This window comes from Bradyrhizobium prioriisuperbiae (assembly GCF_032397745.1).
Lineage (GTDB): Bacteria > Pseudomonadota > Alphaproteobacteria > Rhizobiales > Xanthobacteraceae > Bradyrhizobium_A > Bradyrhizobium_A prioriisuperbiae.
Window position 1 is genome coordinate 6,697,329 of sequence record NZ_CP135921.1, and the last position, 230,686, is coordinate 6,928,014.

Sequence of the window (230,686 nt, forward strand, 5' to 3'; positions counted from 1 at the left end):
TTTCGAAGGCGGGCGGCTTTGGGGCTGGCATCGACGTCTCGCAGCTGGCGCATGAACAGGCATGCTTTGGCGCAGCCTATTGCGGTAACAGCCGAATGCAATGCATCAGCGCCACCAAAGCAAGGTCATTCCCGAATGCCGTGTGGAGGGATTAGAATCGGATGCTGGCTTCGACCGAGCCAAACAGGTCGCTCTTCGGCTGGGTGACGTATTCACGCGAACGCTGCGTCACCGAGAAGCCCAGCTTGTAGCCACTCTGGGTGAAGATCTCGGCGCCGGCGATCAGGTCGTACACCAACGTCTTCTTGCTCACGCTCGGGCTGTCGGAGAACGTGCTGCCGTCGAGGAAAATGTTGCGGGCGACCGCGCGTCCGGCGACGCCGCCGAAGATCGCCCAGCCCCAGCTCGGATCGGTCGGGCTGGTCGACATGAAGGATGCACCGGACGGCGAGGGACGAATGCGCGTCGGGCCCCAGGTGGTGCCGAGCGATTGTCCAAAGCGGACCAAGCCGCTGATTTCGCCATAGGTGTAGACGTTGCCGGCGCTCACGCCGACGGCTGGAATGAAGTCGACGCCATAGCCCTGGCCGAAATCATAACCAAACTTCCAGCGCCGCTCCCACGACAGGACGATGCCGGGCTCGTTGGCGAGCTGGTAGTTGCCGGGTTGCGGTCCCTTGTCGCCGATCAGGCTGTGAAAACCGCCCTGGACGGGCTTCCACAACGAGGCCGAACCGCCGACGGCGCCGACCTGGATTTCGAAGGTGTCGAGCTGGCGGCGGCCGGTTTCCTGGGCCAGCGACACGCCGGTGTACAGCCAGCCGCCGAACGCCCGGTCACCCGGCTGACGCACCGGATTTTCGATGTGCTGCGGCGTGAAAATGCTCTGGCCGAAGATCCACTGCAGCTGCTGCTGGCGAGGTCCTTCGGGAGCACCGAAGGTGATCATCCCGCCCTGCAGGACGTCGTAGACGTTGCCCGCCATCGGCGTTTTCTTGAAGTCGTCGAACACCACCCCGGCGAAGAAGCCCTGGGTGTAATCGTAATCGTGGACGGCGCTAAAACCCTTCTGCGGGTCGTAACTCTTGGCGATGACGTCGTTTTCCTCGATCAGGATAAGACGCTGCGCATTGGCGCCTGTGCACGACAGGACGACAACAACGATCCCCAGCAGAAGCAGCCGAACGTTCGACATCAGTGACAAATCCAATCTTGCGGCTATATGGCTCGATTTCAGGAAGATGAACAAGTCTATTCGCTTGCGTTTCGATCGGAAAAACCCTGCGAAAACAATGTTTTTGTGGAAATTTTGCTGGCTGTTGCCGCGAAGCCCCACACCTTCGTCGGCCTTGGAGCGGGGTTGCGACGGCCGTTGCTGGCTAGATGATTCCCGCTGTCGTGAGGGACGATCGCACCTTCACCCCGAAGCTCGGGCTCAAAACTGTGGCAAAATTGCCTCATCCCTGAGCAAATGCACGCGCCGATAGTGTCTGGATGTTGCTCAGTGCAACTCAGCATGGTGAAAGGCCCCCATACAAGTACTGGGGAAATTTTCAAAATGAAGAAACTGCTTCTCGCCAGCGTTGCGCTCATCGCACTGGCTTCCTCCGCGTCGGCCGCCGATCTCGCGGCTCGCCCCTACACCAAGGCTCCGGTGGCTCCGATCAGCCCGGCCTACAACTGGTCCGGCTTCTACATCGGCGCGATGGGCGGCTATGGCTGGTCGAGCGATGTCACGACCAACGGCGTCACGGTGTCGTCGAGCGATCTCAAGGGCGGGTTTGCCGGCGGCACGATTGGCTACAACTGGCAGTTCTCGCCGTCGTGGGTGTTCGGCCTTGAAGCCGACGCCGCATGGGCCGATCTCAGCGCCTCGGACACCGTTCTCGGCATTACCCTCGAGGACAAGATTCGTTCAATGGGCAGCGTGACCGGCCGTCTCGGCTACGCGGCTGGTCCGGCACTGCTGTACGTCAAGGGCGGTTGGGCCTGGGCTAACAACCGCGTCTCAGTGTCGGGGTTCGGTCAGAGCGTGTCGGATAGCCAGTTCCACTCCGGTTGGACCGTCGGCGCCGGCCTCGAATACATGTTCGCCCCGAGCTGGTCGGCCAAGGCCGAATACATGTATGCCGATTACGGCAAAGAAACCTATTTCAATGCGCTTGACCTCGGCACCTCCGTTCACACCATCAAGGGTGGCATCAACTACCACTTCAACTGGGGTGGTCCGGTCGTCGCCAAGTACTGAGATCAAGTACTGAGACAACGACTGATCGGTCGAGCACCGATCATCGACTCCACTGCTAACCAGCAACTTAGCCCGGCCTTGTGCCGGGCTTTTTGCTGTGGGGGGCCCGGTCAGGAAAGCTGGGAATCGGCAGTACCGGGCGCGCTGCCATCCGGCCTTGGGCGCCGGTCATTGCTCGGGCGCGGAGATTGTTTATCGTGTTGATAAGGCTGGCGATCCCGAGAGGATTCGAATGGCGACCTGATTGCCCATCGTGTGCGTGGCCACGCCGAAAACATCAGGCGACGACATGACGAGGCGAGCGAGATGGCGCGCCGCCTCGCGAATCCATACCGACGAACCTTCCACTTGCGCTCACGGTGAACCTCCTGTCTGCTCGCCTTCTTGAGAAAATCTAGGGAGCGACGAACGTGGCGACAGGCACAGTGAAATGGTTCAACTCACAAAAGGGATACGGATTCATCCAGCCCGATAACGGCAACAAGGATGTGTTCGTGCACATCTCGGCGGTCGAAAAGGCCGGGCTCAGCACCCTCAATGAGGGTGCAAAGGTGAGCTATGAGGAAGTGCCCAACAAGGGGAAGACTTCCGCGGAGAATTTGCGGGTAGGGTGACTTCGGAAGGCTATAAGGCAACGCCCGTCGGTTCACGCCGGCGGGTTTTCGATCGTCCCGGGATTCGTTGATACGCAGGGGTTTCTGATGATACGCGCCGCAACACGATCGTGGGGGCCAAAAATAACGCTAAGTATTTGATAAGGCTGGCGATCCCGAGAGGATTCGAACCTCTGACCCACAGCTTAGAAGGCTGTTGCTCTATCCAACTGAGCTACGGGACCGTGGCCGTCGTCATATCAGCAAATTGCTGAAAGAATCCGACATTTTCAACCACCATTGCCGAACCTGATCAGCCGATCGGACGACAACTGCTGGGGTGCCGCGAGGCGCGCCCGCGATCGCGCCCGACGTCATGTTGTGTGAACGGCCGACGGCTATACCGAGGACGCAGCAGTTGTCTTCGCGATGGGATAGCCATGAGGGCGTCACGATTCGCGCATTTCGTAGGCTTAAGGCGGCGTCCGTCCGCACCTCAGGGAGTTCACCATGATTGGTCTGGTTCGCGCCGCCTCGTTGGTCGCAACGCTGGCGTTTGGCCTGGTCTCGGCCCACGCCGCAGACAAGGCCTTCAAGCGCGATGATCTCGGCGACTCCGCCATTCGCCTCGAGGCCCAGCTCAAGAAAGACGCCGGGCCAATCGCCAAGACCACGGCAACCCTGAAAACCGATGCGGACGCCGCGCTTCGACGCAACGATGCCCGGACCGGACTGCAGACCCTGGGACAGATCGCCGTGGTGGCGCCGGAGGATGTCGGCAACTGGCTGCGCATCGCCCGCACCATTTTCTTGGTCCGTCCGACCGACAGTCGCGAGCAGACCTTCCTGCTGGAGCGGGCCTCGACCGCGGCCTACATCGCCTATCAGCGTGCCGGTAATGCCGGCGAGGAGGCCGACGCGCTCGCCGTGCTCGGCAAGTCGCTGGCCGACCGCAAACTGTGGCGGCCGGCGCTGGATTCGCTGCGGCTGTCGCTGGATCTGCGCGAAGTCGCCGATGTGCGCGGCCAGTATGAGAAGCTGCGCGACGACCACGGCTTCCGGCTGCTGGACTACTCGGTGGATTCGGATTCCGCGTCGCCCCGGGTGTGTTTTCAGTTCTCGGAAAATCTCGCCAAGCGCGTGGATTTCTCGCCGTTCCTGGCGCTTGGCGGCAACGACAAGCCGGCACTGACATCAGAGGATCAGCAGCTCTGCGTCGAAGGCCTCAAGCACGGCGAGCGCTACAATCTCAATCTGCGCGCCGGCCTGCCGTCGGCGGTCAAGGAGAGCCTGCCGAAATCGGCTGAGTTCAATGTCTATGTCCGCGACCGCAAGCCGTTCGTGCGTTTCACCGGCCGCGCCTATGTGCTGCCGCGCACCGGGCAGAAGGGCATTCCGCTGGTCAGCGTCAACACGCCGTCGGTGTCGGTGCAAGTCTTCCGGATCGGCGACCGCAACCTGATCAACACCGTGCTCGGCAGCGATTTTCAGCGCGCCCTGAGCAGCTATGAGCTGTCGACGCTCGGCGACGAGAAGGGCGTCAAGGTCTGGTCCGGCGAACTCGCGACCGCGACCAAGCTGAACGAAGACGTCACAACCGCGTTCCCGGTCGATCAGGCCGTTGGCGACCTGCAGCCCGGCGTCTACGTCATGACTGCCGCGGCCAAGGGACCCGGTTCAGCCAGTGGTGACGACGAGTCCTCGCTGGCGACCCAATGGTTCATCGTCTCGGATCTCGGCCTGACCGCGTTTTCCGGCAATGACGGCGTGCATGTGTTCGTCAATTCGCTGGCCTCCACCGAGGCCGTCGCCCGTGCCGAGGTGCGGCTTTTGTCGCGGAGCAACGAAATCCTCGCCACCAAGAAAACCGATGACGCTGGACACGTGCTGTTCGAGCCGGGCCTGGCGCGCGGCGAGGGCGGCCTGTCGCCGGCCATGATCACGGTGTCGGGCGAGAAAACCGACTATGCCTTCCTCAGCCTGAAATCCAACGCCTTCGACCTGACCGATCGCGGTGTCGCCGGCCGTGCCGTGCCGGCTGGCCTCGATGCGTTCGTCTATGCGGAACGCGGCGTCTATCGCTCCGGAGAGACCGTCTATCTCACCGCACTGGTTCGCGACGGCCAGGGCAATGCTGCGACCGGCAGTCCGCTGACACTGGTGGTGGAACGGCCCGATGGCGTCGAGTTCCGCCGCGCGTTGCTGGCCGACCAGGGCGCCGGTGGCCGCAGCCTGACCCTGCCGCTGAACTCCGCGGTGCCGACCGGCACCTGGCGGGTCCGGGCGTTCACCGATCCGAGGGCGCCGTCGATCGGCGAGACCACCTTCATGGTCGAAGATTACGTGCCGGATCGGATCGAATTCGACATATCTACCAAGGCCAAGCAGATTTCTGCTGATCTTCCTGTAGAACTTCAAGTGGATGGCCGTTTCCTCTATGGTGCGCCGGCCTCCGGCCTGTCCATCGAGGGCGACATGCTGGTGGCGCCGGCCGACAGCCGGCCGGGATTTGCCGGCTATCAGTTCGGCGTTGCCGACACCGAGACCGCCAGCAACGAGCGCACCCCGCTGGAAGACCTGCCCGAGGCCGACGCCAACGGCAAGGCGACCCTCAAGGTCAGCCTGCCGAAACCGCCGTCCTCGACCCGGCCCCAGGAAGCGCAATTCTTCGTCCGCATGGTGGAAGCCGGCGGCCGTGCCGTGGAGCGCAAGCTGACCCTGCCGGTCGCCCCCCAGGGCAACATGATCGGCGTCAAGCCGCTGTTCGCCGACCGCAACGTGGCCGAGGGCGACAATGCCAATTTCGACGTCGTGGTGGCCGCACCCGACGGCAAGACCCTGGTGCGCAGCGGGTTGCGTTATGAGCTGATGCGGGTCGAGTCCCGTTATCAATGGTACCGCCAGGGCTCGTCATGGGACTATGAGCCGGTCAAGACCACCAAGCGGGTGGCCGACGGCGATCTCACCGTCGCCGCCGACAAGCCGGCGCGCATCCAGGTGTCGCCGCAGCCGGGTCGCTATCGCCTGGACGTCAAGACCACCGATGCGGATGGTCCGCTGACCTCAGTGCAGTTCGACGTCGGCTGGTATTCCGACGGCAGCGCCGATACGCCTGATTTGCTCGAGACCTCCATCGATAAGCCGGAGTATGCGTCCGGCGACACCATGACGGTGTCGGTCAATGCGCGAACCGCCGGCAAGCTGACCATCAATGTGCTCGGCGACCGGCTGCTCACCACACAGTCCGTCGACGTCAAGGAGGGCACGGCGCAGGTCAAGATTCCGGTCGGCAAGGACTGGGGCACCGGCGCCTATGTGGTCGCGACACTGCGGCGGCCGCTCGACGCCAATGCCCAGCGCATGCCGGGCCGCGGCATCGGCCTGAAATGGCTCAGTATCGACAAGAAGGCGCGCACGCTCACCGTCAGCCTGACGCCGCCGGCCCTGACCCGTCCCAGCACCACGCTCAAGCTGCCGGTGAAGATCGAAGGCCTGGCACGGGGCGAAGACGCCAAGATCGTCATTGCGGCGGTCGATGTCGGCATCCTCAATCTGACCAACTACAAGCCACCGGCGCCGGACGACTATTATCTGGGCCAGCGCCGCATGACCTCGGAGATCCGCGACCTTTATGGGCAACTGATCGACGGCATGCAGGGCACCCGCGGCCAGATCCGCTCCGGCGGCGACGGCAGCGCGGCCGAACTGGCGGGCAGCCCGCCGACCCAGAAGCCACTGGCGCTCTATTCCGGCATTGTCACTGTCGGCGCAGACGGCACTGCGGACGTCTCGTTCGAGATTCCGGAGTTCGCCGGCACCGCGCGGGTGATGGCGGTGGCCTGGAGCGCGACCAAGCTCGGTCGCGCTACCACGGACGTCACCATCCGCGATCCGGTGGTGCTCACAGCGACACTGCCGCGCTTCCTGCTCAATGGCGATCGCGGCACCATGACCTTGGACCTCGACAACGTCGAGGGCGCGGCCGGCGACTACACCATCGGCATCAAGACCTCGGGTCCGGTCAGGCTGACCGGCAATCCCGCGACCGTGATGCGGCTCGCCGCCAAGCAGCGCAGCACCGTGCAAGTCGCGCTCGATGCCGGCGGCGCCGGCTCGGCCAAGCTCGATGTCGACATCAAGGGACCCAACGGCCTGGCACTGGCGCGCCACTACGCACTCGACGTCAAGCCGGCGACCCAGATCCTGGCCCGGCGGACGGTGCGCACCCTGGCGAAGGGCGAAAGCCTGACACTGACGCCGGACATGTTCTCGGACCTGGTGCCGGGCACCGGCGGCGTATCGCTGTCGGTCAGCCTGTCGACCGCGCTCGATGCTGCCTCCATCCTGAAGGCGCTGGATCGTTATCCGTTCGGCTGTTCCGAACAGATCACCAGCCGCGCCATGCCGCTGCTCTATGTCAACGACCTTGCCATCCAGGCCCATCTGGCGATGGACGGCGACGTCGACCAGCGCATCAAGGATGCGATCGACCGGCTGTTGGCGCGTCAGGGGTCGAACGGTTCGTTCGGCCTGTGGTCGGCGGGCGGCGAAGATGCCTGGCTCGACTCCTACGTCACCGACTTCCTGACCCGCGCCCGGGAAAAGGGCTTTGCGGTGCCGGACGTGCTGTTCAAGACCGCGCTCGACCGGATCAGGAATTCGGTCGTGAACGCGGCGGAGCCGGAGAAGGACGGCGGTCGTGATCTGGCCTATGGCCTCTATGTACTCGCCAAGAACGGCGCGGCGCCGATCGGCGACCTGCGTTATCTCGCCGACACCAAGCTGAACAATCTCGCAACTCCGATCGCGAAGGCTCAGCTGGCCGCGGCGCTGGCACTGGTCGGTGACCGCGGCCGGGCCGAGCGGGTCTATGCCGCTGCGCTGGAGGATCTCAAGCCGAAGCCGGTGCTGGTGTTCGGCCGCACCGATTACGGCTCGTCGCTGCGCGACGCGGCGGCGCTGGTGTCACTCGCCAGCGAAGGCAACGCGCCGCGGGCGACGCTGACGTCGGCGGTCGAACGGGTCGAGGCCGCTCGTGGTCTCACGCCCTATACCTCCACCCAGGAAAATGCCTGGCTGGTGCTGGCGTCCCGCGCCATTGCCAAGGAGGCCAACACCGTCTCGCTCGATGTCGACGGCAGCCCGGTCAAGACCGCGCTCTATCGCAGCTACTCCGCCGACAATGTGGGGCAGAAGCCGATCAAGATCACCAACACCGGCGATACGCCGCTGCAGGCGGTGGTTGCGGTCACCGGCGCCCCGGTGACACCGGAGCCCGCGGCCTCCAACGGCTTCAAGATCGAGCGCAACTACTTCACCCTGGACGGCAAGCCGGCCGACGTTACCAAGGCCAAGCAGAACGACCGCTTTGCCGTGGTGCTGAAGATCACCGAAGCCAAGCCGGAGTTCGGCCGCATCATGGTGGTGGATTATCTGCCGGCGGGTCTGGAGATCGACAATCCGAAGCTGGTGTCGTCGGGCGATACCGGCACGCTGGACTGGATCGAGGACGGCGAGGATCCCGAGAATACCGAGTTCCGCGATGATCGCTTCAATGCGGCGATCGAACGGGCCAGCAATGACAGCCCGGTGTTCACCGTGGCTTATGTGGTGCGCGCGGTGTCACCCGGCAAATACGTGCTGCCGCAGGCCTATGTCGAGGACATGTACAATCCCTCGCGTTACGGCCGCACCGGCACCGGCAGTGTCGAGGTGCGACCGGCGAAATGACCGGCGAGGGGACCATAACGCCTGCGGCGCCTCCGCGCCGCCGGCGCACACTCAAGGCCGCGGTGACAGCCGGCCTGGCTGTGGCCGGGGCGGTGCTCGTCGCGGCGACGATCTGGATCGTTTCGCTTGGTCCGGTGCCGCTCGCGCAGACCAAACAAATCTCGACCACCGTGGTCGATCGCAACGGCAAGCTGCTGCGCGCCTATGCGATGGCGGACGGTCGCTGGCGTTTGCCGGTGACGGCCGCGACCGGCGTCGATCCCGGCTATCTCAACCTGCTGCTCGGTTATGAAGACCAGCGTTTCCGCTCCCACCACGGCGTCGATCCGCTGGCGCTGGGGCGTGCCGCGGTTCAATTGCTGACCCAGGGGCATATCGTGTCCGGCGGCTCGACCATCACCATGCAACTGGCGCGGCTGCTGGAGCCGCGGCGCGAACGCTCGATCTCGGTCAAGCTGCAACAGATCGTGCGCGCGGTCGAACTCGAACGGCAGTTGAGCAAGGACCAGATCCTCGATCTCTATCTGACGCTGGCGCCGTTCGGCGGCAATCTCGAAGGCATCCGTGCGGCGTCGCTGGCCTATTTCGGCACGGAGCCGAAACGGCTGTCGCTGGCGGAAGCGGCGCTGCTGGTGGCGCTGCCGCAGTCTCCGGAGCGTCGCAGGCTCGACCGTTATCCGGACGCGGCGCGTGCGGCACGCGACCGGGTGCTGGATCGGATGGTGGGCGATGGCCGCGTCTCGAAAGAAGATGCGGCCGTGGCCCGCGCCGAGCCGGTTCCGCGGTTGCGCAAGCCGATGCTGCTATTGGCGCCGCACGCCACCGATCAGGCCGTGAGTTCTTCGCCCGACACCTCGCTGATCCGGACCACTCTCGATAGTACCATTCAGCGCAATCTCGAGCTGCTGGCGCGTGACCGCGCGGCGGCGCTCGGCCCGGACATTTCCATCGGTATCATAGCGGTGGATCACGAGAGCGGCGCCGTGCTGGCCCATGTCGGTTCACCGGATTATTTCGATGTGCGACGGGCCGGGCAGGTCGACATGACCCGCGCGGTGCGCTCGCCGGGTTCGACCCTGAAGCCGTTCATCTACGGCCTCGCGTTCGAAGACGGCTTCGTGCATCCGGAAAGCCTGATCGACGACCGTCCGATCCGGTTCGGCAACTATGCGCCGGAAAACTTCGACATGAATTTCCAGGGTACCGTGCCGGTGCGGCGCGCGCTGCAAATGTCGCTCAATGTTCCGGCGGTCGCTTTGCTCGACCGGGTCGGCGCCAGCCGGCTGTCGGCGCGGCTGAAGCAGGCCGGCGCGACACTGGTGCTGCCGAAGGACGAAGTGCCGGGTCTCGCTATGGGGCTCGGCGGCGTCGGCATTACCTTGAGCGATCTGGTCCGGCTCTATGCCGGCATTGCCCGGCTCGGCCAGACCGTGGCGCTTCGTGAAATCGTCCGCAGCGAAACCGAGGACCGCGACACCCGCCGCCTGATGGATCCTGCCGCGGCCTGGCAGATTGGCAATGTCCTGATCGGCACCCCGCCGCCGGAAAACGGTGTGCATGGCCGCATCGCGTTCAAGACCGGCACCAGTTACGGCTATCGCGACGCCTGGTCGGTCGGCTTCGACGGCCGCTATACCATCGGTGTCTGGGTCGGCCGTCCCGATGGTGCGCCGGTCACAGGGCTGCTCGGGCGCACGGCGGCAGCACCGATCCTGTTCGACGCCTTCGCCCGCACCGGCAAATTGTCCGTGCCGCTGCCGAAGCCGCCGCGCGGCGTGCTGGTGGCGAGCAATGCCAAGCTGCCTCTGCCGCTGCGCCGTTTCCGGCCGGTCGGTGAACTGGTCCGTAGTGGCAGCGAGCAGGCGCTCCGCATTCAGTTTCCACTGAATGGCTCGCGGATCGATGCCGGCGCGGATAGTGAACAATCGTTTGCACCGCTGCCGGTCAAAGTCGCGGGTGGGGTGTTTCCCCTGACCATGTTGGTTAACGGAATTGCCGTCGGCGAGATCGACAGCCGCCGCCAGAGGCTGGTCGCGCCGCCGGGACCGGGCTTCGTCCGGCTGACCGTGATGGACGCCACGGGCGCGGCGGACACAGTCGTGGTGAGAATTCAATAAGTCGGGCCTAAGCTGTTGTCGGGCTGTCGGTTTCATCGTATGCGAAACCGATGGCCGAGACCCTCTACCGCCCCCGATTTGGCGCCCCGCGTGAACCCGCTAATCGGGTCGATCCCGGGCGTGGGCTTGCGCGCGTCATCGAGGTCGTGGCCGGCAGCCATGCTCGTGCCGTCGCATTTCTGATTGTGGTCGGCGCGCTGTTTTTCCTGCCCGGCTTCTTCAACATTCCGCCGATCGATCGTGACGAGCCGCGCTTTGCGCAGGCCACCAAACAGATGGTGGAGACCGGCGATTTCGTCGACATCCGTTTCCAGGATGAAGTCCGCTACAAGAAGCCGGTCGGCATCTATTGGCTGCAGGCCGCCGCTGTCGAAACCGCGTCGGCGCTCGGACTGCCGCGTGCGCAGGTCCGCATCTGGCTCTACCGGATGCCATCACTGATCGGTGCCATCGGCGCCGTGCTGCTGACGTACTGGGCTGCGCTGGTGTTCGTGACGCGGCGAGGCGCATTGCTCGCGGCTCTGTTGTTGTGTGGCTGCGTGCTGCTCGGTGTCGAAGCGCGGCTGGCCAAGACCGACGCCATGCTGCTGTGCCTGTCGGTCGCCGTGATGGGCGCGATGGCGCGGATCTATGTGCCGTGGCAGCGCGGCGAGGATCCGGTCCGCCCGTCCTGGGCGCTGCCGGCGATTTTCTGGACCGCGATTGCGGCCGGGCTTCTGATCAAGGGGCCGCTGATCCTGATGTTCGTGGCGCTGGCCATCGGCGCGCTGGTGATCATGGATCGGTCCGGCGGATGGCTGTGGCAGCTGCGGCCGGCCTGGGGACTGATGTGGGTCCTGGTGCTGGTGCTGCCCTGGTTTGTAATGATCGTGATGCGCTCGGGCAGCAGTTTCTTCCAGGACTCGCTGGGCGGCGACATGCTGACCAAGCTCGCGAGCCCGCAGGAGTCCCACGGCGCGCCCCCGGGACTTTATTTTGTGCTGTTCTGGCTCACCTTCTGGCCCGGTTCGGCGCTTGCCGGACTCGCTGCGCCCGCCATCTGGCGCGTGCGGCGGGAGCCGGGTGCGCAATTCCTGCTGGCCTGGCTGGTGCCGTCCTGGATCGTGTTCGAGATCGTCATCACCAAGCTGCCGCATTATGTGCTGCCGCTGTATCCGGCGATCGCGATCCTGATCGTGGGCGCCCTGGAGCGCCGCGTGCTGTCGCGCGCCGCCTGGGTGGTGCGCGGCACGTCATGGTGGTTCGTGCTGCCGGCGCTGCTGTCGGTCGCCGCGGTTGTGCTGGCAATATCGCTGACCTTGCAACCGACCTTCCTGGCCTGGCCGTTCGCCGCCGGGGCGATGATCTTCGGCCTGTTCGCGTGGTGGCTGTACGACGAGAACGAGGCGGAGCGGTCGATCCTGAATGCCGTGGTCGCATCCTGGTTTCTCGGTGTCGTGGTCTACGGCGTGGTGATGCCGTCGCTGGCGCCGCTGTTCCCGAGCGTGGAGCTGGCGCGCGTGCTGCGCAATGTCGAATGCGTCGGTCCGCGCGCCGTCGCGGCCGGCTATCACGAGCCGAGCCTGGTGTTCATGACCGGCACCTCGACACTGCTCACTGACGGATCCGGCGCGGCCGATTTTCTTGGCCATGGCAGCTGCCGGTTCGCGCTGATTGAGTCGCGGCAGGAGCGGGCGTTTGCGCAGCGCGCCGAGGCCATCGGCCTGCGCTACAACGTGGCGACCCGCATCGAGGGCTATAATTTCTCGCAGGGCCGCCAGATTTCGGTCGCCGTGTTCCGTTCCGAAGGAACGCAGTGAGATGACCGCCCCCGTCGCAGGCACGGGCTATTTCGGTCGGCTTGCAACATCCGCAGGCACCTCGCTGGCCCAGCTGGTGCGCACCCCGTCGCATTCGCGCCGGGCGATCGCGCGGCGGCGCCTTGCGTGGCACTGGACCTGGCTTGTCGCGGGCTGCGCGGCCGCCATCATCGTTCTCATGCTTGCGGTCGATGTGCCCACCATCAGCGCCATGCCGGCGCGCGGCACGGCGAGCCTGTGGCCGGTCCGCATCCTGACCGACTTCGGCAAGGACGAATATGTGATCTGGGCCGTGGGGCTGCTGTTGCTGCTGGTCGTGGTGGTGACGCCGATGCTGCACGGCGCACGGCGCGTGTCGTTTGCAGCGCTGGAGATTCGTCTTGCCTTCATCTTCCTTGCCGTTGTCGTACCTAATGCGGCGGGAGAAGTCCTCAAGGGCATCATCGGCCGCGGCCGTCCCTTTGTCGGTGGCTCCGCGAACGCCTTCAACTATCAGCTCTTCGCATGGCAAGGGGCGTACGCCAGCTTGCCGTCGGCCCATGCCATCACCGCCTGCGCGCTGGCGTTCGCTATCGCGGTGGTCTGGCCGCGGACACGCTATGTCATGGCCGTCTACGCCATCGCGATTCTTGTGAGCCGCCTGGTGTTGCTGGCCCATCATCCGAGCGACGTGGTGGCTGGCGGGCTGGTGGGGGTGATCGGCGCGATGTTCGTCCGGCAATGGTTTGCTTCGCGGCGGCTCGGGTTCGCCATTCATGACGACGGCAGGATCGTGTCGCTTCCGGGGCCGTCCTGGGCCACCCTGAAGGGGGTTGCCGCCGGGCCCCGGGCCTCATAAGAAGCGGTCGCGAACGTCCTGCGACCGATCCCATCGGGAGCAAGGGCGATCGGCATGCTCCCAGCGGCATGTTTGAAAACACTGTACTTTTTCGACACGAGAACGCCGCTGGGCTTGCGAGACGCAGCAGACCCGCGATGGCGGATTGATGGAACGAACGAACACCATGTCTTCCGATTCCGGCGCGCCGGTTCCTGCCGTGTCCATCGTCGTGCCGGTGCGCAACGAGGCGGATAATGTCGCGCCGCTGGTGGCGGAGATCGTGGCCGCGCTGGACGGGCGCTGGGTCTATGAGATCGTCTACGTCAATGACGGCTCGACCGATGTGACAGCCGATCGGTTGGCGAACCTGATGGCCATCCACCCCGAGTTGCGTCAGGTCCGCCACGCGCGCTCGTCCGGTCAGTCGGCCGCGGTGCGGACCGGCGTCCGTTTTGCCCGCGGCGCCATCGTGGCGACCCTCGACGGCGACGGACAGAACAATCCGATCTTTCTGCGCGACCTGGTTGCGACCCTCGAGCGCGGCGGCGACCGCGTCGGTCTGGTCGCCGGCCAGCGCGTCGGCCGCAAGGACACCGGCTTCAAGAAATTCCAGTCGCGCGTCGCCAACGGCGTGCGCAGTGTCGTGCTGCGCGACGGCACCCGCGACACTGGCTGCGGCCTGAAGGCGTTTCGCCGGGAGGTGTTCCTGTCGCTGCCATATTTCGACGGGCTGCATCGATTCCTGCCGGCGCTGGTGCGGCGTGAAGGGTTCGAGATCGCCTATGTCGACGTGATCGATCGCCCGCGCCATGCCGGCGTCTCGAATTATGGTTTCTTCGATCGGCTCTGGATCGGGATCATGGATCTTGCCGGGGTGTGGTGGCTGATCCGCCGCAAGAAGTCGTCGCCGGTCGCAACTGAGGTAAAGTCCGAGGTGAACTCCAATGTCGGCTGATCTTTTCGCCAAACTCGGCGCCTACCTGCACGATGTCTTCGTGATGAATTTCGACGGCTGGGTGATCCTCGGCTTCGTGGCACAGGGCCTGTTCACCATGCGCTTTGTGGTGCAGTGGATTGCCTCCGAGCGTGCCCGCAAGAGCGTGGTGCCGGCCGCGTTCTGGTTTTTCTCGGTCGGCGGCGGCTTGCTGCTGCTGGTCTACGCGCTGTACCGTCGCGATCCTGTGTTCATTGCAGGACAGGCGCTTGGCCTGCTGGTCTATGTCCGCAACATCTATTTCATCGCGATCTACGGCCGCCAGACCTCGGCCAGCGAGTAGCGCTCCAGGCGCCTGCAAGGCGTCTTCGTCAGGTGGCCGGCCGTGCGCTGGAATGCAGCGGCAGGCTTTCGTGCTCCGTGGCCTCCAGCGGCGGCAGTTCACCCGCGGCTTCGAGAACGGGATAGGCGGCGGCGCTGATGTGCGAGTGAATGCGCTTGAGATCGCGCAGCACGTCCAGATGCAGCGACGTAGTCTCGATGGTCTCCGCGCGTCCCTCCCGCAACCGGTCGAGATGGCGTTCGGTGGCGGCGAGTTCAATGGCCTTGAGCTCGGCCTTGTCGGCGAGCAGCCGCCGTGCTTCGTTCACGTCGCCGGACATGAACACCCCGAACGACGCGCGCAGGCCGTCCAGAACCCGCTTGTGGAAGGCGGCGAGTTCAGCCGCGCCTTCCGGCGAGAACTGCAGCCGGCGCTTGGTTTTCTTGCCGGCGAGTTCGCTGAGATTCTTGTCGATGATGTCGCCGACGTGTTCCAGGTTGATGGCGAACGAAATGATCTCCATGGCGCGGCGGCCCTCGTGCTCGTCCAGGCTGCCGCGGGTGAGTTTGGTGAGATAGAGTTTGATCGCCTCGTCCAGCCGGTCGACGGTGTTGTCCATGCGCGAGACCTGCGCGGCCAGCGCGCGGTCGTTGCTCAGGAGGGCCGTCATCACCTGTTGCAGCATGACCTCGACCGTGTCGCCCATGCGCAGCGTTTCCCGTGCGGCGTCGGTCAGTGCCAGCGATGGGGTTTCCAGGGCGCTCTCGTCGAGATAACGCGGCTTTGATGGATCGGTCGCGAGCTGGCGTTCGGGAAACAGCTTGACCAGCAGTGCAGCGATCGGATCGAGCAGGCCGATGAACGCCAGCGCGGTCGCGACATTGAAGACGACATGGAACTGGGCCGTGAGCTTGGCCATGTCGGGCTGCCATTGCGCCGCGAGCTGGCTCAACGGATGCAGGAACGGCAGCACCAGCGCCACGCCCACCAGCCGGTTGAGCAGATTCCCCACCGGCAGCCGGTAGCTTTCCGGATTGTCGCGGCGCGCGCCTTCGACCAGCGGATTGATCGCGCTGCCGAGATTGGCGCCCAGCACCAGCGCGATGGCCGCGTAGGGCGTCACGAACTGGGAATAGGCCAGCGACATGATCAGCAGGATGGTGGCGACGCTGGAATGCGCGGCCCAGGTCACCGCGGCCGCGATCACGACACACAGCACCGGATCGCCGGTGATCGCATTCATCAGCACCCGCACGCTCGGGGCGTTTTCGGCGGGCGCCAGGGTATCTAGCAGAATGTGCAGCGACAGCAGCATCAGCCCAAGGCCGATCGCAACCCGCCCCATGTCCTTGATGCGGCTGCGCGGGCCGCTGCGGAAGGCGACCAGGCCGATGATGAACAGGATCGGCGCCACCTGGGAAATGTTGAACGACAGCACCTGCACGATCAGCGTGGTGCCGACATTGGCGCCGAGCATGATGGCCAGCGCAGGCGTCAGCGCAACCAGGCCTTCGGCCGTGAACGAGGTGGTGATCAGCGCCGTCGCGGTGCTGCTCTGGAGCAGTGCGGTGAAGCCGAGCCCGGCGGCGAACGCCGTGACGCGGTTGCCGAGCGTCTTCGACAGGCCGGCACGGAGGTCAGGACCGAACGCGCGCAAAATGCCGGTGCGGACCATATGCAGTCCCCACAGCAGCAGCGCGACCGCGCCCATGAGATCGAGCAGAACGATGGTTCCCATGATCCTCCATCCGAGAGTCGTGATGCGAGGCTAACGCGCATCCGGCGCGGGTGTTGGCTATTTTTCAGCCGATCGGAGCACAAATTGTTGCGAAAATGCCCGTTGTTGCGGAAAACGGATATCGACAGGAGCGACCGAGCCGTTCTGTCGATATGGGATTTTGTGTGCGAATTGCTACCGTTGAACCGCGTTTGAGCCGCGTTTTCCTGGGCCAGGCCTGTGCCGTCAGATCGCCGCCTTGAGTGCGGCGAACCCTCGATCGAGATCGGCCTTGAGATCGTCGACTGCTTCGAGGCCGATCTGAAGACGCAGCGTCGGTCCACCCGGTGCCCATGTGGTCGCGGTCCGATAGGTCGAGCAGTCGAACGGAATCACCAGGCTCTCGAAGCCGCCCCAGGAAAAGCCCATGCCGAACAGTTTCAGTTCGTCGAGGAAGGCATGAACAGCTTGTTGCGGCACGGGCTTCAGCACGATGCTGAACAGCCCGCTGGCGCCGGTGAAGTCCCGCTTCCAGATCGCGTGGCCGGGATCACTCTCCAGCGCCGGGTAAAGCACGCGCGCGACCTCCGCATGTCCGCCGAGCCAGTTGGCCATCTCCAGCGCGGAGCGCTGATGATGCGCCAGCCGCACCGCCAGCGTGCGCAACCCGCGCAGCGCCAGAAAGACGTCATCGGGCCCGGCACAGATCCCGAGCAGCCGGATGCCCTCGGCAATGAGCGGCCACGCCCGGGTGTTGGCCGAGATCGTTCCGAACATGATGTCGGAATGGCCGCCGATGTATTTGGTCGCCGCCTGGATGCTGATGTCGACACCCTGGTCGAGCGAACGGTGAAACAAGGGCGTGGCCCAGGTGTTGTCATCGATCACCAGTGCGCCGCGGGCGTGCGCGACCGCTGCGATGGCCGGGATGTCGGCCATCTCGAACGACTGCGATCCCGGCGCCTCGACCATCACGGCGCGGGTGTTCGGCCGGAACAGGTCCGCAATCCGCTCGCCGATCAGGGGATTGAAATAGCTGGTTTCGATGCCATAGCGTGTCAGCAGACCGTCGCAAAAACTGCGGGTCGGGCGGTAGATGCTGTCGCAGACCAGCAGGTGGTCGCCGCTCCTGAGGACCGCGAGCAGGGCGGTTGAAACTGCTGAAAGCCCCGACGGCGCAAGGCCGACGCCAGCGCACTGAGGTCCCTCCAGCACCCGCAGGGCATCCTGCAGCGCTCTGGTGGTCGGTGTGCCGTGGCGGCCGTATTGATAGTCGCTCCGATGGTGCAGCAGGTCGTCGGCGGTCGGGTAGAGCACCGTCGATCCGCGCTGGGTCGGCGGGTTGATGAAGCCCTTCTGCGCCACAGTGTCACGGCCGGAGGTGACCAGAGCGGTCTCGGGGGCGAACGGGTGTTTTTCGGAAGCGGCCATGAGTCCCAGACGATCAAGAGAATTCCAGACGATAACCGAGCTTTGCCCTGCGCCTGGCGTCCGGCCGGAGCGGCCGGGACGCGTTCATCCGATAAGAGGACGGGGGAAGGTGACCGTCAACCCCTTGACCTGTCACGGCCGCCGTTCTGTTATGCGCGGCAAAGGTTTATCCGTCTCGCAATGCACTTGGGGCCATCTTTGCCCTTTGGTGCGGGCGAGGCGCCGTTTTGCGTTGCTGCAATGTTTGTGAAAGGTCTTGCCATGAAACGCCTCGCCATTCTCTCCGCCATGGTCCTGATTGCCGGAGCATCGACCCAGGCTGCGAACGCTCAAACGCTCAAGACGGTCAAGGATCGTGGCATCCTGTCGTGCGGCGTCAGCCAGGGGCTGCCGGGCTTCTCCTCGCCCGACGACAAGGGCAACTGGACCGGTCTCGACGTCGACGTGTGCCGCGCCATCGCGGCCGCCGTGTTCAACGACCCGACCAAGGTGAAATTCGTGCCGCTGTCCGCCAAGGACCGCTTCACGGCGCTGCAGTCCGGTGAAATCGACGTGCTGTCGCGCAACTCGACATGGACGCTGTCGCGCGACACCTCGCTAGGCCTGAACTACACCGGCGTCACTTATTACGACGGCCAGGGCTTCCTGGTCCGCAAGTCGCTGAAGGTGAACTCGGCGCTGGAACTGAACAGCGCCTCGGTCTGCGTGCAGACCGGCACCACCAACGAGCAGAACGTGGCGGACTATTTCAAAGCCAACAACATGAAGTATGAGATCATCGCATTCGGCACCGCGGACGAAACCGTGAAGGCCTATGAGGCTGGCCGCTGCGATGTGTTCACCTCCGATGTCTCCCAGCTTTACGCTGAACGGCTCAAGGTCGCCAATCCGGCCGACCACGGTGTGCTGCCCGAGGTCATCTCCAAGGAGCCGCTCGGTCCGGTGGTGCGCCATGGTGACGATCAGTGGTTCGATATCGTCAAGTGGACGCTGTTCGCCATGGTGAATGCGGAAGAGCTCGGCATCACCCAGAAGAACGTCGATGAGATGGCTAAGTCGGACAAGCCCGAACTGAAGCGCGTGTTCGGCACCGACGGCAATCTCGGCGAAACCCTCGGCCTGACCAAGGATTGGGTCAGCCGGATCATCAAGGCCGTCGGCAATTATGGTGAAACGTTCGACCGCAACGTCGGCGCCGGTTCCAAGCTGCAGATCGCGCGCGGTCTCAACAAGCTCTGGAATCAGGGTGGCATCCAGTACGCGCCGCCGATCCGCTAAGACCCGCGCCGAGGTCGCGCCATGTCGATCGAGTCCCGGCCGCCGCCGTCGCTGTTCTGGCCCAAGCTCAGGCGCGCGGTCGGTGGCCGCGCCGGCTGGAGCGGGCTCGTACTGCAGATCGCTTTTGTCGCGCTGCTGGTCTGGATCGGTTATGAAATCGTGGCCAACGCGCGCGCCAACCTGCAGGCGCAGCGCGTTGCCTCCGGCTTTGGCTTCCTTGACAACACAGCCGGATTCGCCGTCAGCCAGGCGCTGATACCCTATTCGGAGTCCAACACCTACGCGCGGGTGTTCGTGGTCGGGTTGCTGAACACGCTGATCGTGTCGGTCATCGGAATTATCTTTGCGACGATCTTCGGCTTTCTCGTCGGGCTGGGGCGGCTGTCGCCGAACTGGCTGCTGTCACGGCTCTCCGGCGGCTATGTCGAACTGGTGCGCAATCTGCCGCTCTTGTTCCAGATTTTGTTCTGGTATCTGGCGGTGCTGGCGACACTGCCGAATCCGCGTCAAAGCATTTCGCTGTTCGACAAGTTCTTCCTGAGCAATCGCGGCTTCGTGATTCCGAAACCGATCGAACAGGCCAGCTTCGGGCCGTTCGTCATCGCGATCGTCATTGCCATCGTCGCCTCGCTGCTGCTGCGCTCCTATGCCCGCCGCCAGTTGTTCGACCACGGCCGGATGTTGAAAATCTGGCCTTATGGGCTGGGACTGCTGATCGGACTGCCGCTGATCGTGTGCCTGGTACTGGGCGCGCCCGTCACCTTTGAAATCCCAGCGTTGCGGGGCTTCAATTTCGCGGGCGGCTCGCGGATTATCCCCGAGTTCATTGCGTTGACGCTGGCGTTGTCGACCTACACGGCCGCCTTCATTGCCGAGATCGTCCGGGCCGGCGTGCAGTCCGTCAACAAAGGGCAGATGGAGGCGGGCTCGTCCCTGGGCTTGTCGCGCGGCACGGTGTTGCGGCTGATCGTGGTGCCGCAGGCGATGCGGGTGATCCTGCCGCCGCTCACCAATCAGTATCTCAACCTGACCAAGAACTCGTCGCTCGCGGTCGCCATCGGTTATCCCGACCTGTTTTCGGTGTTCGCCGGCACGACGCTGAGCCAGACCGGCCAGGCCATCGAGATCATCGCCATCACCATGGGCGTCTATCTCCTGATCTCGCTCGTGACCAGCGCCGTGATGAGCTACTACGGCTGGCGCATCAACCGGAACCTCGGCGCGACATGACCGATCAGCTCGCAACCTCCTTCGTTCGTCAGGATCTGGTGCCGCAGCGGCCCGCGCCGGTGGTGACGACGGGCTTTGTCGGCTTCCTGCGAACGCGGTTGTTCAATACGCCGTCCAATGCGCTCTTGACCATCGTCTGCGCGCTGCTGCTGTGGTTCACGGTGGTGCCCACGATCAAGTTCCTGGTGGTGGACGCGGTCTGGCAGGGCAACGATCGCTCGGCCTGCCTCGCCGAAAACGTCGGGCGCACGGTCGGGGCCTGCTGGCCTTTCGTCCAGGCCAAGTTCATCCAGTTCATCTACGGCTTCTATCCGGAGGCCGAGCGCTGGCGGGTCAATGTGATCTTTGCCCTGGCCATCATGCTGCTGATTCCGCTCCTGATCCCGCGCATTCCCGGCAAGACGGCGAACGCCGGACTGTTCTTCCTGGCGTTTCCGCTGGTGGCCTATTTCCTGCTGCACGGCGGTGGCATCCGCGGCTTCGGTTTGACCTGGACCGCGGACGCCGCGCTGGCATTGGCCAACAGCATCGTGGACGCCGGCCGCAAGCTTGCCGAGCTCGGCGAAGCCAGGGGCGTTATCGGATGGCTTCCGGTTTTACTCGGAAAAACGCTGGCCCTGCTCGGCAGCGCACTGGCCATCCCGATCGCGCCACTCGGCTGGCTGCGCGACTGGATTCAAGCCTCGGGCAAAGCGGTCTGGGCCGACGTGGCATTGACGGCGATTGTGGTGTCGCTGCTGCTGTTCTTTCTCAATGGTGGCCTGCGGACCGGTTGGCGTTCGCTGATTATCAGCCTTGTGACCTTTGCCGGCATTGCGCTGGTGATTGCGGTGATGGGGCTCGACCGCGGCGGCCTGCCGATCGTCGACAGCCGGCTGTACGGCGGCCTGCTGGTCACACTCATCGTTTCCGTGACCGGCATCGTTGCCTCGATGCCGATCGGCATCGCGCTGGCGCTCGGGCGCCGCGCGACCATTCCGCTGGTCCGGATCTTCTCCATCGCCTTTATCGAGTTCTGGCGCGGCGTGCCTCTGATCACGGTGCTATTCTTCGCGACCTATATGCTGCCGCTGTTCCTGCCGGGCAATTTCACCATCGATGGACTGCTGCGCGTGCTGATCGGCATCGCGCTGTTCTCCGGCGCCTATAACGCCGAAGTCGTGCGCGGCGGCCTTGCGGCGATCCCGCGCGGCCAGGCCGAGGCGGCCAGTGCGCTGGGATTGTCCTACTGGAAAACCACTTCGCTTGTGGTGATGCCGCAGGCGCTGCGGCACGTCATTCCGGGACTGGTCAACAGCTTCATTGCGCTGTTCAAGGACACCACGCTGGTGCTGATCGTCGCGATCTTCGATCTGCTGGGCTCGCTGCGGGCGGCGTTCGCCGATCCCGTGTGGGCGACGCCGTCGACGCTGTTCACCGGTTTCGCCTTCGCCGGCATCATCTATTTCATCTTCTGTTTCGGCATGTCGCGGTACTCGCTGTTTGTCGAGCACCGCCTGAATGCCCATCGCCGCCACTGAGAAGAGAGCGTCATGACCGCAGAAACCATCGTCACCGTCGGACAGCTCAACAAATGGTATGGCGAGTTCCACGTGCTGCGGGATATCAGCCTCGAGGTCGGCCGCGGCGAACGCATCGTGATCTGCGGCCCGTCGGGCTCGGGCAAATCGACCCTCATTCGCTGCATCAATGCGCTGGAGGAATTCCAGGAAGGCCGCATTGTCGTGGACAATATCGAGCTCGGCCCGAACCTGCGCCGGGTCGACGAGGTGCGGCGCGACGTTGGCATGGTGTTCCAGAGCTTCAATCTGTTCCCGCATCTGTCGGTGCTTGAGAACTGCACGCTGGCGCCGATCTGGGTCCGCAACATCCCGAAAAAGGATGCGGAAGCCACCGCGATGAAGTTTCTCGAGCGTGTCCGCATCCCCGACAAGGCCGACAAATATCCGGGACAGCTCTCCGGCGGTCAGCAGCAGCGCGTCGCCATCGCCCGCGCGCTGACCATGAATCCAAAGGTCATGCTGTTCGACGAGCCGACCTCGGCGCTCGATCCGGAGATGGTCAAGGAGGTGCTCGACACCATGGTCGATCTCGCCAAGGAAGGCATGACCATGCTGGTGGTGACCCACGAAATGGGATTCGCCAAGGAAGTCGCCAGCCGCATCGTGTTCATGGATGCGGGGCAGATCATCGAAAGCAATACGCCGCAGAATTTCTTCGCCAATCCGCAGCATGCACGGACCAAGCTGTTCCTCAGCCAGATCCTGCGCTGATCACTGCGAAGCAGAAAAGCCGGACGGGAAGAGCTACGGTTATTCGAAGGGCACGCTCAAATTGCTGCGCTTCTCCAGCCAGCCCGGCACCGGCAGATTCTTCGAACGCATGAAGGCCGGATTGAACAGCTTGGACTGATAGCGCGTGCCGGAATCGCAGAGGATGGTTACGATGGTGTGGCCCGGTCCCAGCTGCTTGGCGAGCCGGATCGCGCCGGCGACATTGATGCCGGTCGAGCCGCCGAGGCACAGACCTTCGTGCTCCAGCAGATCAAAGATCACCGGCACGGCTTCCTCGTCCGGAATGAGATAGGCCTCGTCGACCTGGGCGTCCTTGATCACCGGCGTCATTCGTCCGAGCCCGATGCCTTCGGTGATCGAATCGCCCGGCGTCGCCTTGGCCTGGCCGTTCTTGAACAGCTCGTACATGCCGGCCCCGCGGGGGTCGGCGACACCGATGATAATGTCCTTCTTCTTCTCGCGGAGATAAGCGCTGGTGCCCGCCAGCGTGCCGCCGGTGCCGATCGAGCAGATGAAGCCGTCGATCTTGCCGCCGGTCTGCTCCCAGATCTCGGGTCCGGTCGAGACGTAATGGGCCTTCGGATTGTCCAGGTTGTTCCACTGATCGGCGAACAGCACGCCGTTCGGCTCGGTCTTGCGCAGCTGATCGGCCAGACGCTTGGCGACATGCTGGTAATTGTTCGGGTTGCTGTAGGGCAGGGCCGGCACTTCGACGAGCTCCGCGCCGCAGAGCCGCAGCGTATCCTTCTTTTCCTGGCTCTGGGTTTCCGGGATCACGATCAGGGTCCGATAGCCGCGTGCGCTGGCGACCACCGCAAGCCCGATGCCGGTGTTGCCGGCGGTGCCTTCCAGCACCAAACCGCCTGGCTTCAGGTCACCGCGTTTCTCCGCCTCGAGGATCATCTGTTTGCCGGCGCGGTCCTTCACGGACTGGCCCGGATTCATGAACTCGGCCTTGCCGAGAATGGTGCATCCGGTCGCTTCCGACGCATGCTTCAGCTTGATGAGCGGCGTGTTGCCGATCGCTTCGACGACATCGTGATAGATGGTCATGATGAGACGCGGGCCTTGAATACTTGCGGGGTCGATTCAGATTTTGACCCTAAAGCATTTGCGACGAAGAGGAAACCGCCTCGCCGGACCACCGGGGCATGGCAGATCGTCAGGTGGTTTTCGCGAAAACGACCTGGCGGACGTCGATATTTCCAGACAGGAATCCGGCCTCGCAATAAGCGAGATAATACTCCCAGAGCCGCCGGAATCGCTCATCGAATCCGAGCGGCGTCAGGGTCGGCCATGCGGTGCGAAAATTATCCCGCCATGTCGCCAGTGTGCGGGCATAATCTTCTCCAAAAATCCGCTCACGGATAACGGGAATACCAAACCGCTCGCCGAGCGATGTCAGCACCCTTGGCGAGGGCAGCATGCCGCCGGGGAAAACATACCGCTGGATGAAATCGACTTCGCGCCGGTAGGTCTCGAAAAAGCGATCCTGGATGGTGATGGCCTGGATGCCGGCAAGGCCGCCGGGCAGCAGCCGGTCGCGCAGCTGTGAAAAATACCGCGGCCAGAATTGCTCGCCGACCGCCTCGATCATCTCGATCGATGCGATGCGCTCGTACTGGCTGCGCTCGTCGCGGTAATCCTGGAAGCGGATCTCGACCCGGTCGTTCAGGCCTGCATTCTGGATGCGTTGGCTGGCGAAATCGAATTGCTCCCGGCTGATGGTGAGACCGACCACGCGGGCGCCGAAATTCTTTGCGGCATATTCGGCAAAGCCGCCCCAGCCGCAACCGATTTCGAGCACGCGCTGGTCCGGCTTCAGGTCGATGGCTTCGGCGAGCCGGCGGTATTTGTTGTGCTGCGCCGCCGTCAGGTCGTTGGCGCCATCCTCGAACAGCGCCGAGGAGTAGGTCATGCTGGGGTCGAGCCACGCCGAATAGAACGAGTTGCCGATATCGTAGTGGGCGTGGATGTTGCGGCGCGACTGGGTCGGAGTGTTGCGGTTGAACCAGTGGCGGATCGCCTGCACAAAACGCATCAGCGGCTTGTTGCCGAGCATCGCCTGGATCAGGTCGTGGTTGACGCAGAAGATGTAGAGAAACTGCGTCAGGTCCGGCGTGTCCCACTCGCGCCGCAGATAAGCTTCGGCGATGCCGATATCGCCGCCATTGAGCAGCCGCCAGGCGAAAGCGTAATCGTAGATGGTCATCGCCGCCGCTGGTCCCGGCTCCATGCCGCCGAAGCGGACCTGACGGCCGTCAGGCAGGGTGACATCGAGCGTCCCGCGCCGCAGCCGCGACGCGAATCCGAAGGCCAGCCGGGTCAGCCGGGGAAGGTCCGGAAGTGTTTTGGCGATGTTGTCAGGCGTGAGAACGATCGGCTCGGGCATTCCGCAGATCCATCAATTCAGTATGGCTCTGGGTCCAGGGTTTTCCAATGGCTCTCCAATTTCTTGGAATCCATCTTCATCGCGTCATCACGCTCACGCGTTGCAGAGCGGGCTGTCCCAGACCCATCCGCCGCCGGCTCTCGGGGAACAAACCTCGCGCCTTTGATCCAAAGACGCAAGGCCTCCCAGTGAATGGCCGCAATGATTTTGAACGTGACAAACGGTAGCGACACCACGGACCGCAGCAAGGCGCGAGTCGTCAGGGGGCGCCGGTTGCCATGAAACGTGGCGGCGAGCAGGGGGCCCTCGTGGTCGGTTTCCAGAATCCGCAACTTCACGGTGTCGGACGGCGGCGCCACCCGGAAATAATATCGCATGGCCATGCCGACAAAGGGCGAGACGTAGAACTGCTTGTCCTGCTGCTGCCGCAGACCCGCTGCGCTTTGGTTTTCCGGATCGACCGGCAGGGCGTAGGCATGGATGTCGCCAAAGGTGTTGCGCACCTCATAGATCATCAGGGCCAGCCGGCTGTCTGCCTGCGAGCAGAAGTAAACCGAGAGCGGATTGAAGGTGTAGCCGAGCAACCGCGGATAACACAGCAACAGCACGCGGCCGCCGGTGAGATCGATACCTTGGTCGCGGGCGCAGCGTTGTACGTACTGGCGCAATGACGAGCCGTCGCGATCGCCGTGATCAGCCTCATGGAAACTGTAGAGCGCCGCGCGGTTGACCCCGAACAGGGGTGACTGCCGATCGGCGTCCCCAAGGCGATCCAGGTCGATCAAGAGGCTCATGACGCGATAGTTGAAGCGGTGCCCCATCGGCTTGAGCCGGGCGTGCATCACCTTGCCGACATACAGGTCGGCGGCCGGTGGCGGCGCCGTGTGGTGGTCGAAACCGCTGCCGCGTAATCGATCCATGCGCTACTCCGCCGCTTCGGCTAGTATGCTCGCGGCGACAGGCTCAATGCTCCGCCACGGGACGGTGGCGCCGAGTGCATCCGCAACCGCCAGCGCCGAGCGCAATCCATCCTCGTGAAAGCCGTATCCGGTCCAGGCGCCGCAAAACCATGTATGCCGCCGGCCCTGGATCGTGCTCAGGCGCTTCTGGGCGGCAAACGCCTTGGCGTCGAACTGCGGATGGTCGCAGAGATAGCGGCCGAACGTCAGGGCCGGGTCCGGCTCGAACGGCGGGTTCAGGCTGACGAACAGCGGCTTGTCGTCATCGATGCCCTGCAACCGGTTCATCCAGTAGGTGACAGCGACATCGTTCAAGGCCTGGCCGTCCCGCGCCCAGCGCAGGAAATTCCAGGAGGCCCACGCGCCTCTGCGTTTCGGCATCAGCCTCGGATCGCGATGCAAGAAGACAGCATTCGGCGCGTAACGAATATCCCCGAGGACGCCGCGCTCGCCGGTGTCGGCATCGGTCAGCATGGCGAGCGCCTGGTCACTGTGCGCGGCGATCACGACGTGATCGTAGCTCTCCTGACCGCCATGGCTGTCATGGATCAGGACGCCGGATGGCTTGCGTTCGATGGCGGTGACCGCGCATCCCAGCCGCAGACGGTCGCGGAAGGTGGCGGTCAGTTTGTCCACATAACGATGGCTGCCGCCTTTGACCGTTCGCCACACTGGGCGGTCGTACTGCAGCAGCCGGTGATTGTCGAAGAACGTGACGAAGTTCTCGGCCGGAAAGTCCAGCATCCGGTCGGCCGGCGCGGACCAGATCGCCGCGCCCATCGGGGCGAGGTAATCCGTCAGCAACCGCGGCGCAAAGCGGCGCTGCCTGAAATAATCGCCCAGCGTCAGCCCGGCGAGGCGGCCGGCGGCATGATCCGCCACGCTGACGTCATTGAATCTCAGGATATCGCGCAGCATGCCGAGATAGGACGGCGACAACAGATTGCGCGGCTGAACGAAAAGGCCCTTGGCGGTCTCAGCCCAGGTTTCGCCGCCGCCTTTCCATTCGAAGCGCCCGCCGTCCGCGGTGACCGCAAAACTCATGCAGCTTTCCACCGTCTCGACACCAAGCTCGGTGAACAGCGCTGCAAGGTCCGGGTAATTGAGTTCGTTGTAGACAATGAAGCCGACATCGACTGCGATCGGCGTGCCGTCGTAATCGATCGTGACCGTATGGCTGTGTCCGCCGGGACGGAGTTCGCGGTCATACACCGTCACCGCATAGCGCCGGGACAGCGCCCATGCCGCGGCACTGCCCGCAATCCCCGTTCCAACCACCGCGATTCGCATCAACTGCCCCCGAAGATGAACACTGATCGAGGTACGAGATTGGGATGATTAGAGTTTCAGCCACCGCGTCCGGCGCGGGAACATTCGGAAACCCGCCCGGGCGGCGCGCGGAGAACCTCTAGATTGGATGAAATCTTGTTAAGAAAGCAGGGCGTTTACGGACAGCCGACCCGCATGAAAGCCTTGTGTTGCAGTCAAAAGTCACTGAAGCGGGAGCAAGAGCCACAGCGTGCGGGAAAATCGCTTTGAGTGCTGGACAACCTCTCGGATGGCTGTCCCAGCGTGATTGGGCCGGATAGAATGCGCCGCTCTGACGTCACCCGGAAACGTAAATAGAAACATGCCTTTCGCGACGATTTTCAGCTTCCGGCTTGGCAGCGGCCACGGTCGAGACGACCGCCGCGCCGGGCCACCATGTCGCGTGCCGGGCGGGGTGGTCGCGTGAGCGAACCTGCAGATCAGCGAAAATCTCACGCGGGACGGCGCCGGCGGGGGGCAGGCCTGCGACTCGGCATCGCCTTGTCGCTGATGGCGATGTCCACGGGATGCATCCTGAAACCCGATCTGCCCGATCCCGCGCTGGATGTCCCCACGGACTACAAGTATGCCGGGCGCAACGATACTGCCGCCCCGCCGCCGCTGGATTGGTGGCGTGCATTCGGCTCGCGCGAACTGACCACGCTGATGGAGGAGGCGCAGACCGTCAATCTGGACATTGCGGCGGCGACCGCGCGAATCGTTCAGGCTGACGCCCAGGCCCGGACCGCGGGCGCCGCACTGTTGCCGACCCTGAGCGGAAGCGTGCAGGACACCCGCGCCAAATCTTCCGGATCCAGCGCCAGCGGTCTCACAAACCTCGGCCGCCACACCACCACGTATTCGGCGTCGCTCAGCGCGAGCTACGAGATCGATTTCTGGGGCAAGAATCGCGATGCGACGCTGGCGGCCGAGGAAACCGCCAACGCCAACCGCTTCGATCGCGACACCGTGGCGCTCACCACCTATGCGGCCGTCGCCAATGCCTATTTCCAGGTGCTGGTGTCACAGGACCGGATCCGAATCGCCAACAGCAACATCGCCAGCGCCCAGCGCATCTATGATGCGATCAAGCAGCGCCTCGACGCCGGAACCGGGACCGATCTCGATCTGGCCCAGCAGGAGAGCGTGCTGATCGGCCAGAAGGCTGCCGTTCCGCCGCTGCGGCAAACCCTGCAGCAGAACGTCAATGCGCTGGCGACGCTGGTGTCGCGACCGCCGGAAAGCCTCAAGGTGGCCGGCGGCTCGCTCAACCGGCTCGCTGTGCCGCGCGTCACGCCGGGTCTGCCGTCTGATCTGTTGACCCAGCGGCCGGATATCCGGCGGCAGGAAGCCGATCTGGCGTCGGCCACGGCCAATGTCGGCAATGCCCGGGCGCAGTTCTTCCCGAGCATTCAGCTCACCGGTTCGGGCGGCTATCAGAGCGCTGCTCTGGCCGCCTTGTTCACGCCGAATGCCGTGTTCTTCAACATCGCCGCCAGCGCGACTCAGCCGATTTTCGACGGCGGCCGCATCCAGGCCAACTTCGACCTGCAGCGGGCGCGGCAGGACGAATTGTTGCAGACCTATCGCAAAACCGTCGTCTCGGCCTTCGCCGATGTCGACAACGCGCTGGTCGCAATCAAGCAGAGCACCGAGCGGTTGCGCCTGCAGCGCGCCGTCGAGGTGGCGTCGCGGCGGGCTTTCGATCTGTCGGAGCAAAGGCTGCGTGCCGGGACCATCGATATTGTGACCCTGCTCAACACACAATTGACGCTATTTCAGGCCGAAGACACCCTGGCGCAGGCTCAGCTCGCGCGCTTTCAGGCTATAGTCAGCCTCTATCAGGCATTAGGGGGCGGCTGGACACCGAGGATGGAAGGGCCGGTCGATGCTCTTTAAGCCAGATCTGAAGGAAACCGCGAAGGCCGCCGGCGACGGCGTTGCCAATGTCGCCTCGCGGGCGCGCCGACGGACCGTTTCGATCGCCATCACGCTGCTCATCCTCGGCGGTCTCGGCTACATCGCCTGGACCTATATCGAGCAGAACCGGGCTGCGGCGACCCGGACCCGCCCCGATCCTGCCGTGCCGGTGCTGGCCGCCACGCCGCGCATCCAGGACGTGCCGGTGTATCTCGACGGCGTCGGCACCGTGAAGGCGATGAACACCGTGACGGTCCGCGCCCAGGTCGACGGCAAGCTGTTGTCGGTCAATTTCAAGGAAGGCCAGGACGTCAAATCCGGCGACGTGCTGGCGGAGATCGATCCCGCGCTTTATCAGGCGACCTACGATCAGGCGGTGGCGAAGAAGGCGCAGGATGAAGCGCTGCTCGCCAATGCCCGTCTCGACCTCGTTCGCTACCAGCAGCTTGCAGCCTCCAAGGCCGGCTCGACCCAGCAGGCGGATACGCAGCGCTCGCTGGTGGCGCAATACGAAGCGCAGGTGAGGTCGGACCAGGCCTCCATCGACAATGCGCAGGCGACGCTGAGCTACACCAAGATCATTGCACCGCTGAGCGGCCGTGCCGGCTTGCGTCAGGTGGACCAGGGCAACATCATCCATGCCTCGGACACCACCGGTCTTGTGGTGATCACACAGCTGCAGCCGATCACCGTCTGGTTCAGCCTGCCGCAGCAGCAGATCGTGCGGGTCAATGCCGCGGCGGCCGCGGGCAAACTCGCCGTCGATGTCTTCGGCAATGACGGGCGCACCGTGGTCGATACCGGAACGCTGCAGAGCATCGACAACCAGGTCGATCCGACCACCGGCACCGTCAAGCTCAAGGCCGAGTTTCCCAATGCCAGACTTCAGCTGTGGCCGGGCCAGTTCGTCAATGTCCGGCTCAAGGTGGAAACCCTGACCCAGGCTCTGGTGGTGCCGACCGCGGCGGTTCAGCGCGGGCCCGGGGGCACCTTCAGTTACGTGATCGGCAGCGACAATGTTGTCACGGCGCGTGCAGTGACTGTGACCCAGCAGACCGAGAACGACGCTGTGATCACCAAGGGCCTGACGGTCGACGATCAGGTGGTCACCACCGGATTCGCCAACCTCGCCGATGGCACCAAGGTCGTGATCGGCAAGAACGACGAGCAGGCTGTGACCCCGGATCTGGCGCCGCGGCGGCGCCAAGGCGGCGGCAAGGGCGAACGGGGCGGCGAGCGACGCGGGAAGAATCGCGAAGGGGCGGGCGCCCCCAACGCGAGCGGCGCCACGCCGGCGCAGGGTGCGAGCGAGCAGGGGGCGAAATCCGGCGGCAGTGCGAAGTGATACGAACTTCGAATTCGGGACACTGGTGAGCGTTTATCGATGAGCGTGTCCGAACCATTCATCCGGCGACCGATCGCCACCTCGCTGCTGGGGATCGCGCTGCTGATCGGCGGCGCGCTCGGCTACTGGTCGCTGCCGGTCTCCGCGTTGCCGCAGGTCGATTTCCCCACGGTGCAGGTGACCACGCAATTGCCGGGCGCAAGTCCGGATGTTGCGGCGTCGCTGATCACGGCGCCGCTGGAACGTCAGCTCGGGCAAATCCCCTCGCTGTCGACCATGACGTCGACCAGTTCGTTCGGCGTCAGCCAGATCTCCCTGCAGTTCGATCTCAACCGCGACATCGACGGCGCCACCCAGGACGTGCAGGCGGCGATCAACGCGGCGGCCGGCATCCTGCCGAAGAACCTGCCGTATCCGCCGACCTATGCGAAGGTCAATCCGGCCGACGCGCCGGTGGTCACGCTGGCGCTGACGTCGGACACCATTTCGATCCGGGTGATGAGCGATCTCGCCGACTCCATGATGGCGCAGCGACTGGCCCAAATCACCGGCGTCGGACGGGTGTCGATCCTGGGAGGATTGAAACCGGCGGTGCGGATCCAGGCCGATCTGGCGCGGCTGGCCGCCTACGGCATCGGCATGGAGGACCTGCGCGCCGCGATCGCCGGCGCCAACGTCTCCGGCCCCAAGGGCTCGCTCGACGGCGCGCAGCAGGCCTACACCATCGCCGCCAATGACCAGATTGCAGCGGCAGACGCCTACAGGCCGATCATTATCGCCTATCGCAACAACTCCCCGGTCACCATCGGCGACGTCGCCACCATCGTGGACGGCCTGGAGAACGATCGCACCGGCGGCTGGTACCAGGGCACGCCGGCGGTGGTCATCAACATCCAGCGCCAGCCTGGCGCCAACGTCATCGACGTGGTGCAGCAGATCCGGGAAGAAATTCCGCGCCTGCAACGGGCGATCCCGGCCGGCGTCAAGCTGACGGTGGTCAGTGACCGTACCGTCACGATCCGCGCCTCGGTGCGCGACGTGCAGTTCACGCTGGTGCTCAGCGTCATTCTGGTCACGCTCGTGGTGCTGCTGTTCCTTCGCTCGATCCGCGCGACCATTATTGCGGGCGTGGCGTTGCCGCTGTCGCTGATCACGAGTTTTGGCATCATGTGGTTTGCCGGCTTCAGCCTCGACAATCTGTCGCTGATGGCGCTGACCATCGGCACCGGGTTCGTGGTCGACGACGCCATCGTGATGATCGAGAATATCGTGCGCCACATGGAAGGTGGCGACAGTGCGATGGAAGCCTCGCTCAAGGGCGCACGCGAAATCGGCTTCACGGTGATTTCGCTGACGGTCTCGCTAATTGCGGTGTTCATCCCACTGCTGTTCATGTCGGGGCTGGTCGGCCGCATGTTCCGCGAGTTCGCGCTGACGTTGACCATCGCCGTGGTCACATCGGCCGTGGTGTCGCTGACGCTGACGCCGATGATGTGCTCGCGGCTGTTGAAGCGGCACGGCGAGGAAATGTCGGTTCCTGGCCTCGCGACGATTAGCGGCTGGATCGACCGCAGCGTCGAATTCTATCATCGAACACTGCTCTGGGCGCTGCGACACCAGCGCGCCACCTTGGTCGTGACGTTTGCCACCATTGCAGCGACACTCGCGCTCTATGTCGTCGCACCAAAGGGCTTTTTGCCGCTGCAGGACACGTCTTCCATTACCGCAGTGACCGAAGCCGGACCCGACGTCTCGTTCCTGGAGATGCAGCGGCGGCAGGCCGAGATCGCCAATACCATCCAGGCGGACAGCGATGTGATCGGTGTCGTCTCGGTGATCGGGGCTGGCTCGGTCAACCCGACCACCAATGTCGGCAGCATTGTCATCACGCTGAAGCAGCGCGACGAGCGCAAGACCGGTGTCGTCGGCGTCATCGAGCGGCTGAAGCAGAAGGTCGCCTCGGTGCCCGGCATGACGGTCTATTTCCAGCCGGTGCAGGACATCCAGATCAGCACGCGATCGAGCCGGTCGCAGTATCAGTACACGCTGACCGCGACCGATTCCAAAGACGTCGTCATGTGGTCGAGCCGGCTGGTCCAGGAATTGCGGCGCAATCCGCTGTTCCGCGACGTCTCCTCGGAAGCGCAGGAAGGCGGCCTGCGGGCGGCGCTCGACGTCGATCGCCAGCGCGCCGGCCAGCTCGGCGTGTCGCTGCAATCCGTCAACGACACGCTCAATGATGCTTTTGCCCAGCGACAGGTCTCGACGATTTATGGCCAGGCCAACCAGTATCGGGTGGTGCTGGAGGCGTTGCCCCAGGATCAGCGCGATCCGTCGGTGCTCTCCAAGCTCTACGTGCCGGGCGCCGCGGGCGCCCAGGTGCCGATCTCGGCGGTCGCAACCCTGAAGCGGACCACGGCGCCGCTGGCGATCTCGCACCAGGCGCAATTCCCCGCTGTGACGTTGAGCTTCAATCTGGCGCCCGGCGCCGCCCTTGGCGATGCGGTCGCGGCGGTCAAGGACACCGAAACCCGGATCGGAATGCCTGCTATCGTGACCGGGCTTTATTCCGGTGATGCCGCCGAATTCTCGCGCTCGCTCGCCGGACAGCCATGGCTGATCCTGGCGGCGCTGGTCACGATCTATATCGTGCTCGGCGTACTGTACGAGAGTTATGTCCATCCGATCACCATCCTCTCGACACTGCCATCGGCCGGTGTCGGTGCGATCCTGGCTCTGATGCTGTGCGGGGAAGACCTTTCGGTGATCGGGCTGATCGGAATCATCCTGCTGATGGGCATCGTCAAGAAGAACGCCATCATGATGATCGACTTCGCGCTGGAAGCGGAGCGGCACCAGGGCATGACGTCTTATGACGCCATCGTGCAGGCCTGCCTGCTGCGGTTCCGGCCGATCATGATGACGACCCTGGCCGCATTGTTCGGTGCGCTGCCCCTGGCGATCGAGAGCGGGACAGGGGCGGAGCTTCGTTTTCCGCTCGGCATCTCGATCATCGGCGGCTTGATCCTGAGCCAGATGCTGACACTCTACACGACGCCGGTGATCTATCTCGCGCTCGATCGCATCAACCGCCGTATCGAGAAGGCGGTTCCGCCTGCATCCGAACCGCCGGCGCCGCCGATCGCGGGAGCGACGGAAGGGGTGCAGTAATGTCGATCTCCGAACCGTTCATTCGCCGGCCGGTCGGAACCACGCTGCTGGCGATCGGACTGTTTCTGGTCGGCGTGGTGGCTTATCTGAACCTGCCGGTCGCCAGCCTTCCCAATGTCGATTTTCCGATGATCAGGGTCTCGGCCTCCCGGCCGGGCGCCGATCCCTCGGTGATGGCGGCAACCGTGGCGGCGCCGCTGGAGCGGCGACTTGGCGAGATCGCGGGCATCGACCAGATCACTTCGACCAGTTCGCTCGGGTCCACCAGCATTCAGCTTCAATTCGCGATCGGCCGCAACGTCGACAAGGCCGCGCGCGACGTACAGGCTGCAATCAACGCGTCGCTGGCGGATCTGCCGTCCGACCTGCCGTCGCTGCCGAATTTTCGCAAGGCAAATCCGTCTGCGTCGCCCGTCTATATTCTCGCATTGACCTCCAAAACCATGTCGTCCAGCGCCATCTACGATGTCGCCGATACGGTGCTGGCCCAGCGGCTGGCCCAGGTGCCGGGCGTCGGCGAGGTGACGGTCAGCGGCGCCGATCAGCCGGCGGTACGCGTGCAGCTCAATCCGGTGCTGCTGGCGAGCGCCGGCATCGCCACCGACGATGTCCGCACGGCGATCGTCAATGCCAATGCGCTGGGCCCGGTCGGAACCTTCAACGGCAACCGCCAGAGCGAGACCCTGGGTCTCAACCCGCAGATGCGGACGGCGGCCGAGTTCAAAAATATCGTGATCAAGTCGTCGAACGGCAACTTCGTCCGGCTGTCCGATGTTGCCAACATCATTGACGCCACGCGCAGCAGCCGTTCGGTCGCCTGGTTCAACAAGCAGCCGGCCGTGCTGCTGCAGATCACCAAGCAGGGAGACGCCAATGTGCTCGACACCGTCGATCGCATCAAGGCACTGCTGCCGGAACTGAAGCAGTGGATCCCGGCTGGCGTCGAGATCTCGGTTCTGACCGACCGAACCGGCACGATCCGCGCGAGCGTGGAAGATATGGAATGGACGCTGGTCGCGACCGCCGTGCTGGTGATGCTCGTGGTGTTCGTGTTCCTGCGCCGGATGACGCCGACCATCGCCGCCGGCATTTCGGTGCCGTTGGCGCTGGCCGGAACCTGTGTCGGCATGTGGATAGCCGGATTTTCGATCGATAACCTGTCCCTGATGGCCCTGGCGATTTCTGTCGGGTTCGTGGTCGACGACGCCATCGTCATGATCGAAAACATGTACCGCAATCTCGAACACGGCATGCGCCCGTTCCAGGCGGCCCTGGAGGGGGCAAAACAGATCGGTTTCACGGTGCTGTCGATCAGCCTGTCGCTGATCGCGGCATTTGCGCCGCTGATCTTCATGGGCGGCCTGGTTGGCCGGTTGCTCCGCGAATTTTCGCTCACACTGGCCTTCGCCATCATCGTCTCGACCCTGGTGTCTTTGACCATCACGCCGATGATCTGCGCGCACTACATCAAGAGCACGATCTCGACCGACGCGACCTGGTTCGATCGCCTGATCGAAGGGCTATTGTCACGAACCGTGCGGTTCTATGAGCGCACGCTGCATGTGGTGTTGCGCTTTCCGGTGCTCACCGTGCTGGTGTTCTTCGCCACCATCGCCCTGACGGTGGTGCTGTATGCCAAGATACCCAAGGGTTATTTTCCGATCGACGACAGCGGCTTCATCTTCGGATCGACGCGGGCGTCGCCGGATATTTCGTTTCAGTCGATGCTCAAATTGCAGGAGCGGGTGGCTGACATCGTCATGGCCGATCCTGCCGTGGAGGGCATCGGGTCGATTCTTGGTGGCTCCGGCGGCGGGGGCGGCGGCGGTTCCAATCGCGGCACCATCTTCATCAACCTGAAATCGGTGGAGCAGCGCGGCGATCTCTCGACACAATTGGTGATCGACCGCCTGCGGCGCGAGCTGGGAAAAATTCCCGGCATTCGCCTGTTCATGGTGGCAGCCCAGGATCTTCGGTCAGGGGGGCGGCAGAGCGATTCCGACTATCAATACACGCTGATCAGCACGGACCTCGGTCTGCTGCAGAAATGGGGGCCGATCGTCGCCAAGCGGATGGAAACGGTCGAAGGCATCACCGACATTTCCTCCGACAGTGATCCTGGCGGACTGCAGCTTAATCTCTCGATCGACCGCAAGACGGCGGCCAGTCTCGGCGTCACCGTGCAGAGCATCGACAACGCGCTGAACAACGCGTTCTCGCAGCGGCAGATTTCCATCGTCTACACCCAGCGCAATCAATACCAGGTGGTGCTGGAAACCGACCCCAAATTCCAGGACGATCCCTCCGACCTCAATCGCATCTATGTCGCCGGTGCCAACGGCACCCAGGTGCCGCTCTCGGCACTCGTCCACACCGATCGTGGGCTGGCGCCGCTTGCGGTTCGTCACTCGGCCTCGTTTCCGTCCACGACGGTGTCGTTCAATCTGCTGCCGGACGTGCCTTTGGAAACCGCAACCGCCAATATCCAGCGCGCCGTCGGCGAACTGCACATGCCCGAGGGCATTCGCGGCAGCTTCGACGGCAATGCCGGCGACAGCCGCAAGCTCGTTTCCGGATTGCCGCTGTTGATCGTCGGCGCATTGATCGCGGTCTATATCGTGCTTGGGGTCCTGTATGAGAGCCTGGCCCATCCGCTGACGATTATTTCGACCCTGCCGCCAGCAGGACTCGGCGCATTGCTGGCGTTGCTGGTGACCAACACCCAGCTCACGGTGATTGCCTTCATCGGCATTATTCTGTTGATCGGCATCGTCAAGAAGAACGGCATCATGATCGTCGACTTTGCCCTGGAGGGGGAGCGACATCGCGGGTTGTCGTCAGCGGATGCGGTCTTCGAGGCCTGCACTGCGCGATTCCGCCCGATCATCATGACCACGATGGCGGCGCTGCTGGCGGCGGTGCCGCTGGTGGTGGCGATCGGGCCGGGGACGGAACTGCGCCGGCCGCTCGGCATCACCATCATCGGCGGCCTGATCGTCTCGCAGATCCTGACGCTGTACACCACGCCGGTGATCTATCTCCTGATCGACCGGCTGCGCCGACGATCCGCCCCGGAGGCGGCTGCCGTCGCGCCGGCCGAATAGGGCGCCGGGATCGTCGGTTGCTGTGGGAGGCCGTGCGGCGTATAGGCAGCCGATGTCAGACCAGCCAGAAATCGTTGCCACCGCAGCCCCCGAAGAAATTCCGGAGTGTCCGCGCTGCGGCAAGCCGCTGCCATTGTGCGTCTGTGACGCGGTGACCCCGCTCAAGAGCCGGATTTCCCTGGTGATCCTGCAGCATCCGCAGGAGCAGGACCGCCTGCTCGGGACGGCACGGCTCACCGCGCTGCATTTCGAGAAGGCCGTGCTGAAGATCGGCCTGTCGTGGCCGAGCCTGTCCAAGATCCTGGGCCGCACCGTCGATCCGGCGCGATGGGCGGTGCTTTATCTCGGGTCCTCCAAGGTCGCCGATCTCGACACCGACCAGGACATCGTGGTGATCGATCGCAAGGGGCAGCCGGAAGATCATCAGCGCGGCATCCTCAAAGAGATCGAAGGGGTCGTGCTGCTGGACGGCACCTGGAGCCAGGCTAAGGCGCTGTGGTGGCGCAATGCCTGGATGCTGAAGTGCCGGCGGGTGATTCTCGGCCCCGCGCGTCCCTCGCTTTACGGCAAACTGCGGCGCGAGCCGCGCCGCGACGGGCTTTCGACAATCGAGGCGGCCGCCATGCTGATCAGCCGGCTGGAACAGCGACCCGAGACCGAATCGGCACTGCTGGCGAGCTTCCAGGCGCTGTTGACCAGGTATCGCGACGTGCAGACCACACTGCCGGAGCTCGCGCCGAAACCAAAACCGCGCCGCGATTGGCGCCGGCGTCGCGGTTAACCCCCATAAACCAACGCGAAAAGCACATCGGAAGGAGCGCCGTTCGCGGGGGTCAGAAATTGAAAACGAGCGTTTGTCGGCGGTTGCCTAAACCATTGCTCGCCTGTAACAAGTCGCCTCAAGGGGCCACGTGGCGGAGTGGTTACGCAACGGTCTGCAAAACCGTGTACACCAGTTCAATTCTGGTCGTGGCCTCCATTAATCTGCACACGGGTGTTTGTTTCGACAATTTCCCGCTATGCAATCTGCAGGGGCTTTGTTATACGCCCCCCATTGCCGGCCCAGCCCGGCAGTGTTCCTCGGTAGCTCAGTGGTAGAGCAACCGGCTGTTAACCGGTTGGTCGCTGGTTCGAATCCGGCCCGAGGAGCCACCACTTTCAAAAACCCATGAATTACAGGCCGTTGGCGAGCTTTTTTGATGCTCGCAGTGAAGTTGCGCGAGGCAAAACCGCGCATTTTGAGCCTGACATTCAACGGGTACTTAAGAACCGGATGGGACGCTCCGTGGCTGGATATGCAGCGGAGCCGCCGATGTTCCACCAACGCAGATTCGCGCGTCTGAAACCGACCGGGCCGATGAGCCGGTCCGGCAAGATCATCATCGACCCCGGAACGGCCGCCATCGACTGCCTGGTCGTCGACTATTCCGCGGGCGGGGCCTGTCTGGAAGCGGCGAAAGCCGCAGCCTTGCCGAAACGATTCGAGTTGCTTTACGCAGGCAGCCGCAAGAAGTGCAGGGTGGTCTGGGCCACCGCCTGGCGCATGGGCGTGTCGTTTTAGCTTACTGAGCCGCTAGACCCTTGCGCGTCCATCCATGGTCAGCAGGCGAACGCCCAACCCAATGAGGACCACGCCAGTTATGCGCTCTTGCCAGAGTGTGAAGCGCGGCCAGCGCGACAATGCACGCCCCACCATTCCTGTCGCCATCGCGACTGAGCCGGCGATAACCAGGGCGACACCCTTCATCACGACCCCAAGAACAACCAGCTGAATGGTCACGGAGCCCCGTGCCGGATCCACAAACTGCGGCAGGAACGCGAGAAGAAACAGCAGTATCTTTGGATTCGTCAGGCTCGAGACCATCCCGTCCCGCAACGCCAATACCGGCAAGGTCGGCCCTGTCACCAACATGGTCGGCGAGGATCGGCCGGCTGTTCGAATGAGTTGCACGCCACGCCAGGTCAAATACGCAGCGCCGGCATATCGCAGGATGTCAAAGGCAAGCGGGGACGACTGAACAAGCGACGCGACCCCAAGCGCCAGAAGCGGAATTTGAACGACACCCGCCAGGGTAAATCCCAACGCAGTGAACAACGAGGCTTTCCATCCTTCCCCGAGACCGCGGCTGATCAGAAGCATCATGTCCGGCCCCGGGGTCAGGTTCAGGATCGCGACAGCGCCCATAAACGCAATCAAGGTCGACAGTTCCGGCATCGGGAAGCCCGCCTTCGTGAGTTTGCTCGGACCAATTTATTTCAGTTTCGATGATCCGAGGAAAGCGAGAAGCGTCTTATTGCCATCGGGCTCGGCTTTCACCAGCGCCATTCCCCGTTGTCCGTCCAGCGCGAGCGGACGTCGAAGAGCCGGTTCCAGGCGGTGACGATCTGGTCGAAGCCGATCGCGTCGTTGCAGACCGCGTCGCGCCGCCAGCCGCTGAGGCCGGTCACTTCGCCGATCGTGCTTTCGCTCGCATAGGGGAGCAGCTGCAGGCTTTGCGCCGGATCCGCGACCGCATCACGATTGGCGATCAGTTCGCGTTCCAGCCGGCCATAGATGACGCAGGAGGTGCTGGCATAGGTGCGCTTCTCGCGGTCGGCGATCACACGGGCGCCATTCGGAGGTGGCTCCACCCGATAGACCGACATCAGCGCCAGAACGGCGATGACGGCGAACAGCGCGACGATTCCAGCGGCAACGCGCTCGTCGACCTGCTTGATGGCGGCTATGCCAGACATCGCTGCAATGCCTTCAAAAACGAACTTCAACAACGATTGGGGCGAAAAAGCTAAATCAGGAAATGCTGAATTATATCAACGTCGATCGCGGTCCGCGAGCCCGATTTGCAGGCGATTTTGCAGGCTGCGGCCACCGCAGCAGGGCATGTTGCGTTTTGCCCTCCGTTGTCTCAAAGATGGCGCGATCCCGCGCAGCGGGAACCTCATAAGCAATCTCGGAAGCAGATAGGGACGTCCTGCGATGACAAGCTTTTCCAACGCGCGGCAGAAGATGGTCGATGGACAGGTTCGCCCGAGCGACGTCACGGATTTGCGCATTATCGACGCCATGCTGGCGGTGCCGCGGGAAGCCTTCGTGCCCGATGGGCAGCAGGCGCTGGCCTATCTCGACCTGGATATCGAGGTCAGCACCGGTCCCGGCGTGAAGCGGTATCTCATCAAGCCGGTCGTCATTGCGAAAATGCTGCAGGCCGCGAGCATTGCGTCCACGGACCGTGTGCTGGTGGTGGGATGTGCGTCGGGGTATTCCGCTGCGGTCGTCGCCAAACTGGCCGCCCACGTCATCGCCACCGAGAGCGATCCGGCGCTGGCGGACAAGGCCAAGTCGGTTCTGGCCGGTCTCGGAGTGGCCAATGTCAGCGTCGTAAACGCCCCTGCGGCAGCCGGCGAGCCGTCCCAGGCGCCCTATGACGTCATCATTCTCGACGGTGCGACCCAGATCGCGCCGGAAGGCCTGTACGAGCAGCTCGCGATGGGCGGACGGCTGCTCGGGGTGTTTGCCGCCGCTCAGCCGCCGCGGGCGGAAATCGTCACCAGGTCGCCACGGGACTTTGGAAATCGTCCACTTTTCGATGCCTACGCCCCGATCCTGCCGGGCATGGAGCGTCCAGCGGCATTTACGTTCTAAGAAACTGCCATCAATTCTCATTTAAAATCAGAAGTGTGGCCCAGATGCCCCAGCGGCAAAGTTTCCGGTGAGTGTTTCCTCAAGGGGGATTTCACCCCCTCGCACTCCCGCCTATGTTGTGTCGCGAAAGACTCGGGGACACGAGTTCAGGGCCTGTTCTGGCGCGCCGATACTCTGGCGAGAGGAGCAGGGGCGTCAGAGATGGATGGATCAGCAGAGATGCAGCGTTTGAAAGTACTCACCGGAGCTGCCGTTGCGGCTCTCATGCTCAGCCATCTGGCGGCAACGCCAGCGCTCGCCGACACGATCGAGGCCGCACTGGTTCGCGCCTACCAAAACAATCCGCAGTTGAATGCACAGCGCGCCTCGGTGCGCGTGACCGACGAAAACGTGCCGCAAGCTCTCTCCGGTTATCGCCCGAGAGCGTCGATCACTGCGAGTGCAGGTTATCAGTATAACGACGCGCTGAGCTCTTCCGGAGGGCAGCAAGTCGGGCTGGTCGGCACCACCGTGCCGACCAGCATTGGCGCCACCGTGTCGCAAACCCTCTACAACGGCCAGCAGACCGCGAACCGCGTTCGCTCGGCCGAGAGCAATGTCTCAGCGGCGCGCGAAGGATTGCGCGTGCTGGAGCAGACGGTGCTGCTGTCGGCCGCCACCATCTACATGGACTACCTGCGCGATGCCGCCATCGTCGAAGTTCAGCGCAGCAACACCCGCGTGCTGGAACAGACGCTGAAGCAGACCCAGGATCGCTTCAACGTCGGCGAAGTGACGCGGACCGACGTGGCGCAGTCGGAAGCCCAGCTTGCGGCTGGCCGAACCCAACAGCTGGCTGCGGAATCGACCCTGGTCACCACCCGTGCCAATTTCCGCCAGATCATCGGCAACGATCCGGAAAACCTTGCGGCGGCAAGGCCGGTCGATCGTTTTCTGCCGACCACGCTGGTCCGTGCCATCGACCAGGGACTAATCGAAAATCCGAACGTCACCTCGGCGATGTACGGCATCGACGTCAGCTTTCTCAATGTGAAGGTCAACGAGGGCGCGCTGTTCCCGACCCTGACATTCCAGGGCTCGGTGCAGCAGGCCTACCAGAGCTCACTGATCTCACCGCGTGCGTTTACGGCGGGGGCGTCAGGAACGCTGACCGTTCCGGTCTATCAGGGCGGTAGCGAATATTCGCTGATCCGGCAGTCCAAAGAGACGCTGGCGCAGCAGCGGCTGAATCTCGATCAGGTGCGCAACCAGGCGCGGGCCACCGTCGCCCAGGCCTGGGGCCAGCTGCAGGCCACCAAGTCCCAGGTGATCTCGGCGCAGTCGCAGGTGACGGCGTCGGAAACCGCACTCAATGGTGTTCGCGAAGAAGCCCGCGTCGGCCAGCGTACCACGCTCGACGTTCTGAACGCGCAGCAGGCGCTGGTGAACGCGCGCAACTCGCTGGTCACGGCGCAGCACGATCGCGTCGTGGCATCCTACAGCGTGCTCAGCGCGGTTGGCCGCCTGTCGCCGACGACGCTCCGACTGGGCACCGCGATCTACGATCCGAGTGTGCATTACCAGCAGGTGCGTGACAGCTGGGTCGGCGTGCGGACGCCGGACGGACGCTGACGCAACATTCTCAGCACTAACGCTGTGATGAAAGGGCCGCGTCAGCGGCCCTTTGCTTGCAATCAATTGTTGGCCTGACATACCTTCCATAAGGAATACGAAGCGATTCGTGCCGCGTTCGGCGCGCGGCTCTCGTGGCAAAAGTTTGGTCCACCGAAGTGAACGCCCAAGGGCGCGGTGATGTGGGGTCGGCGATGACGCAACTGGCAAAGACGCAAGAGCCCTCGATGGAGGAAATTCTGGCGTCGATCAGGCGTATCATCGCGGACGACGAAACCAAACCAGCGGGCACCCAGGCCGCTGCTGCCGAGCCGAAAGTCGAACCGCCGCGTGCGCCGCCGAAGGCGCTGACGCCGACACGCGCGCTGCCGCCCGCCCCACCGGCACCTGTGGTGCAGACTGCGGCGGCGAAGACAGCGGTTCCGCCGCCCGCCGCACCCGTCGCGAAGAACAGCCAGGAAGACATCGACGCGATGCTGGCTGGCCTCGACGCCGACACCTCCGAGGCCGAGGTCCGCGCGCCGGAACCGGCGAGCGATGTCTTCGAACTGACGGAACAGATGGCTATACCCGAGGCGCCTCCCGCAGCGAGCCCGCCGCCGGCGCCATCGTTCCGGCAGGTCGACCCCCAGGATGATCTCGAGTTTTCGGAGCCGCGACCGGTGGCGAGAAATTACCAGACCCCCGCGATGGATCCGCCAGCGTTCGCTGCCGACGAGGCGCCGAGCCGCCCGCTGCTGTCGTCCTCCACCATGACCTCGGTGGAGTCTGCGTTCAATACGCTGGCCAACACCGTTCTCAGCAACAACGCCCGCACCCTGGAAGACCTCGTCAAGGAGATGCTGCGCCCGATGCTGAAATCATGGCTCGACGACAACCTGCCGAACATGGTGGAGCGGATCGTCCGGGCCGAAATCGAGCGCGTCTCCCGCGGCCGCTGAGCCGGCACTTTCCGCTGGACCCTTCATTTGGTGGCAGCGACCCGATTTGCGGCGTTGACTTACAACGTCCGGGCGGGTTTCTAATGTCCCCAGCCTGAAGTTCGCTGCGGTGCGTAGCGCCTTCTAACCTTTTGTTTGCCTTGTTCTTTCGATAGTCAGGCTGTTTTAGCGGCCGGTCTTTCGAAGGGATCTCGCCGCCATTGCGAGAGCCCGCCACCTCCCGGCAGGACCATGCATCCCGAACATCGATGATTGTGTTGCCATGATTGAGAAGACCTATCAGCCCGCCGAGATCGAAAGCCGCATCGCCCGAGCCTGGGAGGATGCCGGCGCGTTCAAGGCCGGACGCCCCGAGCGGACGGAGGCAGAACCGTTCACCATCGTGATCCCGCCGCCCAACGTCACGGGCTCGCTGCACATGGGGCACGCCCTCAACAACACGCTGCAGGACGTGCTGTGCCGCTTCGAGCGGATGCGCGGGCGCGACGTGCTGTGGCAGCCCGGCACCGACCATGCCGGCATCGCGACCCAGATGGTGGTCGAGCGGCAGTTGATGGAGCGCCAGGAACCCGGGCGCCGGGCCATGGGTCGGCAGAAGTTCCTCGAGCGGGTGTGGCAGTGGAAGGCCGAGTCCGGTGGCACCATCACCAACCAGTTGAAGCGGCTTGGTGCGTCCTGTGACTGGTCACGCGAACGTTTCACCATGGATGAGGGGCCGTCCCGCGCCGTGGTGAAGGTGTTCGTCGAGCTCTACAGCCAGGGCCTGATCTACAAGGACAAGCGGCTGGTCAACTGGGACCCGAAGCTGCTCACCGCGATCTCCGATCTTGAGGTGCAGCAGGTCGAGGTGAAGGGCCACCTTTGGTACCTGCGTTATCCGCTGCAAGGCAAAACCTTCAATCCGGAAGACCCGTCGACCTTCATCGTGGTCGCCACCACGCGGCCCGAGACGATGCTTGGCGATACCGCGGTCGCGGTGCATCCGGATGACGAGCGTTATCGCCATCTCATCGGCACGCATGTGATCCTGCCGCTGGTCGGCCGGCGCATTCCGATCGTCGCCGACGATTATTCCGATCCCGAAAAGGGCAGTGGCGCGGTGAAGATCACGCCGGCCCACGACTTCAACGATTTCGAGGTCGGCCGGCGCCACAACCTGCCGCAGATCAGCGTGCTCGACCAGGAAGGCGCCCTGTCGCTGACCGGCAATGAAGATTACCTGCGCGGGCTGCCGGAAGGCGCCGCGGAGTTCGCCGAGGAACTGCACGGCGTTGATCGTTTTGCTGCGCGTAAAACCATTGTCGCGCGGCTGGAGGACTTCGGCTTCCTGGAGAAGATCGAACCGAACACCCACATGGTGCCGCACGGCGACCGCTCCAATGTGGTGATCGAGCCATTCCTGACTGACCAGTGGTACGTCGACGCCAAGACGCTGGCGCAGCCCGCGATCGCGGCGGTGCGTTCGGGCGCGACCGCGTTCGTGCCCAAGAACTGGGAAAAGACCTATTTCGAATGGATGGAAAACATCCAGCCCTGGTGCATCTCGCGGCAGCTATGGTGGGGACATCAGATCCCGGCCTGGTACGGCCCCGATGGCAAGGTGTTCGTTGCCGAAACCGAGGAAGAGGCCGTCGGCAAGGCACTGGGATATTACACCGAGCAGGAGGTGATCACGCCGGAGCAGGGCCATGACATGGCGCTCGATCCGGCCAAGCGCGAGGGCTTCATCACCCGCGACGAGGACGTGCTCGACACCTGGTTTTCGTCGGCGTTGTGGCCGTTCTCCACCCTGGGCTGGCCGGACGACAGCAAGGATGTCGAACGTTACTATCCGACCAACGTGCTGGTGACCGGCTTCGACATCATCTTTTTCTGGGTCGCCCGGATGATGATGATGGGCCTGCACTTCATGAAGGACGTGCCGTTTCCGACGGTCTACATCCATGCGCTCGTCCGTGACGAGAAGGGCGCCAAGATGTCGAAGTCGAAAGGCAACGTCATCGATCCGCTGCACCTGATCGACGATTACGGCGCCGATGCGCTGCGCTTCACGCTGGCCGCGATGGCGGCGCAAGGCCGCGACATCAAGCTCGCAACCCAGCGGGTCGAGGGCTATCGCAATTTCGCGACCAAGCTCTGGAACGCCTCGCGCTTCGCAGAGATGAACGGCTGCGCGCTGCCGCCGGAGTTCGATCCCTCGAAAGCCAAGGATACGCTCAACCGCTGGATCGCGCACGAAACCGCCAATGCCGCGCGCGAGGTCACCGACGCGATCCGTGCCTATCGCTTCAACGACGCTGCGGGCGCGATCTATCGCTTTGTCTGGAACGTCTATTGCGACTGGTATCTCGAACTGGCGAAGCCGGTGCTGACCGGTCCCGACGGCGAAGCGAAGTCCGAGACCCAGGCCATGGTCGCCTGGGCGCGCGACGAAATTCTGAAGCTGCTGCATCCGTTCATGCCGTTCATTACCGAAGAACTGTGGGCGGTGACCGGCACGCGTTCGAGCCTGCTGGCATTGACCGAATGGCCGCTCAGGCGCGACGAGGTTGAAACAGTTCTGGTAGCCGCCAGCGCCAGCGGTTTTCCCGATATTGGCACCCCGCTATTGCCGGTCGAGACATCCGGCGATTCCATGGATCACCTGCGCGACGACGCGGCCGAAGCTGAAATCGGCTGGGTGGTGGATCTCATCACGGCGATCCGCTCAGTGCGGGCCGAGATGAACATCCCGCCGGCGACGCTGACCCCGCTGCAACTGGTGAATGCGTCCAGCGAAGCCCGGGGACGGGCGCAGCGCTGGGACGGCGTGATCAAACGGCTGGCGCGCCTGGCGGACGTGTCCTTCGCCGATCAGGTCCCGCAGGGCGCGGTGCAATTGCTGGTGCGCGGCGAGGTTGCCGCGCTGCCGCTGAAGGGCGTGATAGATCTCGCCGCCGAGAAGACGCGCCTCGACAAGGAAATGGCCAAGGTCGAAGCCGACATCAAGCGGGTCGATGCCAAGCTCGGCAATGCCGATTTCATGGCTCGCGCGCCGGAAGAGGTCGTGGACGAGCAGCGTGAGAAGCGCGAGGAAGCGCGGGCCCGCAAGACCAAGATCCTCGAGGCGCTGGAGCGGTTGAAGGGCGCGAGCTGAGCTCAATGCTTGATCACGTATCCTGGACTGTCTCGGACATTGCGGCCGCCGAACCGTTCTATGATGCGATCATGATCGCACTCGGCGTCGTGAAGGTTGGCCGCCGGGACGATTGGCTCGGCTATGGTGAGCGTGCACGGCCGGATCATCCGGAGCGTGTTTACATCTCGATCCGGCGGGGGGCTGCGGTCGAGGATAGCTTCGGGCGACACTGGTGCTTCAAGGCGGCAACGCGGGCGCAGGTCGATGCGTTCTGGCGCGATGGCATCGCCGCCGGCGGCCGGGATGATGGTCCGCCGGGGCTGCGCGCCTATCATCCGTCTTACTATGCGGCCTTTCTTCGTGATCCCGACGGCAACAGGCTCGAAGCTGTCTGCCACGTCGTATCCGGCTGAGGACGACTTAGTTCGACCTGAATGGCTTGCTGAGGAAGCGTGAGCCCTTCAGCCCGTAACGCCAGGGCAATTCCGCCGCCTTGGTGATGCCGATCCGCACACCGCTCACGATCTCCGGCCGGCCGCGGCGGGTATGCAAGGCGATCGGCGGCTGGTCCAGCGGCAGGGCATTGTGTTTATCCGTGATCGCCAGCGCTTCGCACAATTTGCCCGGGCCGGAACATAGCGCGATCTCGTCGTGCAGACTGCGACGCCGCCGCATCGCGGCAATGCCGTGGGTCGGCTCCAGCGCCCGGATCAGCACGGCGCTGGCCGAGCCGGCCTTCTCGCAGACAAGGTTCACGCACCAATGAATGCCATAGGACTTGTAGACATAGGCAAAGCCCGGCGGGCCGAACATCACCGCAGTGCGCGGGGTGGGACCATTATAGGAGTGTGCCGCCGGCTCGCTGTGGTGATAGGCCTCGACCTCGACAATCACGCCGCCGACGCCATCGACCAAGAGCGTCGCCCCGATCAGGTCGGGGGCGACCTCATGGACGCTGCGGGCGAAGAAACTGCGCTTGAGCGGGCGTCCAAGCGCCGGAACTGACGAGATTTGAGGCATTTCAGAGAATCAGGCGGAGATTCGGGCGGCCGATGGGGCGATAATGCTAACGTGGACATATAGTGTCCCGCTTCGCAAGTTCGCTGCCTTTTCAGCGAGTTCTGGACGAACTTGCGAAGCGATCAGGACACTATCAAATATACGATTCTAGTGTGCTTTATGAACGCGAAGTTCGTGCAGGTGCCCGCCGCGCGCTCAGACGAACTTCGCGTTCAGCACACTAGGAGATAGCATGGCACGGGCAGGTTGCGACAAGCTGCTGGAGGGCCTAGGTAAAGCTCTCGCAAGACAGGTTTTCAATGGTTGTTCTGATCGACACGGTTTCCGACAAGCAGATCCGCCCGCGGCATCCTGAGAAGGTCAACCGTCCGGACGCGCAGTCGCCGCCCAAGCCGGACTGGATCCGGGTGCGCGCGCCGAACACGCGCGGCTATGCCGACACCCGCAAGATCGTCAAGGAAAACGGGCTTGTCACGGTCTGCGAGGAGGCCGGCTGCCCGAATATCGGCGAGTGCTGGGACAAGAAGCACGCCACCTTCATGATCATGGGGGACACCTGCACCCGTGCCTGCGCCTTCTGCAACGTCAAGACCGGCATGCCGGGCGCGCTCGACGCGCTGGAGCCGGAGCACGTCGCCGAAGCCGTGCGCAAACTCGGCCTTGCGCACGTGGTGATCACCTCGGTCGACCGCGACGATCTCGCCGATGGCGGCGCCGAGCATTTCGCCCGCACCATCCGCGCCATCCGCGCGCAGTGCCCGACCACGACCATCGAGATCCTGACGCCGGATTTCCTGCGCAAGGACGGCGCGCTGGAGGTGGTGGTCGCAGCTAGGCCCGACGTCTTCAACCATAATCTCGAGACCGTGCCGTCGCGCTATCTGACCGTGCGGCCCGGCGCGCGTTATTTCCACTCCATCCGGCTGCTGCAGCGGGTCAAGGAACTCGACCCTACCATTTTCACCAAGTCCGGCATCATGGTCGGGCTCGGCGAGGAGCGCCACGAGGTGCTGCAGGTGATGGACGACCTGCGCTCCGGCGATGTCGATTTTCTCACCATCGGCCAATATCTGCAGCCGACGCGCAAGCATCATGCGGTGATGCGTTACGTGTCGCCGGATGAGTTCGGTGGTTACGAGAAGGTCGCCTACACCAAAGGCTTCCTGATGGTGTCGGCGAGCCCGCTGACCCGCTCGTCGCATCATGCCGGCGAAGATTTTGCCAGACTGAAGGCGGCGCGCGAGGCGCGCGTTGCGACCTAAGACGTCGGACCGAAAATCATGCGGCGTGTCATGGTGATGGGGTCTTCGGGATCCGGGAAATCGACGTTCGCGCGGCGGCTGTCCGCGGCGACCGGACTTCCCATGGTTTCGATCGACGCGCTGTATTGGCAACCGGGCTGGCGACCGTCAGATCCGTTTTCGTTTGAGCGCCGCATGACCGAGGCTGCGAATGAGCCCACGTGGATCATGGACGGCAACTATATCAGCCATTGCGGCGAACTGCGGCGCGGCCTTGCCGACACCATTGTCTGGTTCGATCTGCCCCGGTGGGTCTGCATGAGCGGGATTTTTCGCAGGGTCATCACGAGCTACGGACAGGTGCGCCCGGAAATGGCGGCGGGCTGTCCGGAACAGTTCGACGCCGAATTCATCCGTTATGTCTGGACCTACCGCCGGCAACAGCGCCCCAGGCTGCTCGCGTTCTTCAAGGGGCTGCGGCCGGACCAGACCTTCATCACGTTCACCCATCGCCGGCAGGCCGACGATTATCTTGCGCATCGGGCTACGGGCCTGGTGACAGCCGGAGCCTAGGCGTGCCGCAATTCACCAACAAACGCCGTGTCCAGCACACCGCCGACCAGATGTTCGACCTGGTGGCCGATGTCGAGCGTTATCCGGAATTCGTGCCGCTGTGCGAAACGCTGAAGGTTCGGACACGCACCGCGAACGAAGATGGCACCGAGGTCATCGTCGCCGACATGACAGTGTCGTTCAAGCTGGTGCGCGAGCGGTTCACCAGCCGGGTGACGCTGGACCGCGCCAATCTCAAGATCTTGGTCGAATATCTGCAGGGGCCATTCAGCCGCCTGGAGAACCGCTGGACGTTCGAGCCGACCAGCGACACGGCCTGCACCGTCAGCTTCTTTATCGCCTATGAATTCAAGAGCCGGATGCTGGCCTTGCTCATGGGCGCGATGTTCGACGCCGCGTTCCAGCGCTTTGCCGCGGCTTTCGAGCGGCGCGCGGACGTGATCTATGGGCGGCAGCGCGCGGGCGCTTGACCCGGCTGACCGGACCGCGCGCAAGTTCAGTCAGCAGCCGCAAGGCCTCGATCACCGACAATTTCCGGACCACGCTGCGCCCGACTGCGCCGAAACGCTTCTCCCGTGACACAATGCGGCCGTCGCGTGCAGCAACGGCAAAATGCACCAGACCGACGGGTTTTCCTGGCGTCGCGCCGCCGGGGCCGGCGATGCCGGTGATGGAGACTGCGAGGTCGACATCGGCGGTTTCCAGGGCACCGACCGCCATGGCAATCGCGGTTTCCTTGCTGACCGCGCCGAAGGTCTCGAGCGTCGACGCCTTCACACCCAGCATGATGCGCTTGGCGTCGTTGGAATAGGTGATGAAGCCGCGGTCCACCACGTCGGACGATCCCGGAATTTCGGTCAGGGCACCCGCGACCAGGCCGCCGGTGCAGGACTCGGCGGTTGCGATCGTCAGCTTTCGCATCCGGCACAAATCGAGCAGCGAACGGGAGAGGGCGCGGGGATCGCTGCTGGTCATCTCATGCGCTCCGGCTCACCGTGGCTTCCAGCTACTCAGTCCAGGGCAGGCGCACGGTGGCGCTCGCCGTCGCCGCGATGCCTTCCTGCCGCCCGGTAAAACCGAGCTTTTCGCTTGTGGTCGCTTTCACCGCGACCCGCGACAGCGACAGGCCGGTGATCTCGGCAATGCGCGCGCGCATGGTGTCGCGCAGCGGGCCAATTTTCGGGCTCTCGCAGATCATGGTGACCTCGAGATGCGCCACGCGGCCGCCGCGGTCGGCGACACGCTGCATCGCATAGGCCAGGAACTTGTCGGAGGCTGCGCCCTTCCACTGCGGATCGCTCGGCGGGAAATGCGATCCGATATCGCCGTCGGCCAGAGCGCCCAAGATGGCGTCGACCAGTGCGTGCAGGCCGACGTCGCCGTCCGAGTGCGCCAGGAAGCCGCGGGAGTAGGGCACGCGAACGCCGCACAGCATCACATGATCGCCATCGCCGAAGGCGTGGACGTCGTAGCCGGTGCCGGTGCGGATATCGCCGAGCGCGGCGCCGAGACGGGCCTCCTCGCGCGCAAAATCTTCCGGTGTGGTGAGTTTCATGTTCGCAGCATCACCTTCAAAGGTCGCAACCGTCAATCCCGCCCACTCGGCAAGTGCGGCATCATCTGTGAAATCATCCCGGCCTTCGCGCGCGGCGCGGCGATGGGCTTCGAGAATCACGTCGAACCGAAAGGCCTGCGGCGTTTGCGCGATGCGCAGCTGCGCACGATTCGGTGTCGCCACGACATCACCCGCATCGTCGACCTGCTTGATGGTATCGGTGACCGCGACCACCGGGATCGCCGCGCCGGTCTTGCCGGCCGCCGCGATCGCGCGCGCGATCACCGCATCAGTGACGAACGCGCGTGCCGCGTCATGGATCAGAACAATGTCGGGGGGATCGCCGGCAAGCGCCTCCAGCCCCGCGCGTACCGACGCCTGGCGGGTGGCCCCGCCGCTCACCGCGGGCCGGTATGTCAGGCCCTGCAGGGCCTGATCAAAGATCTCAACATCGTCCGGATTGCGCACGGGCTGTACCGCGGAAACATCGGGATGGCTGCAGAAGGGATCCATCGCCCGGGCGATCACCGTGCGGCCGGCAATGCAGCGGTACTGTTTCGGGCCGCCAGCGCCTGCGCGCAGGCCCCGGCCGGCAGCAACGATGATGGCAGCGGCTTTGGATCGATTCGCCATGAAAATTCTGTCTTTAACGCGTGTTATGGGGTCAGGATCGCCCGCGAGGGCCATTTCGGCCCTGCCCATAGCATGCCGCCGGGCAAAACTGCATGATTCCGTGGCGATATCAGCGAATTCGCTGGGAATTTCGGGACGGCCACATGACTGGGTAAAACCGCTGCAATTTGCTGCGCTGCACTTGCAAAACGATCCGAAAACTGGCTAAAGTGTAGGCACGCCGCGTCGATGCCCAAAAAATGCGCGGCTTTACCGGCCGCAATGTCGCGGCCAGTTGATGAAAAACGAGAAGAGCTTTTGTCAGGGCCATCAGTCACAGGTCTCGCGCCATTGCAGCCTGCACCTCTCGCCATTGGCGACATCGGCATTGCCAATCGGGTGCTGCTGGCTCCGATGTCCGGGATCACCGACGCGCCGTTCCGCCGGCTGGCCGCCGAGCTCGGCGTTGGCTTGGTTGTCTCCGAAATGACCGCAAGCGAAGACCTTGCGCAGGGGCTGTCCCGATCGCGATTGCGTTGCGAGGCCGCCGGCATTGGGCCCCACGTTGTCCAGCTGGCCGGCTGCGAGGCGCGCTGGATGTCGGAAGGCGCCAAAATCGCCGCCGACGGCGGTGCCGACATCATCGACATCAATATGGGCTGCCCCGCACGTCATGTGACCGGCGGACAGTCGGGCTCGGCGCTGATGCGCGATCTCGATCACGCCCTGACGCTGATCGAAGCCACCGTCGCTGCCGTCGATATTCCCGTGACATTGAAAATGCGGCTCGGCTGGGACGACCGTTCACTGAACGCGCCGGAGCTCGCGCGCCGTGCGGAAGCCGCAGGCGTGCGGATGATTACCGTTCATGGCCGTACCCGCTGCCAGTTCTATAAAGGCAGCGCCGACTGGCAGGCGGTCCGCGCCGTGCGCGAAGCCACTCGTCTGCCACTGGTCGTCAATGGCGACATCACCTCGTTCACACGCGCCGTGGACGCGCTGAAGCAGTCCAGCGCCGATGCCGTGATGATCGGCCGCGGCGCACAGGGCCAGCCATGGTTGCCGGGCCAGATCGGGCGCCGGCTGCAGTCGGGCATCACGGAGCTGGCGCCGAAGCTCAGCGTCCAGCTCGGCTACATCTGCCGGCTCTATGACGAACTGCTGACACACTACGGCGTGCGGATAGGGCTTCGTCATGCCCGCAAGCATCTGGGATGGGCGCTCGACGCCGCAGCCCAAACCAATGCGGTGCCGGTCGACGCGCTGAAGCATTGGCGTGGCGTGATCCTGACGGCCGAGGAGCCGGCGGCGATCCAGCAATCGCTGCACGCCGCATTCGACGATTTCGCCTGGAGGTCCGCCGCATGAGCCTCGCCGCTGAACACCGACCTCCGCAACCGCCGGACGGCGATGCCATCCTCAATGCTCTGCCGAATCCCGTGATGCTGATCGGGCCGGACGGAAAAATCGTCGACGCCAATATCGCGGCGGAGGCGTTCTTCGAAACATCGATCCAGCTGCTGCAGCGTCAGTTGTTGAAAGAGCTCGTTCCGTTTGGAAGCCCGTTGCTGGCGCTGATCGACCAGGTGCGCCACAGCAACTCGGCGGTGAATGAGTACAAGGTCGATCTGGGAACGCCGCGCATGGGCGGCGACCGGCAGGTCGATCTGCACGTCGCCCCGCTCAATGAACGTCCCGGCCATATCGTTGTCATGCTGCAGGAACGCAGCATCGCCGACAAGATGGACCGGCAATTGACCCATCGCAGCGCCGCGCGTTCGGTGATCGCGCTGGCGGCCATGCTGGCGCACGAGATCAAGAATCCGCTGTCGGGTATTCGCGGCGCGGCGCAGCTGCTGGAGCAGGCGGCGTCCCCCGAAGACCGCACGCTGACCCGCCTGATCTGCGACGAGGCCGATCGCATCGTCACCCTGGTCGACCGCATGGAAGTGTTCGGCGACGAGCGTCCGGTGACCCGTGGTCCGGTCAACATTCATTCAGTGCTCGATCACGTCAAGCGGCTGGCGCAGTCCGGCTTCGCGCGCGAGATCAAGTTCGTCGAGGACTATGATCCATCGCTGCCGCCGGTGCTGGCCAATCAGGACCAGCTGATCCAGGTGTTTCTCAATCTGGTGAAGAACGCCGCCGAAGCCGTGGTGGACATGGGGACGGATGCCGAAATCCAGCTGACCACGGCGTTTCGTCCCGGCGTCCGGCTGTCGATCCCGGGCAAGAAATCACGGGTGTCGCTGCCGCTCGAATTTTGCGTCAAGGACAATGGTCCAGGCGTGCCCGAAGACCTGATGCCGAACCTGTTCGATCCGTTTGTCACCACCAAGCCGACGGGAAGCGGACTCGGCCTCGCGCTGGTCGCCAAGATTGTCGGCGACCATGGCGGCATCATCGAATGTGAATCAATACCGCGGAAAACCACCTTCCGCGTGCTGCTGCCGATGTTCAACGAAACCAAGAACCACCACAACAGCAATCGCGACGATGAACCGGGAGCGTCGTCGCATGCCTCACAGCGTGCGAAATGAGCACCAAGTTATCACGATGAGGAATTGAGATGCCCGTAGGTAGCATACTGGTCGCCGACGACGATACCGCCATCCGCACGGTATTGAATCAGGCACTGTCCCGCGCCGGATACGAGGTGCGCCTGACCGGCAACGCCGCGACGCTGTGGCGCTGGGTCAGTCAGGGCGAGGGTGATCTCGTCATCACCGACGTGGTGATGCCCGACGAGAATGCCTTCGATCTGCTGCCGCGGATCAAGAAGATGCGGCCAAATCTGCCTGTCATTGTCATGAGTGCGCAGAACACCTTCATGACGGCGATCCGTGCGTCGGAACGCGGCGCTTACGAATACCTGCCGAAGCCGTTCGATTTGAAGGAATTGATCGCGATCGTCGGGCGGGCGCTCGCCGAGCCCAAGGAGCGCGCGGCGCATCATCCCGACGAGAATGAATTCGACTCTATACCGCTGGTCGGCCGCTCGCCGGCGATGCAGGAAATCTACCGCGTGCTGGCGCGGTTGATGCAAACCGATCTGACGGTGATGATCTCCGGCGAGTCCGGCACCGGCAAGGAATTGGTGGCGCGTGCGCTGCACGACTACGGCAAGCGCCGCAACGGCCCGTTCGTGGCCGTCAACATGGCGGCTATCCCGCGCGACCTGATCGAATCCGAATTGTTCGGACACGAGCGCGGCGCCTTCACCGGCGCCAACACCCGCGCCACCGGCCGCTTCGAACAGGCCGAAGGCGGCACGCTGTTTCTGGATGAAATCGGCGACATGCCGATGGAAGCCCAGACCCGTCTGCTGCGGGTGCTGCAGCAGGGCGAATACACCACGGTCGGCGGCCGGACCCCGATCAAGACCGACGTCCGCATCGTCGCCGCCAGCAACAAGGACCTCCGGATTTTGATCCAGCAGGGCCTGTTCCGCGAAGATCTGTTCTTCCGGCTCAATGTCGTGCCGTTGCGGCTGCCGCCGCTGCGCGAACGCATCGAGGATCTGCCCGATCTGATCCGGCACTTCTTTGCGCTGGCGGAAAAGGATGGATTGCCACCCAAGAAGCTCGACGCCCAGGCGCTGGAGCGGATGAAGCAGCATCGCTGGCCGGGCAACGTCCGCGAACTGGAAAACCTGGCCCGCCGGCTTGCCGCGCTCTATCCCCAGGATGTGATTACGGGCTCGGTCATCGAGGGCGAACTGGCGCCGCCGGCGGTCGCGTCCGGGGGCGGGGCCCCGCAGGGGGTCGAGAACCTGGGAGGCGCCGTCGAAATGTACCTGGCGTCGCATTTCGCCGGCTTCCCCAACGGCATGCCGCCGCCGGGCCTCTATCACCGGATCCTGCGGGAAATCGAAGTCCCGCTGCTGACCGCCGCCTTGGCCGTCACCCGGGGCAACCAGATCCGGGCGGCCGATCTGCTCGGCCTGAACCGCAACACGCTACGGAAGAAGATCAGGGACCTGGATATCCAAGTCTACCGGACCGGGAGCTAGCGGGACCCGCTTTCCCATTTGTGTGGGGACAATCCCCCAAACGGCCCCTCCGGCGCAGAGTTGGAGGGGTCTTTGGGGCTGCATGTGCCGTCGAAATGTCGTAATTGAGCAACATTGTTGTATCGTTGCATCAGTTGATTGCGGTCACTGCTCGGATTGACTTCAGCCAAACGTATTGATTGGCCCCACGCACCCTTGAAATGACCAGCGCAGAAACGTCGGCCCCAACCTTCGATTCCTCGTTTACCGAGCCGCGCGGCTGGTCGCTGCGCCGGCTGCTGGTGCCGTTGGCGGTCGGCCTGGCCCTGCTCTCAGCCTGCCTGACCTTCGTGGTGTTGACCGAGCTCACGCCGATCCGGGCGACCGACAAGGTCGTGGCGACGTTCCTGGCGATCAATATCGGCACCATCCTGATGCTGGTCGCCATCATTGTCCGCGAAATCTGGAAAGTCGTGCAGGCACGCCGGCGGGGGCGGGCCGCGGCGCGGCTGCACGTCCAGATTGTCGCCTTGTTCACGATCATCGCCGTGCTCCCGGCGGTGCTGGTTTCTATTGTCGCCAATGTCACGATCGACCGGGGCCTGGACAGGCTGTTTTCCGTCCGGACCCGGACCGTCATCGAGAATTCGGTGAAGGTCGCCAACGCCTATCTGGATGTGCACATTCAGCTGATCAACGGCGATATCATGGGGATGGCCAACGATCTGGCACGCGCCCGCAAGCTGTTTTATCTGGACCGTGTATCTTTCGTTGAACTGCTGACCTCCGATGCCGCCGCACGCAATCTTCCAGGCGCCAAGTTGATCGACAAGGATGGCAACGATGTCGCGATGGCTCAGACCGGAGTCTCGCAGGCATTTGCTTCTCCACCGGCGGCGTTTCTAAAAAATGTCGGCGAGGACAAGCCCGAAATCGTCGTCATTACCGAGGGGTACTATGTCGTAGCGGTCATCCGGCTGAAGGAATTCACCGACACGTTTTTGTACGTGGCTCGACTGCTCGATCCGCGCGTGGTGGCGCAGGTGCATGAAACGCTGGAAGGCGCCGCGGTGATTTCCGCGCTGGAAGCCCGCCGGCTCGGCATCCAGGTCGCGTTTGCACTGATGTTCACCGTGATCGCGCTGACCGTGCTGATGTCGGCGGTGCTGATCGGACTGAATTTCGCCAACTGGCTGGTCACGCCCATTCGCCGTCTGATGGGTGCGGCGAACCTGGTCTCCACCGGCGACCTGCACGTCCAGGTGCCGGTGGTGAAGTCGGAAGGCGATCTGGCCCATCTCGGCGAGACTTTCAACAAGATGACGCAGGAACTGCGCACCCAGCGCGACGAACTGGTCAATGCCAGCGATGTCATCGACGGCCGTCGCCGTTTTATCGAGGCCGTGTTGTCGTCGGCCAGCGCCGGCATCATGGGCGTGGATGCATCCGGCAACATCGGGATTCTCAACCGTTCGGCGGAAAAACTGATCGGTCATTCGGAATCCGAGACGCTGGGACATCCGCTGTCGGAGATCATTCCCGAACTGAACGAGTTGATGGTGAACGCTCGCGAGGGATCGCAGCGGCTGGTGCAGGGACAAATCACGATTACCCGCGACAACCGCGAACGTAACCTGTCGGTCCGCATCAGCGCCGAGCAGAACAGCCCGTCGCGGGATAGTTATATCATCACCCTCGACGACATCACCGAACTGGTGGCGGCCCAGCGTACTTCTGCCTGGGGTGACGTCGCCCGCCGCATCGCCCACGAAATCAAGAATCCGCTGACCCCGATCCAGCTCTCCGCCGAGCGCATCCGCCGGAAGTTCGGCAAGGTGATCATCGAGGACAAGTCGATCTTCGAACAGTGCACCGATACCATCGTGCGGCAGGTCGACGACATCCGACGCATGGTCGATGAGTTTTCACGGTTTGCACGGATGCCGAAGCCGGTGATCGAGGCCGAAGACGTCGCCGATACCGTGCGCCAGGTGGTGTTCCTGATGCGGGTCGGCCATCCCGACATCACCATCGAGGCAGAAATCAAGGAAGATCCGATGCCGGCGCAGTTCGATCGCCGGCTGATCTCGCAGGCGCTGCAGAACATCATCAAGAACGCCACGGAGGCGATCGGCGCCGTGCCTCCCGACGTCCTCGATCACGGCAGGATCGATGTCGCGGTCGAGCGGGAGGATGACGACATCGTCATCGACGTCATCGACAACGGCGTGGGTTTGCCGAAGGAAAGACGCTCGCGACTGCTTGAGCCGTACGTCACGACTCGCGAGAAGGGTACAGGTCTTGGTCTTGCCATCGTTGGGCGCGTGTTGGAGGACCATGGTGGACGCATCGAGCTCAACGATGCGTCGAATAAACGTCCCGGCGCGCGTGGCGCCTGGATGCGACTGCGGTTTGCGGCTTCGGGACATGCTGTTGGTACCGCGACAACTGAAGCAAAGGCCGAGCTGGCCACGAAACAAGCAGGCGTGACTCATGGCTAATGAAATTTTGATCGTGGACGATGAAGCCGATATTCGCGATCTCGTTGCGGGTATCCTGGAAGACGAAGGGTTCACCACGCGCACCGCGCGTGACAGCGATCAGGCCTTGTCGGAGATTTCCAATCGCCGGCCCAGCATGATCTTTCTCGACATCTGGATGCAGGGCAGCAAGCTCGATGGGCTGCAACTGCTGGAGCAGGTCAAGCGCGACCATGCCGAAATGCCGGTCGTGATGATTTCCGGTCACGGCAACATCGAGACGGCGGTCGCCGCAATCAAGCGCGGCGCCTATGACTTCATCGAAAAGCCGTTCAAGGCGGATCGCCTGATTCTGGTGGCGACCCGTGCGCTGGAAAACTCGCGGCTCAAACGCGAGGTGAGGGAGCTGAAACAGCTTGCTCCGGTGTCGAGCTCGCTGATCGGGCATTCGCCGTGCATGAACCAGCTGCGCCAGACCATCGAGCGTGCGGCAAAGGCCAACAGCCGCATCATGATCGTCGGCCCCGCGGGTGGCGGCAAAGAGCTGGCCGCGCGGACTTTGCATGGAATGTCGGGACGGGCGGATGGCCCGTTCGTGGTCATCAATGCGGCCGCGATCACGCCGGAACGCATGGAAGTCGAACTGTTCGGCATCGAGAACGCCGAGGACCACAGTCGCAAGTCCGGTGCTCTCGAAGAAGCGCATGGCGGAACGTTGTTTATCGACGAAGTCGCCGACATGCCGCGCGAAACCCAAAACAAGATTCTGCGCGTGCTGGTCGACCAGACCTTCCAGCGGGTCGGCGGCACGGCAAAGGTCAATGTCGACGTGCGAATCGTGTCATCGACCGCACGCAATCTCGAAGCGGAAATCGCCGAAGGGCGCTTCCGCGAGGATCTGTATCATCGGCTCTCGGTGGTGCCGATCCGCGTGCCGCCACTCTCGGAACGACGCGAGGACATTCCCGAACTGATCTCGTATTTCATGGATCAGATTTCGGCTGCGACCGGCTTACCGAAACGGCAGATCGGCGAAGACGCCATGGCCGTGCTGCAATCGCATGTCTGGCCGGGCAACGTCCGCCAGCTGCGCAACAACGTCGAGCGTGTGATGATCCTGGCCGGCGGAGAACCGGACGCGGTCATCACTGCGAACATGCTGCCTCAGGATGTGGGATCGATGGTACCGACGATGCCGACCAGCAACAACGGCGAACACATCATGGGACTGCCGCTGCGTGAGGCGCGCGAAGTGTTCGAACGCGATTACCTCATCGCCCAGATCAGCCGGTTCTCCGGCAACATCTCGCGCACCGCTGAGTTCGTCGGCATGGAGCGGTCGGCGTTGCACCGCAAGCTCAAGGCCCTTGGCGTCGGGTAGGAGGTTCGTGGCGTTGTTGATCTGTGATCACAGCCAGTCAGGGCTTTTACATAGGATGCCCTGAACGGCGCCAGATGCTCTTGGTTCGAATTTGATGGTTTTTCGCTGTTTTATCGAGCTCTGTGACAAGTTCGGCACAACTGTTGCTCGAACTGGACTTGCTTAAGCAGAGCGCGTGCTCTCTAATTGGTCGACCACTCCCGGAGGGGGATCTCGGGGAGCGGGTGGTTGGTTGCAGCTCTCGGGGGAGGGGTGCCGCCGAACAAACAAACGAGCAAACAAAAAACGAAACAAAGGCTGCGAGATAAGAAAATGGCGGCAGACCGCGCACAAAACCTTCAAGATACTTTTCTCAATCATGTCCGTAAGACAAAAACACCACTGACGATCTTTCTGGTGAACGGCGTCAAGTTGCAGGGAATTGTCACCTGGTTCGACAATTTCTGTCTGCTGCTGCGGCGCGACGGCCATTCGCAGCTTGTCTATAAGCATGCGATTTCGACCATCATGCCGGGTGCACCGATCCAGTTGTTCGAAGGTGGCGAGGACGCACCAGCTTGAGATCGAACTGATTGGAACCCCGGCGGATTGACGGGGCCGCCGACCGTCCAAGGTCGGCAGGCGAAGCAACGGGGCGGGTGATTGTCATCGGCCCCTATTTGCGAATGCGGCGGAGTGATCCCGATCCGCAATCGCCTCACCATGGCACGCGCGACATCGAGGCTCGTCTCGAAGAGGCGGTCGGGCTTGCACGCGCGATCGACCTCACCGTGGCCGAGGCCATCATTGCGCCGATTGGCCAGATCCGTCCCGCAACCTATCTCGGCAAGGGCAAAGTCGAGGAGATCGTCGCTCTCGTGCGTGCGCATCACGCCGATCTCGTGGTGATGGATTGCGCGCTATCGCCGATCCAGCAGCGCAATCTCGAGAAGGAATGGAATGCCAAGGTCCTGGACCGGACCGGACTGATCCTCGAGATCTTCGGACGCCGCGCCAAGACCAAGGAAGGCGCGCTGCAGGTCGAACTCGCGCATCTCAACTATCAGCGCAGCCGGCTGGTGCGATCCTGGACCCATCTTGAGCGGCAACGCGGCGGTTTCGGATTCCTTGGCGGGCCGGGTGAAACCCAGATCGAAGCCGATCGCCGCTTGATCGGCGATCGCATTGCGCGGCTGGAAGCTGAGATCAAGAAGGTCCAGGCCACCCGCAGACTGCATCGTGCGGGGCGGCAGCGCGTGCCCTATCGCGTGGTCGCGCTGGTCGGCTACACCAACGCCGGCAAATCCACCCTGTTCAACCGCCTGACACGCGCCGACGTGCAGGCTGCCGACATGCTGTTTGCCACGCTCGATCCGACCCTGCGCGCGCTCACACTGCCGCACGGCGGCAAGGCGATGCTGTCCGACACCGTGGGATTCATTTCCGACCTGCCGACGATGCTGGTGGCCGCCTTTCGCGCGACACTGGAGGAAGTTCTGGAAGCCGACGTCATCCTGCATGTGCGCGATATCTCGCATGAGGACGCGGACGCCCAGCAGCGCGACGTCGACGCGATCCTGCAACAGCTTGGCATCGATCCGGAAGCCGGCGATCGTATCCTGGAAGTCTGGAACAAGATCGATCGTTTCAGCGAAGAAGAGCGCGCCAATCTCGCCAACATCGCGGCGCGCCGCCCGTCGACGCGTCCCTGCCTGCTGGTCTCGGCCGAAACCGGCGAAGGCGTCGATGCGCTGCTGTCGGCGATTGAGGAGCGGCTGGCCGCGACGCGGATCACGCTCGATCTGTCGATTGACGCCTCCGATGGGGCCGGTGTCAGCTGGCTGCACCGCAATGCCGAAGTGCTGGACAAGCGCCTGGAGGATGGCACGTACGCCATGACGGTGCGGGTCGACGAAACCCGCCGCGATACCGTGATCCACCGCTTCGGCGCGGCGGTGCGCGATCCGGACGCTGGCTGATCATCGCAGCAGAGCGTTTTCGAGCGAAGTGGATACCGGTTCGCGTGAAGAAAACGCGTCAAACAAGAGTCTAAAGCTTCCGTTCCGATTCTATCGGAACGGAAGCTTTAGACGGCTACATCAACGCGCGGAACGCCATGTAGAGCGCCATCGCGCCGATGAACAGGAACGACAGCCGCCGCAGGTTTGCCTCGGGGATGCGATTTGCGAACTGCGCGCCGATCAAGGTGCCGGCCCACAACCCGGCGACGATCCCCGCGACAATGATCCAGGAGATGTTCCAGCCCTGCCGGATATAGATCCACGCCGCGGGCAGGGTCAGTGGCAGGGCTGTCACTGCCAGGCTGAAGGCCTGGGCGCGATGCTGCGGAAGGTGCAGCACAGCCGTCATCAGCGCGGCGATGGCAAGCCCGCCGCCGATGCCCAGAAATCCCGATGACAGGCCACCCACGGCCCCGATCGCGATCAGGGCGCTCCAGTGCGCCGGCGTACCGATAGCCGCGGCCGGCGAATTGTCGTTGTGCGCACGGCGCCGGCGGCTGACGACCATCAGTACCATCAGCAGCACGAGATACGCGACGAAGCTCCAGCGCAGTGCCCGATCGGGCACACCGCCCGCAGCCAGCGCCCCGAGGACGCCCCCCACGGCAAAGCCCGCACCGAGATAACCCACCCAGCGCCAGGAGACGTCATGGCCGTGACGGGCATAATTGCGGACGCCCGACAGGCTGGCGGGAAACACCTGCGCCAGCAGCGACAGGCCCTGTGCCGCGTGCTGTTCGCGGCCGAGAAGGAGAATCAGCAGCGGAACGAGGATGCCGCCGCTGGTCACGCCCAGCAGGCCCGAAACAAACCCGCCCAAAAGCCCGGTCAGCAGGCTGCCGAGCAGTTCATTCATCAGCATGGGGGGAGGTGCTTTCCCGTGAATGACGATCCGGTGACCGGAATACCCGCCATTCCGTAACGCATTGCGCGGGTTTCGGGAACAGGAAGACTTGACCCAATTTTTCAGCCCGCTATCTGATCCCGGCATGTCTAAATCCCGCTTGAGGAGAGCTCTGTGACGTATTCCAATGTTTTGCTGTTTATCGACGGAAAATGGCGCGGGGGCTCCTCGGGCAAGACCATTCCGGTGCTTGATCCCGCGACCGAAGAGACCATCGGCACCGTGGCGCATGCCGATATTGCCGATCTCGACGAAGCGCTCGCCGCCGCTGATCGCGGCTTCAAGCAGTGGCGCGCGGTCTCTCCGTTCGATCGCGCCAAGGTGATGCAGAAGGCGGCAGCGCTGATGCGCGAGCGTGCCGACCTCATCGCGCCCTTGATGGTGCAGGAGCAGGGCAAGACCCTGGTCGAAGCCAAGATGGAAACGATGGCGTCCGCCGACATCATCGAATGGTTCGCCGAGGAAGGCCGCCGTGCGTATGGCCGCATCATCCCGGCCCGGCTGCCCGGCGTCTATCAGATGGCGATCAAGGAGCCGGTCGGTCCGGTTGCCGCGTTTACGCCCTGGAATTTCCCGATCAACCAGGTGGTGCGCAAGCTGTCGGCGGCACTGGCGTCGGGCTGCTCGATCATCGTCAAGGCGCCGGAAGAGACCCCGGCCTCGCCGGCCGAACTGATCCGTGCCTTTGTCGATGCCGGCGTTCCCTCGGGCGTGATCAATCTCGTGTACGGCGTGCCGTCGGAGATTTCGCAGTATCTCATTCCGCACCCGATCGTCCGCAAGATTTCCTTCACCGGCTCGACCAATGTCGGCAAGCAGCTCGCTGGGCTGGCCGGCCAGCACATGAAGCGGGTGACCATGGAATTGGGCGGTCATGCGCCGGCCATCGTGTTCGACGATGCCGACGTCGAGTCGGCCGCGAAGATCCTCAGCGCTGCCAAGTATCGCAACGCCGGCCAGGTCTGCATCTCGCCGACGCGCTTCCTGGTGCAGAAGGGCGTCTACAAGCAGTTCATCGAAAAGTTCACCGACGGCGCCAAGGCGATCAAAGTCGGCAACGGCATGGACAAGGACAGCCGGATGGGCGCGCTGGCCAATCCGCGCCGCGTCAATGCCATCGAGGAGATGGTGCAGGACGCCAAGGCGAAGGGCGCGACCATCACCGCCGGCGGCCACCGCATCGGCAACAAGGGCTATTTCTTCGAGCCGACGGTCGTGACCGACGTGCCGAAGGATGCGCGCGCCATGAACGAGGAGCCGTTCGGGCCGCTGGCGCTGATCTCGCCTTTCTCGACCTTCGATGAAGTGGCGAGCGAAGCCAACCGGTTGCCGTTTGGTCTGGCGTCCTACGCCTTCACCAGCTCGACCAAGACCGCGACCGCGATCGGCTCGGCCATCGAAAGCGGCATGGTCTCGATCAACAGCTTCGGGCTGGCGCTGCCGGAGGTGCCGTTCGGCGGCATCAAGGATTCCGGTTACGGTTCGGAGGGTGGCACCGAGGCGATGGAAGGTTATCTCAATACCAAGTTCATCACCCAGACCGGCGTTTGATCACGCCGAGAACGGCCTGAACCGAAACATCAAGGAGGCGGCGGAAACTATTCCGCCGCTTCTTTTGTTTTCGCCTCGTTCCAGAGCGAATCCATCTCGTCGAGCGACGCGTTGCCCATCGCCACACCACGCGCCGCCAGCGTGCGCTCGATATAGGCGAAGCGGCGTTCGAACTTGGTGTTGGTGTTGCGCAGCGACGTTTCCGGATCGGCGCCGACATGGCGCGCCAGATTGACCAGCGCAAACAGCAGGTCGCCGGTCTCGGCTGCAACCTCGCTCATGTCGCCCTGGTCGAGCGCCGCCTCGATCTCGTCGGCCTCTTCACGGATCTTGCTCAGCACGGCGCGCGGATCATTCCAGTCGAACCCGACAGTCGAGGCCTTGCGCTGCAGTTCGAGCGCACGCGTCAGCGCCGGCATCCCGGCCTTGACGCCGGACAGCAGCGAGGAGGGCGCCGGCTCGCCCGGATGGCGGGCGGCGCGCTCCGCCTTCTCCTCGGCCTTGATGCGATCCCAGTTCCCTTTGACCTCGACGGGACTGAGCTTGCCCGCCTTGTCGCCGAACACATGCGGGTGGCGGCGGATCATCTTGCGGGAGATGGCCTCCACCACGTCGCCGAATGCGAAGGCATTCTGCTCCTGCGCCATGCGAGCGTGGAACACGACCTGCAGCAACAGGTCGCCGAGCTCGTCCTTGAGGTCTTCGAGATCATGGCGCGCGATCGCATCGGCCACCTCGTAGGCTTCCTCGATGGCATAGGGAGCGATGGTCGCGAAATCCTGCTCCAGGTCCCATGGGCAGCCGGTCACGGGGGTGCGCAATTTGGCCATGATGTCGATGAGACGGTCGATGTCGCGGGAAGGGGTCATGAGGCACCACGGGCAGGGGAGGGATCGGCCCTGTATGCCGGATTCAGCCCCGTCGGCCAATCGCCGCATTTTCGGCCGCACAACCGGATTCCACTGGCGCGAAAAATGCTCTATGGCCACGGCATGACCGATCAAACCGCCGACATATCCGCGCTGGTGCTGTTTTCAGGTGGGCAGGATTCCGCCACCTGTCTGGCCTGGGCGCTGGCGCGGTTTTCCCATGTCGAAACCCTCGGCTTTTCCTATGGCCAGCGCCATATCGTCGAGCTCGCCTGCCGGGAGGCGTTGATCGCAGGCATGGCGTCGCTGCGGCCGGACTGGGCCACAAAACTGGGCGAGGCTCACACCCTCGATATCCCGACCTTGTCGGCCATTTCCGACACCGCGCTGACCCGCGACATGGCGATCGAGATGGGGGCGGACGGCCTGCCCAACACCTTCGTGCCCGGGCGCAACCTGGTCTTCCTGACGTTCGCGGCAGCGCTGGCCTACCGGCGCGGCATCACTCATATCGTCGGCGGCATGTGCGAGACCGACTATTCCGGCTATCCGGATTGCCGCGACGACACCATCAAGGCGCTCAACACCGCGCTCAACCTGGGCATGGCCCGTCCGTTCGAACTGCACACGCCGCTGATGTGGCTCGACAAGGCCGCAACATGGTCGCTTGCCCATGACCTCGGCGGCGAGACTTTGATCGATCTGATCCGCGATCAGTCCCACACCTGCTATCTGGGCGAGCGCGGCGAACGGCATGACTGGGGTTATGGCTGCGGCGAATGCCCGGCCTGCCAACTTCGGGCCAGGGGCTGGTCTGGTTATGTCGCAACCCGGTCGAAGGCCACGCCATGACCATCGATCGCCAACGTCACATCGAAGGCGCGCTGTTCCTGGTCGCCTACATTGCCTGCATTCCGGCGGCCAACTGGCTGATCCAGCATGTCGGCACCATCTGCCCGCCGAATGCACCGTGCCTCATTCCCGTTGCGCCAGGCGGCATCATGGCGCCGAGTGGCGTGCTGATGGTTGGGCTTGCGCTGGTGCTGCGGGATCTGGTGCAGCGCCGTCTCGGCACGGCGTTCGGATTGGGCGCCATCGCGGTCGGGGCCGTGATCTCGGCGGCCGTGGCACCGCCATCGCTGGTATTCGCCTCCACGATTGCGTTCCTGATCTCCGAGATGACTGACTTCGCTGTTTACACACCGCTGCAGCAGCGTGGCCTCGTGCTTGCCGTGCTGGCCAGCAGCGTGGTCGGCCTGCTCGCCGACTCCCTGCTGTTTCTCTGGCTGGCATTCGGCAGCCTGGATTTTCTGGGCGGCCAGATCATCGGCAAGGCGCTGATGGTGCTCGTGACCCTGCCGGCGATCCACTGGCTGCGCCGGCGCGATGCAAGACTGAAGCTCGCGTAGAGCTCAGGCAAGCGTCTGCCCGGTCAGGCGCTCCAGCGCTTCCCGATACTTTTCGCCGGTCCTCGTTACAACGTCGTCGGGCAGCTTCGGCGCCGGCGGCTCTTTTTTCCACGGCTGGGTTTCCAGCCAGTCGCGCACGAACTGCTTGTCGAACGATGGCGGGTTGGTGCCGACCTGATATTGGTCCGCCGGCCAGAACCGCGAAGAATCCGCAGTCAGCACCTCGTCCATCAGATACAGCGTACCGGCCTCGTCCAGGCCGAATTCAAACTTGGTGTCGGCGATGATGATGTCGCGGGTGGCCGCATAGTCGGCGGCTTCCTTGTACAGCCGGATGGAAATGTCGCGGATACGAGCAGAGAGCTCCGCGCCGATGCGATGCTCCATCTCGGCATAGGTGATGTTCTCGTCGTGATGACCCATTTCGGCCTTGGCCGCCGGGGTGAAAATCGGCTCCGGCAGCTTTTGTGCGTTCTGCAGGCCCGCGGGCAGTTGCACGCCGCACACCGCCCCCGTGGCCTGATAGTCCTTCCAGCCGCTGCCGGCGAGATAGCCGCGCACCACGGCCTCGACCAGGATCGGCTGCAACCGCTTCACCACCACGGCGCGTCCCCTGACTTGCTCGGCTTCGTCGGCCGCTACGACCGTTTCCGGGGCGATGCCAGTCAGGTGATTGGGCACCACATGCTTGAGCTTCTCGAACCAAAAATTGGCCATCTGGTTCAGCACACGGCCCTTGGCCGGGATCGGCTCGCCCATGATGACGTCGAAGGCCGACAGGCGGTCGGTGGTGACGATCAGCAACTGGTCGCTGCCGACCGCGTAGTTGTCGCGGACCTTGCCACGGCCGAGCAGGGGCAGGGACTGGAGCGTGGATTCGTAGAGCGACGGCATCGGCATGTGGCTGAACTCGAAGGCAGAGGGGCGAAAGAGGCACCATAAATCATACGATTGGAGGGGCCTACAACACCTTGCAACGCTTTGGGGGATGAACGCGGGGATGGCCTCGCGCAATTGTGGTGAAGCGACTGCTCCGACCTGTGAGATATGTTGCATACTGAATGCCAAATTGCATACTGGATCCCATGAGCAACATAAATCCCAATCCGTTCACCACCCGTCCCGAAATCGAAGGCACGTTCGGGGTGGTCACCTCGACCCACTGGATCGCCACTGCCGTCGGCATGGCCATGCTGGAAAAGGGCGGCAATGCCTTCGATGCGGGTGTTGCCACGGCGTTCACGCTGCAGGTGGTGGAACCGCATCTGAACGGTCCGGGCGGCGACGTGCCCATTATTGTCCATGACACCAAGCGCGGGCGCACAGAGGTGATCTGCGGCCAGGGGCCGGCGCCGGCCGGCGCCACCATCGCGCATTATCGTGCCGAAGGCCTCGACATGGTCCCTGGAACCGGCCTGCTGGCCGCCTGCGTGCCCGGCACGTTCGAAGCCTGGATGCTGTTGCTGCGCGACTACGGCACGGTCCGGTTGCGCGATGTGCTGGAGCCGGCGATCGGTTATGCGCGCAATGGCTATCCACTGGTCGAGCGCGCATCCGCGACCATCGCGACCGTCGAGCAGCTGTTTCGCCAGCATTGGCCGACCTCGGCGGCTGTCTATCTGCCCAACGGCGCGGTGCCCGAACCCGGCACGCTGTTCACCAACACGGTGCTGGCCGACACCTATGCCCGGATCCTCGAGGAGGCCGAAAGCGTCGGCGGCGACCGCGTCGCGCAGATCGAGCGCGCGCGCAAGAGCTGGTCGCAGGGCTTTGTGGCCGAGGCGATCGACCGGTTCTGCCGGACACAGCCGGTGATGGATGTCAGTGGCGCGCCGCATCGCGGCGTGCTGCGCGGCGACGACATGGCGCGCTGGCAGGCCCATGTCGAAGCGCCACTCACCTACGACTATGGCCGCTACACGGTCTGCAAGGCCGGCGCCTGGAGCCAGGGCCCGGTGATGCTGCAGCAGTTGGCGCTGTTGAAGGGGTTCGATCTGGACGGACTCGATCCGGCCGGACCCGATTTTATCCATCTGCAGACCGAATGCGCCAAGCTTGCCTACGCCGATCGCGATACCTTCTACGGCGATCCGGATTTCAGCGATGTGCCGATGTCGGTGCTGCTGTCCGATGCCTACAACAACGAACGCCGCAAACTGATTTCCACACAAACCGCCTCGCTCGATTATCGCCCGGGCTCGGTCGAGGGCTTCGGAGCGGTCGTCAAGCTGCGGCGTGCGGAAGAAGGGCGCACCGCCGTCGGTGCGATGGGGGCGGGCGAGCCGACCGTCGGCCGCATGGGCGAAGTCAATGGCGACACCGTGCATTTCGACATCATCGATCGCGACGGCAACATGCTCTCGGCAACGCCGTCGGGTGGTTGGCTGCAATCCTCGCCGGTGATCCCGGAGATCGGGTTCTGCCTCGGCAGCCGTGCGCAGATGTTCTGGCTGGAGGAAAATCATCCGGCGGCCCTGGCGCCCGGGCGGCGGCCGCGCACCACACTGAGCCCAACCATGGCGCATCGTGACGGCGAACCGTATCTCGCCTGGGGATCGCCCGGCGGCGACCAGCAGGACCAATGGATCACGCAGTTCTTCCTGCGCCACGTTCATGCCGGCATGAATCTGCAGGAAGCGATCGACGCACCGGCCTGGCACTCGGAGCATTTCCCGATTTCATTCTGGCCGCGCACGGCGCGCCCGGGCGTGCTGGTGGTTGAAAGCCGCGTTCCGAAGGCGGCGACCGAAGAACTCATCCGACGCGGCCACATCATCGAGACCGGGCCGGGCTGGTCCGAAGGCCGGCTGACAGCGGCGTCGCGGGTCGGCCGCAGGCGCCGCGCGGCTGCCAATCCGCGCGGCATGCAAGGCTACGCGGCCGGGCGATAGGGAGAGCTTCCGATGACGTGGTCGATCATTGCCAGAGACCACGACACCGGGCGGTTGGCCGTTGCCGTCGCCACAAAGTTCTTCGCCGTGGGAGCGCGCGTACCGTTCATTGCCGCCGGCGTCGGCGCCATCGCGACCCAGGCACTGACCAATTCGTTTTACGGCGTCAACGGCCTGGCGCTGCTGGGCGATGGTCTTTCGCCCGATGAGGTCGTCACGCGGCTGATCGCGGAGGATGCGGGCCGCGATCATCGTCAGCTTCATATGATGGACGCATCCGGCCGAATCGCCGCCCACACCGGCGCCGTATGCGTGGACTGGTGCGGTCATCTCGCCGGTGACGGCTTCTCGGTGGCCGGCAATATGCTGACCGGCGCACGGGTGATCGAGGCGACCGCCACAACCTATGCGGACAACAGATCCTTGCCGTTTGCCCGGCGGCTGATTGCGGCGATGCGCGCCGGCGAGGCAGCCGGCGGCGACAAACGCGGCAAACAGTCCGCGGCGCTGCTGATCCATGGTGTGGAGCAATGGTCCGATCTCGATCTGCGCGTCGACGATCATGTTGATCCGCTGGCCGAGCTCGAACGCCTGGAACGGGTCAGCCGGGAGCGCTGGGAGCATTTTCGCCGATTTCTGCCGGGGCGTGCTGATCCTATCGGCGTCACCGATCGTGCGGTCATCGACGCCGGTATCGCGGCATCGCTTGCGAACGACTCATGATCCCGACATCGGCACGAGGCATGTCGGCACGACACATGCAAGACAGCGATTGCGGCGCCCTGCCGCGGAATAACCCGATCGGGCCGGGGTTCGTCCCCGCAAACGTGGCTGCGCTCGCCACCGATCCAGCGCAACACAACAAAGGAACCAACGCATGACCAGCCTGCGGCTCGCCAGTCTCGTTGTTTTCGCCTTGCTGTTCTCCAGCCTGCAGGTGGGCGCGCAAACCACGCTGCGGATCGGACTTGCCGAGGATCCCGACATCCTCGATCCCACGCTGGCGCGCACGTATGTCGGCCGCATCGTGTTCGCCTCATTCTGCGACAAGCTGTTCGACATCGACGCCAAGCTCAACATCGTGCCGCAGCTCGCGCTGTCGCACGAGACCTCGGCCGACGGCAAGGAGGTCACCATCAAGCTGCGGCCCGGCGTCAAATTCCATGACGGCGAGCCGTTCGATGCGGACGCGGCCAAATTCTCGCTGGACCGGCATCTCACCATGCCGACCTCCTTCCGCAAGCCTGAACTGGCCGCGCTCGATCATGTTGACGTGGTCGATCCCCTGACCATCAAACTGGTGCTGAAGACGCCGTACTCGCCGCTGATCGCGCAGCTGACCGATCGAGCCGGAATGATGGTGTCGCCCAAGGCTGCCAGGGAAGCCGGCGACAAATTCGGCCTGAAACCGGTGTGTGCCGGTCCCTACAAGTTCGTCGAGCGGGTGCCGCAGGACCGTATCGTGTTCGAGAAATTCGCCGACTACTGGAACAAGGACCAGATCTTCATCGACCGCATCGTCTATCTGCCGATGGTCGATGCCACCGTGCGGCTCGCCAACCTCAAGTCCGGCGGCCTCGATCTGCTGGAACGCCTGCTGGCGACTGACATCAAGGATGTGCGCGCCGATTCCCGGCTCAAGCTCTCGACCGCACTCGAACTCGGTTATCGCGGCATCACCCTCAACATCGGCAACGACAAGGCCAAGGGACCGCTCAGCCAATCCGAAAAGGTGCGCCAAGCGCTCGATCTCTCGATCGATCGCGAGGCCATCAATCAGGTCGTGTTCAACGGCGAGTTCGTGCCGGGCAACCAATGGGTCAGCCCCGAGCATCCCTATTATCAGAAGAGTTTTCCGGTTCGCGGTCGTGACGTCGCGAAAGCCAAGGCGCTGCTGAAGGAGGCGGGGATCACTGGACGGATTGCCGTCGACTTCATGGTGCCCAGGGGCTCGGAGAACGAGGCCGTCGCGCAGGTCATCCAGTCGATGACCGCCGAAACCGGCTTCGACTTGAAGATTCGCGTCACCGAATTCGCCACCTCGCTCAAACAGGCGGAAGCCGGTGAGTATCAGGCCTATTATCTGCAGTGGAGCGGGCGCATCGATCCCGACGGCAACAGCTACGTTTTCCTGAAAAGTAACGCCCCGCAGAACAACAGCGCCTATTCCAGTCCGGACGCCGACAAGGCGCTCGATGACGCCCGCACGGTGAGCGAACCGGCGCAGCGCAAAACGATCTACGAAAAGCTGACTGCCGCCGTGCTGCGCGACGAGCCGATCATCTATATCTACCACGCCCGCACTTTGATCGCGCACACCACCAGGCTCGAAGGCTACACCCAGATGCCGGATGGTTTGGTACGCGTGGTCGGGCTGAAGCTGAAGTGAACAGCACGCGCATGCGGACGTCGCGCCAAAGGCCGGGGAGGTCGCCTTGATCTTTCTTGGCCGACGGTTGCTGCAGATCATTCCGACACTGTTCTTCGTGTCGATCCTGATCTTCTCGCTGCAGCAATTGCTGCCGGGCGATCCGGCCCTGGTGATGGCCGGCGAGGAGCGCGATCCCGCCGTCATCGCCCAGATCCGCGAACAATACCGGCTCGATCGGCCGTTGCCGGTGCAGTACGTCTATTGGGTCAAGGGCGTGCTGTCTGGCGATTTTGGGGAATCCCTGCGCATCAAGGTGCCGGTGCGAAGCCTGATCGCCCAGAAGCTGCCGGTCACCATGCAGCTTGCCGGCATGGCGATCATCATCGCGCTGCTGATCGGCATCCCCGCCGGCATCCTTTCCGCGGTCAAGAAAGGCACGCCCTGGGACTATGCAGCGAACCTGTTCGCGCTGTGGGGCATCTCGACGCCGAACTTCTGGCTCGGCATCATGCTTATATTTTTGTTCTCGATCGAGCTGAACTGGCTGCCGGCATCGGGTTATGTGTCGCTGGCGGAGAACTGGAAGGCCAGCCTCGCATCAACCATCATGCCGGCCTTCGTGCTCGGCAACGCCATCGCCGCCGTCCTGATGCGGCACACCCGCAGCGCCATGCTGGAAGTGCTGGAGAGCGATTACATCCGCACCGCGCGCGCCAAAGGACTGAGCGAGCCGGCGGTGATCATCAAGCATGCGCTGCGCAACGCACTGACGCCAGTCATTACGCTCGGCGCGCTCGAACTCGGCACGCTGCTGTCAGGCGCCGTTCTCACCGAGCAGATTTTCTCCATTCCCGGGTTCGGCAAACTGATCGTCGACGCCGTGTTCAACCGTGACTATGCCGTGGTGCAGGGCGTCGTGCTGGTGACGGCGACCACCTACATCGCGCTCAATCTGATTGCCGATATCGCCTATGTGCTGGTCAATCCACGGCTGAGGTCTTGACCATGACCGATCTCGCCAAGACCTTCGCCGAAAATATCCCCGGCGACCGGCTGGAAAGTCCGGGGCGGGCGGTGCTCCGACGGCTCAGGAGAAGCCCGAGCGCGATCGTCGGCATGGTCGTCATCGTGTCGTTCATCGCGATGGCGATCCTGGCGCCGCTGATCGTGCCCTATGATCCGATTGCCACCAGTTGGTCGACGGTGCGCAAGGCGCCGTCAGCGTTGCACTGGTTCGGCACCGACGATCTCGGCCGCGATGTGCTCAGCCGGGTCATTACCGGCGCGCGGGCGTCGCTTCTGGCCGGCCTGATCTCGGTCGCCATCGCGCTCGGCATCGGCGTGCCGCTGGGGTTGCTAGCCGGCTATCGCGGCGGCTTCATCGATGCACTGATCAGCCGGATCACCGATGCGATGCTGGCGTGTCCGTTCCTGATCCTCGCCATTGCGCTGGCGGCCTTCCTGGGGCCGAGCCTGGGTAATGTCATGATCGCCATCGGCGTCACCACCACGCCGATTTTCATCCGGCTGACCCGCGGACAGGTGTTGAACGTCAAGGTCGAGGAGTATGTCGAAGCGGCGCGCGCGCTCGGCAATCCGCCGCTGCGCATCGCCTGTGTCCACATCCTGCCGAACATCCTGCCGGCGCTGCTGGTGCAGGCGACATTGTCCATTGCCGCCGCCATCATTGCCGAGGCGGCCTTGTCGTTTCTTGGCCTCGGCCAGCAGCCACCGTCGCCGTCCTGGGGCAGCATGCTGAATGCGTCGCAACGCTTCCTGAGCAGCGCGCCCTGGATGGCGCTGTGGCCGGGGCTGGCAATCTTCATTGTGGTGCTGTCGTTCAATCTGTTCGGCGACGGCTTGCGCGACGCGCTGGATCCCAACGAGAGATAGCTGCGGCAAATCGTTACGTTTGCAAATCTGACGCTGGTATGAATGGCCCGCGCAATATTCAGGGCCGGGGGAACACGGCGATTGTTACTCTATAACGTCGACAGGCCCGGTTGGCCGTGCTAGCCGTTGGACCAGACCAACGAAAGATTCATCGCACGTTATGCTCGCAACCCTGGCCCAGACGGGACGATTTCACCATCCGGCTTTGCGCCGGGTGATGGTCGTGCTGTGCACGCTGGTCTATCTGGTTGCCGGCGCACTTCATGGCGCTTGCGATATCGACGTCACCAAGCCGGCTCCCCAAGGGATCCGAGACGGCATTGCCGTGATATCTGCGGTCAGCGACGTCGGCCACAACACCGCCGACAAAGCTCTCATCGCCGATCATCATTGCCACGGCTGTTTTTCGGTCTCGATTGCTGATCCCGCGACGACGCTGGCGCCGGTCGCATTCGCCGGCCCGATCCCTGTAGTCGCGCAACCGGACCAGGTTGGTGCCGCGCCCATGCTGGAAACTCCGCCACCAAAACATCTGACCTGATCAACCGCCACCGGGTGTGCCTGCACGCCCCAAGCTGTCGTTTTTCGAGGTCCGATCGATGTTGTCCAAATGTGCTGCGGCACGCCTCATGGGCGCGTGGCTGTTGCTGGTCAGTCCCTGGCTGATCACGCCATCCGACGCGCAAACGCTCAATCTGCAGACAGCGCTGCAGCGTGCGCTGGCTGCCAATCCACGGCTGACGTCGGCCGAGCGCGATGTCGGCATCGCCACCGGCCAGCGCATCCAGGCGGGCGCTCTGATCAATCCTGAACTGTCCTATGAACAGGACAATTCCCTCGGCTCCGGTCCCTATCGCGGCACGCGATCTGCCGAGACCACGCTGCAGATCAGCCAGTTGTTCGAATTGTTCGGCAAACGCGAGGCCCGCGTCGCCGCCGGCGCGGCGGGTGTCGATGCCGCGGTGTGGCAGCGCCGGGCGACACGCCTGGAAGTGTTGTCCGAGACCGCGATTGCCTTCCTCACCGCGCTGGGAACGCAGCGCCGCATCCAGATCCTGGACGAGCAGACCGCCGCGATCGATCGACTGACACCGTTGCTGCAGCGGCGCGTCGATGCCGGCGCCTCGTCCCCGGCGGAAACGGGGCGGGCGCAGGTTGCTTCCGACCTGTTCAAGGCCGATCGCGAGCGGGTCAAGGCCCAGCTTTCGAGCATCCGCCGCGATCTCGCGGTGCTGATGGGCGAGACGACGTTCAGATATTCCGTGGTGAGCGGACGGCTGGACATCGTTGGCCGGCCGCCCGCGTTCTCATCCGTGCTTGCCGCGATTGACGCCAACCCGCAGTTGATCCGCTGGACCAGCGTGTTCGCCCAGCGCAATGCTGAACTGCTGCTGGCGCGGCTGAAACCCTATCCGGATGTGCGGCTGAGCGCGGGCTGGCGGCACTTCAATGACACTGGCGACGATGCGGTGCGTCTCGGCGTCTCGATCCCGATCCCGCTGTTCGACCAGAACCAGGGCAACATCCTGTCCGCCCAGGAAAACCTCGCCAAGGCCGGCGCCGAGCGTGCCACCAACAAGGCGATACTGATCGTTCTTGCCGGGCGAGCCTATGACTCGCTGCAGGGATCGCTGCGCGAATTGTCGATCCTGCGAGAGTCGGCGATTCCCAAAGCGCGACAAGCCGCCCGCGCCATCGAGGATGGCTACGGCCAGGGCCGCTTCACGCTGCTCGAGGTGCTGGACGCGCAGGCGACGCTGGCGCAGGCCCAGCTTCGTGAGCAGGAGGCATTGCAGAATTTCCACGTCGCGGTCGCCGCCATCGAAGGACTGGTCGGCAATCCGTTGCTGCTTGCGCGAGGGGGCGCCCAATGAAGAAAGCTGTTGGACCCATCGTCGCGTGTTTCGTTGTGATCGCAGCCGTAGCCATTGCGATTGCGGCGCTGTTTCCGGTGCAGCAGGCGACTGCACCGCAGAAGCAGGCCGCTCACGGAGAAGCCGAGAAGGATGATCACGGAGCCGATCGCGTTGAGATGAGCGATGACAAGGTCGTCGCGGCCAGCATCAGCCTGGAAAAGGCCGGCGCTGCAACCCTGAGCGACACGCTGCTGATCAATGGAACGTTGCGCGCCAACCAGGAAGCCCTGGTGCAGGTGACGCCGCGGTTTCCCGGCGTGGTCCGCGACATCCGCAAGCGGATCGGCGACCGCGTCCAGAAGGGCGACCTGCTGGCGACCGTGGAGAGCAACCAGAGCCTGACATCGTATGACCTCAAGGCGCCAATCAACGGCACCGTGATCGATCGGCAGATTTCGCTGGGCGAATACGCCAGCGAGCAGAAGCCCGCCTTCACCATTGCCGATCTCTCCACCATTTGGGTCGATCTCTCGGTCTATCGCGCCGACATCAGGCGGATTCATATCGGCGACAAGGTGCTGATCGATCCGGAGGACGGCGATCCGTCGGCGGAAGCCGAAGTGTTTTACGTCTCGCCGATCGGATCCAGCGAGACCCAGAGCGCGCTGGTGCGCGCCGTGGTCGCCAACCATGCGGACGGCCATTTCCGCCCCGGACTGTTCGTTCGCGCGCAATTGTCCCTGACCGGCCGTCCGGTGCCGGTCGCGGTCAAGCTTGGTGCGTTGCAGACCCTGGAGAACAAGACCGTGGTGTTTGTGCGCGAGGGCAACGTGTTCGAGGCGCGGCCGGTGCGGATCGGCGACAAGGATGCCCGGTTTGCCGAGATCCTGTCCGGCCTTTCCGCGGGCGATGTCTACGCCGTCGACAACAGCTTTGTCATCAAGGCCGAGATCGGCAAGGAGGACGCCGCTCATGATCACTGACACATCGCGGCGTCGCGGCGCATTCGTTGCCGGCAGCGGAGGCTTCCACTCATGATCGACGGCATTCTTGCATTCGCGATCCGGCAGCGCTGGCTGGTGATGATCGCGGCTCTCGGCGTGGCCGCGTTCGGCGCCTGGAATTTCACCCGGCTGCCGATCGATGCGGTACCCGACATCACCAACGTCCAGGTTCAGATCAATACCCAGGCGCCCGGATACTCGCCGCTGGAAACCGAGCAGCGGATCACGTTCCCGATCGAGACCGCAATGGGGGGCCTGCCCAAGCTGTTGTACACCCGCTCGTTGTCGCGTTACGGCCTGAGCCAGGTCACCGTGGTGTTCGACGACGGCACCGACATCTATTTCGCGCGCCAGCTGGTCAACGAACGGATCCAGCAGGTCAAGGACCAGCTGCCGCCGGGCGTCGCCACCGCCATGGGGCCGGTATCCACCGGTCTCGGTGAAATCTACATGTACACCGTCGAGGCCAAGGCGGACGCGCGCAAACCGGATGGGAACGCTTTCACGCCGTCCGATCTGCGCACCATCCAGGACTGGATCGTCAAGCCGCAGCTGCGGCTGGTGACCGGCGTGGTCGAGGTCAATGCCATCGGCGGCTTTACCCGGCAGTTCCACGTGCTGCCGGACCCGGCGCGGCTGATGGCCTACAAACTCGGCTTCCGCGACGTGATGACGGCGCTGGCCGCCAACAACACCAATGTCGGCGCCGGCTATATCGAGCGCAATGGCGAGCAGTATCTGGTCCGAACCCCGGGGCAGGTGGGCAATATCGACGAAATCAAGGATATCGTCATCGGCTCCCGCAGCGGCATTCCCGTCCGCATCCGCGACGTGGCCGCGGTCACCGAGGGACGCGAACTGCGCAGCGGCGGTGCCACCATCGACGGCGAGGAGACGGTGCTGGGCACCGCCATGCTGCTGATCGGCGAAAACAGCCGGGTGGTGGCGCAACGGGTTGCGGCCAAACTGACCGAGATCGCCAAGTCACTGCCTGATGGTGTCGTGACCCGGACGGTCTATGACCGCACCCGCCTGGTGGAAGCCACCGTGGCGACCGTGGAGAAGAACCTGATCGAAGGCGCGCTGCTGGTTATCGCCATTTTGTTTCTGCTGCTGGGCAACATCCGCGCCGCCATCGTCACCGCCTGTGTCATTCCGCTGGCGATGCTGTTCACCATCACCGGCATGGTCGAGAACAAGGTCAGCGCCAATCTGATGAGCCTGGGCGCGATCGATTTCGGCATCATCGTCGACGGCGCCGTCATCATCGTGGAGAACTGCCTGCGGCTGCTGGCCGAGGCGCAGCACCGGCGCGGACGTCTGCTGACAGCGACGGAGCGCTTCGAGACCATTCTCGAAGGTGCGCGCGAGGTGATCAAACCGAGCCTGTTCGGCACCATGATCATTGCCGTGGTCTATCTGCCGGTGCTGACTTTGACCGGGGTCGAAGGCAAGATGTTCACGCCGATGGCGCTGACGGTGCTGATGGCCTTGCTGGGCGCGGCGATTTTCTCGATGACATTCGTACCGGCCGCCGTGGCGCTGCTGGTGACGGGGAAGGTGTCCGAGAAAGAAAACATCGTCATGCGCGGCGCCCGCCGCGCCTATCTGCCGCTGCTCGATCTTGCGATTCATTTTCGCAAGACCATCGCCATAGCTGCGGCGCTGATCGTGATCGGCAGCGGCTTTGTCGCGACCCGAATGGGCGGTGAGTTCATCCCGAGCCTGGATGAGGGCGACATCGCATTGGCGGCGATCCGGATTCCCGGCACGAGCCTGACCCAGTCCCTGGAGATGCAGATGGCGCTGGAACGGCGCATCCGCCGGATCCCGGAGGTCAAGGACGTATTTGCGCGCACCGGCACCGCGGAGGTCGCGACCGATCCGATGCCCCCGTCGATTTCGGACGGTTATGTGATGCTCAAGCCGCGCAGCGAATGGCCCAATCCCAAGAAGCCGAAATCGGAGATCGTCGACGCGGTCCAGAAAGCCGCCGACGAGATTCCCGGCAGCAAGTACGAGATCTCTCAGCCGATCCAGCTTCGGTTCAACGAGCTGATTTCCGGCGTCCGCAGCGACATCGGCATCAAGATCTTCGGTGACGATCTCGATACCCTGCTGAAGGTGGCCCAGCAGGTGCAATCGGTGATCCAGCCGATCTCCGGCGCCGCCGACGTCAAGAGCGAGCAGGTGTCGGGGCTTCCGGTGTTGACCGTGAAGATCGACCGTCCCGCGCTGTCGCGTTACGGCATCAGCGTCAGCGATGTCCAGGGCCTGGTGGAAATCGCCGTCGGTGGCAAGGACGTCGGCAAGGTGTTTGAAGGCGACCGCCGTTTTGACATCGTAGTGCGTCTGCCGGAGCACTTGCGCGGAGATATCGACGCCATCCGCGCACTGCCGATTCCGCTGCCCCCGGTGGATGCCGAGCAGGCTCCTGTCCGCGCAGCCTGGACCGGATCGTCGCCGGCGCCGATGCGTTATGTGCCGCTGTCGTCGATCGCCCAGGTCGATGTCGCGCCGGGACCGAACCAGATCAGCCGCGAGAACGGCAAGCGCCGGATCGTGGTCACGGCCAACGTGCGCGACCGCGACCTCGGCTCGTTCGTGGACGAAGCGCAGCGACTGATCGCAGAAAAGGTCACGCTGCCGGCGGGCTACTGGATCGGGTGGGGCGGCCAGTTCGAACAGTTGGTGTCGGCGACGCGGCGGCTCACCGTCGTGGTGCCGGTCGCGCTGCTGCTGGTGCTCCTGCTGCTGTACATGAGCCTGGGGTCGGGCGCGGATGCGCTGCTGGTGTTCAGCGGCGTGCCGCTCGCGCTCACCGGCGGCATCGCCGCGCTCCTGCTGCGCGGCATTCCGCTGTCGATCAGCGCCGGTGTCGGGTTCATCGCTTTGTCCGGCGTGGCAGTGCTCAATGGCCTCGTCATCATCACCTTCATCGAACGGCTGCGTAGCGAGGGCCGACCGCTGCGCGAGGCGGTCCGTGAGGGAGCGTTGACCCGCCTGCGGCCTGTGCTGATGACGGCACTGGTCGCCTCCCTTGGCTTCGTGCCGATGGCGATCGCCACCGGCGCCGGCGCCGAGGTGCAGCGCCCCCTTGCCACCGTGGTGATCGGAGGCATCATCTCGTCGACGATCCTGACGTTGCTGGTGCTGCCGGCGCTGTACGTCCTGTTCCGGCGCGAGACACCGCAGCCACAGAAAGTGGGGTGACGATCTCGGCCGCCGAGCCTATGGTTTCGCAGCCCCGACGAGGACACATGGCTGACACCGAAAGAGGGCGCCCGACTGGTTCTGCCGACGGGCGGGACCTGCGTCTGGATCTGTTCCGGGGGATCGCGAACTGGGCGATCTTCCTCAACCATATCCCGGACACATCGCTGATCTGGCTGACCACCCGGAATTACGGCTTCAGCGACGCCGCCGATCTCTTCGTTTTCATCTCCGGATATTCCGCGGCTTACGTCTATGCCAGGAGCATGCGGACCAATGGCTTCATCGAGGGCGCCGTCCGGCTGCTCAAGCGCGTCTGGCAGATCTATGTCGCCCATGTCCTGCTGTTCGTCGTTTACGTCGCAGCGATTGGTTGGGTCGCTCAGACCTACGGTCATTCGCATCTGCTGAACGAATTCAACGTGGCGGTTGTGATCGAGCAACCGATTGCCGGCCTGACCCAGGGGCTGCTGCTGAAGTTCAAGCCGCTCAATCTCGACGTGTTGCCGCTCTATATCGTTTTGATGGCGCCGTTCCCGCTGGCTTTGTGGGCCATGATCCGCCGCCCGGATCTCGTGCTCGGCGCGTCGTTTGTGCTCTATGTCGCTGCGAGGCTGTTCAGCTGGAATCTGTCGGCGTATCCTTCGGGCAGCTGGTTCTTCAATCCGTTCACCTGGCAGTTTCCGTTCATTCTCGGCGCCTGGTGTGCGCTCGGTGGAGCGGCCCGGATCCAGAAAGCCATGCAGACACGTGCGGTGATCTGGATCTGCGCCGCCTATCTACTGTTCGCGCTGCTGATCATGTTGTCAGATAATTTCGCGCCGGTGGCGCGCATCGTGCCGTCCTGGTTGTCGGCGGCGTTTCTTCCCATCGACAAAACCAACCTCGGTCCATCCCGTGTGCTGCATTTCCTGGCGCTAGCAGTGCTCGTGACCGCGATGCTGCCGCGCCAGTGGCCCGGACTGAAGTCGCGGTGGTTGTGGCCCCTAATCATCTGCGGCCAGCATTCGCTCGAGGTATTTTGCGTCGGTATCTTCCTGTCGTTCGTGGCGCACTTCCTGCTCGAGCTGATCTCGACGTCGCTGGCCGCACAAGCCCTCGTGGGCCTGCTGGGATTCGCGATCCTGACCGCCGTCGCCGCGTATCGTGGTTGGTCGAAACGGTTGGAAAAGCGAAGGGCCTGATCATGCGCCATCACATCATCTTGTGACTGCTCACCGGCCGCATCAACCTGATGTTCAATATCGCGGCATCGTCCGCGCCCTATGTCGGCGCGGGCAAGCTGACCGCCCTGGCCGTTGGCCAGCCAAAGCGAACCGCCATCATGCCGGATGTCCCGACCATGGCGGAGGCCGGTCCGCCCGGCTTCGACGTCGGCGTCTGGATTGGGCTTTTGGCGCCGGCCGGAACAGCGCCTGAGATCATTGCCACTCTCGATGGGGCTCCACGATGCGCAGCGCCAATCATCGATTAGGGAGGCCCTGAAAGCCCAGGGAATCGACCCGCTGGGAAGCCGCCCGGCGGAATTCGCCGAGTTTATTGGAAACGACATCCAGAAATGGAAGGATCTGATGGCAGCCACCGGACTGAAGGAATGAGGCACACATTGCTCAAGGTTTCCATTGGTTTGCGGTGAAATTGTCGATTGCGGAGCGTCCGGTATAGGATGATCGCCAAAGCCAGCGATTACCCCCGGGGAGACTCCAGTGGACATCCGATTTCTTGACGCACGAACCGCCCGCGGATCGATCGACCAGCATCTGTGCCATCTCGTTGGGGCCATCGGCACGCCGGGTTTTGAGCGCGCCATGCTGGCGCTGGCCAAACAAACCATCCAGTGCGCCCACCTGACCGCCTTTTCCGTCTCCAAACTGCGGCCGCCGCGGGTTCTGCTGGCGGTCAATGACGGCGACCTGCCGATCGCCCGCCGGCTGGCGTCGAAATACATCCAGGATTACTGGTCGCTCGACCCGGCCAACAGCGTCGTTGCGAACGAACCGCGCACCGGGTTCGGGGCGATGATCAGACTGCAGTCGGAGGAGATCGAGGACGCGTCCTACCGCCGCGACTGCTATCGATCGGTGCATCTCATCGACCGGGTGTCGATCGTGCGGTCGCACGGCCGCGATACCGTCCGCCTCAATTTCTACCGTGACGGTCCCCGAGGCAGGTTCACCGACGGCGATCTCGACGTGGTCGCGAACCTGGCAAATCTGCTGGGGCAGGTTCTGCAAAAGCATAACGACATCCGGCCATCTCTGAGCAAGGAGGACCGGTTCGAACAATATTGCAATCGCCTCGGTGCCATCGCACCGCAATTGTCGAATCGCGAAATCCAGATCTGCGCCGAGATCATCCGTGGGCTGAGTTCGCAGGCCATCGCCAGCAAACTGGGGGTCAGTATCAACACCGTCCTGACCCATCGCAAGCGCGCCTATGCAAGGCTGGGGATTTCCAGCCAGAATGAATTGTCGCACATGCTGCTGCATTGAGCATCAGCCCGGCACCGAATGCGCGACACGCATAGATGATGCCGCACGGGCTTGACCCGATGCAGGTCGCGCGGTGTAGTCCATGTCAGCCGGATTCTGACCGGCTTGATTCAGGAAGAACCCTTAGACGAGGACCATGGAAGAGCTGCCGCTGACGGGAGCCGTTCAAGGCACGCTGCTGCGTCCCGGTAAACGCTCCAAATGGGGGATCATCGTCATATCCGGCACCAGCGGCCGGCTGGACATCGGCCGCGCGCGGCTGTTCGCGCAGCATGGCGTCACGGCGCTGGCACAGCGATGGTTCGGCGGCGAGGGACAGAGCCCGGGCATCTGCGAAATCCCGCTCGAGACCTTCACCGCGGCGATCGATCGCCTGGTTGCCGACGGCTGCGAAAAAATCGCATTTCTCGGCGTATCGCGCGGCGCCGAAGCGGCGCTGCTGATGGCCGTCCGCGACAGCCGCATCGATGTCACGATCGCCATCAGCCCGACGCCGGTGGTCTGGGCCAACAACGGTCCGGGATTGAAGGGGGAGGCATGGTATGCGCAGTCCTCATGGACGTGGCGCGGCAAATCATTGCCCTTCGTCGCCTATGACCCGCGCTGGCGGCCGACGGAGACCGTCCGCGTGCGTTATCGCAGCCTGTTCGAAAAGAGCCTGGTGACCTTCGCCGAGAACGTTCCCGCCGCCACCATCCCGATCGAGAAGGCGCGCGCCACCTGCTTTCTGATCTGCGGCGGCGACGATGCGATCTGGCCGTCGCTGCGGTTTTCCGAGATGATCGCTGAGCGCCTGCGGCGCGCGAACCGACGATGTCACGTCATGAGCCATCCGGATGCCGGACACCGCGTGATCTTTCCCGGCGAGCCGGAGATCACTGAGCCGAGCGAGCGCGCCTGGGGCGGCAGCCTCGGTGCTGATCGCGAACTCGGACGCATCGCATGGGCAAAGATCGCCGAACTGATGGAAATTCGAAACGCCCCGGCATCACCGTCAAGCGGTTGAAATCTGACGCCCGCGCGCGACTGAAGTGACCGGCGCGTGCAGGGCGCCCACCATCTTTCCGAGACTGATGAAATCGAGCTTGCGCGGCGAGGTTCGCCGCCATACCAGACCGACGCTGCGGCTTGGTTGCGGTTCGGCGAACCGCAACAGTTTGACGCGATGGTCGCGCAATTCGACATCGATCGCGACCTCGGGCACCAGCGTGACGCCATAGCCGCACGCGACCATTTCCATGATCGTCGCGAGACTGGTGGCGCCGAGACTGGCATTCACGCGGCTGCGCGCCTTCGTACAATAGTCGAGCGCTTGATCGCGCAGGCAATGACCTTCCTCAAGCAAAATGAGCTTGCGCACTTCAACGTCGCTTGGTGTGACGCGCGCATTGTCCGGTAACGGATCGTCCACCGGCACCGCCAGCAGAAAGCGGTCGGTCAGGACGTGCAGCGTTTCCAGCTCCGGCGTATCGACCGGCAGCGCCATCAACAAGACGTCGAGCGCACCGTGCGCCAGTTCGGCGAGCAAAATCTTGGTTTGTGTTTCCAGCAGGTCGAGAAGCAGGTCCGGATGCTCATGCTGCAGCCGCGGCAGCACATGCGGCAACAGATAAGGCGCCAGCGTCGGAATCACGCCAAGCCGCAGGGTTCCGCTTAGTACCTTGGTTCGATGATGCGCCAGGTCGACGAGGTCGCGCGTCGCGCTGAGGATGGCGCCGGCGCGTTGCGCAATCTCGATGCCGACCTCGGTCAGGACCGGCGCGCCAGGGCGCCGCTCGAACAATTCGATGCCAAGAAATTCCTCGAGTTCGCGGATCTGCATCGACAGCGCTGGCTGACTGACGGCGCATTCCTTCGCGGCGCGTCCGAAGTGCTGGCATCGGGCAAGCGCATCGAGGTATCGAAGTTGCCGCATCGTCAACATGGCGGGAGAATAATGTTGGTGCTGTTCCAGTGCAAACGAATTGCGCACATTCTACGTGCCGCGCGCATTTGGCGCGCCCGGCTGAGAACGTACTCCGATGGAGTGAGACGAGACTCGTCGCCTCAAGAGCCGATCATCATGAGGAGACTTGTATCGCGGTGCGATGCAATAAACGCCAAGCGAAGCGACTCGCTGGTTCACGGCGTCGAACCGAAACAGGTCTTGTTACTCCTGAGATCGGACGATCGGCAGCTAAACGGCAGCCCGAGATCGATCCAGACATCGGCAAGCGCTGCACCGAGTTGGTCGATCATGGGATCGTCATGACAGGGCGTCGGTGTGATACGAAGACGCTCTGTTCCCTCTGGCACCGTCGGATAATTGATGGGCTGGATGTAGATGCCGTGCCGGCTCAGCAGAAGGTCGCTCGCCATCTTGCTTTTTTCCGGATCCCCAATCAGCAGTGGTACGATATGGGTATCGCTCGGCATCACCGGCAGGCCGGCCGAACGAAGCACCGCCTTGACGCGAGCGGCCCGGTTCTGTTGCTGATCTCGCTCCCATGACGAGGCCTTGAGATGACGAATCGCCGCCGTGGCGGCAGCGCATACCGGAGGCGGCAGCGCGCTGGTGAAGATGAAGCCTGGCGCATAGGAGCGGACCGCGTCGACCAGCGCGGTGCTGCCGGCGATGTATCCGCCGAGGCAGCCGAAGGCTTTCGCCAGCGTCCCTTCGATCACGTCGATGCGGTTCATCACGCCCTCGCGAGCGGCGATTCCGGCGCCGCGCGGGCCATACATGCCGACCGCATGAACTTCATCGAGATAGGTCATCGCGCCATAGCGTTCGGCGAGATCGCAGATCTGCCGTATCGGCGCCACGTCGCCATCCATCGAATAAAGGCTTTCGCACGCGATCAGCTTCGGCCGACCAGCGGCGGTAGCTTGCAGCAACCCCTCCAGATGGGCGACATCGTTATGTCGCCAAATCTGCCTTTCAACCCCTGACTGCCTGACACCCTCGATCATCGAATTGTGGTTCATCGCGTCCGACAGGATCAGGCAGTCGGGAAGCAGTTTCGCGATCGTGGCGATCCCGGTCTGGTTCGAAACATAGCCGGAAGTAAACACCAGCGCCGCTGGCTTGCCGTGCAGGTCGGCGAGTTCGGCTTCGAGGTCCACCACGAGATGATGGGTTCCGGAGATGTTGCGAGTTCCGCCGGCGCCGGTACCCATTCTGGTCGCGGCCTCTACCATCGCGCCGATGACCTTCGCATGCTGTCCCATGCCGAGATAGTCGTTGGAGCACCAGACCACCACATCGCGTGGTCCTTGCGGCGCGTGCCAGATCGCGTGTGGGAAACGCCCAGCAATTCGTTCGATATCAGCGAAGACGCGGTAGCGACGCTCGGTCCGCAGCCGGGCGATCGCGCTCAGGAAAAATGCGTCATAGTTCGTGACCATTTCACCTGTGGACACGCCGCTCCATTGCGACAAGCACCATCGTTCACAAGGCGTGGGCGCAGATCGGGCTTGCAGCATCATGGATTGCTCCCTAGCGAAAGCGGGCCATCGTCTCGCGCAATTTGTCAGCGATCATCGATCCGGACGTGTCGGCATCGAAGCCGCGGACGAATTGTCCATTCCGATCCATCAGATAGAGATACGTGCTGTGGTCCATCACGTAGTCGTTCGGGCCGGGACCAGTCCGATGCGGGGTGTAGTAGGCACCGTATTCCTTGGCCGCGCCCGCAATTTGCGACTCGCTGCCAGTCAACCCGATGATTCGCGGATCGAATGATCTGACATAGGCCGCCATCACGTCGGGCGTGTCGCGATCCGGGTCGATGGAGATGAACAGCGGCTGCAGCTGGCTGGCATCGGAACCCAGCTGTTTAAGCGCGTCGGCTATTCCCAGCAGCGTGGTCGGACAGATATTGGGACACGATGTATAACCAAAGAACACCAGCAGCCATTTTCCGCGATAGGTCGCGTCAGATACCGTGGTGCCGTCGGAGGCAGTGAGAGTGAACGGACCGCCGATGGTTACCTTCGTGGCCGGTAGACGCTGCTGGGATAACGCCAGCAGCGCCACGACAACGATTGCCAGCATTTTCAAGGCGTCACGTTGCAAGGCGTCGCCCTCCTGTTCGCTGCCGCAAAGCAACTAACAACAAGATGACAGGTGGAAAACAATATCGCATCGCCTGGTCCGATGGGACCACGGCAAAGCGGTTGTCAAGCAAGCCACCTGTCAAGATTGGCTGATATCCGGGGTGTCCTCTCTCGGCGGTGGGTGCTTTATTATTCACCATTTCCGGAGGTGACACCCATCAGCTTTGCTTAACGCGACGAAAAGCAATCCTGATTTCTAACCGTTCTAAAATTGTGCTCCCGTGCCCACGCTCCAACGATGAGCGAGAACGTTCTCAATGTCTCCGGAGAGAGGCACTTCGCGCAGTTTCCGTTGCACGTGGGAACGTCAGAGAAGGGGAGGTGTCGCCGTGTCCATTCGCCGGGGCCGACTGCCGATTCACGCAACCGCCATCGCCAGCCTTTCGACAGTGATCATCGCCGCAGCGTTGGGGTCATCGGCGCAGGCCTATGACGAGGGGCCTGTCACCGGTGGTGGATCGATTACCGGCAAGGTGACGTTCAGCGGTCCCGCGCCAACACGCAAGGTCATTCCCACCAAGGATGTCGAGGTCTGCGGGGGCGTGCGCGAGGAGCCGCTGGTTCGCGTCGGTCCGGATCAGGGCGTCGAAAGCACGGTCGTCTATCTAGTGGACGTCGCCAAAGGCAAGGCTTGGCCGGCCGCCGGCAAGATGCCGGAACTCGACAACGTCAAATGCGCGTTTTCGCCAGAGGTTCAGGTAATTCGCGCCGGATCGCTGGATGTCGTCAACAACGATCCGGTGCTGCACAACACCCACGGCTACTACGACAAGCGCACCGCCTTCAACCTCGCGCTGCCGAATCAGGGTCAGCGCATTCCGGTCGAACTGAAGCGGCCCGGGACGGTGCGGATCGATTGCGACGCGCATGGTTGGATGGAGGGGTGGGTTTACGTGCTGGACAACCCCTATTACGCCATCACCGGCGCCGACGGCAAATTCACGATTTCCGACGTTCCGCCTGGCAACTACACCCTGGTTGCAGTGCAGTCCTTTACTGGTCCGCTGCAACAGCCGGTGGCTGTCGCCGCCGGCAAACCGACCAACCTGACAATCGAGCTGAAGAAGAAATAGACCCGAACGACCGAAAGGCCCACTCAAATCGACGGCTCGGCGCAACGCGCTGAGCCGCAGTAAATGGAAAGACAACGCCGTGTGAACCATTGGCTTCATTGGGAGGAGGGAGTTCCATGTCTGAACTCGAGAAATCTCGACGCGAGATTGCGACGGTGCTGCAACAGCCCGGATTGCGTCCCGATCCTTCAGTCAAGCTCACCCGGCGCACCTTCGTGCACCGGTCCTGCGTGCTCGGCGCGGCGACGGTCGCGGACACCTTTTCCTGGTGGCCGCTGATCAACACCATTGACGTCGCCCATGCCGCGGATGCGCCGTTCAAATTCGCCTGGATCTCTGACACCCATCTTTACCCTCGCTCGCTCAACACCCGCTTCGTCGACAAGACGGTGCGGGCGGCGAAGGAAGTGCAGGCGATGAACCCGCCGGCCGACTTCCTGATCTTCGGCGGCGATCTTGCCCAGCTCGGCAAGGTCGAGGAGCTTGATCTTGGCGTCGAGCTGCTGAAGGAAATCAAGATCCGCAAGGTGTATATCCCCGGCGAGCACGACTGGTATCTCGACATGGGGAAGAAATGGGGTGAGCTGTTCGGCCAGCCCTATTGGACCTTCGACCACAAGGGGGTGCGTTTCGTCGGCCTCGACACGGTGAGCCGCGCCCCGGACTACTGGTCGATGAAGAAGATGAGCCCCGAGGAGCGCATGGCGCACATGTCGGTGCTCGATGGCACCGTCGCCGGTCCGTGGGCGGGCGTCGGCCGCGATCAGCTCGACTGGCTGCAGAAGACGCTCTCGACCTGGGACAAGGCCAAGCCGGTCATCATCTTCAGCCACAACCCGCTCTACGAATACTATCCGCCGTGGAATTTCTGGGTGCGCGACTGGCGCGACGTCAACGAAGTGCTCAAGCCCTACACCAAGGTGACCAACATCCACGGCCACGTCCATCAGGTGCTGTACAACGAGATCGGCACCATGCGTTCGATCGGAATGCTGGCGACCTCCTGGCCGTGGCCCTACGCGCCGGAGGGCGTGCCGAAACTGACCAAGCCGATGATCCGCGTCGACCCCGGCGATCCGTTCGATGGCGTCGGCTGGAGCGCGCTCGGGATCAATGCCAGGGATACTGTCGAGAACGAATACTACATGTGGGGCCGCAAGGAGGTGTTCGTGCAAACGGACTCCGATTCCTCGCTGAGCCAGCCGCAGATCCTGCGGCCGCGAGTCGCCGATAACCAGTGGCCGTATTGAGGGAGGATGGCCATGAGCAAACAAACGACACGTATCGATCTGTCCCGCGTCGTCGTGATCGGCGCGCTAACGCTGATCGCCTTCGTGGTCGGCCCGGCTGAGGCGCACAAGACGCCGGTCACTGCGCAGCAACTGCAAGCCTATCAGGAAGCGTTCATGGACGAGGTCAAGAAGGGCGACCTGCTGTTCCACGGCGACGACGCCATCGCGAAGCAGATGGGCGTGGTGCTGTCGACGACCGGCATGGCCTGCGCGATGTGTCATCCGATGACTGCCGACACCCACCCGCATTCATATCCCAAGTACCAGGCGCAGATGGGTACCTTCGCAACGCTGCGCGACATGATCAATTGGTGCATCGAGAAACCGAACCAGGGCGAAAAGATCGATCCAGATTCGAAAGCCATGAAGGCGCTGGAAGCCTACATCTACTGGTCCAACACCGGCTCGGTGTTGGTGCCCGGAAAATATTGAGCTGCGTTCGTCGACCTTTTTAAGAAAACTGGCGCGGCCTCACGGTAAGCGGTGAGTTGGCGCGTAAATTGGGGGAGACAGGCCATGGCAGAACCGTCGCATGGCGGGATAGCGAGTGGCGGCGCGGCTGGGGCCGGCGCGTTGCGCGGCAGATTCGCCGGCATCGATCTGGATGATCTGGTCGATTGGCGCGTGGTGCGCACCTGGCTTTATCTCGGCATGGTGTGGCTGATGCTGACCCCGTCGATCGGGGTGATGATTTCGAGCATGTTCAACTATCCCGACTATCTCGGCACGGCGCATCTCGGGCTCACCTTCGGCCGATTGCGACCGGTCCATGTCAACGGTGTCATCTTTGGCGCGTTTTCCACACTGTTCATCGGCCTTTGCTATTATCTGCTGCCGCGGCTGTGCGGCGTGCGCGTGGTTTGGGGGCAGTGGGGCGTTCTGCTCGCCTGGGTCTGGAGCATCGCTCTGCTGGCCGGCCTCATTGGCCTCGTGATCGGCGACAACCATGGTCTGGAAGCCGGCGAACTGCCGCTGTTCGCCGAAATTCCGCTGTTCCTGGTCGTCGCCATCGCCACCGCACAGTTCCTCGTTACCATCGGCCAGCGACTCGAACCGGCGCTCTATGTCGCGCTCTGGTATCTGATCGCCGCCTTTGTTTGGACGACGATGAACCTGGTGCTCGGCAGCTTCATCCTTCCCTACACGATTTCCGGCATCAACAGCGCAGCGTTTCATGGTCTCTACATCCACTACATCGTCGGCCTGTGGCTGACGCCGGCAGGCTACGTGCTGATCTATTATTTCCTGCCGGTTAGCGCCAAGAATCCACTGTTCGCGCACAAGCTGTCGCTGGTCGGCTTCTGGTCGCTGGCGCTGTTCTATCCGTTCGTCGGCATCCACCATTATCTGTACAGCCCGATCGCCGACTGGGCCGAGACGCTGGCGATCATTACGTCGATGCTGCTGATCATCCCGGTCTGGACGGTGCTGGTGAACTTCTTCGGCACCATGACCGGCAAGTGGCATGAGTTCGGCAAGAATCTGCCGGCCAAGTTCCTGATCATGGGATCGCTGATGTATCTCATCGGTTGCTTCCAGGGCTCGACCGAAGCTCTGCGGGCGATCCAGCGGCCGACTCACTTCACCGATTTCGTCATCTCGCATTCGCATCTCACAGTGTTCGGCACCTTCGTGGTCTGGGCGATCGGTGGACTGGTCTATGTCTGGCCGCGCGCCTTCCAGCGCGAACTGTGGTCGTTCCGGCTCGGCAACTGGTCGTTCTGGCTGATCACCGTCGGAATCTCGGTGATGGGACTGGTGCTCACCGCCGGCGGCCTGCAACAAGGCTTCCAGTGGATGAGCGGCGTCGAGTGGCTGGATAGCCTGGTCTGGATGAAGCCATACTGGCTGCTACGCACCATTGCCGGCATCAGCATGGATATCGGCATGTCGCTACTGGTGGTCAATCTGATGCTGACGGCACTGACCAGTCCGGCGAGCGCGGCGCAGGCGCGCCCGCCGCGACCGGAGCCGAACATCGGCCCGATCCCGGTTGCTGCGGAAAGGTCGGTGTGATGAGCGCGCGGTTTGTCGCCCTTGTCGCCGGCGTTGGCTTCTTTTTCCTGGCGCTCATCACCCAAGGCATCTTGCCGTTCGTCGAGCCCTCGGCACGCACCGCCAAAGTCACCGCGGTCGTTCGCACCGATTATGGCCAGCTCAAATGGATGGTGACGGAAGCATCCGATTACACGCCGCTGCAGCAGCGGGGACGACGCATTTATCTGCGCGAAGGTTGCTGGTACTGCCATTCGCAATACGTCCGCCCCGTGACCGGCGAGACGCGACGCTGGGGGCCGGTGACCGAGGCCGGCGAATACGCCTACGACGTTCCGCACCTGTTTGGCACGCGTCGGATCGGGCCGGACCTGATGCGTGTCGGGCTGAAATACAGCGACGAGTGGCATTTCGCGCATTTCTGGGATCCGCGCCAATTGTCACCGGACTCGATCATGGCGCCGTATCGTGGCCTGTTCGATACGCCGAGCCAGGCAATCAAGCTGGTCGCCGATGCCGCCGGCAATCGAACTCTCGAGAACAATCCAATCACCCAGCGTTTCTTCAACTTCGCCGGCAAGGAGCAGATCAAGCTGACACCCAATTCCGACGGTCTGCTGTTCGTTCCGCTGCAAGCCCGCGACAAGGCGCCGGTGATCCTCATTCCGAACAAGGAGTTCGGCGGCGACGGTGTCAAGTTGGCTGGGGAGACAGAGGATCTGCGGGCCCTGGTCGCCTATGTCCAGAAGCTCGGCATGAACCGCGGCAAATGGCGGGACCTGTTCGAGCCGCAGCAACTGGAGGTCATGGACGCGACGCAGCCGCGGTCGAGCGAGTGGATCGGTTACGGCAAGGAAGTCTATGAGCGACGATGTCTCGGTTGCCACGGCGAGAAAGGCGATGGCAACGGTCCGGCGGCCACTTTCCTCAACACCCAGAGACCGCGCAATTTCGCCGCCGGCGTGTTCAAGTTTCATCTGAACAAGGAGCCGGTGCCGTCCGACGGCGATCTGTTGCGCACCATCACACGCGGCGTCCGCGGTACGGCGATGCCGGCCTGGTACGACCTGCCGTTGAATGACCGGCTTGCGGTCGTGCAATACATCAAATACGAACTTGCCGTCGATCGGTCCGATCCGAAGAAGCCGTATGCTTTCTTCACCGAGGAACCGCCGGGCGCGCCGCTCTATATCGGCCGTCCGCCGACGCCGACCCCGGACCTCATCACACAGGGCAAAACCGTGTGGCAGTCCGCCAAATGCTGGGAGTGCCACGGGAATACCGGCAAGGGTGATGGTGAAAAGGCGGCCGGCCTGAAAGACGATCTCGGCTTCCCGATCCGGCCCGCCGATCTCACCGCCGGACAGTTCAAGTCCGGAACCGCCGTCGAAGACACCTTCCGCACCATGACCACCGGGCTTTCCGGCACGCCGATGCCGTCGTATCGCGATGCGCTCCCGGAAACCGATCGCTGGGCGCTGTCCTACTATGTGCTGTCACTGTCGGCGTTCAAGGATCCGCTGACCGGCGAACTGTTGCCGGTCTCGGCCGCGGACCGCACCGCGCTCAATGATCCGAAGCTCGAAGCGGGAACACCGGACAAGGCCTATGTGCCGGGCGGTGGCACCGCGCAACGCGCCGACACAGGCAACAATGCCGCCTTGGCCGATGCCGCGGCAACGGCGCCGGTGAATCAGGAGGCACCGCGATGACCATCTATTTCGAAATCGTCGGACCGTATCTCGCCGCCCTGATGATGAGCTTGGGGGCGTTGAGCATCTTCATCTGGGGGATTTTCTCCGGCGCCTTTAAAGGAGCCGACGAAGCTGCGCTCGATTTTTTTCGAAGGGAGGTCGGCGATGTCGGATCTGCAAAACAGCCCCCCGAATAGCCCGGTCCACCCGGATCTGGACGTGCGCGAAAGTTCGCACCCGGAGATGGAAGACTATGCCGGCGGCTATATCCAGGCCCGGGTCGGCTACATTCCGCTCTGGCTGCTGGCGGTTTACGCCGTGCTGTTCGTCTGGGCGATGTACTACATGGTTCTGTACTGGGGCGGGGTCGGGCCCGGTCGGCCGTAGGGCGGACCGCGGTCTGCGACGGACGACACCAGGCAAGCCACAAGGCAGACGGTCGAGAAAGGAGATGCGGCATGTTGGGAGCCAAGATTGTTCTCGGGGTTGCGGCTTTGAATCTGCTGTTCCTGTTCACAGAACTCACCATCAACGTGCTGCGGATGCATTTCGGTTGATGAGGCGCCGCGGTTGCCTGACGCTATCCGGCGTCAAACGGCGCATGTTATCGAGGAGGTCGCATGCTCGAACACACGGCGTTCTCGCTGGCCGAGGCGGGGCCGATCCAGATCATCGCATTTATCGGCTTCGCGATTGCAACGATCGCTTTCTTCGTTTGGGTCGTCTGGCTGGTGCGCGAGTGAAAGACCCGCGCCGGCTGCGGCGGGTGATTGACCGATGGCATATCTGGTGATCTTTGCGGCGGGGTTTGCCGGCAGCTTCCACTGCATCGGCATGTGCGGCGGTTTTGCCTGCGCGCTCGGCCGCGATCCGCAGGCGCGGATGTCGACCACGCTGCGGCACCTGCTCTATAACACCGGGCGGCTGACCACCTATGGCTTTCTCGGCGCGCTCGCCGGTGCGGCGGGCCAGGTGATCTGTACGACGCAGGGCACGATCGTTTCAATTCTCGGTGAGCCGCTCGACCTTGGTCAGCGGCTGCTGGCGATCGTTGCCGGACTGCTGATGATCGCGATGGCGCTGCGTTTCTTCGGCTGGCTGCCCGGCCTGCATCGCGTCGGCACCGGCTTTGCCGGCGGGGCGCTTGCGGCATCGCTGCGCAGCCTGCAGGCCGCGCCCGGACCAGGGGCGCCCTTGGCGCTCGGCATTTTCAACGGTTTTCTGCCATGCCCGCTGGTCTATGCGTTCGCTGCGCAGGCGGCGAGCACCGCCGCACCGCTGCCCGGCTTTCTCACCATGGCCGCGTTCGGCCTCGGCACCTTTCCGGCGATGCTGATGATGGGCGGCGTCGGGCGCCTGTTGGCGCCGTCGCTGCGGCAGCGCGGCGTCGTGATCGCCGGCAGCGCCATTCTGCTGCTCGGCCTGATCACACTTGGCCGCGGCGTGCTGCCATTGGCCGCGCACATGGCCGAGAGCTGGCATGGCGGACATCCAGTATGACCGACGCAAACAGCACACTGTGCCTGCATTGTCTGCTCCCGGTCGGGCGGCGGGCGATGCGTCGCAGCGTGCAGGGCGAAGACTGCACGTTCTGCTGTTATGGCTGCTGCATCGCCTATCAGGTCAGGGGCGGCAGCCGCGAGGAACACGACGCTGCCTGGCTGCTGGTGCGGCTCGGCGCCGGTGGATTCCTGTCGATGAACATCATGCTGTTCAGCCTGCTGCTGTATACCGACGACTTCGCCGGTGCGGACGCCGCGGTGCTACCATGGATTCATCTGCTGTTGTGGCTGTTCGCGACACCGGCCGTGGTCATTCTCGGCGAGCCGTTCGCGCGCGAGGCCTGGGAGCACGCACGGCAGGGCCGGTGGAGCGCGTCGACGCTGATCGTGCTGGGCGTCGGCGCTGCCTATGCCTATTCGGCGTTCGCCACGGTCGAGGGGAGCCGGCAGGTCTATTTCGACACCGCCTGCATGGTGCTGATGCTGTTCACGGTCGGCTATTATCTCGATGCCGCGGGCCGGGCGCGGGCCGCGCGCGACCTGGCGCCGCTGCTGGCGGCGGAAAGCGAAATGGCCATCGTGGTCGAGGGCGATGCCGAGCAACGCCGGTCGGTGCGCGAGGTTACGTCCGGCATGCTGCTGCGGGTGCGGCCCGGCGAGCGGATTCCCGTCGATGGCACCGTTGTCGAAGGCCGTTCGCACGCCGACGAAGCGGTGATCACCGGCGAATGCCGCGCGATCGAAAAAGGCCCCGATTCCTCTGTGATCGCCGGCAGCATCAATCTCGATGGTCCGCTCCTGATCCGCAGCAGCGGCGCCGGCAACGCCACGCGTTGGGCTCAGATCTGCCGCTCGGTGCGCGAGGCGCTGCTGCGCCGCAGCCCGAGCCAGCGCCTGGCCGATCGCATTGTCGGCGTGTTCGTGCCGGTCGTACTGCTGCTGGGGCTTGTGACCGCGGCGGTCTGGTCGCGGCATGTGCCGTTCGACAAAGCGCTGCTGACCGGCCTCGCGGTGCTGGTGGTGGCCTGTCCCTGCGCGGTTGGCCTCGCGGCGCCGATGGCGACGTCGCTCGGCATCGGCCGACTGGCGCGACACGGGTGCCTGGTGCGCGATCCAGCCGCGCTCGAGGCTTTGGCGCGCACGCGCCTGATTGCCTTTGACAAAACCGGGACGCTGACCTCAGGTCGGGCGCGGATTATCGCGATCGACAGCCCCAACGTCGATCCCGACGACGTGCTGGCGCGCGCCGCGGGGCTGGAGCGGCATTCCGAGCATGGCCTCGGTCGCGCGGTGGCGTTGACGGCGACCGCGCGCGGACTTGTTCCGATCGCAACCCAGGATGTCCGCGTCGTGCCCGGCCGCGGCATCACCGGCAACGCGGGCGGCGAGGCGGTTGCGGCCGGCAATGGCGAACTGATGCGTGGACTCGGCTGGGCATTGGCGCCGGATCTCGCAGCGCTGGCACAAGTGCACGAGACGCGGGGGCATTCGCGGGTCTATGTCGGCTGGGGCGGGGTCGTGCATGCGGTGCTGGCGCTCGACGATACGCCGCTGCCGGACGCGCGCGCCACCGTCGACGCGCTGCATCGGCGCGGCCTGCACGCGATGTTGTTGACTGGAGATTCGCCGGCCGCGGCGCGGCGGATCGCTTCGATCGTCGGCATCGCCGAGATCGAGGCTGGCCTCTCTCCCGAGGCGAAACGCGCGGCGCTCGATCGGCGTCGCCGGGAGGGCCTCGTTGCGATGGTCGGCGACGGCCTCAATGACGGACCGGTGCTGGCGACCGCCGATGTCGGCATCGCCGTTGGCTCGGCGACCGATCTCGCCCGCGAGACCGCCGCGCTGGTGTTGCCGCCGGACGGGCTGTGGCTGCTGCCCTATGCGGTCGATGTGGCCCGCTCCGTCCGCACCACCATTCTCAGCAATCTGGCGTGGGCGTTCGGCTACAATTTCGTGGCCATTGGTCTTGCGACAGCCGGCCTGCTGCAGCCGGTGCTGGCCGCCGCGGTAATGGCCGGATCGAGCTTGCTGGTGGTGCTGAATTCGTTACGGCTCGAGCGCTTGCCCGATCCGTCGGCCGACGTCGAAACCGCAATAGCCCCGGGCCCTGCCGCAGTACCGTCCCTTGATGCGAATACCGCAGCCCGCTGGATCAGCCAAACACGTCTTTCGTAAACGTCTCGTACCAATCATCCGCCTCCCGCGCGAGGCTGCGACGCGTCTCGGCGGTATCCTCGAGGCGACTGATCTTGCTGCGGATAGTCTTGATCCGGCCCGCCACGGGTTCGAATTCGGAGGCGTTGCGCCATGCATCGTCGGCCGCCAAATGCGCATAACACGTATTGACGAGATGCGGCGTCGATAGCGTCTTGCCGGCCATCGCCGCGGCAATGGCGGCAGCGCAGGCCTTGGCCTGGCTGTTGGCAGCGAACGCCGTTTTGGGCATGTCGCCGCCGATGATGGCGTCGCCGATCAGATGAATGTCCGGCTGTATCAGCGACTCGAACGTCAGAGGGTCGACCGGACACCATGACGACGTATCGGCGAGGCCGGTCTGCCGCGCGAGATCGCCCGCGCTGTGCGCCGGGATGACATTGGCGACCGCGGCTTTGAAGCTATCGTTCTCGATGTGCAACGTGAGTGTACCGGCTTCGACCGCCTTGATGCCACCGGTGAACTGCGCCGGCAGCCACTCGATCATGTCCGGATAATAACGATTCCAGGCATCCTGGAATAAATTCTGTCCGACGAAGGTATCCTTCGCGTCGAGCACGATGATCTTCGACCGCGGCTTGTGCAGCTTGAAATACGCGGCGATCAGCGACACTCGCTCATACGGAGCAGGCGGGCAGGGGAACGGATCCGGCGGTGCGACCATGACGAACAGGCCACCATCCGCCATGCTCTCCAGTTGCCGGCGCAGCGTCAGCGTCTGTTCGCCGGCCTTCCAGGCATGCGGCATCACCTGCATCGCTGCCTTGTCATAGCCGTCAATCACACCATCGCGGATTGTCGACCCCGGCGCCAATACCAGACGATCATAGGACAGCGTCACACCGCCATCGAGCCTGACCGTTCGAGTGGCCGGATCGATCGTGGTCGCCGTGTCATGGATCATGGTGACGCCGGGTTGCCGCGCCAGCACATCGTAGGCGTGGGTGAGCTGCTCAAATGTCCGCAGGCCGGCAAGATAATGACTGCTGAGGAAGCAGGTCGTGTAGGCGCGCTTCGGCTCGATCACGGTGATGTCGAACAGAGCGCTGCCGGCGAGATATCCGGCCACGGATGCGCCGCCGGCGCCACCGCCGACCACCAGCACCTTGGCGCGGCTCTGGTTTCGCGCCAGATTCGGCGCGAACAGCGTCACAGCCGCGGCTCCGGCCAGCAGGCCGGTTTGCCGCCGCGTCCAATCGGTGAACAAACGCGCCATCGTCAGGCGACAAGCAGCGTATGGTTCAGCGCATAAACCGCGCCGCCGTCCTCGGTCCAGATGAAATCCAGCCGGCCGCTCGCTGTCGCGCGCAACGAGAATACGATGAACGGATTGGCAGCTACCGCCTCGTGGAGATCTGCCTGAAAAACCACTTCGTCGTTGTAGCGGCAGGTGAACCGGTTGATGATCTTGCGCGGAATCACCTCGCCATTGCTGTCGTGGCGCAGGCCGGTTTCCATGGGGTGATCGATCAGGGTCTTGATCTCGATCACCTCGCCGTGCGCCACGGTGCGCGGCACCTGGACCCGGGGGCTTGGTGTGGTCATAGCCGCCTCCTCATGCCGCTCTAATTGCAGCCATTGGTCGCCACCTCGACGAACACCCGCGTCATCAACAGCGCGCCGTCGTTCATTTCGGCAACCACCAGCACATCCTGCGGCTCGGCGAGGCGGATGCGGGTCGACACCACCGGCTCGCTGCGCCCCGGCACGAAGTGGAAGGTTGCGACCGGATTGATCGGGTTGCGCGGCGCCAGCACCTGCACCTGCCGGACATGATCGGCCTCACTCATGTCGCTGTCGATCCGCAGCATGAGCGGCACGATATAGCCGTTCGGGAAGTGCGCCGGCATCGCCAGATGCAGGCGCGGCGACAGCGCCGCGTCTTTTCCGGTCAGCCGCCGCACCTGCGCGATGGCATCGGCATCGCCGGCGGCGTCGGGCGCGGCAGCCATGGCAACGCTGGCGCCACCGGCAACCGCGGCGGCGAGGATGCTCCGGCGAGTAACGTTGTGCGCCGCGGCCTCATTGGCCATACGTATCTCCGTCGCTCAGAAATCCATGACTGCTCTAAAAATCCATCCTTTAAAAATCCATGTCGCCGCCATGGTGGTCATGGTCGTGACCGGGCAGGGGCGGCGGGGTCGGCTTCAGCGGTTCGGCAACCATGGCTTCGGTCGTCACCAGAAGCCCGGCGATCGAGGCTGCGCCCTGGAGTGCGGTGCGCACGACCTTGACCGGGTCGATGATGCCCTTGGCGATCAGGTCGCCATACTCGCCGGACTGCGCGTCGTAGCCGAAGGCATAGGTCTCGTTGTCGAGGATCCGGCCGACCACCACCGAGCCGTCGAGCCCGGCATTGATGGCGATTTGCCGCGCCGGCATCGACAGCGCCCGGCGGACGATATCTATCCCGCTGTTCTGGTCGTCATTGGCGACGCGTCGCCGCTTCAGGGCCTCGCCGGCACGCAGCAAGGCGACGCCGCCGCCGGGCAGGACGCCTTCCTCGATCGCGGCTCTTGTCGCGTGCATGGCGTCGTCGATGCGGTCCCTGCGCTCCTTGACTTCGAGTTCGGAGGCGCCACCGGCACGGATCACCGCGACGCCGCCGGCGAGCTTGGCGACGCGCTCCTGCAACTTCTCGCGATCGAAGTCCGACGTGGTATCGTCGATCTGGCTCTTGATCCGCTCAGCACGGGCGGCGATCTCGGCCGGCTTGCCGGCGCCCTTGACGATGGTGGTGTTGGACTTGTCGATGATCACCTTCTTGGCGCGGCCGAGCATGTCCAGGGTCACGTTTTCCAGCTTCACCCCGAGATCCCCGGAAATCGCCGTGCCGCCGGTCAATACGGCGATATCCTCGAGGATCGCCTTGCGGCGCTCGCCAAACGCCGGCGCCTTGACCGCCGCGATCTTCAGGCCGCCGCGCATCCGGTTGACCACCAGGGTGGCCAGCGCCTCGCCCTCGATCTCCTCGGCGATGATCAGCAGCGGCTCGCCGGTCTTCATCGCCGCTTCCAGCAGCGGCAGCAGGTCCTGCAGCGTCGACAGCTTGCTGTCATAGATCAAGATGTAGGGGTTCTTCATCTCGACCCGCATCTTCTGCGTGTCGGTAACGAAATAGGGCGACAGGTAGCCGCGATCGAACTGCATGCCTTCGACGACTTCGAGTTCGGTCTGCAGCGAGGTCGCTTCCTCGACGGTGATGATGCCGTTGCGGCCAACCTTCTGCATCGCGTCCGCAAGCATTCGGCCGATTTGATGCTCTCCGTTGGCGGATATGGTGCCAACCTGCGCGATCTCTTCATCGGCGATGATCGTCCTGGCGTGGCCCTTGAGATCATCGATCACGGTGTCGATCGCGATGTCGATGCCGCGCTTCAAGTCCATCGGGTTCAGGCCGGCGGCGACCGCCTTGGTGCCTTCGCGGGCGATCGCCGCCGCCAGCACGATCGCGGTCGTCGTGCCGTCGCCGGCAGCGTAGGACGTCTTCGATGCCACTTCGCGCACCATCTGCGCGCCCATGTTCTCGAAACTGTTCTCGAGTTCGATCTCTTTGGCGACCGTCACCCCATCCTTGGTGATGCGCGGCGCGCCGAAAGAGCGCTCAATCAGGACATTGCGGCCGCGGGGCCCGAGCGTGACGCGGACCGCGTCGGAGAGGACGCCCACCCCACGCAGCATCCGACTGCGCGCCTCGACCGAGAATTTAACTTCTCTGGCAGACATCGATTCCTCCCGTAAACAGGCCTTCGACGCCATTTTTGCCGTCACCCCGGCGGCCGCGATCGCGGCACCAGATGCGCGGATTTTTTGTTGACTAAGTGTACCGCGCAACGGCGGAGAGGGCCAGAACAATGCGGTCAAATGGGCGCTTTTCAGCTCGTCACGGCCAGTCGGTTCCCCATACCCTGCCAGTGGTGAGCATCATGCACGGTGAGCATCGATCGAGGTAACCGATGGCGGCCGTCTCGTTCTGGTCGCCCGGCGGCGGAAGTCCCATAGCCGGCGCGGTCAAGTTCTAGGCTCATTCACAGGAAAAACGACCTCAGTTCGGCAATCGTCTCCTCGGGACGCTCTGAGAGTCCATCTCCCGGGTTGTGGCATCCGTCCAGGGCTGTCACTACAATCGCGCGATGGATACGATCTGGCTCGAAGACTTCCTGGCGGTTCTGGATGAAGGCGGATTTTCCCGGGCCGCGGACCGCCGTGCGGTCAGCCAGCCCGCTTTCAGCCGGCGGATTCGCGCACTGGAAGACTGGGTCGGCACCTCGCTGTTCGATCGCAACACGCACTCCGTCCGCCTGACTGCCGCAGGCGAGCGTTTTCGGCCCGTGGCCGAGGAGATGTTGCGGCGCCTGCAGGCGGGACGACAGGACGCGCTGGGAGCCGCGCAAGCCGCCTCGGAAACGCTCCGGTTCGCAGCAACCCATGTCCTGTCGCTGACATTTTTCCCGGCGTGGTTGCGCCTGCTGGAGGCGGCCGCGCCGATGACGTCCACGGTGCAACTCACCGCCGACAACATGGTGGCGTGCGAAAAGATCATGCTGGAGGGGCGAGCCCAGTTTCTGCTCTGCCACCATCATCCCGCAGCAACCAATCGCCTGACGAGCGATGCATTCGTCTCGATCGCGCTCGGGAACGACGTTCTGATTTCGGTCACGGCACCCGCGCGGTGCGGCAAACCGGCGATGGACGGACCACTGCTCGCCTATACGTCGGAATCCGGCATGGGCCGCATCCTTGTTGCGGCCTGGGCGGCTGCGGGCAAGACCGTGCCGGCGGAGCCGGTGTTCTCGTCGCATCTCGCCAGCGTTCTTGCGGCGATGGCGCGGGAAGGGCGCGGCATCGCGTGGGCGCCGCACAGCCTGATCCGCGATGACCTCGAGACCGGACGGCTGGTGCGGGTCGGCAACCAATCCGACGACGTGCCGATGGAGATCCGGCTGTTTCGTCCCAAGCCGCGTCAAAGCCCGGCCGCGGAAGCGCTCTGGCAACGCGCGGTCAAGCTGCGAGCCGATCTACCGGAAAAATGACACCAGCTCCGCGATGGTCTCCTGGGGACGCTCTTCCTGCAGGGTGTGGCCGCAGTCGAACGCTCGTCCCGACACATCGGTTGCCTTCTCCCGCCAGGTCCCCAGCACGTCGTAAAGCGCACCGACCGTGCCGAGCTTGCCCCAGATCGCCAGCAGCGGCGCGGTGATGCGTTTGTTCGCGTCCAACGCATCATGATCGAGGTCAATCGTTGCCGCCGCGCGATAGTCCTCGCAGATGGCGTGGCGTGTCGCCGGGTCGTTGTAGCAGCGCAGATATTCCGCGAACGCGGCCGGCTCGGTCGCGCCTGGCGTCTTGACCTGGCCGTCGATGTGCTTGCGCAGGAACATCTCCGGATCGGCACCGATCATGCGCTCGGGCAGCGGCGCAGGCTGGATGAGGAAGAACCACCAGAAATAGCGGGTGGCGAACTCCTTGTTGGTCCGCGCATACATGGTTGCCGTCGGTGCGATGTCAATTACTGCGATGCGCGACACCGCGTCGGGATGGTCGAGCGCCATGCGGTGCGCCACGCGCCCGCCGCGATCATGGCCGGCGACACCGAAACGCGGATGGCCAAGCCCGCGCATCAGCGCGACCTGGTCCTGCGCCATGCTGCGCTTGGAATAGGCGATGTGCCGTTCGCCGCCCTCCGGCTTGCTGCTGTCGCCATAGCCACGCAGATCGGCTGCAACGATGGTGAAATGTTCGGCGAGGCGAGGGGCGACTTTGCGCCAGGTCACGTGGGTTTGCGGGTGGCCATGCAACAGCAGCAGCAGCGGCCCCTTGCCGCCGATCGCCGCACGGATGGTGATCCCGTTGCCCAGGGACGCGTCGATCAGCCTGAAGCCCTCCAGGAGTGGAGCTGCGCCCAGTTCCGTGATGGCGATCTCTGGTGAAGACGGCGCTTGCTCAGCCATTTATGCCAACCATGGATTTTGTCTCAGATGGGTTTGCTCGAACGACAGTATCTCCTCACGGTGTTTCAGTGTTGAGCCGATCGCATCGAGGCCGAGGACGAGAGCTTCCTTTTGCCCCGGATCAACAGCGAAAGGAAAGCTCTGCCCGTCGGATGTAACAATGCTTTGCCCGGGCAGGTCCACGGCCAGCACGGCTGTGGCGGGATCGGTCGCAAGCCTGCTCAGGTAGGTGACGACCTCCGCATCGAGCGTCACGGCCAGAAGGCCGTTGCGCACGCAATTGTCAAAGAAGATTCCGGCAAAACTGGTTCCGATCAGCCCACGAATTCCGAGTTGGCCAAGGCCCCAGACCGCATGCTCGCGGCTCGATCCGCAGCCGAAATTCGGACCAACCACGAGAAATTTTGCGTCACGCCAACCGGCCCGATTGAGCACGAAGTCCGGACGCTCACCACCGGTCGGATCAAACCGCAGGCCGTGGAATGTTCCATCACGGAGTCCGCCGCGGTCGACGCCCTTGAGAAACTGCTTGGGCATGATCACGTCGGTGTCGATATTGGCAGATGGCATCGGCGCCGCCACGCCGGTCACGGTCGAGAACGGCTGCATCATTGAACTCCCGGATCACGGCGGGGATCGGCGAGCCGGCCGTGGATCGCCGCCGCGGCCACCATGGCCGGGCTCATCAGATGGGTGCGGCCTCCCGCGCCCTGGCGTCCTTCAAAATTTCGGTTGGTGCTGGAGGCGCAGCGTTCGCCCGGGCGCAGTACATCGTCGTTCATCGCCAGGCACATGGAACATCCCGATTGCAGCCACTCGAACCCGGCCGTGAGAAAGATCCGGTCCAGCCCTTCGGCTTCAGCGACACGCCGCACGCTGCTCGACCCCGGCACCACCATGGCGCGCACGCCCGGCGCGACATGCCGGCCGCGGGCGACCGCCGCGGCCGCGCGCAGATCCTCGATGCGCGCATTGGTGCATGAGCCGATAAAGGCCCGCTCGATGGTGATGTCGGTCAAACGCGTTCCTGGTTTGAGATCCATGTAGGTCAGCGCGCGCTCCATGTCCCGTCGCCGCGCCAGGTCCGGCTCCTGAATCGGATCCGGAACGACACTTCCGATCGGCGCGGCCTGGTCGGGGCTGGTGCCCCAGGTCACCATCGGCTCGATCTCGCGGGCGGAGAGGATGATATCCCGATCGAACACCGCGTCGGGATCGCTGTGCAACGTGCGCCAGCTTGCGACAGCGCGATCCCAGAGCTCGCCCTTGGGAGCACGCGGCCGATCGCGCAGATAATCGAACACGGTCTGATCCGGTGCCATGATGGCGCCGCGCGCACCGCATTCGACCGCCATGTTGCAGATGGTCATCCGCCCTTCCACACTCAGTGCGGTAATGGTGGCTCCGGTGAATTCGATCGCATAACCGGTTGCCCCTGCGGCGCCGATGGTGCGGATCAGCGCCATCACGATGTCCTTGGCGCTGACGCCGGGGGCCAGATTGCCGTCGACCGAGACACGCATGGTCCGCAGCCGCCGATAGACCAGCGTCTGGGTCGCCAGATAGTGTTCGATGTCCGAGGTGCCGATGCCAAAGCCCAGCGCGCCGAACGCGCCATAGGTCGTCGTATGGCTGTCGCCGGCCGCGACCACCATGCCGGGCAGCACGAGGCCAATCTCCGGCATCACCACATGTTCGATGCCCTGCAGGCGATGCAGCACATCGAACAGCTCGACGCCGAAGTCCCGGCAATTGTCGGCAAAATACGCCACCTGGCGCGCGCCGCAGGGGTCGGGCATCTCGGCGGTGCGATGCACAGCGGTCGGGTTGACATGATCGACCGTGCCGAGCGCCGCACGCGGTCGCCATACCGCGCGGCCGGCGTCACGCAGTCCGGTAAACGCCTGGGGGCTGGTGTATTCGTTCAGGACCGTGCGATCGACATAAAGCAGCAACTGCCGGCCATCTGGATCAAAGCTGTGAACCGTATGGCTGTCGACCAGCTTGTCGTAGAGGGTTTGGCGCATCGCCTCGAAATCTCCGCACGGTGATGTCCCCGCGTTATCGATCCGTTGCGATGGCAGTGGTCATGCATTGTTTGCATCGATTCATCCGGGCGGCGGCTGATCCTCGCTCACGATGCGTTGCCACAACGCGCGGATCATGTCCTTCATCTGCAGCGCTTCCTGCCATCGGTCCGACAGCTCGGTTCCGTCAGGGCCGGTGATGGCATAGGGCGGCGGTCCGAGTTCGCACAGGAAGGTGAGCACGGCATCCGGGCCGGCGCGCTTGCGCCAGGAGCGGATGGCGTACTCCCACCACCCCATGAACAGCTCCACCCAGCCCTGGTGCTGCGGAAACGACAGTGAGACCTGGATCTGCTCGCGGCTGGCGACGCGGCCGTGCAGGCCCCAGGCATTGTCCAAAATGCGATGGATCAGGCCGTGGTTGGTGTCATCGACCGGCCAGGCGAACTCGCGCCCGACCAGATAGTGCGAGATGTCGGCGGTCAGCCGCAGATCGGGAAAACAATCGAGCAGTTGCAGGGTGAAGAACAGATCCGTCGTCATCCGGTCGCGATGAGTTTCGATGTGCACCGGAATGTCGGCCTGATCGGCCAACCGCCGCCAACCTTCGAGAAAGGGAATGCAATCATGCAGCCGGAGCGGGCGCACGTCCGGCTGCAGGTTGACATGATCCGCGCCAAGGCGCGCGACAAGGTCCAGCACCGGCTTCAGATCGTCCACGGTCTTTGGATAACATTGAGCCTGCCAGATCAGGCCGTGATCGCGCAGCACATGCGTGGCCTCGGTAGCGAAGGCCGGATCGATGAAACGGACACCGGCGCCATCGAAGCCGGCGTCGCGGATCATCGTCAGTTGAGTCCGGAGCGGCCACTCCGCCTCATTGGCGAGCCGCCGCTCCATCGCCCAGAGTGACTGCAGGACACGGAGCTGCTGCACCACTTGAGCTTGCCCTAGGTCTGTTCCGCCAGCACCACTGGTCGGCCGACCTTGGCAGTTGTGGTGTTGTCGACGGTAATGCTCTCCTCGTAGGTCTCGGGGCCCCACCACACCGCAAGCGCCGTGATCGCCGAGAGAACAATGATGTAGCAGGCGACCGGCCACCACGATCCGCTCGCCCATGCCACCAGGCTGGTGGCGAGGAACGGGGCGGGGCCGCCGGCCAGCAGCGAGCCCAGTTCGCGCGCAAACGCGAAGCCGGCAAAGCGCCGCTGTGGCGGAAACAGTTCAGCGAAATAGGCGGCTTGTGGTCCGAACATGCCGGCAGTGACCACCGCGCGTGCCAGGATGAAGGCCAGCGCGATCCAGATCCATTCCTTGGTGCCGACCATCCAGAAGAACGGAAACGCAAGCGCAATCCCGGACAGCGCACCGAACATGTACACCGGACGTCGTCCGATACGATCGGACAGCGCGGCGAAGCCGAGGATGGCGAACAGTTCGATGACGAACGCCAGCATCAATGCGCTGAGCGCTTCCGATTTCGGCACCCCCAATGTCACGGTGATATAACTGAGTCCGAACACCGGAAACAGATAACCCAGGCCATTTTCCGCCATGCGCGCACCCAGCACGACGAGGAAGTTGCGCGGATGCTTGCGCAGCGCCGCCATCGCGGGATTGCGCTCGATCTTGCCACGCTCCACCACCGCCTGGGTGAAGACCGGCGTCTCGCTCAGCTTGAGACGAACATAGATGCCGACCAGAATCAGCAGGAAACTCGCCAGGAACGGAATCCGCCAGCCCCAGGACATCAGGTCCTCCCGCGGCAGCATGGTGACCAGCGCGAACGCACCGGCGGCAAGCAGGTTGCCGATGGAGACGCCGAGCGGCGCAAAGCCGCCCCAGAAACCGCGATGATTGGGCGGCGCATTCTCGACCAGGTAAATGACGGCGCCGCCATATTCAGCGCCGGCGCCGAGACCCTGCACCACACGCAGCGCCACCAGCATCAGCGGCGCCCAGTAGCCGACGGTGGCATAAGTCGGCAGCAGACCGATTGCGGTGGTGCCAACCCCGATCAGCAGCAGCGTCGCCACCAGCACCGGCTTGCGACCATAACGATCGCCCATGATGCCGAACAGGATGCCGCCGAGCGGCCGCACCACGAAGCCGACCCCGAATGTGAGGAAAGCGAGCAGGGTGCCGACCAGCGGATCACTTTTTGGAAAAAACAACTCCCCGAACACCAGCGCCGCCGCGGTGCCGTAGAGAAAGAAGTCATACCATTCGAGTGCGGAGCCGACGCAGGCAGCTGCGATGACTTGCACGGGCGCACGGCCGACGCCGGCCTTGTTCGATGCAGGCATTTGTCTCCCCATTTTTTATATGTTGATTATTTGCCGGCACCCGCGTGACGCGGATGCCGGATCGTCAAGTCGTTTCGTCAGGCCGCTCGGCCGAAATAGGATTTCTTGGCCGCGGACTGCGTTTCGTAGATCGATCCCTGGCGCGCCGGTGGCGGCAGCGGCATGCGCACCGGCACCGCCGTCATGCGCGGCACCGTGACCGGATCTCCGGTCAAAAGCCGGCTGTTGAACTCGTCGAAATCCTTCACCCCGGCCAGCGGCCAGGCATCGCTCGCCGCGACCTCGTACAGCAGCAGGTTGCGCGGACGGTCCGACGTATTCAGCGCCGAGCCGTGCAGGGCGCGGACATGGTGGAACGACATGCTGCCGGCCTTGCCCATGCAGGGGATGGCGCGGCCGATTTCGTCCTTGACCACGTCAGGATCGATCAGGCCGGCAAAGCGGCCATCCTCGCCATGGTGGTTCCAGACCTCACCGGTGTGGGTGCAGGGGGTGACCAGCATCGGGCCGTTGATCAGGTCGGTATCGTCGAGCAGCACGCCGATGGCGAGAATGTCGTCGTTGGTGTGCGGGTAGAACGCCCAGTCCTGGTGCCATTCCACCGGCGAGCCGAAGTGCGCCGACTTCATGTTCAGCTTGGAGCCGTGCAGGCGCAGGCCGGGACCAATCAGCTTGGTCAGGATGTCGATCACGGGCGCACTGCGCACGATGTCGTCGAACAGCTTGTGGACCTTGTGCGGCGCCTTGATCCGGCGCACCCGCGGGCTCTCAGCGGTGTGGCCCGGCTCCAGGTCGTAGACGTCGGTATGCACGGTGGTGCTGGACGAGGCGGCGACGAGTTCAGCCACCACCTTGCGCACCTCGGCCAGGGTCTCGGGGCCGAGCACTTCCGGCACCACAATCAGGCCATCGCGCTGGTAGGCGCGTACGTCATCCTCAGACAGCATCCTGCAGTCCTCCTTTTTAGGGCCCGACCTTGGGTTGCGGCGGGCTTGGTCAGATATTCTTCAGTTTTGCCAATGATAGCGCTATCATTAACGATGATAACGCTGTCATTTGTGGATTTGCAAGACTTTCGTGGTCGGGTTGGGCAAATCAGCTAGATTGCCGGCATGACATCCGACTTGGAACCAGCTCCAGAATCCGGCCTCCACGACGCTTTTTCCGAGGGAGCACCGACGCTTGCCGAGGTGGCCGAGCGCGCCGGCGTGTCCATGATCACGGTCAGCCGGGTGGTGCGCCTGCCGCATCTGGTGGCGCCGCAGACCCAGGCCCGGGTGCAAGCCGCGATGCGGGAGCTCGGCTACATCCCGAATCTGGTGGCGGGGTCACTGGCCAGTGCCAAGACCAGTTCGGTCGGCGTGCTGGTGCCGACCATCGCCAACTCGATCTTTTCCGACACGGTGCAGGGGCTGTCCGACCGGCTGGAGCCGCTCGGCTATGCGGTGATCCTGGCGCAATCGCGCTACGACGCGGCACGTGAGGACCGCATGCTGACAGAGCTGCTTGCGCGGCGCACTGACGCCATCATGATGGTGGGATCGCCGGCGACAGCTGATGGCGCGTTGCTGCTACGGCGCGCGCGCATTCCCGTGGTCGAAATGTGGGATCTGCCGACCGATCCGATCGACGCGGTCGCAGGCTTCGACAATCATGCCGCCGGCGTAACGGTGGCGCGGCATATGGCGGAGCAGGGGCGTACCTCGCTCGCCTTCATCGGCGGCACCGATCCGCGCGCTGCACGACGCTGGGCCGGCTTCCTGGAAGGCGCCCTGGCAGCCAATCTCGCGCCGCCCAAAAAACTAACCCTGGACCGCACCGCCGCCAACGCAGCCGCAGATGTCCTCGATCAATTACCGGGAGTCGATGGCGTGTTCGCCGCCAACGATGCGCACGCCATCGGCTTTCTCGCCGCGCTGCGGCGCGCCGGACTGTTGCGCAACGGACCCGCGTCCGCGCAGCCTGTCGCTGTGGTCGGTCTCGGCGATCTCGACATGGGCCAACTGATCGAGCCGCGTCTCAGCACCATCCGCATTCATGGCGCGGCCATCGGCAAGGCTGCGGCGGGGCTGATGCTCGACCGCAGCGGGCCGCGGCGGATCGATCTCGGCTTCGAGCTGGTGTTGCGCGAAAGCGGCTGAGCGACCTCTGCCATCCGGGCGCACCCTCCACCCATTTTCACGGATGTGCAAATGCATCTGTGGATGTGTTTGCGGTGGCTTTTCCCGGCTTGCTCTCGCACAGTTGGCAACAACTCGCGCAATAGCGGTGAGCATCTCCGGGTTCAGAACTCTCGGTCGACCCCCGTCGGCTCAACAACAACAAACATGGGAGCGGCTTATGGCCCAGAGGCGAAACCTGCCCTTGGATGGCGTCACGGTCATCGATCTCGGGCAAATCTATCAGGGCCCCTATGCCACCTTTCTGACGGCCAGGGCCGGCGCCGACGTCATCAAGATCGAGCCTTTATCCGGCGAGCCGATCCGGCAGCGCGGCACGGTGAGCCAAGGTGCCGCAATTCCGTTTGCGATGCTGAACGCGAACAAGCGGGACGTGAGCTTGAATCTCAAAAGCGAACGCGGCCGGGACATTCTCAAGCAACTGGTGGCGAACGCCGACGTGCTGCTGGAGAACTATGCTCCCGGTGTGATGGACAAGCTCGGCGTCGGCTGGTCGGTGCTGAGTGCGATCAACCCCCGCCTGATTTATGCATCCGGATCCGGCTACGGCCTGTCGGGACCCGATCGGGACAACCTCGCCATGGACATCACCGTGCAGGCCGCGTCCGGCATGATGAGCGTCACCGGATTTCCCGACGGTCCGCCGGTCAAGGCGGGGCCGGCGGTGGTCGATTTTCTCGGCGGCATTCATCTCTATGCCGGCATCATGACGGCGCTCTATGAGCGCACCTTCACCGGCAGGGGACGGCTTGTCGAAGTTGCGATGCAGGAGACAGTGTATCCCGCACTCGCATCGAATCTCGCCTTCGTCTACGACCATGACATGGCGCCGCCGCGCACCGGCAATCGCCACGGCGGTCTCGCGGCTGCGCCGTACAATGTCTATCCGACCTCGGACGGGCATATCGCGATCATCGGCATCAACGAAACCCACTGGACCAACCTGCTTGCGGCGATGGATCGCCGCGATCTGGCTGGCGACGCACGCTTTTCGACCCGCACAGCGCGGGTCCAGTTCATGGAAGATACCGACCAGCTGATTGCGGACTGGACATGCCGGCACAGCAAGGCCGATGCATTCCGGATTCTGAGCCAGCACAAGGTGCCGTCCGCGCCGGTGCGCGATCTCATCGAGGTGACCAACGACGCGCATATGCATGAACGCGGCATGCTCGAATGGATCGATCATCCGGAGTTTGGCCGCATTGTCGTTCCGAACTCCCCGTTGCGGCTGCACGGCGCCGACCAGGTCGCGCGGACGGCGTCGCCGCGCCTGGGCCAGCACAATCATGAAATCCTGGGGCAGATGCTGAATTTGACCGCAGCGGAAATCGCACAGCTTGAAGCCGAAGGCGCCATCGGAGCGCCGGAATTGCCGGCACTGGCGGATAGACCGGGTTGAACGTCGGCGATCGAAAGCCCTAACGTCGGTCGTGCAGAGCGCGTGGAAACCGGAGACTCCGTTGTCGGCCCAGAACAGCGTCATCAAGACAGCCCGACGCATCTTCGAGGTGCTGGAATATTTTGACGAGGTGCAGCAGCCGATCAGCCTGAAGGACCTGTCGCTTCATCTCGCCTATCCCGTCTCCAGCGCGTCCGCACTGCTCAAGAGCATGGTCGTGATGGGGTACCTCGATTACGACAGTTACTCACGCACCTATATGCCGACGATGCGGATCGCCACGCTGGGAAACTGGGTGCAAGGCGCGTTGTTCGGGGAAGGCCGCATTCTCGCTTTGATGAAACGCATGAGCGAGACGACCGGCGAAACCATCGCCGTCGGCACGCAGAGCGATCTGTTTGCCCAGTACATCCATATCATTCCGTCGCAGCATGCCATCGGCTATCAAATCAAACCGGGCACGGTTCGGCCGCTGGCGCGATCGGGCCTCGGCCAGTTGCTGCTCAGTGCGCGCTCCGACGACACCATCGACAAGCTGTTGCGGCGGATCAATATCGAGGAGATGCCGGACCAGCGCACGCTACTGCCCGATCTGATGATCCGCATTCGTGACATCAGGCAACGAGGCTATGTATTTTCCAAGCACAACGTGTCGCCGGGGGCAGGGATGATCGCGATGCTGTTGCCGGTTCGCCGCCATGGCCGCGTTTTGGCGATCGGCGTCGGCGGTCCGGTCGATCGGCTGGAACAGAAGGAAGATCAGATCTTGCGCGGGCTGCGCGAGGGCATCGCAACATTTGCTGATACCGAAACGTGATTTTTTTCGATTTTCACGGATGTGGAAGTTTGTTTCAGCTGCATAAAATTCTGGAGTGGCGCGGCGGCGAGGTTGCATAATCGGACTGCACGAGACCAGGAACGGCCCGCAGAGAACGGCCTGAGACAAGGATGAGACGATGAGCGGAACGCGCCTCGGAAAAGACATCGCCGACATGACGGGGGACGAGGAGACCGCGATGGTCCGCAACACCGTCGCCGCCTTTGTCGATCGCGAGCTGATTCCGCTCGAACCGCATTTTCTCCGCGCGAGGGCATCCGGCGACGATCATGCAGGTTTGCCCCACGAGCAGATCGGCCGGCTGCGCAAGGTATCGAAGGACCTCGGACTTTGGGGCCTCGATGCGCCCGCGGACCTGGGAGGCCATGATCTGCCGGCGATCACGATGGCCGCTGTGAACGAAGAGCTGGGACGTAGCTGCATTCCGTTCATCCTGCCGCCGGATTCACCGAATTTGCGAATGCTGCAGGCGATCGGAACCGATGCGCAAAAGGAGCGATATCTGCGGCCTTACATCGAGGGCCGGATGACATCGGCGATCGCCATCTCCGAACCCGGCGCCGGCGGTGATCCCGCGTCGATGAAGACCCGCGCCGTGCTGGACGGCTCCCAGTGGGTCATCAACGGCCGCAAGATCTGGATCAGTGCGGCGAAGACAGCCGATTTCCTCATTGTCATGGCGCGTGTCGGTGACGGCGGGAGTCACAACGGCATCACGTCGTTCATCGTCGAAAAGGGAACACCGGGCTTTATCATCGAGCGCGAGATTCCCATGGTCGGCGGCTGGACCACCTATGAGATCGTGTTCGACGACTGCCGGATTCCGGCGGATGCGGTTCTCGGCCAAGTGGGGCAGGGCTATGCCCCCATGCAGCTGCGGCTGCGGACCCGCCGGCTGGAAATGGGGGCAACCGCGATCGGCATGACCCGGCGGGCGCGCGACATGCTGTGTCAACACGCAACCCAGCGCGAGACCTTCGGGGTGAAGCTGGCCGATCGCCAGGCCATTCAATGGTGGGTGGCGGATATCAGCATTCGCCTGCACGCCTGCACATTGATGGTTCAGGACGCCGCGCGGAAGGTCGATCGTGGCGAGGACGTGCGGCACGAAGCATCCATGATCAAGGTATTTGCGACCGAGATGGCCTACGAGGCGCTCGACCATGCGATGCAGACGCTGGGCGCGCTGGGTATGACCCAGGAATTGCCGTTGAACACCATGTGGCAGAAGGCCCGGCTGATGCGGATGTACGAGGGCCCAAGCGAGGTCCACCGCCAGTCGATTGCGCGGCGCGTTCTGGGTCTGCGGAACTGACGCGGCCGACAGGCAAGGACAGGCAGGAAACGGCCCGGCAGCCGATAGCCGCCGAGCCGCTCGCTCAGCCGAGACGCAGCGGAAGTTGCCGTGGTCCGCGTACTGTACCTTCTGACCAGGTGACCTCGCCCGCGGGATCGAGACTGAATTCGGGAATCCGCTTCAGCCACTCTTCCAGTGCGACCGTCATTTCCATGCGCGCGAGATTGGAGCCGACGCAGCGGTGAATGCCGAGGCCGAACGCGGCGTGACGGTTTTCTTTGCGGTCGATGATCACCTTGTCCGCATCGCTGAACATCGTGGGATCGCGGTTGGCGGCAGGGAACGACAGCAGCACCATGTTGCCGGGCTTGACCGGGCAACCACTGATCACGGTTTCCTTCATCACCTCGCGCGCCATGGTGACCGGCGAATAAGCGCGCAGGAACTCCTCGATCGCGAACGGCATCAGTTCGGGTTCGGCGACCAGCCGCTTGCGGTCGGCCGGCGTCTTGGCCAGATGCCAGATGGAGGAGCCGATGCCACTCCAGGTGGTGTCGATTCCGGCGATCAGCAGCAGCCGCAGCGATCCCAGCACATGCATGTCCGACAGCGGCTGGCCGTCGGGGCCTTTCGCCCGTATCAGGTCCATGATCAGGTCTTCGCGCGGGTGGCTGCGGCGCTCGGCAATATGCGCAGAGAAATAGTCGTTCATTTCGTGCGCAGCCTTCATCAGGATCGCATCGTCATGAACGCCAAGTTCGAGAATCTCATGAATCCATCTGACGAACAGATGGCCGTCCGCTTCCGGAATCCCCAGCATGTGGGCGATGGCGCGCACCGGAATATGCTTGGAATACTGTGCCGCTGCATCGCAGGCCCCGTCTGCGATGAAGTCGTCGATCAGCTCGTTGCAGATCTCGCGCACCCGCGGCTCGAGTTTCTTCATCGCGTCCGGCGTGAACGGCGGCAGCAGCAATTGCTTGGCCGGTTTGTGATGCGGCGGATCCGACGTGATCGGCGGCGACGGCATGGTAATCTCAGGCCGTGCATTGCGCACCACCACGCGGCGTGACGAGAAATGCTCGGTATCGTAGGCGATCTGCTTCACCGCCTCGTAGGTGGTCGGCAGGTACACGCCGAGGAAACGATCGGTGTGCACCACCGGACACGTGGTGCGCAGTTCATCCCAGATCGGGAAGGGGTTGTCCGTCCATTGCTGATCGGTGTGGTCGAAATCGTTCACCCAGTCGGTCACCGGCGGATTGTGGCTCATCGCGATATTCCTTTGGGCCAAGATTCTTGGGGTATGGTCCTGTCGATCAAACGTGCGGGCGCGGACTTGCGGACGCGCCTGCCGATCAGTCCTCGGTGATGTCGATGGCAAGTTCGGGACAGTTGGATTTGGCGAGGTACGCCTTGTCGACGAGATCGTCGGGCACCGTGCCGTCGCCGGCTTCACGGGCATTGCCGTATTCGTCGAGATCGAACAGCTCGGGCGCCAGCGATTTGCAGCGGCTGTGGCCCTGACATTTGCTGGGATCGACATGCAGTCGGACTTTTCCCTGCATCGGTTTTCTCCCTGAAAATCCGCCCGTGCACGGCAGAGGCCGGCTGCGGGTCGGCGAGGGCTTAACCGCGTGGCAACGCGGCAGCATCCTTCTGTTGCTGAATTATAGGCACGGCTATAATATACCGGTCAATATAAATTTCCGGTGAGGCATCCGTGACCGAAGGTCTTCATGTCGCAGGCTGGCCGCTGATTGCGGACCTGCCGGGCATCCGTCCCACCCGCCAGCGGCGCAGCCAGGAAACCACCGTGGCGCTGCTCGAGGCGGGGGCGGCGATGCTGCGCGATTGCGCCTTCGACGAGTTGTCGATCGACGACCTCTGCGCCCGGGTCGGTGTCACCATCGGCGCGTTCTACGGCCGGTTCGAGAGCAAAGACGCCTTCTTCAGCGCACTGGTGTCGCTCGCCACCACCGGCTGCCTCGCCGCAATCGATGTCGCGATCGCTAACGACGACCGGACCAACGCCAGCCTGAAGACCGTGTGTCACGACATGGTGGCCGTCATCACCGAGGCCATCCGCGCCAATGACGGCGTGCTGCGGGCAGCGATGCAGTACAAGGCCGTGCAGCCGGCACGCTGGATGACGGTAAGCGAAACCGGCGGACGCATCGTCGAGTGCGCCACGCCGCTGCTGCTGGCGCAGATGGGCTCCGGACGACGTGCCGCCAAGCAAAGAACCGTCGGGTTCGCGTTCCAGATGGTGTTCGGGACACTGATCAATGCGGTGCTCAACAAGCCGAAGCTGATCGCTCTGGATGAGCAGGAAATGATCGATCGTCTCGCACTGGCGATGTTCCTGCAACTCGATCATGAGGCGTCGCAGACCGTACGGCCACGCAAAGCGGCTGTCCATCCATCGTCGCGAGCCCGATAACGCGCACCTCCCAACAGCCATGTCGCTTTGCGGCAGGCCTTTGCCTTGTGTGAAGAGCCGGTCTGCTGGACAATCCGCGGAACGAACGTTACGCGAGAGGGAAGGGCACAGCTTTGGCTGACATGGTCACCATCGAGAAGGGGCTCGGCATCGACGGCCGCGTGGCCGTGGTGCGTTTCGATCGCGGCGACGGCCTCAATGCCTTGTCACCGGAAGCGCTGCGGCAACTGACCGATGCGGCGCGCAGTTTCGAGGATGATGCGCAAACATCCGTCGTCGTCCTTTCTGGCGGCCCCAAGGCTTTCAGCGCCGGCTTCGATCTGAAGGACGCCGAGGGACGTTCGCGGGCCACTATGGATCTTGGCGCATTGCGCCGGCACCTGAAGCTCGGCCCGCGGCTGACGCGCGCCTGGCAGGACATGGAACAGATCACCATCGGCACCATCGAGGGCTTTTGTGTCGGCGGCGGCGTGGCGCTGGCTGTCGCGCTCGATTTCCGCATCATGAGCCGCGACGCCCACATCCGGGTGCCGGAAATTGGTCTCGGCATGAACATGAGCTGGCAAAGCGTGCCGCGCATGTTGGCGCTGATGGGACCGGCCCGCACCAAACAAGCGGTCATCCTGGCGGACGACCGGATCAGTGCTGCGGAGGCCCGTGAATGGCGCCTGGTGGAGCAGGTGGTGGATGCTGGTGCGACGCTCGATGCGGCCATGGTGCTGGCCAACAAGATTGCCGCCCAACCGCCGATGTCCGTTGCCATGACCAAGCTCACCGTCAATCGGCTGGCGCATGCGCTGGATGATCTGGCTGGCCATATGGACCTCGATCAGTTCGCGCTGGCGAGCCTGAGCGAAGACCACAAGGAAGGCGTCGCGGCCTTCCTCGAGCGTCGCAAGCCGCGTTTCAAGGGGCGCTGATCCGACGGCCTCTCGCCGCGCGACGCGTCATCATCTCCTTGATAATATGAACCCTTTCGCCCCGTCCGGCCCTGGGTCACGCATTGGCTTGACATCAAGTCATCACTTGTATGATGACTATACCTCTACACTTGGGGAGGAACGTCAAATGACAAAAATAGCCTTGCTCGGCGCCGGCGGAAAAATGGGGGTCCGTCTGGCGACGAACATCGTGCGCTCGAACTACGAGCTGATCCCGGTGGAGGTCAGCGACGAGGGCCGTCAACGACTGCACGACGCCCTGGGCCTCACATGCTCATCGCTCGACACCGCACTGGCTGCAGCCGACGTCGTCATTCTCGCCATTCCGGATCGCTCGATCGGCAAGGTGGCACACGAGATCATCAACAAGGTGAAGTCCGGCACCGCGATCATCATGCTCGATGCCGCTGCGCCCCATGCCGGCGAATTGCCCGAGCGGGCCGATATCAGTTACTTCGTCACCCATCCCTGCCATCCGCCCGTGTTCAACGACGAGACGACGCCGGATGCGAAAGCCGATTTTTTCGGCGGCACCAGTGCAAAGCAGCACATCGTCTGCGCCCTGATGCAAGGACCGGACGAGCATTATACGTTGTGCGAGGCGATCGCGCGAGTGTTCTACGGACCGGTGATGCGCTCGCACCGTTGCACCGTCGAACACATCGCGATCATGGAGCCGGCGCTGTCGGAGACGGTTGCGATTACGCTGTGCCTCGCCATCAAGGAAGCGACCGACGAGGCGGTGCGGCGCGGCGTGCCGGAGCAGGCGGCCACCGATTTCGTGCTGGGACACATCGCGATCGGACTCTCCATTGCGTTCGGAGTCAATCCCGGTGGCAAATTCTCCGACGGAGCGCTGCACGCCATCGCGCTGGCAAAGCCGGAAATCTTCCGTGATGGTTGGCTGGAGCGGATCTTCAATCCGGCGGCGGTCAAGCAATCGGTGATCGACATCTGCAATCCGAAAGCCGCCTGAGCCCACACCCATGGCGCAGCACGAGCCGATCCATCGCCGCAAGCTCTACCAGGAGGTCCTGGAACGGCTGATCGCGCGCATCACCGCCGGCGAGTTTGGTCCGGACGATCAGCTTCCGTCGGAACGCGAACTGATGGACTCTTATGGAGTCGGCCGGCCGGCAGTGCGCGAGGCGCTACAGCAGCTCGAGCGATCGGGCATCGTTACCATCACCCACGGCGAGCGCGCGCGGGTGGTGGTGCCGACCCCCGCGACCCTGGTCGCGCAGATCGCAAGCGGAACGCGTCATCTCCTGAGCATTCAGCCGGACTCCCTGAACCACTTGAAGGAGGCCCGCCTGTTCCTGGAAATCGGGATGGCGCAGTTGGCTGCCGCCAATGCGGATGCAACTGCGCTTGCGCAACTGCAAGCGCTGGTCGAAGCGCAGCGTCGCGCCATCGACCAACCCGAGGAGTTCCTCCGCTGCGACATGGCTTTCCATCGCCAGATCGCGGCCATGAGCGGCAATCCGATCTATCCCGCCATCGTGGAAGGCATGTTCGGCTGGCTCGCCGAATATTATCGTTCGCTGGTCCGGGCGCCGGGGGCCGAGCAGTTGACGCTGGCCGAGCACGACAGGATCGTGGCAGCGGTCGCATCGCACGATCCGGCGAAAGCGGCGCAGGCGATGAGCGAGCATCTCACCCGCGCCAACGCGCTGTATCGGCATCTGACGCGTCATGACGAAAACAATGAACGCGCCGGGAAGGATCTTGAATGACGGAGCTCGCACGCATCGAAGCCGATTACCTGATCGAGACGCCGCTCGATCCGCAGGCCACGGCGGAGGCCATGGCGGGGGAGCAGTCCAGCGGCACCTTCGTGGCGGTGCCGGGCGAGACACCGGAGCTGAAGGCGAGGGCCGCTGCGCGGGTGGAAAGCATCCGGCCGCTGGCGACGCTGGCGCAGCCCTCGCTGCCGGTGGCCCGCGCCACCGCGGCCGGGCCGTGGCGGCAGGCGCATGTGACGCTGTCCTGGCCGCTGCACAATATCGGGCCGTCGCTGCCCAATCTGCTGTCGGCGGTCGCGGGCAATCTCTGGGAGTTGCGCCAGCTCACCGGATTGCGGCTGCTCGATATCCGCTTGCCGGCAGTGTTCGCTGAAACCTATGGAGGACCGAAATTCGGCGTATCGGGAACGCGACGGCTCGCCGGTGTCGAAGGCCGCCCGCTGGTCGGCACCATCGTCAAGCCGAGCATCGGCCTGAGCGCGACTGAGACCGCTGACCTCGTGGCGACGCTGTGCGCGGCCGACATCGATTTCATCAAGGATGACGAACTGCAATCGGACGGCGCTTACTGCCGGTTCGACGATCGCGTCGCCGCCGTGATGCGGGTGGTCAACGACCATGCCGATCGCTCCGGCAAGAAGGTGATGTTCGCGTTCAACCTGACCGGCGATCTCGATGAGATGCGGCAGCGTCACGATACGGTTTTGGCGCACGGCGGCACCTGCGTGATGGCGAGCCTCAATTCGGTCGGCCTGGTCGGTTTGATCGAACTCGCACGCCACACCCAATTGCCGATCCATGCCCACCGCAATGGCTGGGGAGTGCTCACGCGCCATCCGTCATTGGGATGGGACTATCAGGCCTGGCATAAGATCTGGCGCCTCGCAGGCGCCGACCACATGCATGTCAACGGCATCGACAACAAGTTCAGCGACAGCAACGAGACTGTGATCGCGGCCGCGAAAGCGTGCCTCACTCCGCTCGCGGCGGAGATGCCGTGCATCGCCATGCCTGTGTTCTCCTCCGGCCAGTCCGCGGCAACCGTCGCCAAGACGTACGCCGCACTCGGATCGGTCGACCTGATTTTCGCCGCCGGTGGTGGCATCCTGGCGCATCCCGACGGACCATCCGCCGGCGTCCGTGAGCTGCGCAGCGCCTGGGACCGCGCGATCGCGTCCGGGGCGAGGTGAGCCGCCCATGAGCCTTCCGGATGGCCCGCTGATCGCCTTCTATGGCGACGACTATACCGGCTCGTCGGCGGCCATGGAGGCCTTGGCGTTCGCCGGACTGCCGACCATTCTGTTTCTCGAGACGCCATCGCCCGAGCGTTTCGCCGCCGCAGCACAGTATCGCGCCGTCGGTATCGCGGGTGTCGCGCGCTCAAAAGGTCCGGAATGGATGGACGCAAACCTGCCGGCGGTGTTTCGCCGGCTTGCCGCTATCGGCGCACCAATCACTCACTACAAGGCTTGCTCGACGTTTGATTCTGCGCCGCATGTCGGATCGATCGGGCGCGCCATCGATCTCGCCGTTCCGCTGCTCGGCGGCGCATGGCATCCGATGGTGGTGGCGTCACCCGCAATGGGACGCTATCAGGCCTTCGGAAACCTGTTCGCCACCGTCCATGGCGTCGGGCATCGGCTGGACCGGCATCCGACCATGGCGCGCCATCCGGTGACGCCGATGGGCGAGGCGGATCTCGGCCGTCATCTCGCGCGGCAGACATCCAGGCCGATCGGCCTCGTCGATGTCGTCACCATGGAAACGGGGCGGGCCGACGCAGCGCTCGCCAGCGAGCGAAACCGAGGCGCCGAGATCATTTCGCTCGACGTTCTCAACCGGCAGACTCTGATTGAAGCCGGCCGCCTGATCTGGACTCATCGGGGCGAGCGTCTGTTCGCTGTCGGATCGCAGGGGATCGAGCAGGCGCTGGTCGCCTACTGGCAGTCCGCCGGACTGATCGCGCCCGCCAATCACGACACCACATTTGCTGCGGTCGATCGCATCGCCTGCGTGTCCGGCTCGTGCTCGCCGGTCACCGCCGAACAGATCGCCCATGCCGCGGGGCATGGCTTCGAGATCATCCGGCTCGACGCCGCGCACGCGGTCGATGCCGCGCAGTGGAACAGGGATGTCGAGCACGGCGCCGTGCGCGCACTGCAGGCGTTGTCGGCGGGGAGGGATCCGCTGCTGGTCACCGCCGAAGGTCCGGACGATCCGGCCATCGCCGGATTCCGCACGGCCATCGTTACCAGCGGCGTATCGCCGGACACGATCAACGATCGCATAGGCACAGGGCTCGGCCGCGCGCTCGACCGGATTTTGCAAACGGCGGGTTTGCAGCGCGTGGTGGTCGCCGGCGGCGACACCTCCGGTCACGCGGTCCGTGCCATGAACATCTTTGCCTTGACTGCGATCGCGCCACTCGCATCCGGCGCGCCGCTGTGCCGGGCGTCCGCGGACACGCCCCATGCCGCGGTCGAGATCGCTCTCAAAGGTGGTCAGGTCGGCGGTGCCGATCTGTTTTGCCTGGTGCGGGACGGCACCGCGGTCAAATTCTGACCAGCCATCGGCAGCGATTTGGGCTGGCCGAGCGGCATACACCTCGCTACACACCACGCGTGGCGTAAAACGGTGTGAGATCCAGATGCGCGTTCTTGTTTTCGGCGGCACCGGCTTTGTCGGCCTCAACATCGCCGACGCACTGCTGGCGCGCGGACATGCGGTTACGCTGTTCGATCGCGCCGGCCTCCCGCCCGCCGCAGCCGAGACGTTTGCAGAACGCCTGACGGTCGTGCAGGGGGACATCACCGATCAGCGTACGGTCGAGGATGTCATCGCGGCCGGCTGTGACGCGATCGTGCTCGGCGCCGCCATCACCGCAGGGCCGGAACGCGACGCGGCCGATCCCGAAACCATTCTTCAGGTCAATCTTTCGGCCCAGCTGCCGATCCTGACCGCGGCACGGCGCGCAGGCGTCAGGCGCATCATCAATCTTTCGTCAGCCGCCGCTTACGGCAACGCAGCCGTCAAGTACGCACAGCTCGACGAGGAGACTGCCTGCGATCCGGTCTCGCTGTATGCCATCACCAAATTTACATCCGAAAGGGTCGCAGCGCGTCTGGCCGAGCTCTGGCAGTTCGACATCATCAGCGTACGCCTGAGCGGCGTGTTCGGGCCCTGGGAGCGGGCGACCGGCGTGCGCGACACGCCAAGTGCGCAGGCGCAGATACTCGATGCGCTGCATCAGGGTCGCGCCGCCATCCTGCCGCGCCCCGGCGTCAAGGACTGGATCTATGCGCCTGATGTCGCCAACGCCGTGTCCCTGTTGACCGAAGCACAGCGACCGCAGCATCGGCTCTACAACATTTCGACCGGCCAGGAATGGTCGGCGCTTGAGTGGGGGCAGCATCTGGCCGCCTTGCATCCCGGCTTTGTCTGCCGGTTGGCTGAGCCTGGCGAAACAGCGACCATCGACCTGCACGGGCCCGTCGACCGCGCGCCGCTGTCGATCACACGCCTGGAACAGGAATTCGGCTGGCGCGCGCGTTTCGATTGCGCTGACTCCGCCACCGCGCTGAGCCAGTGGTGGACGCAATATCGGGAAGGGACATGACATGAGGCTGGACGGACGGACCGCGATCGTCACCGGCGCAGGCTCCGGCATCGGGCGCGCCAGTGCGCTGCTGTTCGCGCAGCACGGTGCTTTTGTCGCCCTGGTCGACCGTGACGCAACGGGTCTGGCAGAGACCACAGCGCTGATCGGCGGCATGAGTTCCGAACATCTCGGCGATGTCGGCGACGCCGGCTTCGCACAGGCCACCGTCGACGATGTCTTCACACAGCGCGGCGCCGTTGACGTGCTGATGACCACGGCCGGGTTTTCCTGCGGCGGCACGGTTCTGACCACCGATCCTGCCGACTGGGACGCGGTGTTCCGCGTCAACGTAGGCGGAACCTGGCTCTGGGCCCGCGCCGTGGTGCCGCACATGCAGCGGCAGGGGCGCGGCTCGATCATTACGCTGGCATCGCAGCTCGCCATCGCCGGCGGCAAGGGCAACAGCGCCTACATCGCCGCCAAGGGCGCCATCATCAGCCTGACCCGGACCATGGCGCTGGATTTCGCCACGGATGGTATCCGCGTCAACGCCATCGCGCCCGGCGCCATCGACACGCCGATGCTTCGGCGCAGTTTTGGACGCCATGCCGATCCCGAGCCGGTGCGGGAAGCCTCCCGCAATCGCCATGCCATGAAGCGGTTCGGCCAGGCAGAAGAAGTGGCCGAGGCCGCGTTGCATCTGGCCAGCGACGCCTCGTCGTTCACCACCGGCACCGTGATGGTGGTGGATGGCGGCTGGCTTGCCGGCTGAGCGCGGTTTTACGCCCCCGTGGCGCGCGTCGCCGTGGCGGCGTCCGGGAGCGGGGGCACCATGCCGCGCAGCGTATCCACGAACGCGCGCGCCGTGCGTGACAGCGGTTCGAAGCGCGGCGTCAGCAGATGAGCATGCACCCGTGTCTTTGACGACAGCGGCCGTGCGGTGATTTCGGGCCAGGGGTGCCCGCGCAGCACGAACTCGTCGACCACGGCAATGCCCGCGCCGGCCCTGACCATGGCGCAGGCCGCCGGCGCGAACCGCACGATGGTGCTGACCCGGACCGGCTCGGTCCCGGTCGCCAGAGCGCGCATCACGATATTGCCGTAGGGGGTTTGCGCGCCAAATCCGATCAGCGGGTAGGGCGTCAGGTCGGCCGGCCGGACCGTGCTCAACCGCGTCAGCGCATGATCCGGCGGCATGATCACCATCAGCCGTCCCTCCGCGAGGACCTCCGACACGATGGTCGGCTCGTCGACCGGCAGCACCGAGATGCCGAGATCGGCACGTGCGCCGGTGACCCTGGCGATGATCTCCAGCAGAGTCAGCGTCTCGAACTCCACCCGCAGGTCCGGGAAACGCTGGCGCAGCCTGGCGATGGCGTCGGGCACCATGGCATGTCCGACGCTCGGGCTGGCCACGATGCGCACGGAGCCGGTGCCGCGCTCGCGCAGCTCTTCGGCGAGGTCGTTGATGCGCAGGACGCCGCGGTGCACCTGGTCGACTTCGGCGAACAGCCGCCGCGCCTCCGGCGTCGGCTGCACCCGGCCGCGCACCCGCTCGAACAGCTGCAGCTTGAGCCTGTCTTCGGTATAGGCAAGCAGACGGCTGATCGCCGGCTGGGACACCGACAGCAGCCTTGCCGCGCCGCTGATCGAGCCTGTGATCATGATGGCGCGAAACACCTCAATCTGACGCAAATTCAGCTGCATAGATAGTTTTCTTCATGTGATTTAGCGGCTTGTGCAACGATTACCAGCCTCTGCAAAGGCATAACATGCCATTATAGGCAGTAGACATATAGATATATTTGGCTTTGAGCACCGGCTGCTAGTCTTGCCGGGATCGAGAGCCGTCAGGTGGGACAGAATGGGTGATCAAGATTTGAGTGATGTCGCTACAACTCTTCACGCCCGTTGCGTCGATCGGGACCAGCCGGCCGCATGAGCAGCGCCCTCATCGCCCTTGAAGCCCAGGTGCGCGCCGATCTTACCAAGACGGCGCATCCCGACGCCACCTGGCTCCAGGCCAGAACCGGGGTCGATGGCAAAGCGGCGCTGGACGTCCTCATCGTTGGCGCCGGCCAAGGGGGACTCGCCACGGCCTTCGGCCTGCTGCGGTCCCGTGTGACCAACATCCTTGTGCTCGACAAGGCCACGGAGGGACAGGAGGGGCCCTGGCTCAGCTACGCCCGCATGCCGACGCTGCGCAGTCCGAAATCCTACACCGGCCCCGATCTCGATACGCCGAGTCTCACCTATCAATCCTGGCACGAGGCTCGTTTCGGCCGGGATCACTGGCAGCAGCTCGACCTGATCCCGCGCGACCTCTGGGCCGAATACCTGCGCTGGTTCCGTCGTGTGCTGGAACTGCCGGTGCGCAACGGCTGCGAGGTCTCGGAGATCACACCCGCGGCGGACGGGCTGCTCGCCGTCACGCTGCAGAACGAAGGCCGCACTGAGACGCTTTACACACGCAAGGTGGTGCTGGCGACCGGGCAGGAAGGTTTGGGGGAGTGGACCATTCCCGAACCGCTGCGCCATCTGCCGTCATCGCTCTGCGTTCATCCGGCACAGCCGATCGATTTCGCGCGCCTGCGCGGCAAACAGGTCGCGGTGATCGGCGCCGGTGCCTCGGCGTTCGACAATGCGGCAACTGCACTGGAAGCCGGCGCAGCGGACGTGCATCTGTTCTGCCGCAGGGCCGACATCCAGGTGATCCAGCCCTATCGCTGGCTGACTTTTCGCGGCTTCCTGCGCCACTTCTGCGATCTCGACGATGCCTGGCGCTGGCGCTTCATGCGCGCCATTCTGGAAATGCGCGAAGGTTTTCCGCAGGCGACCTATGATCGTTGCGCGCGCCACGCCAATTTCCATCTGCACGAAGGCGCCCCGATCGAAGCCGCCCGCGAAACCAGCGATGGTGTCAAGTTGCAGACGCCGCATGGAACGTTCACGGCAGATTTCGTGATCTGCGGAACCGGCATCGACATGGACTTCGCCGGCCGGCCGGAGTTGCGCCATTGCGCCGGCAATATCGCGACCTGGGCCGATCGTTATCGGCCGCCGGAGGACGAGCGCAGTCCGCGCCTCGGCCGCTATCCTTATCTCGGCGACGACTATGCACTCATGGAGCGCAATACCGGCGCAACACCCTGGATCGGCGATATTCACATTTTCGCCATCGCCTCTACCATGAGCTTCGGTCCGTCCGGCTCGTCGATCAATGCAATGACCACGGCCGTGCCGAAACTCGTGCATGGCCTGACGCGTGGCCTGTTTCGCGCCGACATCGAAACGTATTGGACGTCGTTCAAGGACTATGACGTGCCGCAGGCGGTGGTTGCAAAGAGTGCGGCGAGGCGAGAGCCATGATCCGCGCGACGATGCGATCAGCACATCGTTTTGATCAAGCGCGTCGCTTGGCACATCCCTTGCTTTGAGTGCAGCAGTTCACGGGAACACAAAACAGGGCAAGATGGGAAAAAGAAAATGAGCTTCATACAGTCCAAACGTCTGTTGTGGATCGCTGCTGCTCTGGTGGTGTCGGTTGCGGCCACGCCGTCACACGCGCAAAGCCGCGCCGAGACATTGCGCTACATCACCGGCGCTTCCGTCAACACACTCGATCCGAACATTCCGGGATCAACCCGCGAGGCGTTCGCAGTCAGCCTCAGCACCTATGACCGTCTGGTGTCGTTTGGTCGGAAACAGCTCAACGGCAAATGGGTGTTCGATCTCGACACCATCACCGGCGAGCTCGCAGAGTCCTACGACATCAGCCCGGACGGATTGAAGATCACGCTGCGCCTGCGCAAGGACGCAAAATTCCAGGACGGCACGCCGGTAACTGCCGACGACGTCAAATGGTCACTCGATCGCGCCGTCACCGCACCGGTGCTCGGCAAGGCGCAGCTTCTCACCGGCTCGTTGACCAGCGCCGACCAGTTCAAGGTGATCGATCCCCTGACCATCGAAATCACGCTGCCGAAGCCCGATAAACTGGCGTTGCCCAATCTCGCCACGGTCTATCCGATCATCATCAATTCCAAGGTGGCCAAGGCGAATGCCACCGCGGAGGATCCCTGGGCGACGGCCTGGCTGAAGGAGCATACCGCCGGCAGCGGCGCTTATGTCATCGAAACGTTCAAGCCGGGCGAGCAGGTGATCATGAAGCGCAACGAGGCGTGGAACCGCGGGACCACGGACAAGGCCGCGTTCTTCAAGCGCGTCATTATCCAGTCGGTGCCGGAGCCGTCGACCCGTGCCAATCTGGTCGAGCGGGGCGACGCCGATATCGTCGTCGACCTGCAGGCGAGCGACGTCCAGGCACTGGAGGCCAAGGGCACGCTGCGGGTAATCTCGACACCGCAGTACAACTCCGTGACCTTCGTCTCGATGAACAATCGCATCCCACCGTTCGACAACGTCAATGTCCGCCGCGCCATTGCTTATGCGCTGCCTTACGATGCGATGTTCAAGGCGGCGCTGTTCGGCCGCGGCGCGCCGCTGTTCGGCGCCACCTGGGCGGACGGCAAGCCGCCGAGCGGCGCCTATCCGATCCCGCAGCCGGTGAAACTCGATCTCGACAAGGCAAGGGAATATCTGAAGGCCGCGGGCCTCCCGGAGGGCTTCTCCACCACCTTCAGCTTCAATGTCGGCCAGGCCTCGACGGCTGAACCGATGGCGGCGCTGGTGAAGGAATCCCTCGACAAGATCGGCATCAAGGTCGATATCCAGAAACTGCCGGATGCGCAGATGTCGACCCAGATCAACGAGAAGAAATTGCCGTTCTTTACCGAGGGCATCGTCGCGTGGCTGCCCTCGACCGACTACTTCTACCGCAACTTCTACACCGGCAACCAACGCTGGAACTACAGCTCGATCGACAATGCGGAGCTGACGGCTGTCGCCCAGGAGGCGCGCTTCGAATCCGACAAGGCGAAGTACGAAGAGGACGGCAAGAAACTCAACGCCATCCACTTCAGCGAGATGCCGCAGGTCATGCTGTGGCAGCCCGCCCAGGATGCGGTGATGGCGTCCTCGATCCAGGGCTACACCTATCAGTTCCACCGCCAGGTCGATTATCGCGACCTCAGCCGCAAGTAGTCGACACGCATGGCCTTCGGCGCAACCATCATCAGGGCAGGGAGGCGATTGCTGTCGTCCCTGCCGGCGCTGTTCGGCGTGCTGGTCTTCACCTTCCTCCTGATGCGGGTGCTGCCGGGCGATCCGGCGGTGTTCTTTGCCTCCGGGCCGAATGCCGGCAAGGAGGAGATCGAACTCATCCGCAAGCAGATGGGGCTCGACAAGCCGATCCCCAATCAGCTGCTGCTCTATCTCTCCGATGTCGGCCGCGGCAATCTCGGCCGCTCGATGATGACCGGGCAGCAGGTCACCAAGGACCTGCGTGAACGTCTGCCGGCATCGCTCGAGCTCACGCTCTCGGCGCTCCTGATTGCGCTGATATCGGCGGTGCCGCTCGGCGTGGTCGCAGCACTGAAACCGGGCTCCATCATCGACCACGGCGTACGTCTCTTCTGTTCACTCGGCGTCTGCGTGCCGACCTTCGTCTCGGGCCTGCTGCTGATCTACGTCTTCTATTATCTGCTCGGCCTGGCGCCCGATCCCACTGGCCGGGTCGATATCTTCGCTTCGCTGCCGCCGTCGAAGACCGGATTTCTGCTGATCGACTTTTTGCTCGTTGGCGATTTCGAAGGGTGGTGGGCCGCCTTCCGGCAGTTGATCCTGCCGGCGATCAGTATGGCGCTGTTCGTGATCGCGCCGCTGGCACGCATCACCCGCGCCTCGATGCTGGTGTCGCTCGGCAGCGATTTCGTGCGTACCGCGCGCTCGGTCGGTTTGTCGCGGTGGAGCACCGTCGTCACTTATGCATTACGGAACGCCATCCTGCCGGTCATCACCATCGCCGGCATCGTGTTCTCCACCATGCTGGGCGCCAATGTGCTGGTGGAGAAGGTGTTCTCCTGGCCGGGCGTTGCGTCCTACGCACTGGATGCGCTGCTCGCGTCCGATTACGCCCCCGTGCAGGGCTTTGTGCTGCTGATGGCCAGCGTGTTCGTGATTGTCAATCTTGTGGTCGATGTGCTTTACGGCATCGCCGACCCGCGGGTGACCATCACATGACCAGCGCGACACTCCGCCATGCCGCCTGGGTGCTGCGCGGCAATCCGCTGACCGGCGTTGCCGCAGCCGGCGTGCTGCTCCTGACCTTGATCGCGATCTTCGGGCCCTGGGTCGTGCCGTACGATCCGATCGCCTCGAACGTGCCGGAAGCGCTGCTGCCGCCGAGCTGGGCGCATCTCGCCGGCACCGACCAGCTGGGACGCGACGTGTTCAGCCGTTTGATTGTCGCGACACGGCTGGATCTTGCCATCGCCGTCTCGGCGGTCGGCGTCTCCTTTGTGCTCGGCGCCGTCATCGGCTCGATCTGCGGTTATGCCGGCGGGCGGCTGGATCGTAGCGTCGGCCGTTTTGTCGATGTGCTGATGGCGTTTCCGCTGTTCGTGTTGGCCATGGCAATGGTCGCTGCGCTCGGCAACCGGGTCGAGAACATCATCATCGCCACCGCCATCATCAACCTGCCGTTCTATATCCGCTTCGCCCGCGCCGAAGTGAACATCCGCCGCAACCTCGGCTGGGTGGAGGCGGCGCGCGCCTGCGGCGACAGCCACATCTCGGTGGTGTTGCGTTTCCTGCTGCCGAACATCCTGCCGGCGATGGCGGTGCAGATGTCGCTCAATCTCGGCTGGGCCATCCTCAATGCAGCCGGGCTTTCCTTCATCGGGCTCGGCGTCAAGCCGCCGACACCGGAGTGGGGCATCATGGTGGCGGAGGGCGCCCGCTTCATTTCCACCGGCCGCTGGTGGCTGGTCGCGTTTCCAGGTTTCGCATTGATGCTCGCGGTGCTGTTTTTCAACCTGCTCGGCGACGGCATCCGCGACATTCTCGATCCCCGTATGCGGACATGACCCAGCCGTTGCTCCATATCGACAATCTGCATGTGACGTTCTCGACCCGGCGCGGCCTGGTCGAGGCGGTCCGCGGTGTCACGCTGTCGGTCGGTGAGGGCGAAATGCTCGGCCTGGTCGGCGAAAGCGGCTCGGGCAAGTCGGTCACCGGTTTCGCCACCACGCGATTGCTCGATGCCGCCGGCCGGATCGCCGCGGGTCGCATCCTGTTTCGCGGCCAGGACATCACCACGATGTCCGGCGGCGATATCCGCCGTCTGCATGGTGCCGCCATGGCGATGATCTTCCAGAATCCGCGCGCGGCGCTCAATCCGATCCGCGCCGTCGGCGAGCAGATCGCCGACGCGATCCTGGCCCACCGGCGAATGCCGCGTGACAAGGCACTCACCGAGGCACTGGATCTATTACGCGCGGTGCAGATTCGCGATCCCGAACGACGGATGACCGCGTATCCGCACGAGCTCTCCGGCGGCATGTGCCAGCGGGTGATGATCGCGATTGCGATCTCCTGTAATCCGGCGCTGCTGATCGCCGACGAGCCGACCACGGGCCTCGACGTCACCACGCAGAAAGTGGTGATGGACCTGCTCGCGTCCATTGCCGCGGCGCGCGGCATGGCGACCATCCTGATCACCCACGATCTCGGTCTGGCGGCACGTTACTGCCGGCGCATCGTGGTGATGGAGCAGGGCCGACTGGTGGAGGAGGCCGAGCCGCTCACGCTGTTCCACGCCCCGAAACACGCCTACACCAAACGGCTGGTCGCGGCCTCGCCCACGGCAAGCTCGCGCATCGCCGATTTGGTGCCGGAGATCGACAGGGCCCAGTTTACAGCTCAGCCGGCCCAACCCAGGCCTCAGCCGCCGCCCGGCACGCCGCCCTTGCTGCACGTGCAGAAGCTTGCCAAGCGCTATGACCAGGGCGCGGCGGCAGTGGCCGATTTCTCCATGACCATGAGCGCCGGTGAGAGCGTTGGCCTGGTCGGGGAATCCGGCTCCGGCAAGACCACGACCTCGCGCATGATTTGCCGGCTGATCGATGCCAGCGAAGGCGAGATCGTGTTCGACGGACAGTCCATCGGGCATCTGCCGGCGCGGGATTTCCATCGCTCGCCGTTCCGCAAGGACATCCAGATCGTCTTTCAGGATCCCAACGAAAGCCTCAACCCGCGCTTCACGGCGTTCGATTGCATCGCCCATCCCTTGCTGCGGCTCGCCGGCATGCGCCCGGGCGACGCCCTGCGGCAGCGGGTCGAGGAATGCGCGTTAAGGGTAGGGCTCCAGGCGGAGCTTCTGCCCCGCTTCCCGCATCAGCTCTCCGGCGGCCAGAAGGCCCGCGTCGGTATCGCCCGCGCCATCGCCTGCCGGCCGCGCCTGCTGGTGCTGGACGAGCCGACGGCCGCGCTCGACGTCTCCGTCCAGGCCGTGGTGCTGCAGCTCCTGGACCGCCTGCGCCGCGAGGACAATCTGGCGTTCCTGTTCGTCAGCCACGACCTCAACGTGGTGCGCATGATGTGCGACCGGACCATCGTGCTGCGCAACGGCGCCATCGTGGAACAGGGTGAGAGCCGGGCGCTGTTCGCCAACCCGCAGACCGCATACACGCGCGAACTGGTCGACGCCGTGCCGCACATCGAAACCATGCCGGCGGCTGATGCAGATCGCGTCGCTGCGCCAGCTCTATAACGGTCGATTATGGGCGATGGACATCTTGATATAGCCGGCTTCGCGCAGGCGCTGTTACGGTCCCGGCGATCGTCCGTGGCACTCATCGGGCGGCATCAGCAGCAGCGGCGAGAGCCGAACAGGTCGAGGGCATCTGAACGAGACCGGCCAGACACTCGCCCAAGCCGAGCCCCGATTCGCATAAGGTATATTATGGAATATATCCATATAGAATGAAATGCGCGATCAGATGAGAATGCTGCCTCAAAGCCTTGGAAATCAACACTCATTCGTCTTTCAAAACCGGTGCGCCTGCAGCCTTGCCAGCCGGCGCCGCCACGCTGTCTCCCGCTAGAAAACTGGAAGGTTCGCCATGCGCATCGTCACCACTGCCGCCGCCCAGATGGGTCCGATCCAGAAAGCCGACAGCCGTGAATCCGTCGTCAAGCGCATGCTCGATCTGATGGATCAGGCCAAGGCCAAAGGCGCCGATCTGATCGTCTATCCGGAGCTCGCGCTGACCACCTTTTTCCCTCGCTGGTACATGGAAGATCAGGCCGAGGTCGACACCTGGTTTGAGCGCGAGATGCCGAATGCGGCTACCCGGCCGCTGTTCGAGCGCGCCGCCAAATACCAGATGGCCATGAGCTTCGGTTATGCCGAACTGACCCCCGACGGGCATCATTTCAACACCAGTATCCTGACCGACAAATCGGCTAAAATTGTCGGCGTCTATCGCAAGGTGCATCTGCCGGGGCATTCCGAATACGACACCGAGCGCTCCCACCAGCATCTGGAAAAACGCTATTTCGAGCCCGGCGACTTCGGTTTCAACGTTTGGCGGACGCTGGGCGGCATCTTCGGCATGGCGATCTGCAACGACCGGCGCTGGCCCGAGACCTATCGCGTGATGGGCCTGCAGGGCGTCGAAATGGTGCTGCTGGGCTACAACACGCCGTCGGTCAACGCGGAGAAGAGCACGGAAGGCCCGGAGAAGCGGCTGTTCCATAACAGGCTGTCGGTGCAGGCGGGCGCCTATCAGAATTCAACCTGGGTCGTCGCCGTGGCCAAGGCCGGCGACGAGGATGGCCATCCGCTGATCGGCGGCAGCCTGATTGTCGATCCCAATGGCGAGATCGTCGCCGAGGCCAAAACCGAGGACGACGAACTGCTGGTGCATCCCTGCGACCTCGATGCCACCGTGTTCGGCAAGACCACCATTTTCGACTTTGCCCGGCATCGCCGCATTGAACACTATGGCCTGATCGCCAGCCGCACCGGCGCAGTGCCGCCGCCCGAAGCTTGATCTGGATAAAGGCTTGATCTGGATATCCGAGTTGGAGATGTGAGCTGATGTCCGGCCTTTCGTTCCGTGATCTCGATCCGCGCGACCGCTACAAGCTGCTTTGTGGCGTCGTGGTGCCGCGGCCGATCGCATTGGTCACCACGCTGGATGACAACGGCGCCGTCAACGCCGCGCCGTTCAGCTTCTTCAACGTGTTCTCCGAGGATCCGCCGCTGGTCGTGCTGGGACTGCAGCACAAGGCCAACGAGAGCCCCAAGGACACCACGCGCAACATCCATCGCGACGGCGAATTCGTCATTCACATGGTGGACGAGGCGCTGGCTGCGGCGATGAACGATTGCGCGGTCGATTTTCCCTCAGGCGACAGCGAGGTCGCAGCGACCGGGCTTGCGACGCTGCCGTCGGTTGACATCAAGGTGCCCCGCCTCGCCGCGGCCCCGTTTGCGCTCGAATGCCGGCGCCACGTGTCGCTGGCCTTCGGTCCCGGGCGCGAACTGCTGGTCGGCGAAGTGCTGCGCCTGCATGCCCGCGAAAGCTTGCTCGACACGGCCAAGATGTATGTCGACATCGAAGCGTACCGGCCGATCGGCCGGCTGTTCGGCAATCTTTACGCCACCCAGCGCGATATCTTTGCGCTGACCCGCGAAAGCCACGCGCAGTGGCTGGCGCGCAGCAATGGAGCCGCCGGCGGCAAAGCGCCGGACGAGGCTCCATGAGCTGCGATCAATGAGCTGCGAACTGCACCGTGCCGAGTGCCATGGTGACGGCGGCCTGGGTCGGATCGATCACGGGAATGCCCAGCGCCTGTTCCAGCGGCTGGCGATGCCGCGCCATGCCGGCGCAGCCCATCACGATGGCGCCGGCGCCGTCCTCGTCCTTCAGCGCGCGGCCGATGTCGATCATCCTGGCGAGCGTGCCCTCGCCCGACGCGGTTTCCGCCACGCTCATGTTCAGGGGACGTTCGCCGACCATGCGCTCCATCAATCCCATCTGGCGCAGATAACGCATGTGCCGACGGATCGAGCGCTGGGCGATGGCGATGACGCCGAAACTTTCCGCACGCGCCAGCGCCGTCAGCACGCCGGATTCGGCGATGCCGAACACAGGACGGTCGGTTCCTTCGCGACAGACGTGCAAGCCGGGATCGCTGTAGCAGGCAATCACGAAGGCGGCGGAACTGTTGTCGCTTTCCACCAGCCAGCGCAGCGGCATCGTCACGCCGTCGACATCGGCCTGGCTTTCGATGCCGTAGGGGCCGTCCGCGAGGTTCGTGCACACGATCTCCGGCCCGCCGGCGAAATCGAGCGGTTTCAGCGCCTCCTCCAGCCCCTTGGTCACGATGCTGTTGGAATTGGGGTTGATGACAAGAATGCGCGGCCGGGACATGTGGTCTTTCCTCGGATTGACGACTGCGGAAGAAACGCAACGGCTGTGCCATATCTCTTCTCGCGTTGCGCTTACTCTAGCCCGTCTCCGATGCGGGATGGAAGACAACATCACGGAGCCCTGCCATGAGTCCTGCAATGACCGAACCAGTCTATGATCTCGTCATCCGCGGCGGCCGCGTCGCGACCACGACCGACGTGTTCGCCGCCGACGTCGCCATCACCGGCGAGACCATCGCCGCCATCGGCCGCGATTTGCCTGCCGGCAAGCGCGAGATCGACGCCCGCGGCAAGCTGGTGCTTCCCGGCGGTGTCGACAGCCACTGCCACATCGAGCAGCTCTCGGCCGCCGGCATCATGAACGCCGACACCTTCGAGAGCGCCACGGTTTCGGCCGCGTTCGGCGGCACCACCACGGTGATTTCGTTCGCGGCCCAGCACGTCGGCATGCAGCTGCCGCAGGTGCTCGCCGACTATCACAAGCTGGCGGAGAAGGGCGCGGTGATCGATTACGCCTTCCACATGATCATTGCCGATCCGACCAGGGAGACGCTGCAGAACGACCTGCCCGCGCTGATCAAGCAGGGCCATGGTTCGATCAAGATCTTCATGACCTACGACCGCCTCAAGATCGACGACGAGCCGCTGCTCGACATCCTGCTGGCGGCGCGCGAAAACGGCGCCCTGCTCTGCGCCCATGCCGAGAACCACGGCATCATCGCCTGGATGGTGAAGCGGCTTTTGGAACGCGGCTACACCCATCCGAAATATCACGCCGTCAGCCACGCGCGGGTTTCGGAGTCCGAGGCGTTCAACCGTCTGATCGGCATGGCCGCGCTGATCGACCAGCCGATCATGATCTACCATGTCTCGACCGCGGAGGGCGCCAAAGTGATCCGCGACGCGCGCGGACAGGGCCTCAAGGTGTTCGCGGAAACCTGCCCGCAATATCTCTTCCTCACCGCCGACGATCTCGACAAGCCCGGCGCCGAGGGCGCGAAATGGATGTGCAGTCCGCCGCCACGGCGCGCGTCCGACCAGGAGGCGCTGTGGCAGGCGCTCGCGCTCGGCGACCTGCAGACCATTTCGTCCGATCACGCGCCATATCGTTTTGACGAGACCGGCAAACTGCGCGCCGGTCCCAATCCCAACTTCAAGCAGGTCGCCAACGGCCTGCCCGGACTTGAAGTGCGCCTGCCGCTGCTGTTCGACGCCATGGTGTCCAAGGGACGTCTCGGGCTGGAGAAATTCGTCGAGCTGACCGCGACGGCGCCGGCGAAGATCTACAACCTGCATCCGCGCAAGGGCTCGATCGCCATCGGCGCCGATGCCGACCTCGCGATCTGGGATCCGGACCGCGAGGTCACCCTCACCGACGCCATGATGCACGACCTCACCGGCTACACGCCATTCGCCGGCCGCACCTTGCGCGGCTGGCCGGTCAGCGTGCTGTCCCGCGGACGTGTCATCGTCGCTGACGGCAAGCGCTCGGTCGACGCCGGCTCCGGCCGCTTCCTTCCACGCACTGGTGGCGAGGCGGCGAAGCCGACCGGACGTCTCGTTGCGGACATGGATCCGGAGCAGAATTTCGGCGCGCGGTTGCTGTAAAATGGTCTGAGGCAGCGGTCGAACAGGGATGGACCATGGTCTCTCATCGAATTGTGTCCGGTCGCGCCACGCTGGCTGCTGACGTCGGCGGCAGCGGCGCTCCTGTCGTCTTTCTGCACGCCAATGTCTGCGACAGCCGCATGTGGCGCACGCAAGTCGATCGTGTCGGCACCAGCAACACCGCGATCGCCTACGATCGGCGCGGCTTTGGCGAGACCCGCGCCGAGAAGGAAGATTTTTCCGCGGTCGCCGATCTGATGGCGGTGCTTGACGCCACGACAAACGGCGCGCCTGCGATCCTTGTCGGATGCTCGCAGGGCGGACGCATCGCACTCGACGCCGCCCTGCTCCATCCATCGCGTGTCCGCGCCATGGTTCTCATCGCGCCCACAGTGAGCGGCGCCCCCGGGCCGATCTATCCGCCCGACATCGCGGGTTTGATGGCCCGGCTGAAGCAGGCTGAGGCGGCCCGCGCCTGGGATCAGGTGAACGCGATCAAGGCCTGCCTTTTCCTGGACGGTCCACGGGCGCCTGAGGGACGCGTGATGGGCGAAGCGCGCCGGCTGTTTCTCGAGATGCATGGCGTTGCACTCAACTCGCCCCCGGTCGGAGCGAGCCGTGATGACGCAACCGCCTTCTCCCGTCTGGGCGACATAACGGTGCCGACGCTTGTGATCTGGGGTGACCTCGATTTTCCCCACGTCCAGGAACGAAGCCGCCATGTCGCGACGGCGATGCCGAACGGCGCTGGCCATGTGTTAACCGGCGCCGCCCATCTGCCGAGCCTGGAGCGGCCGGCTGACGTCACCGGCCTGCTCACTGATTTCATCAATCGCTGCTCCAGCCGCAAGGGATAGGAAGATCAGCCGGTCGGTGGCTTGCCGTTGAACACCGCCAGTTGAGCGGCAAAAGCCCGCTTGTACGCGGGGCGCGCTTCACCGCGGGCGACATAGGCGGCCACTGTCGGGAATTCATCCAGAATGCCCGAAGGTCTCAGCCTCAGCAGAACCGACACCATCATCAGGTCGCCCGCGCTGAACGCACCGTCGAGCCAGTCGGCAGCATTGCCCAGGCGGGCAGACAGTTGCACCAACCGATCACGAACGCGATCTTGGACCAGCGGCAGGCGCTCCTTGCTCCAGGGCTTGTCGCCCTCGAAGATCCTGACGGTGACGAGTTCGAGGATCGGCGGCTCCACGGTGTTGAGCGCGGCGAATATCCATGTGATCGCGCGCGCCCGGGCCTTGGCCTCGTCCGGCAGCAGGCCCGTATGCCGCTCGGCGAGATGCAGCACGATCGCTCCCGTCTCGAACAAGGCGAATTCGCCGTCCTCATAGGTCGGAATCTGGCCGAACGGATGAAGCGCCAGATGCGCCGGCTGCTTCATCGCAGGGAACGACACGAGGCGAACCTCGTAGGGTTGGCCCACTTCCTCGAGCGCCCAGCGAACACGCGTATCACGCGCCAGTCCCTTGCCGCCGTCGGGTGAGCGCTCAAAGGCGGTAATGGTGATGGTCATCGGACGATCCTTGATTCCTGCCTCACTCAACTCAATCCACCGGTGCGTTGTCGTCGCGCTCGCGCGGCGGATAATTGGCGCCCGATTCCACGATATGGCGCCGCACCGCCGCGACCAGCGCATCGATATCGCGCGCTTCGATCGCAGCAACGATTTCGGTGTGATGCGCGGCGCTTCGTTGCAGGTCGGCATGCGACGGCCAGAGCGCGATCGGTCCGGGCCTGGCGCGATTGCGGATTTCGACGATCAGCTGGGCCAGCGATCGGTTGGACGCATAACGATAGATCTCGTCATGAAACGCAGCATTGGTATTGGCCTGATCCGCTTTGCTGCCGCGCGCGACCGCGTCCTCGAACGCTTGCTGCGCAGCTTTGATCCGCCCGAGCTCCGTCGGTCCGATATGCGGGAGCGCCTGGGTGATGGCCTCGACCTCCAGCAGACTGCGGATCTGCAGCATCTCGCGCACGATGTTCAGGTCAGGCACGAACACCCGATAACCGCGGTTTGCGACATGGGTCACCATGCCTCGCGCCACCAGTTCGCTGAGTGCACCGCGGACATCGAAACGTTTGGCGGCGAAGGTTTCTTCCAGATCGATCTGCCGCAGCCATTCGCCCGGGCGATAGGCGCCTTCCAGGATCGCCGCTGCGATCTCGGCCGCCAGATGCCGCCTCGGTTCCCTCAATGCTTTTGTCATCGCCTTGCCCGTATAGCCTCTTGACACTCAAAATTATGGCGCACAAATTGGCGCCAATATAAGCGCATCTAACAAATAGCGCAGATCGGGAGAAATACCAAAGATGCCGACCATAAACCGCCGGGGCATGCTGATGATGTCCCTGCTGGGGGCCGCCGTGGGTTTTCCCACCGCCCGCGCCCAGACCGCCCCTGCCGATTATCCCGACGCCTATCGGCAGATCATCGCCGATGCCGAACGGGAAGGCAGCCTGCTGATCTATTCCATCATGTCGCCGGACAACTGGCGGCCGGTGATCGAGGGCTTCAACAAGCTCTACCCGAAGATCAAGGTCGAGACCCTCGATCTGCCGGCGTCGCGCGAGAGCTTCGAGCGTTATCTGGCCGAACGCAGCACCAACAGCCGCACCTGCGACCTGATCGCCACCGCTGATCCCGGCGGCTGGATCGATTTCCAGAAACGCGGCGAAATCATTGATTACGTCTCGCCGGAAGCGAAGGCCTGGCCGGACTGGTCGAAACCGTTTCCGGGGCTCTACACACTCTCGTCCGATCCGATGGCGCTGATCTGGAACAACACCCTGGTGCCGGAAGGCAAGCGGCCGAAGAGCTTTGCCGACTTCGTCGCACTGACCACCTCGAACGAAAAGGCTTGGCGCAACAGGATCACCAGCTACGGCGCGCACCAGACCACGTTCGGTTACGGCATCAACTATGCCTTCGTGAAGAAACACGGTGAGAAGGCCTGGGCCTGGTTTGCGGAGCTCGCCAAACTCTCGCCCCGCTTCGAGCGCTCCGGCGGACCGATGACCGAAAAGGTCACCGCCGGCGAGTACGTCACCGGTTGGTTCGTTTCGGCCATCACCTTCTGGCCGCGCCTGAACGATCCGGCGCGGGCGCGCATTCTCGGCTGGAGCTTTATCGCGGATGGTCAGCCCGTGGTGCTGCGGGGCGTGGCGATCCCGAAGGCCTCGCGCAACGTCAATGCCGCCAAGCTGATGCTCGACTACGTTATCTCCGAGGAGGGACAGCGCGCGTTCGGACGTGGAGGGCTCACCCCCGCCCGCCCCGGTATCAAGCCCGGCGACGGCATCCGCCATACCTATTCGTCAATTGCCGAGGCGGTCGGCGAGCAGAACATCGTCTATATCGGCTACGACCCCGACGCCCTGCGGGACTACGACACCTTCCTGGCGCGGTGGAAGCAGACTTTCAATGTCGCCTGAGACCACCGCAGGCACGTTCGCGCCCGCGCAGCCGGATGCACTGCCCACGCCGTTGCCTGGCCGCGACACCGCCATTCAGTACGGCATGGCGGTGCTCACTGTCGTGCTGGTCGCCGCACCTCTGGTGCCGGTGCTCTATCAGTCGCTGCTGGACCGCGCGCTTTACGATGCGGGCCAGCAGTTCACCCTGGCCAATTTCGGACGGCTGTTCCGCGCCGACGGCTTTGGCCTGGTGATCTGGAACACCGTGGTTTTCGCCACCCTCACCACGCTGATTTCCCAGATCCTCGGCACCCTCGCCGCGGTTTTGTTCGGCCGCACCGACATGCCCGCCGCACGGCTGTTCGGCGAATTGTTCCTGTGGCCGATTTATCTGTCGGCGCTGGTACTGTCGTTTGGCTGGTACACGATCTACGGACCCGCGGGTTATTTGACACTGCTGATGCAGGACCTGTTCGACGGCGCGCCGTGGAATCTCTACACCCTGCCCGGCATGGCGATGATCGCCGGCGTCTCGCAGGCGCCGGTCGCCTACATCTACTGCATGTCCTCGGCGACCATCACCGATCCCTCGCTGGAGGAAGCGGCGCGGGTCGCCGGCGCCGGCACGTTCCGGACGCTCTGGCGGATCACCCTGCCGCTACTGCTGCCCGCGATTGCCTACAGCGCCGTGTTGAATTTCACAGTCGGCCTGGAATTGCTGGCCATCCCGCTGGTGTTCGGCGATCCCGCCGGCATCACCGTGCTGACCACCTTCCTCTACAACAACGGCGTCGCGTCGGCGCGCCCCGATCATGGACTGGTCGCGACTGCTGCGGTGCTGATGCTGGTCGTGGTTTGCGCGCTGGTCTGGCTGCAGGGTCGGCTGCTCGGCAATACCAGACGCTTCGTCACCCTCGGCGGCAAGGCCACCCGCCCGCGGCCGTTCCAGCTCGACACCTTGCGCTGGCCGCTCTGTCTGGTCTCGGCGATCTACATCCTGGCGACGGTGGTCGCGCCGATCGGGGCGCTGTTGCTGCGCGCCTTCACCAGCCTGCTGTCCCCGATGGTGCCGCTTGCCGAGGTGCTGACGCTGGGCAACTTCGCCAGCATGCTCGAGTACCCGATTTATCTGCGCTCGATCTGGAACTCGTTCCTGGTCAGCGCCATCGGCGGCGTGCTGGCAACGGCGCTGATCGCGCTGATAGCCGTCATCGTGCTGCGCTCGGATTTCCGCTGGCGCAATCAGCTGCATTACGTCGCGCTGTTTCCCCGCGCCGTGCCCGGCGTCGTCGCCGGCATCGGCTTCTTCTACGCCTTTGCGCTGGTGCCCGGCCTCGGCGGCGTGCGCAACACCATCTGGATCCTGATCATCGCCTTCACCATGCATTACATCCCCGTCGGTCTCGGCGCGGTGGCGCCGATACTGATGCAGATGAGCGGCGATCTCGACCGCGCCGCCCGCGTCCAGGGCGCGGACTGGTGGACGACCAGCCGCCGCATCGTCTTGCCTTTGATGCGGCCGGCACTGGTGGCCTGCTTCACCATCCTCTTCATCACCTTCTTCAAGGAATACACCACGGCGATTTTCCTGTTCGCGCCCGGCAGCGAGGTGATCGGCACCACGCTGCTGCAGGCCTGGACCCAGGGCGAAGTCGGCCTGGTGTCGGCGCTGGCAACGCTGCAGGTGCTGGTGATCGGCACCTGCGTCACGGTGGCGCGTTTGATCTTCGGAGTGAGACTCCATGGCTGAGTTGCTGATCGAAAACCTGCACAAGCACTTCGGTGCCTTCCGCGCCGTTGACGACGTCAATATCCGTGTGGCGGATGGCGAGTTCGTCACCCTGCTGGGGCCGTCCGGCTGCGGCAAGTCGACCACGCTCGGCGCCATCGCGGGACTGGATCGGCCGACCGGCGGGCGCATCCGTGTCGGCGACAAGACCTATTTCGACGGCGACACCGGCGTTTTCCTGCCGCCCGAGGCGCGCAATTGCGGGCTGGTGTTCCAGAGTTACGCGTTGTGGCCGCACATGACGGTTTATAACAACGTCGTCTTTCCGCTGACGCTGCGTAAAGTCTCAGCCAGCGATCGCAAACGGCGGGTGGAAGAAGCGCTGGCGCTGGTCGAGATGGAGCGATTTCAGGATCGTTATCCGCACCAGTTGTCCGGCGGCCAGCAGCAGCGCGTCGCGCTGGCACGCACCCTGGTCTATCGGCCGGAAATCCTGCTGCTCGACGAGCCGCTGTCCAACCTCGACGCCAAACTGCGCGACCGCGCCCGCACATGGCTCGCCGAATTGCGCACCCGCCTCGGCCTCACCACCATCTATGTCACCCACGATCAGGTCGAGGCGCTGGCGCTGTCGGACCGGATCGTGGTGATGAACGGCGGCCGCATCACCCAGATCGGCACGCCGCAGGAGATCTACGAACATCCGGCCGACAGCTTCGTTGCCGACTTCATCGGCACCACCAATTTCCTGGCCGGCGAAGTCAGCGACACGCCGCAGGCGAATGGACAGACCAATGTCAATCTCGCGGACGGACAGCGCGTCACCATCCAGTCCGAACGCCGCCCGGCGCGCGGCGACAAGGTCACCGTCGGCTATCGGCCCGAACAGATTCGTCTCGCCACTGAGGGTGAGACCACAACGGACGGCTCGATCGTCGCCGCCAATGTGGTCAGCCATTCCTATGTCGGCGGCCGCTGGCAGATCGGCCTCGATCTCGGCGGCAACCAGATCCGCATTGAAACCCCGCATGCCATCACTGACCGCAGGTTGCGCCTGTGGCTGCCGATTGTCGGCGGCATTCTCTTTCCAGGAAATGCTCAAGGAAATATCCATGCCCAAGCCCACTGATGCCGCACCATCCGGGACCGGCCTGCCGCGCGCCGATTATGCGCCCGGCGCGCGCGGCCCCCTGAGCGGGCTGCGCATCATCGATCTCTCGCGCCTGGTCGCCGGCAATCTCCTGACACAACATCTTGCGGACTTCGGCGCCGACGTGATCAAGGTCGAGCCTCGCGAGGGCGACACACTGCGCGGCTGGCGCATCAACAATGTCGAGACCACCTGGAAAGTGCACTCGCGCAACAAGCGCAGCCTGTGCATCGAATTCCGCCACGACGACGCCGTGCCGCTGATCCGCAAAATGATCCCGGGCGCCGCAATGCTGGTGGAAAGTTTCCGGCCCGGCACCCTGGAGCAGATGGGCCTTGCGCCGGATGAACTGCTGCGCCTCGAACCGAAACTGGTGATCGTGCGCATCTCCGGCTGGGGGCAGACCGGGCCCTACCATCGCCGTCCCGGCTTCGGCACCCTGGTCGAGGGCTTCTCTGGTTTTGCCGAGATGAACGGCTTTGCCGACCGCGAACCGGTGCTGCCGCCAATGTATCTGGCGGACGCGCTGTCGGGCCTCACCGGCGCCTTCGCCGCCATGGCGGCGCTGCGCGAGGTCGAAGTCAATGGCGGACGCGGCCAGGTCGTCGACCTGCCGCTGCTCGATCCGATCTTCAATTCGCTGGGGCCGCAGGCCGCCAACTACCGCCTCACCGGCAAGATCAAGCCGCGCAGCGGCAGCCGCTCCAGCGGCTCGGTGCCGCGCAACGTCTATCGCACCCTCGACGGCGGCTGGGTTTGTCTCTCGGCCTCGACCCAGGGCATGGCCATGCGCGTGCTGCGCTCCATCGGACGCGGCGAGTTGTGCGAAGACCCGCGCTTCAAGACCAACGAGCAGCGCCTCGTCCATGTCGAAGAGCTCGACCGGATTATCGGCGAATTCATCGCCACCCGCACGGTGGACGACAACGTCGCGTTCTTCGAAGCCGCCGAAGTCACCATCGGTCCGGTCAACGACATCGCGCGGCTGATGAATGATCGCCATGTGCAGGCCCGTGCCCTGCTCGCCGACTATCCCGACGAGGACATGGGCACGTTCCCGATGCACGCGGTGCCGGCCCGCCTGTCCGAGACGCCTGGCACCATCCGCACGCCGGCGCCGCGCCTGGGACAGCACACCCGCGACATTCTGGCGGAAGCCGGGTTGACCGACGACGACATCAATGCCGCGCTCGCCTCGGGCCTGGCCAAGGAGAAGACCCCATGACAAAACCAACAAAATTCCCGGTCTGGCGCTCCGCGCTGTTCGTTCCCGCCAATGTCGAACGTTTTGTCGCAAAGGCGACCGACCGCGGCGCCGACGCGCTGATCATCGATCTCGAGGACAGCATCCCCCTGGCGCAGAAGGACGCCGCCCGCGCTTTGGTGCCCGGCATCGTCAAGCGTTTCCGCGACACCGGCCGTTCGGACGTGATGGTGCGGATCAACCAGCCGCTGGAGCTGGCCGTGCGCGACCTCGAAGCCGCCGTTATCGACGGTGTCGATGCCATCAAGATCACCAAGGTGGAAGGTCCGGAGCACCTGCGCCTGCTCGATGAGATGGTGACCCGGCTGGAAGTGAGCCGCGGACTGCCTGCCGGAAAGATCTGGTTCATCGGACTGATCGAAGCCCCTGGACCGCTGGCCAGGGCCCATGAGATCGCGCGCTCAACGCCAAGGCTCGCCGGCATCTCGCTGGGTGCGGAGGACTACGCCACCGCTATCGGCGCCAAGCCGTCGGAAGACACCATGCTGATGCCCAAACAGCAGATCGTGCAGGCCGCCTGCGCCGCCGGCATCCTGCCGCTCGGCACCATCGGTTCAGTGGCTGACTTCGCCGACCTCGACGGTTATGCTCGCATCGTGCGCCGCTCGGCGGACTTCGGTTTTGTCGGCTCCGCCTGCATCCATCCGTCGCTGGTCCCGATCCTCAACGCCGGCTTCAGTCCATCGTCCAAGGAGATTGAGGATGCCGAACGCATCGTGACCCTCGACAGGCAGGCCGCTGCCGAAGGCCGCGGCTCCTTCGCCATCGACGGCAAGATGATCGATATCCCGATCGTGCAGCGCGCCGAAGCCCTGCTCGCCCGCGCGGCTGCCATCGCCGCGCGCGGGTGATACGGACAGCGTTCACGGGTAAGGCGGCAGCAATCCGCCGGCGGTGAAACCGCCGTCGACCGCCAGGATCTGTCCGGTGACGAAACTCGACTTGCTGCTATCCAGCAGGAAGGATGCTGCACCCGCGATCTCTTCCGGCGCCGCGTAACGCCGCTGCGGCACCTGCTGCAGCCAGCCGGCACGCACGGCGTCATTGTGCATTTCCTTGACCATCGGCGTCTCGATTGGTCCCGGCGCGATCGCGTTGACGCGGATGTTGTCGGGCGCAAGCTCGCAGGCCATCACCTGGGTCAGCGTCACCACGCCGCCCTTGGAGGCGCCGTACGCCGAGCGGCCGATATTGCCGCGCAGGCCCGAGACCGAGGCGATGTTGACAATCGCGCCGCCACCATGGGCTTTCATCAGGCGCCCCACCTCGCGCGACACCGCAAAGGTTCCGACCAGGTTGATATCCAGGATCTTGCGGAACAGTTGCACGCTGGTGTCGAAAAACGGCACGTCGCGGCCGATGCCGGCGGAATTGACCAGCCCCCGCACCTCGCCGAATTTGTCCTCGCACCCCTTCAGTCCGGCGATCACGCTGGCTTCGTCCGCTACGTCCATCTGGACGAATTTCACAGCATCGCCGCCGCGCGGCTCCAGCCGGGTGCGTGCCGCCTGCAGGGCGTCGGCCGACAGATCCGCAACCAGCAGTTTCCAGCCTTCGCCGATTAGCGCCTCCGCGATTGCGAGCCCGATGCCGGATCCGCCGCCTGTGACAACTGCAACACCTCGATCTGCCATTTTGGTCCTCATTTGTTTTTGCTTGTGGCGCACCATTTTGAACTGGCCGGACGCTGGCACGGTTCGGCTGGTGACAAAAGCCGCTGACTCGGTCGCCGTCTTGGGTTATAGGCCTCGTACTTTAGTCGGCAGTGCTTCGGCCTGCAAAATGCATCAAGAAAAGCCTGATGACCTGCCCAAACCGGGTCATTATGATAGTGGACGTGATTGTCCAACAAGAAACGTCTGGTCCAAGGGAGAACGTCCAATGAACTTTTCGCGTCGCGCCTTGCTGAAGGCATCCGCAGCCGTGACCGTCGCGGGGGGTGTCGGAGCGCCGTTCGTCGCGCGTGCGCAGCAGGCCGAGTTCACCTACAAGTTCGCCAACAACCTCCCCGATGTGCACCCCCTGAACGTCCGCGCCAAAGAAATGTCGGCGGCGATCAAGACCGAGACCAACGGCCGTTTCGACCTGCAGATTTTCCCGAACAACCAGCTCGGGTCCGACACCGACATGCTGAGCCAGATCCGCTCCGGCGGCGTCGAGTTCTTCACCCTGTCCGGCCTGATTCTCGCGACCCTGGTGCCGGCGGCTTCGATCAACGGCATCGGTTTCGCGTTCCCGAACTATGAATCGGTCTGGAAGGCTATGGACGGCGATCTCGGCGCCTATGTGCGCGGTGAAATCGCCAAGGCCAATCTCGTGGTGCTGGACAAGATCTGGGACAACGGCTTCCGCCAGACGACGTCGTCGACCAAGCCGATCACCGGCCCCGACGATTTCAAGGGCTTCAAGATCCGCGTGCCGGTGTCGCCGCTGTGGACCTCGATGTTCAAGGCGTTCGATGCGGCGCCGGCGTCCATCAATTTCAGCGAAGTCTATTCGGCGCTGCAGACCAAGGTGGTCGAGGGCCAGGAAAATCCGCTGGCGCTGATCGCCACCGCCAAACTCTACGAAGTGCAGAAATACTGCTCACTGACCAACCACATGTGGGACGGCTTCTGGTATCTCGCCAATCGCCGCGCCTGGGAGAAGCTGCCCGAGGATGTGCGCACCATCGTGGCAAAGAATATCAATGCCGCCGCCGTCAAGGAGCGTGGCGACACCGAGAAGCTCAACGTCACCACCCGCGACGAGCTCGCCGCCAAGGGCCTGATCATCAATCAGCCCGACGTGGCGCCGTTCCGCGACAAGTTGCGCAAGGCCGGCTTCTACGCCGAATGGAAGGGCAAGTACGGCGACCAGGCCTGGGATCTGCTCGAGAAGTCCGTCGGCAAGCTGGCGTAAGCCGTGCAGATCGCGGACGCCGGCCCCAAGGGGCACGGACTGGGCAGCGCAACGGATGGTGGAGAGGCCGCCGGCCTCTCCCGCCCGTGGCTGACGACAGTGGAGAAAATCTTCACCGCGCTGGTGGAGATTCCCGCGGCCCTGCTGGTGACCGCCGAGATCATCATCCTGTTCATGGGTGTGGTGGCGCGTTACGGCTTTCGCAGCCCGCTGATCTGGTCGGACGAACTCGCCTCGATCCTGTTCCTGTGGCTGGCGATGCTGGGCGCCGCCATCGCCTTTCGCCGCGCCGAACACATGCGGATGACGGCGCTGGTGTCCCAGGCCACCCCCGAGCGGCGTGCCTTTCTCGACATGGTCGGCACCTGCGCGGCGCTGGCCTTTCTGCTGCTGATCGCCTGGCCGTCGTTCGAATACGCCTACGAAGAAAGCTATATCACCACCCCGGCGCTGCAGATTGCCAACAGCTTTCGCGCCGCCGCCTTGCCGGTCGGAATCGTCTTGATGGCGATCTTCGCACTGCTGCGGCTCGCCCGGGTGGGGCAGCTGCGCACCCTGCTGCTCGCAGCATCGACAGTCGTCGCCATCATGGCGGTGTTCTGGCTGGCGCAGCCGTGGCTGCGACAACTCGGCAATCTCAACCTGATCATCTTCTTTGTCGGCGTGGTCGGGCTCTGCGTCTTCGCCGCCATTCCGATTGCGTTCGCGTTCGGCTTGTCGATCTTCGGTTATCTGGTGCTGACCACGAATACACCGCTGCTGGTACTGGTCGGGCGCATGGACGAGGGCATGAGCCATCTGATCCTGCTGTCGGTGCCGCTGTTTGTGTTCCTCGGCCTCCTGATCGAAATGACCGGCATGGCGCGCGCCATGGTGGCGTTCCTGGCCAGCCTGCTCGGTCATGTGCGCGGCGGGCTGCATTATGTGCTGCTGGGCGCGATGTATCTGGTCTCCGGCATCTCCGGCTCCAAGGCCGCCGACATGGCGGCCGTGGCGCCGGTGCTGTTTCCGGAAATGAAAGCCCGCGGCGCCAAGCCTGGCGATCTGGTGGCGCTCTTGGCCGCAACCGGCGCGCAGACCGAAACCATTCCGCCGAGCCTGGTGCTGATCACGATCGGATCCGTCACCGGCGTTTCGATCTCCGCATTGTTCACTGGCGGCCTGCTGCCGGGCGTCGTGCTCGCTTTGACGCTCTCGGCCCTGGTGTGGTGGCGTTACCGCAACGAGGACCTGCGCCACGTCAGGAGGGCGACGCCCGGCGAGGTCGGCCGCACCTTCATCATTGCCCTGCCCGCGATCGCGCTGCCGTTCGTGATCCGCGCCGCGGTGGTCGAGGGCATCGCGACCGCGACCGAGGTCTCCACCATCGGCATCGTCTACGCCATCCTTGCGGGCCTTCTGATCTATCGCCGGTTCGACTGGCAGCGGCTGAAGCCGATGCTGCTGGACACCGCGTGCCTGTCGGGCGCGATCCTGCTGATCATCGGCACCGCCACCGGAATGGCCTGGGGGCTCACCCAGTCCGGTTTCTCGCGCTCGCTGGCCGCCACCATGGCCGGCCTGCCCGGCGGCTCGCTGACCTTCATCGCCGTGTCGATCGTCGCCTTCATCATCCTGGGCAGCGTGCTGGAAGGCATCCCGGCCATCGTGCTGTTCGGCCCGCTGCTGTTCCCGATCGCCCGGACCGTCGGGGTGCATGAGGTGCACTATGCGATGATCGTGATCCTGGCGATGGGCATCGGGCTGTTCGCGCCGCCGTTCGGGGTCGGCTATTATGCCGCCTGCGCCATCGGGCGCGTCGACCCGGCGGAGGGCATCCGGCCAATCTGGGGCTACATGCTGGCGCTGTTCCTGGGCCTGATTATCGTGGCGGCGATCCCGTGGATCTCGATCGGATTCCTGTAAGAAATACCCAATTGGAAGCAGGATATTGGAGGATTTTTCCAAATGCCGGCTTGGAAAACCAGCACAAGCCTCTGAGCGTTGAATATTCAGTCGGAAGTTGCTGAAAAAGAAGCGATTCGTCGAACCAACCGGGTGATGTCATGAGCGATTCGCAGGATCAGTACAGCGTCGGCCTGGACAAGACGCCGGCCAATTATGTGCCGCTGTCCCCGATCAGTTTCCTGGCGCGGTCGGCTGCGGTCTACCCGAACCTGACCAGCGTGGTCTATGAGGGCCGCAGCTTTACCTGGGCGCAGACGCTCGAACGCTGTCGCCGGGTCGCTTCCTTCCTGACCCGCCGGGGCGTCACCCGCGGCGACACCGTTGCCGCCATGCTGCCGAACATCCCGGCGATGAACGAACTGCATTTCGCCGTGCCGATGGCGGACGGCGTGCTGAACACCCTCAACACCCGCCTGGACGCAACGGCCCTCGCCTTCATGCTGGAACATGGCGGCGCCAGGATCCTGTTCGTCGATCCGGAATTCGCCGACATCATCACCGAAGCTTTGACGCTGATGAGCGGGCCGAAGCCCCTCATTGTCGACGTGGCCGATGCCGTATTCACCGGCGGCCGTGCGGTCGGCGAGATCGAATACGAGGCCGCTGTCGCCTCGGGCGATCCCGATTTCGCCTGGGTGCATCCCGAGGACGAATGGGACGCCATTGCGCTGAGCTACACCTCCGGCACCACCGGCAACCCCAAGGGCGTCGTCACCCACCATCGCGGCGCCTACCTCAATGCGGTCAGCAACGTGATGGCGGGCGGCATCAGTCAGCATCCGGTCTATCTCTGGACCCTGCCGATGTTCCACTGCAACGGCTGGTGCTTTCCGTGGACCCTGGCCGCCACCGCCGGCATCAATGTCTGCCTGCGCAAGGTCGATCCCGCCAAGATCTTCGAGCTGATCCCCAAACACGGCGTCACCCACATGAGCGGTGCGCCGATCGTCTACAACACCCTGATCAATGCGCCGGGTGCGCCGACAGGCACGTCGGCCAAACCGGTCACCGGCCTGATCGCGGGCGCGGCGCCGCCGGTCGCGGTGCTGGCCGGTGCCGAGCGCATCGGCATCAAGCTCACCCACGTCTATGGCCTGACTGAAGTCTACGGCCCCGCCTCGGTCTGCGCCGAGCAGCCCGGATGGGACGATCTTCCGTCCGAGCAGCGCGCGCAATTGAAGCGCCGGCAGGGCGTGCCCTATCCGCTGCAGGAAGCGGTCACGGTGCTCGATCCGGAGACCATGCAGGAGGTACCACGCGACGGCGAGACCATCGGCGAGGTCATGTTCCGCGGCAACATCGTGATGAAAGGTTATCTCAAGAACGAGAAGGCCACCCAGGAAGCGTTCGCCGGCGGCTGGTTCCACACCGGTGATCTCGGCGTGCTCGATGAGCACGGCTATGTCATCATCAAGGACCGCTCCAAGGACATCATCATTTCCGGCGGCGAGAACATCTCCTCGGTCGAGGTCGAGGACATCCTCTACAAACACCCGGCCGTGCTGTTTGCCGCCGTGGTCGCCAAGCCGGATGCGAAGTGGGGCGAAGTGCCCTGCGCTTTCGTGGAATTAAAAGATAACGCCTCCGCGACCGAAGCCGAGATCATCGCCTATTGCAGGGAGCATCTGCCCGGCTTCAAGACGCCAAAGGCGATCGTGTTCGGCGAATTGCCGAAGACGTCCACCGGCAAGATCCAGAAGTTCGTGCTGCGCAACCAGGTGGGATCGGCGAAGGCGATTACAGCCTGAGAAATTAGCGCGGTCGAAACGCTCTCGCTTGAATGCCGCTCAGATAGACCTCGCCGAAGGAGACGATCCAGTCGCGTTGCTCCTCGGTATCCGGCACATCCACACCTCGTGCCGCTTTGACCAGGCCGAGCGCGTGATCGGCGGCAATACCTGCGCAAATGAGAGCGCATGACGCAATAAGCGACGAGCGCCCGATACCCGCTCGGCAATGGATCGCAACCGAGCGACCGCCAGTAATCGCAACCGCAATCGACTGACTGATAACTGAAGCATCAGCATGTGAATCGGGTATCCCACGATCCGGAATGGGGAAGCTGACGAATGCGAGATCGTTGGCTTTGCAAAGTTCGGCTTCGCGCCGTAATCCCAATTCAGCGACTTCGGCGGCCTCGAGAAGGCTTACGACTGTACTGAGACCGGACGCCTTCCAGCCGGCGATCTCGTCCTCCAGCCAGTCATCGGCCCGTGGTCGCGCCATGGTCGCCAGGCGACCGGTAATGGGCGCATCAATCCAGTGCAATCGTGACATTAAGGCTCTCAATTAAAAGAGGATCCAGCTGAATGGTCAGTGCGGCGCCCCCGGCCGAAATCATCCAACCGCAAGCACGCGTTCATGCAGATGTGAAAACCTGCACAAAGCGCCACAACGAGCATTTGTGATAGTGTTTTGGGTGGTCGCCACAGTGAGGCATCAAGCATGCGATTCTCGACATTCGCCCTCGCCGTCTGTTTCAGCTTCATGGCAACGCTGTCTCACGCCGCGGGCTTGAAACTCTTCGAAGTTCCGGCCGATGCCGAAGGAGCGGCGCTGCAAGCGGCCATGTGGTCGCCGTGTGCTGTCCCATCAGGTGAGGTGCAACTCGGACGTGCGACTCTCCCCGGCGTGCGCGATTGTCCGATCGAGGGCGACAAGCTGCCGCTCATTGTCGTGTCGCACGGATATGGCGGCAGTTATCTGGGGCATCACGACACGGCTGAAACCCTCGCCGACGCCGGCTTTGTGGTGGTCGCGCTGAATCATCCGGACGATACCTCCACCTCCAGCGAGGCGACCCATGGTCGGCCGGCGCTGACCAACCGTCCGACCGACATCAAGCGGCTGATCGATTTCATGCTCGGCGCATCGCCTGATGCGGCACGGATCGATCCGCAACGCATCGGCTTTTTCGGCTTTTCGCGCGGTGGGTACACCGGCCTTGTCGTTGGCGGAGCCAACCCGGATTTCCTGCAGTTGCGTCCGCGCTGCCAGGACCAGGCCGACACGGCCTGCAGATCTCTCGACCCGAGCAGCTTGCCGACGCAGCCGCTCACGCACGATCCGCGCATCAAGGTCCTTGTCATTGCCGACCCGCTGTCCGTCGTTTTTCCCACGGCCGACAGCCTGAAAGACATCAGGGTGCCACTGCAGCTCTGGAGTTCGGAACGCGGCGGCGATGGCGTGTTTCCGCAGGATGTTGCTGCGGTCGCCAGCCATTTACCGGTGAAGGCCGATTTTCATCTCGTCCCCAATTCCGGGCATTTTGCTTTCCTGGCGCCGTGTTCAGCCGGGCTCGCCAAAGCGCGGCCGGAGCTTTGCATCGACGCACCGGATTTCGATCGCGTTGCCTTTCACAGGGACCTCGATGCGCAGGCGCTCGCGTTCTTTCGCGAGCATCTGGCTGGAACCGTTCAGCATTAAGAGAGCGAACGGCAGCCGCACCACGACGTGACGGCTTGGCGCTCTACGCCCGCTCCAGCGTCAACCGCATGCCGTCATAGCCGGTGACGACATGCGCCGGCAGCTTGGCACTGACCTCGTCATAATCGAGGTCAGAATGCAGGTTGGTGATCACGGCCCGCTTCGGCTTGAAGCGATCGATCCAGCCCAGTGCGTCGGAGAGACTGAAGTGACTGGGGTGCGGCGCATAACGCAGCGCGTCGATGATCCAGAGTTCGAGCCCTTCCAGCGCGGCAAAGCTCGCGCTGGGAATATCGCTGACGTCGGGCGAATAGGCGGCGTCGCCGATGCGATAGCCCAGCGCCGGGATGTTGCCATGCTGCAGGTTGAATGCCGTAAGCGTGAGATCGCCGCCCTTCCCGCTGATCGTGCGGCTCTCGCCGGCCTCGATGGAATGATGGGTCAGGATCGGCGGATAGTCGCTGCCCGGCGGCGCCACGAAACAGTAGGAGAACCGCAGCAGGATATGATCCGCGGTCGACTTGTTGAGGTAGACCGGTATCCGCGCGCGCTGGTGCAGCACCACCGAGCGCAGGTCGTCGATGCCATGAGTCTGGTCGGCATGCTCATGGGTCAGAAACACCGCGTCCATGTGCTCGACATTGGCGCTGATCAATTGCTCGCGCAGGTCGGGCGAGGTGTCGATCAGCACCCGCGTGATGCCGCGCTCGGATTGTCTTTCGGCCAGCAGCGAGCAGCGCAGCCGGCGGTTTTTCGGGTTGTTCGGGTTGCACGCGCCCCAACCCAGCGCCGGACGTGGCACGCCGGCGGACGATCCGCATCCCAGGATGGTAAGCGTGGTGGTCATGCAGTGGCGTCCGGCTTGGGAACCTTGCTGAACAGGCGGAAGAAATTCTCGGTGGTCTGTCGCGAGATCTCTTCAAGAGAAACCCCGCGCGTCTCCGCCAGCACCTTCGCGGTTTCCACCACAAAGGCCGGCTCGTTGCGTTTGCCGCGGAGTTTGCCGGGCGCGAGATATGGCGCGTCGGTCTCGACCATGATGCGGTCCGCCGGCAGTTCGGCGGCGAGATCGCGCAGCACCTGCGAGGCCTTGAAAGTGAGAATGCCGGTGAATGAAATCGACAGGCCGTGCGCGATCGCCTTCATCGCCAGGTCCCGGCCGCCGGTGTAGCAATGCAGCACCGCACGAAACGGCCCCTTCGCCATCTCCTCGTCGAGAATGTGGCCGCAGTCCACGTCCGCCTCGCGGGTATGGATCACCAGCGGCAGCCCAGTCGCGCGCGCGGCCGCAATGTGGGCGCGAAAGCCGCGCTCTTGCGCCGCCGGCGAGCCATTGTCGTAAAAATAATCCAGCCCCGCCTCGCCCAGCGCCACCACCTTCGGATGCCGCGTCAGCGCGATCAATTCCTCGGCCAGAATGCCGTCCTCCTCATCCGCATGATGCGGATGGGTGCCGACCGAACAATAGACATTCGGAAAGCGCGCCGTGATGTCGAGCAATCCCTGGATACGACGAACGCGCGTCGAGATGGTCACGATGTGTCCAACACCCGCGGCCTCGGCGCGGGCAACGATCCCGTCCAGGTCCTCGGCGAAATCCGGAAAATCCAGATGGCAATGACTGTCGACCAGCATCACGCCTTGCCCGGTCCCTTGCCGGCATCATCGATTGGCTCGACATAACGCGGAAACACTGGCGCAGGCGGCGGCAGCTGGCTGCCGGGCGCAATGCGCGCGGTGTCGCCCAGCGTCGCGAACGTGCGGGCATCGGCCGCGACGCCCAGGATGTCCAGCAGCTTGGCGGCGGAGTCCGGCATGAACGGCTGCGCGAGGATCGCGACCTGCCGGATCACTTCGGCCGTCACATACAGCACCGTGCCCTGCCTTGGAGGATCGGTCTTGGCCAGCGCCCACGGCGCCTCGCCGGCGAAATAGCGGTTGGCTTCGGCGACAACGACCCAGATCGCGCCGAGCGCCTGGTGGATCTGCTGGGTGTCCATCGCGGTGCGCGCAAGCGCCAGCATGCCGTCGGCCTGCGCCAGGATCGCCTTGTCGTTGTCGCTCAACGCGCCGGGCGTCGGCAGCACGCCGCCAAATTGCTTGGCGATCATCGAGAGCGAGCGCTGCGCCAGGTTGCCGAGATCGTTGGCGAGATCGGCATTGGTGCGGGCGACGATCGCTTCGTGATTGTAGCTGCCGTCCTGCCCGAACGAAACTTCACGCAGCAGAAAGTAACGCAGTTGGTCGACGCCATACTGGTCCGCCAGGTTGAACGGATCGACCACGTTGCCGACCGACTTCGACATCTTCTCGCCGCGGTTGAACAGAAAGCCGTGGGCAAAAACCCGCTTCTGCACCGGGACACCCGCCGACATCAGGAACGCCGGCCAGTACACCGCATGGAAACGGATGATGTCCTTGCCGATGATGTGCAGGTCCGCCGGCCAGTAGTGCCAGTTCGAGTCGCTCTCGTCGGGAAAGCCGACGCCGGTGATGTAGTTGGTCAGCGCATCGACCCACACATACATCACGTGCTCGGGATCGCCCGGCACCTTGACGCCCCAGTCGAAGGTGGTGCGCGAGACCGAGAGGTCCTTGAGCCCGCTTTTGACGAACGAGACCACTTCATTCTTGCGCGACTCCGGGCCGATGAAATCCGGCTGGTTTTCGTACAGCGCCAGCAGTTTGTCCTGGTAGGCCGACAGCCGGAAGAAATAACTCTTCTCCTCCACCCACTCGACCGGCGTGCCCTGCGGACCGCGGCGCACCTTGTCCTCGCCGACGACGGTCTCGTCCTCGGCGTAATAGGCTTCGTCGCGCACCGAATACCAGCCGGCATAGCTGTCGAGGTAGATATCGCCGGCCGCGGCCATCCGCTTCCAGATTTCCTGCACCGATGCATGGTGCGCGGGTTCGGACGTCCGGATGAAACGATCGAACGAGATGTTCAGCCGCTGGTCCATCTCCTTGAAGCGCGCCGCGTTGCGCGTCGCGAGCTCCATCGGGGTGAGTTTTTCGTTCTGCGCGGTCTGAATCATCTTCAGGCCGTGCTCGTCGGTCCCGGTCAGGAAGAACACGTCCTTGCCGTTCAGCCGCTGAAAACGCGCCAGCGCATCGGTCGCGATCGCCTCGTAGGCATGGCCGATATGCGGCACGCCGTTCGGGTAAGCGATCGCGGTCGTGATGTAGAACGAGGAACCGGAATTAGTCGCATTCGCCATCGTTGCGAAAGCCTTTCATGGCAGCTCAAAATCGTATGGATATACGGACCGCAGGACCCATTCGGAAGGTTTTGGGGCCGTCAGCGCGTCACGTCTGCGAGAAGCCCAAATACCGAGAAAACCAGGGGTTTTCGCTCCAGATTGTAGGATTCGGTGTCACGCGCAGCGCGATTGATCTTTTCCCATACCTCCGCCAGCCGTGCAAGCCGCGGCAGGTTGGCATTGGCGTCGGGCGCCCTCAGCCGTTCGCTCATCCAGCGGTCGATGGTATCGACGAACGCCGCGATCGCGGTCCGATCGTTGTTGCCAAGCGCATCGCCCAGCGCATGCAGGGCCTTGGGATCGACATGTGGCAGGGTGGCGAGCAGTGCCGCTGTGCGATGGTGCAATCCCAGGGCATCACCGGCGATCAGCATCAAAGCGCGCGCCACGCTGCCCTCGGAGGCCTCCGCCGCCTCGCGCAGCGATCCATCGCCGGCGTCCAGACCGGCACTCTCGGCAGCGGCGCGGCTCACATTGTCCACACTCAGCGGCCGCAGCAAAAGTTTCCGGCAGCGCGACTGGATGGTCGGCAGGATACGGGCCGGCGCGTGGCTGATCAGCAGGAAAAGCGAACGTTCCGGCGGCTCCTCCAGCACCTTGAGCAGCGCATTCGACGCATTGGCGTTGAGTTCGTCGACGGTGTCGACGATGCAGATCCGCCAACCTTCGGCGGCCGCGGTCGAGCCGAAAAAGCCGATGGTCTCACGTGTCTCATCCACCGTGATGACGGTGCGCAGCACGCCCTTGTCGTTCGCGGTGCGTTCGAGTGTCAGCAGTCCGCCGTGACTGCCGCCGGCGATCTGACGCACCGCCGGATGCGCCGCGTCGATCTGCAGGCTGCCGGCGGTTTGCACGCTTGCCGCTGAGGGATCCGGATTGGCGAGCACGAAGCGCGCCATCCGGTAGGCCAGCGTGGCCTTGCCGATACCGTTGGCGCCGCCGATCAGCCAGGCATGCGGAATCCGGCCGCTGCGATAGGCGGCGAGCAGTGTCGCTTCGGCGTCCTCGTGACCGAACAGCGCAACGGTCTCGCGCGGCGCGCGAACCTCGAGTTTCGGATCGGATGATTTGCTGCTCACGGATGCACGGCTTTCTTGGACTGTCGCGGCAGCTCGTTAAACCGCTCCTTGACCACTCGCCAGATCCGGGTCGCAACCGTCGGCGCCGACGCATTCGCATCGATGATCACACAGCGCTCAGGGTGCTCCCCGGCGATGCGATGATAGGCCTCGCGCAGCTTCTGGTGGAAATCGACATTCTCCGCCTCAAACCGGTCGGGCGCCGCACTGCCGCGCCGCTTGGCGGCACGCTTCAATCCCACCTCGACGGGAAGATCCAGCACCAGCGTCAGGTCCGGGCGCAGGCTGCCGATGGTCACCCGCTCCAGCGCTTCGATCAGCGCCGGATCGACTTTGCCGAGGCTTCCCTGATACGCCCGCGTCGAATCCGAAAAGCGGTCGCACAGCACCCACACGCCGCGCGCCAGCGACGGCTCGATCACCAGATGGACATGATCGTCGCGGGCGGCCGCGAACAGCAGGGTTTCCGCCTCGGGTCCCAGCACCTTGCCGATTCCCGACAGCACCAGATGCCGCATGATCTCGGCGCCGGGCGATCCGCCGGGCTCGCGTGTCACCACCGCACGCACATTGCCCGCCGTCAGCCGGTCGGCCAGCAGCTTGATCTGGGTCGACTTGCCGGCGCCCTCGCCGCCTTCAAAGGTTATGAAGCGCCCGCGCTTCATAACCGATCCACCATCCGCCACCATCGCCAAAAAATCCTGATCACAGTTTGCGGGTGCCGGAGCGGAACAGCCCGATGACAAGTTCGCTGACGCCGTCGAACGCACGCCGTATGGTCGATCCGACGCCGACGGTTTCAGCGGTATAGAGCGGCGTCTCCACGGCGACATTGGGGCCGCGCCAAACCCTGACCACACCCACCTGCCGGCCCGGCTCGACCGGCGCCCGCACGGGTCCTTGATAGACGATGCGTGCAATCAGCTTATCGCCGCCGCCTCGTTGGACCATGACACTGACCGGCTCGCGGCTGGCAAGGCCAACCGAACCACTGCTGCCGCCGAACACCTTGGCATAACCAACCACCCGATCCGGTTCGAACAGCGTCCGCACCTCGAAGTTGCGGAAACCCCAATCCAGCAGCTTCTTCGCCTCGGTGACGCGATCGTCCGGATCGTCGAGGCCGTTGACCACCACGATCAGCCGGGTCGTCTCCTGCACCGCCGAGGTGACCGCACCATAACCGCCGTCCTTGGTCGATCCCGCGATCAGGCCATCGGAGCCCGACATGGCATTGAGCAGCGGATTGCGATTTTGCTGGCGGATCTTGTTCCAGGTGAATTCGCGTTCGTTGTAGAGCTTGTAGTAGTCGGGGTAGGTCTGAATGACATGCCGCGCGAGTTTTGCGACATCGCGCACCGTCATCTTGTTGTTGGGATCGGACATCCCGGTGGCGTTGGCGAAGGTCGATTGCGTCAGCCCGATCTCTTGCGCGCGCTTGGTCAGCATCGTTGCGAACTCGCGTTCGCTGCCGGCAATCCCTTCCGCCAGCACCATCGCGGAATCGTTGCCATTGTCGATGATCATGCCACGCAGCAGGTCCTCGATGCCGACCCGGCTGTGGATCGCGGCGAACATGGTCGGGCCACCCGCCGGCGCGCCGCCCCGGCGCCAGGCGTTCTCGCTCACCACATACTGGTCGGTGGCCTTGATGTCGCCCTTGCGCAACGCGTTGAAGACGAACTCCGCCGTCATCAGCTTCAGCATGCTGGAGGGCGGCACCGGCTGATCGGCGTTCTTCTCGAACAACACGGCGCCGCTTTTCGCTTCAACCAGAATCGCGGTCGGCGCATCGATGTCGAGGCCGCCCTCTTCTTTCTTGGCCCCCTGGACGCTGTTGTTGGCGGCATGGGCGATGCCCGCAACGAGGCCGAGCAGCACCAAAGCCGCGATCAGGCCGCGGCGCCAGGCCGCCGGATGTCCAATGGAAAAATTGTGTCGCAAACCCGATACCGCGTTCAATTCGCTGCTCGTTCGCCTTCTATCAGGTGCGCCACCCCCGAACAACGCCGTCCGCCAGGGTTCGCACAACCGAGCCATGCCGGCACCATCGGGGGCCCGTCCGGGCTTGCCTCGTGATCCGCCTGATTGAACAATGCCAAGCAACAGAACACGGTCAAAGGGACGAAACGGCGATGTCATCCTCTCGCATGCTCTCGGTCAACGGAATCGACATGTTCATCCGCGAAAGCGGCAGCGGACCGCTGGTGCTGCTCTGTCATGGATGGCCGGAACTGTCCTATTCATGGCGGCATCAGCTGAGCGCGCTGGCCGATGCCGGCTTTCACGTGGTCGCCCCGGACATGCGCGGCTTTGGACGCACCGGCGCGCCTGTGGAGATCGACGCCTACACGATTTTCCACACCACCGGCGACATCGTCGCCCTGGTCGCCGCCCTCGGTGAAAAGCAGGCCATCATTATCGGCCACGACTGGGGCGCCCCGGTCGCCTGGCACGCTGCGCTATTCAGGCCGGATATTTTCACCGCCGTCGGGGGGTTGAGCGTGCCGCCGCCGTCGCGCGGCCGCGGCCGGCCGCTGCAGTCCCTGCATGACCAGGGCATCACCAACTTCTACTGGCAGTATTTCCAGGAGCTTGGCGCCGCCGAGCGCGAGTTCGAGCAGGACGTCGACTTCACCATGCATGCGGTGTTCTCGAAAGGTTTCTCCTCCGACAGCGCCATGTCGCAGTTCCTGCAGGACGGCTTCGGGTTTCTCGGCGATCGCGCGATCCCGCGTCCACTGCCGCCGTGGATCACCCAGGACGACATCGCCCATTTTATTGCGTCCTATCGCGCCTCGGGCTTCCGCGGCGGCCTGAACTGGTATCGCAATATCGACCGTAATTGGGACCTGACGGCGCCCTGGCAAGGCGCCAAGATCCATCAGCCGTCGATCTTCATTGCCGGATCGAACGACGAGGTCGTGACTGGGTTGATCGGGGCCAAGCGCATCAAGGACATGGAGACCGTGCTGCCCGGCCTGCGGCGCAAGCTCATCATCGACGGCGCCGGCCACTGGATCCAGCAGGAATGCGCGGACGAGGTGAACGCGGCCCTGATCGGCTTCCTGAAAGAGGCCAGCTAACGGCCCCCGGAACGGCCGGTCTCAGTACAGTCCCCGGCCGGACAACAGCGTGGTGATGCCGTCCTGGCTGCCGTTCGCGGGGGCATAGGCCGAGACCGGACGGGTCATGACCGGAGCCGGAGCCGCGGACGGATTCTCATCCTGGGCCTGATAGGTCGCATTGGCCTCATAAGACACGGCGTGCGGGTTCTCGATGGCACGTCCGCCCGATCGCCGGCTGCGCGAGGCCGACATTTCCGAGGTGGCGCTGACCGAGGCTATGTCCTGGGTCGTATGTCCCAGCGTATAGGGGCGCCCCTCGGGCATCGGCACGTCGCCACGAATGGCCCGGCCCGCCGGAACGACCTCGGGGACGAACGGTTTGGCGGAGGCAATCCGCACTGCGGACGGCGCCGGAGCCGGCGCGCCGGTTCGCAGCGTGGCTTCCAGCATCCGGTCGTCGGAGCCTTCCAAAGGCGCCCGGCCGACATATTCAACGCGCACCCGCGCGATGCCATTTCCCTTGAAATCCAACAACCTGGCGGCATTGTTTGAGACGTCGATCAAACGATTGCCGTGATAGGGACCGCGATCATTGACACGCACGACCAGGGATTTGCCATTGCCGAGATTGGTGACCCGGACGTAGCACGGCATCGGCAAGGTGGGATGCGCGGCGGTCAGCGAGGTCATGTCGAAGACTTCGCCATTGGCTGTCAGGCGGCCGTGGAAGGCGTCGCCGTACCAGGAGGCCAGGCCCTCGGCTCGATAGTTGGTGTTTTCTTCGGGCACGTATTGCCGCCCGCCGACCATATAGGGCTTGCCGACCCGGTAGCCGCCGCCACCCTTGGGAACGGGCTCGCCGAACTCGACCACCCGGGGGCTGGACGACACGCCATACTTGGGATCGACTCGGCTCGAGAGTTTGCTGTTGGAGCCTGCACAGTTGGCGAGAACAACACAGGCGCCAGCCACAGCCGCAACCCGCGCAGCCTGACCGACCCGCTTTGCTCTCAGAATCCCCATGTCACCCCGACTTACCACATTCTCGAACGGCGATCAGCCATCAGGCGGTCCGCCAAGCTCGAGCACTAAAACCCCGAATCCAAACCCAAATCTAAACCCGGGCACCCCGTCCCAGCCCGGCACGCCCACATCCGCACCCGGCTGTGATCATAACGCAGCCAGAACAAGGCAAAAATGGGGATAGCAGCCGAGTGGTAAACCGGAGGTTGCTTTTCCCCGCTTCCGTCCGCGATGGAGCGGTCGGCAATACGGATCACTCAACTGGCCTTGCTCGATGATGAGGGAGCCGCGAACGGCACGCCACGGACTTCGATCAAGTCCACCGGACCCCCGGGACGATCGTTTTCGAACACGCCGATCACCAGCCGGCCGGTCGCCCAGGCCATGGTGTCCAGATTGGTCCGCCCCCGCAGCAGTTTCGGCCCGTCCGGAAACCGATCGAGCCCGTGCACGACATGGCGCTCGCCATATCCATCGGCGTCATCGTCGGGGTAGCGTTTCCACAGCAGCGTCCGCTCGCTCTGCTGATCCAGTGGCTGTCCGCTGTCGACCCCGGCATGGACGAATACGCGGTGGCGGTCGACGTGCATCGGGGCCAGAGCTTCGAGCCAGCGCACATGAGCCTCGGGAATGCCGCCGTCCGGCATGTCCGCATAAGACGCCAGCGCGATGTCCCCGCCCCGCGCCATCCAGAACTCCTGCGTCTCCGGCTTGCGCACGGCCTCGCGCATCATCCAGTCATGATTGCCCATCAGGCAGATCATACGCCATCCAGTCGGCGGATCGCTCTGCAGAGCGCTTATCGTCGCGATCACCTGGCGGCTGTGGGGTCCTTTGTCGACGTAGTCGCCGAGCGTGATCAGGGTCAGTGGATCACCATGGGCGCGGGTCGCGATCACGTCGAGCGCTGCGACCAGGAGATCGTGCCGTCCATGCAGATCGGGGATGACGTAACTGCGGGTCATGCAGCAACCTAACACGCGAGACGTGCTCCAGGGCACCAGCTGATCACTTGCGCTTGCCCCCTTCGGCGACGCGCAACGCCGGCATCCGGGGTGCGCGCTGGTTCCAGAGCTCTAGCGTTGCCATTTTCAGGATCAGTTGGAGATCGCGAAGCCCCAGATTTCGCGCCGATTGCATGGCGCCCTCCAGATTCGTAAGCAGCTTGGATTCCTCATCGTTGTTCATCCCGGTTATCATCGGCATCTGTCACTATCCGGCGGATTCAAATCGAAACCGGCCGCCCCCCTTGAACCGTTGAAAATCTAGAAAACCTGCAATGTTGGCCTGCAGCTCAAGCTGATATCGACGCGCGGCACCGAACTGAGATTGAGCCAGTGCAGCATCGGCCCGGCGATGCCCTTGCGCTGGACCATGTCGTCCCAGGTCTCCTCGTCGCATGAGACGTACACTGCAACGGTCGACATGCCGTCGATGTCCATAGGCAAGCCCAGCGGCTTCGCCCGCCATCCCTGCTCCTCGAACCGCGGCAGCCACCAAGTCTCCAGCACGATGGTGAACCCAGTGAGGCCGACGCTGAGACCGTATTCGATGATCGCCGCTTGCAGCATCGTCGCCAGCCCCGGCCCGGCCTGCTCGCCGCGACGTTCAGGGACGACCAATATCCGGGACAATTCGTAGACGTCGGGGCGATGAATCGGAGACCGCAGGTTGAGCTGCGGAAAGATTTCGCTCAGCAATGTCGGGCATGTCGTCGGAATGGCCCGCATGCCGCCGACAATGCGCGTTCCTTCTAGCGCCAGAAGATACACCGCGTCGTCGGTGTCGAACTGATCGATCTCGCGGCCGTCGGGCCGGTCCAGCGCCATCCAGCGTCGCTGCCTGACATAGATGTCGTAGCGCAATCGGTGATATAGATCGAACAAGTGCTCATAAAGATGCCGGTTCTCCTTCCGGATAACGTGAATCTCCGTCATTCCTGTCCCCGCCAAAGCATAGTCGCTTCGACTGGGACAGTAATTTCGAAATGGCATTCTTCCAGTGTAAGGACGTACAGCTCAGAGCTTGATTTCGCCCTTGACAAGGGCCTGCACCACTGCGGCAGTCCGATTTGCTGCATTCAGCTTGCGCTGCGCTTCGGTCAGCAGAAACCGCACCTTGCGTTCCCCGATGTTCATGATCACGCTGGTTTCCCACGCGGTCTTGCCGACGGCGGCCCAGCGCAGCACTTCGGCCTCATTGTTCGACAGCGATCGCGCAGGTTTATGCCCCAGCGAACGGATGCGGCTATGCGAATAAAGACCAATGATGTGCAGTGCGCGCTTGGTCTCATCGGTGATGTAGGGACGATCACCGGCCATGCTCACGGCCGCCGTTGACGCGTCATAGTGGATCGGAATGCAGAAACCGCTATTGAAACGAAAATCAAGCGCCCGCTCCATCACGCCACGCGCGCCCGAGTCTGTGTCGCGATCGTAGCGCGCTTCACTCCAGAGAAACGGTTGGACGGTTGTTAAGGCGTGTCGCGGAATCGGATCGACCGCACAAAGATTATCCCTGACATAGACATCGAACCATTCGGCAGGCCAGCCATTGGCGAGTGTCACGCGATCGAGTGAAACATCCGAGGTCGGTATTCCGGCCATGATGTAGGCGTGGAAGCCGAATTCGCCGACTGCGGCCTCGAACAGCGTCATCACCTGCTGCGGAAGTGTGGCGACTTCCGCAGCATCGATGAACTCAAGGACGCGACGTCCAAGGTGTGGGTCCGCCAGATTCGCCATGGTCGAGTCTCAGTCCTCTGTGAACGAGCGCGGGATATCCATGATCCCAGTTCTTCAATAGGTGAAAAAAGTACAGCTCTAGTATACGCCATGCAAACAAGGCTGGCGATGGCACCCAGACTGTCCCTTGGACTTCTCTTGCGCATCCGCAACGACAACGGCCGCAGTGCAATTGCTTTCGTCACCGGCAAGCGTATTCGTCAAAGACGAGCGTGCGTTGTCGACGGAAAATCAAATGCAATCGTTTGCTATTGCATCTCCTCTCGATCGTTGCGTCATGCCCGCGCGCACTATGCGCGCATCATCACGATCATAGCGCGCGACATCTCGCCGCTCGCAGCGAAACTTAACGTGTTACGTAGTGAGCGCGTCCACACGCGATGTTTGCAGATCGCAACTCATCGTAGAGTTTTATGTCGAATCGTGTCAGCATCATTTGATCGTTCGCTTGCATAAGTATTTTTCAAGGGGAGTACTGTGCAAAACAGAAAAAACATCGCAGCGGCTCGGATCGCCGACAAGTGCAACGAGTTGTCGAACCTTGCAACGCTGCATGGCCTTGACACACTCGCACTGGTGCTGAGCATGGGCGTGCTCGAGGCAAAAGCGCACGCCGTCCATGCGAGCGAAGCACACGCTGGCGAAGACCGTCAGCGTGCTGATGCCGATGCGGCGTCCGTGAATGCACCGCGCATCGTCGGCTGCTGGAATTGGGACATCGCGTCGAACAAGATTTACGGCACCCGGCAATTCGCCGCGTTCTACAACATCGATCCGCGGCTTGCGGCTGCCGGCGCGCCGATCGAATTGATGATCGAAGCAATTCATCCCCTCGACCAGAACCGCGTCGCCGATGCGATCGAGACTGCGGTGAGAACCGGCGACGACTACGAAATCGAGTACCGCGTGATCGGCAAGGACCAGGCCATTCGCTGGGTTCGCGCGCGCGGTCGCTGCTGGCGCGACGAAGAAGACCGGCCGCTGCATTTCCCCGGCAGCCTGATCGACATCACCCACGAAAAACGAATTCGCGCGGCGTAATCGGCATCTCGCTGCGCTCCCCGCACGCTCACGACACGAAACCGCGGTTTTGATTGCGGTCTCGCGTCGTCGTTAGAGCGTTTTCCAGCGAAGTGGCTATCGGTTCGCGTCGAGAAACCGCATCAAAACAAAATGCTAGAACTCCGTTCCGATTCTATCGGAACGGAAATGGCTCTGGAACGGATCTAGATCACTTCCTTCGTGGTCAGGCGCTGTGCGCCCGCATCGGTCTCCGCAATCACCCGCCCGGAATGTTTTGCCCACAACGCCGTCAGGATCGGCACCAGGATCGCCGTGATCAGGCAGGCGGTGGCGACCAGCGCCGTCGCCGCCGGCACGATGGGTTTGAGCTTCGGGATCATCTCGCCGATGATGGTGGGATTGGCAACCGCGGCGCCGGCGGTGCTCGATGCCGCAATGCCGGCGGTGCCGTTGCCGCCACCGATGAACTTGTCGGCAAGGATCAGCGGAATACCGGTCACCACGATAACACCGAGCCCGAGCAGGACGCCCGCCGGACCGCTGGTGGTGATGACATTGAGGTCGATGCCGCATCCGAGCGCGAAGCCGAAGAACGGGATCAGCGGATGGACGCAGCGGCCGAAAAACTCCCGCAGATCGGAATCGAGATTGCCCAATGCAAATCCGATCAGGAACGGCAGCACCGCGCCGACGAACAGGCGCGGCTCGAACACGGCGACACCGGTCGCGCCCAGGATCAGCATGCTGAACAGCGGTCCGGATTCCACCGACATCAAAACGAACGCGCTGGCCTCCTCGTTGGTGCCGTATTGCTGCATCACCGCCGCATAGAGGCCGCCATTGGTCATGTCCATCGATGCGGTGATGGCGAGCACTGAAAGTCCGGCCAGTACGCCTGTGGTGATGCCGCCGTCGGGAATGAATTTCGATGCGATCAGAGTGGCGAGCCACGCCACCAGCATCTTCGTCACCAGCAGCGTGCCGGATTTCCTCAGCACCACGCCGGTCGCGCGCAGATCGATTGTCGCACCCATGCAAAAGAACCACACCGCGAGGATAGGCACGGTTCCACTGATCAGACCGTTGGTGAACGAACCGAAGTACTTGCCGGCGTCGGGGGCGAAAGTCTTGCAGAGCGCGCCCAGAATCAGCGGGACCAGCATCAGGCCACCAGGTACTTTTTCCACGTAAGTCTTGATCCGCACCGTATTTCCTCTCTGTTCGTTATTGTTGCGGCAGCCCGCGCAAACGCCCGGCCGGGATCGCCGGTCGGACGTGTTGCCCGATGCGATATCAAATCGGATTAGATAACAAAATCAGATTATTTCAGGAGGTTTTCGGCTGATGGCAGCCATGCCGACCCACTTTGTGGGATTGGCCCCGGCTCATACGGCACGCAAAAGCGGACCGCGACGCCGTGAGACGCCGGTCGCGGCGCCTGCAACGGACAGCAACGTGTGCTCAGTCGGCGAGCTTGGTCAGAAGCGCCTTGAAGGCAAGGCCTGGCGCTTCCGCGGCAGTGCCTTCGCACATCGCGAGGTCGCCGTTGACGACACCGGAAAACGAGATCCGCACCTCGTCGAACGGATAGACCGACGGATGATTGGCATCGACGGTATGCCGGCGGCTGGAGACATCCCCAATCACCGTGCTGCCCTGCTGCGAATATGACCCGATATAGGCAAACGCCGAACTGCCGCCGCGCAACCGGCCATCCAGCGCATGCACCACGCCGGACGCCTTGCCCCGCGGGGTTTCGAATTCGATCTTGTACAAGCCTTGAAACACGATGGCACTCGTCAGGAAGTTCTTCTTGCTGTCAGATGTAGGCGAGAGAGCATTTATTTGTCGTTACTACTTTGGATGGCATGCTCGAGTTGGCTAAATAACGTTTGCGTCATTCGTTACAATTGGACATGACGGCGCACGGCAAGAGGCGACCTCACCCAACCGGCATCCGCAAATGGAGCAGCATCGGATTCCTAGTACCCGGAATCATAGCCAAGTGACACGAGCAAACACTGTACGTGCCCACCGATTCTGAATCACGTTTGATCAAAAGTGGGTACTAGGCGCGAGCGCTCGACCGGGATAAAGCGCGTCGCGCTGGACGCCGTGACGGCAAGGCGGCCGGCATGACGCTCCGGCCCGCCTCGCCGCTTTTCTAGACATCCCTCAAGCCGTTCGGTGTCAGCAACTATCGGACACGTTCAAGCGTGATGAAATTCCGATTGGCCCTCTCATACTGGAAGGCATAGAGGCTGGCTTCCTGACACGTCTCGCCAACGGCGGCCCGCCGCGAGAGTTCCTTGTTCTGCGTGAACTTCCGGCCCGTGGCGTCGGCGTCATAATTGACAAGGACTTTCGGCGACTCGTTTTCGTTCGCGCTGTCATAGCGGTGAGAGATTCTCCAGGAATCACCTGGCGCCAGGAAGCGGGTCTGCCAGCCACCGTTACCGACTCTGCGCTGGTAGGTGATGTTGGCCTTGGTATCATTCCGCAGGCAAACCACCCCAAAGTGCTTGTTGTTGGCAGCTTGAGCCGCCGAAAACCACAGCACTGCGGCCGTGAAGCCGAGTGCAACAGGAAATGCATATTTTGTCATGAGAGGATCTCCTTGCTATCGCCCTCGCGGTGGAGGTCTCGTGCAAGGAAAGAATACGGAGGGACAAGACAGAAGACGTGTGATCCGGCTCACAGTCCCCGCAACAATTGACTGGCCAATATGCCGCAGGTGAGTACCTGCAGAACTCGCCGACATGCTTCTTCACAGCATCCACGGCGGCCAATTCGCTGCCGTTCGTCGTGCCGAAGGATCATCATGCAAGTCACGAAGCGACCTCTTGTTTCACCTCACCTTTTGCGCGCCACGATGTAAGGACGCTTGTCATCGCCTTTCGTGGCGTGATTTTCAGTGGCAACGATGTCGAAGCCGGCGGCACGTATAAGCTCGCTCAAATCTGACACCCGAAAGACCCCAGCATGGGGTGCTTTGCCGATCGCACGCATCGCGGGTAACACAAGCCGGACGAGTGGGTTCATCTCCCCGACGCAGGGTGTCTTGGAGATGAACATGCCCTCGTCAGCAAGCAGAGCGTGGATCCGGCGCAGCGTGCCAGGCAGATCGCGGACCAGATGCAAATAGTTGAATCCCAGAACCGCATTGAACGTTACAGCCTCAGGTGTCAGCGCGTCCGCGGTCGCGGTGCGGAAGACAAGATTCGGAATGGAATCGGTGGCGCGTTTCTCATTGGCAATCACGATCATTGCAGTGGAAATATCCGTTGCCAGATACTCCTGAACATGACCCGCAAGCCGCAGCGCCGTCGTTCCGGTGCCGCAGCCTAGCTCCAGCACCCTGTCGCCTGCCCCCAACAGCGCGCGGGTCCGCTCCAGCGTGCGTTCATATCCAGCCTGGTCCGCAATCGCACCCTTCGCATATTTTTGTGACGCGCGGTCCCAGAAACGGGCGTCGCTCTCTATTCCCACGATAAGTTACTCCTCGATCTGTGACCGTGCGCGGTTTCGGCATTGAGCCGAACAGAGCGAAGGCGTGAGCGCTCAAGTCAAGATCCGCAGCAGCTTGTGCGTCAATAGGCAGCGGTGATGGCTGGTTATCTGACAGAAGATCACGTGATCGGCGGCGAATGGCGGATCGAGAGCCTGAAAATTCGTTTGCAGGGAACGCAGAAGTGGGAGCGTGACATCCTGTAGACGAGAATCGTGTGGCCCGAAAAGCACGCATGTCCGCTCCCGGTTTTTGGGGCGGCAGAATAGCGCAAGGGGTATCCTTTCACCCTCCATTGATCCAACACGCATTCTTGAATGACTGCTGTTGAAGGCCACGGTTGCGCAGCGCAACTTTCGAGCCACCTCCGCGTTGAGGGGCGTTGATACTCATGGTGCTTGCCCAAGGAGCGATTGATGAAAAAAGCAATTCTGGTTCTCGCGTCGGTGGCCGCCCTCGCGACGATGGCGACGGCGCCAGCCGAGGCGCGCGGATGGCGCCACGGCGGCGGTTGGGGTGGTCCGGCCATCGGACTTGGTCTCGCGGCCGGGGCGCTGGCGGCGGGCGCTTATGCAGCCTCCGGTGGCCCTTATGCCTATTACGATGGCCCGGCCTATTCATACGGTCCAGCCTATGACGACGGCCCGACCTACTACAGCGCACCGCCCCGCAGCTATCCGGGTTATGGCTATTACGGCGGCCATGGCTACGACAATTCCCGGAATCAGACCTGGTAGCCGGGAACACGACGCGGCCGGTCAGTCCGGCGTCCGGCGCGGCCGGTCGTCGTCACGTCGATCCAGCTTGCTCGCTTTGATGACCCTTGGCGGAAGGGGTGGGATTCGAACCCACGGTACCCTTGCAGGCACGCCGGTTTTCAAGACCGGTGCCTTAAACCACTCGGCCACCCTTCCAGCGCGTTCCTCATGAGGGAATGAGGCTGGAATTGCAAGCCATTTGCGGGGCTGGGCAATGCTGCGCGGCATCCCTGCCCGATCCGCGATCGGGCCTCAAGCTCTCAGCGGTCGACCGGCCCGCCGTACTCGTCGTCGGTGACATGCTCCATCCACACTACGTGGCTGCCGTCGAGCGACTCCTGCGTCGCGATATGCACCATGCCGTTTTTGGCGCTCGCCCCATGCCAATGTTTCTCGCCGGGCGGAATCCACACGGTGTCGCCGGCGCGGATCTCGCGGATCGGTCCGCCCTTGGCCTGCACCAGGCCAACACCCTGCAGCACATGCAGCGTCTGCCCCAGCGGATGGGTGTGCCAGGCGGTGCGTGCGCCGGGCTCGAATGCCACGCGCGCCGAGACCACCCGCGCCGGCGCAGCCGTCGCGATGATCGGGTCCTGCCAGACGGTGCCGGTGAAATACTCCTTCGGGGGACGGATCGAAGGCCGTGAGCCGGCGACGTGAATATCCATGGGCATCCTCATTGAGTTGTTTGTTGATGTTGTTGCGGCATCGGGACAGCCCTGCCCCGATGCCGGTCGATCGTCGCCGGACTTACGGCATCAGAATTTGGGTGTTCAGGATTTCGCTTTGCTGGCGGCGTAACGCGCCTTGGTCTCGGCATTCATCGGATAGAGCCCCGGCAGCACCGCGCCGTCGTTCACCTCGTTGACGATCCAGGCTTCCATGCGCTCCTGCTCGGGGCCCTCGGCCAGGATATGATCGAGCTGCGCCTGCGGGATCAGCACCGCGCCGTCCTGGTCGGCAACGATGATGTCATTGGGAAACACCGCCACGCCGCCGCAGGCGATCGGCTCGCCCCAATTGACGAACGTCAGCCCGCCCACCGACGGCGGCGCCGCCGCGCCGTTGCACCACACCGGCAGGCCGGTGCCGAGCACGCCTTCCAGGTCGCGGACAACACCGTCGGTCACCAGCGCCGTCACCTTGCGCTTCGCCATGCGAGCGCAAAGGATGTCGCCGAAAATGCCGGCATCAGTCACGCCCATCGCGTCCACCACGGCAATGCAGCCCTCCGGCATCGCCTCTATGGCGGTTCGCGTCGAGATCGGCGCCGACCATGACTCCGGCGTCGCCAGATCCTCACGTGCCGGCACGAAGCGCAGCGTGAAGGCCGGCCCCACCAGCCTCGGCAGCCCCGGCCGCAGCGGCCGGGTGCCGCGCAGCCAGACGTTGCGCAGCCCCTTCTTGAGCAGCACGGTCGTGATGGTGGCGGTGGAAACGGTCTTCAAGACCTCGATGGATTTCGGATCGAGCGGCATAAAACGATGAACTCCTTGAATAATCCTGGCGCCGGGACGGCCGCGCGGGAACCTCGGCATGGGTCGCAAACCGGACGCCGATTGTGCGACCAAACCACGCGAAACGCGCCATGTCATGCCCGAAATCACCGGGATTGCCAATCGGTTGCGGGTCTTTGACGGGGCAAAGATCACGTTCCCTTGAGCGGCCGTCTCACGTTTTGACTTCGACGACCTGACCGCCGGGTTCGGCGCGGTGATCCAGTTGTCTGGATAGAAATATAAGGTCGAGCCACCGCCCGAACTTGCAGCCGACTTCAGGAATGCGACCGGCCTCGATAAAGCCTTCACTCCGGTGCAGGGCCAGCGACGCTTCGTTTGCGGCCTCGATGCCCGCGACCATCACATATTTTTCGAGTTCGACGGCACGTGCGATCAGCGATTTGAGAAGCGCACGAGCCGCGCCCTGGCGATGGAAGGCAGCGTCGACATAGACGGAATTCTCCACCGTGTACCGGTAGCCGGGCCAGGACCTGAAATCACCGAAGGAGCCAAAGCCGATCACCTGCTGTGATGCTTTGGCGACGAGTACGGGCCATCCACTTTTCTTCCGGGCCAGGAACCAGTCCTGTCGTTCGGCAAGATCCGACGACCTATCGGTCCAGACGGCCGTGGTATTCACGGCAGCATGATTGTAGATCGACAGCACGCTTGGGAGATCGCCTGGTATCGCGTCGCGAACGATGATCTGCATGCGAGCCTCATGAGTCTGCGCATAAGCAACGATGAGTGCGATCTCATATATATCATCACGATTGAGCGGGGCCTGCCAGCGTCAGACGCCGACAAGCTCTTTCTGTTCGGCAGCGACTTCAACCGTCACTTCGGTTTGCGCGATCAGCCGCTTCAACTCCGGCACGCACGACCCACAGTTTGTTCCGGCCTTCAGAAGCGCGCCGATCTCAGTTGCGCTCTTGGCCTGGCCTGACGCGATGACGTTGCAGATCGTGGTGCGTCCGACCCCGAAGCAGGCGCAGACGATCGGCCCCGTGCTGCTGGCCCCGTCGCGCGAGCGACCGGACAACAACGCCCGGCGGTCGTCGTCGTCCAGGCGGTCTGTTGCGAACGCCGTCTTGACGGCATCCCAGGCGATGGCCTCGTCGGCCGGACCGACAAACAGGCTCACCTCCAAAGCATCGCCGCGATACGCCGCGGCACGATAGATTTGGCGTTTCGGATCTTCGTATTCGGCAATGTCCGTCGAACCGCTGACGCTCTGCAGCCAGGATTGCCACGCGCCGGTCGTCTCGTTCGCCGCCAGCAGATAGCCATAGCCACCGGTCACAGCGACACGCGCCCACCATACCCCGGGCGGCAGCGCCAGAGGTGCGCGCGACAGCACGAAGCCCCGTTGCGCGAATGAATGCGGCGCGATGTGCGTCGGTGTCGCCTTGCTCTCCGGCTGTCCCGAGAGTGGATCGGTCAATGGCGCGACCAGCGCGCCGACCCGGGCAGACGACGAAGTCTCCCCGCTCCAGTGGATCGGCGCGAACAGCGACCTGCGTTGCTGGCGATCGCTGACCACGACCTTCAGGATGCAGCGGCCATGATCGCTGTCGATCCGGGCAAACTCGCCATCCGTCACGCCGAACTCGCTAGCGTCGTCGGGATGAACTTCAACAAACGGTTCGGGCAGATGCTGTCCCAGACGCGGGCTGAGGCCGGTGCGGGTCATGGTGTGCCACTGGTCGCGGATACGGCCGGTGTTAAGCCGCAATGGGCGATCGGGTGATGTCGCCTGGCGCAAATCGGGGGTCTCGGGCGCAATGAAACGCGCCTTGCGATCGGGCCAATAGAACCCACCCTCGGAGAAGAACCGCGCCTGCGGACGCGCCTCGCCGGCCCGGAGCGGCCAGGCCACGGGGGGCATGATGTCGAACGCCGCATCCGGGATGTGGCCGAGCGCGCCGATGTCGAAGTCACGGCTGCCGTAGTTCTCGAATGCCGACAGGCGGGCGTGCTCACGAAACACATCGCCGGCGCTCTTGAAGCTGAACGCGTCACGAAATCCCAGCCGTTTCGCCACTTCGCTGACAATCCACCAGTCGGGTTTGGCTTCGCCGGCCACCGGCATGAAACGGCGCTGGCGCGAGATCCGGCGCTCGGAGTTTGTCACCGTGCCGGACTTCTCGCCCCAGGCCTGGGCCGGCAGCAGCACATGGACGCCGGAATTGACGGTGTCGTTCGACAGCACATTTTCCGATACCACGAACAGATCGAGCTTGGCCAACGCCGCGCGCACGTTGTCAGCGTCCGGCAACGAGACCACCGGATTGGTGCCCATCACCCACAGCGCCTTGATCTCGCCGCGTCCGATGGCTTCGAACATCTGCACGGCCTTGAGCCCTTCGTGCTTGGCCATGTGCGGGGCACGCCAGTAACGCCTGACGCGATCGACATCGGTCGGGCTGAACGACATGTGCGCGGCGAGCTGGTTGGCGAGACCGCCGACCTCGCGGCCGCCCATCGCATTCGGCTGCCCGGTCAGCGAGAACGGCGAAGCGCCGGGCTTTCCGATCCGCCCCGTCGCCAGATGGCAATTGATAATGGCGTTGACCTTGTCGGTGCCCTGAGCCGACTGGTTCACGCCCTGCGAATAGGCCGTCACCACCCGTGGCGTCGTCCGAAACAGCTCGAAGAAGCTGAGGACGTCGCTCTCCGCGAGCCCCGTCGCTTGCGCCGTCGCCGCCACGCTGCCGGCAATGCCGCGCGCGCGTACCAGTGCCTCCTCAAAACCCGACGTGTGCTGTTCGACATAGTTGCGATCGATCGCGCTGCTGTCTGCGAGATGAACCAGCAATCCGCTGAACAACGCCGTGTCGCTGCCCGGCCTGATGCCGAGGAACAGCTCAGCGCCCTCGGCCGTGTCGGTCCGGCGCGGATCGATCACGACCATCCGCGCGCCGCGCTGCTGCTTGTTCTGCATCATCCGCTGGAACAGCACCGGATGACACCAGGCGGCATTGGAGCCGACCAGCACCAGCAGATCGGCCTCATCGAGATCTTCGTAGCAGCCGGGAACCGTATCGGCGCCGAAGGCACGCTTATGTCCGGCCACCGACGACGACATGCAGAGCCGCGAGTTGGTGTCGACATTGGCGGTGCCGACAAACCCCTTCATGAACTTGTTGGCAACGTAATAGTCTTCCGTCAGCAACTGGCCGGACAGATAGAAGGCGACCGAGTCCGGTCCATGCTTGGCCACGATATGCTGGAACCGCTGCGCCACATGATCGAGCGCATCGACCCAGGCGACCTGCTCGAGCTTGCCGTTCGCACAGCGCACCATCGGATGCAGCAGCCGTTCCCTCGCGCCGAGGGTTTCACCAAGCGCCGATCCCTTGGAACAGAGACGGCCGAAATTCGCTGGATGATCCGGATCGCCCGCGATCACAGCACCGCCCTTGCCGTCGGGGGCCGCGAGTACGCCGCAACCGACGCCGCAATAGGGGCACGTGGTCCGCGTGGTTTTCAGGTTGGGATCGATCGCGGTCATGCGATATCCCGCATGACATGCCGTTCAGCGCTGAAAGCGCGATGAGAGTCCGTTAGAACGGATGGAAGGACAGCGTGCCGAAGACCACGAGCGCGATCACCGTGAAGGCGCTGTACAGAGCGATGGTGTGCAAGCGATCGTCTGCCTTCGGCGACACCGAACGGGCATAGGAGTGCAGACGTGCTTCCGAGAGCAGTTCGCGCATGGACCTCGATCTCCAGCGGGTGGTCATGCGCTATATTCGGGGTCTGCCGCGGTCTCCCGCAAGGCACGGCGGAAAATAACGAAAATCTTGCCTGCCGGCGCGGCCGTCTAGGCAAAGATTCCTTCAAGTCCCGGTTCCGCGCCTGCTTCATTTCCCTCATTCCAGTCCAAAAGCTGCATTTTTCAGCAAATTGTCGCCGCACCGCCTGCACACCACCGGGCCGGATTCGGCCCAGACGCCTCAATAGACGTCCTGCTGATACCGCCCCTTCTTCTTGAGCTCGGTGACAAAGGCGACGGCTTCATCGATCGAGCGTGCGCCGAACTGCGCGGTGATATCGATCAGTGCCCGCTCCACATCCTTGGCCATGCGCTTGGCATCGCCGCAGACGTAGACGTGAGCGCCGTCGGCGAGCCACGACCACAGTTCGCGCCCGACTTCGCGCATCCGGTCCTGCACATAGAACTTCTCGGTGCCATCACGCGACCACGCCAGTGACAGCCGCGTCAGGTGGCCCGCGGATTTCATCGCGTTGAGTTCGTCGGCATAAAAGAAATCGCAGTCGCTGCGCTGATGCCCGAAGAACAGCCAGTTGCGCCCCGGCGCCATGGTGGCTTTGCGTTCATGCAGGAAGGCGCGGAACGGCGCGATCCCGGTGCCGGGACCGATCATGATCACCGGTGTAGTCGGATCCTGCGGCAGGCCGAAGCCGTGCGCCTTCTGCACATAAACCGGCAGTGTGTCGCCGGGAGTGATGCGTTCAGCCAGAAACGTCGACGCGAGACCAAGCCGCTTGCGCTTGCCGATCACATAACGAACGGTGTCGACGGTCAGCGACAAACGGCCAGGTGTGGCACTGTGCGACGACGAGATCGAATAGAGCCGCGGCTGCAACGGCTCCAGCGCTTCGACAAAGGCTTCCGGATGCGGCCGGATGCCGGGAAATTTCTGCAGGGTCGCCAGCACATCGAGATTCGTCGCGTCGCCGTCGGGATCGCCGCCCTGCGCCAGCGCGCGGGCTTTTTCCCGCACGGCGCCGCCGGAAATGAACGACAGCAGCTCGAACAGGCTGTCCGGCGCCGGCGCCAGCGACACATCGTTCTGCAGCACGTCGCGCAGCGTCTTGCCGTTGACATCGGTGACATGCGACGCACCGAGCATGGCGATGATCTGGTCGACCAGGCCGAGATCGTTTTTGGCGAACACCCCGAACGAGTCGCCGACGACATAGTCGAGCCCGATTGTCGCGAGATCGAACTCGATATGCCAGGTTTCCTTCTCCGAACCCGGCTTGTTCAGCAGCCGCCGCGACAGGAACGACGCCATCGCCGGATTGTCGCGGGAGCGGCCGCGGGACGCGGCATCCGGTTCGACGACCGCCGCAGGCACAACGGCGTCCGTCGTGTCCGGCTTTGCGGCCGGCGCTTTGTCAAGTTCCTCATAGAGGCCCTTGAGCATCCGCATGGTGTCCTTGCCGCCGGGCACGCAGAGATTGAGCCGGCTCTCCTTGCGGCTGGCGATCACCTCGGAATAGTCGTGGCAGTTGTAGCCGCACTGGCCGCAATCCTGCTGCGCCATCGCCGCCATCATCCGGCGGGGCAGCGGCCGTCCCTCGGCGAGCTTCATGCGCTCGGCCATCGGCATGGTCTGGTCGTGCCAGGGCGCCTCGCCGTCGTCGCCGGTCGCCTCCTTCATCACCGCGGCGCCCTGCTCCGGCGACAGCGGTGTGACGCCGCCATCGAGCGATACCAGCCCGGCGAGGAATCCATTCAGCCATGAGCGCTGCTCGGCAGAGAACGGCGCGTTGTCCGGGATCAATTCTATCGTCGCCTGGGGTGACATCTGGTTCATTCCACGCTCTCCGCCATGCGCCTGATGGCGTCGGTATCATAGCGGCCGGCGAAGCCGACAAAAGTCTCTGACGTATCCGTCCGGTTCGCGAGATAGGACTTCAGCACGCGCTCGATCGTGCGTGGCGCGTCCTCGGCCTTGACGTCGCGATAGAGTTCCCGCGCCATGGCGCCATCGGGCCCGAACCCACCGCCAACATGGACGTGATAACCGTCGACCGTATCGCCGTCGTCGTTCACCGGCACGCGCGCGCCGATCAGCCCGATGTCGCCGATATAATGCTGGGCGCAGGAGTGATGGCAGCCGGTCAAATGAATATTAATCGGCGTGTCGAGCGCAACGTGCTGTTCGCACCAGGCGGCGATGGTGTCGGCATCTTCCTTGGTGTGCGCGCCCGCGAAGCGGCAGCCGGTGGCGCCGGTGCAGGCCACGAGACCCGTGCGAATGGCCGATGCTTCCGTCGCCAGCCCCAGCGCCGTGATCGCGGCGGCGACCTCTGCCACGTCGGCGTCGGCGATGCCCGACAGCAGCAGGTTCTGCCAGACGGTCAGTCGGATGTCGCCGTCGCCAAAATCCTGCGCCAGCTTCGCCAAGCCGCGAATCTGCGCCGGCGAAAGATGGCCGAGCTTCAGCGCGACGCCGACCCAGTTCAGGCCGGCCTGCTTCTGGCTGTGCACGCCGAGATGCGCGCTCCGATCGAAAACAGGCCTCGGCGACACGGCCTCGGCCGGCACACGCGTCAACGCAAATCCGAGTTTCTCCTCGACTGCTTTGAGGAATTTTTCGAAACCCCAGGCATCGAGCACATATTTCAGGCGTGCCTTGTTGCGATTTGTGCGGTCGCCATGCTCGATGAAGACGCGCACGATGGCATCGGCGATCCAAGTCGCCTGCTCCGGCCGCAGGATCACACCGGTGTCGCGGGCCAGGTCCTTGTGGCCGGTGATGCCGCCGAGCGCCAGCCGATAGTAGACGCCGGCTTCGACGCCATGTCCCTCGCCGACCTCGACCGCCTGGAACGCGATGTCGTTGGTATCTTCCAGCACGGGGATGCGCCCGGCTCCGTCGAACGCGACATTGAACTTCCGCGGCAGCCCATACAGCGCACGGTCGTTCAGGATATGAAAATGCCATTCGCGCGCATGCGGCCGGGTGTCTAGCAGCTCCTGCGGATCGATCCCCGCCGTCGGCGTCCCCGTCACGTTGCGGATGTTGTCCGCGCCGGAGCCGCGCGAGCACAGGCCGAGATCCTGCAGGCCTTCGATCACGTTGATCGCATTCTTCGGCTCGATCTCTCGGATCTGCAGGTTGGCGCGGGTGGTGACATGGGCGTAGCCGCCGGCGAACTGCTCGGCGATATCGGCCACGCCGGCAAACTGCCAGTGCTTGAGAATCCCGTTCGGAATCCGCATCCGGCACATATAGGAGCTCTGCGTCGGCGCCACGTAAAAGATGCCGTAATAACGCCAGCGGAAGTTGTCCGCCGGCTTCGGCGCCGCGTTGCCATGGGCCTGGGCTACGAGACGCGGATAGGCATCGAAGGGATGTTCGTCGCGTTTGATTTTTTCCTGCTCATTGAGCTTGCCACCGGCAGCGACGGTGCGGTCCTGCGCCTTCAGATGAATCGCATCGGGGCCGACAGGCTCGGAGCGTGCCGGCGCCGCGGTCCGTGCCAGCCGCGATGCGCCGAGCCCGGAGACGAAACCTTCGAGATAACGTTTCTGGTCGGGAGAGAAATCGCCGGACATGGTTATGCGGCTCGTTTCTCGGCCAGAGCGCGGCCGAACATCAGGTCATCGCGAATCGTGCCGACCGGCGCGGCGGTACGGATCAGGTCCAGGTACCAGAGTGCATCCTGGGTATCTCCAACCAGCACGGCACCGGTCAGCCGGTCGTTCTCGACCACCAGCTTCTTGTAGGTGGCGAGCCGGGCATCACGCAGCACGATGGTCTCGCTGGTCTGGCTGCCAAGGAAATCGCCGGCCGAGAACACATTGACGCCCGACACTTTCAGATTGGTGGCGACTACGCTTCCCTCATACTGTGCGCCGCCCTCGCCGAGCACGTTGGCCAGCACCCGCGCCTGCTCATAGGCGGGCTCCACCAGCCCGTAGCAGGTGCCACGATGTTCGGCGCATTCGCCGAGTGCGTAGACACCGGCGACCGAAGTCTGCATCCGGTCGTCGACCACGATGCCGCGGTTGACCGTGAGGCCCGCCTCTTTGGCCAGGCCCGCATTGGGGCGGATGCCGGCGGCGAAGATCACCGCATCGGTGGGAATGGTCGAACCGTCGGCAAACGTGATGCCTTCGACAGCCGTCTCGCCCACGATATGCGAGGTGCTGGCCTCCAGCATCACCTTGACGCCCTTGGCCTCGACCAGGCGCTTGAGCAGTGCGCCGGCCGGGGTGTCGAGCTGCCGCTCCATCAGGCGGTCCATCAAATGCACCAGCGTGACGGCCGATCCGGCCTTTGCCAGCCCGTAAGCCGCCTCCAGCCCGAGCAGGCCGCCGCCGATCACCACCACGCGTTTTTTGTCGGCGGCAAGCCGCAGCAGCAGGTCGACATCGCGGCTGTCGCGGAACGTGTGCACGCCATCGAGTTGCGCGCCCGGCACGTTCAGCCGCAGCGCCTGTGATCCCGTGGCGAACACCAGCTTTGCGAACGGCACGCAGCGGCCATCGGCGAGCTGCACGGTCCGGTTATCGACATCGACCGCTGTCGCCGCCTGTCCATAACTCAGCGTAACGCCGCGGTCGCGCCACCATTGCGCGGGTTTCAGCTCGATGTCGGCGGAGGCGACGTCGCCGGCCAGCACCGACGACAGCAGCACCCGGTTATACGCGAGCCGAGGCTCGTCGCCGATGATCGCCACCGCATATTTGCCGAGCGCGCGCTTGGCGAGCTCTTCCGCCAGCCTCGCGGCCGCCATGCCGTTGCCGATGATGACAAGAGGTTCACTCATGAGGGCCGCCTCGTTCTGTAATGATTACGCCGCTTCCACGAAGCGGTGACGCTCATAGAGGAACTCAAGCACGCGCTGCCTGCACTTGAGATAAGTCGCATTCGACGCCAGTTCGAGCCGCTTGCGCGGATGCGGCAGCGGCACCTCCAGCACCTCGCCGATCCGGGCGCTGGGGCCGTTGGTCATCATCACGATCCGGTCCGACAGCAGCACGGCCTCGTCGACGTCGTGGGTGATCATCATCACCGTGTTGTTGAGCTTCTGGTGCAGCGCCATCACCGAGTCCTGCAGATGCGCGCGGGTCAGCGCGTCGAGCGCGCCAAACGGCTCGTCGAGCAGCAGCACCTTCGGCTCCATGGCCAGCGCGCGCGCGATGCCGACACGCTGCTTCATGCCGCCGGAGATTTCCGCCGGCCGCTTATCCTTGGCGTGCGCCATCTGCACCAGATTGAGGTTGTGCATGGTCCAGGCATCGCGCTCCGCCCGGCTCTTGGTGCGGCGGAACACTTTGTCGACGCCGAGCCGGACGTTGTCGTAGACCGTCAGCCACGGCAGCAGGCTGTGGTTCTGGAACACCACGGCGCGATCCGGCCCCGGCGAATTCACCTCGCGGTTCTCCAGCAACACACCGCCATTGGTCGCCGGCGTCAGTCCGGCGACGATGTTCAGCAGCGTCGATTTTCCGCAACCGGAATGGCCGATGATCGAGACGTATTCGCCCTGGGTGATGGTCAGGTTGATATCCTTGAGGACCTCGGTCGTGGCCTGGCCGCGGGTGAAGGTCTTGTCGATGTGATCGAGCTTGAGATAGGCGTGCATGACAATTCCCTTCTCAGTTGTTGGCCGTGCCGTGGGTTACGATGGTGGCGATCAGCGCAATGATGCGATCGAGCACGAAGCCGATGACGCCGACATAGAACAGCGCCAGGATGATTTCGCTGATGTGCGAGGAATTCCACGCGTCCCAGATGAAGAAGCCGATGCCGACGCCGCCGATCAGCATTTCCGCGGCCACGATCGCGAGCCATGACAGGCCGATGCCGATGCGCAGGCCGGTGAAGATGTAGGGCGCCGCCGACGGGAGCATCACCTTGCTGAAGAACTCAAGCGGATTGAGTTGCACCACCGCGGCGACATTGCGATAGTCCTGCGGGATATTGCGGATGCCGACCGCGGTGTTGATGATGATCGGCCAGATCGAGGTGATGAAGATCACGAAGATCGCCGAGGGCTGGCCGTCGCGGAACGCCGCCAGCGACAGCGGCAGCCAGGCCAGCGGCGGAATGGTACGCAGCACCTGGAAGATCGGATCGAGGCCGCGCATCGCCCACACCGACTGGCCGACCAGGGTGCCGAGCCCGACGCCGGCGATCACCGACAGCGAATAGCCCAGCGCAACGCGCTGCAGGCTGGCGGACAGATGCCAGAACAGGCCCTTGTCGATGCCGCCGCGGTCGTAAAACGGATCGAGGATCAGCTCTTTGGTATCGCGCAAGACTTTCGACGGCGGCGGCAGCGTCGCGCCGGCCTTGCGGCACAACAGCTCCCACACCACCAGGAACAAGGCGATGACGATGACCGGTGGAATCACGCGCACCGACGCTTCCCGGGCAAACTTCACGAGCTTCTCGGTCAATGGCGGCCGCTTCGGGGTGATGGTCAGGATCGGCGCGGATACCGCCGGAATTTCCGTCGCGGGCTCGGTCTTCAGCGCGGTCATATTCATGTTTCAAACGTCTCCAAATTCAAAAAGGGCGGACCGCCCACAGAGAGGGCGGTCCGGGTTGATCAGACGTCGACGCGCTTGATGGAGAGCGACTTCAGGTACGCGGCCGGATTTTCCGGATCGAACACCTTGCCATCGAAGAAGGTTTCCTTGCCGCGCGAGGTCGATGTCGGAATGTCGGACGCGGCGACGCCGAGTTCCTTGGCCGCCTCCCGCCACAGGTCCTCGCGGTTGACCTTGGCGATCAATGCTTTGGCATCATAGTTCGCCTCGTACTTGCCCCAGCGGATATCTTCGGTGATGAACCAGAGGTCGTGGCTCTGGAACGGATAGGACGCCTGATCCTTCCAGAACCGCATCTGCTGCGGGCTGTTTTCGACCACGCGGCCGGTGCCGTAGTCGAACTTGCCCTTCATCCGATCGGTGACGTCCTCGACCGGCACGTTGATCCACTGGCGCTTGGCGCAGATCGCCGCGGTTTCTTCGCGGTTCTCCATCTTCTCGCACCACTGCTGGGCTTCCATCACCGCCATCAGCAGCGCCTTCGCGGCCTTCGGATACTTGTCCACGAACGCAGCCCGAAGACCGAACGACTTCTCGGGGTGTTTGTCCCAGAGTTCACCGGTGGTGAGCGCCGTGTAGCCGATGTCCTGATGGATCAATTGCAGATTCCAGGGCTCGCAGACGCAGAAGCAGTCCATGGTGCCGACCTTCATGTTCGCCACCATCTGGGCCGGCGGAACCACGATGGTCTCGATGTCCTTGTCGGGGTCGATGCCGCCGGCGGCCAGCCAGTAGCGGATCCACAGATCGTGGGTGCCACCGGGAAACGTCATGGCCGCCTTGATGGCCTTGCCGGAGGCTTTCTTCTTTTCGAGCGCCGGCTTGAACGGCGTGGTGTCGACGCCGATCTTGAGATCGCTGTATTCCTTGGCGACCGAGATGCACTGGCCGTTCAGGTTGAGGCGCGCCAGGATGTACATCGGCGTCGGCACGTTATTCTGGGTCACCTTGCCCGCGGAGATCAGGTAGGGCATCGGGGTCAGGATATGCGCGCCGTCGATGCCGTTGCCCTCGGAGCCCAGCACCAGGTTGTCGCGCGTGGTGCCCCACGAGGCCTGCTTCTGCACCTCGACATCGGGCATGCCGTATTTGGCAAAGAGGCCCTTTTCCTTCGCGACGAACAGCGGCGACGCATCGGTCAGCGCGATGAAGCCGAGTTTGGCTCCCTTCACTTCCGGCCCGGCGCCTTGCGCAAACGCGCCGCCGGGAAAGTTCAGCTTGATGGATGCAAGCAGCGCGGCGGTGCCTGCCCCGGCTTTGATCAGTGTGCGCCGATTGACGCCACGGCCGTTCGATCCCTCGTTGGATCCTTTGGTGGTTGTCGTCATCTTGTCCGTTTTCCTTTTCCGGTGTGGCCCAAATTCACTGCTGCCGGTCCGGTCTCTCATCTCGCCCAAAACGACAAATGCCGCCCCCGGCTGAAACCACCTACGGCGGCTCCCTCCAGGACAGCGGCATTGCTGCTTGGTCCTCCAGCGGACCGTCGGCCTTCGTCTCAGCCTGCCAAGCTTTATTCAAACTCCGTGCCAGTTTTAGAATGCGTCTAAGTCTTTGAATAAATTATAGTTCAAAGAATCAGCCGGCGGCGCGCAGCTCGTCAGCGCGGCTGTCCGATTTGCAGAAAGGTTGATTTTTGTGCAGCGCGCAATAATTAGGCAGCGCGAAAAACGATCCCGTCAGGTTGGCGGCCGCCGCCTGATCACGAACGAGCCAAGGTGCCCGGCAATGTCGTTGGGATCGAACGCCGGTCCCGCGAACGCACCGATCCCGTCCCCGACGACCCGCGCGGGCGCCGAAGCACCGATCGCCGCATCGTAGAGATCGGGCCGGAACACCGACTTCGCAATCCGCAGGGCCTCGGTCGTGGCGGCGGTTTGCCCCCAGCGCACCATCTGGGCGTAGAGCCAGGCGGCCTGCACCGGATCGGGTCGCGCCGCATCTTCGCGACCGACCAGAAGATAGCGGCCGCTTTCCCGGATCCTGCCGTCCGGAGACACCTTCAAGCGGCCGTCGAGGGTGCGGCGAATGACTTCGGCATCGACACCGATCCGCTCGGGAGCGGCAAGGATGTCGGCCGCCACCGCGCGGTTCTCCGGCTTCTCGATAAAGGCGGCGGCGCGCTGACAGGCGCGCACCAGCGCGGCGACGGTATCGGGGTTGTCATCGGCCCAGCGCTGGCGCACCGCCAGCACCTTCTCGGCCGCGCGCACCAGAATGTCGGAGACGAAATGCAGGATATGGCCGACGCCGAGATCGACCGCGATCGAATTCCAGGGCGCACCGACACAGAACGCATCGACATGGCCATTGGCCAGGCTGTCCACCATGTAGGGCGGCGGCAGCACCACCAGGCGGACGTCCTCGTCGGGATCGACGCCGCCCGCCGCCATCCAGAACCGCAACTGATAATTGTGGGTGGAGAATGGAAACGTCATGCCGAAAGTCAGCGGCTCCAGCCCGTTGTCCCGTCGCGCCGCGACGACACGAGCAAGCGCCTTTGCTGTCGCCATCGGGTCGGTCGTCTCACCCTCGATCTGCGCCATGATCGCCGCATGCAGCGCCGGCGAAATGGTAATCGCGTTGCCGTTCACGCCCAGCGTGAAGGGGGCCGCGATCGGCACTTTGACGTGGCCGAGGCCTAGGCTCGAGGCGATGGCGACCGGCGCCAGCAGGTGGGCGGCGTCGAACAGCCCGAGATTGAGCTTGTCGCGCACGTTGGACCACGACACTTCGCGCACCAGCGTGACGTCGAGCCCCTCCTCCGCCGCGAATCCCTTGTCGACCGCGACAATCAGCGCGGCGGCATCGACCAGGGGAATGAACCCGACACGCAGGGACTTGCTGCTCATTTCAACATCTCCGCGGCCGTGATGATCGACTGCGCGATGTCGGCGATCTTCTTCTTCTCGCGCATCGCGGTCGATCGCATCAGCACATAAGCTTCGTCTTCGGTCAGGCCCTTGAGTTTCATCAGCAGGCCCTTGGCGCGGTCGATGACCTTGCGCTCTTCCAGCGCTGACTTGGTACGGTCGAGTTCGTCCTGCAGCCGCGCGAACGCGTTGAAGCGCGAGATGCAGAGATCCAGCACCGGCTTGATCCGCTCTTTTTTTAGGCCGTCGACGATATAGGCCGAGACCCCGGCATCGACCGAGGCCTGGATCGAGGCGGAATCGCTCTGGTCGACGAACATCGCGATGGGACGCCGGACAGCCCGGCTGACCTGGAACATCTGTTCCAGCACGTCGCGGCTGGGGTTTTCGAGGTCGATCACGATCACGTCCGGATCGATGGCGTAGATGCGGGCCAGGAGATTCTGCATCTCGCTGATATGCTCAACGGTGGTAAATCCAGCCTCCCGCAACCCCTCCTGCAGGATGGCTGCCCGGATCGGACTTTCGTCGACAATCACGATCTTGGTCGATTCCGCCGGCATCCAATGCTCTTTTACCGGATAAACCGGTCATAATGGCCATGTTTGTCGCAACCAGGCGCATCATTGGGCCCGACGGGTCCTATTCCGCTCCGGCGCGCGGCCAAGGACCTTAACTGGCCTTGAAATCAACGGTAATCAAGGCTAGCCCTCCGGTTCTAACCGGATGGAGAATGATGGACAAGGGCGTCGCGCCAAAAGTCAGTTTCGTGTCCTTGGGGTGCCCCAAGGCGCTGGTGGATTCCGAGCGCATCATCACGCGGCTGCGCGCGGAAGGCTATGAGCTGGCGCGCAAGCACGACGGCGCGGATCTCGTTATCGTCAACACCTGCGGCTTCCTCGACAGCGCCAAGCAGGAATCGCTCGGCGCCATCGGCGAGGCCATGGCCGAGAACGGCAAGGTCATCGTCACCGGCTGCATGGGGGCCGAACCCGAGCAGATCGAGCAGGCCTACCCCGGCGTGCTGTCGATCACCGGTCCGCAGCAATATGAGAGCGTGCTCGACGCCGTGCACCGCGCCATCCCGCCGCTGCACAATCCGCACCTCGATCTGGTGCCGCCGCAGGGCATCAAGCTGACGCCGCGGCACTACGCTTATCTGAAGATTTCCGAAGGCTGCAACAACCGCTGCACCTTCTGCATCATCCCCAAGCTGCGCGGCGATCTGGTGTCGCGCACCGCCGATGACGTGCTGCGCGAGGCCGAGAAGCTGGTCAATGCCGGCGTCAAGGAATTGCTGGTGGTGTCGCAGGACACCTCCGCCTACGGCATCGATCTGAAATACGCGCCCTCCAAGTGGAAGGACCGCGAGGTCCGCGCCCGCTTCTATGATCTCGCCCGAGAGCTCGGTGAACTCGGCGCCTGGGTGCGCCTGCAGTACGTCTACCCCTACCCGCATGTCGACGAAGTCATCGGCCTGATGACCGAAGGCAAGGTGCTGCCCTACCTCGACATCCCGTTCCAGCATGCGAGCCCCGACGTGCTGAAGCAGATGAAGCGCCCGGCGGCGCAAGACAAGACGCTGGGCCGGATCAAGGCCTGGCGCGAGCAGTGCCCGGACCTGACCTTGCGCTCCACCTTCATCGTCGGCTTCCCCGGCGAGACCGACGCTGACTTCGCCTATCTCCTGGACTGGCTCGACGAGGCCGAAATCGATCGCCTCGGCTGCTTCAAGTACGAACCGGTCGGCGGCGCGACGTCCAATGCGCTCGCAAATCCCGTCCCCGACGACATCAAGACCGAACGCTGGAACGCCCTGATGGCGCGCCAGCAGAAGATCTCTGCGCGCCGCCTCAAGCGCAAGGTCGGCACTCGCCAGCAGGTGATCATCGACGAAGTCGGCCCGAGCGTCGCCAAAGGCCGCTCCAAGGCGGATGCACCGCAGATCGACGGCAACGTCTACGTCACCAGCCGCCGCCCGCTGCGCGTCGGCGACATCGTCACCGCCAAGATCGAGCGCGCCGACGAATACGACCTGCACGGGACCGTGGCGGGGTTCTGACATCAACGCTTGACACCACCTGCCGTTCGGCTGTATTGCCGCGCCCCATGACATTGACCCGGACCATCATCCGCGCAGACCGCCGTCGTCGCTCGTTCGACGATGATGGGTCGCGCCGTGTCCGACGACAAAGCTGAACAACTAGATCAGCAACGTTTTCGAGAAGGCCGCGCCCGCAAGGTGCGGCCTTCTTGCATTTCGGCCCGCGTTTTCAGCCCAAACCTTCAACCTCGAGCCTTCAACCCCAGGAGAAGTTGCCATGACCGTTGCGATCCATCCGTTCGATGCGCTGATGGACATCACCGCCCGCCCGCCTGTCGTGTTCGCGCGCGGCGAAGGCGCCTGGCTGTGGGACGACACCGGTAAGCGTTATCTCGATTTCGTGCAGGGCTGGGCCGTCAATTGCCTCGGCCACTCGCCGCCGGCGATTGCCGAGGCGCTGGCCGCACAGGCCAAACTGCTGCTGACCCCGAGCCCGGCGTTCTACAACGGCCCGAGCGTCAAGCTGGCGAAAGCGCTGGTCGACCACAGCTGTTTCCATCAGGTGTTCTTCACCAATTCCGGCGCCGAGGCTAACGAAGGCGCGATCAAGCTCGCCCGCAAATACGGCGCCCTGCACCGCAACGGCGCCTACGAGATCATCACCTTCGTGGGCGGCTTTCACGGCCGGACGCTGGCCACCATGTCGGCCTGCGGCAAGGCCGCGTTCGAACCGCTGTTCGAGCCGAAGGTGCCGGGCTTTCCGAAGGCCAAGCTCAACGACATCGACTCCGTCAAGCGACTGATCGGAGACAAGACCATCGGCGTCATGCTGGAGCCGATCCAGGGCGAAGCCGGTGTGTGGCCCGCGACCGATGAATTCCTGCAGGCGCTGCGCGCGCTGACACAGGAACATGGCCTGCTGCTGATCGTGGACGAGATCCAGAGCGGTTTCGGCCGGACCGGCAAACTGTTCCACTATGAGCACGCCGGCATCACGCCCGACATCATGACATTGGGCAAAGGCATCGGCGGCGGCGTGCCGCTCGCGGCCCTGCTGGCCACTGAAGCTGCGTCCTGCTTCGCCCATGGCGACCAGGGCGGCACCTTCAACGGCAATCCGCTGATGTGCGCGGCCGGCCTCGCCGTAATGCAGCAGGTCGCGCAGCCTGATTTCCTGAAAGCCGTGACCGCCAGCGGGCTGTTTTTGGAAAGCGAACTGCAGCGGCTGTCCGCACGGCACGGTCTCGGAAACGTCCGTGGCAAGGGACTGCTGCTCGCCCTCGACCTGAAGCGGCCGATTGGAGCTGCCATCGTCGCCCAGGGATTGGAGGACGGCGTGCTGCTCAACGCGCCGCAGCCGGACACCCTGCGCTTCATGCCGGCGCTCAACGTCACGCGCGAGGAGATCACGCAGATGATCGCAATGCTCGACGCCATCTTGCGCAAGCTCGGCGTGGCACGCTGCGTCGGATGATGTGAGCGCTAACAATCAGCGACGGCGGCCGTCACCGATGGCCGACGTCGCCCCAAATTTCAGGATGCGACAAGGATACAAGTTTATGCAAATGCAGCAGTTGCCGGCGGACTACGACATCTCGACGGACACCCATCGCCTGGACGTGGACGTCATTCACCAGTTCCTGACGGAAGACGCCTATTGGTCGCGCGGAATCCCCCGCTCCGTCGTGGAGCGGGCGATCGGCAACTCTCTCTGCTTCGGTGTGTATCATCGCACCGCGCAAGTCGGCTTTGCCCGCGTCGTCACGGACAAATCGACCTTCGCATTGCTGGCCGATGTCTTCATCCTCAGGGAGCACCGCGGCCAGGGCCTGTCCAAGGGGCTGGTGCGTAACATCGTTGCACACCAGGATTTGCAAGGCCTCCGGCGTTTCCTGCTGGTGACGTCGGACGCCCATGGCCTTTACAGCCAATTCGGCTTCGAACCGGTCGGAACTCCGTCGCGGTTCATGGAGGTCGTGCGGCCGGATATCTATCGGTCTGCCTGATCGTGCTCCGATGAATGATCGCGGAGCCTGCGGCATGCCCTACTTCACGTGCTGTGCATTTTGTCACTAAATCGAAGGTTAAACGTCCTTTTCGCCACAACCTCAGCATGGCAATATCGCGGGACAAGGCGTTTTCATAACGGACAAGGCCGTCGCGCGGCATACCTCATCGAACGACACGTCGGAGGAACGCGAGTCCGCGCGCACACAGCTTGCCAGCTAGGAAGGGCAGATGCCACGAGCTACGGATCGTCAGGCGTCCACGATTGCGTTGCCCAAGCTCACTCTGCCGAGTGGGGGCGGACAAACCGGCGCCCCGCCGACCGCCTTTGTCGCCGACGAAAATCTCGGCAGCGGCACGCTGATATTTCCGTTCGACTTTCCGGTGGCGCGAGAGCTCACCCTGCAGCTCGCCATCAGCTATGCGAGCGGCGGCGGCAGCGGCCTGTTCGGGGCCGGCTTCTCCGTCGATATCCCGAGTTTTTCCCTGAACACCCGTTTCGGCGTGCCGCGCTACGACGGCAAGGATCCCGTGACCTTCGCCGGTGACGACCTGGTGCCCGCGCTGCTGCCGGACCCCGAAGGCCAATGGATTCCAGAGGTCTTGCGGCGTACCGAAGACGGCGCTGCCTTCGACGTCATGCGCTATCAGCCGCGGATCGAATCCCAATTCACTCTCATTGAGCATTGGGTCGAAATCGCCTCGCGGCAAAGCCACTGGCGCACCACCAGCACCGACAATGTGGTGAGTGTCTATGGAAAGACGCCTGCAGCAAGGGTTGCCGATCCATTGGATCAGAGCCGCATCGTTGAGTGGTTCATCGAGCAAAGCGAAAATCCCAAGGGAGAGCGGATCGCTTTCCACTATATCGCGGAAAACCGCGACAACGTTCCCGATCGCCCCGCCGACCAGGGTGGTATCGTGGCGGCGAACCGCTATCCACACCGCATCGCCTACGGCAATTACATCGTGGATGGCGCGAACGGCGATGTCGAGCGTTTCGCCTATGAGATCGTCTTCGATTATGGCGGCTTCGATTTCGATGCGCCATTGCAACCACCCGCATCCTGGCCTGTGCGGAGCGATCCTTTTTCCAGCTACATCTCCGGCTTCGAACGGCGCACCCTGCGGCTGTGCCGAGGCCTGCTTGCCTATGTCAGTTTGCCCGAACTGTTTGACGGCCGCAGGACGCTGACGCGCGCCTATCGATTTGGCTATGAACAGCAGCCGTTCGTCGCCCTGCTCACCTCCATTGAGCAGATCGGCTATCGCTGGCAGCCGGACGGCACCACCTGGTCGCGGGCCGCGATGCCGGCGCTGAGCCTGACCTATTCCGGCTTCACGCCCGCGGCAGGAACGTTTCACACTCTGACCACCGCGCAGCGGATACCGGCCGCGCCGGGTTATCTCGATCCCCCGGGCTTCCAGCTGGTCGATCTCAATGGCGACGGGCTGCCGGGAATTCTGCAAAGCACCGCCAGCTCAACCATCTATTGGAGCCCGGACGGTAACGGTCGTTACACCCAGGACGGACCTCGTCAGTTTCCGATTGAGCGCGATCTCGGCCGACCTGACCTGGCCCTGCTCGACCTCGACTCCAACGGCCATCTCGATCTGGTCGTCACGTCGCCTTCGCGCGCCGGATACTATCGCCATGAAGACGCGCAATGGCACACCTTTCAGCCTTTCGGGAATGCACCCACCAGTCTCGCGAATGAACAAACCCAATATGTCGATCTCAGCGGCAATGGCCTTGCCGACCTCGTGCTGTTTTCCGGCCGCAACCTGCTGGTCTATCCCTCGCTCGGCTCCGACGGATTCGGGCCGGCGCAGCGACGGACTCGGCCGTTTCCGCTGGCATCGCCCGGCGACGGCACCATGCTCACCACCTTCGCCGACATGTTCGGCGACGGCCTGCAGCACTGGGTGGTGGTCACCAACGGCGAGGTCAAATGCTGGCCCAGTCTCGGCCGCGGCCGTTTCGGGTATCCGGTCATCTTCGACAATGCGCCACGGTTCGGCGCCGAGTTCGACGCACGCCGGATCCTGCTGCTCGACGCCGACGGCTCGGGCTGTGCCGATCTCCTCTACCTCCTGCCCGACCGCGTCGAACTCTATCGCAACCAGAACGGCAACGGCTTCGCGCCGCCGATTTCGATCCCGCTGCCGGAGCAGGCGACCACGCTTGATCGCATCACGACCGCCGACGTACTGGGCACCGGCTGCGCCGGGCTCGTCTTTACGGACGTCATACCGGCCGCGACCCAGAGTTTCTATGATTTCGGCATCGATGGCAGCGCCAACGGTACCAAGCCTTACCTTCTGGTCGAGACCGACAACCATCTCGGCGCCCTGACGCGCATCGCCTACCGCTCGTCGACGCAATGTTTCCTCGACGACAAACACGCAGGCCGGCCGTGGCTGACGCGGCTGCCGTTTCCGGTGCAGGTCGTCGACCGCCTCGAAGTGCTGGAGCAGGTCACCGGCAGTCGCCTGGTCCGCACCTTCAGCTATCACGATGGCTATTTCGATGCGGCCGATCGTGAATTCTGCGGCTTCGCCTGTGTCGAGCGCCGCGACAGCGAGAGTTTCGACACGTTCAAGCGCAGCGGCCTGTTTGCGTCTGCGGATTTCCATGCCGGCGAAGCCCCCATCCACCAGCCGCCAGCCCTGACCAGGACCTGGTACGACGTCGGCGCCTACGATCCCACAGGCGCACTCGCCAGGGCCCAGCGGCTGCAGTATTTCCAGGGCGATCCGGACGCCGCTCCGATATTGGGCAATCGTCTGGATCCGACGATCTGGGACTATTCCAGGCCACTGCTGCGGCAGGCCCAGTCCGCCAGCAAGGGCCGCATCATCCGTGAGGAAATCTACGGCGAGGACGGCTCGGCGCTCGCGGCGGTGCCCTACAAGGTCACACAAAATCGCCTCTTCATCCGTCTGCTGCAGCCGACTGCGGACAATATCTTCGCATCGTTCCTGGTCGCAGATTGCGAGACCATCGTCTACGACTATGAGCGCGAAGCGAACGATCCCCAAGTGTCGCACAGCTTCGCGCTGGAGATCGATGCCTTCGGCAATGTGGTGCGCGATTGCGGCGTGAATTATCCGCGGCATCCCAAAGTCGGTGCAGGCGACGACAACCCGGCGACCGGACGCGTGCCCGAGCAAGATGTACTGCACGCCAGCGCCACCCTGACAGACGTCATCAACGTCACCGACGGGATGCGCTGGATCGGCCTCACCTGCCAGGAACGAACGCTGCAGTTGCACGGGCTCGATCCGGGGCCCTCCGGCTATTTCAGCTTCGAACAGATTGGCAAGCAGGTCGAGCAGGCTCTTGCCGACACCGTCCCCTATGCCTCACCATTCAAGCCGGCAGCCCGGCAGGCCCGGACGCAGGACATCTCCCGTGTCTATTTCTGGAATGAAACGCAGACCGCGGCGCTGCCGCTCGGACAGACCGGCACCCGCGCGCTGGAGCATCACGAAGCAGAGGCGGTGTTTCCCGATGGCCTGCTGCGCGCGCAACACTTGTTCAGGGCATCGGCGAGCCTGATTCCGGAGCTCAACCAGGCGATCCTGCCCGTCGCGCTGCGGGACCAGTTCGCTCTGGCCAGCATCGCCTTGCCGGCGGGTGCGCTCAGCACCGTGACCGTGGTGACGTCCAGCCAGCTCTGGACAGTGACGGATCTGTCAACCGGCCAGGCCTATCCGATCGCGGTTGACGGCTCGGACCTCCTGGTCACGCGCGAAGTGCTCGGCACACTGGCGGATGGCTTGCCGGAGCAGGCTGGCTACGCCCTGGAGGACGGGTACTGGTGGAACCGCGGCGAAGTTGGCATCTACTTCACCGCCCCAAAGCAATTTTACATGCTGTCGGCGATCGAAAACCTGTTCGCGGCTGCAGGCTCGACGCTGCATTCGAAATCGGTGCTGAGCTACGATCAGGCGCAGCTGCATGTCACGACACTCTCGCAATGGCTGAGCGACAGCGAGCAGAACGTCACGCGGCTGGCGATGGATTATCAGGCGCTGCTTCCGGCGTGGGTGACCAACCCCAATCTCGTCGTCAGTGAGGCGCTGTACGACCCGCTGGCCCGGCTGATCGCAACCTCGCTGCACAAGGGCGCGACCGGCGACAAGCCGCTGTCGGACTATGTGGTGCGGACGGGCGCCACCCTGTCCGATGTCGTGGCACGACCGGCCTACTACCTCCAGGGCGCGTCAAGTTTCCAATTCACGGATATGTTCGCCTGGAGCACCGATCGGCGGCCGACAGCGGTGTGCTCGCTCGCGCGTGAAACCCATGTCAGCGATCTCGTCGCGGGAGAGGTGTCCGCCATCAAGCTCGAGATCGGCTTCAGGGACGGGCTGGCCCGCGAAATCGAGATCAAGAAAGTCAGCGATCCCGGCGAGGCCATCATTCGGACACCTGCCGGCGCCCTCGCCCGCACCGCCGATGGCGCCGTGCAACGCGCCGTCGTGGCTGAGCGCTACTGGGTCAGCGGACGCACCGTGTTCAACAACAAGGGCATGCCGGTCAAAGTCTACCTGCCTTATTTTTCCAACACCCCGCTGTACGAGGATCGCACGGATGTCGCGGAGGCCGGCCTGCTGCCGCCCCCGACCATCGTTCATTACGATGCGCTCAACCGTGCCACGCGGGTCGACACGCCAAAGAAATTCTTCAACCTGAATGTTTATCGCGCCTGGACACGCTGGCTTTACGACGAAGACGACACCGTCAAGCAATCGACCTACTACCAGCTCAACATCGACAATCCGCAGACACCGCTTGCCGAACGCGAGGCGTTGCGCAAGGCTGCGATTTTCAACGACACCCCGGATGTGCTGATCCTCGATCCGACCGGCGAGCCGGTTCGGCGGGTGCAGATCCAGGTCGAGGCGGATAACGGTGTGCCGGGCGCGCCGCGGTATCTGACCACACGGCGAACGCTGGACGCCGACGGCGGCACCATCGCCATCGCCGACCCGCGCCTGATGGCGCTGACGCCGCCGGTCGACAATGTGCAGTTCCTGCTCGACATGTCGGGTACGGCGCTGCTCGAAGTCGCCGTCGATTCCGGACGCCGCGCCCAGTGCGCCGACATCAACGGCAATCCGATCCGGCTGTGCGACGGACGTGGCGTGGAGATCGCCAAATCATACGATCGTCTGCAGCGTCTCGGCGACATCCGTGTCCGCAGCAGTGCGGAGGCGCCATGGTGGACGGCGGAACGGATCGTCTATGGTGAGGGCCAGGCCGGCGACATCGACCATAATCTGCGCGAACAGGTCTACCGGAGCTTCGACCAGGGCGGCACCGCCACCTATCCGGATTACAATATCCAGGCCCAGCCGCTGGTGCTGGAACGGCAACTGACCCAGGCCTATTCCGGCGAGATCGACTGGAGCCAGACGACACCGGCGGCTCTCGAGGCCGTCCCGCTGGTCGAGCGCTGGCGCTACGATGCGCTGCGTCGTGTCACCGAGGAGCAAAGTCCGGATGGCCGCCGGATCGTTCCGCGTTATGGCCCTTCTACCCTCCTCACCTCGCTGACGCTGGAACAGGACGGCACGTCGCGGCCGATCGTCACCGAGATCGAGCACGATGCCTCCAACCAGAGGGTGCGCATTGCGCTGGCCAACCAGGCCGTGTCGCGCTTCGACTATGAGCCGACCACCCTGCGGCTGCTCAACGTCAAAACCGAACGTCCGGACGCCTCCGGCACCAAGACGATCCAGGATCGCAGCTACACCTACGATCCGGTCGGCAACGTCACCCAGACCCGCGACAACGCCCGTGAACTGGTGTTCTTCCGGCAACAGGCGGTCTCCCCGGTCAGCGACTACACCACCGACTCGCTCTATCGGCTGCTTCGCGCCACCGGTGTGCAACAGCCCGCGCTCGCGATGAACCGCGAGAACAACCCTCGCCCCTACGACGTCAACAACCGCGAGGAGCTCGAGACCTATCTGCAGACATACACGTATGATGACGGCAACAACCTGACGGAGATGCGTCACACCGCGGCCTCCGGCAACTGGACCCGCCGTATCGCGATTGCGCCCTTGTCCAATCGCGGCGCCCCGGTCGACGATCCCCTGGCGGCCTACGACCGCAACGGCAACATGACCGATCTCGGCGCGCTCTCCGGCATGGAGTGGAGCTGGCGCAACGGCCTGCTTGATGTCGCCAGCATCAAGCGCGAGCCCGGCGACGCCGACGACTCCGCCTCATTCCAGTATGACGCGCGGGGGCGCCGGCTGCGCAAAATCGTCCAGCGCAAGATCTCTGCCAACGAGACCGAGCTGGAGGAGACCGTCTATCTCGGCGCCTATCAGCGCCGCCGCATCATTCGCGTGCAGAACGGCAGCTCGCAGATCATTCTCGAGCGCCACGATCTGCAGATCCTGGACGACCTGCGTTATGGCGAAACCTCGTCCGGCGGCGATGCCGCATCCAATCGCGATGCTCATGGCGGCGACACCGTCACGCCGGTGCCGCGCAGCGACGGCCGCCGCGCCTTCGCCACTGAGTATCGCTGGACTATCGACGAACGCGGGCGCGAAACCAGCTCGCTCGACACCAGACTGACGCGTTACCCACTGCTGACGTTCCTGGGCTCGATCACCATCGAGCTCGACGATGCCGGCAGCGTTGTCAGCAACGAGGAGTATTATCCCTATGGCGTGACCGCGGCGTTTTCGGCGGTGGCGCCCGGCGAACAATCCCTGAAGATGTACCGCTACGTCGGCAAGGAGCGCGACGCAACGACCGGGCTATATTACTTCGGCGCACGTTACTACGGGCCTTCCTTGGGCCGCTGGCTCAGCGCCGATCCGGCCGGCTTCAATGACGGCACCAATCTCTATCTCTATGTCGGCGGAAACCCGGTCAGCTACACCGATCCGACCGGATTGGCCAAAGCCAAGAACAAGGTGACTGTCTCCGACCTGCAGACCAAGCTGGCCACTGCGAAAGGCAGGCTGAAAAAAGCAGAGAAACGTGTTGCGCAGGCCGAGTCCCAGGTCCAGGCCAACAAGGGATTGAAGCTCTACGCCAAAAAACTGCTCGAGGCCCGCAGAGAACGCACCAGTGCCCGAGCTCAAGTCACGCGAATTTCGAACCAGCTGATCAAGCTGAAGAGCGCCTCCTCCTCGACTATCCCGACCATACCTGGGTTTTACAATCCCGGCGGCCCACTGGTGATCCTGCAGCCGCCGACCCATACAGGCTCCGGGGGCACGATCGTCACGAGTCCGCCGTCCACGGCCTACATTGCCGACCTCCACAAGACGCAGCGATCGTCGGCGGTCGAAAGCGATGTGCGCAACTACTCGCTGATGGCGAACAGGTACATCCAGTCGCAGCCCAGCAAGCAACTGGTCTGCGTCTCCAGCGACCGCAAGACCACCGGTTCGATCGGCTATCAGGCCGGTCAGATCGCCACCAAGGAGCGTGATCTCGCCAACACGGCCTCGTCGGGCACCTATGCGTCGGATCAGGTGGTCGGCCATGTGCCCGATGTGGCGGCAACCGGGCTGCCGTATTCCCCGCTAGGCTGGTTCCAGCAGACCAAAATCTCCAACAGCATTGTTGGTGGCGGCCTCTATGCCGGCCGTGTCATCACCGTGTATCTGGTCAAGGAACAGGACGGCAAAGTCTATCACTACAGTTAGCGCGTTTTCCAGCGAAGTGGATACCGGTTCGCTCGCGACAAACGCGAAGCGTTTGCGCGGAGAAAACGCGTCAAAGCAAAATGCGAGAGCCCCGTTCCGATTTGATCGGAACGGAAAAGGCTCTCGCCGGCATCGGCCCGTGCGATAGCATTTCCGTTCAAGAGCCCTCGCTGCGCGGCGTCAGCTCCACTGCACGCGCAGCCGCGAACGTCCCTTGCTGTCGACGTAGTCTTCAATGCCTTTCAGGCCCGTGAGCGAATCCCGGTGGGCGATCTGCCGCCACAGGTCTCCGTTCACGATCATGTGGGAGGACGCCGACATGATCATGAGCTGCTGCACGTCCACCGCGCCGCCGGTCAGCAGCGGCGACACCGCGTAGGCGAGATGTTTGTCCAATTCGAAGCCGCCGAGCTGATGCCGCGCCTGGGCGATGCGCCCGTGGTAGGCATCGTTGCGGACCCCGTTGAGGAAACCGCCGTCGAGGAAATGATCGAAATTGTGATAGTGGCAGATCGGCTCCAGGGTCACCGCATAGAGCTCATAGACCTTGGCCGCGCCGCCCTTTGACAGCTCATCCTCGCGATAGGCGAACTGGTTGCCCAGCACCGACTCGCCGAAACAAAGATAGCCCGGAGGATGATCGCCCCAGGCGAATTTCCAGGTCTCGACGTCGTTCCACCAGCGCATGCTGCGCGCGGCATCGTTGTCCCAGCCGAACAACCGATAACTGCCCGCCAGCAGGTCCAGACCGTCGCTGAGCGCCAGCATCTGCCTGTGCCGCTCCGGCAGCCGCGCGAACAGCGGCCCATGATCGTCGCCCGCGAGCCCGTCGTGCAGGCGCAGCGAATCGAGGATCGCGCCATCGACTTTCAGCGGCGTGCCCCCGTAGAGCGCATCGAGAAACTTGCGCGGCGCGGAACTGGTGGGCTTGGATGGCTTCTTGCTCATTCAGGAACCGTGGCTTGCGCTGCAAGGAGCGCAGCGGACCTTCTACCCATATACGAGAGCCCTGCCACGGAAAAGGCGACGATCATGCCGCCTTGGCATCATCCGATGTTGCTCGCAAGAGGGCCGTGCACGAGCCTTCTGCTATGGGTACGGAATCGGTTCCGGATAACTCGCATTCTCGTAGCTCGGGCCGAATGCATCGTAAGGCGTGAGGATGACCTCGTAGCTGCTGCCGGCCTCGACTGTGTAATCGACCGTCACGGTCGTGGCTTCACCGTCCTCAACGTCGAAGTTCGTCAGACTGACCGAGTTCTGCACCACGGACACATAATACCCGAGCACCGGATCCTCCAGAACGGCCGGGACCCAATTCACGGTGACCTTGGTCGCATCCGCACAGGCACGGAATATGACCGGACGTCCAGAGTTGGGATCGATCGGCGGCGGAGGGAACGGCACCGGTGCCGCAAAACTGGCATTGTCGTTCGACGGTCCCTCCGCCGTCTTTGGCGTGACCGTCGCCTTGCAGTCGGCGGCGGCCGTATAGTTGACGGTGATGCTGGTGTCGGTGGCCTTGGCATCGAAACTGGTGGGGGTGCCGCCCTGAACCAGCGTGATCAGGAAGCCATCGAGACCTGTGATCGTGTAGGTCAGCCAGGTCACCGTCGTCTTGCCGTCCTGGCTCTTCGTGCTCGCAATGACGACGCGGTCACATCCCATGGCCCAAGGCTCCCTTAGTTCGCGGCCGTCGCGGACGGGCCGGATTGTGCCAGTCCCGGCTCGGGCAGGCCCTGCATCGTCTGGTCGCCGACCAGCAGCCCGTCCGCATAGAAGCTCGCCCCACGCTTGGGCGCGTGCTCGGCGCCCTGCGGACGCAGCGCGATATTGTAGACCTTGCCGCCATACGGCTGCCGCTCGACCGCGGCCACCTTGCTGGCCCCTTTGGCTGTGACAAGGGAAGTGCCGACCGTCAGATGCCAGGCGGCCGTCCATCGTGGTCTGCCCTGGTCGTCGGAGCCGATGATCACCGGATGCTCTCCGGTCATCCGGGCCGCAGTGCCGTCTTCCGCCGTGACCACGATCAGCTCGGCCTCGTCGCCACTGAGTTTGCCGAACGCCTCCCACGGCCGGCCATCCGGGCCGAGCACCAGCTCATGCGGCGTGATGTCCTCGATGGGCTTCTGGGTGTGATCGGCCATCGTGACCAGCGTGCCCACCGGCAGGCAGCCCCATTGCAGATCCACATTCCTCACAATCAGCGTGTTGGCCGACCCGCGTTCCAGCACGTTGGAGACGATGGCAGTGACGGTGGACGGCCTGGGGGCACCCGGCTTCTGAACCGCGACAGTCCAATACATGTTGAACGCCAGGCCGCTGTGCGGCTGATAGCAGGTCTCCCCAAAGATCAGAGCCTGCGGTCCCAGGATGGACCACGTCACCCCCTGACTGTCGCCCGTCGGCTTCGTCTGGGCCAGCACCTGTAAGCCGAGGTTCGCGTCCTGCCCGGAACAGGTGGTGCCGTTCTGGCTGTTGATCGCAGTGACCTGCAACTGGGCCTTGATCTTGCCCCCCTCAAGCGCGAGCGGATAAGGCATCATGATCGTCCCGGCGAGCGGCACGACCACCTTGGTGGGATTGACTGTGCCCTGCGGGAATGGACCGAAATCGCAAGCCTGCGGCCATGCGGGCTCCGGATTCGCGCGGTTGAGGCAGATCACGGTCTTGCGATTTTGCGAGTTGTTGGGAGCCGTGACCACGATCGACTTCGGCGGCGGCAATACCGCGGCGGTGTGGCGCTGAGTGCACGGCGTGCCGTCAGTCATGAAGGTGGTGAACAAGGCGCCGGCCTGCGGTGGCTTGTCCTCGTCGATCTTCCCCAACGCGGGCGGGGCGTCGGTCAAGAGCGTGGTCTCCTCTTTGTGGCTGAGGCCCGATCCATCGGTGACCTCGTTGCCGTTGGAGTCCAGTACCACCAGCACGGTGCCGAAATTGCGGACATCCTGTGGCTTGCCGGCGAGAAACGTCGCTTGCATTGTCGCGGCCGTCAGCTTGTCGCCGCTGATCGAGCCGACGTCCATGAACAGACCGTTGGCCTGATGCTGTTTCAGGAACTCGCCGCACTTGTCGAGATTGGGACGCATGGCCTGCACGCCGCCAAGAACGGACACGAGGCGGGAGGCCGCAGGGCGGCGCGCCGCCTTGTGCAGCAGATCCATCATTTTGAGTTCGCGCGCATCGGTGAGATCGACCGGCACCAACCCCTTGCCGTTGGTGTCACTCAGCCAGGCCATCAACTGACGTCGCTCGGCGGCCGAAAGCGTCGAACGCGCCTTGGCCGCGCGCGGCGGCTGATAGGCGTACTGGGCCTGGATCGCGGCCTCGACGCGGTCGGCACGAGAGGATACGGGAGCCGCGGTGAGACTCGCCGGCAGCAGCAATGCGGCGAGCGCCGCGATCAACACATAGACACGCTTCATCGGGCTTCTCCGGTCGCATTGATGACATGCCATCGCGGACTCCTGGTCGTCCCCGTGGACATCGTCATGCCTTTCTCAGGGTTGCGGTGTAGTCGAGCACGAGAGTTACGCCGGTCAGGACACCCGGCTTGAGATGGCCATCCTGAACAAGCGCCGGCGGGACCTGCTTAAGGGTCAGTTTCCAGTCCGCGGGCGGCGTCAGCAGGCAGTCGATCGTCCCCGAGGCCCATGGCGTCTTCTCGGTCAGGCTGAGGCTCAGAGGACTGCCTGACGGCGGCGCGAGTTCGACCACCAGCGGTCCCGTGAAAGACACCGCCATGTCGAACTGCACATAGGCTTTCACGGCGCGGGGCGACAGCAGGTTGGGCGGCACGATGTCCGGCCCGATCGCAAACGTCATGGACTGCGGCGTTGGGGCGCCCGGATTGAGGAATTGCGCCCAGGCATCGGGATAGCGCTGCTGCAGCGCCATGCTCGCCTGCCCGGCAAAGCGGCTGGCGATCGTGCTGACGACGGCTTCCTTGAAGATTCCGCCGCCCACGAGTGCGCTGTAGGTCACCGTGATGACCACGTCGGCAATGGCGGAAAAATCGATCCGATTGGCGCCGAGCGGCAATTCCAGCCGCCAGCTCGAAACCGCGCCAGTGCCCTCGAACGGCAGGTAACGCTCGTCGGCACTGACGCCGGCGATCGTGCCGTCGTCGGTTCCGCGCGACAGCGCGATCTGTTGCATGTTGCGCCAGTTCAGCCGCAGCATGCCGTCGGTCGGAGTTACGTCCGCGCCGAGCAGGAAGCGGACCGAAGCCGGGTCGTCCTTGAGCAGCACGGTGTTGCTGGTCTGGGTCAGTGTGCCATGGACGTTCTGGTATGGGCCGACCAGCGCGGGAATGGTGACACTGAGCCGCTCGATCTTGCGGCAGTACTGACCCGGAAAATCGTAATCGAACAGCAGCTCGCTGAACTGGAAATTGCAGGAACCGGTGCGCTGGAGCGTCAGCAGCGCAAGCGGATCAAGCGCCCACAGCGAGACCGTCTTCTCGATGACCAGGCGCCGCCGGTTGGTGGTGTAATAGGCGTGTTCGAGCTGGCCGAGCCCGACCATCAGCCCCTCGCCTGCCAACAGCCCAGCCCGCCCGCTGTCCCAGTACGCAAAGTCGAGGATGGTGGTCTGGTTGTCGAGCTCGAACTGGTAGGCCCGCTGGGCGGCAAGGGAGAGATCCAGCGCAATCTTGTAGCACTGGAAATAGAGAGCCTGCAGGCGGGACGCCATCCAGCTGTACAGGTCGGCGTTGGTGAACTTCGACGTCAGTGCCACCTGGATGGCATTGTTCTGCTCGATCGACAGCGTATTGATCGACACGTCACGTTTGAGCGATGCCACGCGCGCTTGTGCCGCGGCAATCTGGGCATCCATCTGCGCGACTTCATAGGTCGCGGTATTTTTCTGCAGCGTCCATTCCTGCTCGCGGCGCTCGTATCCGGCGATGACGCCCGACAGCGTGGAGGCGAAATTCAGTGTTCCCGCCACGGTGTCGGAGGCCGATGCAAAAGCGCTCAGCGACGAGCCGATTTCGCGGCCGCCATAGGTCATCGCAAATGGCGAGCCGGCATTGGGCACCAGATGGGCGCCGCCGGACAGCGAACGGATCACCCCCGCGGTGGTCTGGAAGACGTTGGCGAGGATCATGGTCGCGAGACTGGTGATCTCGGCGGGTGACAGGCCGTCGCTGATCAGCTTGGTATAGTATGAGAGGCGCTCTTGAGCTGCGAGCTTGGCTTGGCGCAGCGCGTCGAGCTGATCTTCGGCTTCCAGCACGAGCTGCGCCTTGAGGTCGCCGGTCTGCACCAGGATGGCACGCTCCTGCTTGATCTGGAGCATCTGCAGAGCGTCGGCATCCTTCTTTTCCAAGGCCGCCAGCAGCCCGCCGCCAAACCCGATCAGGGTCTGGGTGAGTTGTCGCGCCCTGTCGAGCATCACCTGGAAACGGTAATGCGGCAGACTTCCGGCGCCCTGGTTGATCACGGCCGGAGAATCCCGGCCTCCGCTGGCGCGGATCAGGACCCGTGGATCGATCGGTGGATCGAACAGCGGCAACTGGCGCGGCAAGCCAGCAAGCGACAGGCAATGACGCACCTTGTAGAGACTGGACTCCAGCCGGTCCCAGTAGCTGATGAACTCGGTGCTCTCCGGAACGGTGAAGTAGGCGCTGATCATGTTGAACGGCGCGGGCTCGAGCTTCAGGTGGCCGGGTTGCGGCGCCGGCATCACGCGCTCGAGTTCGATCAGAAACTGCGGGATCAGCAGTCCGTAGTCTTTCTTGATCGTTGCGAAATCGAGCGGCTTGGGCGGCTGATAGACGCCGCGCTGCCGCGGCCGCGGCCCCAGCAGGTCGGCGGCCGTCAAATAGAGCAGCGTCGCCTGATTGACGGACTCCCGGGTATCGCGTGCGAACAGGGAATCGGCCCAATCGAGCAGATTGGCGATGTAATGCTGGACGATCGTCTTCTGATAGGCGACTGGCCGCAGTTGCGCGACGGTCTGCGGATCGAACGGATTGGCGTTCCACGCTTCGATCGCGATCTGGTCGGTGAGCTCGTCGACCAGTGACGGAGCGGTCAGGCTGCGGAACGGCAGGAATTGCCAGTAGACAGACTTCTCGTTCCCCTTGGGCGGGACCTGCCCTTTCGACACGGCGGCCGGATCGAAGATGTAGTCGTACCAGGCCTTGGCGGCCTCATGATGCTGGTTCGCGCTGAGCTGGGTCGCGATGAAGAACGGGATCTGGAAAAAAATCTCGTCGAAATAGGGACGATAGGCTCCGTCGAAATCCACTGCCCCGCCGTTCATAGCCTTTGGTGGCTGAACATTAGGTGGCTTCTCGCCGCCGGGATAGAACCGCGAGAAATTGAGCGAGGCCGGCCCCTGCGCCTCCTGCGTCCTGATCGACAGCAGCTCGTTGATGCCGCCAAAGGTCATGATTTGGACGAGGCGCCCGACCGCGCTTGTGGTCATTCGTGTGAAGTCGAATACGAGCCGGGCCGGATTGACCGGCTTGTCGGAATAGCCCATGCAGGAAATGATCTGGCAATCGACGTCGACCTCCTTCCCCTGGTCGAGCGGTTTCACAGGGATCTTGACGGTCTCGATCTTCAGGATGTCCTCGATCGCCTTAAATGCCACGTTCCGCGGCACCATCAGGAACGACTCGTCGCCGTTGTCGAACGCGAACCAGCCGACCTGGTTCTTGACGGCGAGCACCTGGGCATCCGGAGCGACATGGGTGATCATGTCGATCGGAGCGTCGATCACCCGATTGGGATAGTCTGGAGAATCCACAAAGGCGGCGTCGATCAGCACCGAGCGGCTGAGGTTGGGGCCAAGGTCGTCGCCATACTTGATGAAGGCAAACGGAGGCTGGTTGGGATCCGACGTGAAGTCGGGCATGAAGGCGGAAACCGACTGCACGTTCATGCCGATGTCGAGATAAGCCACCGGAACGAGCAGAATGGCCCCTTGCCGCTTCTCGTTGAATGATGCGCCGAGCTGCGACGCTGTGTAGACATTCGATACGAACTTGCGTTCGTCGGACGTATCGATGATTTTGACATCCGGGGGCGGCACCTTCGGGTCCGCTGGGACCGGAAAGGCATTGCCGAACGTAATCAGCAACCGCTCCCCGCCATCGACCTCGGAGGGCACCCGCTGGACGTACACGCGGTGCCAGTAAGGCATTTTCGGATCGATGCCATTGACGGACGGCGCGCCTGGAATCGGATTGATGATGTCATTGTGGTAGAGTGTCGGCTGCGCGTCGAACAGCAGATCCGATTCCAGCGTCTGCGGCGCGGACCAGGTGTCGTCGAGCCGGCGGAAGGCGTAACGGATATTGGCGCGCCGGACCAGCTTGTCCCTCTGGCTGCCGTCCTTGATGAACGACCCTTTGACCGCATCCTCCTCGACCCAGAACAGGATCAGGCGATTGAAGGCGAACACCAGCGAGGCGTCGGGTGACGTCATCGCGACGTCGATCCTGAACCATTGCGACCAGATGTTTCCGTTGCGCAGGGTGCGGTAATAGTACTGGTACGGCTTGGCTTCGGTGCGGCCGAGGAAAAACACCGTTTCCACCGGTGTGCCTGATACCGGATGCGGCGCGATTGCGCGGGACGGCTCGACAGTGTGCAGCTTGGCGAGATCGGCGAAGGCCGTCAGGTAGTTGGTGAAGGCACGATCGACCGTCGCCTCGTTGATGCTGCTCTGCTGCAATTCTTCCTGCAGCTTGCGGAACAGGTCGGTGGGGTCGCGCCTCAGGTTCGGATCGATATAGTTCTCGGGATAGAGGAAGATCTTCCGGTTGGCTTCCCACACCCGGTAATTGGTGAGCCAGGGCCACCACGCCGGCGCGATATCGCCGAGGCTGACGACGCCCGGCTCGAGCGACATCCGGCAGCGCTGCAGATAAGTCTGCACCGCGGCGGTCCCCTCGACGATCGCCGACGTAACGTCGCAGGCACTGGTCTCGACGTCGATCAGCAGATATTCCGACAGCGCGCGCATCGTCGCCAGGCCGAGCGGCGCCCCAGTGTTGACCCAGACGGCCAGCGGCGCCAGGCCGTCGCGCCGCGCCGTCTCCGTGGCGTCGGAGACGGGCTTGTAAACCGCGGCCCAGTCGCTGCCCGCCGACTTGGCCTTGAGCATGGCCACCAGCGATTGCGCGGCTTTCCCGTAGGTCGCCCAGGCGGGCGGCGGCGTTGCTCCGCTGAGCGGCGGCAACCGCGACACGCGGGCGATCTCCGTCGCACTGCCGACATCGGTTCCCATCACTCCGGCGAGCGCAAAGCAGGCGGACACCAACCACAGCTGGGTCGGCGTGAGAATGATCTGCTTGCCCCACAGCGCTGTGACGAGGGCGAGAAATGCCGCGGAATCCCAGCCCGTGGCCGTGCTGAGGGCGCCAACGTTCCCCGTCGTGATATAGATCGCAATGTTACGCGGTCCTTGGGGCGCCGGCGGATACAGCGCAACCAGTGTCGCATAGTCGCTCCATGCCCGGACCGCGGTCATGGAGAGGTCTTCGAGCGACGTCAGCCCGAACGCCGCGGGGGCCGCGGCCGCATCGGCAAGGTCGGCGGTCTGCAGCGAGAGAACCTGCGCCAGATACGCAATCCGGTCCGCCACCACCAGCGGATCGGTCAGCTTCTTGGGGTCGCCGGCGGACGTCAGCAGCAGGACGCGAGCATCCACGCCTGGAAACGCCTTGGCGAGCACGTTGGTGACGATCACTTCCGCCATGTCGGGGGAGCTGCCGAGCAGCGTCCCGAGTTGCCCGAAAGTGCCCTCGATCTGGGCGCGCAGCGCCGGGACCAGGACTGCGACGGACAGTTCGACCTGCTGCGACAGATCGTTGAGGACCGAGCGGATCGCGGCGATCTTGATCTTGCGCTCCGGCTCCTCAATGTCGGGGAACAGGAAGGAAAGATTAGTCCCCTCATTGACGGGCGCCGCCAGCGAGTTGCCAAGAATGACACCGTTCTCGAGCAACTCCTCGAAGGCCTCGATGGCTTCTTCCGCCGTGATGACGCCGGGCACCACAAGCCGTCGCGGCGAGATCGGAAACAGCATGGTCAGCACGGTGAAGGTGAGCTTCCATGATGGAAACAGCACGACGCCGCTGACGGAGATCGCCTTGCCATAGACCAGCGCGTCAAAGATGTGCAGTCCGGTTCCTGAATCGTCGTCGCCGGCGAAATTCGACGGCGTGACCAGCCATTCGACAGCCAGTGCGCGCAGCGCCGTCAGAAATGGCGGCACGTCGACGGGGCGCACCACGTCGGTCTTGTCCCCCGGCTCGCCCCAGACGATGAAAGCGAGATCGGCCAGCGACAGGCTACGCTCCGCGAGCAGAGCCTTGAGTTCGATCAGGCTGTTGACGTCAGCCGGCTTCTTGAACTGGCTGAGCCTGGCAAGGCGCATCATCGCCGTGCAGTCGGCGACACTCAGCGCGAGCGCGCGCGCCAGCTTGGCGATCGACCACAAAGCGGAGAGCGTCGGCACGTCCAGCTTGAGACTGCTTGCCCCTGCCCCGACTGTGGCACCGATGCGCAGCAAGTCCTTGTCGGAGACCGCAAGGGCCGCCGCCAGGAAGGTGCGGATGGCCTGTGCATCCTTGTCGGTGCTTGCCAGCACCCAGGTCTTGACGTCGTCGGTGAACAGCGGATTGTCGGCATACTTCGGGCGATAATAACCGGTGCCGTCCCCCGTCGAATTGAACACCCGGTCGAACAGGTCGAGTGGACGCGGGCCGTCGCCTCGCCCCCAGGTCTTGAGCACCGACCACAGTGCGGTCGTCTCGTCGATCGGCAGCGACAGTCGCCGCGCAAGCGCCACCGTCTCGCCGACGCGGGTCAATCCGCCGTCGGCGAAATCCGCATGGCCCGACGCATGAAGGGTCCAGTCCAGCTCGGACGCGGGTACGCCCGACACCTGCGACAGCCGGACAAGGCGATTGAACCGGTCGATCCGCGCAACGTCGAACTGGTCGACCACCTGCAGACTATAGCTGACGTCCGTCCGGTCGCTGATGAGGTGACCACGCGGCGCTTCTGAGCCGGCATTGATGTAAAGTTTCGCGGCCAATCCCGCCGCGAGCTCCTCCGCATCGAGCGCCTCGACGAATAGGAACGCGATGGCGGAGTCATCCAGACGCGTCCGCTCACTCAGGACGCTCGCCTGCCCGAGCGAGCCCGGCGGATAGAACCAGCCTTCGGCATCCTTGAGCGCCTCCGGCCATGCCTGATCCACCTTCAACTGGGTATCGCTGTCGATGGTGACGACGGCGCGCAGCGTCTCGCCGACCCGCAGGATCGAGGCCTGGGCGGCCGCCTGCTGAAAACCGCTGCCGGTGACGACAAGGCTGTCCTTGGAAATCGTGACGGTCGCCTTGATCGGCTGCGCCAGCAGGCCCGCCTCACCGCCAAAACAGTCGGCCAGCGTTTGCCCCGAACGTGACACCTCGACAAGCTCACGCTGCTCCGGCGAAAGCCTCAGATGCTCAGCCGCGATGGCCGCGGCATCGGGCATCTTATCAAGCCCCGCCTCGCGCCCCACATAGGCCTGATAGAGGTCGACCAGCGGCGCCCCGAGTTGCAGCATGGCGGCGCGTATTTGCGCTAGCCGCACATTGATCGGCAGGTTGTACGGGAAGACCCGGGTGGCGATGGCATAATCGGTGTCCGCGCCGATCTTCGGGGCCAGGAAATCGTGGATCACTTGATTGACGATCTGGAGCCTGGGGACCGCTGTGTTGGTCTCGGCGCAGGTCAGTTCTTGCGTGAACAGCTTGCGGCGGCGTTCTGCAAGCGTGGCCCACTCCGGAATCTTGTTCTTCGGATTGCTGGTGATCTGCTCATCGACCACCCGCATAAGATCGACGAAATAAGCGGAGGGGCCGACCACCGACTGACAGTGCGGTGACGGGATATAGTCTTGCGATCCGAACAGATCGGAAAACGACGGTAGGTGACCAAACTCCTTGGTCAGTTGCTTGGCGACATGATTGGCCGGCGACACGCGGCCGTGGGCGGAGAGCGCGCCGCGCATCTGGCTCGCGAGATGGACCGCACGGGTGTGCAGATCGACCGCTGCAGCGTGCACCGCCGCGAGGTCGTCGTCGCTGACGGCTTCGGAGCCGGACACTTTTGCCAGTTGCTCACGGACCGCATGGAGCGGCCGATTGGCAATCTCGGCGGCGCTGTGCAGGCCGGACCGGTACAGCTGATCGACCACCTGGGGATCGGCGCTCAATCGCGCCAGACTTGCATGCGCGCGCGCCGCGGCAAGGGTCTGTTCACGATCGCCATTCTCGAAGCGCATGCGCGAAACGGACTCGTCGCGATAAAAATCCGCGTCGAGGAGTCCTATTCCCGTATTGGCTTCAAGAAACGAACGCAGCTGAGGATTGATCGGCAGAAAAACCATATCGTTCATCGTCGAGCCCTTCTTCCGAGGCGGACGAACATCGTTCTATTTTTAGATGAAGTATAAAATTATAACTATTTATAATAGATCGAGTAGAAGCCAGCGACTTCTTGGTGTCAATCGCAGATTGGTGACATCGCGATGACCGCGACTAACACCACCGGCGCCAAAGTCGGATTGGCCAACGCGGATCAGATCTACGCGAAGTTGAAAGATCGGTATGTGCAATTTGACACAGACCGCCTCTTCGCCCCTCAACGGCCCCCCGCCGACCTGCGCGGCCCGGCCTCGCCATGACGCAGCAGGACGCGCAGCCGGATTTCCTGAAGGCGGTGAGCGCCAAGCGCCTGTCTCTTGAAAGCGTGTCGCAGCGGCTGTTTGCGAACAACGACCGGGACGGGGCGCTACGCGAGGCCGCATCCCGACACGCCGTGCTTCGGGCCGGCGCTGAACGTGACGCGCGAGCAGATCCGGCAGCAAGCGCGAGCATCACCGCCCGAGCTTGCTCTTGATCTCATTCAGTTCGATGCACGGGAATCGATCGGAGTGGATGTAAAATAGCGCCCGGCACCAGGGGGCCGGCGAAGTGCCTATCCTCGATGCCGGCGCGGCCATCGCATGCGCGGTCGCCGACGCCGCGGGAAAGCGCGTCCAGGAACTCCCGCTCACGCCACTCCGCGTGCCCGGACTGCTCCTCAACCGCTAGCCGGACCTCTCGCTGCCCCACATGCCGAAGCCTGGATGGACAATCTGGTATGCCCGCACGGGGCCAGCGGATCAAATTGAACGAAGACGGAGATCGCAGCTTGCTGCCAGGCGCCCCACTAACAGTTGAGCAGGCGCCAGCTTCGGAAAGGGATAAGAAAAGCAGCGTGCTTGACGGGCGCTGCTCACGCTCCAATTCCCTAGTGAAGCCGGGCGCCAAAGAGGCTCCTTAGAAGCAATCGAACCTCTCTACGCGAGGGTAGACCAAGCTTTCCGGATTCGCCCATCGGGGCGAATACGACGGAGCCAAGAACGAGAACAACGCCGGCGATCTGAAGCAACTCCAGTCTTTCACCCAGCAGCAAAGCGGCCACGATCGCGGCCGCAAGCGGATCGAGAATGCTGATGACGGTGGCCTGAAATGGCGGCACAACCTTGAGACCGATCACAAACAGCCAGTAAGGGAGAACGGTAGCCAACGCACTTATGAACAAGATGAACATCCAGCTATCGAGCCCCAAGTCAGAAATCGAGACAGTCATGCTGGGGGCAAATGCCAGAAGAATTGCCGACGAGACAACGAATGATGACAACACCAGCGCCCGGTCATCGACGCCTCGCTTGTGCGACACGTTGACCGCCATATTGTACAATCCGAAGACCAGCCCGGACAGCACGCCAACGGCAACACCGGTCAGATTGCCTCGGAACGATTCCGAGTCGTATCCCCTCACAAGCAGAAAACATCCGCCAAGCGCAACCACTATCGTGGTGATCCGATGCCTCGTCAGCACCGCTAGCCCGAGAGACACTTCCACGAGAGTGACAAAAACGGGCGCTGTGTACTGAAGAATCAAAGCTACCGCGACGCCATTCAGCGCGATCGCCAGGAAGAACGTATAGTTTACAGCGGTCATGAGAATTCCGACCACCAGATAGTGCACGATATCGTTCTTTCGAAACGTCGCCTTGAACTTCAAGCCGTAGATGATCAGAACAAAGATCAGACAGGCGACGACGTTCCGCAATATTGTCAGATCCAGCGGCCCCATGTGATGTATGAACAGATACTTCGACGCCGCGCCAGCGATACCGAACAGTATTGCGGCGCTCGCGATATACAGATACCCGGCTAACATGAGGGAAACCCCTCTCATCATTCTCGAACGTTGAATCAGAGCGGGTCTTCAGGCAACCGACTGCATTAACACCTCGGACGCGAACAGACTGAGCTCATCTCGGAATTTCGGCATGAACTCATCTTCGCGATCACGAATGAAAAAATGCGCCCCCGAGAACATCTCAAGTTGAAACCTTGCCGAGGTCTGCTCCGACCATGCTGCAAGTTCTTCTTGACTCGCCTCCGGGTCGCTCCAAGCCCCAAACGCGATGATTGGACACTCAAGTGGCGGTCCAGGCTGAAACCGATAACTGGCCGAAGTCGCCAGATCCGCCCGTAAAATGGGCAGGATAATTCGTTGCATGCTCGCGTCGCTTAGAATCCGTTCCGGCGTGCCACTCCAGGTACGAAGTTGTTCCACAAGAACGGCGTCGCTCGCCTGGTAAAGGTCCGCCTCGCGATCGGGCAAGTGCGGCGCCCGGTGCGCGGACACAAATAGGCGCAAGGGCCCCGGTTGGCCGAGATTCCGCAGGCGCCGCGCCACCTCGAACGCCAGAAGAGCGCCCATGCTGTGACCAAAAAACGCAAATGGTACGGGATCATCGCTCGTCAGATCGGTGACGATTTCATCGACGTGCGATTCAAATTCCACGACCAGGTTTTCGCCGAGACGTCGCCCTCGGCCCGCGATTTCGATCGGAATGACCGCAATCGCTGAGGGTAGACGGTTTCTCCACGGCTCATAGAACTGACCACTCCCTCCTGCGAATGGAAAGCAGTAAAGTCTCAGCAGCTCTCCTCGATCTCGTCCGAAAGAGTACGTCTTTGCGCGGCTTGCGTGCGTCATTTTGCTACTGCCTCATGTCTGTCGAGGGCCCGTCAACCGCAGCGACAATGGCTACCGGCTACGCAACGATCTGGGTGTCATGTTGGTCCATACGTGCACGATATGCTCAAGGCAGGCAGACTCGTCGCCGCTAAATCCCGCATCGTTCCAGCCGATGGGCAACGGCGACAGGCATGACCAGATCGAGAACTGCTCCTCGTCGTTCACGACCACGCGGTACTTGCCTTGCGTCACCGCGCTCCCACTCGCTTCACTTGCATCGTCACCACGCATCAGGACCTCCGTGAGATCGCCCGATTGTCGGAATTTTCGTTTTCATAACAGGCACAATGCCCGTGGGCTCCGAACCATGCGCAGGGTCAAACAGGCTTATCGTCGTTAGCATCTCGGAACCGGCCACTGACGCGATGTAACCCGGCCGCGGCGCAAAGGAAAAAATCCTTCCACATTGCGTCATGCTCTCCGCAGTCTCGATGCCGGTCGGATCCCGGCTCAACCCGCATCCGTCGCGCTTCAGCACAGCTTCTTTCCGAGTCCAGTATCGGAGAAAACATGACCTTTGCGCTTCTATACCGCAGTTGGAAAAGATCGCCGCTCGCTCTGCCACCGACATAACACGCTGGCTAAGTGCCCCGATGTCGACACAGCGCTCGGTACTCTCCACGTCGAATCCCACCGGGCGTCGCGCGACGGATATTCCGACGACCTGCTCGGCATGCGACACGTTAAATTCGACCTGGGCTCGCTGGCGCTGCTCCACCAGTATTGGCTTTCCATGCTGGCCTGCGGCAATCCTCAGATCCTTCGGGTCGCAATCGAGATATCGCCCGATGACCCGACGGAGCGTGACCCGTCCGACAAGGTACGTATCGTGCGCTTGGACACTCTTGAACCCGCCCAACCTGATTATCTCATCGTCAGACAGAAAATCTGTCATTCGTTCACATTCCGCTCTCATGGCAACCGAATCAGCAAGCCATATGTGCACCTCTCCGCGGCACAGCCCCTCTGACGGCAAGCGGATGGCGGAGCCGGGCATGACGACGATGACCCCCACTACCAATCGGATGTCAGCGATACGTAGCTGGGAGCCTGCCCCGGATCTGATCCGTCATGCTGGAAGAGGATCGTACCGTCCGCGGCCGAAGACACCTCCGAGAAGCCCGCGAATTTGTACGCCACGTACATCATTCGATTCCTTGGCGTGGCTATAAAATCCGCGAACAGATTGACGCCCGCCTGCTGAGATCTCCTGACGATCTCGCTCACCAGGATGCGTCCAACGCCTCGCGACATCACGCGGCAGGACATCAGAAGCAACTTGATGGTCCAATCGCTCTGCTTCTGCTCAATCAACACCAGCCCGATCTTGCCGTAGCCGCCATACCGGTCATGCAGATCGGCGATCAGGAGCGCATGGTTGGGCGATAGCCGGACCGCCTCCAACTCATCGTAGGAATAACTTATTCCCGTTGTGTTGAGCTGATTTGTTCTCACCGTCAGCTCTTCCGCTCGGCGCAAGTCTTCGTCGCGCGTCCGATAAATAGTCAACTCCAGATTCAACGACGCCAAGAACTCGTCGCTCGGCCCCTCAAACCTTTGCTCATCTGCCTGTCGCTCGCTCTCCGCCTGATAGAGCCTCCGACGCATTTTCGCGTCGCTGGTCACAAACGGCGGATTCAAATCCGGCCGTTCGCACAGCTCTTTGATATCGGCGGCGTCGACCGTCCGCACCTCTGGATGCTGGAACGCCACCTCGTCACGCTCGACTCTCTGATCATCGACAAACAACAATGTATCGCGCCCGATATTAAGCCCCTCCGCAATGGCCCGAATTGAGGCCGACTTCGCGCCCCAGCCGATTTGAGGATGGACAAAATACTCGTCGATGCCCGCGGCTCGCAGGCGATTCCGCGCCATGTCAGCCTCGTTCCGGCTTGCGATCGAATTGAGGATGCCTCTCTCGTCCAGCGCTCTAAGAACCGCAACAACTCCGGGACGAAGCACAACTTCGGCGTCCTCCAGAAGGGTTCCGTGCCAAATGGTGTCATCAAGGTCCCAAACCACACATTTGACGGGCTTGGCGGCGCTGTCTTGCGTATGTGGAGGCGTCAGCGTTTCGCTAATACTCGACATTTTCCCGCTCCTTCACGTCAAACTGTCTTGCTCGAACAAAACTTGGAATCTCGGAATACCCGTGCTCTCCGATAATGAGCTGCTGCAGCTCGTTGGTCCCCTCGATAATCTCCATGATCTTGGCGTCCCGATAGTGACGCTCGACCGTGAACTCTTTCGAACAACCTGCCGCTCCAAGAATTTGCACGGCGGTTCGCGCTGCTCGCATGGCGGCTGCGGCTCCAAACTGCTTGGCGATTGCCACCTCGAATACGGCGCGAGGATCTTGTTCGTCGTGCAACACCGCCGCTTGCAGACACAACAGTCTGGCGGCATCCAGATCGATGTAGATCGAGGCAAGCATCGACGCTATCAACGGATTCGCGCTCAGTTTTCGCTCACCACGCAGCCGGCCGCGCGAAAACCGACGTCCCGTATCGGCACATGCATCAACGATGCCGACGCACCCTGCCGCAACACCAAGCCGCCCCAATGTGAGCGCGGCTGTCGTTATGTTCGGATGCCCTCTCCCCTCCATACCAATCAGATGGTCATGAGCGACGAAGCAGTCCGCGAAGGTGACGCGCGCCAACATTGAACCACGCAACCCCAGCAGCGGCGGCATCGGCTCGACTGCAACACCCATGCTTGTTCTATCGACGAGAAAGGCGGAAATGCCGCGATCGGACCGCGCGAATACGAGAAACACGTCCGCGATCTGGCCGAAACTTATCCAGCACTTCTCGCCCATCACCGACCATCCACCGGGCACTCGCCGCGCCGTACTTTCGATCGCGGAAATATCACTTCCCGCGGCCGGTTCCGTCAGCGCAAATACGCCCACCGCGTCGCCGCGGACGATACGTGACAGCCATTTGTCCTTCTGCATGGCCGTCCCGTACCGATGCAGCACATGAGCCACCATGTCGTTGACGGTCAGAAAACTTCGCACGGCACCGCATACGCTTCCAATACGCTCATGAAGCATGACGTAACTGCACGTATTCAAACCGCGCCCACCCGCTGCGGCGGGAAGCATCGAGGCGAGGTATCCTCGATCTGCCAACTGACGCCGTATCGGCAAAGATATTCGCGCGTCGTCATCATGAGCGCTGGCCAGCGGCGCGACAATTCGCTCGGAGAATTCGCTGAACTCAGCAAGGTTCCCCTGCTCCTCGACCGAAAGTTCTAAGCGCATGAAGACTCACTTGCCGTTTCGTGATCCCGCCGACTCCGCCAGCTTTCGGACCACGAACTCGCTGACGGTGTTGACAGACTTGAATGTCCGCAAATTCATGTCGTCGCCATCAACCACGATCGGGTAGTCCTTCTCGATATACTCGATGAGCTGCATGGCAAACAGCGATGTGACCAACCCGGAGCCGAACAGCTCTTCGTCATCCTCCAGCGCGCGCAGTCGCGCAGCTTTAAGCACGAACCCCCTCAGATTGTCTTTGACGTTTCCCAGCAGAACATCCATCGACTGCGCCCCCGATGCTAAGTCCGATAATCAAAGAAGCCTTGACCAGTTTTCCGGCCAAGCAAGCCGGCGGCCACCATCTCTCGCAATAGCGGACAGGGGCGATATTTGGGATCCTGATAATGATCGCGAAGAACCTCGATGCTTCTCAGGATGGTATCGATCCCGATCATATCGGCGGTTTCGAGCATCCCCATTTTATGGTCGAAGCAGTTGCGAAAAATGAGATCAATCTGGTCTGCGCTCGCAACTCTGTCGTGAACCAGGAACGCCGCTTCGTTAATGGCGAGCATCAGGACGCGATTGGAAACAAATCCCGCGGCGTCCCTGACCACAACTCCGACCTTTCCTATCGTCGTGAGAAACGCCTGAGTGCGGTCTATGGTCTCTTTGCTCGTGTGATGCCCCGGAATTACCTCCACGGTGGATTTGTGCAAGACCGGATTCATGAAATGCACGCCGATGATCCGATCTTTCGCAGCGTGCAGCGACGCCATCCGGGTAATGGGAATGGCCGAGGTGTTGACGACAATGATCTTTTCCGCCGGGACGATCTCATCGAGCTGGGCGTGGCACATCGATTTCACGGCCCACTCCTCGGTGGTGTTTTCGATGATCAGATCCGCATCACGCAAATCCCGAATATTCGCCGTGCAACGGAGTTTTTCCAGCGTCCTCACGTGGCTGGGCTTACCGTCCTGAAACAGTGAGCTAAAGCGCAGCTCTCGAGCGATCTTGGCCGGCGCCCCCTCGAGCACGCCGGGGCCCACGTCGGTGAGGATGACAGCTTGATCGCACGCAAGCAGCGCGCTTGCCGTGCCGCATCCCATCACACCAGCTCCCACGACACCGACCGTATATCCCGCCATTCCGCAATCCCTCCTGCGAGCATCCATTCTCATCCAGGCGTCAGCCTCATCCGGACCGTCGGCAATATTCTTTCACACCCTCGGTCAGTGCTTCCAACTCCTCCATGCAGTTGTAGTAGTGAACCGACGCGCGCAGCACGGCATCCAGATTCCGGTTTTCCATGTCAATTCGCGTCAGCGCTCTTTCCGACACGCTCACGTTGATCCGGCGCGCGGCGAGGAATTCTTTGACGTCCAAGGGATCGGCCCCCGAGACTGAAAAACTGATCAGTCCGCAGCGTCGGCGTCCGACGTCATGGATGCGCACTCCGCGGATATCCCCCAGCAGGTCTCTCAGACGCTGCGCCAGACTTGTGACGTAAGCTTCGATGTTCCGAATTCCCCAGAACAACGCGTGCTCGATGGCAACTCCAAACGCGAGCTTCGCCGCGAAGTTGATATCCCAGGTCTCGAAACGGCGCCCATCTCGATAGACGAAATAGTCGTCGCGCGAGGTCCATCCCGCAGCCCGGACGTCCAGCATGGGTGGCTCGCCGCACTCCTGGCGCTCAAACACGCCTCCTCGAACGTACAGCAGGCCGATTCCTCGCGGACCGCGAAGGTACTTCCGGCCGCAGGTCGTCAGAATGTCGAAGCCGCCCGTACGCGCATCTATCGGAATCTGCCCAATCGACTGGCACGCATCCTGGATGTAGAGCGCCCGCTCGGACAGAACTCCGGTTGCCTTTGCTTCTCGAATGAGGCTGCCGACCTCCTCGGCCGGGTTGACCACGCCGTTATTCGTGGGCACGTGGGTCACCGAAATCACGCGCATGCGCGCGCCATGACTTGCGATGATGTTTCTCAGCGCATCAAGCGAAAGCTCCCCGAGCGGGGTGCTTGGAACCACCTCAATTCGAAGCCCGTGGCGCTTCTTCGCCTGCATGATCGCAATGTAATTGTTCGCGTATTCGAAGGTGGATGTCACAACCACCTCACCCGCGCGAAATCCAATGCTGCCGAAAGCGAGATTCCAGGCTCTGGAAGCATTCTCGACAACGGCGATCTCGGTTGGAGAACAGTTCAGCAGCGCGGCAGCAATGTCATAAACGCGCTCGATCGCCCCTCTGGAACGCTCTGCCGTTTCATATGCGCCGAACCGCGCCTCATCCCTCAGATAGGAAATCGTGCTTTCCAGGACGCAATCCGGCATCAGGGCAGCGCCTGCATTGTTCAGATGAACAATGTGGCTGCAACCGGACGTCAGGCGACGCGCCTCCTGCCAATTGAACGTCCCATCGTCGCCGCGTGACCGCGCCATATCAAGCGAGAGGGAGGTAGACTGAATCATGATGATACCAGTTCCGAATCACACTTGTGTCGCAGTTCGTGCCAGACCAACGAGCTCATGGCCGATGCGGAGAGCGATCGAAATCCGTCTGAAAGTGGGATCTGGATGCCGGCAGACGTGTTGATGCGCGCGATAACATCGAGCATCCCCAGAGACGATCCGCCGAAGTTAAAAAAGTTATCGCCCGCCCCCAATCTCTCGTCGCCCAGCACATCCTGGAAGACAGCAAGCACCATCTCCCGTACGCTATGCTCGCTCCCCTTATCGATGATGGCTGGGGACCTGCCGCTTTCGACATCTTCGTCGCGCGTACGATCCCCGCCTGCAAAGGCACCCTTGAGGCTTGCAATCCGCTCTGAAAGCGGCGTTGTGGAAATCAGGACCTGTTGCGCCCCGCTTGCCAGACAGTGACGAAGAACCGCAACTCCTTCGTCAGGCGTAATGTGGAGGTCCGCCTCGCCGGCGCCCAGGCCGGCTTGGCGGGAAGATACCAACCATGTGTCGTAGTTTATGGTAAGCCACCTCGCCGATTTCGCATCGGTCGCCGCGGCGTTGGCCATGACAGCGTCCATTGCACGGTGACCTGCAGCATGCGCCCCATATGAAAGGCCCCCCACGAGCGACGAGAGACTGGAGCACGCAACACAAAACTCCGAACCAACCTCGTTCACCGCATCGCAGAGAGCTTGCGTCCCGGCGTGGTGAGGCGCCAGAATTTCCTCAAAAATTTCCGCCGTGGTGTCCGCAATGAAGCGCAGGTGGTCCGTATCGACAACTCCCGCGGCATGAATGACACCCCGAAGAGGCCCAAGGTGATCACGGACCTCACGCAACATGTCCAGGACAGCTCTCGGATCTCCAAGATTCACCTGGCGATATTCGATCTGCCCTCCACGCTGCCTCAGCGTCTGCAGTCGCTCAATCACGCCCCGATCACGGACCGAACCTTGCCGGTCCGCCAGGATCTCCTCCCAGGCGTTGACCGGCGGCAATGATCGGCGTCCTGCCAGGATGACCGACGCGCCGGGAATGCTGCTCAAGAAGTCAGCGAAGCACAGCCCCACATGCCCCGTACCGCCGAAGATGACGTAAGCGCCCGCTCGAAACTGAAAACCCGCTTCGAGATTCTCCTCGCGAGTTAGCGCTTCCGGGGTGCAGCACCATCGGTCTGTTCCGCGATAAACGACTTCGTCATCACCACCAGCGCTCGCCATCTCGCCAAGAAACTGCAAGCCTTCTCGAGAAGGATTGGGTGATTGTCTGCCGAGATCGACGCACCTTGTCCTCACCCGCGGGAACTCCTGTGATATCACTCGGGCGAAGCCCATTAGAAGTGCCCCGTCCGCATCAACCTCCCGGTCGATTTGCGGGATGGATTGAGCGCCCCGTGTGACGATCCAGAGATCCGGGCTGGATGTTTGCCCGGCCAACGCTTGGGTCAGCCATAGCAGTTGAGTATGCGCGACCCGCGCTCCGTCCGGCGAGCGAGGTGCCTCCTCGCTCGCCGCCCAGAATACGATCGACCTGACATCGCCCAGATCTTGAGAAATTTCCCCCAGCAGACGCGAGAAATCCTCAGGCCCCTGGGCGGAAAGCGAATTGTACCGTGAAGCTGGAGGCGTCCCGCCGCCGAAAGCAACCACCGCCACGTTGTCCCCAGCGGACCTCAGGGCGAACTCGATATCTGCCACATCTTTGGCGTCTCGCGTGATGATGAGGCAGACCCCGCCGCCAACCACCGGTGCCGCATCATCGTACGCAGGAGGCAGCCAGCTTCGAGACCAGGCCGGCCGGTAGAGCCAAGACGACACGTCCGGCAGTTTTCTCGCTGCAGGACCGCTGTTCCGTTTGGTGTTCGATGTCAGGCGCCCGTCTGCCGCAACCCAATGACGTTGACGCTGAAAGGCATAGCCTGGCAGCGGCACCTTGAACCGTCGTTCCTCGGCGTGGAGTTCCTGCCAGTCAACGGCAACACCCTGCACCCATAGATCTCCCACCGCCTGCATCAGACTTGGCCACTCCTGGGAGCCGCTCTGCGGCTGCGGAAGTGACGCCACGAAACTGTGCTCCGACGCAGCACGTGGATGCAGCCGCATCAGGCCGGTCAGAACCCTGCTCGGGCCAACCTCGAGAACGATCAGGTTCCTTTCCTGAAGGATCACATCAACGGCCTTCGAAAACAGCACGGGCCGGCTGAGATGAGACGCCCAGTATGACCGGCTCTGGACCTGTTCCGATGTAAGCCACTCCCCCGTCGACCCCGACAGAAGCTGAAATTTCGGTGGCTTCATCTTTATGCCAGCCAGTAGCTCGGAGAATTCATTCTCAATCGGCGTGACCAGCGGGGTGTGGACGGCATATTTCGTAGCGATACGCGACGTGAAGATACGCCGCTCACGCGCGCGCCGCTCCAACTCCGCGATGGCCGGTGTAGCGCCGGCCACCACAGTGAACGTAGGGCCGTTGGATATCGCGACCCAGCATTGCTCAGGTAACAGGGCCTCGGCGTCCCCCGCACTCAACGGCAACGCGAGCATGGCGCCCGTGGGAAGCTTGCTCATCATGCGCGCCCGCGATGAAACCAGGAGCAGCGCATCTTCCGGAGAGAACACCTCAGCAAGGCAGGCGGCCGTATACTCACCGACGCTGTGCCCGACAAGATACGCAGGCTCGACTCCCCAGCTCCGCCACAAGCACGCCAGAGCATACTCGAGGATAAAAATCGCCGAGTGCGCAACCAGCGGATCATCGTAGGGTGTTTCGTTCTCGGCGACCCCGCTTGACAGGAGCTTTCCGATGGTCCGAGCTATCGGCTCCTCGAGCTGGCCGCAGAGACGATCGACCGTTCGCCGAAACTTGCGATGCGTTCGATAGAGCTCCCGTCCCATGGTGTTGTGTTGTGAGCCGAGGCCAGGAAACGCGAAGGCAACCTTGCCTGCCTCTGCTCGCGGCACATCGGGATCGTCGCCCCGCTGCTTTCTCAAGCCAGCGACCGCATCCTCGGTACCCCGGCAAACCACCGTTTTTCTGTAGGGAAAATGGCGACGCCCGGCCTGAAGGGTGTAAGCGACATCGTCGAGCGGTAGCTGCGGATTGTCGTGAAGGTAGGTAGCGAGCTCGTCGACATTCGCGGCAAGAGCACCGCGGGTTCTAGCCGACAATGTCAACAGGTGGGCCGGCCGTGTTGTGCTTTCGCGAACCCGCGCAGGAGCCTCCTCGAGAATAACGTGCGCATTGGTGCCGCCAACGCCGAACGAGCTGACGCCTGCCCTTCGCTTTCGCCCGGCGTCGCCGCCCCACTCTCGATGCACCGTGTTGACGTAGAATGGGCTTCGCTCGAAATCGATCTCGGGATTCGCCGTCTCGAAATGCAGGGACGCCGGGATCTCCCGTTTGTGCAGCGCCAAGGTCGCGCGAATGAACCCGGCAACGCCAGCCGAATGAATTGCATGCCCGATATTTGTTTTAACCGTGCCAAGCGCGCAGTATCCGGTGCGTTCGGTCGTCAGACGATACGCCCTGGTCAAGGCTTCGATCTCGATCGGATCGCCCAGCCGCGTTCCGGTACCATGAGCTTCGAGATAACCAATATCTGAAGCAGATACGCCGGCCAACGCAAGGGCCGATGCGATAACCTCCGACTGACCGCCGATGCTCGGCGCAGGAAAGCTGATCTTTTCAGCGCCGTCGTTGTTCAGCGCCGACCCCCGAATAACTCCGTAGATGTGGTCACCATCCGCAAGCGCTTCACTGAGCCTCTTCAGGACCACAACACCGACACCGTCCGCGGCGACCATCCCGCTGGCGCTCTGGTCGAACGAACGGCATCGCCCATCGGCGGAGAAGATCATTCCTTCCTGATGCTCGATCTCATCTCGGCCAGGAATCGCGATATTTGCGCCACCTGCCAGCGCGATGTTGCAATTGCCATCCAGCAAGCTTCTGCAGGCAAGATGAATAGCCACCAGCGACGACGAGCATGCTGTCTGGACGGCAATGCTCTCGCCGCGCAAATTCAGCTTGTACGATACTCTGGTCGGGAGAAAATCCACGGCATTGGAGATATATGCCAGCAGCTGTTCTGCGGGGGAGCGGGCTGCGGAGGCCGCGAGATGCTCATAGCTATTTGCTCCACAGGTCGCATAGATTGCGACAACGTCCTCGCTCCTGGTCACATCGCAACCTGCATCCTCCAGCGCATGCCACGCACACTCAAGAAATGCACGGTGTTGCGGATTGAGAAATTCCGCTTCGCGACGTGAGATCGAAAAGAACTCGGCATCGAAAGCATCGATGTTCTCCAGGCACCCACGCGGCTGCCTGCGATCCTGGTACGCTTCGTGCGTTGCTTCCATCGAGGAAGATACGCAGTCCACCCCTGCTGCGAGTGTTGACCAAAATTGTCTGACGTCTTTGGAGCCGGGAAAACGACAGGCCAAGCCGATAATCGCAATCGCTTCGTCTTGAGCGTCATCGGCAGGCAGGATGGCTCGATTCATCTCAACCACCACTCAGGAAACGTGGCCGGCGCATTTTCAGGCGCTGTTGAACTCGTGCCTGCAGCTTCTCGGCACTTCCAATGTCGCGCACCTCTCTTCCAGTCGGATCGGGCACCGCTGTCGGTTCATCCTGGAGGCGAAGCTGCTCGGCCAGGGATCGCACCGTAACAAACTCAAAGAACGTCGTGGCGGAGATTGGTCGACCAAGCCCATCCTGCAACGCAACCTGGATTTGGTAGGTCAGCAGCGACGTTCCTCCCAGATCGAAGAAATTATCCAAGGCGCCAACGGGCGAGACACCCAGAACGCCGCTCCAAACATCCGCGACCAACCTCTCCATGCGATTGGCAGGCGCAAGGTAGTCACTGGCCTGCTTGGGCCTTTCGACACTCTGCTTGCGTGTGACGAGTGCGGCGCGGTCGATCTTTCCGTGCGCATTGAGAGGCATCACGTCGACAATAATCAGCGCGGACGGCAGCATGTAGTCAGGCAGCATTGCGGCGAGGAAATCGCGCAGCGAGGAAATCGTCAGTTCCCGATCATCAATGAGCTGCGCATAAGCCACCAATGAGCTGATATCCGCGGCATCCTTTCTGCTCAAAACGGCAGCGGCGCGCACGAGCGGATGTCTCAGCACGGCCGTGGAGACCTCGTTGAGCTCGATCCGAAATCCGCGGATCTTGACCTGGTCGTCGACCCGCCCGAGCAAGGAGATGTTTCCGTCCTTTCCCAGCGTGGCCAGATCGCCGGTGCGGTAGAGCCTTCCTCCGGGATCGCGACTGAATGGATTGGGAACGAAGCTGCGAGCGGTCTGGCCCGGGCGCCGATGATAACCTCGCGCAAGTCCGACCCCTGAGACACACAGTTCGCCGGCCTCTCCTTCGGCGACCGGCCGAAGATCTGCATCCAGAATATAGATTTGGTCCCCCCGAAGGGGACGCCCGACGGGGACTGAGGGCGCTTCCCCCCTGAATTCGGGCGGGACCCGATAGCAGCACGTGAAATCGCTATTCTCCGTCGGACCGTAGCCGTTGATGATTTGGAGCTGCGGCAGGGCCGCCAAGGCGCGGCTCACATGAGAGGGAGACAATGGCTCGCCTCCCAGAATTAATTGAGTGACGGTTCCGAGAATATGAGGATCCGCATCAACCAACGGATTGAAGAGCGATGGCGTCAACCAGAGCGTTGAAATGCCCGCCTTTTCAATGATTTTCCGAATTCCATCGATGGAAAGCCTGCGCTCCGGGTAGAGCACCAGTTCCGCTCCATGCAAAAGCGCTCCCCAGATTTCAAATGTGGAGGCATCAAAAGTCAGGGGAGCACTCTGCAGGAAACGGTGGCCCGGGCCCGACTCAAAGTAAGTTTGTCCTGTGACTAGGCGAGCAACACCGCGATGGCAAATGCACACGCCTTTGGGACGGCCCGTCGATCCCGACGTAAACATGATGTAGGCAAGGTTCTCTGCCGACACAGCATTGGCCGGACCGCTCGGCATGGCGTCTGGGAAATCCAGCACATCGACCGCAATGACCGACGGCCCCCTGGTGTCAAACTGCGCGGCAAATTGTGCCTGTGTCAGGATCACAATTGGATCGATATCCTCGACCATAAGAGCAGTACGCTCTCCGGGAGATGCGGGATCAATCGGGACATAAACACCACCCGCCTTGAGCACACCCAGCATGGCCGCAATATACTCTGGGGATCGCTCCATCAGCAGGACAACCGGCAGATCTGGCCCAACCCCGGCCCGACGCAGCCTGTCGGCAATGGCATTTGCTCTTCGATTGAGTTCGCGATAGGTTAGCGATGTTCCATTTATGGAAACGGCAGGAAGATCAGCTACTTCCTCTGCCCGCAATTCAAACAGCCGATGAACGGGCTGACAGCCGTCCTCATCGCCTGATGCGCGAGGAGTTGTTACTGGCTTGGCGTTCGCATCCCACACCACCACTCGCCCACCCTACACAACAGATGTGGATCGCCTGCCCGCACCATGACACCGCCCCGGCAATCTAAAGTTGCAACAAATCCAATTGGGAGTCAATTCAGAAATCGTGACCAGCACAATTTGGAAACCAATCCTGAAGCGCGGCGATCAGGTTTTGTATCGAGCCCTGGCACAATCGCTGACGGACGACATTCGTTCGGGGAAATTGCCTCCCGGCACGCAGCTCCCGCCAGTTAGAAAACTTGCGAGCCGCTTGAAAGTCACGGTCGGAACGGTTCGGCGGGCGTTCGAACTGGCGATGGCCGCAGGTCTTATCGATGCGCATGTTGGACGTGGCACTTTCGTGACGCACCTCGCAGACATGCGCACGAACGACATCAAGAATGGTTCCAGGCTTGAACTGATTGATATGGCAATCAACAAGCCGGCCCCGATCGAAGCTGGTGATCTCCTGGCAAGAGCGACCACACGAATTGTGCGTAGCGACAATGGTTGGGCGCTGATGGATTACCGGGACCAAAGCGGGTTCAGTCAGCATCGGCGCACAATTGCCCATTGGCTCCGGACAACAGGCGTGCCCGTCCATGCAGAGCAGATGGTGCTCACCGTCGGCGCGTCTCAGGGACTTGCAGTTGCGTTGGCCACAACGACACGCCCTGGCGACAAGGTTTTCGTCGAGGAGCTTACCTACCCCGGCGTGAAGAATCTGATCCGGATATTTGGACTCGAACCGGTGCCCGTAGCGATCGATCGTGAGGGCTTGGTGACCAGCCACTTGGCTGCGTTGATAAATCAGCAGAACGATGTTCGTGTCCTCATTTGCATGCCACGCGTCCACAATCCCACGACACGTTCAATGAGTTCGGCAAGAAAACAAGATCTCGCCGAATTGGCGAACCTGCATGATCTCACGTTGATCGAGGACGATTGCTACGGTCCAAGTCCCAGCCGACCAAGCACGACGCTCTTCGAACTCTGCCCGGAACGCACGTTCTACGTCAGCAGCCTGTCAAAGTCCGTGGCGCCAGGTCTGAGGGTGGGCTATGTCGTTGCATCTGAACGCGTCTTCTCCGCAATGTCGGCGATTTCCCAATCGATGTCTTGGACCTTGCCGCCGCTCATGGTCGAGCTTGCGGCCGATTGGATACGCGATGGATCTGCAGACAAGCTGGCTCAGCTGAGACACGAAGAGACGGTTGCGCGCCAGAAAATCGTGTCCAACGTACTTGGAAATCACCCCTATGAGGCAAGTCAATGGAACACGCACGTGTGGCTGCATTTGCCGGAAGCATGGAATCCTGCTCGCTTTGTCGAGAGCGCCAAGAACCGTGGATTGCTTGTCGTCTCCGGGGATCTATTTTCAATTCAACCGCGGACCAATATTTCGGCTGTTAGATTGGGCATTGGGTCACCAGCAACAAGAGAACTGGTGCGCAACGGCCTCACGATTGTCGCCAATCTCCTGCACGCCTCGTACGACTTCGCAGACGTTACTTAGGCGGCGAAGTTATGGAAGCGAGCGTGGCGCGAGAACTACAGACAGTTCACCACCGGCACAAGCCCGGCCCAGGCCGCCGTCATCGCCGGCTTCGACAGCCAGCCGGCGTTCGGCGCGGCCTTCCGTGAACTGTTCGGCATCACGCCGGGGGAAGCGCGCTCGCTGCAGACCGCGCGCCCACGTTGACGTTCGCGGCTCCCCGTGACGTGTCGCCGGACTTTGAATGAGGCATGCAAATCCGGATAAGACGCAGTACGCCTACGGTCGCAGGATCGACGCCCCGGTCGTCGCCCTGCTCTCCAGATCGCGATGCGCCTTCTGCGCGTCCTTCAGGGCATAGGCATGATGGATCGGCACGTGCAGCTTGCCGTTGATCACAGCAGCGAACATGGTGTCGGCGGCTTCGATCAGTTCGGAGCGCTTGCTGACATAGTCGTTCAGTTTGGGACGGGTCGCGAACAGCGAGCCATGGTTGTTGAGCTCGAGCAGCGAGAACGGCGGCACCGGTCCCGAGGCGTTGCCGAAGGAAACGAACATGCCGCGCGGTTTCAGGCATGACAGCGAGCCCGGGAACGTGGTCTTGCCGACGCCGTCATAGACCACGTCGCAGAGCTCGCCGCGGCTGATCTGTTTGACGCGCGCAACGAAATCTTCCTCGTTGTAGAGGATGACGTGGTCGCAGCCATTGGCGAGCGCGAGTTCGGCCTTTTCCTTGGAGCCGACGGTGCCGATCACGTTGGCGCCGAGCGCCTTGGCCCACTGGCAGGCAAGCAAGCCGATGCCGCCGGCCGCCGCATGGATCAGCACACGATGCCCGGTCTCGACGCGGAAGGTCTTGTGCAGGAGATAGAAGACGGTCAGGCCCTTGAGCATCAGCACGGCTGCCTGCTCGTGGGTGATCATGTCGGGCAGCTTGACCAGCTTGTCGGCCGGGATGTTCCGCTCGCTGGCGTAGCCGCCGAGATTGAAATAATAGGCAACACGATCGCCGGGATGGAAATTGGTCACGCCCGGCCCGACGGAGACCACCTCGCCGGAGGCTTCGTTGCCGGCGATGAACGGCAGCGCCGGCGCCTTGTAGAGGCCGGTGCGATAGTAGGTGTCGATGAAGTTCAGGCCAACGGCATGCTGACGCATCCGCACCTCGCCCTGGCCGGGCGGCGGAACATCGACATCCTCATAGGTCAGCACCTCCGGCCCGCCGACCTGATGGACACGCACTGCCTTGGTCATCTCCGACTCCCGCTTCTGTATGGCGAGATTAGGCGTCAAGCGATGAGCGGGCAACCCGGTCCGTGGGTATCTCTATGACGGCCGCGCGCGGTTGCGATTGCCGCGCGCCAGGATGTTGAACGCTTCCACCGCCAGGGCAAAGGCGATGGCGAAGTAGATATAGCCGCGCGGAATATGAAACGCGAAACCATCGGCCACCAGTGCCACGCCGATCAGCACCAGGAAGGCCAGCGCCAACATCTTGGTGGTCGGATGCTTGGCGACGAAAGCCGAGATCGGCCCCGACGAGACGTACATCACAATGCAGGAGATGATGACCGCGGCGACCATGATCGCGATATCCTGCGCCATGCCGATCGCCGTGATGATGGAATCGATCGAGAACACCAGATCGATGAGGATGATCTGGACGATCACCCAGAAGAACGCGTTGGCCGGCGTCGCGCCCTCGCCGCCTTCGCGCGCCTCGACCTCGCCATGGATCTCGTGGGTGGCCTTCGCGATCAGGAACGCACCGCCGCCGATCAGGATGATGTCGCGCCAGGAAAACGCGTTGCCCCAGATCTCCAGCACCGGTTTGGTGAGCCCGATCAGCCAGACCAGGATGAACAGCAGCGCGATGCGGAAGATCAGCGCCAGCGCCAGTCCCAGTTGCCGCGCGCGCTTGGCCTGATGCTCGGGAATCCGAGACACCAGCACCGAAATGAAGATGACATTGTCGATGCCGAGAATGATCTCGAGTGTCGTCAGTGTCACCAGGGCGACCCAGGCTTCGGGACTGGTGAGAAGTTGCATCATGCCTTCACCCGCTTGATGATCCGTATGACAATGTCGCTGCACAGGCCGTAGAGCGCAATGGCGCACAGACCGAAGCTGACGCTAGCCGGCACGCGAAAATCCTTGATGACAGCCTCCAGCGCGAGGAAGCCCCACAGCGCGATCAGCCCGAGATTCAGCCAGCGCAGCCGGGTGACGCGCACCGGATGAATGACGTGGAACGGCACGAAGGTCAGCACCAGCAGCACCGCCATCGACAGGCTTGCCGTGACCGGGCCGGGCTTGAGCAGGAACAGATAGAAAGCCGCCGCATTCCACAATGTGGGAAATCCGCGAAAATGGTTGTCGTCGGCCTTCATGCGCCGATCGGCGAAATACAGCGCCCCGGTGACCACGATGGCGGCGCCCAGCAGAGGCGCCGCGACCGGCAGCAAGAGCCCGCTTGCCGTGATGGCGTAGGCCGGCACGAACACATAGGTCGTGAAATCGACCACCAGATCGAGGGTCTCGCCGGACCAGTCCGGCAGCAAGCGGCTGACGTCAAGGTGGCGCGCGATCGGCCCGTCCAGCGCATCCACCAGCAGCGCCGCGCCAAGCCAGCCGAACATCGCCGACCAATGCTCCCGCACCGCCTCCAGCATCGCCAGCAGTGCAAAAGCGGCCCCCAGCGCGGTGAGGACATGCACGCCGAAGGCGCAGACGCGCGCGGCGAGCGAGGCAGTGGGCGCTGGGTGGGGATTCGGCTCGGTCATGGGTCCCGCTGTGATTAACAGGAATAGTCCTGCTTTGCCCAGCCGCTTGCGGCGTTCCGCCGCGCGATTCGGCTGCGGATCGGTCGCAGCCAAAGCCGATTGCACGGTTTCTCGGCGACCCTTATATCCGTGATCCATGACCGGCCAGCCCCATCCACAATCCTTCGATGTCGCCGTGATCGGCGGCGGCCCGGCCGGCTTGGTCGCTGCGATTGGTCTGGCGGCGGCGGGGGCCAACACGGCGCTGGTGGCGCGGCGCGCGCCCTATGCCGACAACAGGACCACGGCCCTGCTCGGCCAATCGGTCGAGCTGCTGGAGCGTCTCGGCGTCTGGCAGCGCTGCGTGGCGAACGCCACGGCGCTGCGCGTGATGCGCCTGGTCGACGACACCGGCCGGCTGGTGCGCGCGCCGGAAGTGCGTTTTTCCTGTGACGAGATTGGCCGCGAGGCGTTTGGCTACAACATCGAAAACCGCATCCTGCTGGAGGCGCTGGAGAGCCGCGCCGCGGAGCTCGCGCACATCACCCGATTCGACGACGATGCCGACACCATCGAACCGCACGGCGAGTCCGCCGAGGTCCGCACCCGGCTGGGTCAGTTGCTGCGTGCACGCCTGGTGATCGGCGCCGACGGGCGGCGCTCGCTCAGCCGCGACGCGGCCGGGATCGACGTGAAACGGCGCGCGCTGGCGCAGACTGCCCTCACCTTCAACGTGTCGCACAGCCGCCCGCATCACAATGTCTCGACCGAATTTCACACCGTGCATGGTCCCTGCGTGGTGGTGCCGCTGACGGGCGACCGCTCCAGCATCGTCTGGGTCACAACACCGCAGGAGGCCGATCGACTGATGGCGCTGAGCGACGAGGAACTTGGCGTGGCCGTCGAACAACAGGCCCATTCCATCCTCGGCCGCATGCGGATCGAAGGCCCGCGCCATACGTTTCCACTGGCGATCGAGCACCCGAGGCGCGTCGCGACCAACCGCGTGGTGCTGGTCGGCGATGCCGCGCATGTGCTGCCGCCGATCGGTGCGCAGGGTCTCAACATGGGATTGCGCGACGCCTCCGACATCATCGATATCGCCACCGAGGCGCTCGGCCACGAGGACGATCCGGGGTCGGCGCAGGCGCTGGCGCGGTTCGAGCGGGCGCGCTGGGCTGATATCGGCAGCCGGTCGCTGATCATCGATTGGGCCAACCGCTCCCTGCTCAGCGATTTCCTGCCGGCGCAGACGGTCCGCGCGCTCGGCATGCATCTGATCGGTGGTTTTGGCCCGCTGCGGCGCCTCGCCATGCGCGAGGGCCTGGCGCCGTCATGGCGGTCCGGGGCGCGCTGATCCAAAACGCTACGGCAGCACGATCTGGCCGGTCTTCAGCATCCACATCACGCTGGTCAGTGTCACCACCGACACGAAAGTTCCCAACAGCACCGCGGCCGACGCAGCCTCGATCCAGGCGTCGTACTGCCGCGCGATCACGAACACATTGAGCGCCGGCGGCAGCGACGCCATCAGGATCGCGGTGGCCGACCATTCCGGCACGAACGGCCCGAGCAGCATCAGGAGGCCGAACACAATCAGCGGGTGCAGCACGAGTTTGACCAGGATGATGCCGGGGACTTCCCACGGCACCCGGCTGAACGGCCGCAGCGCCACCGTCACCCCGAGCGCGAACAGCGCGACGGGGGCAGCGGCGCCCTGCAGGAACTGCAGGGTGTTGTCGATCGCGACCGGCGGATGCAGGTGGAAGGCGGCGGCGAACGTGCCGCAATAACCGGCAACGATCAGGGGGTGAAACACGATCTGTTTCACCACAGACACAATCGTCGGTCCCAGCGGCTGGCCTTTGCCGCTGGACACCGCCATCAACAGCGGCACCAGCGAGAATAAGAGAATGCTGTCGAAGCAGAAGATCAGCGCCACCGGCACCGCGGCCTTGGCGCCGAGCGTTGCCAGCGCCAAGCCCGGGCCCATATAGCCGATGTTGCCATAGCCGCCGGAGAGTCCCGCCATGGTGGTGTCGCGCAGCGACAGCCGCCCCATCAGCCGGCCCATCCCTGCCGACAGCGTGAACGCCAGCGCCGTGGCGCTGGTGGTCGCAATCACAAACGGCAGGTTGTTCAGTTCCTCGAACGGCGTCTTGGCCAGGATCCGGAAGAACAGCGCCGGCAGCGAGACGTAAAGCAGGAAGAAATTCATCCAGGCGAGGCCCGCTTCGGGGAGAGCCTTGGCCTTGCCGCAGGCGAAGCCGATGAAAATCAGCCCAAAGTAGGGCAGCGCCAGATTCAGGATATCGATCATCAGGATACGTGGGGCTTGAAGGCGTCTTGGCGAGGTGTGGTCATCGGGGAGCGAGGGTTTCCGGGGGGCAAATGGTCGGTTTTGCCACTAGCATCGGCCACAATCCTGGTCTATCGACGGGTATGATCAAAGCGCGTACCGCCAAGTTCCAGATCGGCCAGATCGTCCGCCACCGGATCTTCTCGTTCCGCGGCGTGATTTTCGACATCGATCCGGAGTTCAACAACACGGAAGAGTGGTGGTTGTCCATCCCCGAGGGGGTACGGCCGCACAAGGACCAGCCGTTCTATCACCTGCTGGCCGAGAACTCCGAAACGGAATACGTCGCCTACGTCTCCGAACAGAACCTGGTCCCCGACGACTCCGGCGAGCCGATCCGCCATTCCCAGGTCGCTGAAATCTTCGTGAAGGACAAGTCCGGCGGCTACCGCCCGCGCAATCCGTCGCTGAACTGACCGCCACCCGCTGGCGCAAAAATCGTCCAACAGAAAATCTGATCCAGCAAATTTGAGTAACAAAAAAGGCGCGCCTTCCAGCGCGCCTTTTGTTTTGGCCTTGCGGCCGGGTTACTTCGCCGCCGGATTGGGGGCCGGTGTCGCGCCCTGCGGCTGCGCCGCCTCGAGCTTCTGGCGCGCCTCATTGGCCCGCTTCTGCAGCTCTTCCTGCAGCTTCTTCTGGTTTTCCTCGAACACCTTCGGATCGGTGGGCGGACCGTCGAAGGCCTTGGCGAATTCCGCCAGCGGCAGCGGCAGCGTCAGCGGCGCGCCGTTGGAATTGATCGCCTGCACGATCAGCTGCTGGCCCTTCTTCAGGTTGGCGATCATCTCAGGCGTCGCTTCGTAGTCGGACATGCAGCCGTTCTGGAAGCAGATCACGTACGGGCTCTGCGCCGGGGTGTTGTTGTCGATGATCACCCGGGTGCCGTGGACCAGCTGCATGCCGAGCGGCAGCGTAACGCGCAAAATCTTCTTCGGCTCGCCTTCCGGCTCGATGATCACGGCGGCGACCACCGGCTGGCCGGATTCGATGCGGCCGTCCTTGCCGGTGAAGCAGATCTGCTTGGCGTTGGCATCCTGGCCCTTGAGGCAGAACTTGGTCCAGGGTGCATAGATCAGCTGGACCTGCTGTTCGGCGGGCTGCTGCGGCGCCGCCGGCGCGGCGGGTGCCTGGGCGGCCGGAGCCGGAGCTGGCGCGGCCTTCGGAGCCGCCTTGGGCGCAGCCTTCGGGGCCGGAGCCTTGGGGGCGGCTGCCGGGGGAGCAGCCGGCTGCTGAGCAAAGGCGGCGGTTGAAACGGTCAATGTCGCGGCAGCCAGCGCCGCCAAAACCCGCCCGCGCGGCAGCGCCGGCACGGCCAAGAGACGAAAATTCATTGCGGAAGACCCTTTCTGAACCGTGGGATTGAACCCGCTGACGCCAGCGTACATCCCCCACAATCGGCGGCTGTCTCGGAGGCAAATAAGGCAGTAGCGTGACCGGGCGTATGGCCCGTCATCGATCGCACGCCTTCATACATCCATCGCCGAAAAGATCAATGCCAACGGCACCTTTTGCCGAGATCATAACGTGGTCACCGGTCCTCCATGATAGAGAATGGGACGTGCCAAAGGCCGAATCACGGATGGGTTTCGTAAACACGTCACGGGCCGGACTGCACCCCGTCCGGAGCTGCCTGGTCGCCGTGCTCGCGGCCCTGCTCGGGTGGTGCCCGGCAGGGCTTTTTTGCAGTGCGACGGCCCGCGCTGATCCCATCCCGCATCATGGCATCGCCATGCATGGCGCGCCGGCTCTGCCACAGGACTTTGCGCACATGCCCTACGCCAACCCGGACGCCCCCAAGGGCGGTCGGCTAACGTTCGGCATCCTCGGCACCTTCGACAGCCTCAACCCGATGATCGTAAAGGGTTTGGCGGTGCAGCAGATCCGCGGTTACGTGATCGAAAGCCTGCTCACCCGCGGCCAGAACGAAGCGTTTACGCTCTATGGCCTGTTGGCCGAAAGCGTCGAGACCGACGATAACCGCAGCTATGTCACGTTTCGCCTGAATCCGAAGGCGCGGTTTTCCGACGGTCGGCCGGTCCTGGCAGAGGACGTGCTGTTTTCCTGGGCACTGTTGCGCGACAAAGGCCGGCCGAATCATCGGCTGTACTATGCCAAGGTCGCGAAGGCCGAGGCTCCTGATCCGCGCACCGTGCGGTTCACGTTCACTGACGCCAACGACCGGGAGTTGCCGCTGATCCTCGGCCTGATGCCGGTGCTGGCGAAGCACGCCATCGATCCGGCGACATTCGAGGACACCTCCCTCGCCCCGCCGATCGGCTCCGGACCCTATCAGGTCTCTGAGGTCAAGGCAGGCACCCGCGTCATCCTGACCCGCAGTCCGGACTACTGGGGCCGCGACCTGCCGGCGAACCGCGGCCTCTGGAATTTCGACGAGGTCCGCCTCGACTACTATCGCGAGGTCAACGGCGCGTTCGAGGCGTTCAAGCGCGGCCTGTACGACTTCAGGGTCGAACACGAACCGCTGCGCTGGCACGAGGGCTACGACTTTCCCGCCGCGCGCCGCGGCGAGGTGATTCGCACCGAAATTCGCACCGGCCTGCCCCAACCCTCCGAATATCTCGTGTTCAACACACGGCGACCGCTGTTCGCCGACATCCGGGTCCGCGAGGCCTTGACCCTGCTGTTCGATTTCGAATGGATCAACCGCAACTACTTCTTCGGGCTCTATACCCGCGTCGGCGGATTCTTCGCCGGCTCGGAATTGTCGGCGTATCGGCGGCCGGCCGATGAGCGTGAACAGGCCCTGCTGAAGCCATATCCACCCGCTCTGCAGCCGGCCATCGTCGATGGCAGTTGGCGCCTGCCCGTCACTGACGGCAGCGGGCGTGATCGCGACACGCTGGGCGCCGCGCTGAAACTTTTGTCGGACGCCGGCTACGATCTCGAGGGCACCACACTGCGCAATCGCAAGTCCAAGGCCGCGTTCGGCTTCGAACTGCTGGTCACCACCCGCGACCAGGAGCGGATCGCGCTGGCCTTCGCGCGCGATGCCAGGCGTGCCGGAATCGCCGTTTCGGTGCGCGTGGTCGACGCGGTGCAGTTCGACCAGCGCAAGCTCGCCTATGACTTCGACATGATCCAGAACCGCTGGGACCAGTCGCTGTCGCCCGGCAATGAACAGAACTTCTATTGGAGCAGCGCCGCCGCCGATACCAACGGCACCCGCAATTATATGGGAGCCAAAGAGCCGGCGATCGATGCGATGATCGCGGCCATGCTGGAGGCTCGCACCCACCCGGACCTCGTGTCCGCCGTCCGCGCGCTCGACCGGTTGCTGATGTCCGGCTTCTACGCGATCCCGCTCTACAACGTCGAGAAGCAATGGATCGCCCGATGGAATCGGATACAACAGCCGCAGACCAATGCATTGAGCGGATACCTGCCTGAAACGTGGTGGCAGCGGCCGACCGCAAGCGGACCATGATCCAACCGAGCCAAACTCACCCAGGGGCAAGCCAAGGTGTCAGACCGGATCGATACCCAAACCCTGAGCAAGCCCGCACCATCTGGCGCGACCCCGGCAAGCCCGTCGCCATCCATCGATGATATCTTCCGCCGGCTTGTCGCCCGCCATCCCGGTTTTCCGGCTCTGATCGATCCGCCGGACAAGCGGCGTATCACCGGCGAAGCGCCCTCCGGGCTGACCTATGCCGAAGCAGATGCCGCGGTGTCCGCGCTGGCCGCCCAATTTGTTGCTGCCGGACTTCCGGCCTCTTCCGTGATCGCCATCCAGTTGCCGAATACCGTCGAGTTCATGCTGACGGTGCTCGCAGCACTGCGTGCCGGTCTCGTCGTTGCGTTGGTGCCCCAGCTCTGGCGGCAGGCTGAACTCTCGTCGGCGCTCAACCGCACCGGCGCGCGCGCCATTGTCACGACGGGCACGATCGACGGCGTCAACCACGCCGACCTGGCGATGAACGCGGCGGTCGAGGCGTTTTCGATCCGCCATGTGTTCGGCTTTGGCAGCAATCTTCCCGAGGGAATGACCCCACTGGATATCTCGAGCGCGCCCTCGAGCCCTCTCCCGCACTTTCCAGCGCAGGATGCGCGGCGCGTGGCTGCGATTTCGTTCGACGTCACACCGGATGGCCCGCGCGCGATCCCGCGAACCCAGCTCAATCTGATCGCCGGCGGCCTCGCGATCTTCCTGGAGAGTGGCATCGACCAGGGGCCGATGATCCTTTCGGCGATGCAGCCGTCGTCGTTTGCCGGCCTGAGCGCATCGCTTGTCGCCTGGCTACTGAGCGGCGGTACGCTTGCGCTGCATCATCCGTTCGATCCCGAGTTGCTGGAGCAGCAACTGACCGACGAATCCTGCGCGGTCCTGGTGGTGCCTGGTCCTCTCGCCATGCGACTCCGCGAGAGCGGCTTGCTCCATCGCGTATCCTCTCTCCGTCACGTCGTCGGCCTCTGGCGCGCCCCGGAGCAGATCGCCGCCAGCCCGGAGTGGAGCATCGACAAGGTCCGGTTGACCGATGTCTACCTGTTCGGCGAAATCGGGCTGTTCGGAGCCCGCCGCGGCAGCGACGGTAACCCCACGCCAATCCAGCCCGGCCCGCGCGGCGCCCCGCAGGGCATCTCCGGCTCCTCCGTCGCCTGCGACGTCATCCTGACGCCGCACGGCACGCTCGCGCTGCGCGGCCCAATGGTACCCGTAGTAGCCTACAAGGCGTTGGTGAATTCCACTGCAGCACACGCGCCCTCCGCCATGCCCGACCACGTCGATACTGGGTATGCAGCACGCCGCGATCGGACCAGCGGCGCGACCTGCATTACCGCGCCACCATCGGGAATCATGGCTGTCGGTGGCTACAGATTCCTCGCCAGCGACTTGCAGGAATGGGCGAAGAGATTGGCGCAAGGCGCGATGCTGACTGCACTTCCCGACCGGCTCTGCGGCTATCGTCTGGCCGGGCGCGCGAGCGACAATGCCCGTGCGCGGGACGCATTGACGATCCTCGGCCTGAATCCGCTGATGGTCGAAGCATTTCGTGACCGGACTCCAGCCGCCTGATCAAAGCAGGCTGTTCAAACTTCGCACCGGGTGTTGACTCGCCATTAAGGGCGTTCGGCTAGCGTTATCTCGTCTACGCATCGGCAATTCTGGTGCGGCCACAGACAGTGCGAGCCATTTTCAGCCCCGTTTGATGATGTCCCAGCAAGCCCCTGTTCTCTGCATTTCCGACGGCGCAAATGCCTGGTCCAAAGCCCTCTCCGGGGTTGGGTCGTTTCCGCTGGTCGACACCGCCTGGAAGAATGCCGCCCGGGCCATCGATCGGTTGCAGCCGGCGGCCGTTCTTGTCGCGGACGCCGATGCCGCAGACGAGCGGCTCGGCGAGATCGCGGCCCAGGTCGCCGACATCCAGCCTTACATTCCCCTGATCGCGATCAATCTGAAAACTCAGGGACAAGCGTCGAACGCCATTTCGTTTTCTGCCGCCGACGGCAATCTGGTCCGACTGGAAGCGCGGCTGACTGCGGCCTTGCGGGTGCGCACCTTACACGCCACGGTGCTGCGCAGAATTATTGATACCGCATCCATGCAGCAGCAATTGCCCAACACTGATCCGCTCGACGACGCAACGGTGCTGCTGATCGGTCGAGGCGCATCCTATCCCACGCTGTCGATCGCGCTCGGCGAGCGGATGGGCGTGGTCGGCGCGCTGAGTATCGAAGCTGCGGCCAAACACCTGAACACCCGAGATCTCGACGGCGTGGTCATCGGCGAAGGTTTCAGTCATCGCGTGATCGATGCATTTCTTACAGTGCTATCGGAAGATTCACGCTTCCGCGACCTGCCCGCCATTCTCACCGGGTCGGCCGCCGCGTTCGTTTCCGTGCAGAGCCTGCCCAATCTCGAAATCGTGTCGGGCCAGGCCGAGGATGTCGCCAGCAGCGCCATTCCTCTCATTCGCCAGCACGCTTTCGCGGCCCGCCTGACCCGAGCGCTGAAATCGCTCGACGCCGGAGGCCTGCTCGATACACGCACTGGGCTAATGACCTCGACCGCCTTCGACCGGGATTTCGCCCTGGCCATCGAGGACGCCCAGAAGCGTGGCGGAGGCTTGTCGGCGGCTCGCTTTATGTTCGGCAGCATCCCGGATCGTATCCGCTACGATGCAGCTCGCATCCT

Annotated in this window: 189 protein-coding genes, 4 tRNA genes and 2 pseudogenes (2 of these 195 only partly in view); 107 read left to right on the forward strand and 88 right to left on the reverse strand. The window is 63.4% G+C overall.

Annotated elements, in window-relative coordinates:
• Positions 1–31 carry the beginning of an O-acetylhomoserine aminocarboxypropyltransferase gene (locus tag RS897_RS31650; protein ID WP_315832615.1) on the reverse strand. 1,265 nt of this gene lie to the left of the window's left edge, so 31 of the gene's 1,296 nt are visible here — the first part of the coding sequence; its start codon is at positions 29–31; its stop codon lies beyond the left edge, outside the window.
• 120 nt (positions 32–151) lie between these two features.
• Positions 152–1,195, reverse strand: coding sequence for a lipid A deacylase LpxR family protein (locus tag RS897_RS31655; protein ID WP_315832616.1), 1,044 nt, complete (start codon positions 1,193–1,195; stop codon positions 152–154).
• A 363-nt stretch (positions 1,196–1,558) separates the two neighbouring features.
• Here RS897_RS31655 and RS897_RS31660 point away from each other — a divergent pair, with 363 nt between their 5' ends.
• On the forward strand, positions 1,559–2,248 hold the full coding sequence (locus RS897_RS31660; protein ID WP_315832617.1) for an outer membrane protein: 690 nt from the start codon (positions 1,559–1,561) through the stop codon (positions 2,246–2,248).
• A 410-nt stretch (positions 2,249–2,658) separates the two neighbouring features.
• On the forward strand, positions 2,659–2,862 hold the full coding sequence (locus RS897_RS31665) for a cold-shock protein (protein ID WP_315832618.1): 204 nt from the start codon (positions 2,659–2,661) through the stop codon (positions 2,860–2,862).
• A gap of 147 nt (positions 2,863–3,009) precedes the next feature.
• Here the strand turns inward: RS897_RS31665 and RS897_RS31670 are convergent.
• Positions 3,010–3,086 (reverse strand) — tRNA-Arg (locus RS897_RS31670).
• Positions 3,087–3,351: 265 nt separating this feature from the next.
• On the opposite strand from RS897_RS31670, the gene RS897_RS31675 reads away from it, so the two are divergent.
• The 6 genes from RS897_RS31675 to RS897_RS31700 all read left to right on the forward strand — a co-directional run bounded on the left by RS897_RS31675 (position 3,352) and on the right by RS897_RS31700 (position 14,584).
• Positions 3,352–8,571, forward strand: a complete 5,220-nt coding sequence (locus RS897_RS31675) for an alpha-2-macroglobulin family protein (RefSeq protein ID WP_315832619.1) — start codon at positions 3,352–3,354, stop codon at positions 8,569–8,571.
• Complete coding sequence (gene pbpC / locus RS897_RS31680) at positions 8,568–10,688, forward strand: penicillin-binding protein 1C (RefSeq protein WP_315832620.1); 2,121 nt, start codon at positions 8,568–8,570, stop codon at positions 10,686–10,688. The genes RS897_RS31675 and pbpC overlap by 4 nt, the downstream gene beginning before the upstream one ends.
• A 50-nt stretch (positions 10,689–10,738) precedes the next feature.
• Positions 10,739–12,487, forward strand: coding sequence for an ArnT family glycosyltransferase (locus RS897_RS31685; RefSeq protein WP_315832621.1), 1,749 nt, complete (start codon positions 10,739–10,741; stop codon positions 12,485–12,487).
• A 1-nt stretch (position 12,488) separates the two neighbouring features.
• Positions 12,489–13,325 (forward strand): phosphatase PAP2 family protein, encoded by an 837-nt coding sequence (locus RS897_RS31690; protein ID WP_315832622.1) that lies wholly within the window; start codon positions 12,489–12,491, stop codon positions 13,323–13,325.
• Positions 13,326–13,491: 166 nt separating this feature from the next.
• Complete coding sequence (locus RS897_RS31695; protein ID WP_315832623.1) at positions 13,492–14,262, forward strand: glycosyltransferase family 2 protein; 771 nt, start codon at positions 13,492–13,494, stop codon at positions 14,260–14,262.
• Positions 14,252–14,584: a lipid-A-disaccharide synthase N-terminal domain-containing protein gene (locus tag RS897_RS31700; protein ID WP_315832624.1), complete on the forward strand. Its 333-nt coding sequence runs from the start codon at positions 14,252–14,254 to the stop codon at positions 14,582–14,584. Before RS897_RS31695 ends, RS897_RS31700 begins: the two co-directional genes overlap by 11 nt.
• Positions 14,585–14,612: 28 nt before the next feature.
• Here RS897_RS31700 and RS897_RS31705 read toward each other — a convergent pair whose 3' ends face one another.
• Positions 14,613–16,301 carry a Na/Pi cotransporter family protein gene (locus tag RS897_RS31705; RefSeq protein ID WP_315832625.1) on the reverse strand — a complete coding sequence of 563 codons (1,689 nt, stop codon included), beginning with the start codon at positions 16,299–16,301 and terminating at the stop codon, positions 14,613–14,615.
• A gap of 225 nt (positions 16,302–16,526) precedes the next feature.
• Positions 16,527–17,711, reverse strand: a complete 1,185-nt coding sequence (metC, locus tag RS897_RS31710) for a cystathionine beta-lyase (protein ID WP_315832626.1) — start codon at positions 17,709–17,711, stop codon at positions 16,527–16,529.
• 261 nt (positions 17,712–17,972) lie between these two features.
• On the opposite strand from metC, the gene RS897_RS31715 reads away from it, so the two are divergent.
• The 4 genes from RS897_RS31715 to RS897_RS31730 are packed head-to-tail and all read left to right on the forward strand — an operon-like array spanning position 17,973 to position 22,492.
• Positions 17,973–18,989 carry an amino acid ABC transporter substrate-binding protein gene (locus RS897_RS31715; RefSeq protein WP_315832627.1) on the forward strand — a complete coding sequence of 339 codons (1,017 nt, stop codon included), beginning with the start codon at positions 17,973–17,975 and terminating at the stop codon, positions 18,987–18,989.
• Between the two features lie 21 nt (positions 18,990–19,010).
• Positions 19,011–20,219, forward strand: a complete 1,209-nt coding sequence (locus RS897_RS31720; RefSeq protein ID WP_315832628.1) for an amino acid ABC transporter permease — start codon at positions 19,011–19,013, stop codon at positions 20,217–20,219.
• On the forward strand, positions 20,216–21,739 hold the full coding sequence (locus tag RS897_RS31725) for an amino acid ABC transporter permease (protein ID WP_315832629.1): 1,524 nt from the start codon (positions 20,216–20,218) through the stop codon (positions 21,737–21,739). Before RS897_RS31720 ends, RS897_RS31725 begins: the two co-directional genes overlap by 4 nt.
• A 12-nt stretch (positions 21,740–21,751) precedes the next feature.
• Positions 21,752–22,492, forward strand: coding sequence for an amino acid ABC transporter ATP-binding protein (locus tag RS897_RS31730; protein WP_315832630.1), 741 nt, complete (start codon positions 21,752–21,754; stop codon positions 22,490–22,492).
• Positions 22,493–22,531: 39 nt separating this feature from the next.
• Here the strand turns inward: RS897_RS31730 and RS897_RS31735 are convergent, their stop codons facing one another.
• The 4 genes from RS897_RS31735 to RS897_RS31750 form a co-directional block, all read right to left on the reverse strand.
• Positions 22,532–23,566 carry a cysteine synthase A gene (locus RS897_RS31735; protein ID WP_315832631.1) on the reverse strand — a complete coding sequence of 345 codons (1,035 nt, stop codon included), beginning with the start codon at positions 23,564–23,566 and terminating at the stop codon, positions 22,532–22,534.
• Between the two features lie 109 nt (positions 23,567–23,675).
• Positions 23,676–24,905 (reverse strand): cyclopropane-fatty-acyl-phospholipid synthase family protein, encoded by a 1,230-nt coding sequence (locus RS897_RS31740; protein WP_315832632.1) that lies wholly within the window; start codon positions 24,903–24,905, stop codon positions 23,676–23,678.
• A gap of 17 nt (positions 24,906–24,922) precedes the next feature.
• Positions 24,923–25,825 (reverse strand): DUF1365 domain-containing protein, encoded by a 903-nt coding sequence (locus RS897_RS31745; protein WP_315832633.1) that lies wholly within the window; start codon positions 25,823–25,825, stop codon positions 24,923–24,925.
• A gap of 3 nt (positions 25,826–25,828) precedes the next feature.
• The gene (locus tag RS897_RS31750) at positions 25,829–27,154 is read right to left on the reverse strand and encodes an NAD(P)/FAD-dependent oxidoreductase (protein ID WP_315832634.1); all 1,326 of its coding nucleotides are present in this window, start codon (positions 27,152–27,154) and stop codon (positions 25,829–25,831) included.
• Positions 27,155–27,682: 528 nt separating this feature from the next.
• On the opposite strand from RS897_RS31750, the gene RS897_RS31755 reads away from it, so the two are divergent.
• From RS897_RS31755 to RS897_RS31790, 8 genes are all read left to right on the forward strand, one after another.
• Positions 27,683–29,071, forward strand: a complete 1,389-nt coding sequence (locus RS897_RS31755) for an efflux transporter outer membrane subunit (RefSeq protein WP_315838808.1) — start codon at positions 27,683–27,685, stop codon at positions 29,069–29,071.
• Positions 29,061–30,437: an efflux RND transporter periplasmic adaptor subunit gene (locus RS897_RS31760; protein WP_315832635.1), complete on the forward strand. Its 1,377-nt coding sequence runs from the start codon at positions 29,061–29,063 to the stop codon at positions 30,435–30,437. The genes RS897_RS31755 and RS897_RS31760 overlap by 11 nt, the downstream gene beginning before the upstream one ends.
• Before the next feature lie 39 nt (positions 30,438–30,476).
• Complete coding sequence (locus RS897_RS31765; RefSeq protein WP_315832636.1) at positions 30,477–33,608, forward strand: efflux RND transporter permease subunit; 3,132 nt, start codon at positions 30,477–30,479, stop codon at positions 33,606–33,608.
• Entirely contained in the window at positions 33,608–36,712 is a 3,105-nt protein-coding gene (locus RS897_RS31770; protein WP_315832637.1) for an efflux RND transporter permease subunit, read from the forward strand. The genes RS897_RS31765 and RS897_RS31770 overlap by 1 nt, the downstream gene beginning before the upstream one ends.
• Before the next feature lie 52 nt (positions 36,713–36,764).
• Complete coding sequence (locus RS897_RS31775) at positions 36,765–37,493, forward strand: tRNA-uridine aminocarboxypropyltransferase (RefSeq protein WP_315832638.1); 729 nt, start codon at positions 36,765–36,767, stop codon at positions 37,491–37,493.
• A 124-nt stretch (positions 37,494–37,617) separates the two neighbouring features.
• A tRNA-Cys gene (locus RS897_RS31780) sits at positions 37,618–37,691 on the forward strand.
• 98 nt (positions 37,692–37,789) lie between these two features.
• Positions 37,790–37,864, forward strand: a tRNA-Asn gene (locus tag RS897_RS31785).
• Positions 37,865–38,024: 160 nt separating this feature from the next.
• The gene (locus RS897_RS31790) at positions 38,025–38,273 is read left to right on the forward strand and encodes a PilZ domain-containing protein (protein ID WP_315832639.1); all 249 of its coding nucleotides are present in this window, start codon (positions 38,025–38,027) and stop codon (positions 38,271–38,273) included.
• 12 nt (positions 38,274–38,285) lie between these two features.
• On the opposite strand, the gene RS897_RS31795 is transcribed toward RS897_RS31790, so the two are convergent.
• Complete coding sequence (locus RS897_RS31795) at positions 38,286–38,927, reverse strand: LysE family translocator (protein ID WP_315832640.1); 642 nt, start codon at positions 38,925–38,927, stop codon at positions 38,286–38,288.
• A gap of 98 nt (positions 38,928–39,025) precedes the next feature.
• Positions 39,026–39,448, reverse strand: coding sequence for a hypothetical protein (locus RS897_RS31800; RefSeq protein ID WP_315832641.1), 423 nt, complete (start codon positions 39,446–39,448; stop codon positions 39,026–39,028).
• Positions 39,449–39,689: 241 nt separating this feature from the next.
• On the opposite strand from RS897_RS31800, the gene RS897_RS31805 reads away from it, so the two are divergent.
• The 5 genes from RS897_RS31805 (at position 39,690) to RS897_RS31825 (ending at position 46,438) form a co-directional block, all read left to right on the forward strand.
• Positions 39,690–40,355, forward strand: coding sequence for a protein-L-isoaspartate O-methyltransferase family protein (locus tag RS897_RS31805; protein WP_315832642.1), 666 nt, complete (start codon positions 39,690–39,692; stop codon positions 40,353–40,355).
• A 219-nt stretch (positions 40,356–40,574) separates the two neighbouring features.
• Positions 40,575–41,966 (forward strand): TolC family outer membrane protein, encoded by a 1,392-nt coding sequence (locus RS897_RS31810; RefSeq protein ID WP_315832643.1) that lies wholly within the window; start codon positions 40,575–40,577, stop codon positions 41,964–41,966.
• Positions 41,967–42,160: 194 nt separating this feature from the next.
• Positions 42,161–42,907 carry a PopZ family protein gene (locus RS897_RS31815; protein ID WP_315832644.1) on the forward strand — a complete coding sequence of 249 codons (747 nt, stop codon included), beginning with the start codon at positions 42,161–42,163 and terminating at the stop codon, positions 42,905–42,907.
• Positions 42,908–43,169: 262 nt separating this feature from the next.
• The gene (locus tag RS897_RS31820) at positions 43,170–46,043 is read left to right on the forward strand and encodes a valine--tRNA ligase (protein ID WP_315832645.1); all 2,874 of its coding nucleotides are present in this window, start codon (positions 43,170–43,172) and stop codon (positions 46,041–46,043) included.
• A gap of 5 nt (positions 46,044–46,048) precedes the next feature.
• Positions 46,049–46,438 (forward strand): VOC family protein, encoded by a 390-nt coding sequence (locus tag RS897_RS31825; protein ID WP_315832646.1) that lies wholly within the window; start codon positions 46,049–46,051, stop codon positions 46,436–46,438.
• A 7-nt stretch (positions 46,439–46,445) separates the two neighbouring features.
• Here RS897_RS31825 and RS897_RS31830 read toward each other — a convergent pair whose 3' ends face one another.
• Entirely contained in the window at positions 46,446–47,045 is a 600-nt protein-coding gene (locus tag RS897_RS31830; RefSeq protein ID WP_315832647.1) for a DNA-3-methyladenine glycosylase, read from the reverse strand.
• A 299-nt stretch (positions 47,046–47,344) separates the two neighbouring features.
• Here RS897_RS31830 and lipA point away from each other — a divergent pair, with 299 nt between their 5' ends.
• The 3 genes from lipA to RS897_RS31845 are packed head-to-tail and all read left to right on the forward strand — an operon-like array spanning position 47,345 to position 49,329.
• The gene (gene lipA / locus RS897_RS31835) at positions 47,345–48,307 is read left to right on the forward strand and encodes a lipoyl synthase (RefSeq protein ID WP_315832648.1); all 963 of its coding nucleotides are present in this window, start codon (positions 47,345–47,347) and stop codon (positions 48,305–48,307) included.
• Between the two features lie 18 nt (positions 48,308–48,325).
• Complete coding sequence (locus tag RS897_RS31840; RefSeq protein WP_315832649.1) at positions 48,326–48,859, forward strand: P-loop NTPase family protein; 534 nt, start codon at positions 48,326–48,328, stop codon at positions 48,857–48,859.
• A 2-nt stretch (positions 48,860–48,861) separates the two neighbouring features.
• The gene (locus RS897_RS31845; RefSeq protein WP_315832650.1) at positions 48,862–49,329 is read left to right on the forward strand and encodes a type II toxin-antitoxin system RatA family toxin; all 468 of its coding nucleotides are present in this window, start codon (positions 48,862–48,864) and stop codon (positions 49,327–49,329) included.
• On the opposite strand, the gene RS897_RS31850 is transcribed toward RS897_RS31845, so the two are convergent.
• Together RS897_RS31850 and RS897_RS31855 are read right to left on the reverse strand one after the other, a co-directional pair.
• Positions 49,232–49,834, reverse strand: coding sequence for a CinA family protein (locus RS897_RS31850; RefSeq protein WP_315832651.1), 603 nt, complete (start codon positions 49,832–49,834; stop codon positions 49,232–49,234). The two genes, RS897_RS31845 and RS897_RS31850, sit on opposite strands and share 98 nt — an antisense overlap.
• Positions 49,835–49,865: 31 nt before the next feature.
• Entirely contained in the window at positions 49,866–51,047 is a 1,182-nt protein-coding gene (locus RS897_RS31855) for a bifunctional 2-C-methyl-D-erythritol 4-phosphate cytidylyltransferase/2-C-methyl-D-erythritol 2,4-cyclodiphosphate synthase (protein WP_315832652.1), read from the reverse strand.
• Positions 51,048–51,308: 261 nt separating this feature from the next.
• Between RS897_RS31855 and dusB the strand changes: the two genes are divergently transcribed.
• The 7 genes from dusB to hflX all read left to right on the forward strand — a co-directional run bounded on the left by dusB (position 51,309) and on the right by hflX (position 60,836).
• Positions 51,309–52,394, forward strand: coding sequence for a tRNA dihydrouridine synthase DusB (gene dusB, locus RS897_RS31860; RefSeq protein ID WP_315832653.1), 1,086 nt, complete (start codon positions 51,309–51,311; stop codon positions 52,392–52,394).
• Positions 52,391–53,566, forward strand: coding sequence for a two-component system sensor histidine kinase NtrB (locus tag RS897_RS31865; RefSeq protein ID WP_315832654.1), 1,176 nt, complete (start codon positions 52,391–52,393; stop codon positions 53,564–53,566). Before dusB ends, RS897_RS31865 begins: the two co-directional genes overlap by 4 nt.
• A 29-nt stretch (positions 53,567–53,595) precedes the next feature.
• A complete protein-coding gene (ntrC, locus tag RS897_RS31870) occupies positions 53,596–55,038 on the forward strand; it encodes a nitrogen regulation protein NR(I) (protein WP_315832655.1) in 1,443 nt (480 codons plus the stop codon).
• A gap of 200 nt (positions 55,039–55,238) precedes the next feature.
• Positions 55,239–57,518, forward strand: coding sequence for a sensor histidine kinase NtrY-like (locus tag RS897_RS31875; RefSeq protein ID WP_315832656.1), 2,280 nt, complete (start codon positions 55,239–55,241; stop codon positions 57,516–57,518).
• Positions 57,511–58,878: a nitrogen assimilation response regulator NtrX gene (gene ntrX, locus RS897_RS31880; RefSeq protein ID WP_315832657.1), complete on the forward strand. Its 1,368-nt coding sequence runs from the start codon at positions 57,511–57,513 to the stop codon at positions 58,876–58,878. The genes RS897_RS31875 and ntrX overlap by 8 nt, the downstream gene beginning before the upstream one ends.
• Positions 58,879–59,190: 312 nt before the next feature.
• Positions 59,191–59,439: an RNA chaperone Hfq gene (gene hfq, locus RS897_RS31885; protein ID WP_006020546.1), complete on the forward strand. Its 249-nt coding sequence runs from the start codon at positions 59,191–59,193 to the stop codon at positions 59,437–59,439.
• A gap of 11 nt (positions 59,440–59,450) precedes the next feature.
• The gene (gene hflX, locus RS897_RS31890) at positions 59,451–60,836 is read left to right on the forward strand and encodes a GTPase HflX (protein WP_315832658.1); all 1,386 of its coding nucleotides are present in this window, start codon (positions 59,451–59,453) and stop codon (positions 60,834–60,836) included.
• A 115-nt stretch (positions 60,837–60,951) separates the two neighbouring features.
• Here the strand turns inward: hflX and RS897_RS31895 are convergent, their stop codons facing one another.
• Positions 60,952–61,740: a sulfite exporter TauE/SafE family protein gene (locus RS897_RS31895; RefSeq protein WP_315832659.1), complete on the reverse strand. Its 789-nt coding sequence runs from the start codon at positions 61,738–61,740 to the stop codon at positions 60,952–60,954.
• A 156-nt stretch (positions 61,741–61,896) separates the two neighbouring features.
• On the opposite strand from RS897_RS31895, the gene RS897_RS31900 reads away from it, so the two are divergent.
• Entirely contained in the window at positions 61,897–63,333 is a 1,437-nt protein-coding gene (locus tag RS897_RS31900; RefSeq protein ID WP_315832660.1) for an NAD-dependent succinate-semialdehyde dehydrogenase, read from the forward strand.
• Between the two features lie 47 nt (positions 63,334–63,380).
• Here the strand turns inward: RS897_RS31900 and mazG are convergent, their stop codons facing one another.
• Entirely contained in the window at positions 63,381–64,202 is an 822-nt protein-coding gene (gene mazG, locus RS897_RS31905; protein ID WP_315832661.1) for a nucleoside triphosphate pyrophosphohydrolase, read from the reverse strand.
• 123 nt (positions 64,203–64,325) lie between these two features.
• Here mazG and queC point away from each other — a divergent pair, with 123 nt between their 5' ends.
• Together queC and RS897_RS31915 are read left to right on the forward strand one after the other, a co-directional pair.
• Positions 64,326–65,054, forward strand: coding sequence for a 7-cyano-7-deazaguanine synthase QueC (queC, locus tag RS897_RS31910; protein WP_315832662.1), 729 nt, complete (start codon positions 64,326–64,328; stop codon positions 65,052–65,054).
• A complete protein-coding gene (locus RS897_RS31915; protein ID WP_315832663.1) occupies positions 65,051–65,611 on the forward strand; it encodes a VUT family protein in 561 nt (186 codons plus the stop codon). Before queC ends, RS897_RS31915 begins: the two co-directional genes overlap by 4 nt.
• A 3-nt stretch (positions 65,612–65,614) precedes the next feature.
• Here the strand turns inward: RS897_RS31915 and RS897_RS31920 are convergent, their stop codons facing one another.
• Positions 65,615–66,511, reverse strand: coding sequence for a phosphoribosylaminoimidazolesuccinocarboxamide synthase (locus RS897_RS31920; RefSeq protein ID WP_315832664.1), 897 nt, complete (start codon positions 66,509–66,511; stop codon positions 65,615–65,617).
• Between the two features lie 185 nt (positions 66,512–66,696).
• Between RS897_RS31920 and RS897_RS31925 the strand changes: the two genes are divergently transcribed.
• The 13 genes from RS897_RS31925 (at position 66,697) to RS897_RS31985 (ending at position 82,337) form a co-directional block, all read left to right on the forward strand.
• Positions 66,697–68,502 (forward strand): gamma-glutamyltransferase family protein, encoded by a 1,806-nt coding sequence (locus RS897_RS31925; protein WP_315832665.1) that lies wholly within the window; start codon positions 66,697–66,699, stop codon positions 68,500–68,502.
• Between the two features lie 12 nt (positions 68,503–68,514).
• A complete protein-coding gene (locus RS897_RS31930; RefSeq protein WP_315832666.1) occupies positions 68,515–69,225 on the forward strand; it encodes a DUF1028 domain-containing protein in 711 nt (236 codons plus the stop codon).
• A gap of 154 nt (positions 69,226–69,379) precedes the next feature.
• Positions 69,380–70,891, forward strand: coding sequence for an ABC transporter substrate-binding protein (locus tag RS897_RS31935; RefSeq protein WP_315832667.1), 1,512 nt, complete (start codon positions 69,380–69,382; stop codon positions 70,889–70,891).
• Between the two features lie 46 nt (positions 70,892–70,937).
• Positions 70,938–71,876: an ABC transporter permease gene (locus RS897_RS31940; RefSeq protein ID WP_315832668.1), complete on the forward strand. Its 939-nt coding sequence runs from the start codon at positions 70,938–70,940 to the stop codon at positions 71,874–71,876.
• 2 nt (positions 71,877–71,878) lie between these two features.
• On the forward strand, positions 71,879–72,766 hold the full coding sequence (locus RS897_RS31945; protein WP_315832669.1) for an ABC transporter permease: 888 nt from the start codon (positions 71,879–71,881) through the stop codon (positions 72,764–72,766).
• A gap of 160 nt (positions 72,767–72,926) precedes the next feature.
• Complete coding sequence (locus tag RS897_RS31950; protein ID WP_315832670.1) at positions 72,927–73,307, forward strand: hypothetical protein; 381 nt, start codon at positions 72,927–72,929, stop codon at positions 73,305–73,307.
• Between the two features lie 58 nt (positions 73,308–73,365).
• Complete coding sequence (gene ihpA / locus RS897_RS31955; RefSeq protein WP_315832671.1) at positions 73,366–74,640, forward strand: divalent metal ion exporter subunit IhpA; 1,275 nt, start codon at positions 73,366–73,368, stop codon at positions 74,638–74,640.
• On the forward strand, positions 74,637–75,605 hold the full coding sequence (gene ihpB, locus RS897_RS31960) for a divalent metal ion exporter adaptor subunit IhpB (protein ID WP_315832672.1): 969 nt from the start codon (positions 74,637–74,639) through the stop codon (positions 75,603–75,605). Before ihpA ends, ihpB begins: the two co-directional genes overlap by 4 nt.
• 51 nt (positions 75,606–75,656) lie before the next feature.
• Positions 75,657–78,839, forward strand: a complete 3,183-nt coding sequence (locus tag RS897_RS31965; RefSeq protein ID WP_315832673.1) for an efflux RND transporter permease subunit — start codon at positions 75,657–75,659, stop codon at positions 78,837–78,839.
• A gap of 47 nt (positions 78,840–78,886) precedes the next feature.
• Positions 78,887–80,023 carry an OpgC domain-containing protein gene (locus tag RS897_RS31970; protein ID WP_315832674.1) on the forward strand — a complete coding sequence of 379 codons (1,137 nt, stop codon included), beginning with the start codon at positions 78,887–78,889 and terminating at the stop codon, positions 80,021–80,023.
• A gap of 26 nt (positions 80,024–80,049) precedes the next feature.
• Positions 80,050–80,313: a tripartite tricarboxylate transporter substrate-binding protein gene (locus RS897_RS31975; RefSeq protein ID WP_315838809.1), complete on the forward strand. Its 264-nt coding sequence runs from the start codon at positions 80,050–80,052 to the stop codon at positions 80,311–80,313.
• Between the two features lie 232 nt (positions 80,314–80,545).
• Entirely contained in the window at positions 80,546–81,331 is a 786-nt protein-coding gene (locus tag RS897_RS31980; RefSeq protein WP_315832675.1) for a response regulator transcription factor, read from the forward strand.
• 136 nt (positions 81,332–81,467) lie between these two features.
• The gene (locus RS897_RS31985) at positions 81,468–82,337 is read left to right on the forward strand and encodes an acyl-CoA thioester hydrolase/BAAT C-terminal domain-containing protein (RefSeq protein ID WP_315832676.1); all 870 of its coding nucleotides are present in this window, start codon (positions 81,468–81,470) and stop codon (positions 82,335–82,337) included.
• Here the strand turns inward: RS897_RS31985 and RS897_RS31990 are convergent.
• From RS897_RS31990 to RS897_RS32000, 3 genes are all read right to left on the reverse strand, one after another.
• A complete protein-coding gene (locus RS897_RS31990) occupies positions 82,326–83,255 on the reverse strand; it encodes a hydrogen peroxide-inducible genes activator (RefSeq protein ID WP_315832677.1) in 930 nt (309 codons plus the stop codon). The two genes, RS897_RS31985 and RS897_RS31990, sit on opposite strands and share 12 nt — an antisense overlap.
• 197 nt (positions 83,256–83,452) lie before the next feature.
• A complete protein-coding gene (gene hemA, locus RS897_RS31995; protein ID WP_315838810.1) occupies positions 83,453–84,718 on the reverse strand; it encodes a 5-aminolevulinate synthase in 1,266 nt (421 codons plus the stop codon).
• A gap of 91 nt (positions 84,719–84,809) precedes the next feature.
• Entirely contained in the window at positions 84,810–85,421 is a 612-nt protein-coding gene (locus RS897_RS32000) for an SCO family protein (protein ID WP_315832678.1), read from the reverse strand.
• Positions 85,422–85,758: 337 nt separating this feature from the next.
• Between RS897_RS32000 and RS897_RS32005 the strand changes: the two genes are divergently transcribed.
• The 10 genes from RS897_RS32005 to RS897_RS32050 all read left to right on the forward strand — a co-directional run bounded on the left by RS897_RS32005 (position 85,759) and on the right by RS897_RS32050 (position 95,160).
• Positions 85,759–86,502, forward strand: a complete 744-nt coding sequence (locus tag RS897_RS32005; protein WP_407654356.1) for a carboxypeptidase regulatory-like domain-containing protein — start codon at positions 85,759–85,761, stop codon at positions 86,500–86,502.
• Positions 86,503–86,618: 116 nt separating this feature from the next.
• Positions 86,619–87,752, forward strand: a complete 1,134-nt coding sequence (locus tag RS897_RS32010; protein ID WP_315832679.1) for a metallophosphoesterase family protein — start codon at positions 86,619–86,621, stop codon at positions 87,750–87,752.
• 12 nt (positions 87,753–87,764) lie between these two features.
• On the forward strand, positions 87,765–88,226 hold the full coding sequence (locus RS897_RS32015) for a c-type cytochrome (RefSeq protein ID WP_315832680.1): 462 nt from the start codon (positions 87,765–87,767) through the stop codon (positions 88,224–88,226).
• 84 nt (positions 88,227–88,310) lie between these two features.
• Positions 88,311–89,810, forward strand: a complete 1,500-nt coding sequence (locus RS897_RS32020) for a cbb3-type cytochrome c oxidase subunit I (protein ID WP_315832681.1) — start codon at positions 88,311–88,313, stop codon at positions 89,808–89,810.
• Positions 89,810–91,501, forward strand: coding sequence for a cbb3-type cytochrome c oxidase subunit II (locus RS897_RS32025; protein ID WP_315832682.1), 1,692 nt, complete (start codon positions 89,810–89,812; stop codon positions 91,499–91,501). Before RS897_RS32020 ends, RS897_RS32025 begins: the two co-directional genes overlap by 1 nt.
• A complete protein-coding gene (locus tag RS897_RS32030; protein WP_315832683.1) occupies positions 91,498–91,680 on the forward strand; it encodes a hypothetical protein in 183 nt (60 codons plus the stop codon). Before RS897_RS32025 ends, RS897_RS32030 begins: the two co-directional genes overlap by 4 nt.
• 22 nt (positions 91,681–91,702) lie before the next feature.
• Complete coding sequence (locus RS897_RS32035; RefSeq protein WP_315832684.1) at positions 91,703–91,870, forward strand: hypothetical protein; 168 nt, start codon at positions 91,703–91,705, stop codon at positions 91,868–91,870.
• Positions 91,871–92,103: 233 nt separating this feature from the next.
• The gene (locus tag RS897_RS32040) at positions 92,104–92,226 is read left to right on the forward strand and encodes a hypothetical protein (protein WP_315832685.1); all 123 of its coding nucleotides are present in this window, start codon (positions 92,104–92,106) and stop codon (positions 92,224–92,226) included.
• A 34-nt stretch (positions 92,227–92,260) separates the two neighbouring features.
• The gene (locus RS897_RS32045; RefSeq protein ID WP_315832686.1) at positions 92,261–92,983 is read left to right on the forward strand and encodes a sulfite exporter TauE/SafE family protein; all 723 of its coding nucleotides are present in this window, start codon (positions 92,261–92,263) and stop codon (positions 92,981–92,983) included.
• The gene (locus tag RS897_RS32050) at positions 92,980–95,160 is read left to right on the forward strand and encodes a heavy metal translocating P-type ATPase (RefSeq protein ID WP_315832687.1); all 2,181 of its coding nucleotides are present in this window, start codon (positions 92,980–92,982) and stop codon (positions 95,158–95,160) included. Before RS897_RS32045 ends, RS897_RS32050 begins: the two co-directional genes overlap by 4 nt.
• Here RS897_RS32050 and RS897_RS32055 read toward each other — a convergent pair.
• The 4 genes from RS897_RS32055 to groL are packed head-to-tail and all read right to left on the reverse strand — an operon-like array spanning position 95,138 to position 98,925.
• Positions 95,138–96,406 carry an FAD-dependent oxidoreductase gene (locus RS897_RS32055; RefSeq protein WP_315832688.1) on the reverse strand — a complete coding sequence of 423 codons (1,269 nt, stop codon included), beginning with the start codon at positions 96,404–96,406 and terminating at the stop codon, positions 95,138–95,140. The two genes, RS897_RS32050 and RS897_RS32055, sit on opposite strands and share 23 nt — an antisense overlap.
• An 11-nt stretch (positions 96,407–96,417) precedes the next feature.
• Positions 96,418–96,744, reverse strand: a complete 327-nt coding sequence (soxZ, locus tag RS897_RS32060) for a thiosulfate oxidation carrier complex protein SoxZ (RefSeq protein ID WP_315832689.1) — start codon at positions 96,742–96,744, stop codon at positions 96,418–96,420.
• Positions 96,745–96,764: 20 nt separating this feature from the next.
• Entirely contained in the window at positions 96,765–97,232 is a 468-nt protein-coding gene (locus RS897_RS32065) for a thiosulfate oxidation carrier protein SoxY (protein ID WP_315832690.1), read from the reverse strand.
• 49 nt (positions 97,233–97,281) lie between these two features.
• Entirely contained in the window at positions 97,282–98,925 is a 1,644-nt protein-coding gene (groL, locus tag RS897_RS32070) for a chaperonin GroEL (RefSeq protein ID WP_315838812.1), read from the reverse strand.
• A gap of 407 nt (positions 98,926–99,332) precedes the next feature.
• Here groL and RS897_RS32075 point away from each other — a divergent pair, with 407 nt between their 5' ends.
• Entirely contained in the window at positions 99,333–100,232 is a 900-nt protein-coding gene (locus RS897_RS32075) for a LysR family transcriptional regulator (RefSeq protein ID WP_315832691.1), read from the forward strand.
• Here the strand turns inward: RS897_RS32075 and RS897_RS32080 are convergent.
• From RS897_RS32080 to RS897_RS32105, 6 genes are all read right to left on the reverse strand, one after another.
• The gene (locus RS897_RS32080; protein ID WP_315832692.1) at positions 100,218–101,150 is read right to left on the reverse strand and encodes an alpha/beta fold hydrolase; all 933 of its coding nucleotides are present in this window, start codon (positions 101,148–101,150) and stop codon (positions 100,218–100,220) included. The genes RS897_RS32075 and RS897_RS32080 overlap by 15 nt on opposite strands.
• The gene (gene leuD / locus RS897_RS32085; protein WP_315832693.1) at positions 101,151–101,762 is read right to left on the reverse strand and encodes a 3-isopropylmalate dehydratase small subunit; all 612 of its coding nucleotides are present in this window, start codon (positions 101,760–101,762) and stop codon (positions 101,151–101,153) included.
• On the reverse strand, positions 101,759–103,177 hold the full coding sequence (leuC, locus tag RS897_RS32090; protein WP_315832694.1) for a 3-isopropylmalate dehydratase large subunit: 1,419 nt from the start codon (positions 103,175–103,177) through the stop codon (positions 101,759–101,761). The genes leuD and leuC overlap by 4 nt, the downstream gene beginning before the upstream one ends.
• An 81-nt stretch (positions 103,178–103,258) precedes the next feature.
• Positions 103,259–104,116: a sugar phosphate isomerase/epimerase family protein gene (locus RS897_RS32095; protein WP_315832695.1), complete on the reverse strand. Its 858-nt coding sequence runs from the start codon at positions 104,114–104,116 to the stop codon at positions 103,259–103,261.
• Positions 104,117–104,127: 11 nt separating this feature from the next.
• Positions 104,128–105,483: an MFS transporter gene (locus RS897_RS32100; protein ID WP_315832696.1), complete on the reverse strand. Its 1,356-nt coding sequence runs from the start codon at positions 105,481–105,483 to the stop codon at positions 104,128–104,130.
• A gap of 77 nt (positions 105,484–105,560) precedes the next feature.
• Positions 105,561–106,430 carry a phytanoyl-CoA dioxygenase family protein gene (locus tag RS897_RS32105; protein ID WP_315832697.1) on the reverse strand — a complete coding sequence of 290 codons (870 nt, stop codon included), beginning with the start codon at positions 106,428–106,430 and terminating at the stop codon, positions 105,561–105,563.
• Between the two features lie 165 nt (positions 106,431–106,595).
• Between RS897_RS32105 and RS897_RS32110 the strand changes: the two genes are divergently transcribed.
• The 4 genes from RS897_RS32110 to RS897_RS32125 all read left to right on the forward strand — a co-directional run bounded on the left by RS897_RS32110 (position 106,596) and on the right by RS897_RS32125 (position 111,218).
• On the forward strand, positions 106,596–107,624 hold the full coding sequence (locus tag RS897_RS32110; protein ID WP_315832698.1) for a LacI family DNA-binding transcriptional regulator: 1,029 nt from the start codon (positions 106,596–106,598) through the stop codon (positions 107,622–107,624).
• A gap of 199 nt (positions 107,625–107,823) precedes the next feature.
• Positions 107,824–109,065, forward strand: a complete 1,242-nt coding sequence (locus tag RS897_RS32115) for a CaiB/BaiF CoA transferase family protein (RefSeq protein WP_315832699.1) — start codon at positions 107,824–107,826, stop codon at positions 109,063–109,065.
• A gap of 61 nt (positions 109,066–109,126) precedes the next feature.
• A complete protein-coding gene (locus RS897_RS32120; protein ID WP_315832700.1) occupies positions 109,127–109,882 on the forward strand; it encodes an IclR family transcriptional regulator in 756 nt (251 codons plus the stop codon).
• A 139-nt stretch (positions 109,883–110,021) separates the two neighbouring features.
• The gene (locus RS897_RS32125; RefSeq protein WP_315832701.1) at positions 110,022–111,218 is read left to right on the forward strand and encodes an acyl-CoA dehydrogenase family protein; all 1,197 of its coding nucleotides are present in this window, start codon (positions 110,022–110,024) and stop codon (positions 111,216–111,218) included.
• A gap of 64 nt (positions 111,219–111,282) precedes the next feature.
• Here RS897_RS32125 and RS897_RS32130 read toward each other — a convergent pair whose 3' ends face one another.
• Both RS897_RS32130 and RS897_RS32135 read right to left on the reverse strand, forming a co-directional pair.
• A complete protein-coding gene (locus tag RS897_RS32130) occupies positions 111,283–112,473 on the reverse strand; it encodes a cytochrome P450 (protein ID WP_315832702.1) in 1,191 nt (396 codons plus the stop codon).
• Positions 112,474–112,558: 85 nt separating this feature from the next.
• Complete coding sequence (locus RS897_RS32135; RefSeq protein ID WP_315832703.1) at positions 112,559–112,768, reverse strand: ferredoxin; 210 nt, start codon at positions 112,766–112,768, stop codon at positions 112,559–112,561.
• A 155-nt stretch (positions 112,769–112,923) separates the two neighbouring features.
• On the opposite strand from RS897_RS32135, the gene RS897_RS32140 reads away from it, so the two are divergent.
• The 8 genes from RS897_RS32140 (at position 112,924) to RS897_RS32175 (ending at position 120,699) form a co-directional block, all read left to right on the forward strand.
• Positions 112,924–113,643, forward strand: coding sequence for a TetR/AcrR family transcriptional regulator (locus tag RS897_RS32140; protein WP_315832704.1), 720 nt, complete (start codon positions 112,924–112,926; stop codon positions 113,641–113,643).
• Between the two features lie 113 nt (positions 113,644–113,756).
• Entirely contained in the window at positions 113,757–114,563 is an 807-nt protein-coding gene (locus tag RS897_RS32145) for an enoyl-CoA hydratase/isomerase family protein (protein WP_315832705.1), read from the forward strand.
• Between the two features lie 148 nt (positions 114,564–114,711).
• Positions 114,712–115,560, forward strand: a complete 849-nt coding sequence (locus RS897_RS32150; RefSeq protein WP_315832706.1) for a phosphogluconate dehydrogenase C-terminal domain-containing protein — start codon at positions 114,712–114,714, stop codon at positions 115,558–115,560.
• A gap of 10 nt (positions 115,561–115,570) precedes the next feature.
• Positions 115,571–116,320 (forward strand): transcriptional regulator NanR, encoded by a 750-nt coding sequence (gene nanR, locus RS897_RS32155; protein ID WP_315832707.1) that lies wholly within the window; start codon positions 115,571–115,573, stop codon positions 116,318–116,320.
• Positions 116,317–117,519 (forward strand): ribulose-bisphosphate carboxylase large subunit family protein, encoded by a 1,203-nt coding sequence (locus RS897_RS32160; RefSeq protein ID WP_315832708.1) that lies wholly within the window; start codon positions 116,317–116,319, stop codon positions 117,517–117,519. The genes nanR and RS897_RS32160 overlap by 4 nt, the downstream gene beginning before the upstream one ends.
• Before the next feature lie 7 nt (positions 117,520–117,526).
• Entirely contained in the window at positions 117,527–118,891 is a 1,365-nt protein-coding gene (locus RS897_RS32165) for a four-carbon acid sugar kinase family protein (RefSeq protein WP_315832709.1), read from the forward strand.
• Positions 118,892–118,976: 85 nt separating this feature from the next.
• Positions 118,977–119,945 (forward strand): NAD-dependent epimerase/dehydratase family protein, encoded by a 969-nt coding sequence (locus tag RS897_RS32170; RefSeq protein ID WP_315832710.1) that lies wholly within the window; start codon positions 118,977–118,979, stop codon positions 119,943–119,945.
• A 1-nt stretch (position 119,946) separates the two neighbouring features.
• Positions 119,947–120,699, forward strand: a complete 753-nt coding sequence (locus tag RS897_RS32175; protein WP_315832711.1) for an SDR family oxidoreductase — start codon at positions 119,947–119,949, stop codon at positions 120,697–120,699.
• An 8-nt stretch (positions 120,700–120,707) separates the two neighbouring features.
• Here the strand turns inward: RS897_RS32175 and RS897_RS32180 are convergent, their stop codons facing one another.
• Positions 120,708–121,634, reverse strand: a complete 927-nt coding sequence (locus tag RS897_RS32180) for a LysR family transcriptional regulator (protein ID WP_315832712.1) — start codon at positions 121,632–121,634, stop codon at positions 120,708–120,710.
• A gap of 231 nt (positions 121,635–121,865) precedes the next feature.
• Here RS897_RS32180 and RS897_RS32185 point away from each other — a divergent pair, with 231 nt between their 5' ends.
• The 7 genes from RS897_RS32185 (at position 121,866) to RS897_RS32215 (ending at position 130,599) form a co-directional block, all read left to right on the forward strand.
• Positions 121,866–123,296 (forward strand): NAD(P)-binding domain-containing protein, encoded by a 1,431-nt coding sequence (locus RS897_RS32185; RefSeq protein ID WP_315832713.1) that lies wholly within the window; start codon positions 121,866–121,868, stop codon positions 123,294–123,296.
• A gap of 117 nt (positions 123,297–123,413) precedes the next feature.
• Positions 123,414–125,030 (forward strand): ABC transporter substrate-binding protein, encoded by a 1,617-nt coding sequence (locus RS897_RS32190; protein WP_315832714.1) that lies wholly within the window; start codon positions 123,414–123,416, stop codon positions 125,028–125,030.
• Positions 125,031–125,039: 9 nt separating this feature from the next.
• The gene (locus RS897_RS32195; RefSeq protein ID WP_315832715.1) at positions 125,040–126,068 is read left to right on the forward strand and encodes an ABC transporter permease; all 1,029 of its coding nucleotides are present in this window, start codon (positions 125,040–125,042) and stop codon (positions 126,066–126,068) included.
• Positions 126,065–126,913: an ABC transporter permease gene (locus tag RS897_RS32200; protein WP_315832716.1), complete on the forward strand. Its 849-nt coding sequence runs from the start codon at positions 126,065–126,067 to the stop codon at positions 126,911–126,913. Before RS897_RS32195 ends, RS897_RS32200 begins: the two co-directional genes overlap by 4 nt.
• Positions 126,910–128,598, forward strand: a complete 1,689-nt coding sequence (locus tag RS897_RS32205; RefSeq protein ID WP_315832717.1) for an ATP-binding cassette domain-containing protein — start codon at positions 126,910–126,912, stop codon at positions 128,596–128,598. Before RS897_RS32200 ends, RS897_RS32205 begins: the two co-directional genes overlap by 4 nt.
• A gap of 352 nt (positions 128,599–128,950) precedes the next feature.
• Positions 128,951–129,883 carry an N-carbamoyl-D-amino-acid hydrolase gene (locus tag RS897_RS32210; RefSeq protein WP_315832718.1) on the forward strand — a complete coding sequence of 311 codons (933 nt, stop codon included), beginning with the start codon at positions 128,951–128,953 and terminating at the stop codon, positions 129,881–129,883.
• Positions 129,884–129,930: 47 nt separating this feature from the next.
• Positions 129,931–130,599: a flavin reductase family protein gene (locus tag RS897_RS32215; protein ID WP_315832719.1), complete on the forward strand. Its 669-nt coding sequence runs from the start codon at positions 129,931–129,933 to the stop codon at positions 130,597–130,599.
• A 7-nt stretch (positions 130,600–130,606) separates the two neighbouring features.
• Here the strand turns inward: RS897_RS32215 and RS897_RS32220 are convergent, their stop codons facing one another.
• On the reverse strand, positions 130,607–131,269 hold the full coding sequence (locus RS897_RS32220; RefSeq protein WP_315832720.1) for an aspartate/glutamate racemase family protein: 663 nt from the start codon (positions 131,267–131,269) through the stop codon (positions 130,607–130,609).
• Between the two features lie 137 nt (positions 131,270–131,406).
• On the opposite strand from RS897_RS32220, the gene hydA reads away from it, so the two are divergent.
• Positions 131,407–132,876, forward strand: coding sequence for a dihydropyrimidinase (hydA, locus tag RS897_RS32225; protein ID WP_315832721.1), 1,470 nt, complete (start codon positions 131,407–131,409; stop codon positions 132,874–132,876).
• Positions 132,877–132,911: 35 nt separating this feature from the next.
• Complete coding sequence (locus RS897_RS32230; protein WP_315832722.1) at positions 132,912–133,733, forward strand: alpha/beta fold hydrolase; 822 nt, start codon at positions 132,912–132,914, stop codon at positions 133,731–133,733.
• Positions 133,734–133,738: 5 nt separating this feature from the next.
• On the opposite strand, the gene RS897_RS32235 is transcribed toward RS897_RS32230, so the two are convergent.
• Both RS897_RS32235 and RS897_RS32240 read right to left on the reverse strand, forming a co-directional pair.
• Complete coding sequence (locus tag RS897_RS32235) at positions 133,739–134,395, reverse strand: glutathione S-transferase family protein (RefSeq protein ID WP_315832723.1); 657 nt, start codon at positions 134,393–134,395, stop codon at positions 133,739–133,741.
• 31 nt (positions 134,396–134,426) lie between these two features.
• Positions 134,427–135,092, reverse strand: a complete 666-nt coding sequence (locus RS897_RS32240; protein WP_315832724.1) for a GntR family transcriptional regulator — start codon at positions 135,090–135,092, stop codon at positions 134,427–134,429.
• A gap of 103 nt (positions 135,093–135,195) precedes the next feature.
• Between RS897_RS32240 and RS897_RS32245 the strand changes: the two genes are divergently transcribed.
• From RS897_RS32245 to RS897_RS32265, 5 genes are read left to right on the forward strand one after another with little or no spacing between them, the layout of a single operon-like run.
• Positions 135,196–136,317 carry an ABC transporter substrate-binding protein gene (locus tag RS897_RS32245; RefSeq protein ID WP_315832725.1) on the forward strand — a complete coding sequence of 374 codons (1,122 nt, stop codon included), beginning with the start codon at positions 135,196–135,198 and terminating at the stop codon, positions 136,315–136,317.
• Positions 136,307–138,049, forward strand: coding sequence for an ABC transporter permease (locus tag RS897_RS32250; protein ID WP_315832726.1), 1,743 nt, complete (start codon positions 136,307–136,309; stop codon positions 138,047–138,049). Before RS897_RS32245 ends, RS897_RS32250 begins: the two co-directional genes overlap by 11 nt.
• Positions 138,042–139,157: an ABC transporter ATP-binding protein gene (locus RS897_RS32255; protein WP_315832727.1), complete on the forward strand. Its 1,116-nt coding sequence runs from the start codon at positions 138,042–138,044 to the stop codon at positions 139,155–139,157. Before RS897_RS32250 ends, RS897_RS32255 begins: the two co-directional genes overlap by 8 nt.
• Positions 139,141–140,403, forward strand: a complete 1,263-nt coding sequence (locus RS897_RS32260) for a CaiB/BaiF CoA transferase family protein (protein WP_315832728.1) — start codon at positions 139,141–139,143, stop codon at positions 140,401–140,403. Before RS897_RS32255 ends, RS897_RS32260 begins: the two co-directional genes overlap by 17 nt.
• Positions 140,400–141,293, forward strand: a complete 894-nt coding sequence (locus RS897_RS32265) for an HpcH/HpaI aldolase/citrate lyase family protein (RefSeq protein WP_315832729.1) — start codon at positions 140,400–140,402, stop codon at positions 141,291–141,293. Before RS897_RS32260 ends, RS897_RS32265 begins: the two co-directional genes overlap by 4 nt.
• Positions 141,294–141,305: 12 nt before the next feature.
• Here RS897_RS32265 and RS897_RS32270 read toward each other — a convergent pair whose 3' ends face one another.
• Positions 141,306–142,076 (reverse strand): SDR family NAD(P)-dependent oxidoreductase, encoded by a 771-nt coding sequence (locus RS897_RS32270; protein WP_315832730.1) that lies wholly within the window; start codon positions 142,074–142,076, stop codon positions 141,306–141,308.
• A 247-nt stretch (positions 142,077–142,323) separates the two neighbouring features.
• Here RS897_RS32270 and RS897_RS32275 point away from each other — a divergent pair, with 247 nt between their 5' ends.
• From RS897_RS32275 to RS897_RS32285, 3 genes are all read left to right on the forward strand, one after another.
• Positions 142,324–143,343 carry a TRAP transporter substrate-binding protein gene (locus tag RS897_RS32275; RefSeq protein ID WP_315832731.1) on the forward strand — a complete coding sequence of 340 codons (1,020 nt, stop codon included), beginning with the start codon at positions 142,324–142,326 and terminating at the stop codon, positions 143,341–143,343.
• A 90-nt stretch (positions 143,344–143,433) separates the two neighbouring features.
• Positions 143,434–145,248 (forward strand): TRAP transporter large permease, encoded by a 1,815-nt coding sequence (locus tag RS897_RS32280; RefSeq protein ID WP_315838813.1) that lies wholly within the window; start codon positions 143,434–143,436, stop codon positions 145,246–145,248.
• Positions 145,249–145,388: 140 nt separating this feature from the next.
• On the forward strand, positions 145,389–147,038 hold the full coding sequence (locus tag RS897_RS32285; protein ID WP_315832732.1) for an acyl-CoA synthetase: 1,650 nt from the start codon (positions 145,389–145,391) through the stop codon (positions 147,036–147,038).
• Between the two features lie 4 nt (positions 147,039–147,042).
• Here RS897_RS32285 and RS897_RS32290 read toward each other — a convergent pair whose 3' ends face one another.
• On the reverse strand, positions 147,043–147,567 hold the full coding sequence (locus RS897_RS32290; protein WP_315832733.1) for a phosphatase domain-containing putative toxin: 525 nt from the start codon (positions 147,565–147,567) through the stop codon (positions 147,043–147,045).
• A gap of 168 nt (positions 147,568–147,735) precedes the next feature.
• Here RS897_RS32290 and RS897_RS32295 point away from each other — a divergent pair, with 168 nt between their 5' ends.
• The gene (locus tag RS897_RS32295) at positions 147,736–148,716 is read left to right on the forward strand and encodes an alpha/beta hydrolase family protein (protein ID WP_315832734.1); all 981 of its coding nucleotides are present in this window, start codon (positions 147,736–147,738) and stop codon (positions 148,714–148,716) included.
• Positions 148,717–148,759: 43 nt separating this feature from the next.
• On the opposite strand, the gene RS897_RS32300 is transcribed toward RS897_RS32295, so the two are convergent.
• The 6 genes from RS897_RS32300 to RS897_RS32325 all read right to left on the reverse strand — a co-directional run bounded on the left by RS897_RS32300 (position 148,760) and on the right by RS897_RS32325 (position 155,002).
• Positions 148,760–149,563: an MBL fold metallo-hydrolase gene (locus tag RS897_RS32300; protein WP_315832735.1), complete on the reverse strand. Its 804-nt coding sequence runs from the start codon at positions 149,561–149,563 to the stop codon at positions 148,760–148,762.
• Positions 149,560–150,351 carry a TatD family hydrolase gene (locus RS897_RS32305; RefSeq protein ID WP_315832736.1) on the reverse strand — a complete coding sequence of 264 codons (792 nt, stop codon included), beginning with the start codon at positions 150,349–150,351 and terminating at the stop codon, positions 149,560–149,562. Before RS897_RS32305 ends, RS897_RS32300 begins: the two co-directional genes overlap by 4 nt.
• Positions 150,351–151,937: a methionine--tRNA ligase gene (metG, locus tag RS897_RS32310; RefSeq protein ID WP_315832737.1), complete on the reverse strand. Its 1,587-nt coding sequence runs from the start codon at positions 151,935–151,937 to the stop codon at positions 150,351–150,353. Before metG ends, RS897_RS32305 begins: the two co-directional genes overlap by 1 nt.
• An 80-nt stretch (positions 151,938–152,017) precedes the next feature.
• Complete coding sequence (locus RS897_RS32315; protein WP_315832738.1) at positions 152,018–153,058, reverse strand: DNA polymerase III subunit delta'; 1,041 nt, start codon at positions 153,056–153,058, stop codon at positions 152,018–152,020.
• Positions 153,055–153,723: a dTMP kinase gene (gene tmk, locus RS897_RS32320; protein WP_315832739.1), complete on the reverse strand. Its 669-nt coding sequence runs from the start codon at positions 153,721–153,723 to the stop codon at positions 153,055–153,057. The genes RS897_RS32315 and tmk overlap by 4 nt, the downstream gene beginning before the upstream one ends.
• A 40-nt stretch (positions 153,724–153,763) precedes the next feature.
• Entirely contained in the window at positions 153,764–155,002 is a 1,239-nt protein-coding gene (locus RS897_RS32325; RefSeq protein ID WP_484481522.1) for a D-alanyl-D-alanine carboxypeptidase family protein, read from the reverse strand.
• A 191-nt stretch (positions 155,003–155,193) separates the two neighbouring features.
• On the opposite strand from RS897_RS32325, the gene RS897_RS32330 reads away from it, so the two are divergent.
• On the forward strand, positions 155,194–156,144 hold the full coding sequence (locus RS897_RS32330; RefSeq protein WP_315832740.1) for an alpha/beta fold hydrolase: 951 nt from the start codon (positions 155,194–155,196) through the stop codon (positions 156,142–156,144).
• A gap of 21 nt (positions 156,145–156,165) precedes the next feature.
• Here the strand turns inward: RS897_RS32330 and RS897_RS32335 are convergent, their stop codons facing one another.
• From RS897_RS32335 to RS897_RS32355, 5 genes are all read right to left on the reverse strand, one after another.
• Complete coding sequence (locus RS897_RS32335; protein ID WP_315832741.1) at positions 156,166–157,149, reverse strand: septal ring lytic transglycosylase RlpA family protein; 984 nt, start codon at positions 157,147–157,149, stop codon at positions 156,166–156,168.
• 257 nt (positions 157,150–157,406) lie between these two features.
• Entirely contained in the window at positions 157,407–158,114 is a 708-nt protein-coding gene (locus tag RS897_RS32340) for a metallophosphoesterase (protein WP_315832742.1), read from the reverse strand.
• A gap of 43 nt (positions 158,115–158,157) precedes the next feature.
• Entirely contained in the window at positions 158,158–158,355 is a 198-nt protein-coding gene (locus RS897_RS32345) for a hypothetical protein (protein ID WP_315832743.1), read from the reverse strand.
• 59 nt (positions 158,356–158,414) lie between these two features.
• Complete coding sequence (locus RS897_RS32350; RefSeq protein ID WP_315832744.1) at positions 158,415–159,086, reverse strand: acyl-homoserine-lactone synthase; 672 nt, start codon at positions 159,084–159,086, stop codon at positions 158,415–158,417.
• An 81-nt stretch (positions 159,087–159,167) separates the two neighbouring features.
• A complete protein-coding gene (locus tag RS897_RS32355) occupies positions 159,168–159,893 on the reverse strand; it encodes a helix-turn-helix transcriptional regulator (RefSeq protein ID WP_315832745.1) in 726 nt (241 codons plus the stop codon).
• Positions 159,894–160,370: 477 nt separating this feature from the next.
• Between RS897_RS32355 and RS897_RS32360 the strand changes: the two genes are divergently transcribed.
• Complete coding sequence (locus RS897_RS32360; RefSeq protein WP_315832746.1) at positions 160,371–160,934, forward strand: PAS domain-containing protein; 564 nt, start codon at positions 160,371–160,373, stop codon at positions 160,932–160,934.
• 185 nt (positions 160,935–161,119) lie between these two features.
• Here RS897_RS32360 and kdgT read toward each other — a convergent pair whose 3' ends face one another.
• The 4 genes from kdgT to RS897_RS32380 all read right to left on the reverse strand — a co-directional run bounded on the left by kdgT (position 161,120) and on the right by RS897_RS32380 (position 164,405).
• Entirely contained in the window at positions 161,120–162,121 is a 1,002-nt protein-coding gene (kdgT, locus tag RS897_RS32365) for a 2-keto-3-deoxygluconate transporter (RefSeq protein ID WP_315832747.1), read from the reverse strand.
• 256 nt (positions 162,122–162,377) lie between these two features.
• Entirely contained in the window at positions 162,378–162,704 is a 327-nt protein-coding gene (locus tag RS897_RS32370; protein ID WP_407654357.1) for a GrlR family regulatory protein, read from the reverse strand.
• Between the two features lie 409 nt (positions 162,705–163,113).
• Positions 163,114–163,521 (reverse strand): hypothetical protein, encoded by a 408-nt coding sequence (locus RS897_RS32375; RefSeq protein ID WP_315832748.1) that lies wholly within the window; start codon positions 163,519–163,521, stop codon positions 163,114–163,116.
• A gap of 248 nt (positions 163,522–163,769) precedes the next feature.
• Entirely contained in the window at positions 163,770–164,405 is a 636-nt protein-coding gene (locus tag RS897_RS32380; protein WP_315832749.1) for a class I SAM-dependent methyltransferase, read from the reverse strand.
• Between the two features lie 435 nt (positions 164,406–164,840).
• Here RS897_RS32380 and RS897_RS32385 point away from each other — a divergent pair, with 435 nt between their 5' ends.
• Positions 164,841–165,161: a hypothetical protein gene (locus RS897_RS32385; protein ID WP_315832750.1), complete on the forward strand. Its 321-nt coding sequence runs from the start codon at positions 164,841–164,843 to the stop codon at positions 165,159–165,161.
• Between the two features lie 87 nt (positions 165,162–165,248).
• On the opposite strand, the gene RS897_RS32390 is transcribed toward RS897_RS32385, so the two are convergent.
• The 14 genes from RS897_RS32390 to RS897_RS32455 all read right to left on the reverse strand — a co-directional run bounded on the left by RS897_RS32390 (position 165,249) and on the right by RS897_RS32455 (position 180,438).
• Positions 165,249–165,338: transfer RNA gene (locus RS897_RS32390), tRNA-Ser, on the reverse strand.
• Between the two features lie 104 nt (positions 165,339–165,442).
• Complete coding sequence (locus RS897_RS32395) at positions 165,443–165,850, reverse strand: (R)-mandelonitrile lyase (protein ID WP_315832751.1); 408 nt, start codon at positions 165,848–165,850, stop codon at positions 165,443–165,445.
• A 105-nt stretch (positions 165,851–165,955) separates the two neighbouring features.
• On the reverse strand, positions 165,956–166,660 hold the full coding sequence (locus RS897_RS32400) for a ribonuclease activity regulator RraA (protein WP_315832752.1): 705 nt from the start codon (positions 166,658–166,660) through the stop codon (positions 165,956–165,958).
• A 193-nt stretch (positions 166,661–166,853) separates the two neighbouring features.
• On the reverse strand, positions 166,854–167,393 hold the full coding sequence (locus RS897_RS32405) for a GNAT family N-acetyltransferase (protein WP_315832753.1): 540 nt from the start codon (positions 167,391–167,393) through the stop codon (positions 166,854–166,856).
• Positions 167,394–167,474: 81 nt separating this feature from the next.
• Positions 167,475–170,195 carry a molybdopterin-dependent oxidoreductase gene (locus RS897_RS32410; protein WP_315832754.1) on the reverse strand — a complete coding sequence of 907 codons (2,721 nt, stop codon included), beginning with the start codon at positions 170,193–170,195 and terminating at the stop codon, positions 167,475–167,477.
• Between the two features lie 52 nt (positions 170,196–170,247).
• Positions 170,248–170,400, reverse strand: a complete 153-nt coding sequence (locus tag RS897_RS32415) for a hypothetical protein (protein ID WP_315832755.1) — start codon at positions 170,398–170,400, stop codon at positions 170,248–170,250.
• Between the two features lie 240 nt (positions 170,401–170,640).
• Entirely contained in the window at positions 170,641–172,251 is a 1,611-nt protein-coding gene (locus RS897_RS32420) for a sulfite reductase subunit alpha (RefSeq protein WP_315832756.1), read from the reverse strand.
• Positions 172,248–173,999 carry a NirA family protein gene (locus RS897_RS32425; protein WP_315832757.1) on the reverse strand — a complete coding sequence of 584 codons (1,752 nt, stop codon included), beginning with the start codon at positions 173,997–173,999 and terminating at the stop codon, positions 172,248–172,250. The genes RS897_RS32420 and RS897_RS32425 overlap by 4 nt, the downstream gene beginning before the upstream one ends.
• A 2-nt stretch (positions 174,000–174,001) precedes the next feature.
• Positions 174,002–175,216, reverse strand: a complete 1,215-nt coding sequence (locus tag RS897_RS32430) for an NAD(P)/FAD-dependent oxidoreductase (RefSeq protein ID WP_315832758.1) — start codon at positions 175,214–175,216, stop codon at positions 174,002–174,004.
• 24 nt (positions 175,217–175,240) lie between these two features.
• Positions 175,241–176,035 carry an ABC transporter ATP-binding protein gene (locus tag RS897_RS32435; RefSeq protein ID WP_315832759.1) on the reverse strand — a complete coding sequence of 265 codons (795 nt, stop codon included), beginning with the start codon at positions 176,033–176,035 and terminating at the stop codon, positions 175,241–175,243.
• 13 nt (positions 176,036–176,048) lie between these two features.
• A complete protein-coding gene (gene ntrB / locus RS897_RS32440) occupies positions 176,049–176,942 on the reverse strand; it encodes a nitrate ABC transporter permease (protein WP_315832760.1) in 894 nt (297 codons plus the stop codon).
• Positions 176,943–177,004: 62 nt separating this feature from the next.
• Positions 177,005–178,333 carry a CmpA/NrtA family ABC transporter substrate-binding protein gene (locus RS897_RS32445; RefSeq protein ID WP_315832761.1) on the reverse strand — a complete coding sequence of 443 codons (1,329 nt, stop codon included), beginning with the start codon at positions 178,331–178,333 and terminating at the stop codon, positions 177,005–177,007.
• A gap of 348 nt (positions 178,334–178,681) precedes the next feature.
• Positions 178,682–179,854, reverse strand: a complete 1,173-nt coding sequence (locus RS897_RS32450; protein WP_315832762.1) for a CmpA/NrtA family ABC transporter substrate-binding protein — start codon at positions 179,852–179,854, stop codon at positions 178,682–178,684.
• Positions 179,851–180,438, reverse strand: a complete 588-nt coding sequence (locus RS897_RS32455) for an ANTAR domain-containing response regulator (protein ID WP_315832763.1) — start codon at positions 180,436–180,438, stop codon at positions 179,851–179,853. Before RS897_RS32455 ends, RS897_RS32450 begins: the two co-directional genes overlap by 4 nt.
• Before the next feature lie 173 nt (positions 180,439–180,611).
• Here RS897_RS32455 and rimO point away from each other — a divergent pair, with 173 nt between their 5' ends.
• From rimO to RS897_RS32475, 4 genes are all read left to right on the forward strand, one after another.
• Positions 180,612–181,937 (forward strand): 30S ribosomal protein S12 methylthiotransferase RimO, encoded by a 1,326-nt coding sequence (rimO, locus tag RS897_RS32460; RefSeq protein WP_315838816.1) that lies wholly within the window; start codon positions 180,612–180,614, stop codon positions 181,935–181,937.
• A gap of 259 nt (positions 181,938–182,196) precedes the next feature.
• On the forward strand, positions 182,197–183,393 hold the full coding sequence (locus tag RS897_RS32465) for an acetylornithine transaminase (protein WP_315832764.1): 1,197 nt from the start codon (positions 182,197–182,199) through the stop codon (positions 183,391–183,393).
• Positions 183,394–183,478: 85 nt separating this feature from the next.
• The gene (locus tag RS897_RS32470; protein ID WP_315832765.1) at positions 183,479–183,925 is read left to right on the forward strand and encodes a GNAT family N-acetyltransferase; all 447 of its coding nucleotides are present in this window, start codon (positions 183,479–183,481) and stop codon (positions 183,923–183,925) included.
• A 232-nt stretch (positions 183,926–184,157) separates the two neighbouring features.
• Positions 184,158–191,615, forward strand: a complete 7,458-nt coding sequence (locus RS897_RS32475) for a SpvB/TcaC N-terminal domain-containing protein (RefSeq protein ID WP_315832766.1) — start codon at positions 184,158–184,160, stop codon at positions 191,613–191,615.
• A 180-nt stretch (positions 191,616–191,795) separates the two neighbouring features.
• Here RS897_RS32475 and RS897_RS32480 read toward each other — a convergent pair whose 3' ends face one another.
• The 4 genes from RS897_RS32480 to RS897_RS32495 all read right to left on the reverse strand — a co-directional run bounded on the left by RS897_RS32480 (position 191,796) and on the right by RS897_RS32495 (position 203,027).
• Positions 191,796–192,563, reverse strand: a complete 768-nt coding sequence (locus RS897_RS32480; protein WP_315832767.1) for an SMI1/KNR4 family protein — start codon at positions 192,561–192,563, stop codon at positions 191,796–191,798.
• A gap of 141 nt (positions 192,564–192,704) precedes the next feature.
• On the reverse strand, positions 192,705–193,283 hold the full coding sequence (locus RS897_RS32485; RefSeq protein ID WP_315832768.1) for a hypothetical protein: 579 nt from the start codon (positions 193,281–193,283) through the stop codon (positions 192,705–192,707).
• A gap of 14 nt (positions 193,284–193,297) precedes the next feature.
• Entirely contained in the window at positions 193,298–195,040 is a 1,743-nt protein-coding gene (locus RS897_RS32490; protein WP_315832769.1) for a Hint domain-containing protein, read from the reverse strand.
• Positions 195,041–195,104: 64 nt separating this feature from the next.
• Entirely contained in the window at positions 195,105–203,027 is a 7,923-nt protein-coding gene (locus tag RS897_RS32495; protein WP_315832770.1) for a Tc toxin subunit A-related protein, read from the reverse strand.
• A 284-nt stretch (positions 203,028–203,311) separates the two neighbouring features.
• Between RS897_RS32495 and RS897_RS32500 the strand changes: the two genes are divergently transcribed.
• The gene (locus tag RS897_RS32500) at positions 203,312–203,530 is read left to right on the forward strand and encodes a hypothetical protein (RefSeq protein WP_315832771.1); all 219 of its coding nucleotides are present in this window, start codon (positions 203,312–203,314) and stop codon (positions 203,528–203,530) included.
• Positions 203,531–203,923: 393 nt separating this feature from the next.
• Here the strand turns inward: RS897_RS32500 and RS897_RS32505 are convergent, their stop codons facing one another.
• The 12 genes and pseudogenes from RS897_RS32505 to RS897_RS32555 form a co-directional block, all read right to left on the reverse strand.
• A complete protein-coding gene (locus RS897_RS32505; RefSeq protein WP_315832772.1) occupies positions 203,924–204,862 on the reverse strand; it encodes a DMT family transporter in 939 nt (312 codons plus the stop codon).
• 48 nt (positions 204,863–204,910) lie between these two features.
• Positions 204,911–205,690 carry a thioesterase II family protein gene (locus RS897_RS32510; RefSeq protein ID WP_315832773.1) on the reverse strand — a complete coding sequence of 260 codons (780 nt, stop codon included), beginning with the start codon at positions 205,688–205,690 and terminating at the stop codon, positions 204,911–204,913.
• A 51-nt stretch (positions 205,691–205,741) separates the two neighbouring features.
• The gene (locus tag RS897_RS32515; RefSeq protein WP_315832774.1) at positions 205,742–205,963 is read right to left on the reverse strand and encodes an MbtH family protein; all 222 of its coding nucleotides are present in this window, start codon (positions 205,961–205,963) and stop codon (positions 205,742–205,744) included.
• Positions 205,953–206,729 (reverse strand): 4'-phosphopantetheinyl transferase family protein, encoded by a 777-nt coding sequence (locus tag RS897_RS42360; RefSeq protein ID WP_407654358.1) that lies wholly within the window; start codon positions 206,727–206,729, stop codon positions 205,953–205,955. Before RS897_RS42360 ends, RS897_RS32515 begins: the two co-directional genes overlap by 11 nt.
• 17 nt (positions 206,730–206,746) lie before the next feature.
• Entirely contained in the window at positions 206,747–207,826 is a 1,080-nt protein-coding gene (locus tag RS897_RS32525) for an HAD-IIIC family phosphatase (protein ID WP_315832776.1), read from the reverse strand.
• Positions 207,813–209,003, reverse strand: coding sequence for an acyl-CoA dehydrogenase family protein (locus RS897_RS32530; RefSeq protein WP_315832777.1), 1,191 nt, complete (start codon positions 209,001–209,003; stop codon positions 207,813–207,815). Before RS897_RS32530 ends, RS897_RS32525 begins: the two co-directional genes overlap by 14 nt.
• A gap of 6 nt (positions 209,004–209,009) precedes the next feature.
• A complete protein-coding gene (locus RS897_RS32535) occupies positions 209,010–209,285 on the reverse strand; it encodes an acyl carrier protein (RefSeq protein ID WP_315832778.1) in 276 nt (91 codons plus the stop codon).
• Between the two features lie 17 nt (positions 209,286–209,302).
• A complete protein-coding gene (locus RS897_RS32540) occupies positions 209,303–210,154 on the reverse strand; it encodes a 3-hydroxyacyl-CoA dehydrogenase family protein (protein ID WP_315832779.1) in 852 nt (283 codons plus the stop codon).
• 46 nt (positions 210,155–210,200) lie between these two features.
• Positions 210,201–211,484, reverse strand: a complete 1,284-nt coding sequence (locus RS897_RS32545; RefSeq protein WP_315832780.1) for an aminotransferase class V-fold PLP-dependent enzyme — start codon at positions 211,482–211,484, stop codon at positions 210,201–210,203.
• Positions 211,481–215,983, reverse strand: a complete 4,503-nt coding sequence (locus tag RS897_RS32550; RefSeq protein WP_315832781.1) for a type I polyketide synthase — start codon at positions 215,981–215,983, stop codon at positions 211,481–211,483. Before RS897_RS32550 ends, RS897_RS32545 begins: the two co-directional genes overlap by 4 nt.
• 1 nt (position 215,984) lies before the next feature.
• The gene (locus tag RS897_RS42365; RefSeq protein WP_407654581.1) at positions 215,985–216,431 is read right to left on the reverse strand and encodes a phosphopantetheine-binding protein; all 447 of its coding nucleotides are present in this window, start codon (positions 216,429–216,431) and stop codon (positions 215,985–215,987) included.
• A pseudogene (locus RS897_RS32555) lies at positions 216,420–217,844 on the reverse strand (amino acid adenylation domain-containing protein); the annotation flags it as partial. The pseudogene RS897_RS32555 and the gene RS897_RS42365, both read right to left, overlap by 12 nt.
• Positions 217,845–218,040: 196 nt before the next feature.
• Between RS897_RS32555 and RS897_RS32560 the strand changes: the two are divergent.
• Positions 218,041–219,432, forward strand: coding sequence for an aminotransferase-like domain-containing protein (locus RS897_RS32560; RefSeq protein WP_315832783.1), 1,392 nt, complete (start codon positions 218,041–218,043; stop codon positions 219,430–219,432).
• A gap of 60 nt (positions 219,433–219,492) precedes the next feature.
• Positions 219,493–219,618, forward strand: a pseudogene (locus RS897_RS42370) (helix-turn-helix transcriptional regulator); the annotation flags it as partial.
• Between the two features lie 72 nt (positions 219,619–219,690).
• Here RS897_RS42370 and RS897_RS32565 read toward each other — a convergent pair.
• From RS897_RS32565 to pcsA, 3 genes are all read right to left on the reverse strand, one after another.
• On the reverse strand, positions 219,691–220,665 hold the full coding sequence (locus RS897_RS32565) for a quinone oxidoreductase family protein (protein WP_315832784.1): 975 nt from the start codon (positions 220,663–220,665) through the stop codon (positions 219,691–219,693).
• 72 nt (positions 220,666–220,737) lie between these two features.
• Complete coding sequence (locus tag RS897_RS32570) at positions 220,738–221,463, reverse strand: TerC family protein (protein WP_315832785.1); 726 nt, start codon at positions 221,461–221,463, stop codon at positions 220,738–220,740.
• Complete coding sequence (gene pcsA, locus RS897_RS32575) at positions 221,460–222,194, reverse strand: phosphatidylcholine synthase (RefSeq protein ID WP_315832786.1); 735 nt, start codon at positions 222,192–222,194, stop codon at positions 221,460–221,462. Before pcsA ends, RS897_RS32570 begins: the two co-directional genes overlap by 4 nt.
• Positions 222,195–222,330: 136 nt before the next feature.
• On the opposite strand from pcsA, the gene RS897_RS32580 reads away from it, so the two are divergent.
• Positions 222,331–223,530, forward strand: a complete 1,200-nt coding sequence (locus RS897_RS32580; RefSeq protein ID WP_315832787.1) for a UbiH/UbiF family hydroxylase — start codon at positions 222,331–222,333, stop codon at positions 223,528–223,530.
• Positions 223,531–223,539: 9 nt separating this feature from the next.
• Here RS897_RS32580 and RS897_RS32585 read toward each other — a convergent pair whose 3' ends face one another.
• On the reverse strand, positions 223,540–224,493 hold the full coding sequence (locus RS897_RS32585; RefSeq protein ID WP_315832788.1) for an AEC family transporter: 954 nt from the start codon (positions 224,491–224,493) through the stop codon (positions 223,540–223,542).
• 122 nt (positions 224,494–224,615) lie between these two features.
• Between RS897_RS32585 and hspQ the strand changes: the two genes are divergently transcribed.
• A complete protein-coding gene (gene hspQ, locus RS897_RS32590) occupies positions 224,616–224,948 on the forward strand; it encodes a heat shock protein HspQ (RefSeq protein ID WP_315838817.1) in 333 nt (110 codons plus the stop codon).
• A 111-nt stretch (positions 224,949–225,059) separates the two neighbouring features.
• Here the strand turns inward: hspQ and RS897_RS32595 are convergent, their stop codons facing one another.
• Entirely contained in the window at positions 225,060–225,863 is an 804-nt protein-coding gene (locus RS897_RS32595; RefSeq protein WP_315832789.1) for an invasion associated locus B family protein, read from the reverse strand.
• A 437-nt stretch (positions 225,864–226,300) separates the two neighbouring features.
• Here RS897_RS32595 and RS897_RS32600 point away from each other — a divergent pair, with 437 nt between their 5' ends.
• The 3 genes from RS897_RS32600 to RS897_RS32610 form a co-directional block, all read left to right on the forward strand.
• Complete coding sequence (locus RS897_RS32600; protein WP_315832790.1) at positions 226,301–227,977, forward strand: extracellular solute-binding protein; 1,677 nt, start codon at positions 226,301–226,303, stop codon at positions 227,975–227,977.
• Between the two features lie 63 nt (positions 227,978–228,040).
• Entirely contained in the window at positions 228,041–229,567 is a 1,527-nt protein-coding gene (locus RS897_RS32605) for an AMP-binding protein (protein WP_315838818.1), read from the forward strand.
• Between the two features lie 136 nt (positions 229,568–229,703).
• On the forward strand, positions 229,704–230,686 hold the 5' portion of the coding sequence (locus RS897_RS32610) for a GGDEF domain-containing protein (RefSeq protein WP_315832791.1). Its footprint extends 259 nt past the window's final position; only the first 983 of its 1,242 coding nucleotides appear in the window; it begins with the start codon at positions 229,704–229,706; its stop codon lies beyond the right edge, outside the window.

What these genes read in the sequence shown, in the direction of transcription:
- RS897_RS32485 (WP_315832768.1), bottom strand. Translation starts at nt 193,283, where the DNA reads ATGGGATGTGACCGCGTCGTCATTGCGAGCACGAAGAGCCAGGACGGC.
- RS897_RS32190 (WP_315832714.1), top strand. Translation starts at nt 123,414, where the DNA reads ATGAGCTTCATACAGTCCAAACGTCTGTTGTGGATCGCTGCTGCTCTG.
- RS897_RS31810 (WP_315832643.1), top strand. Translation starts at nt 40,575, where the DNA reads ATGCAGCGTTTGAAAGTACTCACCGGAGCTGCCGTTGCGGCTCTCATG.
- RS897_RS32410 (WP_315832754.1), bottom strand. Translation starts at nt 170,195, where the DNA reads ATGACCGCGATCGATCCCAACCTGAAAACCACGCGGACCACGTGCCCC.
- RS897_RS31685 (WP_315832621.1), top strand. Translation starts at nt 10,739, where the DNA reads ATGGCCGAGACCCTCTACCGCCCCCGATTTGGCGCCCCGCGTGAACCC.
- RS897_RS32305 (WP_315832736.1), bottom strand. Translation starts at nt 150,351, where the DNA reads ATGCTGGTCGACAGTCATTGCCATCTGGATTTTCCGGATTTCGCCGAG.
- pcsA (WP_315832786.1), bottom strand. Translation starts at nt 222,194, where the DNA reads ATGACCGAGCCGAATCCCCACCCAGCGCCCACTGCCTCGCTCGCCGCG.
- RS897_RS31950 (WP_315832670.1), top strand. Translation starts at nt 72,927, where the DNA reads ATGCTCGCAACCCTGGCCCAGACGGGACGATTTCACCATCCGGCTTTG.
- RS897_RS32260 (WP_315832728.1), top strand. Translation starts at nt 139,141, where the DNA reads ATGCCCAAGCCCACTGATGCCGCACCATCCGGGACCGGCCTGCCGCGC.
- RS897_RS31840 (WP_315832649.1), top strand. Translation starts at nt 48,326, where the DNA reads ATGCGGCGTGTCATGGTGATGGGGTCTTCGGGATCCGGGAAATCGACG.
- RS897_RS32160 (WP_315832708.1), top strand. Translation starts at nt 116,317, where the DNA reads ATGACGGAGCTCGCACGCATCGAAGCCGATTACCTGATCGAGACGCCG.
- RS897_RS32245 (WP_315832725.1), top strand. Translation starts at nt 135,196, where the DNA reads ATGCCGACCATAAACCGCCGGGGCATGCTGATGATGTCCCTGCTGGGG.
- RS897_RS31805 (WP_315832642.1), top strand. Translation starts at nt 39,690, where the DNA reads ATGACAAGCTTTTCCAACGCGCGGCAGAAGATGGTCGATGGACAGGTT.
- RS897_RS32430 (WP_315832758.1), bottom strand. Translation starts at nt 175,216, where the DNA reads ATGAGTGAACCTCTTGTCATCATCGGCAACGGCATGGCGGCCGCGAGG.
- RS897_RS32040 (WP_315832685.1), top strand. Translation starts at nt 92,104, where the DNA reads ATGCTCGAACACACGGCGTTCTCGCTGGCCGAGGCGGGGCCGATCCAG.
- RS897_RS32530 (WP_315832777.1), bottom strand. Translation starts at nt 209,003, where the DNA reads ATGCGCTTAGAACTTTCGGTCGAGGAGCAGGGGAACCTTGCTGAGTTC.
- RS897_RS31790 (WP_315832639.1), top strand. Translation starts at nt 38,025, where the DNA reads ATGTTCCACCAACGCAGATTCGCGCGTCTGAAACCGACCGGGCCGATG.
- pbpC (WP_315832620.1), top strand. Translation starts at nt 8,568, where the DNA reads ATGACCGGCGAGGGGACCATAACGCCTGCGGCGCCTCCGCGCCGCCGG.
- RS897_RS32010 (WP_315832679.1), top strand. Translation starts at nt 86,619, where the DNA reads ATGTCTGAACTCGAGAAATCTCGACGCGAGATTGCGACGGTGCTGCAA.
- RS897_RS32290 (WP_315832733.1), bottom strand. Translation starts at nt 147,567, where the DNA reads ATGTCACGATTGCACTGGATTGATGCGCCCATTACCGGTCGCCTGGCG.
- RS897_RS32470 (WP_315832765.1), top strand. Translation starts at nt 183,479, where the DNA reads ATGCAAATGCAGCAGTTGCCGGCGGACTACGACATCTCGACGGACACC.
- RS897_RS31720 (WP_315832628.1), top strand. Translation starts at nt 19,011, where the DNA reads ATGTCGATCGAGTCCCGGCCGCCGCCGTCGCTGTTCTGGCCCAAGCTC.
- RS897_RS31770 (WP_315832637.1), top strand. Translation starts at nt 33,608, where the DNA reads ATGTCGATCTCCGAACCGTTCATTCGCCGGCCGGTCGGAACCACGCTG.
- RS897_RS32250 (WP_315832726.1), top strand. Translation starts at nt 136,307, where the DNA reads ATGTCGCCTGAGACCACCGCAGGCACGTTCGCGCCCGCGCAGCCGGAT.
- RS897_RS32080 (WP_315832692.1), bottom strand. Translation starts at nt 101,150, where the DNA reads ATGGCTGAGCAAGCGCCGTCTTCACCAGAGATCGCCATCACGGAACTG.
- RS897_RS42365 (WP_407654581.1), bottom strand. Translation starts at nt 216,431, where the DNA reads ATGCCTCTCAATGCGCACGGAAAGATCGACCGCGCCGCACTCGTCACA.
- RS897_RS31920 (WP_315832664.1), bottom strand. Translation starts at nt 66,511, where the DNA reads ATGCCGATGCCGTCGCTCTACGAATCCACGCTCCAGTCCCTGCCCCTG.
- ihpB (WP_315832672.1), top strand. Translation starts at nt 74,637, where the DNA reads ATGAAGAAAGCTGTTGGACCCATCGTCGCGTGTTTCGTTGTGATCGCA.
- RS897_RS32125 (WP_315832701.1), top strand. Translation starts at nt 110,022, where the DNA reads ATGAGCGGAACGCGCCTCGGAAAAGACATCGCCGACATGACGGGGGAC.
- RS897_RS31700 (WP_315832624.1), top strand. Translation starts at nt 14,252, where the DNA reads ATGTCGGCTGATCTTTTCGCCAAACTCGGCGCCTACCTGCACGATGTC.
- RS897_RS31725 (WP_315832629.1), top strand. Translation starts at nt 20,216, where the DNA reads ATGACCGATCAGCTCGCAACCTCCTTCGTTCGTCAGGATCTGGTGCCG.
- RS897_RS31985 (WP_315832676.1), top strand. Translation starts at nt 81,468, where the DNA reads ATGGAAGAGCTGCCGCTGACGGGAGCCGTTCAAGGCACGCTGCTGCGT.
- RS897_RS31965 (WP_315832673.1), top strand. Translation starts at nt 75,657, where the DNA reads ATGATCGACGGCATTCTTGCATTCGCGATCCGGCAGCGCTGGCTGGTG.
- hydA (WP_315832721.1), top strand. Translation starts at nt 131,407, where the DNA reads ATGACCGAACCAGTCTATGATCTCGTCATCCGCGGCGGCCGCGTCGCG.
- RS897_RS32495 (WP_315832770.1), bottom strand. Translation starts at nt 203,027, where the DNA reads ATGAACGATATGGTTTTTCTGCCGATCAATCCTCAGCTGCGTTCGTTT.
- RS897_RS31655 (WP_315832616.1), bottom strand. Translation starts at nt 1,195, where the DNA reads ATGTCGAACGTTCGGCTGCTTCTGCTGGGGATCGTTGTTGTCGTCCTG.
- dusB (WP_315832653.1), top strand. Translation starts at nt 51,309, where the DNA reads ATGTCGCGGCCAGTTGATGAAAAACGAGAAGAGCTTTTGTCAGGGCCA.
- RS897_RS32355 (WP_315832745.1), bottom strand. Translation starts at nt 159,893, where the DNA reads ATGGCGAATCTGGCGGACCCACACCTTGGACGTCGCGTCCTTGAGTTC.
- RS897_RS31730 (WP_315832630.1), top strand. Translation starts at nt 21,752, where the DNA reads ATGACCGCAGAAACCATCGTCACCGTCGGACAGCTCAACAAATGGTAT.
- RS897_RS32465 (WP_315832764.1), top strand. Translation starts at nt 182,197, where the DNA reads ATGACCGTTGCGATCCATCCGTTCGATGCGCTGATGGACATCACCGCC.
- RS897_RS32540 (WP_315832779.1), bottom strand. Translation starts at nt 210,154, where the DNA reads ATGGCGGGATATACGGTCGGTGTCGTGGGAGCTGGTGTGATGGGATGC.
- RS897_RS32295 (WP_315832734.1), top strand. Translation starts at nt 147,736, where the DNA reads ATGCGATTCTCGACATTCGCCCTCGCCGTCTGTTTCAGCTTCATGGCA.
- RS897_RS31755 (WP_315838808.1), top strand. Translation starts at nt 27,683, where the DNA reads ATGGCGATGTCCACGGGATGCATCCTGAAACCCGATCTGCCCGATCCC.
- RS897_RS32475 (WP_315832766.1), top strand. Translation starts at nt 184,158, where the DNA reads ATGCCACGAGCTACGGATCGTCAGGCGTCCACGATTGCGTTGCCCAAG.
- RS897_RS32435 (WP_315832759.1), bottom strand. Translation starts at nt 176,035, where the DNA reads ATGCACGCCTATCTCAAGCTCGATCACATCGACAAGACCTTCACCCGC.
- RS897_RS31705 (WP_315832625.1), bottom strand. Translation starts at nt 16,301, where the DNA reads ATGGGAACCATCGTTCTGCTCGATCTCATGGGCGCGGTCGCGCTGCTG.
- RS897_RS32065 (WP_315832690.1), bottom strand. Translation starts at nt 97,232, where the DNA reads ATGGCCAATGAGGCCGCGGCGCACAACGTTACTCGCCGGAGCATCCTC.
- tmk (WP_315832739.1), bottom strand. Translation starts at nt 153,723, where the DNA reads ATGAAGCGCGGGCGCTTCATAACCTTTGAAGGCGGCGAGGGCGCCGGC.
- RS897_RS31820 (WP_315832645.1), top strand. Translation starts at nt 43,170, where the DNA reads ATGATTGAGAAGACCTATCAGCCCGCCGAGATCGAAAGCCGCATCGCC.
- hemA (WP_315838810.1), bottom strand. Translation starts at nt 84,718, where the DNA reads ATGGTCACGAACTATGACGCATTTTTCCTGAGCGCGATCGCCCGGCTG.
- RS897_RS32115 (WP_315832699.1), top strand. Translation starts at nt 107,824, where the DNA reads ATGGCCCAGAGGCGAAACCTGCCCTTGGATGGCGTCACGGTCATCGAT.
- RS897_RS31970 (WP_315832674.1), top strand. Translation starts at nt 78,887, where the DNA reads ATGGCTGACACCGAAAGAGGGCGCCCGACTGGTTCTGCCGACGGGCGG.
- RS897_RS31735 (WP_315832631.1), bottom strand. Translation starts at nt 23,566, where the DNA reads ATGACCATCTATCACGATGTCGTCGAAGCGATCGGCAACACGCCGCTC.
- RS897_RS32285 (WP_315832732.1), top strand. Translation starts at nt 145,389, where the DNA reads ATGAGCGATTCGCAGGATCAGTACAGCGTCGGCCTGGACAAGACGCCG.
- leuD (WP_315832693.1), bottom strand. Translation starts at nt 101,762, where the DNA reads ATGATGCAGCCGTTCTCGACCGTGACCGGCGTGGCGGCGCCGATGCCA.
- RS897_RS32505 (WP_315832772.1), bottom strand. Translation starts at nt 204,862, where the DNA reads ATGTTAGCCGGGTATCTGTATATCGCGAGCGCCGCAATACTGTTCGGT.
- RS897_RS32100 (WP_315832696.1), bottom strand. Translation starts at nt 105,483, where the DNA reads ATGCCTGCATCGAACAAGGCCGGCGTCGGCCGTGCGCCCGTGCAAGTC.
- RS897_RS32195 (WP_315832715.1), top strand. Translation starts at nt 125,040, where the DNA reads ATGGCCTTCGGCGCAACCATCATCAGGGCAGGGAGGCGATTGCTGTCG.
- RS897_RS32340 (WP_315832742.1), bottom strand. Translation starts at nt 158,114, where the DNA reads ATGACCCGCAGTTACGTCATCCCCGATCTGCATGGACGGCACGATCTC.
- RS897_RS32265 (WP_315832729.1), top strand. Translation starts at nt 140,400, where the DNA reads ATGACAAAACCAACAAAATTCCCGGTCTGGCGCTCCGCGCTGTTCGTT.
- RS897_RS32335 (WP_315832741.1), bottom strand. Translation starts at nt 157,149, where the DNA reads ATGGGGATTCTGAGAGCAAAGCGGGTCGGTCAGGCTGCGCGGGTTGCG.
- ntrC (WP_315832655.1), top strand. Translation starts at nt 53,596, where the DNA reads ATGCCCGTAGGTAGCATACTGGTCGCCGACGACGATACCGCCATCCGC.
- RS897_RS32275 (WP_315832731.1), top strand. Translation starts at nt 142,324, where the DNA reads ATGAACTTTTCGCGTCGCGCCTTGCTGAAGGCATCCGCAGCCGTGACC.
- RS897_RS31850 (WP_315832651.1), bottom strand. Translation starts at nt 49,834, where the DNA reads ATGACCAGCAGCGATCCCCGCGCCCTCTCCCGTTCGCTGCTCGATTTG.
- ntrX (WP_315832657.1), top strand. Translation starts at nt 57,511, where the DNA reads ATGGCTAATGAAATTTTGATCGTGGACGATGAAGCCGATATTCGCGAT.
- RS897_RS32030 (WP_315832683.1), top strand. Translation starts at nt 91,498, where the DNA reads ATGACCATCTATTTCGAAATCGTCGGACCGTATCTCGCCGCCCTGATG.
- RS897_RS32180 (WP_315832712.1), bottom strand. Translation starts at nt 121,634, where the DNA reads ATGCAGCTGAATTTGCGTCAGATTGAGGTGTTTCGCGCCATCATGATC.
- RS897_RS31875 (WP_315832656.1), top strand. Translation starts at nt 55,239, where the DNA reads ATGACCAGCGCAGAAACGTCGGCCCCAACCTTCGATTCCTCGTTTACC.
- RS897_RS32105 (WP_315832697.1), bottom strand. Translation starts at nt 106,430, where the DNA reads ATGCTGTCTGAGGATGACGTACGCGCCTACCAGCGCGATGGCCTGATT.
- RS897_RS32385 (WP_315832750.1), top strand. Translation starts at nt 164,841, where the DNA reads ATGAAAAAAGCAATTCTGGTTCTCGCGTCGGTGGCCGCCCTCGCGACG.
- RS897_RS32330 (WP_315832740.1), top strand. Translation starts at nt 155,194, where the DNA reads ATGTCATCCTCTCGCATGCTCTCGGTCAACGGAATCGACATGTTCATC.
- RS897_RS31895 (WP_315832659.1), bottom strand. Translation starts at nt 61,740, where the DNA reads ATGCTGATGAATGAACTGCTCGGCAGCCTGCTGACCGGGCTTTTGGGC.
- ihpA (WP_315832671.1), top strand. Translation starts at nt 73,366, where the DNA reads ATGTTGTCCAAATGTGCTGCGGCACGCCTCATGGGCGCGTGGCTGTTG.
- RS897_RS31930 (WP_315832666.1), top strand. Translation starts at nt 68,515, where the DNA reads ATGACGTGGTCGATCATTGCCAGAGACCACGACACCGGGCGGTTGGCC.
- RS897_RS31815 (WP_315832644.1), top strand. Translation starts at nt 42,161, where the DNA reads ATGACGCAACTGGCAAAGACGCAAGAGCCCTCGATGGAGGAAATTCTG.
- RS897_RS32455 (WP_315832763.1), bottom strand. Translation starts at nt 180,438, where the DNA reads ATGCCGGCGGAATCGACCAAGATCGTGATTGTCGACGAAAGTCCGATC.
- RS897_RS32550 (WP_315832781.1), bottom strand. Translation starts at nt 215,983, where the DNA reads ATGAATCGAGCCATCCTGCCTGCCGATGACGCTCAAGACGAAGCGATT.
- RS897_RS31695 (WP_315832623.1), top strand. Translation starts at nt 13,492, where the DNA reads ATGTCTTCCGATTCCGGCGCGCCGGTTCCTGCCGTGTCCATCGTCGTG.
- RS897_RS31775 (WP_315832638.1), top strand. Translation starts at nt 36,765, where the DNA reads ATGTCAGACCAGCCAGAAATCGTTGCCACCGCAGCCCCCGAAGAAATT.
- RS897_RS32025 (WP_315832682.1), top strand. Translation starts at nt 89,810, where the DNA reads ATGAGCGCGCGGTTTGTCGCCCTTGTCGCCGGCGTTGGCTTCTTTTTC.
- RS897_RS32415 (WP_315832755.1), bottom strand. Translation starts at nt 170,400, where the DNA reads ATGCGCGAACTGCTCTCGGAAGCACGTCTGCACTCCTATGCCCGTTCG.
- metG (WP_315832737.1), bottom strand. Translation starts at nt 151,937, where the DNA reads ATGGCGAATGCGACTAATTCCGGTTCCTCGTTCTACATCACGACCGCG.
- RS897_RS31935 (WP_315832667.1), top strand. Translation starts at nt 69,380, where the DNA reads ATGACCAGCCTGCGGCTCGCCAGTCTCGTTGTTTTCGCCTTGCTGTTC.
- RS897_RS32210 (WP_315832718.1), top strand. Translation starts at nt 128,951, where the DNA reads ATGCGCATCGTCACCACTGCCGCCGCCCAGATGGGTCCGATCCAGAAA.
- RS897_RS32235 (WP_315832723.1), bottom strand. Translation starts at nt 134,395, where the DNA reads ATGACCATCACCATTACCGCCTTTGAGCGCTCACCCGACGGCGGCAAG.
- RS897_RS31795 (WP_315832640.1), bottom strand. Translation starts at nt 38,927, where the DNA reads ATGCCGGAACTGTCGACCTTGATTGCGTTTATGGGCGCTGTCGCGATC.
- RS897_RS32255 (WP_315832727.1), top strand. Translation starts at nt 138,042, where the DNA reads ATGGCTGAGTTGCTGATCGAAAACCTGCACAAGCACTTCGGTGCCTTC.
- RS897_RS31990 (WP_315832677.1), bottom strand. Translation starts at nt 83,255, where the DNA reads ATGTTGACGATGCGGCAACTTCGATACCTCGATGCGCTTGCCCGATGC.
- RS897_RS32350 (WP_315832744.1), bottom strand. Translation starts at nt 159,086, where the DNA reads ATGACGGAGATTCACGTTATCCGGAAGGAGAACCGGCATCTTTATGAG.
- RS897_RS32490 (WP_315832769.1), bottom strand. Translation starts at nt 195,040, where the DNA reads ATGAAGCGTGTCTATGTGTTGATCGCGGCGCTCGCCGCATTGCTGCTG.
- RS897_RS32395 (WP_315832751.1), bottom strand. Translation starts at nt 165,850, where the DNA reads ATGGATATTCACGTCGCCGGCTCACGGCCTTCGATCCGTCCCCCGAAG.
- RS897_RS32425 (WP_315832757.1), bottom strand. Translation starts at nt 173,999, where the DNA reads ATGTCCGGCGATTTCTCTCCCGACCAGAAACGTTATCTCGAAGGTTTC.
- RS897_RS32570 (WP_315832785.1), bottom strand. Translation starts at nt 221,463, where the DNA reads ATGATGCAACTTCTCACCAGTCCCGAAGCCTGGGTCGCCCTGGTGACA.
- RS897_RS32580 (WP_315832787.1), top strand. Translation starts at nt 222,331, where the DNA reads ATGACCGGCCAGCCCCATCCACAATCCTTCGATGTCGCCGTGATCGGC.
- leuC (WP_315832694.1), bottom strand. Translation starts at nt 103,177, where the DNA reads ATGCGCCAAACCCTCTACGACAAGCTGGTCGACAGCCATACGGTTCAC.
- RS897_RS32500 (WP_315832771.1), top strand. Translation starts at nt 203,312, where the DNA reads ATGACGCAGCAGGACGCGCAGCCGGATTTCCTGAAGGCGGTGAGCGCC.
- RS897_RS31865 (WP_315832654.1), top strand. Translation starts at nt 52,391, where the DNA reads ATGAGCCTCGCCGCTGAACACCGACCTCCGCAACCGCCGGACGGCGAT.
- RS897_RS31745 (WP_315832633.1), bottom strand. Translation starts at nt 25,825, where the DNA reads ATGGATCGATTACGCGGCAGCGGTTTCGACCACCACACGGCGCCGCCA.
- RS897_RS31740 (WP_315832632.1), bottom strand. Translation starts at nt 24,905, where the DNA reads ATGCCCGAGCCGATCGTTCTCACGCCTGACAACATCGCCAAAACACTT.
- mazG (WP_315832661.1), bottom strand. Translation starts at nt 64,202, where the DNA reads ATGACCCCTTCCCGCGACATCGACCGTCTCATCGACATCATGGCCAAA.
- RS897_RS32525 (WP_315832776.1), bottom strand. Translation starts at nt 207,826, where the DNA reads ATGTCGAGTATTAGCGAAACGCTGACGCCTCCACATACGCAAGACAGC.
- metC (WP_315832626.1), bottom strand. Translation starts at nt 17,711, where the DNA reads ATGGCCGCTTCCGAAAAACACCCGTTCGCCCCCGAGACCGCTCTGGTC.
- RS897_RS32205 (WP_315832717.1), top strand. Translation starts at nt 126,910, where the DNA reads ATGACCCAGCCGTTGCTCCATATCGACAATCTGCATGTGACGTTCTCG.
- groL (WP_315838812.1), bottom strand. Translation starts at nt 98,925, where the DNA reads ATGTCTGCCAGAGAAGTTAAATTCTCGGTCGAGGCGCGCAGTCGGATG.
- RS897_RS32045 (WP_315832686.1), top strand. Translation starts at nt 92,261, where the DNA reads ATGGCATATCTGGTGATCTTTGCGGCGGGGTTTGCCGGCAGCTTCCAC.
- RS897_RS32215 (WP_315832719.1), top strand. Translation starts at nt 129,931, where the DNA reads ATGTCCGGCCTTTCGTTCCGTGATCTCGATCCGCGCGACCGCTACAAG.
- RS897_RS31800 (WP_315832641.1), bottom strand. Translation starts at nt 39,448, where the DNA reads ATGTCTGGCATAGCCGCCATCAAGCAGGTCGACGAGCGCGTTGCCGCT.
- RS897_RS32230 (WP_315832722.1), top strand. Translation starts at nt 132,912, where the DNA reads ATGGTCTCTCATCGAATTGTGTCCGGTCGCGCCACGCTGGCTGCTGAC.
- RS897_RS32200 (WP_315832716.1), top strand. Translation starts at nt 126,065, where the DNA reads ATGACCAGCGCGACACTCCGCCATGCCGCCTGGGTGCTGCGCGGCAAT.
- RS897_RS31765 (WP_315832636.1), top strand. Translation starts at nt 30,477, where the DNA reads ATGAGCGTGTCCGAACCATTCATCCGGCGACCGATCGCCACCTCGCTG.
- RS897_RS32015 (WP_315832680.1), top strand. Translation starts at nt 87,765, where the DNA reads ATGAGCAAACAAACGACACGTATCGATCTGTCCCGCGTCGTCGTGATC.
- hspQ (WP_315838817.1), top strand. Translation starts at nt 224,616, where the DNA reads ATGATCAAAGCGCGTACCGCCAAGTTCCAGATCGGCCAGATCGTCCGC.
- RS897_RS32020 (WP_315832681.1), top strand. Translation starts at nt 88,311, where the DNA reads ATGGCAGAACCGTCGCATGGCGGGATAGCGAGTGGCGGCGCGGCTGGG.
- RS897_RS31825 (WP_315832646.1), top strand. Translation starts at nt 46,049, where the DNA reads ATGCTTGATCACGTATCCTGGACTGTCTCGGACATTGCGGCCGCCGAA.
- RS897_RS32400 (WP_315832752.1), bottom strand. Translation starts at nt 166,660, where the DNA reads ATGCCGCTCGATCCGAAATCCATCGAGGTCTTGAAGACCGTTTCCACC.
- RS897_RS31660 (WP_315832617.1), top strand. Translation starts at nt 1,559, where the DNA reads ATGAAGAAACTGCTTCTCGCCAGCGTTGCGCTCATCGCACTGGCTTCC.
- RS897_RS31675 (WP_315832619.1), top strand. Translation starts at nt 3,352, where the DNA reads ATGATTGGTCTGGTTCGCGCCGCCTCGTTGGTCGCAACGCTGGCGTTT.
- RS897_RS32445 (WP_315832761.1), bottom strand. Translation starts at nt 178,333, where the DNA reads ATGACGACAACCACCAAAGGATCCAACGAGGGATCGAACGGCCGTGGC.
- RS897_RS31690 (WP_315832622.1), top strand. Translation starts at nt 12,489, where the DNA reads ATGACCGCCCCCGTCGCAGGCACGGGCTATTTCGGTCGGCTTGCAACA.
- RS897_RS32240 (WP_315832724.1), bottom strand. Translation starts at nt 135,092, where the DNA reads ATGACAAAAGCATTGAGGGAACCGAGGCGGCATCTGGCGGCCGAGATC.
- queC (WP_315832662.1), top strand. Translation starts at nt 64,326, where the DNA reads ATGACCGATCAAACCGCCGACATATCCGCGCTGGTGCTGTTTTCAGGT.
- RS897_RS32050 (WP_315832687.1), top strand. Translation starts at nt 92,980, where the DNA reads ATGACCGACGCAAACAGCACACTGTGCCTGCATTGTCTGCTCCCGGTC.
- hfq (WP_006020546.1), top strand. Translation starts at nt 59,191, where the DNA reads ATGGCGGCAGACCGCGCACAAAACCTTCAAGATACTTTTCTCAATCAT.
- RS897_RS32515 (WP_315832774.1), bottom strand. Translation starts at nt 205,963, where the DNA reads ATGCGTGGTGACGATGCAAGTGAAGCGAGTGGGAGCGCGGTGACGCAA.
- RS897_RS32110 (WP_315832698.1), top strand. Translation starts at nt 106,596, where the DNA reads ATGACATCCGACTTGGAACCAGCTCCAGAATCCGGCCTCCACGACGCT.
- RS897_RS32075 (WP_315832691.1), top strand. Translation starts at nt 99,333, where the DNA reads ATGGATACGATCTGGCTCGAAGACTTCCTGGCGGTTCTGGATGAAGGC.
- RS897_RS32220 (WP_315832720.1), bottom strand. Translation starts at nt 131,269, where the DNA reads ATGTCCCGGCCGCGCATTCTTGTCATCAACCCCAATTCCAACAGCATC.
- RS897_RS31925 (WP_315832665.1), top strand. Translation starts at nt 66,697, where the DNA reads ATGAGCAACATAAATCCCAATCCGTTCACCACCCGTCCCGAAATCGAA.
- RS897_RS32345 (WP_315832743.1), bottom strand. Translation starts at nt 158,355, where the DNA reads ATGCCGATGATAACCGGGATGAACAACGATGAGGAATCCAAGCTGCTT.
- RS897_RS32300 (WP_315832735.1), bottom strand. Translation starts at nt 149,563, where the DNA reads ATGACCACCACGCTTACCATCCTGGGATGCGGATCGTCCGCCGGCGTG.
- RS897_RS32170 (WP_315832710.1), top strand. Translation starts at nt 118,977, where the DNA reads ATGCGCGTTCTTGTTTTCGGCGGCACCGGCTTTGTCGGCCTCAACATC.
- RS897_RS32150 (WP_315832706.1), top strand. Translation starts at nt 114,712, where the DNA reads ATGACAAAAATAGCCTTGCTCGGCGCCGGCGGAAAAATGGGGGTCCGT.
- RS897_RS32375 (WP_315832748.1), bottom strand. Translation starts at nt 163,521, where the DNA reads ATGACAAAATATGCATTTCCTGTTGCACTCGGCTTCACGGCCGCAGTG.
- RS897_RS31830 (WP_315832647.1), bottom strand. Translation starts at nt 47,045, where the DNA reads ATGCCTCAAATCTCGTCAGTTCCGGCGCTTGGACGCCCGCTCAAGCGC.
- RS897_RS32165 (WP_315832709.1), top strand. Translation starts at nt 117,527, where the DNA reads ATGAGCCTTCCGGATGGCCCGCTGATCGCCTTCTATGGCGACGACTAT.
- RS897_RS32405 (WP_315832753.1), bottom strand. Translation starts at nt 167,393, where the DNA reads ATGCAGATCATCGTTCGCGACGCGATACCAGGCGATCTCCCAAGCGTG.
- RS897_RS32585 (WP_315832788.1), bottom strand. Translation starts at nt 224,493, where the DNA reads ATGATCGATATCCTGAATCTGGCGCTGCCCTACTTTGGGCTGATTTTC.
- RS897_RS32595 (WP_315832789.1), bottom strand. Translation starts at nt 225,863, where the DNA reads ATGAATTTTCGTCTCTTGGCCGTGCCGGCGCTGCCGCGCGGGCGGGTT.
- RS897_RS32420 (WP_315832756.1), bottom strand. Translation starts at nt 172,251, where the DNA reads ATGAACCAGATGTCACCCCAGGCGACGATAGAATTGATCCCGGACAAC.
- RS897_RS31715 (WP_315832627.1), top strand. Translation starts at nt 17,973, where the DNA reads ATGAAACGCCTCGCCATTCTCTCCGCCATGGTCCTGATTGCCGGAGCA.
- RS897_RS31945 (WP_315832669.1), top strand. Translation starts at nt 71,879, where the DNA reads ATGACCGATCTCGCCAAGACCTTCGCCGAAAATATCCCCGGCGACCGG.
- lipA (WP_315832648.1), top strand. Translation starts at nt 47,345, where the DNA reads ATGGTTGTTCTGATCGACACGGTTTCCGACAAGCAGATCCGCCCGCGG.
- RS897_RS32510 (WP_315832773.1), bottom strand. Translation starts at nt 205,690, where the DNA reads ATGACGCACGCAAGCCGCGCAAAGACGTACTCTTTCGGACGAGATCGA.
- RS897_RS31855 (WP_315832652.1), bottom strand. Translation starts at nt 51,047, where the DNA reads ATGGCGAATCGATCCAAAGCCGCTGCCATCATCGTTGCTGCCGGCCGG.
- RS897_RS32600 (WP_315832790.1), top strand. Translation starts at nt 226,301, where the DNA reads ATGCCCTACGCCAACCCGGACGCCCCCAAGGGCGGTCGGCTAACGTTC.
- soxZ (WP_315832689.1), bottom strand. Translation starts at nt 96,744, where the DNA reads ATGACCACACCAAGCCCCCGGGTCCAGGTGCCGCGCACCGTGGCGCAC.
- RS897_RS32135 (WP_315832703.1), bottom strand. Translation starts at nt 112,768, where the DNA reads ATGCAGGGAAAAGTCCGACTGCATGTCGATCCCAGCAAATGTCAGGGC.
- nanR (WP_315832707.1), top strand. Translation starts at nt 115,571, where the DNA reads ATGGCGCAGCACGAGCCGATCCATCGCCGCAAGCTCTACCAGGAGGTC.
- RS897_RS32565 (WP_315832784.1), bottom strand. Translation starts at nt 220,665, where the DNA reads ATGACCAAGGCAGTGCGTGTCCATCAGGTCGGCGGGCCGGAGGTGCTG.
- RS897_RS32130 (WP_315832702.1), bottom strand. Translation starts at nt 112,473, where the DNA reads ATGAGCCACAATCCGCCGGTGACCGACTGGGTGAACGATTTCGACCAC.
- RS897_RS32535 (WP_315832778.1), bottom strand. Translation starts at nt 209,285, where the DNA reads ATGGATGTTCTGCTGGGAAACGTCAAAGACAATCTGAGGGGGTTCGTG.
- RS897_RS32480 (WP_315832767.1), bottom strand. Translation starts at nt 192,563, where the DNA reads ATGAGCAAGAAGCCATCCAAGCCCACCAGTTCCGCGCCGCGCAAGTTT.
- RS897_RS31750 (WP_315832634.1), bottom strand. Translation starts at nt 27,154, where the DNA reads ATGCGAATCGCGGTGGTTGGAACGGGGATTGCGGGCAGTGCCGCGGCA.
- RS897_RS32175 (WP_315832711.1), top strand. Translation starts at nt 119,947, where the DNA reads ATGAGGCTGGACGGACGGACCGCGATCGTCACCGGCGCAGGCTCCGGC.
- RS897_RS32545 (WP_315832780.1), bottom strand. Translation starts at nt 211,484, where the DNA reads ATGATTCAGTCTACCTCCCTCTCGCTTGATATGGCGCGGTCACGCGGC.
- RS897_RS31915 (WP_315832663.1), top strand. Translation starts at nt 65,051, where the DNA reads ATGACCATCGATCGCCAACGTCACATCGAAGGCGCGCTGTTCCTGGTC.
- rimO (WP_315838816.1), top strand. Translation starts at nt 180,612, where the DNA reads ATGGACAAGGGCGTCGCGCCAAAAGTCAGTTTCGTGTCCTTGGGGTGC.
- RS897_RS32450 (WP_315832762.1), bottom strand. Translation starts at nt 179,854, where the DNA reads ATGAGCAGCAAGTCCCTGCGTGTCGGGTTCATTCCCCTGGTCGATGCC.
- ntrB (WP_315832760.1), bottom strand. Translation starts at nt 176,942, where the DNA reads ATGAATATGACCGCGCTGAAGACCGAGCCCGCGACGGAAATTCCGGCG.
- RS897_RS32185 (WP_315832713.1), top strand. Translation starts at nt 121,866, where the DNA reads ATGAGCAGCGCCCTCATCGCCCTTGAAGCCCAGGTGCGCGCCGATCTT.
- RS897_RS42360 (WP_407654358.1), bottom strand. Translation starts at nt 206,729, where the DNA reads ATGCCCGGCTCCGCCATCCGCTTGCCGTCAGAGGGGCTGTGCCGCGGA.
- RS897_RS32270 (WP_315832730.1), bottom strand. Translation starts at nt 142,076, where the DNA reads ATGGCAGATCGAGGTGTTGCAGTTGTCACAGGCGGCGGATCCGGCATC.
- RS897_RS31760 (WP_315832635.1), top strand. Translation starts at nt 29,061, where the DNA reads ATGCTCTTTAAGCCAGATCTGAAGGAAACCGCGAAGGCCGCCGGCGAC.